Origin of the sequence: Streptomyces nojiriensis (assembly GCF_017639205.1) — a bacterium.
Classification (GTDB): domain Bacteria; phylum Actinomycetota; class Actinomycetes; order Streptomycetales; family Streptomycetaceae; genus Streptomyces; species Streptomyces nojiriensis.
On the sequence record NZ_CP071139.1, the window covers coordinates 2426871 to 2615000 of the forward strand.

A 188130-nucleotide genomic window follows, 5' to 3' on the forward strand; every position below is an offset into this window, starting at 1 on the left:
CGTCAGATCGGGGCGGAAGAGCTTCTTCATCGAGCCCCGGGCGAAGATCGAACCGGAACCGGTGGCGGCGTAGCCGTGCTCCTCGGAGCGGCCGCCGGTCACGTCGTAGGAGAAGATCCGGCCCTTCTCCTTGGCCTCGTCGTACCCCGCGAACAGCGGCACGACCGCCAGGCCCTGCATGGCCATCCCCAGATTGCTCCGGATCATGGTCGAGAGCCGGTTCGCCTTGCCCTCCAGGGACAGGGTCGTCCCTTCCACCTTCTCGAAGTGCTCCAGCTCCAGCTGGAACAGCTTGACCATCTCCACGGCCAGGCCGGCCGTACCGGCGATACCGACAGCGGAGTACTCGTCGGCGGGGAACACCTTCTCGATGTCCCGCTGCGCGATCATGTTCCCCATGGTCGCCCGCCGGTCACCGGCGAGGACCACCCCGCCGGGGAAGGTGGCGGCGACGATGGTCGTCCCGTGCGGCGCCTCGATCACGCCTTCCGGCAGCTTGCGGTTGCCGGGCAGCATCTCGGGCGAGTGCGCGCCCAGGAAGTCCATGAAGGACGACGACCCCGGCGTCAGGAAGGCTGCCGGTAGACGCCCTGTGCTACGAGTGTTGGGTTCCACAGGTTTCCTTCCACGTAAGCGGCTGCACGCCTCATGACGTCCGGCCGATCCTTGAACTGCCCCAGGGCTGCGTTACAGCTGAAGCACAGTACGCCTCGGACCTTACCCGTCTGATGATCGTGATCAACGTGCTCGGCCGGAGCCGTCTGACAGATCACGCAGACCCCGCTCTGAGCGGCGATCATCTCGTCGCGCTGAGCCTCGGTGATGCCGTACGAACGCTTCAAGTGCCCCGCCCGGCCCAGGACGGCCCTGCACGCCTTGCACCGGGTGGATAAGCCGTCAGACGCCGAAGCGTTCTTGTGCCACTCACCGTGCGGCTTGACCTCACCGCACTGCCGGCAGAGCTTGTGGCCGGACGGGACATCCACTTTCTCCTTGACGACCTTGCCTCTGGCAGCCTGGCGGCGCCGGTAGTGCGCGGCACTGTACTCAGCCACGCACTCACGACACCTCGGCTGAAGGCCGTCACCACGGTTCCGGTCTAGGGCGAACCCGCTCAGCGGCACGTCCCGGCTGCAGCCGCGACACCACTTCGTTCCATTGGACATGGAGCCAATGCTGGCGAGTTCGCCTTAGATTCGAAGGCTATTCGCCGCCTTTTTGTACGAAACTCCGAACGAAATCCTCGGCATTTTCCTCGAGTACATCGTCAATCTCGTCAAGTACGGAGTCGACGTCGTCGGAGAGCTTCTCCTGGCGCTCCTTGAGGTCGGTCGATTCCTCGACCGCCGCCTCCTCGACCTCCTCGGTCGAGCGCGTCGCCTTCTGCTGTCCGCCGCCGGTGTCCTTGGTCGCCATGTCTACCTCACCCCGCTCGGTTCGCACGCTCATGTCGAGAGACCCCGGGATTCGGGATCTCTCAAGATCAGACCCTACGTCGGACCCTATAGGGAGGGTCCGACATTCGTCCCCGCACTTGTTCAAAAGGTCGCGGAACAACGTCCGGTTCTCTTCATGATTCCCGGACCGGAGGCCTTTCAGGCCCGCTCACTGCCCCGAAAGCACCCGCACCAGGTCCTCCGCCGTGCGGCAGCGGTCCAGGAGCTCCTTGACGTGGTTGCGGGTCCCCCGCAGGGGTTCCAGCGTCGGGACGCGCTGGAGGGAGTCCCGGCCGGGGAGGTCGAAGATCACCGAGTCCCAGGAGGCCGCGGCCACGTCGTCCGCGTACTGCTCAAGGCAGCGTCCGCGGAAGTACGCCCGGGTGTCCTCCGGGGGCTTGCTCTGAGCCCGCGCCACCGCCGGCTCTTCCACCAGGCGCTTCATCTTGCCCCGGGCCACCAGGCGGTTGTACAGGCCCTTCTCGGGCCGTACGTCCGAGTACTGGAGGTCCACCAGGTGCAGCCGCGCCGCGTCCCACTCCAGTCCGTCCCGGCGCCGGTAGCCCTCCAGGATCTCCCGCTTGGCGATCCAGTCCAGCTCCCCCGACAGGCTCATCGGGTCGCTCTCCAGCCGGCCCAGCACGTCCTCCCAGCGGCCCAGCACATCCTTGGTCTGCTCGTCCGCGTCCGACCCGAAACGTTCGTCCACGTACTTCCGCGCCAGCTCGAAGTACTCCATCTGCAGTTGCACCGCGGTCAGTGTCCGGCCGCTGCGCAGCGTGATCAGGTGCTGCAGGTCGGGGTCGTGGGAGACCTGGTGCAGGGTGCGTACGGGCTGGTCGACGGCCAGGTCGACGGTGATGAACCCGTCCTCGATCATGGACAGGACAAGTGCGGTCGTGCCGAGTTTGAGGTAGGTGGAGATCTCGGAGAGGTTGGCGTCTCCGATGATCACGTGGAGCCGGCGGTACTTCTCGGCGTCCGAGTGGGGTTCGTCGCGGGTGTTGATGATGGGGCGCTTGAGGGTGGTCTCCAGGCCGACCTCGACCTCGAAGTAGTCGGCGCGCTGGCTGATCTGGAAGCCGTGTTCGCGGCCGTCCTGGCCGATGCCCACGCGTCCGGCGCCGGTGACGACCTGGCGCGAGACGAAGAAGGGGGTCAGGTGGCGCACGATCTCCGAGAAGGGGGTCTCCCGCTTCATCAGGTAGTTCTCGTGCGTGCCGTAGGAGGCGCCCTTGTTGTCGGTGTTGTTCTTGTAGAGGTGGATCGGCTGGGCGCCGGGGAGCTGGGCGGCGCGGACGGCCGCTTCGGCCATGATCCGTTCGCCGGCCTTGTCCCAGAGGACGGCGTCGAGCGGGTTGGTGATCTCGGGCGAGCTGTATTCGGGGTGTGCGTGGTCGACGTAGAGCCGTGCGCCGTTCGTGAGGATGACGTTGGCGAGGCCGATGTCCTCGTCGGTCAGCTGGCTGTTGTCGGCGGCCTCGCGGGCGAGGTCGAAGCCGCGGGCGTCCCGCAGCGGATTCTCCTCCTCGAAGTCCCAGCGGGCGCGTCGCGCCCGGTGCATCGCCGCCGCGTAGGCGTTGACGATCTGGGACGAGGTGAGCATGGCATTGGCGTTCGGGTGCCCCGGGACGGAGATCCCGTACTCCGTCTCGATCCCCATTACTCGCCGTACGGTCATGCGGCCCTCCTTGCCCGGCGGCGCTCCCCTTTCGGGAGCGGCGCTCAAGTACCGCTGGTGCTCCGGTGCGTGTGCCTGTGCGGTGCCCGTCCCCGCACTGCGCGTCCGGCGGTACGGAAGAGCCTAGAACCACTGCGCGCTCGTGGGGAGATCATTTCCGTCATTGGATCCGCCTCGTCACCGGCTGAAAAGCGGCCGGTAAAGGGGTGGGGTAAAGCAGTCGGCTGCGGATGCCCTGGGAGGGCATCCGCAGCCGCCCCGCTTCGTCAGAGGTACTGACCGGTGTTTGCCACCGTGTCGATGGAGCGTCCGGTGTCCGCGCCTTGCTTTCCGGTGACGAGGGTGCGGATGAATACGATCCGCTCGCCCTTCTTTCCGGAGATGCGGGCCCAGTCGTCCGGGTTGGTGGTGTTGGGCAGGTCCTCGTTCTCCTTGAACTCGTCCACGCAGGCCTGGAGCAGGTGGGAGACCCGCAGGCCCTTCTGGTTGTGTTCGAGGAAGGCCTTGATCGCCATCTTCTTCGCCCGGTCGACGATGTTCTGGATCATCGCGCCGGAGTTGAAGTCCTTGAAGTAGAGGACTTCCTTGTCGCCGTTGGCGTACGTGACCTCGAGGAAGCGGTTTTCCTCGGTTTCGGCGTACATCTGCTCGACGACGGTCTGGATCATGCTGTGGACGGTGCCGGCCGAGGAGCCCTGGTGTTCGGACAGGTCGTCCGTGTGCAGGGGCAGCGAGGCCTTGAGGTACTTGGCGAAGATGTCCTTCGCGGCCTCGGCGTCCGGGCGCTCGATCTTGATCTTCACGTCGAGGCGGCCGGGGCGCAGGATGGCCGGGTCGATCATGTCCTCGCGGTTGGAGGCGCCGATGACGATGACGTTCTCCAGGCCTTCCACGCCGTCGATCTCGGCGAGCAGCTGGGGGACGATGGTGTTCTCGACGTCCGAGCTGACTCCGGATCCGCGGGTGCGGAAGAGGGATTCCATCTCGTCGAAGAAGACGATGACGGGGGTGCCCTCGCTGGCCTTCTCGCGGGCGCGCTGGAAGACGAGGCGGATGTGCCGCTCGGTCTCGCCGACGTACTTGTTGAGGAGTTCGGGTCCCTTGATGTTCAGGAAGTAGGACTTTCCTGCTGCCTGTCCGGTCACCTCGGCGACCTTCTTGGCAAGGGAGTTGGCGACGGCCTTGGCGATGAGCGTCTTGCCGCAGCCGGGCGGGCCGTAGAGCAGGATGCCCTTCGGGGGCCGCAGTTCGTGTTCCTTGAAGAGGTCGGGGTAGAGGTACGGGAGCTCGACGGCGTCGCGGATCAGCTCGATCTGGTCGCCCAGGCCGCCGATCTTGTCGTAGTCGATGTCGGGGACCTCTTCGAGGACGAGGTCTTCGACCTCGCTCTTGGGGACGACCTCGTAGACGTAGCCGGAGCGGGGTTCGAGCAGGAGGGCGTCGCCGGGGCGGATGGTGATGTCCAGGAGCGGCTCGGCGAGCCTCACCACCCTTTCCTCGTCGGTGTGCCCGACGACCAGGGCGCGCTCGCCGTCCTCGAGGATCTCCTTGAGGGTGACGATGTCCCCGGCCCGCTCGAATTCCATGGCCTCGACCACGTTGAGGGCCTCGTTGAGCATGACCTCCTGGCCGCGCCGGAGGTCTTCCGGGTCGACGCTGGGGCTGACGTTCACGCGGAGCTTTCGGCCTCCGGTGAAGATGTCGACGGTGCCGTCCTCGTTCGCTTGCAGGAAGACACCGAAACCGGCCGGCGGCTGTGCGAGCCGGTCGACTTCTTCCTTGAGGGCCACGATCTGGTCTCGGGCCTCACGGAGGGTATTCGCGAGTCGTTCGTTCTGTGCGGATACGCCGGCCAGATTTGTCTGGAGCTCGACGATCCGCTCTTCGAGAATCCTCGTGTGTCGCGGAGAGTCGGCGAGCTTTCGTCGCAGGACGGCGATTTCCTGCTCGAGATAGGCAACCTGGCCGGCGGGGTCCTCGGACCCTCGCGCGGGCCGGATGCCGCGGTTGATGTCGTCGTCGTGGGCTGCCACGGTCCTCACCTCCTCCAAGGGGAGCTGGACGCTTCCTGACCCTACCTGGGCTGGTGGTGATTGAAACCCCTAGATCACAAAGACGGTAGAGGTGTGTCCGATCTTCACCCTTGCGTACTCCCTCACGCCAAGGAAATACCCACCCATCAAACTCGGGAAGCAGCCGGTTGTAAGGTCGAACCGTTCAACACCCGTCAGGGCTCGCGCGACTTGCTGCGGGCCGTGACCGGGATGGATCACTCAGCGCAGGGAACGGCAGGAGATATGACCGTGCAGCAGGAGGCTCCGACGGGCGGCGGCGGCGAGGCCGGCGAGCCGCTCGAGGTCTGGATCGATCAGGACCTGTGCACCGGGGACGGCATCTGCGTGCAGTACGCGCCTGAGGTGTTCGAGCTGGACATCGATGGTCTGGCGTACGTGAAGAGCCCGGAGGACGAGCTGCTGCAGGACGCGGGGGCGACCACTCCGGTTCCGCTGACGCTGCTCCAGGACGTGGTCGACTCGGCGAAGGAATGTCCGGGGGACTGCATTCACGTACGGCGCGTTTCGGACAGGGTGGAAGTCTTCGGCCCGGACGCGGAGTGACGTTTCAAACACTCCTGGCGGCCGAGTCCGTCAGCTCCTGGCGGAATTTTCCGTCGTGCCAGCGCCACTTGGCGAGCTGCTTGGTGTCGGGGCTGTAGCGGGGTACATCGGGTGAGGAGTAGCCGACGAGGGTTGCCGTGACGGTGCCGTCGCGCACGGTGAGCTCGGTGGCGGTCTGCCGTCGGGCGGTGTCGAGCAGGGTGGCGACGACGCGGGGGCGGGTGCCTTGGGCCGGGTCCTGGGTGAGTACGTAGATCGCGTGGGGCGGGGTGCCGGAGCCGGCTTCGCAGCGGACGGCGGCGACGGTCTCGGGGCGGCGGTCGCCGTCGAGGTCGCCCTGGGCGCTGATGGTGACGGTCTGCGGGGCGCCCTTGCAGTCGAGGGGGTAGGTGACCCCCGCCGGGTCCGGCGCGGTGGCCTGGGGGCCCTTCGCGGGGGGTTCGGCGGCGGTCGCGGTGGTGTCGGTGGCCGGGGTGCCGGTGGCGGGCTGTACGAGTCCTGCGGCGGCTATGACTGCTGCCATGGCGGTGGCCGTGGCGAGCCAGTGGACGGGCCTGGTGCGGCTGTGCTCCAGGGTGTGCGGGAGCGGGGCCGTCTCGGCGTGGCTGTGCGGCACGCGGGGTGTCTCCTGTGCGAAGGGTGACGAGGAGCCAGCATCGTGCCACACGTCACAGGGTGGTGGAACGGCCGGGTCCGGGGCTGGTGCACGGGACAACGAAAAGGCGCTGTGGCTCAGTTCCCGGGTGGTCGGGGGAACTGGGCCACAGCGCCTTTGTGTTGGGTCTGCGCCGGGTCTGCGGGGCCGTTATGCGGAGCGGTCGCTGCCGGGGCCGTCGTAGTCCTCGCCGTAGGCGCCCTTGGCGGGGCGGCGGCGGCGCATGGGGGGCTCGACGCCGTCCGCGAGGCGGCGGGCGGTGACGAGGAAGCCGGTGTGGCCGATCATCCGGTGGTCGGGGCGGACGGCGAGGCCTTCCACGTGCCAGTTGCGGATCATCGATTCCCACGGCTGCGGCTCGGCGAAGCAGCCGATCTCGCGGATGGACTCGACGGTCTTGGACAGCTGGGTGGTGGTGGCCACGTAGCAGCAGAGGATGCCGCCGGGGACCAGGGCCTTGGAGACGGCTTCCAGGCATTCCCAGGGGGCGAGCATGTCGAGGATGACGCGGTCGACGTCCGTGTCGGACAGGTTGTCCTGGAGGTCGCCGACGGTCAGCTGCCACGCGGGGTGGGGTCCGCCGAAGTAGCGTTCGACGTTGGCGGTGGCGATCTCGGCGAAGTCCGCGCGGCGCTCGTAGCTGTGGAGCATGCCCTGGTCGCCGATGGCGCGCAGCAGGAAGCTGCTCAGGGAGCCGGAGCCCACTCCCGCTTCCACGACGCGTGCGCCGGGGAAGATGTCGGCGAAGGCCAGGATCTGGCCTGCGTCCTTGGGGTAGACCACGGCGGCGCCGCGGGGCATGGACAGGACATAGTCGGGGAGCAGGGGGCGCAGCGCGAGGTATGCGACGTTGCCCGTGGTGCGGACAACGCTGCCTTCGGGAGCACCGATCAGCTCGTCGTGCGGGAAGGAACCCTTGTGGGTGTGGAAATTCTTCCCGGCTTCGAGCGTGAACGTGTAGTGGCGGCCCTTGGGGTCGGTGAGCTGTACCTGGTCCCCGACCTCGAAGGGCCCGCGTCGGCGGGCGGCACCGGTCGGTTCGGACATGTGACCAGTGTATTGGCTTCAGGACTGGGGCCGTGCCATGGCCTTCACGAAGGCCTTTTCGACGTCGAGGGTGGACAGGACGCCGTAGATGGCGCCGCCGGGTTCGAGGACGAGGTATTCGGTGGCGGGGGTGGCGCGGAGGTGGTCGAGGAGTTCTTCGCCGGTGAGGTCCGCTGAAACCTTCATGCCGTCGGTGAGGTCCTGGGCGAGGGTGCTGACGGCGACCCAGGGGCGGCGGTGTTCGGGGACGGAGGCGATGGCGGTTTCGCGGACGATGGCGGTGGGGTCGCCTTGTCCGTCGACGACGACGAGGGCGCGGGCGCCGGCTTCGTTGGCGCGGCGGAGGGCCTCGGAGAGGGGGGTGGCGTTCTCGACGGGGATGGCGCGTCGGGTGAGGGTGCGGGCGCGCAGTTCGGGGAGGTGTTCGCGCAGGCGGGCCATGCGCAGGCTGTTGCCGGCGCCGGTCCAGATGATGCCGGCGAGGATGGCGGCGAGGAGGGCGTCCATGACGGTGTTCATGCCGCCGATTTCCTCGGTGCGGTTGCCGAGGACTCCGGTGTGGGTGAGGAGGGGGAGGCCGAGGAGGACGGCGAGGGCGAGGCCGCGGCCGACCCAGGCGGCGGCGACGGTGCCGGTCATGGGTTTGCCGGTGATGCCCCAGATGACGGCGCGGAGCATGCGGCCGCCGTCGAGGGGGAGGCCGGGGAGCAGGTTGAAGGCGGCGACCAGCAGGTTGGAGATCATCAGGCCGGCGAGGAGGACGCCGGGGACGGTGGCCGGGTCGACGGCTTTCATGCCGAGGTAGAAGGCTCCGGTGAGGACGAGGGAGAGCAGGGGGCCGACGAAGGCGAGGACGAATTCGCGGCCGGGTGTCTCGGATTCCTTTTCGATCTCGGAGACTCCGCCGAAGAACTGGAGCTGGATGCGGCGCACGGGGAGTTTGAAGCGCAGGGCCGCGACGGTGTGCGCGAGTTCGTGGACCAGGACGGAGGCGTAGAAGGCGACGGCGAAGAAGAGGGAGACGAGGTAGCGGACGGGTCCGAGGTCGGGCAGGACGCGGTCGAGCTGGTCGCCGAAGACCCAGGTGATGAGGGCGGCGACGAGGAACCAGCTGGGCGAGACGTAGACGGGCACGCCGAAGGGGCGGCCCATGAGGAGTCCGCCGCCCGGTCCGGAGCGGCCGCCTGCGCGCTCGCCGGTTTCGTCGGTGTCTGCCACGGTTGTCCTTCGTTCGGTGCTGGTGTTTCCAGTGTGTTCTGTTCGCGTACGGGGTGGTGCTGTAGCGGGTTGTGATGCTCCGATCATGCAGTGCGAGGGGGCTTGGCGTCGATGGTATGCGCGTCCTGTCGGTGGCGGGTCGTAGGGTTTTGTGCATGACGACGAGCCCCGGTGCTGTGCCTGGCGCAGCCGATGCCGATGCGCGGAGCGCTGTGGCGCCCTCTTCGCTCTCCCCTTCGCGGGCGAGCGATTTCATGCAGTGCCCGTTGCTGTACCGGTTCCGGGTGATCGACAGGCTGCCGGAGAAGCCCAGTGCGGCTGCTACCCGCGGGACGCTGGTGCATGCGGTGCTGGAGCGGCTTTTCGATCATCCGGCGCAGGAGCGGACGGCGCCGCGGGCGAAGGCGTTGGTTCCGGGGCAGTGGGACCGGTTGCTGGAGTCGAAGCCGGAGCTGACGGAGCTGTTCCCGGAGGGTGACGAGGGGGCGGGGCTGGCGCGGTGGCTGACGGAGGCCGAGGCGCTGGTCGAGCGGTGGTTCACGTTGGAGGACCCGACGCGGCTGGAGCCGGTGGAGCGGGAGTTCTTCGTGGAGACGGAGCTGGAGTCGGGGCTGCGTCTGCGGGGGATCATCGACCGGGTGGACGTGGCGCCGACGGGCGAGGTGCGGATCGTCGACTACAAGACGGGGAAGGCGCCGCGGCCGGAGTACGCGGAGGGTGCGCTGTTCCAGATGAAGTTCTACGCGCTGGTGGTGTGGCGGCTGAAGCAGGTGGTGCCGCGGCGGCTGCAGCTGGTGTATCTGGGCAGTGGGGACGTGCTGACGTACGACCCGGTGGTGGCGGATCTGGAGCGGGTGGAGCGCAAGCTGCTCGCGTTGTGGGAGGCGATCCGGGAGGCGACGGAGTCGGGTGAGTGGCGGCCGCGGCCGACGAAGCTGTGCGGCTGGTGTGATCATCAGGCGGTGTGTCCGGAGTTCGGCGGTACTCCCCCGCCCTATCCGCTGGTGATCTCGCCGCGGCCGGGGGCGGAGCTCCCGGCGGAGTCGTGATCTTGGTGTCAGGGCAGAATGGACGGGCCTGCCGTAGCCGTCCGACGAATTCGAGGTAGACCCCGTGGCGATCCGCGTCCTTCTGGTCGACGACCAGCCGCTGCTGCGCACCGGCTTCCGGATGATCCTGGAGGCGGAGGAGGACCTGGCGGTGGTCGGTGAGGCCGGGGACGGGCTGCAGGCGCTGGACCAGGTGCGGGCGCTGCAGCCCGATGTGGTGCTGATGGACATCCGGATGCCGCGGATGGACGGGGTGGAGGCGACCCGGCAGATCACGGGTCCGGAGCGCGACGGGCCGGCGAAGGTGCTGGTGCTGACCACGTTCGATCTGGACGAGTACGTGGTGGAGGCGCTGCGGGCGGGGGCGAGCGGGTTCCTGTTGAAGGACGCGCCGGCGAACGAGCTGGTGCAGGCGATCCGGGTGGTCGCGGCGGGTGAGGCGATGCTCGCGCCGAGTATCACGCGGCGGCTGCTGGACAAGTACGCGGGGCATCTTCCGTCGGGTGAGGAGAGCCTGCCGAACACCCTGGGGACGCTGACCGAGCGTGAGGTCGAGGTGCTGAAGCTGGTGTCGCGGGGGCTGTCGAACGCGGAGATCGCGGCGGATCTGTTCGTGAGCGAGACGACGGTCAAGACGCATGTGGGGCACGTGCTGACGAAGCTGGGGCTGCGGGACCGGGTCCAGGCGGCGGTGTACGCGTACGAGAGCGGTCTGGTGCGCCCCGGGGCCCAGTAGGTCCGGCCGGGCGCGGATACGCGGAGGGGGCCGTACGTGCGTGCACGTACGGCCCCCTCCGCGTGGTGCCGGGCCCGCGGCGGGGCGGGCCCGGCTGCGCCGGCGTCAGCCCTTGCTGATCTCCCAGAAGCGGAAGACGGTCGAGGCGTCGAGGGACCACTGCAGGCCGCTCACGTTCTGGCGGGTGACGGCGTACTGCTTGCCCTGCCAGAGCGGGATGAGCGGGAGCTCCTCGGCGACGATGTCCTGGAGGCGGTTGTAGTCGGTGTTGGCCGCGGTGCGGTCGGACTTCGCGGAGGTCGACGGGATGATCGTCCCGGTGATCTCCTTGTTGTCGTAGTTGTTGCTCAGCACGTTGTCCGGGCCGAAGAACGGCTGCGTGAAGTTGTCGGCGTCCGGGTAGTCGGGCACCCAGCCCTTCACGTACACGCCGTACTTGCCGGCCTGGATGTCCTTCTCGTACTGCTCGTACTCGACGGACTTGACGTCGGCGTCGAAGAGGCCGCTGTCGTTGAGCTGCTTGGCGATGACCTCGAACTGCTGGTCCGTGGAGGGGCCGTAGCGGGACGGGGTGGAGTACAGGGTGAGCTTGACCTTGCCGTTGATGCCGCCGGCCTTGAGGACGGCCTTGGCCTTGTCGAGCTGCGGGGTGCCGCCGTAGCGGTCGAAGAACGGGGTCGTGTGGCCGGCGATGCCGGTCGGCACGATGGAGTAGAGCGCGGTGGCGGTGCCCGCGTACACGTCCCGGACGAGGGCTTCGCGGTCGATGAGGTAGGCGATGGCCTTGCGCACGGGGAGCTTGCCGACGACGGGGTCGTTGACGTTGAACACCATGTGCTCGACTTCGGCGCCGGTGCCCTGGACGACGTCGACCTTGTTGTCGCCGGTCTTGCTGGAGGCGAGGGCGGCGATGTCCTTGGCGGCGAGGCCGCGGAAGGCGAAGTCGACGTCGCCGCTCTCCAGGACGGTCTTGAGGCCGGCCTGGTCGCCGTTGAAGAACTTCAGCGTGACGCCGGTGTTCTTGGCCTTGGCCTTGCCGCTGTAGGACTCGTTGACGGAGAAGGTGGCGCTCTTCTCGCTGAACGAGTCGAGCTTGTAGACGCCGGAGCCGACGGCCTTGTTGTCGCCGCGCAGCTTGTCGGCCGGGTACTCGGTGTGGTCGACGATGGAGCCGGCGCCCGACGCGATCTTGCTGGGGAAGGTGGCGTCGGAGGTCTTGAGCTTGAAGACGACGGTCTTGTCGTCGGGGGCGTCGATGCTCGCGATCGACGCGAGCATCACGGCCGGGCCGTTGGCGTCGTTGATCTTCAGGGTGCGCTCGAAGGAGAACTTGACGTCCTTCGAGGTGAGGCTGTGGCCGTTGCTGAACTTCAGGCCGTCCCGCAGGGTGCACTTGTAGAGCTTGCTGTCGCCGCCCTCGAAGCCGCAGGCCTGGGCGGCGTCGGGCTCGGGGGTGGTGCCGCCCTTGGGGAAGCTCAGCAGCGACTGGAAGACGTTGTTGAACAGCAGCCAGGAGCCCGGGTCGTAGCCCGATGCCGGGTCGACGGACTTCACCTTGTCGGATATGCCCATGACCACGCCCTTGCCGCTGCCGGCATTGGAGCCATCGGTCGAACCGCAACCGCTGAGCAGCGCGGCGGCGGTGGCTGCGCCGAGCGGGGCCGCCAGCCACTGGTTACGTCGATTCACGCGAACGTCCTTCACAGTCGAACTGTTTCGTTGCTCCGGCCCGCGACACCCGCTGCCGGTCTTTGCCTTGCTCAGCCGCTTACGCCGCGACCGAGCTCCCACAACTGGAGGTCGGAGATGGCGTTGACCGACCACTCCACTCCGGTGATCCCGTCGCGTGCGGCGACGTACTGCTTGCCCTGCCACAGGGGCAGGACGGGCACGTCCTCGGCGACGATGTCCTGTATCTCCGTGATCGCGGGGACGGCGATCGTACGGTCGACCGCCCGCCGGGATTCGGGGATGAGCCTGCTGCGCACCGCGCTGTTGGCGTACGGCGTGCCCAGGAAGTTGTCCTGCTCCAGGAACGGGGCGAGGAAGTTGTCGGCGTCCGGGTAGTCGGGGAACCAGCCGAGCCCGTAGGCGGCGTGGTCGCCCTTCTTCTGGGCGGGGCGGAAGTCCGCCCACTCGCTGCCCTGGACGGTGATGTCGAAGAGCCCGGTGGAGTTCAGCTGGGCCTTGAGGGCGTCGAACTCGGCGGCCGTGCCGTCGCCGTAGTGGTCGCTGGTGTAGTGCAGGGTCAGCTTGACCGGGGTCTTGATCCCGGCCTCCTTCAGCAGGGCGGCGGCCTTGGGCGTGTTGGCCTCGCCGTACTTGTTGTAGAAGGAGTTGACGTGGCCCGTCACGGTGGTGGGGACCAGCGAGTAGAGCGGCTGGGCGGACTTGCCGTAGACCTTGGAGATGAGCTGTCCGCGGTCGACGGCGGCGGCGAGCGCCTGGCGGACGGCCTTGTCCTTGACGACCGGTGCCTCGGTGTTGAAGCCGAGGTAGCGGATCTCCAGGCCGGGCATCGGGACCAGCTTGACGCCCTTGGGCGGCTGGGCGCTGAACTCGGTGATCTGGGCGGGCGACAGGGTGCGGGAGACCATGTGGATCTTCCCGTCCGTGAGTGCCTTGCCCATGGCCGGGGAGTCGGTGAAGGTGCGCAGCTCGACCTTGTCGTTCTGCAGCTTGAGGTCGCCCTTGTAGTGCGGGTTCTTGGTGAAGACGGCGCGGACCAGCCGGTTGCCCTTGACCTCGGCCTTCATCGTGTACGGGCCGGAGCCGTCCACGGCGAAGCCCTCGCGGAGCTTCTTGGCGTCGTAGTTCTTCTCGCTGACGATGCCGGCGGCGGGGGTGGAGAGTTTGAACGGGAAGGTCGCGTCCGGGGTCTTCAGGTGGAAGACGACGGTGTCGGCGCCCTTGACCTCGACGTTGTCGAGGGTGGAGAGCAGCGAGGAGGGGCCGTTCTCGTCCTTGATGGCGAGGACGCGGTCGATGGAGAACTTGACGTCCTTGGCGGTGAGGGGCTCACCGTCGGCGAACTTCAGACCGGGGCGCAGGGTGCAGCGGTAGCTCTCGTTGCCGGCGTCGGTGAAGCGGCAGGCGGAGGCTGCTTCGGGGACGGGCTGGCCGCCGCCGCGCGGGGTGTGCATCAGCGTCTGGACGGTCTGGCGCAGGACGTTCCAGGCGCCGGCGTCGTAGGCGTAGGCGGGGTCGAAGGGGGCGGGAGCGAAGTCTGCGGCCTCGAACCGATCGGTGGTTCCGACGACGATCGCTCCGGATCCTGCTCCTCCGCCGCTCGCGCTGCCGCATGCGGCCAGCGCGGGGGTGAGCAGTCCGGCCGCGGCCGTCAGCACCATGGTCTTGCGGTTCATGCTGGAAGTACTCCCTGTAACCGGCACTTGCTCAAAGCGGTGTGAAGGACACTTCGCGGCAGTCGCCCGTTCGGGGCGGAACGATCGGGCCGGTGTTGTGACGATCGGTCCACGCGGTTCCGGAACAGGGGTGTGTGTCCGGGACGCGGCTGGGTGCGGCGTAGTGCCCGTATCGACAGTAGTGGTCCGGGGCGGGATGGCTGGAACTGGCCGAACTTGGGGCGTAATCGCACTGTGATCGGAGCGAACTGCCTGTTCACAGGCAGGGCTGCGCAGATTCGGTCAGGGGCTGATCAATGTGGACACATTGGAAGTCGCCGAGGTCCCGTGACGGCCCCGCCGGGGGTGCGGAGCGTGACCAAGGTCACCCTCCGCAACGGCCCCGGAGAGGATGGAATTTCAGCCTCCAGGCCCTAAGGCGGAAGATCCTTCCGTCAGGGCGCAGTCGAACAGGGTTCCGTTCGGCACAGAGCGTGCTCAAGGGATTCCGGTGCGTGGCAATGCATACCGATGTGGGCCAGTGCATGCCGATGTGTCCGCTTGGGTGGGGTGCGGGCCCGACCGGAGGCCGGTGTCGTCACTCTCAGTTCATCGGTGCGATGAGCGAGCGCAGGAACGCGAGGTCGACGTCTTCCAGCGAGCGGACGACCGTACGCCCGGGGGCGGGCTCGATCACGCCGACCGAGGGAATGGCCACGACCCGGCAGCCGGCGGCCTCGGCGGCCGCCACCCCGGTGTGGGTGTCCTCGATGACCGCGCACCGCGAGGGGTGCGCGCCGAGCGAGTGCGCGGCGAACAGGTAGGGGTCGGGGTGCGGCTTGGTACGGGCCACCTCGTCGCCGGCGACCGTCATCGTGAAGCGGTCGCGGCCGAGGGTGAGCAGGACCTGGTCGATGACCCGGCGGTGGGAGGCTGAGACGAGGGCGGTGGGCACGTTGTGCCGGGCGAGCTCGGCCAGCAGCCGCTCGGCTCCGGGCATCAGCGGCACCCGGTCGGCGATGCGGGCCTCGAAGCGCTCGTTGAGCAGGACGCTCAGCTCGGCGAGGCCGATGGCAGCGCCGGTCGACTCGATCAGGAAGGTCGCGCTGCGGCTCATGGGGCCGCCGACGACCACGTCGCGCCAGGCCTCGTCGAGGCGGTGGCCCAGTTCCTGGAAGATCTCCGCCTCGATCTCCCACCAGAAGCCTTCGGTGTCGACGAGGGTGCCGTCCATGTCGAGCAGCACCGCCTGCAGGGCAGAACCGTCGGCCGTACGGGCGACGGGGGCGGGAACGGTGCTCGTCATGCTCATGCCTCTCAGAAGGGACGAGAAGGCCGGTCACCTCTTCCGCGGGGCATACGACCCCGGGGAACAGGCGACCGGCCTGTATGGGACCGACAAGTGTACGTCGGTCGAGCTCAGCGTGCGTTGAAATACTTCGCTTCGGGGTGGTGAATCACGATCGCGTCGGTGGACTGCTCCGGGTGGAGCTGGAACTCCTCCGACAGGTGGACGCCGATCCGCTCCGGCTCCAGGAGGTCGGCGATCTTCGCGCGGTCCTCCAGGTCGGGGCAGGCGCCGTAGCCGAGCGAGAAGCGGGCACCGCGGTACTTGAGGTCGAACATGTCCTCGACCTTCGCCGGGTCCTCGCCGCCGAATCCGAGCTCGGCGCGGACGCGGGCGTGCCAGTACTCGGCCATGGCCTCGGCGAGCTGGACCGAGAGGCCGTGCAGCTCCAGGTACTCGCGGTAGGAGTCCGACTCGAACAGCTTGGCCGTGGCCTCGCCGATCTTCGAGCCGACGGTGACCACCTGCAGGCCGACGACGTCGGTCTCGCCGGACTCCTCGGGACGGAAGAAGTCGGCGAGGCACAGGCGCCGGCCGCGGCGCTGGCGCGGGAAGGTGAAGCGGGTCCGCTCGTTGCCGGCTTCGTCGAGGATGATCAGGTCCTCGCCCTTGGAGACGCAGGGGAAGTACCCGTAGACGACCGCGGCCTCGAGCAGGTTCTCGGTGTGCAGCTTGTCCAGGAGGCCGCGCAGGCGCGGACGGCCCTCGCTCTCGACGAGCTCCTCGTACGTGGCCCCGCCCGCGCGGGCCTGCTTGAGGCCCCACTGGCCCTTGAAGAGGGCGCCCTCGTCGAGCCAGGAGGCGTAGTCCTTGAGCGGGATGCCCTTGACCACGCGGGTGCCCCAGAACGGCGGGGCGGGGACCGGGTTGTCGATGGAGACGTCGGAGCGGCCGCCGGGCTCCTCGGCCTCGTCGGTCTGCAGGACCGGGGTGTCGCGCTTGGCGACGCGGCGCTGCTTGAGCTCGGGCAGGGTCGCACCGGGGACACCGCGCTTGACGGCGATGAGGGCGTCCATGAGGCGCAGGCCCTCGAAGGCGTCGCGGGCGTACCGGACCTCGCCCTCGTAGATCTCGTGGAGGTCCTGCTCGACGTAGGCGCGGGTGAGGGCGGCGCCGCCGAGGATCACCGGGTAGTCGGCGGCCAGCTTGCGCTGGTTCAGCTCCTCCAGGTTCTCCTTCATGATCACGGTCGACTTCACGAGCAGGCCGGACATGCCGATGACGTCGGCCTTGTGTTCCTGCGCGGCTTCGAGGATCGCGGAGACGGGCTGCTTGATGCCGATGTTGACGACGTTGTAGCCGTTGTTGGTGAGGATGATGTCGACGAGGTTCTTGCCGATGTCGTGGACGTCGCCGCGGACGGTGGCGAGCACGATCGTGCCCTTGCCCTCGTCGTCGGTCTTCTCCATGTGCGGTTCGAGGTAGGCGACGGCCGTCTTCATGACCTCGGCGGACTGGAGGACGAAGGGGAGCTGCATCTGGCCCGAGCCGAAGAGCTCGCCGACGACCTTCATGCCCTCCAGGAGGGTGTCGTTGACGATGTCGAGGGCGGGGCGGGTCGCGAGGGCCTCGTCGAGGTCGGCCTCCAGGCCGTTCTTCTCGCCGTCGATGATGCGGCGCTGCAGTCGCTCGTCCAGCGGCAGGGCGAGGAGTTCCTCGGCGCGGCCGGCCTTGAGCGACTTGGTGTTGACGCCCTCGAAGAGGGCCATCAGCTTCTGCAGCGGGTCGTAGTCGCCCTCGCGCCGGTCGTAGATCAGGTCGAGGGCGGTGGTGACCTGCTCCTCGTCGAAGCGGGCGATCGGGAGGATCTTGGAGGCGTGGACGATGGCGGAGTCCAGGCCGGCCTTGACGCACTCGTCGAGGAAGACCGAGTTCAGCAGGACGCGGGCGGCCGGGTTGAGGCCGAAGGAGATGTTGGACAGGCCGAGGGTGGTCTGGACGTCCGGGTGGAGCCGCTTGAGCTCGCGGATCGCCTCGATCGTGGCGATGCCGTCCCCCCGGGACTCCTCCTGGCCGGTGCAGATCGTGAAGGTCAGGGTGTCGATGAGGATGTCCGACTCGCGGATCCCCCAGTTGCCCGTGAGGTCGGCGATGAGTCGTTCGGCAATGGCGACCTTGTGCTCGACGGTGCGGGCCTGGCCCTCCTCGTCGATGGTCAGCGCGATGAGCGCGGCGCCGTGCTCCTGGGCCAGTCGGGTGACCTTGGCGAAGCGGGACTCGGGGCCGTCGCCGTCCTCGTAGTTCACGGAGTTGATGACCGCGCGGCCGCCGAGCTTCTCCAGGCCCGCCTGGATGACGGGGACCTCGGTGGAGTCCAGGGCGATCGGCAGGGTGGAGGCGGTGGCGAAGCGGCCGGCGAGCTCCTCCATGTCGGCGACGCCGTCGCGGCCGACGTAGTCCACGCAGAGGTCGAGCATGTGCGCGCCCTCGCGGATCTGGTCGCGCGCCATCTCCACGCAGTCGTCCCAGCGGGCCTCCAGCATGGCCTCGCGGAACTTCTTGGAGCCGTTGGCGTTGGTGCGCTCGCCGATCGCCATGTACGAGGTGTCCTGGCGGAAGGGCACGGTCTGGTAGAGCGAGGCGGCGCCGGGCTCGGGCCGGGGGTCGCGCGGGACGACGGCCGTACCGCGGACCCGCTCGACGACCTGGCGCAGGTGCTCGGGGGTCGTGCCGCAGCAGCCGCCGACCAGGGAGAGCCCGTACTCGCGGACGAAGGTCTCCTGGGCGTCGGCCAGCTCGGGCGCGGTCAGCGGGTAGTGCGCGCCCTCCTTGGTCAGGACGGGCAGGCCGGCGTTGGGCATGCAGGAGAGCGGGATGCGGGCGTTGCGCGCGAGGTAGCGCAGGTGCTCGCTCATCTCGGCGGGGCCGGTGGCGCAGTTCAGGCCGATCATGTCGATGCCCAGCGGCTCCAGCGCGGTCAGGGCCGCGCCGATCTCCGAGCCGAGGAGCATGGTGCCGGTGGTCTCGACGGTGACGGAGCAGATCAGCGGGACGGTGACGCCGAGGGCTTCCATGGCCCGGCGGGCGCCGATGATCGAGGACTTCGTCTGCAGGAGGTCCTGGGTGGTCTCGACGAGCAGCGCGTCGGCGCCGCCGGAGAGCAGGCCCTCGGCGTTGATCTGGTAGGCGTCGCGGATCTGCGCGTAGCCGATGTGGCCGAGCGTGGGGAGCTTGGTGCCGGGGCCCATGGAGCCGAGGACCCAGCGCTGCCGGCCGGTGGAGGCGGTGAACTCGTCGGCGACCTCGCGGGCGATGCGCGCGCCGGCCTCCGACAGCTCGAAATTGCGTTCGGCGATGTCGTACTCGGCGAGCGCCGCGTAGTTCGTGCCGAAGGTGTTGGTCTCGACGCAGTCCACGCCCACCGAGAAGTACGCCTCGTGGACGGAGCGCACGATGTCGGGGCGGGTGATGTTGAGGACCTCGTTGCAGCCTTCGAGCTGCTGGAAGTCCTCCATGGTGGGGTCCTGCGCCTGGAGCATCGTTCCCATGGCTCCGTCGGCGACGACCACGCGGGTCGCGAGCGCCTCCCGGAGGGCATCGGCCCGGGTCTGGGTGTCAGCGGGCAAGGTGGGCAACGAGGCCATGGGTGCTCCCTGGGATGCGACGGCTGTCGGCTTTGCACCCCCTCTGTGTCAAGGGTGCACGCGGCCAGGGTAACCGCGAGGCACCCGCCCCGGTGTGGGTGTCCCACGTGGCGGACTGCATTCTGTGGCGGGGAGTTTCCGGGGGGTGTCCCCCGCGACGGTACGGCGAACAGCTGTCCGACGGTGCGCGAGGTCGGCATCGACCGATACTGTTCAGCATTGTCGAACCGCGTCAAGATGGTCAGTACTACCGAACTACCGAAGGTCTGCAGGAGGCTGCGCGATGGCACGGAACATCCAGTCGCTCGAACGAGCCGCTGCGATGCTGCGACTTCTGGCGGGCGGCGAGCGCCGGCTGGGACTCTCGGACGTGGCGTCCTCGCTGGGCCTGGCCAAGGGCACGGCTCACGGCATCCTGCGCACCCTGCAGGCCGAGGGCTTCGTGGAGCAGGACCCGGCCTCCGGCCGGTACCAGCTGGGCGCGGAGCTGCTGCGCCTGGGCAACAGCTACCTCGACGTGCACGAGCTGCGCGCCCGCGCCCTCGTATGGACGGACGACCTGGCGCGGGCGAGCGGCGAGAGCGTGTACGTCGGCGTGCTCCACCAGAGCGGGGTGCTGATCATGCACCACGTGTTCCGGCCCGACGACAGCCGCCAGGTGCTGGAGGTCGGGGCCATGCAGCCGCTGCACTCCACCGCGCTGGGCAAGGTGCTGTCGGCCTACGACCCGGTGGCGCACACCCAGGCGCACGAGGTCGAGCGCGAGGCCTTCACCCCCCGCACGGTCACGGACGGCACCGGCTTCGAGGAGATCCTGGGCCTGACCCGGGCGCGCGGCTGGGCCTCCGACGTCGAGGAGACCTGGGAGGGCGTCGCCTCGGTGGCGGCGCCGATCCACGACCGGCGCCGGATGCCGGTCGGCGCGGTGGCGGTCGCCGGCGCCGTGGAACGGGTCTGCGGCGAGTCCGGGGAGCCCCGTCCGGCCCTGGTGGCATCGGTGCGGGATTGCGCGCGCGCCGTTTCGCGCGATCTCGGCGCGGGCCGGTTCTGAGCTTCCTTTAACAGGCCCTGGCCGCACCCTGGCCTCTTTATGCCTGTTTTTCGCCACATCTCGGCCTTGAGATGGCTTGTTTTGGTCGATCGCACGTACCGGTAACGATCCGACACTTTGGCCTGGCCGACCCTTGACGCGTTCTTCACTTGGGCGGAAAACTGCCGTTCATCGGTCGGCATTGTCGAACACCTACCGGCAATACGCGCTAGGATGCGACAAGGCCACGGACCGGTGCAGCACTCACCGAGTGCGCGGAACCACCGGAGGGACCCGGTGTCCGCCCACCCCTGGACGTACAAAGGAGTCGCGGGTGTCCAGCTCCGACATCTTCATCGGCGAGACCATCGGTACCGCCCTGCTCACACTGCTCGGCGGTGGCGTCTGCGCCGCAGTGACGCTCAAGAGCTCCAAGGCCCGCAACGCGGGCTGGCTCGCCATCACGTTCGGCTGGGGTTTCGCCGTACTGATCGCCGCCTACGTCTCCGCGCCGCTCTCCGGTGCGCACCTCAACCCGGCGGTCACGGTCGGCATCGCCGTCAAGACCGGCGAGTGGGGTGACACCCCGGTCTACTTCGCCGGCCAGCTGCTGGGCGCGATGCTCGGAGCGGTCCTGATGTGGATCACCTACTACGGGCAGTTCCGCGTCCACCTGGCCGACCCGGAGCACATCCGCGACGCCAAGCTCGGTCCCGAGGACCCGCACCCGCACGATGTGGCCGGTCCGGTGCTCGGCATCTTCTCCACCGGCCCCGAGATCCGTAACGTCGTGCAGAACCTGGCGACCGAGATCATCGGTACCGCGGTCCTGATCCTGGCGATCCTGACCCAGGGCCTCCAGGACGGCGGCAAGGGCCTCGGTGTCATCGGCGTCCTGATCACCTCGTTCGTGGTCGTCGGCATCGGTCTCTCGCTCGGTGGCCCGACCGGCTACGCCATCAACCCGGTGCGCGACCTCGGTCCGCGCATCGTGCACGCCCTGCTGCCGCTGCCCAACAAGGGCGGCTCCGACTGGGGTTACTCCTGGATCCCGGTGGTCGGCCCGCTCGTCGGTGCCGCGCTCGCCGGCGGTCTGTACAACATCGCGTTCGCCTGATCAGCAGTACCGGCAAGATCGTAAGATCCGCACCGCCCTCCTGATTCCGCCTACTCACCCGACCTGCCAGGAGCAGCCAACATGACCACCAGCACCGGCCCCTTCATCGCCGCGATCGACCAGGGCACCACGTCCTCCCGTTGCATCGTGTTCGACCGCGACGGCCGCATCGTCGCCGTCGACCAGAAGGAGCACGAGCAGATCTTCCCGAAGCCGGGACAGGTCGAGCACGACGCCACCGAGATCTGGACCAACGTCCAGGAGGTCGTGGCCAGCGCGATCGCCAAGGCGGAGATCACCGCCGCGGACGTCAAGGCCGTCGGCATCACCAACCAGCGCGAGACCACGGTCCTGTGGGACCGCCACACCGGCGAGCCGGTGCACAACGCGCTGGTCTGGCAGGACACCCGCACCGACGCCCTGTGCAAGGAGCTCGGCCGCAACGTCGGCCAGGACCGCTTCCGTCGCGAGACCGGCCTGCCGCTGGCGAGCTACTTCGCCGGCCCGAAGGTCCGCTGGCTGCTCGACAACGTCGAGGGCCTGCGGGAGCGCGCCGAGGCCGGCGACATCCTCTTCGGCACCATGGACTCGTGGATCATCTGGAACCTCACGGGCGGCCCGCAGGGCGGTGTGCACGTCACGGACGTCACCAACGCCTCGCGCACCATGCTGATGAACCTGCACACCCTGGCCTGGGACGACAAGATCGCCGAGTCCATGGGCGTCCCGCTCAACGTCCTCCCGGAGATCAAGTCCTCCGCCGAGGTCTACGGCCACGTCAAGGACGGCGTCCTCGCCGGTGTCCCGGTCGCCTCGGCGCTCGGTGACCAGCAGGCCGCCCTCTTCGGCCAGACCTGTTTCGCCGAGGGCGAGGCCAAGTCCACCTACGGCACCGGAACGTTCATGCTGATGAACACCGGCGACAAGATCATCAACTCCTACAGCGGCCTGCTGACCACGGTCGGCTACCAGATCGGCGACCAGAAGCCGGTCTACGCGCTGGAGGGCTCCATCGCCGTCACCGGCTCGCTCGTCCAGTGGATGCGCGACCAGATGGGCCTGATCAAGTCCGCGGCCGAGATCGAGACCCTGGCCTCCTCGGTCGAGGACAACGGCGGCGTCTACTTCGTGCCGGCCTTCTCCGGCCTCTTCGCCCCGTACTGGCGCTCCGACGCCCGTGGCGTGGTCGCCGGCCTCACCCGGTACGTCACCAAGGCGCACATCGCCCGTGCCGTCCTGGAGGCCACCGCCTGGCAGACCCGCGAGATCACCGACGCCATGACCAAGGACTCGGGCGTCGAGCTCGCGGCCCTCAAGGTCGACGGCGGCATGACCTCCAACAACCTGCTGATGCAGACGCTCTCGGACTTCCTGGACGCCCCCGTGGTGCGCCCGATGGTCGCCGAGACCACCTGCCTCGGCGCCGCCTACGCCGCCGGCCTGGCCGTCGGCTTCTGGCCCGACACCGACGCCCTGCGCGCCAACTGGCGCCGCGCGGCGGAGTGGACCCCGCGGATGCCCGCCGAGCAGCGGGACCGCGAGTACAAGAGCTGGCTCAAGGCCGTGGAGCGGTCCATGGGCTGGGTCGACGACGAAGACGCCAGCTGACCGCACCAGCTGAGTCAATCGACGAGGAGCTAAGAGAGATATGAGCAGCCTGCAGAGCGTTCCCGCACTGGGCACGCACCCGACCGCCGGTGCCAACGTCAGCCGCGCACAGACCCGTGAGCAGCTGTCGAAGGCCACGTACGACCTGCTCGTCATCGGTGGTGGAATCCTGGGCACCTCCGTGGCGTGGCACGCCGCGCAGTCGGGCCTGCGGGTTGCCATGGTGGACGCCGGCGACTTCGCCGGCGCCACCTCCTCGGCCTCCTCCAAGCTCGTCCACGGCGGTCTGCGCTACCTGCAGACCGGCGCGGTCAAGCTGGTCGCCGAGAACCACCACGAGCGGCGGGTGCTGGCCAAGGACGTGGCCCCGCACCTGGTCAACCCGCTCACCTTCTACCTGCCGGTCTACAAGGGCGGTCCGGTGGGTGCGGCCAAGCTGGGCGCGGGCGTCTTCGCCTACTCCGCCCTCTCGGCCTTCGGCGACGGCATGGGCAAGGTCATATCCCCGGCCCGTGCCGTCGCCGACAACCCCGGCCTGAAGACGGACAACCTCAAGGCCGTGGCGGTCTACTACGACCACCAGATGAACGACTCCCGCGTCGCCGTCATGACGGTCCGCGCGGCCGTCGAGTCGGGCGCGGTCGTCCTCAACCACGCCGAGGTCACCGGACTGCGCAAGACGCGCGGCCGGGTCACCGGCGCCGAGCTCAAGGACCGCCTCGACGGCACCGAGTTCGGGGTCGACGCGCGCGTCGTGCTCAACGCCACCGGCCCGTGGGTGGACCACCTGCGGCGCATGGAAGACAAGCACTCCATGCCGTCGATCCGCCTCTCCAAGGGCGCGCACATCGTCATGAAGCGCAAGTCGCCGTGGAAGGCCGCCATGGCCACCCCGATCGACAAGTACCGCATCACCTTCGCCCTCCCGTGGGAGGACCAGCTGCTGCTCGGCACCACCGACGAGGTGTACGAGGGCGACCCGGCGGACGTGCGCGCCACCGAGTCCGACATCCAGCAGATCCTGGACGAGGCGGCCTTCTCGGTGAAGGACGCGGACCTGGACCGCTCGCTGATGACGTACGCCTTCGCGGGCCTGCGGGTGCTGCCCGGCGGCCCCGGCGGCGTCGAGAAGGCCAAGCGCGAGACGGTCGTCTCCGAGGGCGCCGGCGGCATGCTGTCGGTGGCCGGCGGCAAGTGGACGACGTACCGCCACATCGGCCGTGTGGTCATGGACAAGCTGGCGAAGCTCCCGGGCAGCCCGCTGACCGAGGACATGGAGCCGGTGAAGTCGCTGGTGCGCCGGATCGCGCTGCCCGGTGTCGCCAACCCGAACGCGGTCGCGCACCGGCTGCTGGTGGACCGGGAGCCGGGGACGCGGATGGACCCGCTGACGGCCCGCCACCTGGCCTCCCACTACGGCTCGCTGGCCTTCGACATCGCGCGCATCGCGAACGAGGACCCGGCGCTGGCCGAGCGGATCCACCCGGACGGTCCGGAGATCTGGGCGCAGGTCGCCTACGCCCGTGACAACGAGTGGGCCGAGACGGTCGACGACGTGCTGCGCCGCCGTACGACGGTGACGATCCGCGGCCTGGACGACGAGTCCGTCCGTGCCCGGGTCGAGGAGATGCTGAGCCGTAAGGCATAGCTGCTACGCAGGTGGGGAAGAGGGGCGGTTCCGAGGGGAACCGCCCCTCTGTCGTGGGCTGTGGCCGGTGCCTCATCAAGGCTTAGGCTGACCCACGTACGCAAGGGAACTTCGGAAGGAGACCTGGGTGATCGAGCTTGAGGGCGTGCCCGAGCTGATCGACCCGGTCATGGTGGCCGCGTTCGAGGGCTGGAACGACGCGGGTGACGCGGCCTCCGGTGCGGTCGCGCACCTGGACCGGGAGTGGAAGGGCGAGGTCTTCGCGGCGCTGGACGCCGAGGACTACTACGACTTCCAGGTCAACCGGCCGACGGTGTGGCTGGACAACGGGGTACGGAAGATCACGTGGCCGACGACCCGGCTGTCGGTGGTCCGGATCGGCGGTGCCAAGCCGCGGGACCTGGTGCTGGTGCGGGGCATCGAACCGTCCATGCGGTGGCGGTCGTTCTGCAACGAGATCCTGGGCTTCGCGCACGAGCTGGGCGTGGAGATGGTGGTCATCCTGGGCGCGCTGCTCGGGGACACCCCGCACACCCGGCCGGTGCCGGTGAGCGGGGTCACCTCGGACGCGGACCTGGCGCGGACGATGGACCTGGAGGAGACCAAGTACGAGGGCCCGACGGGCATCGTGGGCATCCTGCAGGAGGCCTGTACGCACGCGGGCGTCCCGGCGGTGTCCCTGTGGGCGGCGGTGCCGCACTACGTCTCCCAGCCGCCGAACCCGAAGGCGACGCTGGCCCTGCTGAACCGGCTGGAGGATCTGATCGACATCCGGATCCCGCTGGGCGAACTGCCGGAGGACGCGCGGGCGTGGCAGCTGGGCGTGGACCAACTGGCCGCCGAGGACAGCGAGGTGGCGGAGTACGTCCAGACGCTGGAGGAGGCGCGGGACACGGCCGACCTGCCGGAGGCCTCGGGCGACGCGATCGCCCGGGAGTTCGAGCGCTACCTGCGCCGGCGTGACCCGGCGGGGAGCCCGGAGACGGCCACCGACACGGGTTCCTACTTCCGGGACCTGTCCGGCGGCCCCAGGCCCCAGGCGAAGCCGAAGCCGGAGGACGCACAGGAGCCGCCGGCCGCCGACGGCCCGGAGGGTCCCCCGGAACCGGAAGGCAAGGCGGACGGCAAGGCGGAGGGCCCGCCTCAGGTCGACGGGGACACCCCCGGGGAGTAGTCCCGGCCGGCTGTCCGTGTGTCAGTAGCCCCTGCTTGGATACGGGTTGCCGTTCCGAGAGAGGGAAGCATGACCCGTACGACACCGCCCCGCCCGCTGGACGTGGCTTCGGCGTTCCCGGAGCTCGCGGGGATGGTCAGGACCGCCACCCGGCTCCATCCCCGGCCCGGTTCGCCCACCGTGCGCGAGAGCTCGGTGGGCGGGCCGCTGCTGTGGCCCGCCGGCGAGGCATGGCCGTCGTGCTCCGCCGAGCACGACGCCCCTTTCCCCCTGAACACGCCGGAGGAAGTGCGTACGCTCCGGCGGATCCGGGCGCGCGAGGAGTGGACGGACGAGGACCACGCCGAGGTCTCGCGGATCCACGCCGGCCACGATCCGTCGCTGCTGCCCGAAGGCCCGCACCCGCTCATACCGGTGGCGCAGCTGTACGCCCGGGACGTCCCCGACCTGCCGTTCCCCGAGGGCACCGATCTGCTCCAGGTGCTGTGGTGCCCGTTCATCGACATCGAGGACCAGCCGGGCACGGACGCCGTCCAGCTGCGCTGGCGGCGGGCCGGCGAGGTGGCGGAGGTCCTGGCGGCGGCGCCGGAGCCCGCGTACGTGGGCACGTACGAGCTGGTGCCGGTCCCGTGCGTGCTCCATCCCGAGCGGGTCCGCGAGTACCCCGCCGCGCACGACCTGAGCCCGGAGCAGGCGGGACGGGTCCCCCGTGGGGAGGGGGAGGGGGCCGCGGGCTACCGGGGGGCCCTGTCCGTCGCGCCCGGCTGGAAGGCCGGCGGCTGGGCCGCCCCCTTCACGTTCCGCGATTCCGGCGGCCCGGAGGAGCTGCGCTGCGGGGAGTGCGCGGCCGTCGGCGAGCCGCTGCTCACCCTCGACCACTCCGAATGGGACGCCGAGACCGTGAGCTGGCGTCCGGTCGAGGAGGCGGCCGACGCGTCCTCGACCCCCACGGAGGTGACCGTGGGCGGCGGGTACACCCTGCAGTTCTACGCGTGCCCCGCCGATCCCCGGCACCCGCCGGTGACCGTCATGCAGTGAGCCGGTGAACGGAGAAGCGCGCCCCCGGCACCCGGCCGGGAGCGCGCCTCTCTTCCGTTGCCTAGAGCGCCACGCCCAGGAGGGCGTCCACGGTGCGGGAGACCAGGCCCGGGGCGGACTCGTCGTCGCCGTCGGTGGCGTTCTGGAGCTCCACCCAGCGGTCCACGGCCGCCAGGGCCGCAGGGGCGTCCAGGTCGTTCGCCAGGGCCTCGCGGACCTCTTCGAGCACCGCGTCCGCCGCGATGCCGTCGGGCCGGGACACGGCCGCGCGCCAGCGCTCCAGCCGGGCCACGGCCTCGTCGAGGACGGCGTCCGTCCACTCCCAGTCGGCCCGGTAGTGGTGCGACAGCAGCGCGAGGCGGATCGCCGCCGGGTCCACCCCGGAGCGGCGCAGCGCCGACACGAAGACGAGGTTGCCCTTCGACTTCGACATCTTCTCGCCGTGCAGCGCCACCATGCCCGCGTGCACGTACGCCTTGGCCATCGGGAACTCGCCCGTCAGCGCCTGCGCGTGCGACGCGCCCATCTCGTGGTGCGGGAACGCCAGGTCGGAGCCGCCGCCCTGGATGTCGAAGCCCATGCCCAGGTGGTCGAGGGCGATCGCCACGCACTCGATGTGCCAGCCCGGCCGGCCGCGGCCCAGCGAGCCGCCGTCCCAGCTCGGCTCGCCCGAACGCGCGGCCATCCACAGCATCGGGTCCAGCGGGTTCTTCTTCCCGGGCCGGTCGGGGTCGCCGCCCCGCTCGGCCGAGAGCAGCCGCATCGCCTCGGCGTCGAGGTGGGAGACCCCGCCGAAGTGCGGGTCGGCCTCGACCGAGAAGTAGGTGTCGCCGTCGAGCTCGTACGCCGCTCCCGCGTCCCGCAGCCGCTCGACCAGCGGCACGATTCCGGGTATGGCCTCGACGGCTCCGATGTAGTGCTGCGGGGGCAGCATCCGCAGGGCCGTCATGTCCTCGCGGAAGAGTGCGGTCTCGCGCTCCGCCAGCTCGGTCCAGTCCTGGTTGTCGCGCAGCGCCCGCTCCAGGAGCGGGTCGTCCACGTCCGTGACGTTCTGGACGTAGTGGACCTGCCGCTTGGTGTCGAGCCACACGCGTTGTACGAGGTCGAACGCGTTGTAGGTCGCCGCGTGACCGATGTGGGTCGCGTCGTACGGAGTGATGCCGCAGACGTAGATACGGGCGACGGGACCGGGGGCGAGGGTGATCGTCCCCTGGGTCGCGGTGTCGTGGATCTGGAGGTCGCGGCCCTTGCCAGGAAGGGCGGGGACCTCAGAAGCGGGCCAGGCATGCATGTGTCGAGCCTAACCGGACGGATGTTCCGGAAACGAACTGGACCTGCACTGTTGTCTTGATCGGCACTCTTGCGGTCTGGCCGGTTCTGTGCGTATGGCCGGTGGCTGATTCAGACCGGTGGCCAGGGGATGGCCGGCCACTGCCCGGACGGCTGGGGATGGGTTCCGGTGCGCAGCAGGTGCTCCACCCGGTCCCGTACGGCGGCCAGCTCGACCGGTGTGATCAGTTCGGCCAGCCGGGTGGCGAGCGGGGCCCCCTCGGTCAGCGCGTCGGACAGCGCGGCCAGCACCTCGCGCGCCTCGTCGGTCAGCGGCTCGCCCGCCCAGCCCCACAGGAGGGTGCGCAGCTTGTCCTCGGCGTGGAAGGTCACGCCGTGGTCGATGCCGTAGAGCCGTCCGTCGGGCGCCGGCAGCAGGTGGCCGCCCTTGCGGTCGCCGTTGTTGATCACGGCGTCGAGGACGGCGAGCCGGCGCAGCCGGGGGTCGTCGGCGTGCACGAGCAGCGCGGTGCGGCCTTCGCCGACCTCGGCGAGGGCGACGGCCTTCCAGCCCTCCCCCGCCTCCTCGCCGTCGACGAGCCCGAGGAGCGCGCCCAGCGGGGCGTCCTCGTCCGGCTGATCGGCGTCGATCCACCGCTGGACCATGCCCTCGCCGTACGGTCCGTCGCGCAGCACGGTGGCGGGGACCAGGCCCCATCCGGTGGCCTCGGAGATCAGGTAGGCGGCGACCTCCCGGCGGGCGAGGTTCCCGTCGGGGAAGTCCCACAGCGGCCGCTCGCCCTTGACCGGCTTGTACACGCAGTCGGCGCTCACGCCCCCGTAGGTGACGCTGCACAGCAGGACGGCGTTGGACGCCTCGCGGATCCGGCCTATGACGGTGAGCTCGCCCTTGGCGAGCAGTTCCTCCATCTTCTCCCCCGTGTCCGTCACGCCTGGCGCCGGTAGCCGTTCTGGCGCGGGCACACGTGCCCCTCCGGGTCCAGCGGGAGGCTGCACAGCGGGCACGGCGGGCGGCCCGCGTTGACGACGTCCAGGGCCCGCTTGGCGAAGGCCCGGGCCTGGGCGCCGGTGAGGCGGACCCGCAGCATCGGCGGGCCGTTCTCCTCGTCCTGGAGCAGCCGCTCCTCGGCCTCGGCGAGGTCCTCGTCGGAGTCCGCTTCGAGTTCGACCAGCGCCTGGGCCTCGACGATCATGCGCTGTTCCTCGCCGTCCCAGGCCAGGGCCATGGTGCCGACGCGGAACTCCTCGTCGACCGGGACGTCCAGCGGCGCGGTGTCGGCGGCTTCGGCGGGGGCGACGGCCGGGACCGGGGCGTTGCCGCCGGTCCGCCGTACGACCTCGTCCAGCAGCTCGTCCATCCGCTCCGCCAGCGCGGCTACCTGGGTCTTCTCCAGGGAGACGCTGGTGACGCGGGGGCCGGCGGAGGCCTGCAGGAAGAACGTACGGCGTCCCGGCAGACCGACCGTGCCGGCCACGAAGCGGTCCGGGGGGTCGTAGAGGAACACCTGACGGGGCACGTCCAGTCTCCAAGTCTCGGCGGCGGGGGCAGGTCTGCGCCCTTGTTGTTGGCCCGTCCACCCTACTGCGCCGGGCGATCAAGCCGCGCCCGCGCCGCCTCCCACGACGGCGTTCCCCGCGTCTTCGGTGTCTTTGTCCGATGCGACGGCCTCCGGTGCGGCGGGGCGCCGGACGAGCGAGCCGAAGTCGCCGGTGTCGCCGAGCCGGAACACGAAGGGCCGGGTGGGGGTGTACCGGACGGCGGTGACCGAGCAGGGGTCGACGTGGATGCGCTGGAAGAGGTCCAGGTGCATGCCGAGGGCGTCCGCGACAAGGGACTTGATGATGTCGCCGTGCGAGCACATCAGGAAGACGGCGTCGCTGCCGTGCTCCCGCTCGATCCGCGCGTCCCACTCGCGTACGGCGTCCACCGCGCGGGCCTGCATGGCGCGCATGGACTCGCCGCCGGGGAAGGCGGCGGCCGACGGGTGCTGCTGGACGATCTTCATCAGCGGTTCGTCGGAGAGCTCGGACAGTTTGCGGCCGGACCACTCGCCGTAGTGGCACTCGCCGATCCGCTCGTCGGTGTGCAGTTCGAGCTCCGGCCGGGCGGCCATCAGGGGGGCGAGGGTCTCCCGGCAGCGCTGCAGCGGGCTGGTGACGGCGGCGGCGAGCGGCACCCCCGCCAGCCGGCCGGGCAGTGCGGCGGCCTGCTCCGCTCCGCGCTCGTCGAGGGCCACTCCGGGGGTCCATCCGGCGAGCAGCCCAGCGGTGTTGGCGGTGGACCGCCCGTGTCGTACGAGGATCAGCGTGGCCATGGGGCCAGCGTATGCGCTGCCGCGGGTGTGCGGGCGGGCCGTCGGCAGGGAAGAATGCCCCGCGTGATTGTGGACTGCGCGATTTACCGGGACGGCCGCCGTACCGAGGGACCGGACGACTTCTCGGACGCCCTCGACGAGGCCCGGGCGACCGGTGACGCGTTCCTGTGGATCGGCATGCACGAGCCGACCGCGAAGGAATTCGACCACGTCAGCCAGGAGTTCGGCCTGCACCCGCTGGCGGTGGAGGACGCGCTGACCGCGCACCAGCGCCCGAAGCTGGAGGTGTACGACGATTCGCTGTTCGTCGTCCTCAAGCCGGTGCAGTACGACGAGGACACGGACACGGTGACCGCGGGCGAGCTGATGGTCTTCATAGGGGACTCGTTCGTCGTCACGGTCCGGCACGGCGAGGGGGCCCCGCTGGCCGCCGTGCGCCACCGGCTGGAGCAGGAGCCGGACGTGCTGCGGCACGGCCCGACGGCGGTGCTGTACGCGGTGTCCGACGCGGTGGTCGACCACTACATCGAGGTGGCGGCCGAGCTCCAGGCGGACCTGGAGGAGCTGGAGGCCGAGGTCTTCGCCCCGAACGCCTCGGACACCAAGAACACCGCCGCCCGGATCTACGGGTTCAAGCGGCAGGTGCTGGAGTTCCGGCGGGCGACGAGCCCGCTGCTCCAGCCGATGGACCGGCTGGCCTTCGGGGAGGTCCCCTTCGTCCACGAGCACGCCCAGCCGTTCTTCCGCGATGTCGCCGACCACCTGACCAAGGCGAACGAGTACATCGAGGGCCTGGACCGGCTGCTGTCGGACGCGCTCTCCGCGCACCTGGCGCAGATGGGCCTGCGGCAGAACGACGACATGCGCAAGATCTCGGCGTGGGCGGCGATGGCCGCCGTCCCCACGATGGTGGCGGGGATCTACGGGATGAACTTCGACCACATGCCGGAGCTGCGGCACGCCTGGGGCTATCCGGCGGTGCTGGTGGTCATGGCGGGCGCGTGTCTGGGGCTGCACCGGATGTTCAAGCGCCGGGGCTGGCTCTGAGCTCCCTCTCGCGCGGGGCGTAGGCGAACCCGCCCGCGGCGGCCGGTGCGCCGCCGAGGGCGTCCAGGCGCTCGGGCATCCGCAGGTGCACCATCCGGTGCCAGCCGCTGAACCGCTCGTACGCGTACATGGCGCGGATGCCGGCGGCCAGTGCGGCCGCCTTCGGGGCGGGCCAGTGCAGCAGCCGTCCCATGTGGCTCATGACGGCGAGGCTCACGTCGCGGTAGACGGAGATCTCGGCGAGCGCGCTCTCGCGGAGCACCCGCTGGATGGTCCGGCCGTGGCCGGACCGGGCGAGGCGCAGCAGTTCCTCGTGGCAGTAGGCGAGGTGGTTGTCCTCGTCGTGGCTGATCAGGTGGATCGCCTTGCCCACTTCGGGGTGGTCGCCGAAGTACCTGACCAGCATGTCCATCTGGTCGGCGGCGCGCTGTTCGGTGACGCGGCTGTGCGCGAGGTAGACGACGATGTCCTCCTCGGTCAGCGCCACCTCGCGGCGCAGCTTCTCGTGCGCGAGGCCGATGCCGCGGCGCTCCAGCAGCATCGTGTAGTCGGTCTCGGGGGGTACCGGGACGGCGGGCAGCCCGCGCTTGCGGAGCAGGGCGTTGAAGATCCGGCCGTGCTTGTCCTCGTCGGCGCCGTGTCGGGTGATCTTGGGCGCGAGGTGGCGCATGCCGTCCGGCACCAGGGCCGCGATACGGGCGTTCTCCCAGCCGCCCTGGGTCTCCCCGCTGGCGGCGATGGAGCAGAACAGCTGGAAGGAGTCGTCGTTGTCGACGATCTCCTGGAACAGGCTGCGGGCAGAGAGCATGGCACGAGTCAAACGCCGGTGGGCGGGGCGGGCAACCGATGGGTCGCACGACTCGTCCGAATGAACGAAATCGGGGGTTGGCCCGCCGTGCGTAACCCGGCGGGCGCCCCCGGCGTTGTTCGCTGTGTCGGCCGTGGCGGGGAAGACCCCCCGAGCCCCCACCACGGCCGCAGAAGCTTCGGTCGGCGCGGAGCCGCGCCGACGTCCCGGATCAGGCGAGGCCCGCGAGCTCCATGGCCTCGGTGCCGGCGCGCAGGGCGGCGATCCGCTCGTCCAGGGTGAATCCGGCCGGGGCCAGCGTGAGGGTGGTGACCCCGGCCTCCGCGTAGGCCCGCATCCCGTCCGCGATCCGGGCGACCGGACCGAGCAGGGCGGTCGAGTCGATCAGCTGGTGCGGGACGGCCGCGGCCGCGCCGGTCTTGTCGCCCGCCAGGTACTTGTCCTGGATCTCGGCGGCTTCCTTCTCGTAGCCCATGCGCTGGGCCAGCTGGTTGTAGAAGTTCTGCTTCCGGCTGCCCATGCCGCCCACGTACAGGGCGGTGTACGGGCGGAACATGTCCGCGAGCGCGTTCACGTCCTCGCCGAGGGCCAGCGGCACGGTCGGGCAGACGTCGAAGCCCTCCATGGTCAGCCCGGCCTTCTCGCGGCCGGCCCGGATGTGGGTGAGGGCGGTGGCCTCCAGGTGCTCGGCGTCCGGGAAGATCAGCAGGGCGCCGTCGGCGATCTCGCCGGTCTGCTCCAGGTTCTTCGGCCCGATGGCGGCGATGTAGAGCGGGATGTGCTCGCGCTCGGGGTGCACGGTCAGCTTGATCGGCTTGCCCGGGCCGTCCGGCAGCGGCAGGGTCCAGTGCTCGCCTTCGTAGGAGAGGCGCTCGCGGCTCATGGCCTTGCGGACGATCTCCACGTACTCGCGGGTGCGGGCCAGCGGCTTGTCGAACTTGACGCCGTACCAGCCCTCGGAGACCTGGGGGCCGGAGACGCCGAGACCGAGCCGGAAGCGGCCCTTGGTCAGCGAGTCGAGGGTGGCCGCCGTCATGGCGGTCATGGCGGGCTGGCGGGCCGGGATCTGCATGATCGCCGAGCCGACGTCGATGCGCTCGGTCTGGGCGGCGACCCAGGCGAGCACGGTCGGGGCGTCGGAGCCGTAGGCCTCGGCGGCCCAGCAGACGTCGTAACCCAGGCGGTCGGCCTCCTGGGCGACGGCGAGGTTGTCGGCGTCCATGCCCGCGCCCCAGTAACCAAGATTGATGCCGAGCCGCATGTATCGTCCCCTTACCGGTTTACCGATCAGTAACGTTGGTGTGCGGGGACTGTAGCGCGCCAAGGTCCTCCGCGTCAGCGCCCCAGTAGTCTCAGCGCTCATGGAGCAGAGGCATCTCGGCCGCACCGGACTGCGCATCTCCCGGATCGGCCTCGGCACCCTCACCTGGGGCCGCGACACCGGCGAGGAAGCCGCCGCCGAGCAGGTGAAGACGTTCTGGGAGGCGGGCGGCACGCTCGTCGACACCGCCGACGTGTACGGCGGCGGTGAGGCGGAGTACCTCCTGGGGCAGCTGGTGGGCGGGCTCGTGCCGCGCCGGGACCTGGTGATCGCGACCAAGGCGGGCAGCGTGCCGGACCCCTACCGCAGGTTCGACGGCTCGCGCGGGCACCTGCTCGCCGCCCTCGACGCCTCGCTGGACCGGCTGGGCACCGACTACGTCGACCTTTGGCAGGTCCACGCCTTCGACCCCGCGACCCCGCTGGAGGAGACCCTGCAGGCCCTGGACCTGGCGGTGAGCAGCGGCCGGGCCCGGTACGCGGGACTGGCGGGCTTCTGCGGCTGGCAGCTGGCGAAGGCGGCGACCTGGCAGCTCGCGGCCCCGGGGGTGCGCACCCGGATCGCCTCGACGCAGATGGAGTACTCCCTGCTCCAGCGGGGCGTGGAGCGCGAGGTGCTGCCGGCCGCGCTGGACCTCGGGATCGGTCTGCTGCCCTCCTCGCCGCTGGGCCGCGGGGTGCTGACGGGCAAGTACCGGGACGGCACCCCGGCCGACTCCCGGGGCGCCTCGGAATCGCTGGGCGCCCTGGTGGACCCGTACCTCGACGAGGCGGCGGGGCGGATCGTGGACGCGGTGGTGACGGCCGCCCAGGGGCTGGCCGTTACCCCGCTCCAGGTGGCTCTGGCGTGGATCCGGGACCGGCCGGGGGTGGTGGCGCCGATCGTCGGCGCGCGGACGTCCGCGCAGCTCGGGGAGGCGCTGTCGGTGGAGGCCCTTAGTCTTCCCGAGGAGATCTGCCGGGCGCTGGACGATGTTTCGGCCCCGGTGCACCGCTACCCCGATCAGGACTGGAGCACGCTGTGAGTACGGACCGCCAAGCCGAGCCCGCTGCCGCCGAGGAACCGGCCGCCGAGGCCTCGCCGGCCGACGCGGACCAGAACCGACCCGACAAGGCACGGGCCGCGGAGCCGGAGGCTGAGCCGGACGGGTCCGGGACCGCCGAACCGGCCGGGGCCGAGGACGGGAGCGTCGCCCTGCACGGCGAGGCCGGTGACGGGGGTCCGGGGGCTGAGCCCCCGGTTTCGGGAAGGGGCGGGGTGGGGGAAGGCCCCGCAGGGCCCGAGGCCGAGGCAGGCCCGGAGACCGCCCCTGCGGCAGCCGACGACCCCGCCGGGTCCGAGGCCGAAGCCGACGCAGCGCAATCCGCCGAGCCGGCCGCCGAGGCCCAGGCGGCGCCCGCGCTCTCCGAGGCACAGGCCGAACTGGCCGCCCAGAAGATCGAGCGGGAGCGGATCGCCCGGCGCAAGGCCGAGCGGGAGGCGCCCGTCGAGGCCGGGGCGAAGCTCAGCGGGAAGGCCGCCGACCTGCTGGCCGCCGTACGGGCCGTGGAGAGCGGCACGAAGCCCTCCGCCGTGTACTTCGACGAGGCCCCGGCCGCGCCCCGCAGGCCGGCCCCCGCTCCCGCCGCGCCGCGCCCCGCCACCCCCGCCGCGGTGGCCGCGCCCGCGCCCTCCGCCGACACCGTCGAGGGCGTACGGGCCGTACTGGCCCGCGGTGGCGCCCCCGAGGCCCTGGCCGCCCCCGCCGCGGCGGCCTTGGGCGAGGACGCCGCCGGGCAGCTCACCGAGAACCCCTGGCGGCTGCTGTCGCTCGCCGCCGTACGTCCGGCCCAGGCCGACGGCTTCGCCCGGGCCCTGCTGGGCCCCGGGGCGGGTCCCGGGGACGAGCGCCGCACCACCGTCCTGGTGGGCTGGCTGCTGGCCCAGGCCGGGCTGAAGGGACACACCGCCCTGGAGGCCCCGGTGCTGGAGAAGGCCCTGGCCCAGTACGGCGTACCGGATCCGGCCGAGGCCCTGGAACAGGCCATCGCCGAGGGCTCGGTGCTGGTCTTCCACGAGCCCCTGGGGCCGCCGGCCGGCGAGGACGCCGAAGGCGCCGAGGACGCGGCGCAGCCCGTCCGGCTGCTCGTGGGCCTGGAGGGTGCCGCCATGGCCGAGGAGAGCCTGGCCGACGGCCTGGCCCGGCTGGCCGCCGGCGCCTTCGACGCCCCCGGGGACTGGGAGCGGGCCGCCGGGTCCGCGCCGAGCCCCTCCGCCGCCGAGCTGATCCGCGCGGTCGCGGGCCACGGCCTCGTCACCCACACCGGCGGCGAGGCCGCCCGCGCCGAACCGGCCGCCCTGGCCGCCGCGGCCCGGGAGCTGGGCCTGCGGGTCTGCGTGGCCGCGCACGCCCCCGGCGGCGGCCCGGACCCGGTGACCGTGACGGGGCTGCTGTCCGGCGCCGAGGGGCCCGGGCGGGACGCGGACGGCCAGTTCGCACTGGACCTGCTGGTGGTGCTGGACGCGCCGCAGCTGGACGTGGAGACCGCGGCCGCGCTGGTGGAGTCCGTCCCGGACGGGGCCCGGCTGGTGCTCTCCGGGGACCCCGGCGTGCTCGGGTCCGCCGGGGCCGGTCGGGTGTTCGCCGATGTGCTGGCGGCCCGTACCTGCCCGCAGCTGGTCTCCCGCACCCCCGACCCGGGCCCCCTCGGCGAGCTCGTCTCCGGGATCGGCATCGGGGAGCTGAACCAGGTGGACGCTCCCGGCAAGGAGGTCGTCATCGTCCCGGTGAAGGACGCCGGGGAAGCCGTGCACCGGGCCGTGCAGCTGGTGGCGGAATCGGTGCCGCGGGCCTTCGGGATCCCGGCGGAGAGCGTGCAGGTGATCACCCCGGGCCACGGCGGCTCGGCGGGCACCCGGGCGCTGAACGCCGCCCTGAAGGAGCGCCTGAACCCCGGCCCGGGCCGCTTCGGCGGCTTCGACGCCGGTGACCGGGTCGTCCACGTGCCGTCCGCCGGGCGGGCGCTGGCGGCCCGGGTGGTGTCGGCCGACGCCGAGGGCCTGCACCTGGACCGGGCGGGCGCGCGGATCGTCGTACCGAAGGAGCTCGTCGAGTCGCAGGTGCGGCACGGCTGGGCGGTGACGGCGCACCAGGCCGTGGGCACGCGCTGGCCGGCGGTGGTCGTCGTCCTGCCGGGTGACGCGGCGCAGGCGCTGTCGCGGGACTGGGTCTACACGGCGTTCGGGCGGGGCGAACGGCACCTGTCCGTGGTGCACGGGGTCGACCAGGCACTGCCGCACGCGGTGGCCGAGGTGCCGGCGAAGCCCCGTACGACGCGCCTGACGGGCCTGCTGACGGCCCTGGCGACGGCGGGCACGCAGCAGCCGGAGTGAACCGGCCGTGGCCCCCGCCCGGGAGGGCGTGGGCCACGGATCAGGGGCGGGGTCAGGCCGGGGTCAGCCCCGGCTCAGCGGCCTCGTCCTCGTCGAACTCGTCGGCCTCCTCGTCGAAGACGGAGCTGACGTCGAACCGGTGCAGCACGTCCTGCGGATCGATGTGCCCGAAGGGCGAGCCCAGCCACTCCCCCGGTTCCGCCACCTCCTCCGAGGCCGCGATCCAGAGCGTGGAATCACCCTCCTCCAGCCCGAAGTCCTTGTAGCGGGAGGCGATCTCGTCGGGCTCGTACTCCCCGAAGAGGACGCCCAGTGCGTCGGCGCTTCCGCCGTCGCCCACGAATTCGGCGTCCCGGTCGTGCGCGGCGACCCGTTCGGCCTGGGCGATCAGCCGGGCCGGTTCGACCACGGCGTAGTCGCGGCGGATGAGCACGCTGAAGGCGGCGGGCTCGGCGGGGCCGGTGTACGGGACACCGTCCTCGGGCGTGGGGATCTCGAAGGGGGTGACCTCGTCGTACCGGTCGTAGAGGAGTTCGTCGTACACCTCGGCCGCGGCGGCGAGTTCGTTGAACGCGGCGTAGACGTCCGGGTCCTCGTCCCCGATCCGGTGCTCGACCGCGGCGAGGTGACGGTCGAGCGCGGCCTTGACCGCCTCGGCGGCGGCGCGTACCTCGGCAACAGTGGGCAGATCGGCATCAGACATAGAGCAGACGCTATCCGTAGCAGGGCTCTGCCCGCACAATAGATGCGATGCCGGAATACGAATTCGTCGACGTGTACGTGCCCCGCGGTGTTCCTCGCAAGGAGGCGACCCGCCTGTTGACCGACCATGCCGAGTACGGGAACTGGGAACTCGACCGACTGAGCCTGTACCGGGACGGCAGTCGCCGTGTGCGACTGCGCCGCCGGATCATCCGTCAGGTCCGCGCGACCTGGTGACGCGGGCCCCGGGGGCGGGGCCCGCGCCGTGAACATCCGTCAGGCGGCCTTGCGGGCCCGCCGGTAGAGCACGGTGCCGGCGAGCAGCAGGCCGCCCGCGAGCGGCAGCCCGGCGGTGAGGACGTCACCGGACCCGGTGGCGGCGAGGCCGACGGCCGGACCGGGGTTGTTGCTCCCGGTGCCGGGCCCGGGGTGCGTGACCGGGGTGCCGGGACCGCTACCGGGGTTGCCCGGAGTTCCGGGGTTACCAGGATTGCCGGGGTTGCCCGGGTTGCCGGGGTTACCAGGATTGCCGGGGTTGCCCGGGTTGCCGGGGTTACCAGGGTTACCCGGGTTGCCGGGGTTACCCGGGTTGCCGGGGTTACCCGGGTTGCCGGGGTTACCCGGGTTGCCGGGGTTCCCAGGGTTGCCGGGGTTACCCGGGTTGCCGGGGTTACCCGGGTTCCCAGGGTTGCCGGGGTTACCCGGGTTGCCGGGGTTACCCGGGTTCCCAGGGTTGCCGGGGTTGCCGGGGTTCCCAGGGTTGCCGGGGTGGTCGTCGCACGGTTCTTCGTCGCCCGGGTGGTGCGGCTTCGGGGGCTTCGGCTTGGCGTGGCCCGGTCCGTTCGCGCAGTGGTTCCCGAAGGCCGGGTTGAGGGCTCCCACCACCGTGATCGTGTTCCCGCAGGCGTTCACCGGCGCGTCCACGGGCGCCTGCAGGTTGTTCCCGGACAGCAGGCCCGGAGAGTTCGCGGCGTGCCCCGAGGCGCCGGAGTCCGCGTGTGCGTAGCCGCCGCCCATCGCGAGGACACCCCCCGCGGCCGCCATGGTGATCAGGGTCTTCCTGGTGACCTGTGCCGGTCGTCGCATCTGTACTCGTCCCCTGGTGTGTGCGTTTCGGCCGTCGTCCGACGGCCCGGCCCACCCGGCTCCCCTGCCCGGTGCGCCGGAAGTGAAGGAAATCCGGGCCGGAAAGCCCGGTGGCCCCGGAGCGCTGGGATGCGCTCCGGGGCCGAAGACTTCAGACGCGTCAGGCGTTGACGCAGGTGTTGCCGAAGGCCGGGTTCAGCAGGCCGATGACGGAAACCGTGTTGCCGCAGACGTTCACGGGGATGTGAACGGGAACCTGCACCACGTTGCCGGACAGGACACCGGGCGAACCGATGGCCGCACCCTGCGCACCCGCATCGGCGTGGGCCAGACCCGCACCCGCGAGAACCAGGCCACCGGTGGCAGCCACTGCGGCGACAACCTTCTTGATCATTGTTCCTCCTAGTTGGCAATGCGGTCCCAGCCGCGGACCGCAACACCTGTAACGAGGAGGGTTCACCGGGGCTACGAGCGTATGAGTGCATTCACTCTTCTCAGTGGAATGCGCACACCTTCTCGAATCTCAGGCGTTGTCGATGAACCGGTCGAGCACCCGCACACCGAACTTGAGTCCGTCGACCGGCACCCGCTCGTCCACACCGTGGAACATCCCGGCGAAGTCCAGCTCCGGAGGCAGCTGCAGCGGCGCGAAGCCGAAGCAGCGGATGCCGAGGTCGTCGAAGGACTTGGCGTCCGTACCGCCCGAGAGCATGTACGGGACCGCCCTCGCGATCGGGTCCTCGGCCTTCAGGGCACCCTGCATGGCGTCCACCAGCCTGCCGTCGAAGTCCGTCTCCAGCGCCTTGTCGCCGTGCACGTCCTCCCGCTTCACGCGCGGGCCGAGGATCCGGTCCAGGTCGGCGAAGAACTCGTCCTCGTAGCCCGGCAGGAACCGGCCGTCGACGTGGGCCGTCGCCTGGCCGGGGATGACGTTGACCTTGTAGCCGGCGCCGAGCATCGTCGGGGCGGCCGAGTTGCGCAGCGTCGCGCCGACCATCTTGGCGATGCCGCCGAGCTTGGCGAGGGTCGCATCCATGTTGTCGGGGTCCAGGGGGGTCCCGAGCGCGTCCGAGAGCTCGTCCAGGAAGCTGCGCACCGTCTTGGTCACGCGGACCGGCCACTGGTGGCGGCCGAGCCTGCCCACGGCCTCGCACAGCTCCGTGATGGCGTTGTCGCTGTTGGTCATGGAGCCGTGGCCCGCGGTGCCCTCCACCGTGAGCCGCATCCAGTGCATGCCCTTCTGGGCGGTCTCCACGAGGTAGAGCCGCAGGTTCTCGTTGACCGTGAAGGAGAAGCCGCCGACCTCGCCGATCGCCTCGGTGACGCCCTCGAACAGGCCCGGGTGCTTGTCGACGAGGTGCCGGGCCCCGTAGATGCCGCCCGCCTCCTCGTCGGCGAGGAAGGCCAGCACGATGTCCCGCGGGGGCTTGCGCCCGCTGCGCATCCGGTCGCGTACGACGGCCAGCGTCATCGCGTCCATGTCCTTCATGTCGACGGCGCCGCGGCCCCACACGCAGCCGTCGGCGATCTCGCCCGCGAAGGGGTCGTACGTCCAGTCGGCGGCGTTGGCCGGAACCACGTCGGTGTGCCCGTGGATCAGCAGCGCCGGCCGCGAGGGGTCCTCCCCCTCGATCCGCGCCACGGTCGAGGCGCGCCCCTTGTGCGATTCGAAGATCTGCGGCTCCAGCCCGACCTCGGCGAGCTTCTCGGCGACCCATTCCGCCGCCTTGCGCTCCCCGGGGCCCGAGTGGTCCCCGTAGTTGCTGGTGTCGATCCGGATGAGGTCCCGGCAGAGGTCGACCACCTCGTCCTCACCGGAGACGGTCCTGCCCGTGCTCGACTCGCTCACGCTGCTTCCTCCCACTGATCAGTACCGAACCCCCATCCTCCCGCCCCGGGCCGCTCTCCCCAAGGGCGATCCTCGGTCGTCGGGGGGTGTGATCGAGGACCCCGGAATGTTTGGTAATGTTTTCCACGTCGGAACGGCCCGCGAGGGACGCGAGACAGACACCTTGTCCGGGTGGCGGAATGGCAGACGCGCTAGCTTGAGGTGCTAGTGCCCTTTATCGGGCGTGGGGGTTCAAGTCCCCCCTCGGACACCATGGTCATACGACCTGGAAGAGCCGGTCAGAGCGACGCTGAGTCGCACTGGCCGGCTCTTTCGTCGTCCCGCGGCGTGCGGCGCCCCGGTGGAGCCGGCGCGGGCCGGCAGTGCCGGTCACCGGGGGCGCGCGGGGTCAGCCCTGTCCGTCCTCCAGCCAGGGGCGGAGCTTCTCCGGATTGCGGACCGCCCAGATGCGCGTGACCCGGTCGCCGCTGAGCTCGAAGGCCGCCACCGTCACGGTGATCCCGGTGTGCTGGGCGACCAGGCCGGGCCGGCCGTTGACCGAGCGTTCCAGGAGCTTCAGTCCGGGAGCCCTGTCGGCGATCTGGATCAGGTACTCGGCGATGCGCGCGGCGCCCTCGACCGGGCGCAGTGCGGCGCCGACCAGTCCGCCGCCGTCGGCGATCATCGCGGCGTCGGGGGCCAGCAGGCCGACGAGGGCCTTGATGTCCCCGGCTTCCCAGGCCTCCTTGAAGTTCCGTACCAGAGGGGCCTGTCCGGCCGTCGGGGCCGTCGGGACCTGCGCGGCGCCCACCCGTCGGCGGGCCGACGTCGCCAGCTGCCGGCAGGCCGCCGGCGTCCGGCCGACGATCGCGGCTATCTCGGCGAAGGGGTAGCGGAAGACGTCGTGGAGGATGAACGCGACGCGTTCGGCCGGGGTCATCGACTCCAGTACGACGAGGAAGGCCATGTTGACCGACTCGTCGAGGGTGACCCGGTCGGCCGGGTCCACCGGCCCGGCCCCGCCGCCCGCCGGGCCGCTGATCCACTCCGCGCGGTCGGGCAGCGGCTCGGGGACCCATTCGCCGACGTAGCGCTCGCGCCGCGCCCGCGCCGAGCCGAGCAGGTCCAGGCAGATGCGGCCGGCGACCGTCGTCAGCCAGGCGCCGGGCGACTCGACGGCCTCCTGCTTCTGCTTCGGCATGGCGTACCAGCGCGCGTAGGTCTCCTGTACCGCGTCCTCGGCCTCGGCCAGCGAACCGAGCAGCCGGTAGGCGAGGTTGGTGAGGTGTCCCCGCTCCCCGACGATCGCGTCCAGGGCCGGATCGGACCCGCCACCCCCGCGCACGGACGACGTACTCATGCTCACGACCGCTCCCCCTCGCCCGCCTCTCGGTGCCTCGCCTCACATTTCGCGGGCCCACGTCGTCGGACTACCGAGACCATATCGATCTACGCCGTGAGGCAGAAGAGGGGACCGCCACCATGGCCACACTGACGACGGAGAAGCCGCGTACCTTCACCTTCCTGCAGGTCACCGTCGGCCTGCAGACCTTGGCCATCTTCTTCCAGGCGGTCACCGCCGGGGTGCTGCTGTCCTCCGCCCACGGCGAGCTGCTGCACGGCATCGGAGCGCGCGTGATGTACGGGGCGACGATGCTGTACGTGATCGCGGCGGTGCTGGCGTGGCGGCCGGGCGGCGGGTCGCCCCGGCCCGTCCTGTACTCGTCGGGCTTCCTCGTCCTCGCCTCGGTGCAGGTGGTCCTGGGCATCGCGCGCGTGCCGTCGGTCCATGTCCCCCTGGGTGTCACGATGTTTGCCCTGAGCCTGCTCGCGCTGAGCCGCAGGCCGTCGGCCCGCCGGTCCTGATCGGCGCAACAGGGCAGGTCAGAGCGGCGCAATATCGCCCTGACCTGCCCTTTTGCTATGTTGGGATCACATCGGAGGGGCAGACCGGCTGATGGAGGTCCCGTGATGTGGGCTGAGGGTGCCGGCCCGCGTCCGCTGTTCGGCCAGGACGCGGACGAGGTGGTCGCCGCCGCCCTGGCGGGTGATCCGTCCGATGTGGACCGGCTGGTGCGCGAGTACCGGCTGCTGCGGCAGGTCCTCGACGGGGCCCGGGCGGGGATCGCCCTGCTCGACACCGACCTGCGCTATCTGTACGTCAGCCCGCACATGGCCGTGATGAACGGCCTGCCCGCCGAGGCGCTGCTGGGGCGGACGCTGAACGAGGTGCTGCCGGACGTCGAGCGTCCCGACGAGGTGCTGCACCAGGTGCTGCGGGACGGGCGGCCCCGGGAGCTGGTCCTGGAGGGCCGCACGCTGGCCGATTCCCCGTACGAGTCGCGGGTGTGGCGGGGGACCTACCATCGGCTGGAGGAGGACGGGCGGGTGCTGGGGCTGGCGGGGATCGGCCTGGAGGTCAGCGCCCCGAGGGAGCGGCAGCGGGAGCTGTCGCGCACCAACCGGCGCCTGCTCCTGCTGGACACCGCCGCGGTGCGGGTCGGCACCACCCTCGACGTGGACACCACCTGCCGTGAGCTGACCGGGTTCCTGGTTCCCGGGCTGGCCGACGCCGCGAGCGTGGAGCTCATCCCGCGGGAGGGGCCGGGCGGGGAGCTGCCCGACGGCGGGTCCCTGCGGCTGCGGCGGGTCGCGGTGGCCTCGGTACGGGATCTTTCGCTGCAGGTGCGGGCGCTCGGCGCGGCCGGGGAGTACGTGGACTACCAGCCCGGCTCCGCGGTCCGGCAGTGCCTGGAGAGCGGTGAGCCGTGGCTGGGCAACTTCTCCTCCGACGAGGCCTTCAGCCGGGCGGCGCCGAGCGCGGACCGGGTCTCCGCGTACCGGGAGGCGGGGATCCACTCGGGGGTCGTGGTCCCCCTGATCGCCCAGGACCGGCCGATCGGCACGCTCACCCTGGTGCGTGCCGGGGATTCGCCGGCCTTCGGGCGCGAGGACGTCGTGGTGGCCCGGACCCTGGCCGAGCGGGCGGCCGCCAGCCTGGCCAAGGCGGAGCGGTTCGCCCGGGAGCAGGGGATGGCCCTCGAACTGCAGCAGGCGCTGCTGTCCGAGCCGACCTTCCCGCACGACGACCTCGAGGTGGCCTCCCGCTACCTGCCCTCCGGCACGGGTGTCCTGGTGGGCGGGGACTGGTTCGACTGCCTGGCCCTGCCCGGGGGCCGGACGCTGCTGGTGATGGGCGACGTGATGGGCCACGGGGTGGAGGCGGCGGTGGCCATGAGCCACTACCGCTCCCTGATCCGCGCGCTGGCCGCGTCCGGGAACCCGCCGGCGGACATCCTGCGCGAGGCGGACCAGGTCGTTTTCGCGGGCGGTCTGGACCGGGTCGCCACCTGCCTGCTCGTGCTGGTCGACCGGGCCGCCGGGGCGTGCGTCCACGCGAGCGCCGGGCACCTGCCCGCCATGGTCATCGGCCGCGGGCAGGGCCCGTTCCTGGCGCCGGTCCCGGTGGGCCCGCCGCTGGGCACCGGCTACGGCCGGTACGAGGACGCGTCCTTCGAGCTCAAGCCGGGCTGCGTCCTGGTGCTCTTCACCGACGGGCTGGTCGAACGCCGGGGTGAGGACATCGACGCCTCGCTGCGACGGCTCACCGGCATCCCGCTGCCGGTGGACGGGGCCCTGGACGAGGTCATCGACACGGTGCTGGCGGCGCTGCGGGTCACCGACGCGGAGGACGACGTCACGGTCCTGGCGGCCCGCACCGCCGGCCGGTGAACCGGCCGAGGCCCCCGCGTGGGACGGGTCCGTGCGGGGGCCTCGGCGGTCGCGGGATCAGCCGCGGGTGGTGGCGAGTTCGGCCACGCGGCCGCGGACCAGGTACCAGCCGCCGACCAGGGCGGCGCCGATGACCGGGACGAAGAGGACCGTGGTGCGGCCGACGCCGCCGTCGCACCACATCAGCACCAGCACGGCGAGCAGGAAGACCAGGGTGACGATCTGGGTGTACGGGGCCCAGGGCAGGCGGTACGAGGGGCGCTCCACGAGGCCCTGCTGGGCGCGGCGCCAGAAGAACAGCGAGCAGACCATGACCATCGCCCAGGTGCCGAGGATGCCCAGCGAGGCGAAGTTCAGGACGAGTTCGAAGGCGTCCTTCGGCATGAAGGCGTTCAGCCCGACGCCCGCGAGGCCGAAGGCGGCGGTGAACAGGACGCCGCCGTAGGGGACCTTGCCCTTGTTCATGACGCCGGTGAACTTCGGTGCGGAGCCGGACAGGGACATCGAGCGCAGGATGCGGCCGGTGGAGTAGAGGCCGGAGTTCAGGCTGGAGAGGGCGGCCGTCAGGACGACGAGGTTCATGATGCCCGCGGCGCCGGGGACGCCGAGCTTGTCGAAGACGGTGACGAAGGGGCTCTGGTCGGAGCTGTACGCGGTGTAGGGCAGGAGGAGGGCGAGGAGGACGACCGAGCCGACGTAGAAGAGGCCCACGCGCCACATGATCGAGTTGATCGCCTTGGGCATGATCTTCTCGGGGTTCTCGGTCTCGCCGGCGGCGACGCCGCAGAGTTCGACTGAGGCGTACGCGAAAACGACGCCCTGGATCACCAGGAGCATCGGGAGGACGCCGGAGGGGAAGAGGCCGCCGTTGTCGGTGATGTTGGCGAGGCCGGGGGTGGTGCCGCCGATGTCGTGGCTGGTGGCGACGAGCCAGATGCCGACGACCAGGAAGACGACGAGCGCGGCGACCTTGACGAGCGAGAACCAGAACTCCATCTCGCCGAAGTACTTCACCGAGATCAGGTTGGCGGTGAGCACGATGGCGAGGGCGATGAAGGCGAGGACCCACTGGGGGACGTCGGTGAACAGCGACCAGAAGTGGGCGTAGGTCGCGGCGGCCGTGATGTCGGCGACGGTGGTCGTGGACCAGTTCAGGAAGTACAGCCAGCCCGCCGTGTAGGCGCCCTTCTCCCCCATGAACTCACGGGCGTAGGAGACGAAGGCACCGGAGGAGGGCCGGTAGAGGACGAGCTCGCCGAGCGCCCGGACGACGAAGAAGGCGAAGACTCCGCACACCGCGTAGGCGATCGCGAGGGAGGGGCCGGCGCCGGCGAGGCGGCCGCCCGCGCCGAGGAAGAGGCCGGTGCCTATGGCCCCGCCGATCGCGATCATGTTGATGTGGCGGGACTTGAGGTCCTTGCTGTACCCCTCGTCGCCGGCGTCGACATGGCGGGTCGGCGCCGGGGCGGGTGCCTCGGTCAAGGTGCGGTCACTCAGGTCACTCATGTGGGACTTCGCCTTCGTGGATGGGACAAGGCAGGCCCGGACCGCCGCGCAGGGGAGCTGGGTGGTGTCCCCTGTGCTGCGATCCGGGTGGTTTGGTCGCAACAGGAGACCATGAGGCTCCGCTCCCCTCCAAAAGCACCCCCCGCACGCCGAAGCCCCCGACGACCATGGAAACGGGTGTCGGGGGCTTCGTAGGGGCTGGAAAGCGAGGTCAGTCGCCGGGGGTGGCCTCCGCCGCCTGGTCGAGGCGGAAGGCCTCGTTGCCCAGGCCGATACGGGCGTGCACCTCGGGGCGGCTGCGGCGCAGCACGGCTCCGTAGGCCAGGCCGATCACGACGGCGGCGCCGATGATGCCGGGCAGCACCCAGCTGAGTGCGGAGCCCTTCTCGGCGCCGACCAGGACGCCGAAGTCCTTGACGGTGTAGACGGCGATGGCGAGCAGGGCGAGTCCGGCGGCGCCGGCCGCGACGAGGCGCCAGACCTGGGCGCCGGCGGTGCCGCGGCGGACGAAGAAGGCGATGACGGCGAAGGAGGCGGCGGCCATGAGAAGGGTCACGCCGAGGGCGCCGACGCTGCCCATCCAGGTGAACAGGTGCAGTACGGGGGTGGTGGGGTCGGGCGGCTGCACCGCGAGGGCGGGGTCGGCGGGGGCCTTGTCCTCGGTGAGTGCGAAGGCGATCACGACGAGGGCGGCGACGCCGGTCTGCAGCAGGGATCCGGTGGCGGGGGCGCCGGTGCCGGCGTTGGTGCGGCCGAAGGCGGCCGGGAGCAGGCCTTCGCGGCCCATGGCGAAGGCGTAGCGGGCGACCACGTTGTGGAAGCTGAGCATGGCCGCGAACATGCCGGTCACGAAGAGGACGTGCAGGACGTCGGTGAAGGTGGTGCCGAGGCGGCTCTCGGTGAGCTGGAAGAGCAGGGTGGGTCCGGCCTCGGCGGAGGTCTTGACGACCTCGGAGGGGCCGGTGGCGACGGTGAGGGCCCAGGCGCTGACGGCGAAGAAGAGGGCGACGAAGCCGACGGCGAGGAACATCACGCGGGAGACGACGATGTGCGGCTTGCTGGTCTCCTCGGCGTAGACCGGGGACTGCTCGAAGCCGACGAAGGCGGCGATGCAGAAGCAGAGGGCGGTGCCGAAGCCGGCTCCGCCCAGGGTCTCGGGGTTGAAGGCGTGGAGCGAGAGGCCTTCCGCGGCCGGCTTGCCGATGGCGGCGATGTCGAAGACGACGACGAGGACGCACTCGACGAGGAGGAGGAACCCGAGGACCTTCGCGTTGAGGTCGATCTTGAGCCAGCCGAGCGCGCCGGTCACGGCGACGGCGAGCAGGGCCGGTATCCACCAGGAGAGTTCGATGTCCAGGTAGGTGGCGAAGAGGCCGGACATCTCGAAGCCGAGGATGCCGAAGACGCCGACCTGCATGGCGCTGTACGCGACGAGGGCGACGAGGGCGGCGCCCGCGCCGGCGGTGGGGCCGAGGCCGCGGGCGATGTACGCGTAGAAGGCGCCGGCGTTGTGGACGTGGCGGCTCATCTCGGCGTAGCCGACGCTGAAGAGCGCGAGGACGGCGCCGAGGATGACGAAGAGCAGGGGCTGGCCGACGATGCCCATGACCCCGAAGGTCGTGGGCATGACACCGGCGACGACCATCAGGGGCGCGCTCGCGGCGAGCACGGACAGCAGCAGGCCCGCGGTGCCGAGGCGGTCGGCGCGCAGGGCCCGGTCCTGGCCCTTGTAGGTACGGATCTCGGCCGGGTCTTGGAGCGTGGAGGATCTGCCCGTCGGCATGGCGGCGTCCTTTCGGGGGCGTGGTGCTCGGGGATGGGCGCTTGGGGGGCTCGGGGGTGGCGCTCGGGGGTGCCGTCCGGCCGGTGGCGTCCGGCGGGCGACGAGGTCAGGCGGCGCGGTCAGGCGGTGCCGAGTGCGACGCCGCGGGCGGCGAGGAAGGCCTTCTGCGGGTCCCGGTCCGGATAGGACCAGGGGGCGCGGGTGGCATGGCTGCCGATGCGGTGGAAGAGGGCGGCGGCCTCGGCGGGGCGGCCCTCGCAGAGTTTGGCGTGGGCGAGGAAGTTGAGGTCGACGCGGTTGCGGGGGTGGTCCTCGCGCTCCCACTCCAGCCACCAGTCGAAGGCGGAGCGCAGGACCTGGCGGGCGCGGCGGCCCGCCCAATGGGCGGCGGCCGACTCGGGCGAGTGCCCGTGCGTGGCGGCCAGCACCCGGTACCGCTCGGCGTGCGCGACGACCGGGAGGACGGCGAGCGGGGAGTCGGCCGGGGACTCCTCGGCGGCCCAGGACGCGAAGTCGTAGACCTCGTGGAGCGGGTCCTGGCCGGAGCCGAGGGCGCGTTCGGCCAGTCTGGCGACCATCAGGTGATGGGCGTGGTGGTGCTCGCGGTGGCGGGCCCGGACCTGGTCGAAGTGGCGGCTGAACTCCTCCTCGCTGCCGAAGGTGCGGGAGAGGAGGAGCAGCCCGAGCCAGGGCGTCGGGTCCGCCGGGTGCAGGGCGGCGGCCCGGCGGCAGGCCTCCTCGGCGGCGGCCGGGGTGCCCTTCTGGCGCAGGGCGGCGAAGACGGCGGCGCAGGCGAGCAGGGAGGCGGCGTCGGCGCTCTCCGGTTCGGCGAGCAGCCACTCGCGGGCCCAGGCGGTGGCCGCCGGGGTCTGCGCGAGGACGACGACGCGGTGGCCCCGGCGGTCCCAGTCGTCGCCGGTACCGACGAGGAGGGAGCGGGCCCTGGCCCACCGGCCCTGGGTGAACTGGGCGCGTACGTCGACGAGTTCGGCGTCGCACAGGGCCGGGTCGAAGAGCTGGGCGTCCCGCTTGCGGGCACGGCCGAGGGGCGGCGGAGGCGGGGACATCCGCGGGTTTCCCTCCAGGACGCGGGCGGACGAGGGCGGACGGGGGTGCGGCGGCCGGTGTCCCGCGCGAGGCGCACGCGAGGGTTCGGCCGGGTGGGTCGGGGGATCGCGACGGTGAGCGCGCCGGTGATCACGCACAGCAAAGCGGTACGCCCAGCTCCGCGTCAAGGTCTGGTCCACCCCGTGGCGGGTTTCAACTGCTCTTCCGGTGGTGTGAGTTGGGACGGACGGGCCGGATCCGTGGCGTCCGCGCCATCTCGTAGGGTGGCCGCATGACCACCTGCGACGATCTTCCCCCGTATCTGCTGGGGTTCCCCGGTCCCCTGCGCGACCAGCTGGTCGCGGCCGTGCTGAGCGGGGCGAAGACCAGCACCACCGGCCTGCTCGCGGAGTACGAGGCCGAGGACGAGCCCTTGCCGCAGCCCGGCGCCCGGTCCCTGCTGGTGGATTCCGCGGAGCGCGGGGTGGCGGTGGTGGAGGTGACCGCGGTGGACGTACTGCGACTGGGGGACGTCGGGCTGCGGCACGCGCTCGACGAGGGCGAGGGGTACACGTCGGTGGCCGAATGGCGTACGGCGCACGAGGAGTTCTGGCACAGCGAGCCGGTACGCGGAGCGATCGGTGACCCGGGGTTCACGGTCGACGACGACACCCTCGTCATCGCGGAGCGGGTCCGGATCACCGAACGGCTGGTCTGACCTTCCCCGCCCGTCGGGCCGCACAGCCGGGTGACGTCAGCCGACGGCCCGGGCCGCGGCGCGGCCCGCCGCCCGGCCCGAGAAGATGCACCCGCCGAGGAAGGTGCCCTCCAGGGCCCGGTACCCGTGCACCCCGCCACCGCCGAATCCGGCCGCCTCGCCCGCCGCGTAGACGCCCGGCAGCGGTTCGCCGGACGGGGTCAGGACGCGCGAGGAGAGGTCGGTCTCCAGGCCGCCCAGGGACTTGCGGGTCAGGATCGACAGCCGTACGGCGATCAGCGGCCCGGCCTTGGGGTCCAGGATCCGGTGCGGGGCGGCCGTGCGGATCAGCTTGTCTCCGAGGTATCTGCGGGCGCCGTGGATGGCGGTGACCTGGAGGTCCTTGGTGAAGGGGTTGGCGATCTCCCGGTCGCGGGCCACGATCTCGCCCCGGACGGTCGCCTCGTCGAGGAGGTCCTCCTTGGTGACCGCGTTCATCCCTCGGACCAGGGCGGACAGGTCGCGCTCGACGACGAAGTCGGCGCCGTTGTCCATGAAGGCCCGGACCGGGGCGGGTACGGCCTGGCGCGCGCGGGTGAAGACGTCGCGCACCGACTTTCCGGTCAGGTCCGGGTTCTGCTCGGAGCCGGAGAGGGCGAACTCCTTGCCGATGATGCGCTCGTTGAGCACGAACCAGGTGTGGTCGTGGCCGGTCTTCATGATGTGGTCGAGGGTGCCGAGGGTGTCGAAGCCCGGGAAGAGCGGCACGGGCAGCCGCTTGCCCGTCGCGTCCAGCCACAGCGGGGAGGGGCCGGGCAGGATGCGGATGCCGTGCCGGGCCCAGATCGGGTCCCAGTTCTGGATGCCCTCCGTGTAGTGCCACATCCGGTCCTTGTTGATGTGGCTGGCGCCGGCCCGCTCCGCGATGCCGAGCATCAGACCGTCGACGTGCGCCGGAACCCCGGAGAGCATCCGCTGCGGCGGCGTGCCGAGCCGGGCGGGCCACTGCGCGCGGACGAGGTCGTGGTTGCCGCCGATGCCACCGCTGGTGACGATCACAGCCTGGGCCCGCAGGGTGAAGGTGCCGGTGGCCTCGCGGCTGCTGGCGGTGCCGCGTCCGGCGTCGGAGGGTTCCAGGATCTCACCCGTGACGGTGTCCACCGCGCCGGCCGTGGCGGAGAGGCCGGTGACCCGGTGGCGGAACGCGAACCGGACCAGGCCGCGGGCCACGCCGGCCCGCACCCGCCGCTCGAAGGGCTCCACCAGGCCGGGACCGGTGCCCCAGGTGATGTGGAAGCGGGGTACGGAGTTCCCGTGGCCGTTCGCGTCATAGCCGCCGCGCTCCGCCCAGCCGACCACCGGGAAGAAGCGGACGCCCTGGGCGTGCAGCCAGGAGCGCTTCTCGCCGGCTGCGAAGTCCACGTAGGCCTCGGCCCAGCGGCGCGGCCAGGCGTCCTCCTCGCGGTCGAATCCGGCGGTGCCCAGCCAGTCCTGGAGGGCGAGCGCGTGACTGTCCTTGATCCGCATCCGGCGCTGTTCGGGCGAGTCCACGAAGAACAGCCCGCCGAAGGACCAGTGCGCCTGGCCGCCGATGGACCGCTCCGGCTCCTGGTCGAGCAGGATGACCTTGCGGCCCGCGTCGACGAGCTCGGCGGTGGCCACGAGCCCCGCGAGCCCCGCCCCGATCACGATCACGTCTGCGTCGTACGTCATGCGGATACCCGTCCTCCGTCGGTGGTGGGGCAGATCCTTGGCTACGGAGCGGTAACCAGTCAACAGCGGTGATTGGATGACCTGTATGAGTGCCGCTGACGAAGTACTGGACGTGGTGGACCGGGACGACCGGGTCGTCGGACAGGCCCCGCGGGGCGAGGTGTACGCCCGGGGGCTGCTCCACCGTTGTGTGTTCGTGCAGGCCAGGGACGCGGAGGGGCGGATCTTCGTACACCGGCGGACCGCCTCGAAGCTGGTCTTCCCCGCGTACTACGACATGTTCGTGGGCGGGGTGCTGGGCACCGGCGAGAGCTATGCGCAGGCCGCGCTGCGCGAGGCCGAGGAGGAGCTCGGGGTGCGGGGGCTGGCGCAGCCGACGCCGCTGTTCAAGTTCCTCTACGAGGGTCCGGGCGGGGCCTGGTGGTCGTACGTGCACGAGGTGCGGTGCGAGCTGCCCGTGGACCCGCAGGCCTCGGAGGTCGACTGGCACGCGTACCTCACCCGGGAGGAGCTGGACCGGCGGGTGGACGGCGGGGAGTGGGCCTGGGTGCCGGACGGGCTGGAGGCGTACCGGCGGCTGCGCGCACATCCGGAATCCCGCTTGTAGATTGATCGGGTGATCGACTTCGTCAAGGACGTGCGCCTCTGGTTCGCACCCTCGCGGCTGAGGGACGAGGGCGAGACCCCGGACTACCGCTTCTCGCTGGCCAACGAACGGACCTTCCTCGCCTGGATCCGGACCTCGCTGGCGCTGGTGGGCGGCGGTTTCGCCGTCGACCAGTTCCTGCCGGACCTGCGCTGGGGGGTGCGGGTCGGGATGGCCTTCACGCTGCTCGCGGTGGGCGCGGCCTGCGCGCTGCGGGCGGTGAACCACTGGGTGCGGTGCGAGCGGGCGATGCGGCTGGGCGAGGACCTGCCGCTGTCGCGCTTCCCGGTGCTGCTGAGCCTGGGCGTCGGGCTGGTGGCGGTGACGATGGTGGTGGTCGTGCTGCTGGGCTGGACGTCGGGGCGGTGAGCGGCTCGGGCACGGACCGCGATGCCGGGCTGCAGCCCGAGCGGACCCGGCTCGCGTGGCGGCGTACGACCCTGGCCTCCTCGGTGGTGGCGGTGCTGGCGCTGCGGCAGGCCTTGCGCGGGACGGGCGCGCCGGTGGAGCTGGCCGGGGTGGCGGCCATCGCGCTGATCTGGCTGGCGTTCCTGGGGGTGGCCCACCGGCGGATCCGGACGCTGGCCGCCGACCGCCCGCAGGACCTCGCGCCGCGGGCGGCCCTGGCGGTGGTGGCGTGCACGGTGGCGCTGGCGGCTTTCGCGATGGCGGTGATCCTCTGAGCCGTCGGCCGGTGTGATGATCGCACTTTGCCGCACCATTGCGACACAACGGGCGATGTCCGGCAATCCACACTAACCTCGGCGCCATGACGACCCTGCACCACGAACACCCCACGCACCAGCACACGCACGGCGCGGACTGCGGGCACCAGGCGGTCTCGCACGGCGACCACGTCGACTACGCCCACGACGGCCACCTGCACCGGGAGCACTCGGGGCACTGGGACGAGTGCGAGCCCAGCGGGCACACCACGCACGACGGCCACGCGCACGCGCACGGGGCGGACTGCGGGCACGAGACGGTCCGGCACGGCGATCACGTGGACTACCTGCACGACGGACACCGGCACGCGGAGCACGACGGACACTACGACGACCACTGACGGGTACGGCCGACCGGACTCCGGTACCCGCCCTCCCCCCGCGCGGCGACGGCTGGCAGGATGCCGACCGTTCGTCAAAGCGACCCGGGGAGAGCGCAGATGTCCGTCGAAGAGCCGTACCTCGTCCAGCCGGCACCGGGGGTGTACGCCTACGTCCAGCCGGACGGCGGCTGGTGCCTCAACAACGCCGGGTTCGTGACCGACGGGGACCGGACCCTGCTCGTGGACACCGCCGCCACCGAGCGGCGGGCCCTGGCCCTGCGCGCCGCGATCGTGGCGGCCGGGGTGCCGCTCCCCCGCACCGTGGTCAACACCCACCACCACGGCGACCACACGTACGGGAACGGCGTGTTCGCCCCCGAGGCGCTGATCCTCGGGCATGACAACGCACGGTCCGAGCAGCTCGCGGCCGGGCACCAGCTGGAGCTGATCTGGCCCGCCACGGACTTCGGCGCGGTCGACATCGTGCCGCCCGACCTCACCTACAGCGACCGGGCGACCCTGCACGTCGGGGCGACGGAGGTGCGGGTCGTCCACCCGGGCGTCGCGCACACCACCGGGGACTCGGTCGTGTGGCTGCCCGGGCAGCGGGTGGTGTTCACCGGCGACCTGGTCTTCGCCGGGGGGACGCCGTTCCTCGCGATGGGCTCCCTCGCGGGCTCGCTGCGGGCGCTGGAGCTGCTGCGCTCGCTGGACGCCGAGACCGTCGTACCGGGCCACGGCCCCCTCACCGACCCCTCGGCCTACGACTCCACCGAGCGCTATCTGCGGTACGTGGCCGAGCTCGCCCGGGAGGGGCGGGCCAAGGGGCTGTCCCCGCTGGAGGTGGCCCAGCAGGCCGATCTCGGCGAGTTCGGCTCCTGGCGGGAGAGCGAGCGGCTGGTGGCGAACGTGCACCGGGCGTACGCGGAACTGGACGGCCGGCCGGAGGGCGCGCCGCTGGACATCCTGGCGGTCCTGACGGACATGACCGTGATGAACGGCGGAACACCGATCCTCTGCCACGCCTGACAACACCGGATATCGCCGGGCGGAGAGTTTTCTTTCCGCCCGGCCCCTGGACGACATACCGACTGGTCGGCATGATGGCTCGCGACGGTGCTCCGACGCACCGCCGCTCTTCCCCTCGTCGACTCGCACGGAGGTGCGCACCATGACCTCAGCCCCGGCCGACCCGCGCGGCCTGGACCTGGAGCGGCTGCGCGGTCATCTCGACCGGGCCCGGCCGGGACTCGTGGCCGGAGCGCTGCGCGGCCGGCTCATCGAGGGCGGCCGGTCGAATCTCACGTACGAGATCACCGACGGGACCGCCCGCTGGGTGGTCCGCCGGCCGCCACTGGGCCACGTCCTGGCCACCGCGCACGACATGCGGCGCGAGCACCGGGTCATCGAGGCGCTGCACGGCACGGCCGTGCCGGTGCCCGAGCCGCTGCTCCTGTGCGAGGACGAGGCCGTGCTCGGGGCGCCGTTCTACGTCATGGAGTTCGTGGACGGGGTGCCGTACCGGACGGCCGAGCAGCTCGCGGCGATCGGCCCGGAGCGGACCCGGCGGGCGGTACTGGGCCTGGTGGACACCCTGGTCGACCTGCACGCGGTGGACCCGGTAGCGGTGGGCCTGGGCGACTTCGGCCGGCCCGAGGGATTCCTGGACCGGCAGCTGCGCCGCTGGGGCAAGCAGCTCGCGGCCTCCCGGGGCCGGGAGCTCGCGGGGATCGACGAGCTGCACGGCGCGCTGGGCCGGAGGCTGCCCGTCTCCCCCGCCCCGACCGTGGTGCACGGCGACTTCCGGCTCGACAACGTCCTCATCGGCGGAACCCCGTCCGGCACCGACACCGTCCGGGCGGTGCTGGACTGGGAGATGTCCACGCTCGGGGATCCGCTGACCGACCTCGGGCTGCTGGTGATGTACAGCTCGGACCTGGGCCTGACCGGATCGCCGGTCAGTACGACGAGCGGGGCGCCGGGCCATCCGACGCCGGCCGAGCTCGTCGAGCGGTACGCCGCCCGCTCGGGGCGGGACACCGGGGCGATCGCCTGGTACACGGCCTTCGCCTGGTTCAAGCTCGCCGTGATCCTCGAGGGCATCCACTACCGCTACACGCTGGGACAGACCGTCGGGGCGGGCTTCGACCGGATCGGCGAGCTGGTCCCGGTCTTCATCGAGCACGGACTGACCACGCTCCAGGACCGCCAGGACCGCCAGGAAGGCTGAGGAACCCACCCATGGATTTCGCATTCGACACCCGGACCGAGGAACTCCGCGAGCGGCTGCTCGCGTTCATGGAGGAGTACGTCTACCCGGCGGAGCCCGTCGCCGCCGAGCAGCGCGCACGGCTGGCCTCGCCCTGGGACACCCCGGCCGTCTTCGGTGAACTGAAGGCCGAGGCGCGCCGCCAGGGCCTGTGGAACCTCTTCCTGCCGGACGCGGAGCACGGCGCGGGGCTGACCAACCTCCAGTACGCGCCGCTCGCCGAGATCACCGGCCGCAGCCCGCACCTGGCGCCGATGGCGACCAACTGCGCGGCGCCGGACACCGGGAACATGGAGCTGCTCGCCCAGTTCGGGAACGAGGAGCAGAAGAAGCGCTGGCTGGATCCCCTGCTGGCCGGGGAGATCCGCTCCGCCTTCGCGATGACCGAGCCCGAGGTGGCCTCCTCGGACGCGACGAACATCGAGACCCGCATCGAGCGCGACGGTGACGAGTACGTGGTGACCGGTCGCAAGTGGTTCATCTCCGGGGCGATGAACCCGAACTGCGGGATCTTCATCGTGATGGGCAAGACGGACCCGGAGGGCGCCGATCCGCGCCGCCAGCAGTCGATGGTCCTGGTGCCGCGCGACACCCCGGGGGTCGAGGTGCGCCGGGCGATGACGGTGTACGGGTACGAGGACCACGACCACGGCGGCCACGCCGAGGTGGTCTTCGACGGGGCCCGGGTCCCGGCGTCGAACCTGATCGGCGAGGAGGGCACCGGCTTCGCCATCGCCCAGGCCCGGCTCGGCCCGGGCCGCATCCACCACTGCATGCGGCTGATCGGGATGGCGGAGCGGGCCATCGGGCTGATGTGCCGGCGCGCGGTGGAACGTACCGCCTTCGGCAAGCCGCTGGCCGCCCAGGGCGTCGTACAGAACTGGATCGCCGATGCCCGGGTGACGGTGGAGCAGCTGCGGCTGCTGGTGCTGAAGACGGCCTGGCTGATGGACACGGTCGGCAACCGGGGCGCGCACACCGAGATCCAGGCCATCAAGATCGCGACCCCGCGGGCGGTGGTGCGGATCCTGGACGACGCGGTGCAGCTGCACGGTGCGGGCGGGGTGAGTCAGGACTTCCCGCTGGCCGAACTGTGGGCGGCGGCACGGACCCTGCGGCTGGCCGACGGACCGGACGAAGTACACCAGCGGTCCTTGGCGCGGCGGGAGTTGAAGCGTTACGCGGCCGGTCGTCCGTGAACGTGTGGGAATCGTGCGGGAGTTCGCGTGAACTCGTGTGCGAGATGAAGGCGGTGCGGGGGACCCTTTAAGAAACCTTGTTGAACAACCCCGTAACCCCAAGGCGTTCTTGATTTGCGCCTGTCAATCGGAACAGGGTTCTCCAGAAGGTCTGACGCCCCCAACGTCAACACGAGGAGAACCCTCCAGATGGCAACCCATAAGCGCTCGCGCGGTTTCCGGTACGCGGCAGTCGGCACCGGAGCGGCCACAGCGGCCGCCGCCGCCCTGCTCGCCACCCCTCTCGCGGGAGCGGCGACACCGGCCGAAGGCACGGTGTACGGGCTCGGCGCACCCGGCGCGATCAGCGGAAGTTACGTCGTCATACTCGACGCATCCGCGAACAAGGAACAGCTCGCCCGCAAGTACGGCGGCGAGCTGAAGCGCTCCTACGGCTCCGGGGTCAACGGTTTCTCGGCCTCGGGCCTGAGCGAGACCGAGGCGAAGCGGCTCGCCGCGGACCCGGCCGTCGGCAAGGTCGTGCAGAACAAGAAGTTCACCATCAACGCCACCCAGACCAACCCGCCGTCATGGGGGCTGGACCGGATCGACCAGACCGCGCAGGCGGGCGACAAGAAGTACACCTACCCGGACGGCGGCGGTGAGGGCGTGACGGCGTACGTCATCGACACCGGCGTGCGCACCACCCACAAGGACTTCGGCGGCCGTGCGACGTCCGGGTTCGACGCGGTGGACAACGACGACAGCGCCGACGACGGCAACGGCCACGGCACGCACGTGGCCGGCACCATCGCGGGGACCTCGCACGGCGTCGCCAAGAAGGCGAAGGTGGTCGCGGTGCGGGTGCTGGACGACAACGGCTCCGGCACCACCGAGCAGGTCGTCGCCGGGATCGACTGGGTCACGAAGAACCATTCGGGGCCCTCGGTGGCCAACATGAGCCTGGGCGGCGGCGCCGACGAGGCCCTCGACGAGGCGGTGCGCCGGGCCGTCGCCGCGGGCGTCACCTTCACCGTGGCGGCCGGCAACGAGTCGGCCGACGCCGGCCAGGGCTCGCCGTCCCGGGTCAAGGAGGCGATCACGGTGGCGTCGAGCACGATCGACGACCAGCAGTCCTCGTTCTCGAACTTCGGCTCCGTGGTGGACCTGTACGCGCCGGGCTCGGACATCACGTCCACCTGGAACGACAGCGACACGGGGACGAAGACCATCTCCGGCACGTCCATGGCGGCCCCGCACGCGGCCGGCGCCGCGGCGGTCTACCTGGCAGGGCACCCGTCCGCGACTCCGGCGCAGGCGGCCGCGGCACTGACGGGGGCGGCCACGTCCGGGGCGATCACCAACCCGTCGGCGGGCACGGCGAACAAGCTGCTGAAGGTCGCCCCGTAGTGGTGGCTGCCTAGCGTCCCGACGCCCCGAGGGGCCTATGGGCGCAGCGCGCGCAGCAGCAGGTCGGCGAGGTGATCGGCGACCTGCTGCGGCGTGAGCGGGCCGTCCGCGCGGTACCAGGTGGACAGGTGGTGGACGGAGCCGAAGTGGTAGTCCACCACCAGGTCGGCGGGGGTGGCGCTGGAGAACACGCCCGTGCGCTGGCCCTCCTCGACCAGCGCCCGGAAGCGCTCGTGGTAGCGCCGGCGCTCCGCCCTCACCTGCTTGGACTTCTCCGGGCTGAGCTGGTGCATCGACCGGAAGAAGATCATCGCGTCGTCGAGGTTCTCGATGGTCGTGACGACCACGTCGGCGGCCGCGGTGCGCAGCCGCTCCTCGACGGGCGCGTCGGAATCGGCCACCGCGTCCAGGCGCTGCTGCTGGAGCCGCAGCATCCGCGCGTACACCTCGTGCAGCAGGTCGTCCTTGGATCCGAAGTAGTGGTAGAGCGCGCCCTTCGTGACACCGGCCGCCTCGACGATCTCCTGGACCGAGGTGCGGTCGTAGCCGCGCTCGGCGAACAGCCGGGTGGCGACGGCCAGCAGCCGCTGCGGTACCGGGGCCTCGTGCGTGCCTGCGGGTTCCGTGGTCCGTGCCGCCATGGCGCTGACCTTCCCTTCCTCGTTCCTGCCTGGTCACTGCGACCAGCTGTACGACCGTCCGACTGTTTTCAGCCGCGATCGCGCAGTTCCCGTCGCAGGATCTTGCCACTGGTCGTCTTCGGAAGGACAGGCAGGATCTCGACCTGGCGCGGGTATTTGTACGCGGCGATGCGCTCGGCGCAGTAGGCGGCGAGCTCCGCCGGCTCCACCGAGGTGCCGGGACGCAGGCTCACGTACGCCTTCACGCTCTCCCCGCGGTACGCGTCGGGGACGCCGACGACGGCGGCCTCGCGGACGGCGGGGTGGGTGTAGAGCACGTCCTCGACCTCCCTCGGCCAGACCTTGAAGCCGGAGGCGTTGATCATGTCCTTCTTGCGGTCGACGACGTAGAGCCAGCCGTCGGGGTCCATGAAACCGACGTCGCCGGTGCGCAGCTCGCCGTCCGGGAAGGCCTGGGCGGACTCCGCCGGCAGTCCCCAGTAGCCGGGCACGACCTGCGGGCCGCGGACGGCGATCTCGCCGGTCTCGCCGAAGGGGACCTCGGCGCCCTGCTCGTCGAGGATGCGGACCACGGTGTCGGCGCCCGGAAGGCCCACGGAGAGGGTCCCGGAGGCGGGGTCCACGGGGGCTTCGAGGTGCACGGGCACGCTGGCGCACGGGGCGGTGCACTCGGTGAGGCCGTAGCCGTTGCGGAGGTAGAAGCCGAAGGCGGTGCGCAGGCGCTCGACGAGCGCGGGCGGGAGCGGGGCGCCCCCGGAGGAGATCACCCGGAACGAGGCGAAGTGGTCCGGGGTGGCCTCGGGGTGGGCGGCGAGGGCCATGAAGGCGGTGGCCGGGCCGACGGTGTAGGCGGGGCGGTGTTCGAGGAAGGCGTCGAGGACGGCGCCGGCGTCGAAGCGGTGGGTGAGGACCAGGGTGCCCGCGTTGGCCAGGCAGGCGGCGAGCTCGCAGACCATGCCGGTGATGTGGAAGAGGGGCGCGAGGGCGAAGTAGGTGGCGCCTTCGGGGAGGGGGTGGGAGGTCACCTGCCGGACGGCGTTGTAGGTGAGGGCGCCGTGCGGGTTCATCGCGCCCTTGGGGGTGCCGCTGGTACCGGAGGTGTAGCTGATCAGGGCGGTGTCGGCGGCGGTGAGGTACGGGTCCTCCGGCGCGGGCCGCCCGCCGCGGGCCACGGTGAGGAGGTCTGCGGCGGTGGGATCGGCGGTGTCCGGGGCGGCCGGATGCTGCCGGCCGGGCACCGCGTCCGGCGCGTCCGCCTGGGCGGGCACGAACGGCCGGGCGGGGGCCGCGGCCCGGTCCGGCGCCGGGCCCGCCGGGCCGACCGGGCCCGCCGGGCCGAAGACGCGCGGGTCGTCGCGGGTCTGGAAGTCCCGGTCCGATGCGGTCAGCACGGTCCGTACGGCGCTGTCCCGCGCGGCCTCGCCCACGTACGCCGTCCACGCACCGCCGTCGCAGACGAGCGCGGCGGCCCCGGAGTCGCGGAGGATGTGCCCGACCTCGCCGGATTTGTACATGGGGTTGAGCGGGACGACGACGGCCCCGGCCTTCCATGCCGCGAGGACGGCGAGCACGAAGTGCGGGGTGTTCTGCAGCATGACGGCGACCCGGTCCCCGCGCCGGATGCCGCGCGCCGCGAGGTGGCCGGCGACGGAGTCGGAGAGCTCGTCGGCCTCCGCGTACCCGATCCGGCCGTCGAAGTAGGCCAGGGCGGTGCGTCCGGGGGCCCGGGCGACCGCCTCGCGGAAGGCGTGCAGCACGGTGGGCGGCGGTGCGACGGGCTCGCGCTGGACCGCGGCGAGCAGCCCGAGCCACGGCTTGGCGGCGTACCGGGAGGCGCCGGCGGCGGAATGGGCGGGGATCACCGGGTCTCCCATTTCTGCTGGAGGTGGTTCATGCCGCTCAGCCAGCGGTCCGGCTCGGTGGCGCGGGCGGCGTAGAAGTCGGCGACCTCGGGGTGCGGGAGGATCAAGAACCGGCCCTTCTCCATGCCGTCGAACAGTGCGTCCACGACCGCTTCCGGCTCGATCGCGGTCGGCGCGAGCACGAGTTCGCCCGCCGAGCCCGCGGCGGTCAGCATGTCGGTGCGCACCCCTTGCGGGCAGATGGCGTGGACCTGGACCCCGCGGTGGCGGTAGGTCAGCGAGAGCCATTCGGCGAAGGCGAGCGCACCGTGCTTGGTGACACTGTACGGGGCCGCTCCGATCATGGTCAGGAGCCCGGCGGCCGAGACGGTGGACACGAAGCGGCCGCTCTCCCGCTCCAGCCAGTCCGGCAGCAGCAGTCTGGCGGCGCGGACGTGGGCCATGACGTTGGTGTCCCAGGCCGCCTCCCAGACGGCTTCGTCGGCGAAGGCGTCGCCGCCCGAGGCGAGCCCGGCGTTGGCGCAGTAGACGTCGACCGTGCCGCCGAGGGCCTCGCGGGCCTCGGCCACGATCGCCGAGGCGTCGCCCGGCACCGGGATCGCCCGGGCTCCGATCGCGGCCGCGACCGAGGCGGCCTTGGCCGGATCGAGGTCGTTGACCACCACCGTGGCACCCTCGGCCGCGAAGCGGTGCGCGAGGGCGGCGCCGATGCCGCCGCCCGCGCCGGTGACGACGACTCGCTGGTCCTGGTACGCGCTCACGGGGTCCACCTCTCGTGCGGCCGGATGCCGGATTCGCGGGCAGACTAACCGGTCGGTATGTCGGTGGGAAAGGGGCACGACCCCTAGCGTGGCCGGATGACGCTGTCGCGACGCGGGGTGCTGGGGCTGGCGGGGGCCATCGGATCGGCGGGCGCCCTGGGAGCGGGGCCACGCGAATCCGCCGGGGCGACCGGGGCCGCCGGGGCCACGGCGCCGGTCGGGGCCACGGCGCCGGTCGGGGCGGCGGTCGGCCGGGTGCGTACCGGATTCGAGCGGCTCGCCGCCGACGGGTACGCCGCGCTGGCCGGGCAGAAGGTCGGGGTGGTCACCAACCCCACCGGGATCACCGCCGACGCCCGGCACCTGGTCGACGTACTGCACGCGGACGAGCGGGTCGACCTGGTGGCGGTGTTCGGCCCCGAGCACGGCTTCCGCGGCACGGCTCAGGCGGGCGGCTCGGAAGGGGCCTCCCGGGATCCGGCGACCGGGCTGCCGGTGTACGACACGTACGACAAGAGCGGGCAGAAGCTCGCGGACGTGTTCACGGCGGCCGGGATCGACACCGTCGTCTTCGACATCCAGGACGTCGGGGCGCGCTTCTACACCTACATCTGGACCCTCTACGACTGCATGCGCGCGGCCGCGCTCGCCGGCAAGGCGGTGGTGGTGCTGGACCGGCCCAACCCGGTGGGCGGCCGGCGGGCCGCGGGGCCCGTGCTGGAGCGGCCGTACGCGAGCTTCGTCGGCCGGGAGCCGATCGCCCTGGCGCACGGGATGACGGCGGCCGAACTGGCCCGGCTCTTCAACGGCGAGTTCCTGACGGACCGCCCGGTCGGGCTGCGGACGGTGCCGATGTCCGGGTGGCGGCGGGAGTCGTTCTTCGGGGAGACCGGGCTGCCCTGGGTGCCGCCGAGCCCGAACATGCCGACCCCGGACACGGCCCTCGCGTACGCCGGTACGTGCCTGTTCGAGGGGACGAACCTCTCCGAGGGCCGCGGGACGACCACGCCCTTCGAGGTGGTCGGTGCGGAGGGGCTCGACCGGCGGTGGGCGGAGGCGGCGAACGCGCTGGGGCTGCCCGGGGTGTGGTTCCGGGAGGCGTACTTCACACCGACCTTCTCCAAGCACGTGGGGAAGGTGTGCGGCGGGGTCCGGCTGATCGTGCACGACCGGGAGGCCTTCGACCCGGTACGGGCCGGGATCGGACTGCTGATCACGGCGCGGCGGGTGTGGAGCGGCTTCGGCTGGCGCGCGGACCACTGGATCGACCGGCTGACCGGCTCGGACCGGGTGCGGACGCTGGTGGACGCCGGGGCGGACGTGGACGAGGTCGCGGGTGACTGGGCGGCGGGGCTGGCGCGCTTCGGGGCGGTGCGCGAGGAGTACCTGCTGTACCCGTGATCCGACCGCGTCGGGGGGCTGGCCGGGCGGGCCCCGCAGCAGGATGCTGACTGCAGCGGAGGCACGGCGTGAAGGGGGACGTCATGGCGGACGTGGGTGGCGGGTTCGGGATCGGGATCGGGGCCGGGATAGGGGCCGGGATCGGGGCCGGGATCGGGGTCCGGCCGTACGCGGAGCTGACCTTCGACTCCGAAGGGGACGTGGACCGGGTCACGCAGGGGACGGTGTCCCGGATGGAGGCGACCGACCTGCTGGTCTTCGCGCACGGCTGGAACAGCGACCGGTCCACGGCGACGCGGCTCTACGACCGGTTCTTCGCGCCCTTCCAGGAACTGGTGGGATCGGGGGTGCGCCTGGGGTACGTGGGTGTCGTATGGCCCGCGATGCAGTTCTCCGACGAGCCGATACCGGACTTCGAGGCGCCGGGCGTCCTCGCGGAACCGGGCTCCGGCAGCGCGCTGGACCCGCTCACCCGCCGGGCGCTCGGCGAGTTCTGGCCGGAACGGCGGGCGGAGCTGGACCGGGTGGCGGAACTGCTCGAGGAGCGGCCGGACTCGGCGGCCGCCTTCATCGAGTTCGGCGCCCTGGTGCGCGAGTTGGCGGGGGTGGACGCGGTGCCCGCGGCGGTCGTGCCGTCGGTGCCCGCGATCTTCACGGAAGACGTGCTGGAGGTGTGCGGGGCCCTTTCCGTCGCCTTGGCGAGGGCGGGGGTGCCGGGCGCGGGAGACCCGGCGGGCGCGGCTGACCCTCACGGTCCGGGTCTCACCGTCGGCGGCGGGCTGCACGGTCTGTGGGACGGAGCCAAGGAACTGCTGCGCCAGGCGACGTACTACAAGATGAAGAAGCGGGCGGGGGTGGTCGGCGAACGCGGCCTCGGCCCCGTGCTGGCCCAGCTGGCGGCCGCCCGCCCCGCCCTGCGGTTCCACCTGATCGGACACAGCTTCGGGGCGCGCGTCGTCTCCTTCTCCCTGCGCGCGGTACCGGACCGGGCCCGGTACGTGAAATCCGTGACCCTGCTCCAGGGGGCCTTCTCCCACTACGCGTTCGCCGACCGGCTGCCGCACGACAAGGGCAACGGCGGCGCCCTGCGCGGGCTCCAGCGCCGGGTCGACGGACCGGTGGTCGCCTGCCATTCCCCGCATGACGCGGCCCTCAGGGTCTTCTACCCGCTGGCCTCCCGGATGGCGGGCGATTCGGCCGGGCTGCTGGGTTTCGACGAGCGGTGGGGCGCCATCGGGCACGACGGGGTCCAGGCCGTCCCGGGTGCGCCCCGGCTGAGCTTGGACACCGTGCTGCGCGAGGGGCTGCCCGCGGCCGGTTGCGTCAGTGTGGACGCGGGCTCCGTGGTGCGGCGCGGCGGCGCCCCGTCGGGGGCGCACAACGACATCTGCCACGAGGAACTGGCCCGGGTGGTGGTGACAGCGGGGCGCATGGGGCGCTGAGTTCTGGCCATGTGCCACCCGCACGCCTCGTCCGCCCCCGCATGCGCCCGCCTTCGGCCGGGCATGTTGGGCACATCGGCGGAGGTGATGGTGTGATGGCGGGATTCCGGAGTCTGGCCTACCAGGTGCGCGACGCGCGCAACGACCGGGCCTTGCGGCGCCATTCACTGCGCCGCTGCCTGGAGCGGTTCGCGCCCTACGGGCACCGGGCCACGTGGTGGCACCTGTGCGACCGGCACGGGATCGCCCCCGAGGACCGGGGGGCCGATCCGCTGCGGCTGGTCGCCGCCCTCGAGGAGCTGGAGGACGCGCGGGCGGTCTGGCTGGAGTACGAGCGGCAGTTCGCGGAACGGCGCCGGCGGGAGAAGCACCACGGGCTGCGCCGGCCGGAGTGGGCGTGGGGCGGGAGCGGGGACGCGGTGGTGCGGTGCGCGGATCCGGGGGTCCGGCCGGAGGGGGCGCTGGGCGAGGTGCTGCGCAGGCTGGTGCGGGCGCTGGAGTCGGGACCGGGCACGGCGTGTCCGGTGTGCGGGGACACCGAACTGCACTGGCCGGAGGTGGCTCCGGTCGGCCCCTGGGCGGGGGCGCTGGCCTGGGACGGGCCGGTGTGCGCGGGCTGCGGGATCGTGGTGCCCAGACCGGCCCTGGTGGACAGCCCGGCGCTGCTGGGCACCCCCTCGGCGGGCGCCGCGTGAGAACGCCGCCTCCGGTGCCGTTCCCGCTTCCGGTGTCGTTGAACGGTGCGCGGAGCGCCGCGGACGGTCCGGCCGTGCCGATGTCGCCGCAGGCGCTGGCGGAATCGGCGCTCGCGGCCGTCGGCGCCGGGGCCGGGGAGGTGCTGGTGCATCCGCGGACGCCGTGCGGGCGGGAGAGCCTCTCGCCGCGGGTGGTCGGACCGGTGTTGGAGGTGCTGCGGCGTACGGGGGTCGGCGTAGCGCTGTCGGTGCCGGTGTCGATCGCGGCCGAGCCCGATCCGGCGGGGCGGCTGGAGCGGGTGGCTTCGTGGACGGTGCTGCCGGACCGGGCGGTGGTGCGCTTCGGGCAGCCGGGCGCCGCGGAGCTCGCGCAGGCCCTGCTGGCGCGGGGGGTCGCGGTGGACGCGGTGGTGCCGCTGGGCGGCGCTGCCGGGCCGGAGCCACTGGCCGCGTTCCTGGCCTGGCCGGTGCGTGAGCCCGCGCGGGTCCGGCTCTCGGCCGAGCTGGCGGCGGCCGATCCGGCGCTGGTCGCGGGGCTGCGCGCGCTGCCACCCGTACCGGTGCTGCTGTACGGGCGGGACGCGGCCGCCTGGCCGGTGCTGCGCCTGGCCGCGCGGTGCGGCACCGGCGTGCGGACCGGCGTGGGCGATGTGACGCACCTGCCCGACGGGCGGCCGGCGCGGTCGAATGCCGAACTGGTGGCGGCGGCCCGGGGAGTGGTGGCGCGGTCGGTGGTGGCGCGGGCGGTCGCTACAGCCGCGAGCCGGTGAGCCGCTCGCCGAAGACGTCGTCCGGGTTGGACAGCGCGCAGGTCTCCATGGACAGGCAGCCGCAGCCGATGCAGTCCGTCAGGTGGTCGCGCAGACGGCTCAGCCGGCTGATGCGTTCGTCGAGTTCGGCGCGCCAGGCCTCGGAGAGACGGGCCCAGTCCTCGCGGTTGGGGGTGCGCTCCTCGGGGAGCTGGGCGAGCGCCTCGCGAATGCTGGCCAGCGGGATGCCCACGCGCTGGGCGGCGCGTACGAAGGCCACCCGGCGCAGCGCGTCACGCGTGTAGCGGCGCTGGTTGCCGGAGGTGCGGCGGCTGCTGATCAGGCCCTTGGCCTCGTAGAAGTGGAGCGCCGAGACGGCGGCGCCGCTCCGGGCGGACAGCTGACCGACGGTGAGCTCGTGGACTTTCTCGGGAATCTGCGGCACCCGGCCGAGCGTAGTCGGAGGCCCGTTGACATACGCATACGCCCCCCAGCATGCTGAGCAAGCGCTTATTCGTCCGTCAGCCGTCCGCGAGAGACAGGAACAGGGCATGGCCGAGCCGAGGGTCTTCACGTCCGCCGAGGAGCTGCACGCCGGGATCGGCGAACCGCTCGGCCCCAGCGAGTGGCTGGAGGTGGACCAGAAGCGGATCGACCTCTTCGCGGACGCCACCGGCGATCACCAGTGGATCCACGTGGACCCGGAGCGCGCAGCGGGCGGACCCTTCGGTTCCACCATCGCGCACGGCTATCTGACGCTGTCGCTGCTGCCCAGCCTGGTACCGCAGATCATGCGGGTCGAGGGCATGCGGATGGGCCTCAACTACGGGACGAACAAGGTCCGTTTCCCGGCGCCGGTGCCGGTCGGTTCCCGGCTGCGCGCCATCGCCGTGATCACGGAGGTCGCGGAGGCGGGCGGCGGCGTACAGGTCACGGCCACCGTCACGGTCGAACGCGAGGGCGGGGACAAGCCGGTGTGCGTGGCGGAATCGGTGTCGCGCTACTACTTCTGAAGCCCGTCCGGACTGCCGCGCGGAGGCCGGTACTACCGCGCGGGGGCCGGCCGCGCCGCGACCATGCGGAGCACGAGGTCGGCGTAGAGCCCGCCGACCTCGTCGGGCGTGCGCTGCCCGACCGTGTTGAACCAGCGGGCCACGTCGATGCACAGCGACAGCACGGCGAGCGTGGTGCCCGGCACGTCGGGGACGTCGAACTCCCCCGCGGCCACCCCGTCGGCGATGATGCGGCGCACGGCCGCGTCGCTCTGCCGGCGCAGCGCCACGATCTCGGAGCGGTGCTCCGGAGCGAGGGCGTCGAGCTCGTACTGGACCACGCGCGCGGTGGTGTGGTGCGCCGCATGCCAGCGCACGAAGGACCGAACGGCCGCATCGAGCCGGTCGGCCGCGCTGCCGGGGCCGTCGGCGGCGGTGGTCAGGATCTCCAGCGCCTTGTCGTGGCCGATCCGGCTGATCCGGTGGAGCAGCTCTTCCTTGGTCTTGTAGTGGATGTAGAGCGCGGCCGGGCTCATGCCGGCACGGCCCGCGATGTCACGTGTGGTGGTGGCGTGGTACCCGCGCTCCGCGAAGGCTTCGACGGCCGCGACGAGCAGCCGCCGTGCGGCGTCGGGGGTGACCTCGGACCACGGCCGGTAGCCGTCGACCGTATCCTCCGCGCTGCCCATCGCTCACTCACCCTTCACCGTGTGGAAGTGAACACCCTACCGGAGGGTGAGCAAGCGCTTAGCGATGTCGGGCCGGCCGGGCCCGGCGAGCCTCCTGCCCGGGGCCGGCTACTTCGGCGCGAAGGGATCGTACTCGGCCATGATCTTCTCCATCCTGGCCTGATCCACGCGGCTGACGATCTGCGTGACCTCCTGGCGGTCGCGGATCACCTTGGCGAGGGTGAAGGCCGAGGTGGTGAGGTAGAGGACCGCGATGCCGAGGAAGGCCCGGACCCAGCCGTTCGCCTCCAGGTTGTAGATCCCCACGGACACGGCGCCGATGGCGATGCCGAAGGAGGCGACGGCCTGGCCGTAGTACGCCCCCGTGCTCTGCTGCTTGACCGGTGTCTCGTTCATGGACCGAGCATCGGACGGAACGCCGGAGGGCACATCCGCACGCGTACTCATACGGGTACTCAATCGGCCCCGGAGGGCCTTGGGCGGCCGCCGGAAGGCCCGGGCGGCCCTCAGAAGGCGGAAACCCCGGTGCGGGCGCGGCCGATGAGCAGCTTCTGGATCTGGCTGGTGCCCTCGTACAGGGTCATCACGCGGGCGTCGCGCAGCAGTTTGCCCGCCGGGTACTCGTCGATGTAGCCGTACCCGCCGTGCACCTGGAGGGCGTTGCTCGCGGCGCGCACGGCGGCCTCGGAGGCGAAGAGCTTGGCGGTGGAGGACTCGGTGGCGAACGGCTGTCCGCGGTCGATGAGGTCGGCCACCCGCCAGGTCAGCAGGCGGGCGGCGTCCACGTCGACCGAGATGTCGGCGATGAGCTCCTGGACCAGCTGGTGGTGGGCTATCGGCCGGCCGAACTGCTCCCGCCGGCCGGCGTACGAGACGGCCGCGTCCAGGGCCGCCTGCGCGATGCCGACGCAGCCGGCGGCGACCGACATCCGGCCCTTGGCGAGGGCGGACATGGCGACCGAGAAGCCCTTGCCCTCGGGGCCGAGCATCGCGGAGGCGGGCACGCGGACGCCGTCGAGGACGAGCTCGGCGGTGGCCTGGCCGCGCAGGCCGAGTTTGCCGTGGATCTCGCGGCGGGTCAGGCCCGGGGTGTCGGTGGGGACGAGGAAGGCGGAGACCCCGCGGTGGCCGGGCTCGTCGCCGGTGCGGGCGAAGAGCAGCACCACGTCGGCCCAGGTGCCGTTGGTGATGAACATCTTGCTGCCGTCGAGGACGTACGCGTCCCCGGCGCGCACGGCGCGGGTGGTGAGGCTGCCGGCGTCGGAGCCGGTGCCGGGCTCGGTCAGGCCGAAGCAGCCGAGCGCGTCGCCGGAGCACAGGCGGGGCAGCCAGGCGTGCTTCTGCTCCTCGGTGCCCCAGGCGGCGATGGTCTTGGCGACGAGGCCGAGGGAGACGGAGACGATCCCGCGCACGGCGGAGTCGCCGCGTCCGAGCTCCTCGGTGACCAGCACGTAGGCGAGGTGGTCGCCGCCGGAGCCGCCGTACTCCTCGGGGACGGTCAGGCCGAGGAAGCCGAGCGCGCCCAGCTTCTTCACGATGGCCCGGTCCACGCTCTCGGCGCGGTCCCACTCGGCGGCGTACGGGACGACCTCGCGCTCGGTGAACTCGCGGGCGAGCCTGCGGACGGCGGTCTGCTCCTCGCTCAGCTCCAGGTTCACCGGGCACCTCCGGGGCGGGATCGGCGCCTTTAACTAGCACCGGTAGTTTATTGCGGGCAGGCCCTACTATGTGGCGCATGGCCAGACCGCGCAAGCCCCTCCTCAGCCGGGACCGCATCATCGAGGCGGCCGGCGCCCTGGTGGACGCGGAGGGGCTGGAGGCGGTGTCGACGCGGCGGCTGGCGGCCGCGCTCGGGGTCAGCGGGCCGTCGCTCTACAACCACTTCCGCACCAAGGACGAGATCCTGGACGCGGTGGCGGACGCGGTGAGCGCGCGGGTGGACCTGTCGATGTTCGACGGCGGCCAGGACTGGCGGGCGGCTCTGCACGCGTGGGCGCACTCGTACCGGGACGCCCTGGCGGACCATCCGAACATCGTGCCGGTACTGGCGCGCGGGCCGGGCCGCCGGCCGGCCGGGCTGCGGCTGGCGGACGCGGTGTTCGGGGCGATGACGGCGGCGGGCTGGCCTGCGGCGCAGGCGACCCGGATCGGCGCCTTGATGCGGTACTTCATCCTGGGCTCGGCGGTGGCGTCCTTCGCCGGGGGCTTCGTGGACGACCGCACGGCATACGACCCGGCGGACTACCCGCACCTGGGCCAGGCCCACCTGCTCGCGGAGCGCGGGCGCGAGGTGGACGAGGGCGCCTTCGAGACGGGCCTGGCGGCGCTGCTGGACGGACTGGCCCTGCAGTACGAGGCGCTGCCCGCCCTCTGAACGGGCATCCGGTGAGCCGGCGGTGAGCGCGCGGTGAGCTGCGGCGGTGAGTCTTGCGCCATCGCCGGATCCACCGAGGACCGGCCGCCGGGCAAGGGGTAGGGCCATGGGGACGCACACGGGCACGGGCACGGGCACGGGCATGGGCATGAGCACGGGCACGCTGAACGGCAAGACGGCACTGGTGACGGGCGGTTCGCGCGGAATCGGCCGGGCGGTCGCGCTGCGGCTCGCGGCCGAGGGCGCTCTCGTCGCCGTCCACCACGGCGGCAACGAGGCCGCGGCCGGCGAGACCGTGGCGCGGATCGAGGCGGCGGGCGGCCGGGCGTTCGCCGTCCCGGCACGGTTCGGCGAGGACGGCGCCGTGGACCGGCTGTTCGAGGGCCTGACCGCGGGACTGGCGGGGCGGGGGCTGGACATCCTCGTCAACAACGCGGGCATCAGCTCCGGCAACCCGATCGCGCACGTCACCCCCGAGGAGCTCGACCGGCTGCTCGCCGTCAACGTCAGCGCGCCGTTCTTCGTGGTCCAGCGCGCGCTCGGGCTGCTGAACGACGGCGGCCGCATCGTCAACATGGGTTCGACGGCCAGCCGGTTCGCCGTCTCCACGCAGATCGGCTACACCATCAGCAAGGCGGCTCTGGAGTCGATGACCCCGTCGCTGGCCAACGAGCTCGGCAGCCGCGGCATCACGGTGAACACCGTCGCACCCGGCGCCGTGCGGACCGACATGACCGCCGGCCACACCGCCGTCCCCGAGGTGGTCGCCGGGCTGGAATCGATCACGGCGCTCGGCCGGCTCGGCGAGCCCGAGGACGTCGCCGATGTCGTCGGCTTCCTGGCGGGCCCGCACGGCCGGTGGGTGACCGGCCAGACCATCGACGTCTCGGGCGGAACGTACCTCGGCCCGATCGTCCCCGCCTGATCGACCGGCCGACCGGTCGGCCGATGAATCGATGAATCGAACGATCAACTGATCGACTCCGGTGGATAATTACCGGCATGCTGTTCGGAATCCTCGGTGAGACCCGGGCGTGGCACGACGACGGGGCCGAGGTTCCGCTGGGCGGACCGGCCCGCCGCGCCCTGCTGGCCCTGCTGCTGACCCACGTGGGAGAGGCGGTGTCGGCGGACCGGCTGGCCGACGCCGTCGACCCGGACGGGACCCTTTCGGCGCACGCCCTGCAGTCCCAGGTGTCCCGGCTGCGCAAGGCCCTCGGTCCGGGGGCCGCGATCGAGCAGGCCGCCACCGGCTATCGGATCGTGGTTCCGCAGGACGACGTGGACGCCTGCCGGTTCGAGCGGCTGGCCCAGGAGGGCCGGGCCGCGCTGCGGGCCGGCGACGCCGAGCGGGCCGTCACGCTGCTGCGCGATGCGCTGGCGCTGTGGCGGGGCCCCGCGCTGGCCGGCGTCGCCGAGAGCGAGAGCGCCCGACCTGCCGCGGCGCGTCTGGAAGAGCGCCGACTGGGGGCGCTCGAAGACCGGATCGAGGCCGAGTGCCTGCTCGGCGGCCGTCCCGGCGCCGTGCCCGAGCTGCGTGAACTGGTCGGCCGCCATCCGCTGCGGGAACGGCTGGCGGGGCTGCTGATCCGGGCGCTGTTCGCCGAGGGGGGCCCGGCCGCCGCGCTGGTGGCCTACGAGGAGACCCGGCGGCATCTGGCCGATGAACTGGGCACCGACCCCTCCCCCGAACTGACGTCACTGTACGAGGAGTTGCTGAAGGTCGATCCGGGACCGGCCCCCACGGCGCCGCCCGCGCAGCTGACGGCGTTCGTCGGGCGCGCCGGCGAGGTGGCCGAGGTCGCGGGGCGGCTTCGGGTGGCCCGGCTGGTCACGCTGACCGGGCCCGGCGGCGTCGGCAAGACGCGGCTGTCCGTGGAGGTCGCGGAGGCCGTCGGCACCGGGCCCGGGGCCGACGAGGTGTGCTTCGTGGAGCTGGCCCCGCTGCGCGACGGCGCCGGTCTGCCACAGGCGCTGCTGAGCGCGCTCGGCCTGCGCGCCACCGGGCTGAGCCTGGGCGACGGCGGGCAGACGCCGGTCGACCGCCTGATCGCGGCGCTGGCGGACCGGATGCTCCTGCTCGTCCTGGACAACTGCGAGCACGTCGTCGACGAGATCGCGGCACTGGCGGCGCGGCTGCTGGCGGCCTGCCCGCGGCTGCGGGTCCTGGCGACGAGCCGGGAGCCGCTCGGCGTCATCGGCGAGAGCCTCTGGCCCGTGCGACCGCTCGACGGTGACGCGGCGGTACGGCTCTTCGTCGAGCGGGCCGGCGCCGTACGGCCCGGTTTCACCGCCGATCCCGAGGTGGTCCGGCGGATCTGTGCGGCCCTCGACGATCTGCCCCTGGCCATCGAGCTCGCGGCGGCGCGCATCCGCACGCTGGACGTCGACGAGCTCGCGGGACGGCTGGACGACCGGCTCGGGGTCGCGGCCCGCGGCAGCCGAGGCTCCGACGAACGCCACCGGACCCTGCGCTCGGTCGTCGCCTGGAGCTGGGAGCTGCTCTCCGCGCCGGAGCAGCGGGCCGCACGACGGTTCACGGTCTTCGCCGGCGGCGCGACGACCGAGTCGGCGATGCGCGTGTGCGACACCGACGGCGAGACGCTCGAGGCGCTCGTCGACAAATCGCTTCTGGAGGTCGCGGGCGGCCGCTACCGGATGCTGGAGACGATCGGCGCCTACGGCGGAGAACGGCTGGACGAGGCGGGCGAACGCGATGCGGTAGGGCGCGCCCACGCCCGGCGGTTCCTGGAGCTGGCGCGGACCGCCGACCCCCATCTGCGGCGGGCCGAGCAGTTGGAGTGGCTGCCCCGCCTGACCGCCGAGCACGGGAACCTCCTGGCGGCCCTGCGCTGGGCGGTCGAGTCTCCGGACGCGGAGACCGGCCTCGAACTGCTCGCCGCGGCCTCGCACTACCTGTGGATCCGGGGCGTATCCGCCTCCGTGGCGCCTCAGGCGATCACGCTCCTGGACACGATGGGCCCGGTACCGGGCGGGGCGATGGGCGAGGCGTTCGGCGGGGCGATGGGCGAGGTGGTCGGCGAGGCGGTCGGCGGTAGGGCGGCCGAGGCCCCGCCGTGGGGCGGGCTCGGCGAGGAGTACGTCCTGTGCGTGCTGCTGGCGGCGTCCGGCGCGGCTGGGCATCCGGTGTGGCTGCGGCACCGGGCGGCGGCCGGGCGGGCGCTGGCCGCCGCGTGGTCGGGCGCCCGCCCCGGTCGCTACCCCGTCGGCCTGTTCCTGTGGATGATGCGGAACGCGGGCGAGGCCGACGCGCAGGGCGCCTTCGCGCTCGTCTCGGCCCAGCGCGACTGCCCCGAGCCATGGGCGCGGGCCGCAGCCCGGTACGTGTCCGGCTTCGGGCCCCTCGGTGAGGGGGACACCACCCTGGCCGAGGAGGCCTTCGGCGCCGCCGCCCGGGGGTTCCGCGAGCTCGGTGACCGCTGGGGCACCGCCCTGGTCCTGGACACCCTCGCCGGCCTGGCGGGCGGGCGCGGCGACCGCGTACGGGCCGTCGCGCTCACCGACGAGGCCCTCGCGCTCACCGAACAGCTCGGCGCCCTGGACGACAGGGCCGACCTGCTGGTCAACCGGGCCGACCACCGCGCCGGCGAGAACCCGGCCTCGGCCCGCGCCGACTATGCGGAGGCCGCCGCGCTCGCCCGCCGCGCCGGCAGTGCCACCGGCCTCGCGGCGGCGCTGCGCGGACTGGCCGACATGGCCCTGCTGGACGGGGACCCGGCCGGCGCGGAGCGGCTGTACGAGGAGGCTCTGGAGCGGGTCGACCCGCACTGGGTCAAGAGCGTCGGCACCCGGGTCCGTACGCTCGCCGGCCTCGGCCGCGTCGCCGAGGCGCGCGGCGACCGTGCGGCGGCCCGGACCCGCTACCGGGAGGCCGCCGAGGCCGCTGCGGGGACGGGGGCCGAGACCCCGGAAGCGCTCCGCCTGCTGGGCCTGCCCGCGAGCGTGGCCGAACGCGTCGTCGAGGCGGTGAGCGCGCGGTGAGCCAGCGGTGAGCACTGCCGTGGAAGCTCACCGCATGAACACCACAGGGACGAAGAACATCAGCGTATTGATCTCCGGCGCCTCCGTCGCCGGCCCCGCGCTCGCCCACTGGCTCCACCGGTACGGCTTCACCACCACGGTCGTGGAACGCGCGCCCGCCCTCCGCGACGGGGGCTACGCCGTCGACTTCCGCGGCGAGGCCCACCTGTCCGTCCTCCGTGGCATGGGCATCCTGGAGGCGGTCGAACAGGCCCGGACCGGCATGGGCTCCATGGCGTACGTCAACAAGGCCGGAAAGCCGCAGGCGAAGCTGCCCGCCGATCTGTTCGCGGGAGACGTCGAGATCCTCCGCGGCGACCTGGCGCGGATCCTCCACGAAGCGACCGCCCCGCACACCGAGTACGTCTTCGGGGATTCCGTGACCTCGCTCTCCGAGGACGCCGAGGGCGTGACCGTCACCTTCGAGCGTGGCGCGCCGCGCCGGTTCGACCTGGTGATCGGCGCGGACGGAATGCACTCCACCACCCGCCGCCTGGCGTTCGGCCCGGAGGAGCGGTACGTACGGCACCTCGGTGTCCACTGCGCGATCTTCACCACGGCCAACCGACTCGGGCTCGACCACACCGGACACGCCTACCGCACCGCCGGCAGGCTCGTCGCGATGTACAGCGCCCGCCACAACACCGAGGCCAAGGCCGTCTTCTACTTCGCCTCCCCGCTCCTGGACCTCGACCGGCGCGAGGTCGCGCGGCAGCAGGCCGTCCTCGCCGAGCAGTTCGCGGGCAACGGGTGGGAGAGCGACCGGCTGCTGGAGGACATGCGGTACGCGCCCGACTTCTACTTCGACTCGGTCGCGCAGGTCCGCATGGACTCCTGGAGCCGCGGCCGGGTCGCCCTGCTCGGCGACGCCGCCTACTGCCCCTCGTCCCTGTCCGGCATGGGTACGGGACTCGCCCTGGTCGGCGCGTACGTGCTGGCCGGCGAGCTGGCCGCGGCACGCAGAGACCACCGTGGCGCCTTCGCCCGCTACGAGTCCGAACTGCGGGAGTACGCGGCGGGCTGCCAGAAGATGGGCGACGGCGTCGCCAGGCTCATGGTTCCCGGGAGCCGCCTGACGGCCACGCTCCTCAACCGCTACTACAAGGTCATGCCGTATCTGCCGGGCAAGGACATGGCGGCCAGGATCGCCCGTAGGACCGCCGAGAACATCACGTTGCGGGACTACAGCGCGTGGGACCGGCTCGGGCCGCGCGACCCGGCCCTCCCGGTGGCGGCCGGGTGAGCGCTCCGTGGCGACGCCGCGCGGTGTCCTGGGCCGTGTCCGCAAAGCAGCGCCGGCCGCCCGAAGGGCAGGCGGGACTTTGCGGGCGCGGCCTAGGCCGTCTCTTTCGGATCTTGTCGGCCGAGCCCGCGGCGTCCGGTGCCGTACATGGCAAGGCGGAGGAGCGCACCGTGTACTGGACGTACTCCGGCGCCCCGACAACGCGGCCAGGTGCGGTGCCGGGCGCCGCGGGCCCGGCAAGATCCGGAAGAGACGGCCTAGGGCTGGAAGACGACCAGCGAGCGGCCGCCCTTGCCCGCCAGCATGGCGTCGAAGGCGGCCGGGATGCCGTCGAGGGTGATGCGGTCGGTGACCAGGGCGCCCAGGTCGAGGCGGCCCGCGCGGACGTGCTCGGCGATCACCGGGAGATCGCGGGCCGGGTCGCTGTTGCCGTAGACGCAGCCGGTGAGGGTGCGGGCGAAGTGGAAGATCTCCATGGAGTGGAAGGTGACCTGCTGCTCCTTGCCGCCGATGCCGACGACCGTGGTGCGGCCGCCGCGCCGGGTCGACTCCCAGGCGCCCCGGATGGTCTCGGCCCGGCCGACACACTCGACGGCGACGTCGGCGCCCTGCCCGCCGGTCAGCGCACGGATCTGCTTGGCGGTGGTGTCGGAGGCCACCACGAACTCGGTGGCCCCGGCCGCGCGGGCCAGTTCCTCCTTGGCCGGGGACACGTCGACGGCGATGACCGGGCCCGCCTGGGCGATCCGGGCGGCCTGGAGGGCCGCCAGGCCGACCCCCCCGACTCCGAAGACGGCAACCGACTCGCCCGGGCGGACCTGGGCGCTGTGCCGGACGGCCCCGTAGCCGGTGAGGACGGCGCAGCCGAGCAGGGCGGCCTCGGCGAGCGGGATCCCGGCGGGGGCGGGCAGTACGCAGTTGGCCGCGACGACGGTCTCCTCGGCGAAGGCGGCCACATTCAGCCCGGGGTGCAGTGCGGTGCCCTGCGCGTCGTGCGCGTAGACGGCCCCGACCCCGGTGAGCGCCGTGGCGCAGAGCCAGACCTCGCCGATCGTGCAGTGGTGGCACTCTCCGCAGGACGGGGCCCAGTTGAGCACCACGCCGTCGCCGGGGGCGACATGGGTAACGCCCTCCCCCACCGCGAGGACCGTGCCCGCGCCCTCGTGGCCGAGGACGGCGGGCACGGGAACCCGCATGGTGCCGTTGGTGAGGGAGAGGTCGGAGTGGCACACCCCGGCTGCGGCGAGCCGCACCCGGACCTGCCCGGGGCCGGGATCCGGCAGCACGATGTCCCGTATCTCCAGCGGGGCTCCGACGGCGGGCAGGACGGCGGCGCGGACCATGGTCGTCATCTCGTCTTTCCGGTGCGGGGCGGGTGCGGCGGGTCGGGCGGGTGCGGCGGGTCGGGCAGCGCGATCAGGGGATCAGAACTGCAGGGACTTGGTCTGGAGGTACTCCGCCAGGCCGTGCGCGCCCAGCTCGCGGCCGACACCGGACTGCTTGTAGCCGCCGAAGGGCGCGAGCACGTTGAAGCGGCCACCGTTGATGTCCACCTGCCCGGTGTCCATCCGGCGCGCGAAGGCCACGGCCGTCGCGTCGTCGGCGGCCCAGACGGCGCCGCCCAGACCGTAGACGGTGCCGTTGGCGATGCTCAGGGCCTCCTCCTCGTCCTCGTAGCGGAGGATCGACAGCACCGGGCCGAAGATCTCCTCCTGGGCGATGGTCATGTCGGGCGTGACGTCGGCGAACACCGTCGGCGTCACGAAGTACCCCTGCTCCAGCGGCGCGTCGAGCCCGCCGGCGACGAGGCGCGCGCCTTCCTCCACGCCCTTGGTGATGAAGCCGCGGACGCGCTCGTGCTGCTTGGCGTTGACGACCGGGCCGACGCGGACGCCGGCCTCGCGGGGGTCGCCGGTGGGATAGTCGGCGACGGCGGCGGCCGCGAGCGAGACGGCCTCCTCGTAGTGGTCCCGGTGCACGAGCATCCGGGTCAGCGCGTTGCAGCTCTGGCCGCTGTTGTTCATGACGTGCCCGACGCCGGCCGCGACGGCCTTGACCAGGTCGGCCCCGGGCAGGATGACATTGGCCGATTTACCGCCCAGTTCGAGCGCGACCCGCTTGACGGCGGCGCCGGCCGTGGCGCCGATCTGCTTGCCGACCGCGGTCGAGCCGGTGAAGGAGACGAGGTCGACTCCCTCGTGCGCGGCGAGGGCCTGACCGGCGACCGGACCGGTACCGGTCACCATGTTGAAGACTCCGGCCGGGATGCCCGCCTCGTGCACGGCTTCGGCGAAGAGCTGTGCGGTCAGCGGGGTGTCCTCGGCCGGCTTGAGGACGAGGGTGCAGCCGGCGGCGAGAGCGGGCGCCACCTTTGCAACGACCTGGTGCAGCGGGTAGTTCCAGGGCGTGATGGCCGCGACCACCCCGATCGGCTCCAGCAGCACGGTGGAGTTCCCGACCCGCTCCTCGAAGGCGTACGAGGAGGCGAGTTCGGCGTAGGAGGTGGCCACGGCGATCGGCGCTCCGACGTGGACGGCCTTCGAGAAGCCGAGCGGGGACCCGAGCTCGGCGGTGATGGTCTCGGTCAGCTCGCCCGTGCGGGCCAGCAGTGCGTCGCGGAGCGCCCCGATCAGGGCGGCCCGCTCGGCCGGAGCAGTGGCCGCCCATCCGGGAAGGGCCGCACGCGCCGCGCGTACGGCCGCGTCCACGTCTTCCTCGGTACCGGCCGGGACCTGGGCGATGACCTGGCCGTCGGCCGGGTTCACGACCTCGATCAGATCGCTGCCGACGGCGGGCCGCCACGCGCCGTCGATGTACATCCCGTCGTGGGCCTTCATGGCATTCCTCCCGAGCACGCACGAGCGCGTAGATCCGACCTCGCGAACACCCTACAAACTAGCGTCGGTAGTTTTTACCGGCCAGAGGGCACCGGATCTCAGATGATGCCGAAAAGCATCCCTGCCGCGAGGACCACGAGCGAGGTCAGGGCCGCCCATTTCACGGTGAACCGGGTGTGGTCGCCGAACTCGACCTTGGCCATGCCGACGAGGACGTAGACGGCCGGAACCAGCGGGCTCGACATGTGCAGGGCCTGGCCGACGAGGGAGGCCCGGGCGATCTCGAGCGGGGAGACCCCGTGGGCGGCGCCGGCTTCGGCCAGGACGGGCAGGACGCCGAAGTAGAAGCCGTCGTTGGACATGAAGTAGGTGAGCGGCAGGCTGAGGAGGCCGGTGACCAGCGCCATGTGCGGGCCCATGCCCTCGGGGATGGCGCCGACGAGCCAGTCGGCCATGTGCTTGACCATGCCGGTGCCGGTGAGCACCCCGGTGAAGACGGCGGCTGCGAAGACCATTCCGGCGACGTTCAGGACGTTGTCGGCGTGGGCGGCGATCCGGGCCTTCTGGTCGGGCATGTGCGGGAAGTTGACGGTGAGGGCGAGGGCGGCGCCGAGCAGGAACAGCACCGGGATGGGCAGCAGCTCCATGATCATCGCGGTGAGGAGGACCACGGTGAGGCCGGCGTTGAACCAGTAGAGACGGGGCCGCAGGGTGGGACGGTCGGGGTCCAGGCCCTGGAAACCGTCCTCGGACGCGGGGGCGGAGCCGTTCCCGTGCGGGGCGGCGGCCGGACCTGCGGCGGAGGCCGACGATCCGGCGGAGCCCTCGACGGACACGGACGCGGGCACGGACGTCACGGCGACGGCCGGGGCGGCCGCCGCTGCCGTGCCGGGCGCGGCCGGGACCAGCTCCGCCTCGGCATCCTCCGGTGCCGCCTGGCCGGGCAGCACCAGCGTGCCGACCCTGCGGCGCTCCTTCACGCCGAGGACGTACGCCAGGACGAACACGAACAGCAGGCCCACCGCGAGCGCCGGGATCATCGGGACGAAGATGTCGGCGGCGTCGAGCTTGAGGGCGGTGGCGGCGCGCGCGGTCGGACCGCCCCAGGGCAGGGTGTTCATGACGCCGTTGGCGGTGGCCGCGACGCCCGTCATCACCACCAGGCTCAGGCCGAGCCGCTTGTAGAGGGGGTACATGGCCGAGACGGTGATCATGAAGGTGGTCGATCCGTCTCCGTCGAGCGAGACGATCGCGGCGAGGACGGCGGTGCCGACCACCACCCGCATCGGATCCGCCTTGCAGAAGCGCAGGATGCCGCGGACGATCGGGTCGAAGAGACCGACATCGATCATCACGCCGAAGTAGACGATGGCGAACATCAGCATGGCGGCGGTCGGGGCGAGCTTGCCGACGCCTTCGATGACGTAGTCGCCGAGGTGCGCGCCCTTCCCTGCGAACACGCAGAAGAGTGCGGGGATGAGGACGAGCGCCGCGATGGGCGACATTTTCTTCATCATGATCAGGACCAGGAACGTCGCGATCATGGCGAAGCCGAGGAAGGTCAGCATGTGGGGAAGGTAGGTGCCCCCTCCTTGCGCCAACAAGACGTCCACGCGTGAGCAATACGAGCAAAACCCCAGCTCAGGGCAGTGGCGTCAGCTCGACGGGGAAGCCGTTGAGCACCGCCGTGCCGGACAGCCGGTCCCTGCGGGTGCCGTCGAGCAGCTGGTTGACGTTCACGCCGGGCGCCGCGGCGGCCACCGACAGCCGCGAGCCGGCCCGGTCGTGGCCCCAGCCGTGCGGAAGGCTCACCACGCCACGGCGGATGGCGTCGGTGACCTCCACGGGCACCTCCAGGCTCCCGCCGTCGGCGGTGATCCTGGCGTGCCCTCCGTCGACGAGTCCGAGCCGGTCCGCGTCCTGCGGATGGACTTGAAGGGTGCAGCGGTTGGAACCTCCGGTGAGGGACGGGACGTTGTGCAACCAGCTGTTGTTGGACCGCAGATGGCGGCGGCCCACGAGCACCAGGGCGGCGGGGCGGTCGGCGAGCGCCGCGCGCAGCTTGGGGAGCTCGGCCGCGATCGGGTCCGGGAGCAGCTCGATCCTGCCGCTGCGGGTCTTCAGCACGCCCGGGAGCCGGGGCCGCAGCGGGCCGAGGTCGATGCCGTGCGGCGCCTGGCGCAGATCGTCGAGCGTCAGTCCGTACGGGCCGGTGCGCAGCATCAGGTCGAGGCGCCGCTCGGGTCCGGTGCGGCCGGTCAGCAGGCGCGCCAACTCCTGCGGGTCGCCGCCGTGGAGCGGCGAGTGGGGATCGGCGACGGCCCGGGCCAGGCTGTCGGCGATGACACGCTCGTCGACGACCCCGGGCGGCGCTCCGTGCAGGCCGGAGACGGCGAGGATCAGGCGCGCGTGGATCTCGCACTCGTCCATGCGCCCGTCCTCCGTCGGGAGGGCGGCGGGCGAATAGCGGGCCTGGTTGCGTACGGCGAACCCGTTGAACGCGAAGTCGAAGTGCGCGCTCTGTGAGGGCGGCGGCGGCGGCAGGACGACGTGGGCGTGGCGTGAGGTCTCGTTCAGGTAGGGGTCGACCGAGACCATGAAGTCCAGCCCGGCCAGCGCCCGGTCCAGCCGATCGCCGTCGGGTGCGGACAGGACCGGGTTGGCGGCGATGGCCAGCAGCACCCGGATCCGCCCGTCGCCCGGGGTCTCGATCTCCTCCGCGAGGGCGGCCATCGGCAGCTCGCCCTTGACTTCAGGGTGGCCGGCGACCCGGCTCGACCAGCGGCCGAGGGCGAACCCCTTGCCCGGACCCGCGGGGCGGCTCGCGGGGGCGGTAGCGGAGAGCGGGAAGAGGGCGCCGCCCGGCCGGTCGAGGTTGCCGGTGAGGATGTTCAGTACGTCGACCAGCCAGCTCGCGAGCGTGCCGAACTCGACGGTGCAGCTGCCGATCCGGGCGTAGACGGCGGCGGTGGGTGCGACCGCGAGCTCGCGGGCGAGGGTGCGGATCTCGGCAGCGGTGAGGTCGCATGCGGGTGCGACGGCCTCAGGAGTGAAACTCCCGAGCGCGGCGCCGAGTTCCCCGATGCCGTCGCAGTGTTCCGCCAGCGCTCCGGGGTCGGCGAGCTTCTCCTCGATCAGGGTGTGTGCGAGGGCGGCGAGCAGCAGCGCGTCGCTGCCGGGGCGCGGCGCGAGGTGGCGGTCGGCGAGCGCGGCGGTGCGCGTACGGCGCGGGTCGACGACGACCAGGGTGCCGCCCCGGGCGCGCAGGGCCTTGAGCCGGCCCGGGAAGTCGGGGGCGGTGCACAGGGAGCCGTTGGACTCGACCGGGTTGGCGCCCAGGAGCAGCAGGAAGTCGGTCCGGTCGAGGTCGGGGACCGGGATGGCGAAGGGGTCGCCGAAGAGCAGCCCGCTGGATACGTGCTTGGGCATCTGGTCCAGGGTGCTGGCGGTGAAGAGGTTGCGGGTGCCGAGGCTCTTGAGGAGCAGGGGCGGGTAGAGGGCGCCGGCCATGGTGTGGACGTTCGGATTGCCGAGGACGACCCCGGCCGACTGGGCCCCGTACTCCTGGACCAGGGCGGGGACGGCGGCCGCGACGGCTGCGAAGGCCTCCTCCCAGGTGGCCTCCCGCAAGCGGCCGTCGCGGCGGACGAGGGGGCCCCGCAGCCGGTCGGGGTCGGAGTCGAGTGCTCCGAACGCGGCCCCCTTGGGGCAGATGAAGCCGCGGCTGAAGACGTCCTCGCGGTCACCGCGGGCTCCGGTGACCGCGCCGTCCGCGAGGGTGAGGGTGAGGCCGCAGGTGGCTTCGCAGAGGGGGCAGATACGCAGGGCGGTGCGGGACATGGGCCCTCCAGGGGCGGCGGTCTGCGGCAAGGGCACGGGCGCGCGGAGTGCAACCGAGCATACCGACCGGTACGCATGGAGGGGAGGGGTGTGCGGGACCGAGTGGGTACGGGTGACGACCGGCAGCTTTCGAGGGCCCGGCAGCGGCACCGGAACCGGCAGCACCGGAACCGGAGCCGGCAGGGGTCAGTCCAGCACGCGGGCCAGGTACGCGTGCATCATCGCGCGGGTCTCGGCGACGATGCCCGGGTCCCCGGCCGGGTCGGCCCGGAAGGCGAGTTGTATCAGCGCGTCGGTGGCCTCGACGGCGACGAGGACGGCCCGTTCCAGGGTGGCGTCGGGGGTCAGGGCGAGATGCGCGGAGAGCAGTTCCGTCAGCCGGTCGGCGACCTGGTGGTTGGGGTCGGCCTCCGGCCCCTCGGCCGGCGGCGCGGGCACACCGAAGTCGACGAGCGCGAAGCCGGGAACGCTCCGCTTCATGGCCAGGTACTCGTCAAGCACCGCGTCCACGACGGGCCGCCAGTCGGTGGCCGGCAGGTCGGCGAGCCGGTCCGCGATGCCGTCGACGTAGCGGTCCAGGTTGCGGTGGGCGAGGGCGATGGCCATGGCCCGCTTGTTGCCGAAGAAGCGGTAGACGGAACCGATCGGCACGCCGGCGCGCAGGGCCACGGCACGGGTGCTGAGGTTCTCGTACCCGGTCTCGTCCAGCAGCTCGGCGCAGGCGTCGAGGATCCGGGCGAGCCGGTCGGCGCTGCGCTGCTGGATCGGCGCTCGGCGCAGGGCGTGGGCGGAAGGCACGGGATCCATCATGCCGCTCCTCGCTTCTCGGTTCCGCAGGGGTCTCAGTTCAGCAGAAGACTGAGCCCTCCGACGGTGTAAGTGATCATCAGCACCAGCAGCGGCAGTTGTCCGGCGACCGCCTTCGCGGGCGGGAAGAGGCGCACGGACCGGTCGTGGGTCGCGACGACACCGAGGACGTGACCGGTGACGACGGCGACGACCTGGAGGGCGGCGAGGCCGCCGGGACCCAGGGGCGGCACGGGTTCGGGGGCGTTGTCAGTGCCGAGTGCCATGCTTACTGTGCGTGGTCCTTCGACTACCAGGAGGGAGAAGTAGTGGGCGATGAGATAGCCGAGCGCGATCGGTACGAGTGAGTGCGCGAAGGCGGTCAGCGGGCCGGGGTGCGGGCCGCTGACGAGGCGGGTGGCGGCGGCGCAGAGGCAGTAGAGGGTGGCGACGAGGGCGATGGAGCCGAGCAGTCCGAGTGTGGCCGTGGGGATGCGGCCGAGGGGGGAGGTCTGCAGGACGTTGATCCACGAGGGGTTGTCGGAGAAGCCGTCGTAGGCGGTTGAGCCGAGCAGGACGCAGACGGTGGCGACGAGTCCGGGCCGCTCGGGTGTCGCGTCGAGTCCGTGGAAGGGGTTACGGAGGACGAGGCGGCCGTCGCTGCGACGGCCGAGGGGGGCGAGCCGGGCCAGGAGGGCGGAGTACGCCTCGAAGGCATCGCCGTCGTCGAACCAGCGCTCGCCGAAGCGGGCGGCGAGCAGGAGGTGGGCGGTGGCGTAGGCGGTGATCGCGATGAGGAGGGTGGTGGTGGATGCGGGATCAGGAGCGACGAGTTCGAGCCAGGTGAAGCCGAACAGTCCGGCGGCGGCGGGCCATTGGCCGAGCCGGGCGGGAAGGGGGCGGGGGCGGCCGGGGCCGCGGCGGGGCAGGGAGCGGGAGAGCAGGCGGTGCAGGGTGCGGAGCGGGTTGAGCAGGCGCCAGACGGGGCCGAGGAGAAGGGAGGCGGGCACGAGTCCGACCCAGAGGAGGACGTAGACGGCGCCGGGAGCGGGGTTGCGCGCGGGGTCGTCGGGACCGAGGAGGAGGTGGAGCAGGACGGCCGCCGAGGCGGCGAGTCCCAGTCCGCGCAGGGCGGTTCGGACCGCGGGCGCGTCGGCCACCCGCTGGAGGGCGGCGGGCAGGGCGAGGCCCGAGCGCGCTCCGCGGAAGCGGGAGGTGGACCAGAGCAGGCCGAGGGCAAGAAAGGAGACGAACAGCGCGGCGAAGGCACCGGCGAAGGCATAGAAGGGAGAGATCGGCAGGTCGTGCTGGGACCCGATCCCGTGCGCGAGCGAGGTGAGCGGATCGGCCGGGTGAAGGACCACGCCCTGGCCGTGGCTCCCCTCGCCGGCGCCCGGGAGGGGATCCGGCCCGAGCGGGCTCACCATCCCTCCGCCCGGGGCGGCGTCCCGTCGGCGACACGGCCCGGCCACCCGGGCGCAGGGCCCTGTGCCGGCGCGGGCTCGGGTCGGCGCGCGGGGCTGGGGTCGGGGCGGTGCGGGGTCATCGGACGAGGAGTTGGGTCAGGACGAGGCCGGACTCGTGGGTCTCGACCTCGAAGAGGCCCGTGCGGTCGGCCGTCAGGACCAGGGTGGCCTCCTGGCCCGCCGGCAGGGCGAGTTCTTTGTCGTAGCCGTGGACGTGCAGGGTGTCCGCGCGGTCGCTCGTGACACGCAGGGCCACGCGCTCTCCGCGCCGCAGCTCGGTGCGGGCGGGGGCCGGGCTGACCTTGCCGTCCCGGACGGTGATGGTGACCGTGCGGTCGGTCTGCTCCGGCGCTGGGCTCTGGCCCGGCGGCGGGGTGTCCCCGTGGCTGTGTCCGCCCGGCCGGCCCGGGGCGGCGGCGGTGGCGGTGAGCTGGGCCGTGCCCTCGACCGGCTTGCCGGAGACCGCCCAGGCGGTGTGGTCGTCCGCGTAGAGGCGGACGGTCAGGGTGTGCGCGCCCTCGGGGACCTGCGCCGCGGGCAGGTGGAACCAGGGACCGTACAGCCGGGCCAGCTTGTGCCCGTCGAGCTCCAGGTGGGCGTGGCCCGCGCCCGGAAGGGCGGCGCCGCCGGTGCTGTCCGGGGTGAAGCGGTAGTTCGTCAACGCCAGTTGGAGGTTCCAGCCGTCCTCCGAGTCCGGGCGGACGCTCAGCTGGACCTCCGGCGCGCCCTGGACCGGGACCTCGCGGAGCCGGTGGCCGGTGGCGTCGGTGGCCGTGAGCAGGGTGCCCACATCGCCGGAGGCCTGCTCGTGGCTGGTGCCGGGCTTGTGGTGCGTGGTGGCCCGCCCGCCGCAGCCCGTCGCCGCGCCGCCCGCGAGGAGCAGGGCGAGGGCGAGCAGGGCCGCGGCGCGGGCGGTTCGGCGGAGCCTGCGGGCCGCGCGGGGCGGCGGAGCGCAGGCGTCGCACCGGTTGTCGTCGTCGGGCCGGTCGGTCACGGCTGGCCTCCTGGGGTCGGTGCGGCCTGGGCGGGGGTCACGGCGCGGGGTCCGGGGTCGTCGGGGTCACCGGGGGCTCGGGGGCGGCGGCGCTCAGCGCCGGGGCGGGGCCGGCGGGGACCGGGGCGCGGTCGCCCGCGGGGTCGCCGCCCGGGCCGGCCGGGCGGGCCGGGGTGCCCGGGCGGGCCGAGGCCACCACCGCCCACAGGACCCAGATCACGGCGACCAGGGCCCGTACCCAGGCGGGGCTCAGGGGGGTCCAGGGGATCATCAGGACGGCCTTGTCGAAGGCGTCCAGCAGGGTGAGCCCGGCCAGCAGCAGGGTCAGGCGGGCCAGCCAGGGGCGGGCGGGGCGCAGGACCAGGCCCGCGCCCGTCCACCACAGGCCGAGCAGGAGGAGGGCGAGCGCCGGGACGAAGGTGGCGGTCAGGGGCATGGTGGAGCCGGCCACGTCCAGGACCAGACCCGCCAGTCCCGCCAGCGTGGCGGCCGTGCCCAGCCGGGAGCCGCGCAGCCGGCGCCACCACAGGACGCCGCCGACGAGCAGCAGCACCGCGGCCACGGCCAGCGCGAGCTGGGTCTCCACCCGCTCCAGTCCGCGCGCGCCGTACCAGTCGCAGCCGGACGGGAGTTTGCGTGCCTGGACGTTGTAGTCCGCGCAGACGAGGAGCTGGGCCAGCTTGACCGGTTCGCCGACCAGGCGGGCCGACGCGCCCGAGACCTCGCCCCGGCGGTCACCGCACTGCGGGACCGCGCCGGGGGTGGAGCCGTCGGGTCCGTCCTGCCAGCAGTTGGCGCGCCCCTGGCCGTCCCACCACACGTCCATGCCGTTGGGGCGGGCGGCGCCGGACTTGTCCTTGCCCATGACGTTCCCGGCGTACCGGTTGTGGTGGGAGGTGTCGGTCTGCTTCGACCACGCCTCCTCACCGCGGATGAAGGCGGGGACCGCACTGAGGAAGAAGCCCGCGCGCCGGTGCCCGTACACCCAGTTGTTCTCGTAGAGGTTCCAGTTGCCGCCCGCTGTGATGATGCCGGTGCCCGGCGGCATGGAGATCTGCGGGCAGACCACGCCCCGCTCGTAGCCGCGCTCGATCGGCGGTTTGGCGCAGGTGCCGTCGGCGACGTACCCGTAGTAGTCCTGGTTGTTGTCGTGGATCAGGTTCCGCTCGAACTTGGCGTGGTTCTGCGGGAGTCCGGGGTGGCCGGGGAAGGCGCTGTCCATCGAGGCGCCGCCCATGTTCTGGTCGAACTCGTTGTCGTGCACCCACACCGAGTCGCCCGCGGTGCCGGAGTAGCCGACCATGTTGTGGTGGCTGTGGCAGCCGGTGATCTCGATGGAGTACCGGGGGACCTCGTAGCCGCGGCCGTCGTTGATGTTCGAGGCGCTGCCCGGGTAGATGCCGGAGTCGCCGTTCCCGTACGACTCGCAGTTCTTGTAGAGCCCGTGGTCGCTGGCGAAGGTCAGGAAGCCGTACTCGTCGTTCCAGCGGGTGAGCACGTCGTCGATGACGAAGCCGTCGCCCGCGAGCACGTACAGCGAGTTGAAGGTGGTGCGCTGGGCGGTGAAGTTGCGGAAGTAGATGCCGTTGGACTTGTCCGCGCGGATGGCGTTCAGCTTCTGGTACTTGGCGTCGACGACGACGTCGAGCCGTGACGCGCCCGTGCCCTCGATCTGCAGGTTCGTCTTGCCGAGGATGGCGACGAGGTTCTGGTTGTGCCGGCACTGCACCTGCTGCTCGTACGACAGGATCTGGTACCCGAGTGAGGACTGCGGGGCCTTGAGCGCGGCGCACTCCCCCGTCGGCGCGGGGAGCGAGGGCTCCTCCTCGTACAGGCCGGGGAGGATCGCGATGTTCATCCCGGGCCGGTCGACGGCGTCGACGGCCTCCTGCAGGTGCCGGTAGCCGCTCTTCTCGCACCGCTCGTACAGGGCGAGGTTGCGCTGCCTGAGCTCGTCGGGGAAGGCGGATATCCGGCGCTCGAAGGCGGGCCGGTCGGTTTTGCAGACGATCAGGTCGGGCTCCGCCGTGCGGTACTCGGGTACCGATCCGGAGCCGTCCGGGAGGGTGATCGGGCGTTCCTCGTGCGCGCTGGCGGCGGGCGCCGCGACGAGGAGGGACAGGAGGGCGAGAAGGGCGGCGAGGAGCGCCGCCGGCACGGCAGGGAACCTGCGGGTCCACGACATGCGCGTGAGAGTAGAGCAATGTTCATCTTTTGGGATCCCCCTCGACCGAATCGGTGTTCCCGCCCGCCGGTTCCGCGCCCGCACCCGCCGGTTCCGACCACCGCCTCCAACCACCGCCTCCGATCACCGTTTCCGCCCCGGCTCCCGTCCGGGCCTCCGTCGACCCCCGCCCCCATTTCCGGCCTTTCCTGGCGATCTCCGGACCGAGCACAGGTCCGCCGTTGACGTGCGGGCCGCGGAATCCTACTGTCAACCATAGGATTCCTTCGACGGAGCGGGAGCAGCACATGAGCGAGCAGGCCAGGAAGACGGCGGAGGCACTGGAGTACCTCACCGGCTTCGGCAACGAGCACAGCTCGGAGGCCGTCCCCGGCGCACTGCCGATCGGCCGGAACTCGCCCCAGCGCGCACCCCTCGGCCTCTACGCCGAGCAGCTCAGCGGCAGCGCCTTCACCGAGCCCCGCACCCACAACCGCCGCTCCTGGCTCTACCGGATCCGCCCCTCGGCCGCACACCCGCCCTTCACCCGGATCGACAACGGGGCCCTGCGTTCCGCGCCCTTCACCGAGTCCGCGGCGGACCCGAACCGGCTCCGCTGGAACCCGCTGCCCGACCCGGCCCCCGGCACCGACTTCCTCTCCGGCCTGTGGACCCTCGGCGGCAACGGCGACGCCGCCCAGCGCGCCGGCATGGCCATCCACCTCTACGCCGCCAACGCCGACATGACCGACCGGGTGTTCAGCGACTCCGACGGCGAGCTGCTCATCGTCCCCGAGCGCGGCGGGCTGCTCCTGCGCACCGAGCTGGGCCTGCTCGCCGCCCGCCCGGGCGACATGGCCCTGATCCCCCGCGGCGTGCGCTTCCGCGTCGAGCTGCTCGACGCCGACGCCCGCGGCTACATCTGCGAGAACTACGGCCAGCCCTTCGAGCTGCCGAACCTGGGCCCGATCGGCGCCAACGGCCTCGCCGCCGCACGCGACTTCCAGGCCCCCGTCGCCGCGTACGAGGACACCGAGCGCCCGACCGAGGTGATCAACAAGTTCTGCGGCAACCTCTGGTCCGCCACCTACGACCACTCCCCCCTCGACGTGGTCGCCTGGCACGGCAGCCACGTCCCGTACGTGTACGACATGCGCCGCTTCAACGTCCTGGGTTCGATCAGCTACGACCACCCCGACCCGTCGATCTTCACCGTCCTGACCTCGCCCTCCGACACCCCGGGGCTGGCGGGCGTGGACTTCGTGGTCTTCGCCCCGCGCTGGCTGGTCGGCGAGGACACCTTCCGCCCGCCCTACTTCCACCGCAACGTGATGAGCGAGTACATGGGCCTCATCGAGGGGGCCTACGACGCCAAGGCCGAAGGCTTCGTCCCCGGCGGCGGCTCGCTCCACAACATGATGTCCGCGCACGGACCCGACCACGAGACCTTCGAGCGGGCGAGTGCGGCCGAGCTGAAGCCGCAGAAGATCGACGACGGCCTGGCCTTCATGTTCGAGACCCGCTGGCCGATCACCGCGACCGCGCAGGCGGCCGGCGCCGATCACCTCCAGCGCGGCTACGACGACGTGTGGCAGGGTCTGCAGCGCCACTTCCGCGCCTGACCTGCACTGCATACGCTGCATGCGCCGTACCCTGCATGCGCCGCACCTCCCCCCTGTCCAGCCTTCGGAGAACCACCCGTGACCGCCTTCGCCCCCGACTCGCTGGTACTGAACCGGAAGCTGCCGCTCTGGTACCAGGTGTCGCAGTCACTGCGCGCCTCGATACTGGGGCGCACCCCGGACGCCTCGCTGCGCCTGCCCACCGAGGAGCAGCTGGCCGGGCACTACGGGGTGAGCGTGCTGACCATGCGGCAGGCGCTCAAGGAGCTGGAGGGCGAGGGGCTGATCAGCCGGCACCGGCGGCGCGGCACGTTCATCGAGCCGGGCGCGCTGCGCAGCACCCCGGTGCGGCTGCTGGGCTCGGTCGACGCGATCGTGGCCCAGCAGTCGGGCGACCGCACGACGATCCTCGGGCACGGCCGCACGGCCGTGTCGGGGGAGCTGCTGGAGCACTTCCCGGGCACGGCCGAGGTGGTCACGTACCGCCGCCTGCGCCACGACCGGGAGAGCGGCGAGCCGACCAACTGGGCGGAGAACGCCGTCCTCCCGGAGTTCGCCGAGGCGGTGGATCTCGCGGATCTCGAGCGCTGGCCGATGACGAAGGTCCTGCGGGACATCGTGGGGGTGCGCATCAGCCGGATCACGGACACGGTGGAGGCGCGGCTGGCCGACCCGGAGACGGCCGAGCTGCTCCAGGTGCCGTTGCTGAGCCCGATCCTGCACTACACGGGCGTCACGTACGACGAGGACGGCCGGGTGGTGGACGTGGCCCGGATCCGGTACCGGGGCGACCGGTTCTCCTTCACCGTGACGGTCGACGCGCACTGACCACCCCGTGACGGCCGCGTGACGGCCCACGGCCGCCTTCCGGCGCCGCCCGGGCGGCCTTGCGCCGCCGCGCGCCTACTTCTCGTCGTCCTCCCTGGTGCGCTCGCCTTCCGCCTGGGAGGGCGTGGTCCGCATCGTCTGGGGGTGCCGCTGCTTGCGCTGGGCCTCGTCCATGTCCTCGTCGAGGCGCTCGCCCTCGGCCTGTGACGGGGTCGTGTATTCGTCGTACTGGCTCATGACCGCCTCCCCGGTCGATACCGTACGTATGCGTACATAAGCAGCCTAGCTCTTCGGCCTGGACGCAGCCCGGCCATCGGAGGCCGTCGCTACCATCGGCGGCGTGAGCGAAGACGTACCGCTGCTCGACGATCTGATGCCCTGGTCCGTGGGCGGCCTGCGCCTGGGCCGGGACTGGGTGGCCGCACCCGATCCGGCGGCCCTGCGCGCCCGCTGGGCCGCCCTGACCGGCTCCGAAGGCGCCGAGCGGGAGCGGCTGTTCCGCCCGAGCCGCAGCCGCGGGCCCGACGCCGGGGCGGCCGCCCTGCCGGGGCAGCGCTCGGCGGCCACGGCCCGTTTCGCCGACGACCCGGGCCCCTGCCCCGACCCCGTACGGGTGCTCCGCGAGCCCTTCGACGAGCAGTGGCTGCTGCCCGACCAGCGGCTCATCGACGCGGCCCGCCCCGAGCTCTGGCGGGTACGGGACGAGCACCAGCTGTTCCTCGCCCTGACCCCGGATCCACTGGTCACCGCGCACCTCCCCGTCGGCCGGCTCGGCCGGATCCGCCCCCTGCACCGGCGCCCCGGCGGCGCCGAGCCGAATCTCGCCCCCGGACTGCTGCCCCTGCTCGGTGCGCACCACGGCGGCCGCGTCACCCCCGAGGACGTCCTGAGCTGGATCCTCGCGGCCGGCCGCCCGGGCCCGCGCGGGTACGAGGTCCCGCTCGCCGCCGACCCCGAGCGCTGGCGGGCCGGCCTGGAGCTGGGGCACCGGCTGCTGGACGTGCAGCTGCGCGGCGCCCGCGGCGGTGAGCCGCCCCGGCTGCCCGGCGGGCGCCGCCCGTACGTCCGCTCGGCGGTCGCGGGCTGGCCGCGCGAGCTCGCGTACGACGCCGGGAGCGAGACGCTGAGCCTGGGGAGCGGGACGGTCTCCCCCGTGCCGGCCGGGGCCTGGGAGTACGAGGCGCAGGGCGTGCGGGTGCTCCCGGCCTGGTTCGCCGCCCGCACCGCGCACCGGGGTCCGGACGCCGACGGTCTGGCCGCGCTGGGGCCGGCCGAATGGCCGCAGAGCTGGACCTCGGAGCTGCTGTCCCTGGTGACCACGTTGGCGCTGCTGGCCGAACTGGCCCCGGAGCGGGCCGCGTTCGAGCCCGGGCCGGGGCTGCCGGACCAGGCGCTGCGCACGGCCGGGGTGCTGCCGCCGCCGGCCTGGGCCCGGCGCCCGGCTTCGGTGCTGGACCACCAGGAGGAGGGCCCGGGCGGGCAGTTCGCCCTCCTCTGAGGATCCGAGGACAACCTGGGGGTCCCCCCGGACGGAGTCTGGGGGATGGGGCGCGGTGCCGGGCCCCGCGAGCCCGGCAAGACACCCCCTACGCCCCCCAGGCCCCCAGCAGCCGGGACACCGTACGGTCGAAGACCTGGGCCATGTCGAGCCCGGCGCCCGGGACCGGGCCGCCGCCACCGAGGGCCGCCGCCAGCCGCGGGTACTCCCCGGTGGCCAGCCGGGAGCCGAGCCAGGCCGTCCGTACGCGCTGCTCCTCCGCCTCGCCCCAGGGAAGCGACCGGGCCCGCTCGGCCAGCGCCAGCTCACTGGCCACGTAGGTCGCGACGGCCCCGTTGACGGCGGCGACGAGCTCCAGCTTCTCGCCGTCCGGCACGTCGAGCGGGGCCAGGCAGTCCAGGCTGTACTCCAGGTAGCGCAGGGCGTTCGGACCGAAGCCGTAGACGGGGCTCAGCAGGCGCGGCAGCCAGGGATGGCGGTGCATCAGCGCGCGCGTCCCGCGGGCGAGCACGAGCAGGTCGGCCCGCCAGTCGCCGGTCGGCGCGGGGAACTCGTACTCCCCGCTGACCGCGTCGACCATCAGCTCGTACAGGTCCTCCTTGCGCGGCACGTAATTGTAGAGGGACATCGTCCCCGCGCCGATCCCGGCCGCCACGCGCCGCATGGAGACGGCCTCGATCCCCTCCTCGTCGGCGATCCGCACCGCCTCGGACGCGATGGACTCGCGGCTGTGCGCGGGCCTGGGGCCGCGGCCGGCCCGCTGGGGGCGGGACCAGATCACTTCGGGTTCAGCGGGTCGCCCGCCGGCTGTCATGGCTCAGATCACCTCGTCGTCTCCCCACCATCTTAGTTACGTACATCGTACGTAGTGAGGTACCGTGGCGCACATGACAACTACGTACGCTGTACTCAGTGAAGGCATGGAGAAGAGCTACGGCGAGGTCCGCGCCCTGCGCGGCCTGGACCTCGCCGTCCCCGAGGGCACGGTCTGCGGCCTCCTCGGCCCCAACGGCGCGGGCAAGACCACCGCCGTCCGGATCCTCACCACGCTCACCGCACCCACCGGCGGCCGCGCCCTCGTCGCCGGTCACGACGTCACCCGGGATCCCGCGGCCGTCCGCCGCGCCATCGGCGTCACCGGCCAGTACGCCTCCGTCGACGGGGACCTGACCGGCCGTGAGAACCTCCGGCTCTTCGCCCGGCTGGCCGGACTGCGCGGCCGCGCGGGCCGGGCCCGCGCGGACGAGCTGCTGGAGCGCTTCGGACTCGGCGAGGCCGCCGACCGGATGGCGTCCACCTGGTCCGGCGGCATGAAGCGGCGCCTGGACCTGGCCGCCGGCCTGGTCACCCGCCCCCGGGTGCTGTTCCTCGACGAGCCCACCACCGGCCTGGACCCGGCGGCCCGCGAGCAGATCTGGACGGCGGTGCGGGAACTCGTCGAGAAGGGCTCCGAGGGCACCTCGGTGCTGCTCACCACCCAGTACCTGGAGGAAGCCGACCGGCTGGCCGGCGAGATCGTGGTCGTCGACCGCGGCCGGGTCGCCGCCACCGGCAGCCCGGCCGGGCTGAAGGCCCGGATCGGTGCCCGCGCCGAGGTCACCGTCGCGGAACGCGGGGCGCTCGCCCGCGCCGCCGCCGTACTCGACCAGCTCACCGGCGGCCGGCCCGCGCTCGACGAGGAGCGGCTGAGCGTCGGGGTCACCGTCCTCGACGGCGCCCTCACCCTGCCGCGGATCATCCGGGAACTCGACACCGCCGGGGTCCCGGTCACGGACGCGACCCTGCGCCCGCCCACCCTCGACGAGGTGTTCCTGCGCCTCACCCAGGCCCGCTCCGCCGACGCCGGCGAAGACGCCGACGCCCCCGCCGACTTCGACGCCGACGCCGCCGATCAGGAGTACGCCGCATGAGCACCCTGCTGTCCGACGGCGGAGCCGTCCTCACCCGCCAGCTCCAGAAGGCCCGGCACGCCCCGGCGCTGCTGGTCCTCACCCAGACCATGCCGATCACCATGCTGCTGTTCTTCGGCTACGTCTTCGGCAGCGCGCTCGCGATGCCGGGCGCGGAGTACCGCGAGTTCCTGGTCCCCGGGCTGCTGGCCGCCACCGCCGCGAACGGCCTGATGACCGGCATGTTCACGGCCGCGCAGGACGCCCACCGCGGGGTCATGGACCGCTTCCGGACCCTGCCGATGAGCCGCAGCGCCGTACCGCTCGGGCAGACGGCCGCCGATCTGCTGACCACCGGCGTGTCGATGGTGCCGTTGATGCTGGTGGGGCTGGCGATGGGCTGGCGCATCGAAAACGGCCTGCCCGGCGCGCTGGCGGCCCTGGGCGTGCTGCTGCTGTTCCGCTTCGCCACGGCATGGGTGGGGACGTACCTCGGCCTGCTGAGCAGCAGCGAGGAGGCGGCCGGCCAGCTCGGCAGCGCCACCTTCGTCCTGCCGATGCTCTCCAGCGCGTACCTGCCGACCGCGGGGCTGTCCGGGTGGCTGCGGACGATCGCCGAGTGGAACCCGATCAGCGCCGTCGCCACCGCCGTGCGCGCGCTGTGCGGGAACGCCGGGGGCGAGGCCGCGGCCGGCGCCGCCTGGCCCGCGGCCCATCCCGTGGCCGGTGCGCTGCTGTGGTCGGGGCTGCTGCTCGCGCTGTTCGTGCCGCTGGCGACCCGCAGGTTCGCGCGCGGCCGGTGACCGCCCGCCGCGCCGGCCCCCGCACCGGCCCCCCGCAGCGCCCCGCACCGGTTGACCTATGTGATCAATGGCGCGCATCGCCGCCGATGTGGTGACAGCGGCCCGTCCGACCCGGTAGGCAGGGCCCATGGCTACCGAACCGCTCCCCCTGGACGGCATCACCGTCGTCGCCGTCGAACAGGCCGTCTCGGCCCCCTTCGCCACCCGCCAGCTCGCCGACCTGGGCGCCCGGGTGATCAAGGTCGAACGCCCCGACGGCGGCGACTTCGCCCGCGCCTACGACACGGCCGCGCACGGCCTCGCCTCGCACTTCGTGTGGGCGAACCGGGGCAAGGAGTCGATCGCGCTCGACCTGAAGGACCCGCGCGGCCGGGAGGTCCTGCACGGGCTGCTGGCCGGAGCCGACGTCTTCGTGCAGAACCTCGCACAGGGGGCCGCGGCCCGGCTGGGGCTCGACTCGGCCGCGCTGTGCGCGCGTTACCCCCGGCTGGTCGCCGTGGACGTCTCCGGCTACGGCGCCGAGGGCCCGTACGCCCACAAGCGTGCTTACGACATGCTCGTCCAGTGCGAGGCGGGCCTGGTGTCGGTGACCGGCACCCCGGAGCGTCCCGTCAAGGCGGGCATCCCGGCCGCGGACATCGCGGCGGCCATGTACGCCTTCTCGGGGGTCCTGGCCGCTCTGCTGCGCCGCGGGGCCACCGGGCGCGGGGGCCGGGTGGAGGTGTCGATGCTGGACGCGCTCGCCGAGTGGATGGGCCACCCGCTGCACCACACGATGCACGGCGGGGAGCAGCCCGTGCGCACCGGCCTGGCGCACGCGGTGATCGCGCCCTACGACGCCTACGCGACGGCCGACGGGGACCGGGTGCTGCTGTCGGTGCAGAACGACCGCGAGTGGCGGCGGCTGGCCGAGCAGGTCCTGGAACGGCCCGAGTTGGCCGTGGATCCGGCGTACGCGACGAACGCGGCGCGCACCGCGAACCGGGAGAAGACCGATGCGGTGGTGGCGGAGGCACTGGGCCGGCTCGGCGCGGACGAGGCGATCGGGCGGCTGGAGGCGGCGGGCATCGCGTGCGCGCGGCTGAACTCGGTGGCCCAGCTGGCCGGACATCCGCAACTCGCGGCCCGGGACCGCTGGCGGGAGGTGGATTCACCCGTCGGTCCGCTGCGGGCGTTGCTGCCGCCGATCGGGCTGCCGGGCGGCGCGGCACCGCACATGGGTGCGGTGCCCGCGCTGGGCGAGCACACCGAGTCCCTGCTGCGCGCCCTGGGGATGGCGGACGCACAGATCTCGGAACTGCGCCGGGACGGTGTGATCGGGTAGGGCCGGGGAGCCGGTGGCCCGGAGGCCGACGGCTGCGGTGCGGGGAAGGTTACGAGCGGCGGCTGCCGAAGAGCGTGCGACGCAGACGGCGCAGCGGCGCGAAGAGCGAGACGCGCGCGCTCCGGCTCCGCAGACGGTGCGTGTGGTCGCGGGAGGTGAGCTCGCGCATCAGCAGCGTCGCCTCGGCGGCCTCCCGGTGCGGGACGGCGGGACCGCCCAGCACGGCGAGGTGGCGGTCGAGGCGCGAGCTGGTCGCACTGCTGCCGCAGGTGATGGCAGGCACGCGAGGCGGCCTGCTGCGCATTGCTATCTGTTCCATGATCTCTCCCCACCCATACGAGGGCACCCGGCCCGGGCAGGTTAACCCTATCGCCCCCGCGTCGCCCCCGGGTATCCCGGTGGTGTGAATTACCCCTGCGGCGACGGGGAGTTGACGATTACTCAACGGAGTCGCCGATTACTCTCCGCACAGACGTCACGCTGCGAAAGGCCTCTGCGCGAGTCCCGTCACGACAGGAGCCACACGGCTCGCACTGCGCTAACTTGGAGTGATCGCCCGATGACACGCGGGCGCACGGGAGCACACTCGGGGGCGCGCGTGAGTGACCAATCGAACTCCGATCGTGTCATCTCGGGCCGCTATCGGCTGCTCGAACCGATCGGTCAGGGCGGGATGGGCATCGTGTGGCGGGCCCGCGACGAGGTACTCGCCCGCGAGGTCGCCGTCAAGGAGGTACGGGCGCCGGCCGGACTGGAACCCGCCGAACTGGAGCGGCTGTACCGGCGGCTGGAGCGGGAGGCCTGGGCCGCGGCCCGGGTCTCGCACCGCGGGGTCGTCACCGTCTACGACGTGGCCTCCGAGGGCGGGCGCCCCTGGATCGTGATGGAGCTGGTGCGCGGGCTCTCGCTGGCGGACGTACTGGAGGCCGAGGGGCCGATGACCCCTCAGCGGGCCGCGCACATCGGGGAACAGGTGCTCGCCGCGCTGCGCTCCGCGCACGACTCGGGGGTGCTGCACCGGGACGTGAAGCCGGGCAACGTCCTGATCGCCAACGACGGCCGGGTGGTGCTCGGCGACTTCGGGATCGCGACCCTGGAGGGCTCCTCGGCGATCACCATGACGGGCGAGGTGGTCGGCTCGCCCGAATTCCTGGCGCCGGAGCGGGCGTTGGGGCGCGATCCGGGACCCGCGTCGGACCTGTGGGCGCTCGGGGTCATGCTCTACGCCGCCGTCGAGGGGGTCTCGCCCTTCCGGCAGGCCACACCGCTGGACACCCTGCGGGCCGTGGTGGACGCGGAGTTGCCGCCGCCGCGCCGGGCCGGGGCGCTGGAGCCCGTACTGGAGGGGCTGCTGCGCAAGGACCCGGCCGAGCGGCTGCCCGCGGCGGAGGCGGCCCGGATGCTGCGCGTGGTGGGCGCGGGCGGGACCGTACGGGCCCCCGGCGGGCCGGTGTCGGGGCCGGACGCGCCGACGACTTCGGCGGCGCACCACGGACAGGGGGCGGGCCGCGGCCAAGGGGCCGGCGAGGGGTACGCGGCGCCGTACGGGACGCCGCCGCCGCGCCCCGTGCCCGGACCCGGACCCGGACCCGGACCCGGGGCGCGCGAGGGCCGCGCCGGGCTGGTACTGACGGTCGGGATCGTGCTGATGCTGCTGGCCCTGGTCGCGGTGGGGTGGCTGCTGCTCGACGACCGCGGGAACAAGGGCGGGCGGGGCGGCGGGAACGGCGGCGCGCCGACCGGCTCGGCGACCACCGCCCGGACCGTCACCACGACTCCTTCGGCGGCTCCGTCGGCCTCTGCGCCGGTGTCCGCCCCGGCCACTGCGGGGCAGCACGTCTCGGTGTACGTGGACACGGTGCGCTCCTCCTACACGGGCAGCTGCCCGCCGCCCGCCGAGCACGCGCCCGCCTTCACGGCCACCGTCGAGGTGGAGCGCACCCCGGTCGTGCTGGAGTACCGCTGGGCCACGCGGAGCGGGCGGACGTCCGGCCCCGACTGGCGCTCCGTCACGTACGAGGAGGGCGGGCCGAGGAGCCGGCGGCTGGAACACACGGAGCTCACGCACGAACCGGACGGGGTCTTCGAGGACGCGGTCCGGCTGGAGGTGCGGGGACCGGCCGAGGTGGCCACCCAGTGGGTGGCCACCTCGGTGACGTGCCGGAAGGGGACCCCGACGAGCGGGGCCCCCTCCCCCGGGCCGAGTCCGTCACCGGCCTCGCCGACGGCGAGCGCTCCGGCGGATCCCGCGGATCCCGCGGCCCCCGGGCTCGGCGAACCGGACCGGACCGGGCCGATCAGGCGGCGTTCGTGAGGACCGGCAGGTAGCCGCCGGACTGTCCGGCCGCGGTCGGGTGGTACGACTCGCCGATGTTCAGCCAGTTGACGCTGTGCAGCCACGCGTTGCCGGAGCAGATCTCGTGACCCGTGAAGGCACCGGCGACCGAGGCGAAGGTGAAGCCGTGGTCGGCGGCGCGTTTGGCGATGGCGGCGTTGAGGTAGTCGGCGGCGCCGTTGATGGCGGCCCGCTCGCCCTCGGTCAGGCCGCTGGTGCAGGTGCCGTTCAGCTTGTAGAAGCGGGGATAGCCGAGGACGACGACGTGCGCGCCGGGTGAGCGGCTGTCGATGGCGTTGTAGACCTGGTCGAGCTGGCCCGGGAGGGTGGAGTCCACGTAGGCCTTGGCCTGGTTCACGCGGCTGACACAGGTGGATTCGGACTGGAGGACGCAGGTCGTCATGACGTCGGAGAATCCGGCGTCGTTGCCACCGATGGTGATGCTGACCAGGTCGGTGCCGGAGTTGAGCGGGGCGAGCTGGCTCGCGAGGACATCACCCGTACGAGCGCCCGAGCAGGCGGTGAAGGAGAAGGTCTGGGGGGAATGGGCGGCGGCCCACAGGGCCGGGTAGGCGCGGCTGGTGCGCTTGCAGTTGCCGCTCGCGCTGTCGTAGTTGCCGGCGCCGACGCCGGAGGAGTACGAGTCGCCGAGGGCGACGTAGCCGAAGTCGGCCCGGGCGGTGGCGGCCGCCTGGCCCGCGCCGAACAGGGTGGCGCCCGCGGCGAGTAAGAGGGAGGAGGTCAGGGCAGCGAAGCGCGACAGATTCATGCTCATGTGTGCGGCTCCTTGTGGGGGTTACTCCTGAGTCCGTGGTACAAGCAGCCGAGGTTGGCCGGAAGTGTCCATGCCAAGAATGTTCGGGGCGGAGTTGCGACCCGAACCTTCACTCCGATGGCGTTTGAAGAGGGAACCCGGGCACCCGATCCGGCGAAACACGGGTGCACGAGGGCATCGCGTGCCGGATCATGGGCGCCATGTCAGCCAACCCGCATGACGCGCTGCCGATCCGGCTCAACGTCGACGACAGCGACTCACCGTCGGACGTCGTCGACGCGCTCTTCCTCGGCCGGTTCGCGTCCGGCGAGCAGCCGTACTCGCACAGCGTGTCGATCGAGCGGGTCAAGGCTGAGGCCACCCTCCTGCCGCCGGAGGCCACGGTGTTGCGCTCGGCGCGCGACAGCGACCGCAGCGCCACCCTCGCCGAGGGCGAGGGCTGGACCATGCTCGTCTCGCGCTGGAGCCGGGGCGCGGACGTCACCGTGACGGCGGTGAGCGACGAACTCGCCGCCGGTGTGCTCGGCAAGGCCACGGAAGGCGTGCAGGACGAGCCCGAACCGCAGCCCGAGAACGTCACGATGGGCTTCTGGTACGTCTCCCCGCGCCGCGGCCCGTACCGGACGACCCGCCAGATCGCGGCCGGGACCTGGGCGGAGGTGCGGCCCAACTACACCGCGCCGGTGGCCGGGGCGATGGACCGGCTGATGAAGGTGACCCCGGACGACATCGCGGGCCGGCTGCTGCTGCTGCACGGGCCGCCCGGCACGGGCAAGACCTCCGCACTGCGCACGCTGGCCCGGTCCTGGCGCGACTGGTGCCAGGTGGACTGCGTCCTGGACCCGGAGCGGCTGTTCAACGACGTGGGCTACCTGATGGACATCGCGATCGGCGAGGACGAGGGCACGGCGAAGGGCCGCTGGCGGCTGCTGCTGCTGGAGGACTGCGACGAGCTGATCCGGGGCGAGGCCCGGCACACCGCCGGGCAGGCGCTGTCCCGGCTGCTGAACCTGACGGACGGACTGCTGGGGCAGGGCCGCAACGTCCTGGTGGGGGTCACCACCAACGAGGACCTGGAACGGCTCCACCCGGCGGTCGTCCGCCCGGGGCGCTGCCTGGCCCGCATCGAGGTCGGTCGGCTGACCCACCGGGAGGCGGTGGACTGGCTGGGTACGGACGAGGGCGTCTCCCGCGAAGGCGCCAGCCTGGCGGAGCTGTTCGCCCTGCGCCGCGGCACGGGCCCGGCGGCGATCCTGCCGCCGCAGCCGCACAGCTCGGAGGCAGGGCTGTACCTCTAGCCTCCGGCGGTGCGCCCTTGCCACCTGCGGCGGGCCGAAGTCCAGCCCGGCCGGCGGTCGGCGACGGAAGCAAGATCCAGCCCCGCCGGCGTTTGAGGCGCGGGGGCCGGGGGCGGAGCCCCCGCAGGCGGCCGGGCCCACGCGGCAGGCCGGACGGGCTTCCCCTGCCGCCGGGCCGCGGGCCGCTTACTTGGTGGCGTACCGGGCCCGGAGGGCGTCCGCGGCTGCGGACAGGGCCTCGGCCTGGGTCAGACCGAGCCGACGGACGCGGTCCGCGTACGCCTGGGCCGCCGCGGCCGCCTCACGGGACACCGCGTCCCCGGCGGCCGCGATGAAGGTCCCGTTCCGGCCCCGAGTCTCGATCACCGCGTCCGCCTCCAGCGCCCGGTACGCCTTCGCGACCGTGTTGGCGGCCAGCCCCAGCTCCTCCGCGAGGCCCCGTACCGTCGGCAGTTTGAAGCCCGCCGGGAGCTTCCCCGACCGGGCCCGGTCGGCGATCTGCGCGCGCAGCTGTTCGTACGGGGCGGCCGACCCGGCCGAGCCGTCGATGGTGATCTTCAGGTTTGTCGAGGTCACGCGGGTGATTGTCCACCATCGGCGGTTAATTGGGAGGCGCCTGCCGCGAAGGCGCACGTAGCGTCTGCCTCATGACCGTATCGATCCGCGACCTTCGTGCCGGTGACCCCTCGGACGCGGAGTCCGTCGCGCGGGTGCGCCGCGCCGCGCTGCCGTTCCTGATCATCACCGCCGAGGGGGTGGCCTTCGAACTCTCCAGCGCGCACCCGGCGAAGCACCACCGGATCCTCGTCGCGGAGACCGCGGACGGCCGGGTCATCGGCACCGCCCAGGTCGGCATCGTGTACGACAGCCCCGAGCCCGGCCAGTCGTACGTCAACGCCTACGTCGATCCCGCCCACCGCGGCCTCGGCGCCGGCGCCCTCCTGCTGCGCACCGCCGAGGAGCACCTCGCCGCGCGGGACGCGGTGGACGTGTACTCCTGGGTGCTCGACGAGCCCGCCCCGCGCGCCTTCGCCGAGCGGCGCGGGTACCACCCCAGCCGGTCGGCGCACTTCCTGCGCCTGGACCTGGCCGCGGCCGCGCTGCCCGAGCTCCCGCGGGACCTTCCGGCCGGGGTCGAGCTGCGCCCCGGCTCGGCCTTCGCCGCCGACCCGCGGCCGCTGTTCGAGGCCGACGCCGAGGCGACCTCCGACGAACCGGGCGATGTGCAGGCGGAGCTCGCCGACTACGAGGACTGGCTCGCGCACACCTGGAACAGCCCGTCCCTCGACAAGGAGCTGACCACGGTCGCCCTGGTCGACGGCGTCGTGGCCTCCTTCGCCGCGGCGCAGACCGATGGCCGGACGCGCTACGCCTCGGCGATGACCGGCACCCTGCGCGCCTTCCGCGGCCGGGGGCTGGCCAAGCTCGCCAAGACGGCCTCCCTGCACCGGGCCCGCGCGGCCGGGTACACCGAGGCCTTCACCGGCAACGACGCGGGCAACGGCCCGATGCTCGCCATCAACGAGTGGTTCGGTTACGAGATCTGCGCGACCGAGACGCGCTACACGAAGAAGCTGGAGACCCTGTGACCGCACAGCTGACCGTCGTCCTGACCAAGGCCGGGCAGACCAAGATCCGCTACCCGGCGGCGCAGGTCGCCGACGACGGCGACCGGATCTCCGTGCGCGCGCCCTGGGCGGCTGAGGGCGTACGGGACTTCGGCTTCGTGCGCTTCGAGCCGGGCGACGTGTTCATCGAGCACTTCTGGCGGACCCGCTGGTACGCGGTCAAGGAGGTGTGGACGGCGGGCGGTGTCCTCAAGGGCTGGTACTGCGACGTCACGCGCCCGGCCCTGGTGCGGAGCGGGGAGATCCTCGTGGAGGACCTGGACCTCGACCTGTGGGTCTCGGCGGACGGGAGCTCCGTGCTGCGGCTGGACGAGGACGAGTTCGCCGAGAGCGGGCTCGCCGCGACGGACCCGGAGGCCGCGGCCCAGGCCGTACGGGCCCTCGACGCACTGGACGACCAGGCCCGGTCCGCGGCCGGACTTTCCGCGCTCCTCCCGTAGTCCGGGGGAGGTGGGACGCGGGGCGCGCGGCGGCCCTCCCGTGGGGAGCCGGGAGGGCGCCGGGCCCGGGATGGTCCGGGGCCACACCATACGCACGGGCCCCAGCGGCCCGATAGGCATATGACAGGGGAGATTCCGGATCCCCGATCCCGGATCCCCGATCGCCGATCTCCGAGGAACTGAGCGTGCCCGTCCACACCGCCACCCCGCTCGCCGAGTCGATCCCCGCGCCCGACCGCGTCTGGTACGCCTCCTACGGGTCCAACATGCACATGGACCGCCTCGCCGCGTACCTCGCCGGCGGGACCCCGCCGGGCGCGGCACGCACGTACCCGGGCTGCCGGGACCACCGGGCGCCCGAGCGCTCGATCGCGGTCGAGCTGGCAGGCCGCCTGTACTTCGCCACGGAGTCCCCGGTGTGGACGGGGGGCCGGGCGTTCTACGACCCCGCGGCTCCCGGGCGCACGCGGGCACGGGCGCACCTGGTGACGGTGGGCCAGATGTCCGACATCGCCGCGCAGGAGATGTACGAGGAGCCGGGGGCGGACCTGGACCTGACGGCGGCCCTGCGGGACGGTCGTGACGAGCTGGGCCCGGGGCGGTACCAGACGCTGATCTGCCCGGGCACGATCGAGGGCATCCCCATGCTGACCTTCACCGCGCCGTGGAGCCTTCGGGACGTCGAGGTGCTCAACCCGTCGGGCTCCTACCTGCGCTACCTGGCCGCCGGCCTCCTGGAGTCCGGCCCTTGGGAGGAGCAGGACATCGCCCGCTACCTCGCGGCCTGCCCCGGAGCCGCCGGCAACTGGACGGCCGCCCAGGTGAGAAGCCTCCTCACGACCACCACCGACCCCTGACCGCCCCACCGGAATCCGCGGCCAGAGTGGCGAAGGCCCCGGCCGGCCTGCGGCCAGCTGCGCCGCCGAGGCGGTGGTCGGATGGGGCACGGCCGGGGTGAAGTGGGGCAGGAAGCCCGGGTTCGCCGCACTGGACGCGGCGGCGGACGACGCCGGTGTGTCGGCGACGGCCTGACCCGGCGTCGTGGCGGTGACCGCGCCGACGACGACGATGGACAGGGGCTGACCAGCCCTAGCCGTTGGCCTTGGCCCTGGCCTGAACAGTGGCGACGTAGCGCACGGTGAACAGCATGGGGACGACGAACCCGGCGGCCTGGACGAGTGTCGCCGTCGTGGAGTGGTCCTGGCCGGCGTGGGCGAGGGCCGCGAGGGCGCCCGCCGTGACGGCGAAGGCGGCCGTCCACACGGTGGTGATGACCACGTTGACCCGGACGAAGGGCTTGAGGCTCCAGACCTCGGGTGGGGTGGTGCGCTTGGCGATGCCCAGCGTGAACGGCTTGCCCGCGAGCAACGAGGCCCCGGCGATGAGGGCCAGGGTGGCCGAGGAGAGCGCCGCCGAGTAGGCGTGTACGGCCGAATGGGGGTCTGCGAAGGAGAGGGCCGCCAGGACCGCGAAGAAGACGGCCGAGCCGACTTCCATGATCAGAGCGTCGAAGCCGACTCCCGTACGCCGCTGTTGGGCGATCACCGCCACCGCCACCAGCAGACCGGCGAGCGCCCCCCACTGCCACTGGGCGGACGGGACCACCGCGAAGACGATCCAGGGAAGGAAGGTGCGTAAGTACGACATCGAAGACCCCCGAGCTGCTGACATTCCTGTTGTGACATGTAGAAACTAGAAGCTCCACTCTCGACATGTCAACAGTGGAAGGTAAAGTGATGGCATGAGCCTTCGACACGCCCTCCTCGGACTCCTGTCAGAGCGCCCCGCCAGCGGCTACGACCTGCTGAAGCGCTTCGAGACCTCCCTGGCCAACGTCTGGCCCGCCACGCAGAGCCAGATGTACACGGAGCTGTCCAAGCTCGCCGACAACGGGCTGATCAGCGTCTCGGCCCAGGGCCCGCGCGGCCGCAAGGAGTACACCCTTGCCGACGAGGGTCTGGCGGAGCTGCGCCACTGGCTGACGGAGACCAAGCCCCAACGCAACACCCGGAGCGACATCTTGCTGCGGGTGTTCTTCCTCAACGTGATCACGCCGGATCAGGCGCGGAGCTACCTCACCGAACTCATGGAGCTGTCGGAGCAGGAGCACGAGGCCTTGCACCGACTGGCCGACTCCATCGACTGGTGCGACGACCCGCTCTCGGTGAATGGCAAGATCGCCCTGGAGTACGGCCTCCGCTTCAACGCGATGCGCCGCGAGTGGGCCGCGTGGGCGGCCGACCAGATCCGCTAGGCCATCTCTCGCCACCGGCGGGTCGCCAGCGTCAGAGCTTGCCCTTCAACCATTCCATCAGCTCGCTCACGGAGAGCCCCGTGAGCGAGGCACCCAGGGCGTACGCCGCACCTCGCAGCGCGTACCCGGCGAGAGTCTTGAGTTGGCCGCACCGAGGATGGCACCGCGATCGCCCCTCCCCCTCCACCGGTTGGCGACACGGCAGTTCGTCAGGGGTGTCCGTAGAGTGGTTCACGTGATCGCCTGTTCTTGATTCGGAACGAGTGGATCGCAGAGAGAGCCCCAGTACTGATGGTTGGGAGCCGGAAGTCCGTGGGGCTCTCTCGCATGCCCACAGTAGCCTTAGATTCGAAGGTAAAAACCCCTTAAAATCATTTGTGATACCGTTCACGAAATTCATAGCCTTCGATTTGAAGGCAGCTTCTCGGCCGAAGGGGTCTCTGCCTGCCAAATGGACCCTCCGGTGACGCGAGCCCAAGGCCACGCGCGGCCGTCTGGCACGAATGTTCTCCCGAGCCGGACGCTGCCCTCCGAGCTCTTTCCGGATCCCCTGGGGTGCAGGGGTTCCGCAATGCCGCTTCCTGAGGCGGTGCTTGTCCCTGGCTTAAGGGGACCCTAAGGATCCGCTCCGGTGGGCCCGAGGCGGCAAAAGGCGTGGTCGGGACGGCTAGCTTGGCCGGGCCAGGACAGGAAGGGCCCGTTGTGGCGCCGCCGGGGGGCGGCGCACCGCGGAGCCCGATTCCGCCGGCACGCCCCTGCCTTGTGCCCGAAGGAGATCCCCCATGCCCGCACGCCCCCGCCGCACCGCCGTCACGCTGGCCCGTGTCGCCTCCGCGGGTCTCGCCCCGCTCGCGCTGGCCGCGTACGCGGCGGCTCCCGCGGTCGCCCACGGCTCGATGACGGACCCGGTCAGCCGGGTGGCCGCGTGCTACGCCGAGGGACCGGAGTCCCCGAAGTCGGCGGCGTGCAAGGCGGCGGTCGCGGCCGCCGGGACGCAGCCGTTCTACGACTGGAACGCGGTGAACATCGCCAACGCGGCCGGCAACCACCGGTCGTTGATCCCGAACGGCCAGCTCTGCTCCGCCGGCAACGACAAGTACCGGGGGCTGGACCTGGCCCGTGCCGACTGGCCGGCCAGCCCGATGACCGCCGGCGCGCACACCTTCCGCTACAAGGGCACGGCCCCGCACAAGGGCTCCTTCGAGCTGTACGTGACGAAGGACGGCTACGACCCGACCAAGCCCCTGGCCTGGTCCGATCTGGAGCCCGCGCCGTTCGCGAAGGTCACCGACCCGGGCATGCAGAACGGCGACTACGTCTTCTCCGGGACCGTCCCGAACAAGTCCGGCCGGCACCTGATCTACAGCATCTGGCAGCGCTCCGACAGCCCGGAGGCCTTCTACACCTGCTCCGACGTGGTCTTCGGCAAGGACAGCGGCGGCAACGGCGGCAACGGCGGCGGCTCCGGTACCGCTCCGACCACCGGGACGGGTACCAAGCCGAGCGACAAGCCCGGCGGCAAGCCGAGCGACAAGCCGTCCGACAAGCCCGCGGACAAACCCTCGGCCCCGACCGACCAGCAGATCTCCGACGGCGCCGGCAAGTCCACGGTGGAGCACAACGGCCACGGCGACAACGACCCGAAGACGAACGGCACGAAGGATTCCGCCGCCGTCCCGATCGCGGCCGGCCCCTCCTCGCCGGCCGCGGACAAGGTCAACCTCGCGGAGACGGGCGGCAACAGCGCCACCCCGACGATCGCGATCGCCGGGGCCGCCGCCCTGGCCGTCGGCGCGGCCGCGATGTTCGCAGCCGCCCGCCGCCGCACCGCGCGCACGACGACGGGCCGCCACGGCCGCTAGGTGCCCCGGTCAGGTCACGTCAGGTCACAGGACCCCCGCCGGGGTCCTGGCCCGTGTCGGCCGCCTGCGCCCGGTCGGTCAGTCGAAGACCGAGGCGCAGGTGGTCCGTTCGGCGTTGGCCGGGTCGAGGGCGTTGGCCGCCTCGTGCCAGGCGATCCGGTCGGTGAGGCCGATCGCGACGTGCTCCGAGAGGTCCAGGAAGCACAGGTCCTGGAGTACGACGTTGCGTACGTTCGGCCCGTCCAGGAAGGCGCTCCGGTACGGCGTCACCACCTCGTCGTACTTGGTCGCGATGACCGTGTACTTCACCCCTGGCACGGTGTCCCCGCCCTCGTTCAGCTTCTGCTGGAAGGCGGATCCGGCGATCTGGTCGGCGAGGCCCGGGGTCGCGGTGCTGATCAGGTCCTCGGCCCCGGGGAAGTACGGCAGGAGCTTGGTGAATCCGAGCAGGGTGGTGCCGTGGTTGTCGGGGGCGAGCCCGACCAGCGCGTTGACCTTCTGGGCGCCGCCGAGGAACTTCAGGTAGTAGCGCGGCATCATGCCGCCCTGCGAGTGCCCGATGATGTCGGTCTTGGCGGAGCCGGTGGCGGCGAGCACCTTGTCGACGAAGACGTCGAGCTGCCCGGCGGACTTGTCGATGGGCCCGAGCCCGTTGAAGAGGGGGACGCCGGGCAGTTGGCCGTAGTCGAGCGAGTAGACGCAGTACCCGCGGTGGACGAGGTAGGGCGCGAGGCCGAGCCAGTTGTCCCAGGAGTTGCCGAAGGTGCCGTGGACGAGGACGACGGGGCGCGGGTGCGCGGCGGACGGCTTGCACGACCAGTTGTTCCAGCCGCTGCTGGGGGCGGCCGCGGCCTGCGCTGCGCCGGTGGGGGCGACGAGCGCGGCGGCGGTGAGGGTGAGGACGGCGAGTGGGCGGAGCAGGCGTCTCCAGGGCAGCATCGGGTGATCTCCTCGCGGGTCGACTCAGGGGGATGAGCGTGGGGGTTCGTCCCGTGATCCGGATCACAAGGGGGGAGCTGCTGCCGCTAAATTACGGGCGAGTAGCAATACAGGGAAGTTACGCGTCGGTAAAAACTCGCGCGTCGCCCGGGCGGCCGCCGGCAAGGAGCCGGACGGACCGTCAGGCGGCCAGCGTGCCGCGGGCGATCGCGTGCGGCCCGAAGCGCGCGCGGACCCGGTCCGTGACGGCCTCCAGGCGGCGGGCCTTCTCGTCCTCGGGGTCGAGGCTGAGCTGCCGCGTGGCCCGTTCGGCCGAGGTCAGGTCCTCGGCGCGCAGGGACAGCGCGCGGACCCGGGCCCGCTGGAGGCCGAGGCCCGCGTAGAGGGCGTAGGCCGTGGCGGTCAGGGCGGCCGAGTGCGCGGTGGGCTCGGCCAGGGTGCGCGTCCGGGTGAGCGTGGTGCGGTCGGCGCAGCGGACGGTGAGCGAGAGGGCGCGGCAGACCTGCCCCCGGCCCTGTTCCTGTGTACGAAGCTTCGCGCCGAGCTCCTCCGTCAGCGAGAGCAGGGCCCGCCGGTGCCGTACGGGATCCAGCTCGTCCAGATCGAAGAGCCGCTCGGCGGCGACGGCGCGGGCGGCAGCGCCCGGCCGGACGGGGGTCCGGTCGATCCCGAGGGCGCGCTCGTGCACCTCGCGGCCGAGCCGCGCGCCGAGGATCCGCCGCAGGGCGGCGGGCGGGGCTGCGGCGACCCGGCCGACGGAATCGAGGCCGTAGGAGCACAGGGTGCGGGCGGCCTTCGGCCCGACCCCGTCGAGGGCGGTGACGGGCTTGCCCGCCAGGAAGTCCCGTACGGCGGCGGGCTCCCCGGGGATCACCAGGGTCTCCCCGGGCCGGGCCTCGCGGGCCGCCGCCCGGGCCAGCATGGGGTTGCCGGCCACGCCGACGGCGGCGTCCACGCCGTACAGGGCGAGGGCCCGGACCCGGATCACGGCGGCCAGCCGGATGGCGTCGCAGTCGAAGTACCGCAGCGCGCCCCGGACCTCGGCGAGGACGGTGTCGGGCGCCAGGGCCTGCACGGCCGGGGTGATGCCCCCGAGCAGCGCGAGCACCCCGGCGTACTCCCGCGCCCCGAGCGGGCCCCCGTCGGCGGGGTACGGGCGCAGGCACATCACGACCCGCTCGGCGGCGGTCCCGGCGGTCATCCCGCGCTCCCCGGGCTGGAGTGCCACAGCTTGCGGCCGGTCGCGGGGCCGGTGCCCGGCGGCTGGAGGTCGGCCCAGGGGTTCATCTCGTACCCCGTGGACATGCGGATCCTGCGGCCGGGACCATGCGGACCCTGCGGGCCCTTCGCCGCAGGCTCCCCGTCGGCGCCCGGGGCTCTTGGGTCGGCCGGCTCGGTCGCCGGTTCGGCGAGGCGGGCCGCGACCGCGTCCAGGCCGCCCGCCGCCCGCAGTTCCACCAGCTCCGCCAGGTTCCACGCCGCCGCCCCGACCACGCTCAGGCTCTGCGGGCCCCGCCGCTGCACGACACCTCGTACCAGCAGCAGGAAGGAGTGGAAGACGGTGTGCGCGCAGCGTTCGTGGCTGTCGTCGAAGAAGGCCAGGTCGACCAGGCCCGTCCCGTCGTCCAGCGTCGTGAAGATGACCCGCTTCCCGGAGCGGATCGGCGGGGTCTGGGTGGCCGCCTTGGCTCCCGCGACCAGCACGGTCTGCCCGTGCTCGGTGTCCCGCAGCCGGCGCGCCGGGATCACTCCCAGTTCGGCCAGGAAGGCGTGGTGGTCCCCCATCAGGTGCCGGGAGGCGTCCATGCCGAGGACGCCCAGCTCGGCGCTGAGCCGTTCCGCCTCGGTCAGGTCGGGCAGACCGACGGAGGCCGTGGACCGGCCGCCCTCCAGCGGGAGTTGAGGACCGCGCACGCCTGTGGCCCGCTGCGCGCCGTGCAGTTCGGACACGTGCAGCAGCAGGTCCCGCCGGTTGGCTCCGAAGGCGTCCAACGCCCCTACCTGCGCGAGTCGTTCGGCGACCGGGCGGCCAGGGTGCGCCCGGTCCCAGAAGTCGCGCAGGGAGGCGTACGGCTGCCCCGCCTCGATCCGGTCCGCCTCGGCCTCGCTGATGCCGTGGACGTCGGACAGCCCGAGCCGCAGCCCCCACACTCCCCCGTCATCGGACACCAGTTCGATATGATGGGCGGCCGCCGACCGGTTCACGTCCAGCGGCAGCACCGGCACGCCCCGCCGCCGCGCGTCCGCCAGCAGCAGCCGTTTCGGGTACATCCCCGGGTCGTGGGTCAGCAGCCCGGCATAGAAGGCCGCCGGGTGGTGCGCCTTCAGCCAGGCCGACTGGTACGTGGGCACCGCGAAGGCCACCGCGTGCGCCTTGCAGAAGCCGTACGAACCGAAGGCCTCCACGATCTCCCAGGTCCGGCCGATCACCTCCACCGGATAGCCGCGCTCGGCCGCCTTCGCCGCGAACCAGACCTTGATCCGCGGCTGCGACTGCGGGTCGGACAGCCCGCGCCGCACCCGGTCCGCCTCGTCCCGCCCGCAGCCGGTCATGACGTGGACGATCTCGATGATCTGCTCGTGGAAGACCACCACCCCGTACGTCTCGCGCAGCGCGTCGGCCAGGTCCGGGTGCGGGAAGCGGACCGGGGCCCGCCCGTGCCGGGCCTCGATGAAGGGCCGCACCATGTCGGCGGCCACCGGCCCCGGCCGGAACAGCGAGATGTCGACGACCAGGTCGTGGAAGGTGGCCGGCTGCAGCCGCCCCACCAGGTCCCGCTGGCCCGGCGATTCGATCTGGAAGCAGCCCAGGGTCTCGGCCGAGCGGATCAGCTCGTACGTGGCCCGGTCGCCCGGCGGCACCTGCGCCGGGTCGTCCAGGTCGAGCTCCTCCCCCGTGCCCCGCCGGATCTCCGCGACCGCGTGCGCCATCGCGGACTGCATCCGCACGCCCAGCACGTCCAGCTTGAGCAGCCCGAGCTCCTCCACGTCGTCCTTGTCGAACTGGGACATGGGGAAGCCCTCGCCGCTGGTGGGCACCACCGGGGTACGGGCGAGCAGCGAGTCGTCGGAGAGCAGCACCCCGCACGGGTGCATGGCGATCCCGCGCGGCAGCGCATCCAGGGATTCGACGAGCTCCCACAGCCGCCCGTACGACTCCCCCCGCACGTCACGCAGTTCGGGGAGCTCCTCCAGCGCGGCGCGGGCGTCGCGGGCCCTGATGTGCGGGAAGGCCTTGGCGAGCCGGTCGGTGACGGCGGGGTCCATGGACAGGGCCGCGCCGACGTCGCGGATGGCGTGCCGGACCCGGTAGGTCTCGGGCATGGAGACGGTGGCGACGCGCTCGGTGCCGAACCGCTCCATGATCCGCCGGTAGACCTCCAGCCGGCGGGCGGACTCCACGTCGATGTCGATGTCGGGCAGGACGCGCCGCCGCTTGGAGAGGAAGCGCTCCATCAGCAGGCCGTGGGCGACGGGGTCGGCGTGCGCGATCCCGAGCAGGTGGTTGACGAGGGAGCCGGCGCCGGAGCCGCGGGCGGCCACCCGGATTCCCATCTCCCTCACGTCGTCCACCACTTGAGCGACCGTCAGGAAGTACGAGGCGAAACCGTGGTAGGCGATGATGTCGAGCTCCTGGTGCACCCGCTCCCAGTACGCCCGGTCGCCCGCGTAGCCGCGCAGCACCATGCCCGCCGAGGCCCGGGAGGCGAGGACCCGCTGGGCGCTGCGGTGGGCCGCGCCGACGAGCCGGGCCTCGGGGAAGTGCACGGAACCCATGCCGAGGTCGCCCTCGGGGTCCACGGAGCAGGCCTCGGCGGTGCGCCGGGTCTCCGCGAGCAGGCGTCTGGCGTCGGCGGGGCGCAGGCCGGCCGCCTGCGCGATCCGGTCGGCGGCCTCGGCCATGGCGGCGGGGGCCTTGAGCCAGCGCTCGCCGCTGTCGAGCGGGTACGCGGGGTTGCGGGGGTCGATGGGGACCAGGCGGCGGGCCGCGTCGAGGATGTCGGCGACCGGTCCCTGGCCGGGGTCGGCGTAGCGGACGGCATTGGTCAGCACGGCCGGAACGCCCTGCTCGGCGGCGAAGCCGACGGTACGGGCGGCCAGCCGGAGCGAGCCGGGCCCGGTGCCGGTGCGGCCGTGGTGGACGGCCTCCAGGCGCAGGGAATCGCCGTAGATCTCCCGCCAGGGTGCGAGCAGCCGGACGGCCCGGTCGGGGCGGCCCGCGGCGAGCGCCCGCCCCACCTCGGAGCCGGGCCCGAGCAGGACGAAGACGCCCTCCCCGCGCAGGGCCTCCCAGGGCACCAGCGGGACCTCGGCGGCCCCCGCGTGGGCGGCGGTGACCATCCGGCACAGCTCGGCCCAGCCGGCCGCCCCGTCCCGGGCCAGGAAGACGGCGCGCGCGGCGGACTCGTCCACGAAGGCCCCGCCCTTGACGGGGGTGCGCCGCCGGTACGAGGCCTCGCCGGGCCCGGTCGGGCCCCCCGACCCGGCCGGGCCCGTCGCGGGCGGGACCGCCATGTCCACTCCGAACAACGGCCGGATGCCCGCCTGTGCACACGCCTTCGCGAACCGGACCGCGCCCGCGAGGGTGTCGCGGTCGGTCAGGGCGAGGGCGTCCATGCCCCGCTCGGCGGCACGCTCCGCCAGCCGCTGCGGGTGTGCGCCTCCGTAGCGCATGGAGAACCCCGAAACGGTGTGCAGATGCGTAAAACCAGGCACCCGCGGCCTCCTGCTTCGCTCGAATGAACACCTCCCCCGCTCTCCACCATAGAGCAATTCGAATATCCGTGCGAAACACTTGTTCGATCACCTGACCGTGCGGCTCGGCGCGGCCGGATCCAGGCCGGGCCCCTGCGGGGTGGCTCGGCGGTGTGCGGTGCTCGGGCCGTCTGCCGGGTGCGGGTTGTGTGCCGGGCGCTGCCCGGACCCGCGCCTCAAACGCCGGCGGGGCTGAAAGTGCGGGCCCGTGCCTCGGCGGGTGGCGGGGCTGGGTGTGGCGGGCTTGTCGGTTCGGGTCGGTCCGTGGGGCCGGGGCGGGGTGTCTCCTCGGCTCGGCGCGTGCTGTGTGTCTCGGCTGTGCCCGGCGGTCGCGCCTCGTCCTGCGGGGACACCCCGCCCCGTCCCCACTCCCCTTCCGCCGTCGAAGCCCTGCCGTGGGGCGGGGACACGCAGGAGGGTCCCCGCAGGACGAGGCGCGACCACGGCCGCCTGGCCGGGACGAGCCCGAACGCGCCGAGCCGAGGAGACCCTCGTGCGGGGCACCGCCCCACACCACCCAGCCCCGCCGGCGATTGAGGCGACCCACCACGGCAGAGGAAGACGTGCCGCCGAGCCGTACACCGCCGAGCCGCCCGCAGGGCACCGGCTCAGAACGCCGCGTGGACCACCTCGCCCGCCACCACGACCGTCTCGGCGACCGTGCCCGGGATCTCGTCCGCCGGGACGGCGAGGATGTCCCGGGACAGGATCACGAAGTCCGCGGCCTTGCCCACCGTGAGGGAACCGCGTTCCCGCTCCAGGAAGTTGGCATGGGCCGAGCCCATCGTGTAGCCGTACACGGCCGTCGCCACGTCCACCGTCTCGGCCGGCTGCCAGGCCGGTCCGTCGCCGGACAGCGGGCGGCGCGTCACGGCCGTGTAGATGCCGACCATCGGGTCCATCTCCGCCACGTTCCAGTCGCTGGAGAACGCCAGCACCGCCCCCGCCTCGTGCAGGCTCCGCATCGGCCAGGCCTTGTGCCAGCGGCCCTCGCCCACGTTCTCCGCCCAGTCCTGGCCGGGGCCCGCGATCTCCGGTGCGCAGTGCCTCGGCTGCATGCAGGCGATCACGCCGAGCTGCGCGAAGCGCGGCACGTCCGCCGGGTCCAGGCACTCCACGTGGACCACCTGGTGGCGGGCGTCGCGCGGGCCGTTCAGGGTCCGCGCGTGCTCGACCGCGTCCAGGACGGTCCGGATGCCCCGGTCGCCGGTCGCGTGCACGAAGCACTGGAAGCCGCGGGCGTCCAGCTTCGCCAGCAGGTCCGCGAACTCCTCCGCCGGGTAGAAGGTCTCGCCCCGGTGCGCGCCGCATCCGGTGTACGGCTCCAGCAGGGCGGCCGTACGCGGTTCCACCACGTCGTCGATGTACAGCTTGAGCGGGCCGACCCGCAGCCGGTCCCCGGCGAACCGCCGTGCCGCGTCGGCGAATTCGTCCAGGTCGGCGTCGCCGGTACCGCGCGGGTGGAACAGCGCCGCGACGATCCGTGAGCGCAACCGCCCTTCGGAGCGGGCCCGTTCGAAGAGTTCGAGGTCGTCGAGGGAGTTCTGGGGCTCGACCACGGTGGTGATGCCGAAGCCGATGGCGTCGTCGAGGCTCTTGGCGAGCCGCCCGTACTGGCGGTCCGGCGAGGCCCACGGCACGCCCAGCTCGCGCAGGGCCCGGTGGCCGTCGCGGGAGAGTCCCTTGACGGCGAAGTCCTTGACGAACCCGGTGGGCTCGCCGGTCTCCGGGTCCACCGCCGCCGTCCCGAAGGGGAGGTCGGTGCGGTCCCGCGAGACCCCGAGCCGCCGCATGGCCGCCGTGTTCAGCCAGGCCGTGTGCACGTCGTACGAGAGCACGATCGCCGGGGTGTCCCCGGTGACCGGGTCCAGGTCGGCGGCGCACGGCATCCGCCCGCCCGGGATGGCGGAGTAGTCGAAGGCCTCGGCCTCGATCCAGCCGGCGTCCGGGTTGGCCTGCCGCCAGGCCAGGATCCGTTCGTGGATGCCCTCCAGGGTGCGCACCCCGGCGAGCTGGACGCAGTCCGCGTCGGAGCCGAGCCGGACGTGGTTGTGGGCGTCGATGAAGCCCGGCAGGACGAGCTTGCCGCCCGCGTCGATCCGCCGGGTGTCCGGGCCGGCCCAGGCGGCGGCCCCGGTGTCCGGGCCGACCCAGACGATCCGCCCGTCGTGGACGGCGAGGGCTTCGGCCTCGGGCAGGTCGGGATCGACGGTGTGGATCCGGGCTCCGGTGAGCAGCAGGTCGGCGGGGAAGGGGTGGCGTGCCATGTGGGGGTGCTCCATTGGGTGTGCGGTGCGGTTCAGGCGGCCGGGACGTACGCCGCGACCCGGCGGCGGGTGAGGGCCCAGTAGGTGAGTCCGGAGACGACCGAGCCGAGCAGGGTGAGGTCGGCGCCGCCGAGCGGGGCGACCAGTGGCCCGGTCCAGAGCTCGGAGTCGCAGGTCAGGGCGGCGAAGGCCATTCCGGCGAGCAGGGCGGTGATGCCGGCGGGGTGGTAGCCGGAGCGGTACCAGTAGGCGCCCGCGCTGCCTGCGTGCAGCGCGTCGGCGTCGTAGTGGCAGCGGCGCAGCAGCATGTCGGCGAGGAAGACTCCGCCCCAGGGGGCGAACACGATGATCAGCAGGGAGAGGAAGGAGAGGAGGGAGGTGGTGAAGTCGGTGAGGAACAGCGCGGCGAGCGAGCCGGCGGCGGTGACGGCGGCGCTGATGACGATGGCCCGGGCGCGGCTCCAGGGGATGCCGAGGACCTGGAGGTTCAGGCTGGAGGAGTAGAGCGTGATGATCGAGTTGGTGACCGAGCCGCCGAGCACGAGGGCCAGGAACAGCGGCTGGAACCAGCCGGGCAGCAGACTCTCGGCGCCGGCGACCGCGTCGGTCATGTCGGTCCGGGTGGCGGCGGCGACGCCCGCGACGCCGAGGGCGACCGAGGAGAGGAAGCCACCGAGGGCGCCCATCCAGGTGATGGACTTCAGCGAGGTGGTCCGGGGCAGGTAGCGGGTGTAGTCGGCGGGCATGGGCAGGTACGAGAAGGGTCCGGCGAGCATGACCACGAAGGCGAGGCTCCAGCCGGAGAGGCCGGGTGCGGCGGCGGCCGGGGCGGCGGTGTCGGTGCCGGGCAGGACGAAGAGGAGCAGGATGCCGAAGCCGGCGGCGAGGACGTAGGCCATCCAGCGTTCGGCGAACTGCACGGTGGCGTGGCCCCACATGGCGACGGCGAAGGTCAGCGCGAGGGTGACCAGGAGGGCGACGGCGCGGCCGGCGGTGCCGCCCTGCCAGCCGATCTCGGCGAAGAAGACTTCCAGCGCGAGGGTGCCCACCACGGTGTTGACGATGGTGTAGCCGATGCTCACCACCCAGTTGAGGACGCCGGCCGGGAGGTTGCCGCGCACTCCGAAGGTGGCGCGGGAGATGACCAGGGTGGCGGTGCCGGTGCGGATGCCGCTGAGTCCGGCGGCGCTGATGGCGAAGAAGGAGAGTCCGCCGATCACGACCACGGCGGTGGCCTGCCAGAAGGAGAGCCCGAAGGCGACGGCGAGGGCGCCGTTGATCACGTAGGTGAAGGTGAGGTTGGAGCCGAACCAGAGCCAGAAGAGGTCCTTGGCGCTGCCGTGGCGTTCGGCGTCCGGAATCGGGTCGATCCCGTGGGTTTCGACCCGGAACACCTCGTCGACGTCGACTGTCTCCTGCTGTCCCATGAGGACCCCTGACCTTGAGCGATCTTGAATGGCGTTCTAATTTCTTGAATGGCATTCAAGATGAGGGCTGTACCTCGACCCCGTCAAGACCCTGTCCGGGATAAGGTCGGACCAGGAAGATCCGGAGGGCGGGAGCGGTGGCGGGAGCAGCACGGCGGCGCGACGGGCGGATCGCCCAGGAGCGGATGCTGGAAGAGGCCATGGCGGCCATCGCCGAGGACGGACTGGCCGCGCTCACCATGTCCGCGCTGGCCGAGCGCCTCGGCACCAGCGGGGGCCACATCCTGTACTACTTCGGCAGCAAGGACCGGCTCCTGCTGGAGGCCCTGCGCTGGAGCGAGGAGCAGCTCACCGGGGAGCGCCGGGCGCTGCTCGGCCGCAGGGTGACGGCGGCGCGCAAGCTGGACCAGTTCCTGGAGCTCTACCTCCCCGAGGGGCCCCGCGACCCGCGCTGGACGCTGTGGATCGAGCTGTGGGCCCGTACCGCCTCCAACCAGCCGCTGAAGGCCGCCCAGGAGGAGATCGACGACAGCTGGCAGCGGGACTTGGAGGCCCTCCTGGCCAAGGGCGTGGACCAGGGCCGCTTCGCGCCCATGGACGTGTCGGCGCGGGCCTCGGAGCTGCTCGCCCTGCTGGACGGCCTGAGCACCCGGGTCGTCCTGGGGCAGCGCGGCGCGGACCGCGCCCGCGCCCTGGAGCAGGCCCGCTCGGCGGCGGCCCTGCTCGTGCCCCGCACCTGAGGCGGGGCCGGCGGGGCCCGATCGGCGCTTCCCGCACCGCCGGGTCGGGAACTCCCCTCCTTTCCGCCAATTCGACAGCCGAAAGCGGAAGCCGCCGCACCAAAAAGGCCTTTCGCGGCGACCGGGGGTCCATTCACACCCGTTCACGCCCGTTCACTCCCCCAGCGCGCCCCCTTGACCAGGGCATATACAAGAGGAACAAAGGCCTTCTCGGGCTCGTGAAGGCATTCACAAGAATTCCGCTGTAAGTGCGCCCTACCGCACTCCTCCCCCAGCGCGCACAATCGCGGTGACGACTCACATCGACCGTGAAGGAGGGAGCGCGTGCGCAATCAGGTGCGCACAGCGGACGGGCGCGCTCTGACCGTGGAGCGCTGGGGCGATCCCGACGGCAAACCCGTCTTTCTGCTGCACGGCATGCCCGGCAGCCGCCTCGGCCCGGCCCCCCGGGGCATGGTCCTCTACCAGCGCCGCATGCAGCTCATCGCCTACGACAGACCCGGCTACGGCGGCTCCGACCGCCACGTGGGCCGCACCGTGGCCGACGTGGCCCAGGACGTGGCCGCCATCGCCGACGCCCTCGGTCTGGACACCTTCGCGGTCGCCGGCCGCTCCGGCGGCGCCGCCGGCGCGCTGGCCTGCGCCGCCCTCCTCCCGGACCGTGTCACCCGGACCGCGGGGATGGTCGGCCTCGCCCCGCGGGACGCGGAGGACCTGGACTGGTTCGCCGGGATGGCCGCGTCCAACGTGCGGGAGTACACCACCGCCACCGACGACCCCGAGGAGCTGGCGGCCCGGCTGATCCCGCGCGCCGACGGCATCCGCAAGGACCCCGGCCGGCTGCTGGACGAACTGCGCCGGGAGCTGACCGACAACGACCGCATGATCGTCTCGGACGCCGGCCTGCGGGCGATGCTCCTGCGGAACTACCGCGAGGGGCTGCGCCATTCGGCGTACGGATGGATCGACGACGTCCTCGCCTTCAGCCGCCCCTGGGGCTTCGACCCGGCCGACATCCGCTGTCCGGTGCTGATCTGGCACGGCGAGCTCGACGTGTTCTCCCCCGTGGGTCACTCCCGCTGGCTGGCCCGCCGCATTCCCGGGGCCACGACCAACATCGTTCCCGCCGCCGCGCACTTCGCCTCCCTGCGCGCGCTGCCCGACGTACTGAACTGGCTGCTGCGCGACCTCCCGACACCGGATCTCAGCGAACAGCAGCCCGCGTAGGGGCGGTTGACCCCATCGGCAGCCGTCGGCCCCATCGTCGGATGCGCCGTCCGCGAGCACACCGGGGCCGCCTCCGGGGCCGCCTCCCGGGGGACGCCGCCGGCGCGGTCGGCGCCGCCGCCGCGGTGATCACCGTCTCCGCCTGCCGCTGTGCGGGAACGGTTCCGCGCACGGCGGGCCCGGCTCCCGGCCGACGGCACACACCTTCGCATCGCACCAGGTCAGCGGGGTGCGGCCGGCGCAGGTCCGGTCCGGACGGAGCCGTCGCCGGGACGCCGGGCAATGAAAAGGATCTTTCCTTGCGGCAAACGGCCGAATCCGCCCTCTTGAGAAATCCGCCGCGCATTGCATGGAAGTGTTGACCAGGCGTCATGTCTCGTGTTGCCAAGGGGGACTGTCCTAGTAAAGTCCCTGCTTGACAGCAGCATGTGGCCGTTGTCATTCACATGTCCATTCCACATGGCTTCCCCAAGGACGGTGCCGTGAACACTTCAGCATCCCCCGCGACCAGCTCGGTCAAGGCCCACCGGGTCCCGCTCGGCAAGATCGACGTCCACACCGCGGCCGCGGCGACGACGCTCGGTCGCGTGCTGCCGGCCGAATCTGCTCGTCCGGTTCAGGCACCGATCTTCAACTCCGCGCTCTGACCCGAACTCCGCGCTCTAGACTGGTGGAATGACCGGCCTGATCGCATTTCGCGAGATCGTCCTGAAAGTTCACAGCAGATGCGATCTTGCTTGTGATCATTGCTACGTCTACGAACACGCAGATCAGAGCTGGCGGGCCCGGCCGAAAGTGATCTCCCCCGAGGTTATTTCGCATACCGCGTCCAGGCTCGCCGAACATGCCCGTGACCATGCACTCCCCTCCGTCACGGTGATTCTCCATGGAGGGGAACCCCTGTTGGCGGGCCCGTCCCGGCTCCGCCTCGTGTGCGAGGAGTTCACCCGGGCGCTCGACGGGGTCGCCGAACTCGACCTGCGCATCCACACCAACGGGCTCCAGCTCAGCACCCGTTACCTCGACCTCTTCGACGAGTACGGCGTCCGGGTCGGCATCTCCCTCGACGGGGACCGCGCCGCCAACGACCGCCACCGCCGGTTCGCCGACGGCCGCACGAGCCACCCGCTGGTCCTGGCCGCCGTCGCACTGCTGCGCTCCGAGCCGTACCGCCACCTCTACCAAGGCCTGCTCTGCACCGTGGACGTGGCCAACGACCCCGTCGCCGTACTGGACGCGCTGGTCGAACTCGAGCCCCCGCGCGTCGACTTCCTCCTCCCCCACGCCACGTGGGAGACGCCCCCGGCCCGCCCCGACGGCGCCCCCGACGCCTACGCGCGCTGGCTGCTGCGGATCTTCGACCACTGGGACCGGCTGGGACGCCCGGTGCCCGTACGGCTCTTCGAGTCCCTGCTGTCCACCCTGCGCGGGGGCCCCAGCCTCACCGAGTCGCTCGGCCTCGCGCCCACCGACCTCGTCGTCGTCGAGACCGACGGGACCCTGGAACAGGTGGACTCCCTCAAGAGCGCCTTCGAGGGGGCCGCGGCCACCGGCTTCAATGTCTTCGACCACGCGTTTGACCAGGTCGCGGCCCATCCCGGGGTCCGTGCCCGGCAACTGGGCCTGGCGGGCGTCAGCGAGTCGTGCCGCCGGTGCCCCGTCGTACGTTCGTGCGGGGGCGGGCTCTACACCCACCGCTACCGCGACCGGAACGGCTTCGACAACCCCTCGGTCTACTGCACCGACCTGCGCGAGCTCGTGGACGGGGTCGAGGGCCGCACCGCACCGCGGGAGACCGCTCCGCAGCTCACCGACCCGGCCGAACTCGCCCGGTCCCAGGAGGAACTGACCCGCGTCCTGCTGGCCCGGCTGCACGCGGACCTCGCCGCCGACCCCGGCTGGGCGCGGGCCTGGGAGCTGGTGGCCGCCGTGGAGCGGGCCGGGGAGGCGGGCACGGACGCGCTGGACGCCGTACTGGACCACCCCTTCACCCGGACCTGGGTGCTGGCGGCCCTGGACGCCGCCCGCGACGGCCGGCAGGACGCCCCGGAGGCGGCGCGCAGGCTGACCGCTCTGGCCGCCGCGGCCGTGCTCCGCGGCGGGCTGGACCTGCCGGCCGAGGTGGCCTACCGGGACGGCGAGGTGTACCTGCCGACGCTGGGGCTGCTGCGGCTCGGGGAGCCCGGCACGGAGGGCCGGGCCGCGCTGCACGTCACCGCCGAGGGATACGCCGTACGGGACGGCCGCGCCGAGCACCGCTTCGGGCCCACGGCGGGGGACGCCCGCTGGCAGCCCGTACGCACCTGGTCGCCCGGGCCGGACGCGGCCCCGGTGGCCCTGGAGGACCTCGACCCGTACCGCAACTGCTTCCCCCGCCCGCCCAGGCTCCGCCTCGGCGCCGGGGAGGCCGAGGAGTGGCGGGGCAGGCTGGACCGGGCGTGGGCGCTGCTGCACAAGGCGGTGCCGGAGTTCGCCCGGGCGGCGGCCACCGGGCTGACCACGCTGACCCCGCTCGCGGGCGGCCCGCGCGCGGGCGGCTGGGGCGAGGCCGGGCGGCACGGGCCGGGGGCACTCGGGGTGCCGTACGCGGCGGGGGTGCGCGAGACCGCGCTGGCGCTGCTGACCGGGCGGCGGCGGACCCGTCTGCGGGCGCTGACCGAGGTGGCCGACCTGTACGCGCTGGACGGTCAGTGGCAGCACCGCTCGCCGTGGCGGGAGCGGCCGGTACCGGTGTCCCGGCTGCTGGCGGACGTGCACGAGCGGGTGGCGGTGGAGGCGTACCGGCGGGCCACGGCGACGCCCGAGCCGGGCGGCTCGGACCGGATCCACCGGGCCCTGGACCTGCTCTCGGAGGCGGCCGAGCTGACGGTCACCGGAAAGAGCCTGGTCGCGGAGCTCCGCTACGAACTGAAGACGGTCGACGCGTGAGTGCGCCCGGCCGGCTCCAGCTCGCCGTGCAGTTGCGGCTGGCCGGGGTCCGCCCCGGCATGCGGCTCATGGTGCACTCCGCCCTCGGTGGGACCGGGCTGCGCGCGGAGCTGCTGCGCGACGCCCTGACGGGCGTCCTCGGGCCGCGCGGCACCCTGGTGGTCCCGGCGTTCACCCCGGAGAACTCCAAGACCTCCACCGCCCACCTGGAGCGGATCCGCGGTCTGGACGAGGCCGGGGTGCGGGACTTCCGCGAGCGGATGCCCGCCTTCGACCCGGCGAGCACCCCGAGCCAGGGCATGGGGTCCTTGGCCGAGGCCGTCCGCACCGCGCCGGGCGCGGCGCGCAGCGCCCATCCGCAGACCTCGTTCGCGGCCCTCGGGGCGGACGCGGAGCGGCTGTGCTCGGGTCATCGCCTCGGATGCCATCTGGGGGAGGAGTCACCTCTGGGAAAGCTGTGCTGGGAGGGCGGGCAGGTACTCATGATCAATGTGGGGTTTTCGGTCTGTACCGCTTTCCATCTCGCGGAGTACCGAATTCCGAAGCCCCCCTTGCGCATGTACCAGTGTGTGGTGAAGGTGAACCTTCCGGGGTCGCAAAGGCACCGGCAGGAGGGGGAGTGGACCGCATACGAGGACGTCGCGCTGGACGACGGCGATTTCGCGGAGATCGGTGACGCGTTCCCGGATTCACGGGTGCGCAGGGGGCGGGTGGGAGGTGCGTCGACCATGCTCTTCTCCCTCCCGGAGGCCGTCGATCACGCCCTTGACTGGATGACCGAAAACAGACGCTGATTGACTGAACGATGAGGGGATGTGGCGAAGCAGCTCCGGAATGATGTTTCTTCGCTTCGCATCTTCGGGACGGGGGTCGTGTGCCCGCATCAGGGGAGCCGTACTTTTTTCTCAGTTACGCACATACACCGAGGTTCGGGGCCGGGGGCCCCGACCCGGACATGTGGGTCGAGCGCCTTTTCCGTGATCTCTGCGGGCACGTCATGGCGCTGACGGACCTGCGTGCCGGGTACGACGTCGGGTTCATGGACCGGGAGATACGCAGCGGCGAGGGCTGGTCCGAACGGCTCGCCCGGGCACTCGCCAACTGCCGCGTCTTCGTTCCCCTGTTCTCGCCGCGGTACTTCGCCAGCGAGATGTGCGGGAAAGAGTGGTTCGCCTTCGCGCAGCGCGCCGTCCAGCACGGCGCGATGAGCAACAAACAGGCCGAGGCCATCGTGCCCGCGTTATGGGTACCGGTGCCACCGGAGCAACTCCCCGGCCCGGCCGAGCGGTTGCAGTTCAACCACAACACCTTCGGCGAGCGCTACGTCACCGACGGCCTGTACGGGCTGATCAAGCTGCGCGGCTACGCCGAGCAGTACGAGCAGGCCGTCTACGAGCTCGCCCGGCGCATCGTCCAGGTCGCCGAGACCGCCCACCTGGACCCCATCCGCCCGCTGGACTACCGGAACGTGCCGAGTGCCTTCGGCTCCAGCGGCAGCCCGGCCCGCACCCTGCACGTGACCGTGGCCGCCGCCTCCCGGCACGATCTGCCCGAGGGCCGCACCCCCGAGTACTACGGGGACAGCGCGCTCGAGTGGAACCCGTACCACCCGGTCGCCCAGCGGCCCATCGCCTATGTCGCCGAGGACCTGGTCAAGAACCTCAACTACCAGACCACCATGTCCTCCTTCGACGACGAGGCCGGGCACCTCGACAGCAAGCAGCTGCCGACCCGGCCGGAGATCCTGATCGTCGACCGGTGGGCGGTGGAGGACGAACAGCGGCGCCGGCGCCTGGCCGCCTTCGACCGGGAGCCCCGGCCGTGGGTCAACGTGGTCGTGCCGTGGAACCGGTACGACCATCAGAGCCGGTCGAAGGAGAACGAGCTGGCCGACCGGCTGGAGAACACCATGCCCAAGACGATGAGCCAGGGCCGGGCAGCCTGCCGGGCCGCCGCGAACGGCGTGGCCAACGTGGAGACCCTCGGCCAGATCCTGCCGCAGGTGGTCGAGGCGGCCGCCCAGCAGTTCCTCAGACACGCGCAGCCGTATCCGCCGAAGGGCGACACCTCCATCGAACGGCCCCGGTTGCTGGGGCCGATGGGGATGAACGGGCCGCCCGGGCCGCCATCGCCCCGCGTCCCTTTCCCGCCCGACTCCGACCGGCACCGGACCGGGCCGGCGGGCGCCGGCCTCCACGACAACGACGACAACGACACCGACCGGGGGGACGCGGATGACAGCGAGCAGTGACAGCAGCGGCGACAGCGACAGCCGTGACGGACGCATCGTCACCTTCTATTCGTACAAGGGCGGCACGGGCCGCACCATGGCGCTGGCCAACACCGCCTGGATCCTGGCGGCCAACGGCAAGCGGGTCCTCGCCGTGGACTGGGACCTGGAGGCGCCCGGCCTGCACCGCTTCTTCCACCCCTTCCTGGACCCCTCCACGCTGGGGGCCACCACCGGGGTCATCGATCTGATCAGCGAGTACGCCTGGGCCGCGACCAGCCCGGTGCAGCGGCCCGACGACTGGCACAAGGACTACGCGCGGATACAGCCGCACGCCGTCTCGCTCACCCCGGAGACCCACGGCTGGGAGTTCCCGGACGGCGGCACCCTGGACTTCGTCTCGGCGGGCCGGCAGAACCGCGAGTACTCCGCGACCGTCTCCACCTTCGACTGGGACAACTTCTACGACCGGCTCGGCGGCGGGCTCTTCTTCGACGCCTTACGGGCCGACATGAAGCGGAACTACGACTACGTCCTGATCGACAGCCGCACCGGCCTGTCCGACATCGCCGACATCTGCACCGTCCACCTCCCGGACATCCTGGTCGACTGCTTCACCCTGTCCGACCAGTCCATCGACGGCGCCGCGTCCGTCGCCCGCCAGATCGACGAGCGGTTCAGCGACCGCGGCATCAAGATCTACCCGGTCCCGATGCGCATCGACGAGGGCGAGAAGGAGAAGGCCGACGCCGGCCGGGCGCTGGCCCGGATCAAGTTCGACCGCTTCCCGAACGGCCTGGTCGGGGACGAGCTCACCTCCTACTGGGGCGCGGTGGAGATCCCGTACCGCCCCTACTACGCCTACGAGGAGACCCTGGCCACCTTCGGCGACGAGGCCGGGCTCACCAACTCCCTGCTCTCCGCGTTCGAGCGGCTCACCGCCGTGGTCACCGAGGGCCACATCACCTCCATGCCGGTCATCGGCGAGGAGGTCCGGCTGCGCATCAGGGACGCCTTCACCCGGCGCCGCCCGGCCCTGCCCGCCGACCTGTTCCTGTCCTACGTCGCCGAGAACCGGATGTGGGCCGACTGGATCGAGTCGGTGCTCACCCGGGCCGGATTCCGGGTCGTGCCGAAGGACGTCTCGGCCGAGCGGGCACCGGGAGCGGTCGCCGGGGACACCCTCGGGGGCGCGGGCATCAGCATCGACACGGCCGCCCGGACCGTGGTGCTGCTCTCCACGGCCTACCTCAAGTCGGCCCGGGCCGTGGACGTGTGGGAGCGCGCGGCCGCCGAGGACCCGACCGGGGGCCGGCGCCAGCTGGTGCCGCTGAGGGTGGGCGACGTACGGCTGTCCACGCCGTACATCGACCGCAACCCGGTGGACCTGTTCCGGCTCGACGAGGTGCACGCGACCACCGCCCTGCTGCGTGCGGTGGAGCGGCCCATGGCGCTGCCCGACAGCGTCAACAGTGCCTCGCAGCCCGGTCCCCGCTTCCCGGGGACCGTCCCGAAGATCTGGAACGCGCCGCCCCGCAACCCCGGGTTCACCGGGCGCAGCATCGTGCTGGAGCGGATGCGCGACCAGCTCGGCGGGGGCATGGCCGTGGTGCTGCCGCAGCCGCAGACCCTGTTCGGGCTCGGCGGCGTCGGCAAGACGCAGGTGGCACTGGAGTACGTGCACCGGTTCATGGCCGACTACGACCTGGTGTGGTGGATCTCCTCGGAGCAGACCGACGACGTGGTCGCGGCGCTCGCGGAGCTGGCGGTGCGGCTGGGCGCGCAGACCGGCGAGGACATGGCGGCCGCCTCCCAGGAGGCGATCGACCTGCTGCGGCGCGGGGTCCCTTCCTCCCGCTGGCTGCTGGTCTTCGACAACGCGGACGATCCCGAGACGCTCAAGCGGTTCTTCCCGCCGGGCGGCCCGGGCCATGTCCTGGTGACCTCCCGCAACCAGTCCTGGTCGCAGTACGGTGACGCGCTGCCGGTGGACGTGTTCCTGCGGGAGGAGTCCATCGAGCACCTCCAGCGCCGGGCCCCCGGGCTCAGCAAGGACGACGCCGAGCAGGTGGCGGTGGCGGTGGGCGACCTGCCGCTGGCCGTCGAGCAGGCGGGTGCGTGGATCGCGGAGACGGCGACGCCGGTGTCCGCGTACATCGAGCAGCTGGCGCAGCAGGCCGCCCGCGTCCTGGCCCTGAACCAGCCGCCCGGTTACCCGGAGCCGGTGGCCGCCACCTGGAACATCTCCATCGAGCGGCTGCAGTCCCGGTCCCCGGCGGCCGTCCGGCTGCTCCAGCTCTGCGCCTTCCTCGCGCCCGAGCCGATCTCCGCGAACCTGCTCTACAGCAAGGAGATGATCGACGCCCTCAAGCCCTACGACTCCTCGCTGCAGGAGAAGCTGGTGCTGGGCCGGGTGATCCGGGAGATCGGCCGGTTCGCGCTGGCCAAGGTCGACCAGGTCAGCAACAGCATCCAGGTGCACCGGCTGGTGCAGGCGGTGATCCGGGCCCAGCTGAGCGAGGAGGAGCAGCGCGAGGCGCGGCACGCGGTCCACCGGATCCTGGCCGGGGCCCGGCCGGACGACGACGAGCCGATCGACAATCCGGAGACGTGGCCGCGGTTCAACACCATCTGGTCGCACCTGACCCCGTCGGAGGCCCGGTACTGCAAGGAACCGGAGACGCGCCGGCTGCTGATCGACCGGGTGCGCTACCTGTGGAAGCGCGGCGATTTCAAGGCCGCGTACGCCCTCGGCGAGGAGCTGCGCGAGGCGTGGAAGGAAATGCTGGGCAACAACGACCTGCAGTACCTGTACCTGCGCTTCCACCTGTCGAACATCCTGCGCTCGCAGGGCCGGTTCGTGGAGGCGAAGGAGCTGGACGAGGTCACGCTGGAGCGGCAGAAGGCGGTGCTCGGCCCCTCGCACCCGCACACGTACATGACCATGAGCGGTCTGGCCAACACCCTGGGCGCGCTGGGTCATTACGGACAGGCGATGGAGCTGGCGACCGAAGCCCACGAGGGCTTCAGCCAGATCTTCCACGAGGCGCACCCGCGCACGCTGGCCGCCGCGAACAACCTGGCGCTGAACCTGCGGCTCGTGGGTCAGTACACCAGGGCCCGTGAGATCGACCAGGAGGTGCACGACCTGCGCACGGAGGTGCTCGGGCCGGAGCACCCGTACACGTTGTCCTCCGCGCAGAACCTGGCGCGCGACCTGCGCGAGGTGGGCCGGTACGAGGACTCGGTGCAGCTGCTCAGCCGGACGTACGACACCTACAAGCGGACGCTGGGCCGGGCGTTCCCCGGCACCCTGTCGGCGGCGAAGAACCTGGCGGTGTCGCTGCGCCGGGCCGGCCAGCTGGAGGACGCCCTCCGGCTGACCACGGCCACCCGGGCCCGCTACCGGGCCAAGTACACCTCCGTCAACCCGGACCTGCTGTCCTGCGAGCTCAACCTGGCCTCGGACCTGTTCGCGACCGGGGATCCGGGCGGGGCGCGGGACCTGGCGCAGGAGGTGGTGGACGAGTACATGAAGGTGCCGGGCGAGCGGCACCCGTACACCCTGGCGGCCGTGAACAACCTGGCTGTCTTCCACTGGGGCACGGGCGCCGCGGAGACGGCGGAGACGATGCTGCGCCAGACCATACGGGGGATGCGGGACGTGCTCGGCGACAACCACCCGCACACCGTTTTCGCGCACCTCAACCTCGCCAACACGAGGGCCGACCTGGGCGATCCGGAAGGCGCGCTGGAGCTGGAGCGGCTCGCGGTGATGCGGCTGCGCGAGGCGCTCGGGGCGCACCATCCCGAGACCCTTGCGAGCAGTTCCAACATGGCGGTCAGCCTGGACTCGATGGGCCGCAAGGAGGAGGCGGCCCGGCTGCGGGCGGAGGCGGTGTCCGAGCTGACCCGGCTGCTCGGCGAGGACCACAGTCTGACCCGGTACGCGCGCGACGAGCGGCGGGTCCACCGCGACCTGGAGCCTCTCGCCGTCTGATCCGACGGCGGGCGGCGGGGGCTCCGCGACCGCGGGCCCCCGCCGCCCGCCACCCGACAGCAGGGGGGCGCTGTGACCGACAGCATGACCTTTCGAAACGAGGACCTGCCGGCCCTCTTCCACCACACCGACCAGGCGGCGATCTCCCGGCAGCGGGAGTCGACCCAGGCCACCCGCGCCCAGTTGCTGCTGCTGGTCGCGGCCGCGGCGGCCGCCGCGCTGCCCGCCGGGCCGAAGCTGGGCTCGATGTACTTCTTCGGGCTGCTGAGCGTGCTCTCGTACGTGGGGGTGCTGGGCGTGGGCATGCGGGCGACGCGGCGCCGGGCCCGTCCGCAGTGGCAGCTCAACCGCAGTGCGGCGGAGTTCATCAAGTCGCTGGCCTGGCGGTACGCGGTGCACGGGGCGCCGTTCGGCAGTGAGGTCGCCGCGCCCGACGCGACGTACCGCACCCGGTTGGAGGCGGGTCTGGCCGAGCTGCGGAAGATGGGCTGGGAGGATCCGCGGGCCGCGGGGACGGTTCCGGAGGGCGGGGAGATCACCGGCGCGATGCAGCGGTTGCGCGGGATGGACTACCAGGCGCGGCGCGAGACGTACGTCCGGGACCGGCTGATCGAGCAGCGCAACTGGTACCGGCGGCGCACGGAGGTGTCCCGGCGGGCGACGAACCTGTGGTCGTGGACGATCGTGCTGCTGACCTGTCTGGCGCTGCTGTTCGCGCTGCTCGGGTCGTTCGGTTCGGGTCCGGGGCCGAGGCTGACCGCGCTGCTGAGCGCGGCGGCGGCGGCCGGGATCGCCTGGAACGAGGTGCGCCGCCACCATCCGCTGATCGAGGCGCACACGCTGATCGAGCAGGACCTGGCGGCGATGATGGTCGTGATGCAGACGACCATCACGGAGTCGCAGTGGCCCTCGTCGGTGTACGAGACGGAGCGGTACGTGTCCCCGCAGCACACGGACTGGCTGGCCCGGCACAGCAGTTGAGGGCGGGGAGGGCGTGACCCGGGACTAGGGGGTGTCTTGTCGATCGGGCCGGCCCGGCCTGATCGGCAAGACGCCCGGCCTAGGCCGTCTCTTTCGGATCTTGCCGGGCCCGCGACGCCCGGCACCGCACCTGGCCGCGTTGTCGGGGCGCCCGAGTACGTCCAGTACACGGGCGCTCCTCCGCCTTGCCATCCACGGCACCGGACGCCGCGGGCTCGGCCGACAAGATCCGAAAGAGACGGCCTAGTCCCGGGTCACGCCCTCGCACCAGATGACGGTGACCGGTTTGCCGAGCGCCCGCGCGTAGGCGACGATCTCGGCGGTGCCGCCGTGCCCGCGGGCGGGCTGCCCGTCCCAGACGGCGACGAGCCGGTCGCACGAGTCGGCTATGTAGGTGCCGGCGGCGTAGTAGGCCTCGTCGGTGGAGCGGGCGAAGTCCATCCGGACCTCCTGGGTGGCCCGGTTCTTGAGCCCCCGGTAGCGGGCGAGGGCCTCGGCGCCCTCGAAGGCGTCCTCGTAGTCCCCGCTGGGGATCACCACGGTGAGGTCGGCGCCGTTCTCGAGGGCGATGGCGGCGAACAGCTGGTCCGCTCCCTCGGCGAGGCTGGAGAAGGCCTCCAGCGGTCCGTCGTGGTCGCCCAGTACGGCCCGCAGGCCGTCCTCCACATGGCCGAGCACCGAGTCGGGAATGGCTCGGTGCCCGGTCACGCCGATGCGTTTCATGCAGAAACCAGCCTCCCCCGTGGACACGGCCGCCCCGAACATCCTCCCAGAAGGCGGGAGGACGTCCAGGGGTGCGACGGGGGCGCGTGAGTCATCGTCAGTAGACGCTGACCCCGTATGCGTTGAGGGCTTCGACCACCGGCTGGAAGAAGGTCGTCCCGCCCGAGGAGCAGTTTCCGCTGCCGCCGGAGGTGAGGCCGACGGCGCGGGTGCCCGAGTAGAGCGGGCCGCCGCTGTCGCCGGGTTCGGCGCACACGTTGGTGCGGATCATGCCGTAGACGATGTCGCCGCCGCCGTAGTTGACGGTGGCGTTGAGTCCGGTGACCCGGCCGCTGTGGATACCGGTGGTGGACCCGCGCCTGGTCACCGACATGTTGAGGGTGGCGTTCACGGCGCTGGTGATGTCCTGGCTGCCGACGGTGCCGGGGGGCACCGGCGTGTTGCTGGCGTACTTGATGAGGCCGTAGTCGTTGGTCGGGAAGCTGGAGCCGACCGTGGAGCCCACGACGGCGGTACGGGCGGAGTTGCTCCACCAGGTGCCCGCCCCGTCGGTGCAGTGCCCGGCGGTCAGGGCGTAGTAGGTGCTGCCGTTGCGCACGTTGAAGCCCAGCGAACAGCGCCAGCTGGTGGCGTAGATGGCATCGCCGCCGGACACCAGTTTGGTGAGCTTGCCGGGGATGCGTTCGATGCGCAGCGCTCCGACGTCGGCCCCGGCCTCGCGCTTGATCCTCGCGATACCGGCGTCGGAGACCGTGGAGTCGGCGGAGACCACCAGGGTTCCGGTGGCGGGGTCGGTGTGCCAGGCGGTGCCCGCCACGTCGGCGCGCAGGACGGATGCGCCGGCCGAGGCGAGCCGGTCGGCGCTGAATCCGCTGTCCTTGCCGTCCCGGCTGGAGTCCGCGCTCGCGGCCGTGGGGACGGCGAGCGCTGCGGCGGCGGCCAGGCCGGTGGCCGCCGCGAGCAGCCTGGTACGGGTCATGCGCTTGATCCTCACTTCTCGTCCTCCTGGAGAGGGTCGGGGGCCCGGCGGTTGTGGGGGTGCCGGCGCCCGTGAGGCGCAGCCGGGGGCACGGCGGGCGCATGAACTTTGGCCGTGTCCCTGACAAGCGCTGTCGGGAGTGTCCTGTCGTCGGATACCGGTCGCAAGAGCGGCTTTCAGCCTCCGCCCGCCCGCCGCGACCTCGAAGGGCAGCGTGTTCCCGGGCGGCGGAAAAGGGCAGATGAAGCGCCTCGCGCGCCGGGTATGCCGGGCTTCAGGAAGTGGTGGCCGCGCCCGGCGGCGGCGGTGGCGGTCGGCGCCACACCGGTCTCCGGCCGGCGCCAATGCCCCGGAACGGCCGGAATTCGACCTTCCGGGTAGTCGGCGGGCCGGAAGGTTCCGGTCAGCGCGAGGGGGCCGCAGGGCGCGGACACTGCCGCCGCCCTGCGCTCGCGCCATTCCCGCCACGCGGCGTGCGGGTCGTCTGCGTCGTCGCTCATCCCGCTCAACCCTTCCACGCGGGTCCGGACGGGAATCCCCGCGTACGCCGTCCGGACCTGTGAAATCTGAAAGAGCCTCAGCAGTCGCAGCCGCAGCAGTCACAGCTGCAGCAGCCGTCGCCACCACCGCCACCGCCACCGCTCCCACCGCTGGTATCGGTGCTGCCGCAGCAGTCGCAGGATTCGCAGCACTCACAGGCGTCGCACCACGGGTCCCGCTTCTTCCGGGACCACGGGCCCTCGTGCTCGGTGCAGCACATCTGGCAGGTACAGAACAGTCCGATGGCCACCGCGCAGCCCGCGAGCAGTCCGCGGCGCGGCCGCTGCGGGGGCGGCGCGCCACCGAATCCGCCCGGGCCCGTGGGCGGCATCCCCGGGCCGCCCGCTCCTCCGCCGTACGGGGCCCCGCCGTAGGGGTTCTGGCCGTACGGGCCCTGGCCGTACGGGTTCCCGCCCTGGCCGCCGTACGGCTGGCCCGCGTACGGGTTGCCGCCCTGGCCGGCGGAGGCCGTCGCCGTGTGGGCGCAGCTGCCGGTGCCGAAGGCCCGGTCCACCGAGGTGCGCAGCTCGTGCACGAGCAGCCGGTGGGCGAGCCCGGCGTCCGTGAACTCGACCTCGCCCAGCGCGAGCTTGATGCCGTGGAGGGCGTCGTCGCAGAGCCTGCGGGCCTCGGTGAGCGAGGTCCCGGTGGCGGTGAGCGGGTTCCAGGCGCCCGCGACGGCGTCGGCGCCCTGGTCCTCCACCGCGTCGAGCAGGTGGGCGAGCCGGCCGAAGTACCGGCCGGCCTCGGCCAGCGCGGGGGCGTTGCCTGGCCGTCCGGCCAGCTGCGCGGTATGCGCGAAGGCGGCGGCCGTCGCGGTCTCCGTCGGCTCGGTCACCACGAGCACCGGGGTGCCGAGGCCCGCGAGCGTCTCGATGCCCGCCTGCCGGTCCACGGCGTCGACGAGCACGGCGGTGTCGAAGCCGAGCGAGGCCCCGGTGCGGGCTCCGGCCCGGTCCCAGCCGCGGGCCACCTTGCGCGCGGCGGCGGCTATGGGGGCGCGGGCCAACAGCCCGTCCCGGTCGGCCACGTGGTCGCGCACCTTGGCGGAGGCGAGCACGAGCGAGACGGCGGCGGCGAGCCGCGCCCCCTCGCCCTGGGCCACGGAGGCGGTGCGCATCCCGCGCAGCGGGCAGGGCCCGGCGGTGCGCCGGGCCTCGGGCGCGGTTCCCGACTGAGCCTCCGTCAGAACGGAGACGAGCAGACCGTCGTAGTTCGTAACGATCCGGGCGAACTGTCCGTGATCTCCCCGAAGTGCCAGGCACAGCCCGCACAGATGGGCCATCCACTCCGCCTTGAACCGTTCTCCCAACCGGTGCGTGCAAGGTCTCACGATGCCGAACAAGCTGCTTCCCCCGTGTGTCGTACGCGTGCTTGCCGGGCATCGTATCGACCCGCGCGTTTCACCCGTACGTCCGCGTCGCTCACCCGTAAGGCGGCAGTGGTCGTATTTTCACTCAGTCAGCAGTGGTGGCGACCAGGATCCTTGACCGTGCAACGGATGTTCTGCACCAGTACCGTCACGAAACCCGTGCGCGGCGACTATCCACTTGGCGCGTTGTCAGCATCATGGACGAGCATAGGGGCAGCGGAGAGAAGACAGACTGACCGCGGTGAAAGGAGGCAGTCCATGGGTTCGGTGCGCAAGGCGAGTGCCTGGCTGGGTCTCGTGGAGGACAGCGACGACGATCGCTACTACGACGACGACTACGCGGAGGCCGCCCAGGGTTCGGTGGCCGGCCCCGGCGAGCAGTGGGTCACCGACCCCCGGGTCCGGGTGGCCTCCGAGTCGGCCGTGGAGCACGGCCGTCGCATCGCGACGGTCACCCCGGACGGTTTCCGTGACGCGCGGGGCATCGGCGAGCTGTTCCGCGACGGGGTACCGGTCATCGTCAACCTGTCGTCGATGGACCCGGGTGACGCGAAGCGCGTCGTCGACTTCGCGGCCGGACTGACCTTCGGGCTGCGCGGTTCGATCGAGCGGGTGGCGACCAGGGTCTTCCTCCTGACCCCGGCCGACACCCAGATCGTCAGCGGCGAAGCGGGCGGCCGCTCACGCGACTTCTTCAACCAGAGCTGAGCAGGGCTCTCACCGGAAGGCGTCCAGCCCGGTGAGTGCCTTGCCCAGCACCAGCTGGTGCATCTCGACGGTGCCCTCGTAGGTGAGCACCGATTCGAGGTTGGTGGCGTGCCGCATGACGGGGTACTCGAGGGAGATCCCGTTGGCTCCGAGGATGGTCCGCGCGGTGCGGCAGATCTCGATGGCCTCACGGACGTTGTTGAGCTTGCCGAAGCTGATCTGCTCCGGCCGCAGGGTGCCCGCGTCCATGCGCCGGCCCAGGTGGTGCGCGAGCAGGATGCCCTTGTGGAGTTCCAGGGCCATGTCCGCCAGCTTGGCCTGGGTGAGCTGGAAACCGCCGATCGGCTTGCCGAACTGCTCCCGCGTCCTCGCGTAGTCGAGCGCGGACTCGAAACTGGCCCGCGCCGCGCCCATGGATCCCCAGATGATCCCGTACCGAGCGTGGCTGAGGCAGCCGAGCGGCCCCTTGAGCCCGGTGACCAGCGGCAGCACCGCGTCGGCGGGCAGCCGTACGTCGTCCATCACCAGCTCGCTCGTGACGCTGGCCCGCAGCGACCACTTGTGCTTGATCTCCGGCGCCGAGAACCCGGGGGTGTCGGTGGGCACCGCGAAACCGCGGATCCCCTCGTCGGTCTGCGCCCACACCACGGCGACCGCCGCGACGGAACCGTTGGTGATCCACATCTTGCGGCCGTTCAGCACCCAGTCGGTGCCGTCGCGCTTGGCGTAGGTCCGCATCGCCGCGGGGTCCGACCCCACATCGGGCTCGGTCAGCCCGAAGCAGCCGATGAGCTCGCCCGCGGCCATGCCGGGCAGCCAGCGCTGCTTCTGCTCCTCGGAGCCGTACTTCCAGATCGCGTACATGGCGAGCGACCCCTGCACCGACACGAGCGAGCGGATCCCGGAGTCGGCGGCCTCCAGCTCCAGGCAGGCGAGCCCGTACTGCACGGCGCTGGCGCCGGCGCACCCGTAGCCCTGGAGGGACATCCCGAGCGCTCCGATGCCACCGAGCTCCCGGGCCAGCTCGCGGATCCCGGGCAGCTCGCCGCTCTCGTACCACTGCGCGATGTTCGGCAGCACCCGGTCGGCAGCCCAGGCGCGGACGGTGTCCCGGACGGCGAGGTCCTCGGGCCCGAGGAGCTCGTCGAGCCCGAGCGGATCATGGGGCAGGAACGCGGACACTGGGCCTCCCGGCGGCCTGAGACAGAACCTAGCAGCGCAAGTTTTGCGCTCACCCGAAGCTATTAGCCCAGGCCGGGCAAATCCAGCCCCCTATTCCAGCCCCGCCGGGGGTACCTCCCATCGGTAGCCGGGGGAGCTTGAGGCGCTCTTTCAGCCCCGCCGGCGTTTGAGGCGCGGGGGTCCGGGGGCAGCGCCCCCGGCAACGGCGCCGCACCCGGCGGCACCGAACTGCGTCAGCCCGCCTGCTCGACCGGGGTCGGCCGCGCCTCACCCTTCGCCTGCGCGGGCAACCGCACCTCCGCCGCCTCTTCCTCCGCCGCCCCGCAGTCCATCGTCCGCGGCAACTTCAGCGCCATCACCGCCCCCGCGAACAACAGCACCGCGCTCACCAGCAGCGTCACGTGCAGTCCGTGCACGAACGACTGCCGCGCCGCCGCGTACAGCGACGCCCCCGCCGGCCCGCCGAGGTGCGCGGCGATCTGGTAGGCCTCGCCCAGAGAGTTCGCCGCGCCCGCCGAATCCGCCGCCGACACCCCCGGCACGCCCATGAGCCCCGGCCGGTACGCCGCGTTCATCACGCTGCCCAGCAGCGCGATGCCCATGCCCGCGCCCAGCTGGTACGAGGTCTCGCCGATCGAGGCCGCGCCGCCCACGGTGGCCGCCGGGGCCTCGCTCAGCATCGACTCGTACGCGGCGAACAGCGTGGTCTGCAGCCCGAAGCCGAGCAGGATGAAGCCGATGGTCAGCAGCAGCGGCCGGTCCTGCTGGCCCATGAGCGTCAGCAGCAGCACGGCGAAGGCCGTCAGGACGAAGCCCAGCGACACCATCGTGCGCGGCCCGACCCGGCCCAGGGTGTACGAGCCCGTGGCGCCCGCGGCCATGGCGGCGAAGGTCAGGGGCAGCAGTCGCAGGCCGGTCTCCAGCGGGCTGAGGTGCAGCACCAGCTGGAGGTACTGGACGGCGATCAGCTCCAGGCCTACCAGGGCCAGCATGGCGAGGACGATGCACGCGACCGAGGTGGAGAAGGCGGCCCGCGAGAACATCCGCATGTCGATCAGCGGCTGCTCGCGCCGCCTCTGCCGCCGCACGAACAGGACGAGCAGCACCAAGCCGACCAGCAGCGGGAGCAGCGCCTCGGCGTCGAGGAGCCGGCGTTCGGCGCCCAGCCGCTTGATCCCGAGCACCGTGCCGAGTACACCGGCGGCGGCCATCAGCGCGCCGAGCACGTCCCACGGCCCGTCGGCGGAGCCGCGCGACTCCGGCAGCAGCCAGCGGCCGAGCGGCAGGATCAGTGCCATCAGCGGGATGTTGATGAGGAAGACCGAGCCCCACCAGAAGTGCTGGACGAGGAAGCCGCCGAGCACCGGGCCGCTGGCCGCGCCGATGGCGGCGACGGCGGTCCAGATGCCGATGGCGAGCGCCCGCTCGCGCCGGTCGGGGAAGACCTGCCGCAGGATCGACAGGGTGGCGGGCATGATCATCGCGCCGCCGATGCCGAGCAGGGCGCGCGCGGCGATCAGGACCTGGGCGTTGTCGGCCAGGGCCGCTATCGCGGAGGCCGCGCCGAAGAGCCCGTAGCCGAGGAGGAGGATCCGGCGGCGGCCGACCCGGTCGCCGAGGGTGCCGAAGAGGATGAGCAGCGAGGCGCAGACCAGCGGGTAGGCGTCGACGATCCACAGGAGTTCGATCGAGCCGGGGCGCAGGTCCTCGGTGACGGAGGGAACGGCGACGTGCAGGATCGTCGCGTCGAGCGCGACGAGGACCAGGCTGACGCAGAGCACCGCCAGGACGACCCAGCGGTTGGTCCCACCGGAGGCGGCGCTCAGCCGCTGCCAGGGGGAAGGGGTCCGGACCCCGGCCGCGTTCGTCCCCGACATGCATGTACCTCCCAGGTGATCCCTCGGGCTCGGCGGACCAGCGTCTTGTGGAGCCACGGGGGGTGGTGCGCTGTGCGGCGTCCAACGGGGTCCGGCATCGACACGCGAGTGAACGGTCAGCGTACGCGAGTTCGTCTGGCCGACACGTGGTCAAGCTCTCATCCCGGCGACGGCCCCCGTGTGGCGTACGCCACTCCCTCCACCGTCATCCTTCCCCCGTGTACACGCGCGCTCACGGCCTGTGGTTTCCCCGTCGCCGCACTTCCCGCCCCGGCTCCGGCCCTCGAGGGGCGTCCGACCGCAGCCACCGATAATCATGCATGTGGAAGATCTTGGATTTCGCCGGGCCGCGCCCGCACTGGCCGCCTTCGCGGCGGTGCGGCTGCTCGGGCTGACCGTGCTCGCGGTGTGGGGCGCGGCGGTCGGCAGCAGCCCGCACACGCTGCTGTCGGCCCGCTGGGACTCGCTCTGGTACGCCCGCATCGCCGCGGAGGGGTACGGGTACGAGGTGCTCCTCCCCAACGGGGACGTCCACTCGAACCTGGCGTTCTTCCCGCTGCTGCCGTGGCTGGAACGGGTGGTGTCCGCGGCGACCGGGCTCTCGTACGGCTCCGCGGGTCTGGTGGTGTCGGTGGTCGCGGGGCTCGCCGCGGCCTGGGGGATCTTCGCGGTGGCCGATCTGGTCCACGGCCGCCGGGCCGGGGTGTTCGCGGTCGCGGTCTGGGCGGCGCTGCCGGTCGGGATCGTGCAGTCCATGGCGTACAGCGAGTCGCTGTTCACGGCCCTGGCCGCCTGGGCGCTCTACGGGGCCCTGCGCGGACGGTGGCTGACGGCGGGACTGCTCGCGGCCGGGGCCGGGCTGACCCGCCCGGTCGGCGCGGCGGTGGTCGCGGCGGTGTGGGTGGCCGCCGCGCTGGCCTGGCGGCGCGGGGAGCGGTCCTGGCGGACGGTCGCGGGGGTGCTGCTGGCTCCGGCGGGGGCGGCGGCGTACGTCCTGTGGGTCGGTGCGCGCACCGGGGGCGGTCTGCTGGGCTACCTGGACGTGCAGGGCGGCTGGGGCAACGGCTTCGACGGCGGCTGGGCGTTCGCGCGGTTCATCGGGGCGAAGCTGGCCTCGTCCGCGTTCCTCGCCGGGGTGGGGCTGATCGCGGGGGTCGTGCTGGTGCTCTGGCTGTACGGGAAGTGCGTCCGGCAGCGGCAGCCGGTGCCGCTGCTCGTGTACTGCGGGATCGTCGTGGCGCTGGCGCTGTGCGCGTCCGGGTACTTCGGCTCCAAGCCCCGGCTGCTGCTGCCCGCCTTCCCTCTGGTGCTGCCGCCGGCGGTGGCGCTGGCGCGGTGGCGGACCGGGCGGGCGGCCTCGGTGGTGGGCGCGCTGGCGCTGGCCTCGGCGGTCTACGGGGCGTTCTGGCTGAACGGCTCGGGTCCTCCATAGGACCCCCACATCACGGAATGGATCATTCCGGTCCATCTTTCAGCAAAAGAAATGGCCCGCACGGCTATAAAGTCCGGATAAGTGACAGAAACAATTCACCGGGGCAGTGGATCAAGGGGCGGCCAACCACTGCCGAAATAGCGGGAATTAAGTCCCGCGTGAGACCAACTCCACATCACATGGTCATCACAAAGCCCGCGATTCGCCCGGGCCGACCATCGGCGGGCGGTAACGTCGATTGAGTGCGTACCGACCAAATCCTGACCCGTCTGGAGCGGGTGTTCGCCCGGCTGGACCGGGAACCAGAGCGACCGGCTCATCTGCAAACCCCGCAGATGAGCCGGCACCGCGTCGTACTCCTGGGATCGACCCTCGCCTTCTATCTCGCAATCGTGGTCGCCGTACTGACCACTTCCTGGCTGGTCCGCCTGGACTGGCAGATCATGTTCTTCCGGCCCTACGAGCAGTGGCCGCAGCTGCACGCCTTCCTCGACTACCTGGTCGTGCTGGGCCAGCGCGGACCCACGGCGGTCATGGTCGCCGCCTGGCTCGGCTGGCGCTCCTGGCGGCAGCACACCCTCCGCCCGCTGATCACCCTCGGCGTGGCACTGCTGCTGCTCAACATCACCGTCGGCTCCGTCAAGCTCGGCCTCGGCCGGCTCGGTCCGCACTACGCCACGGAGATCGGATCCGCCGAACTCTTCGCCGGTGGCGATATATTCCCTTCCGGTCACACCGCCAACGCCGTGGTGACCTGGGGAATCCTGGCCTACCTGGCCTCCACCGGGGTCACCCGCCGGGTGCTGTCCGTGGTGTCCGCGGTCGTCTCGCTGAGCGTCGGCGCCACCACGGTGTACCTCGGCACCCACTGGGTCAGCGACGTCCTGCTCGGATGGTCCGCGGGCCTGCTGATCCTGCTGGCCCTCCCCTGGTTCGAGCCGCTCATCGCCCGGACCGAGGCCTACGTCTTCGACGTGCGCGAGCTGCTGCGCCGCCGCGCCGAGACCGGGCGCATGCCCGTGCCGGTCGTCTCCGTGCTCACCCCGCTGCTCTCGGCAGGCGGCAAGTGGCAGTTGCGGACCCCCGCGGAGGCCGCCGCCGACACCGCCGCGGAGCCGGTCCCGCAGCCCGTCACGGCCACCGTCACCGCGGCGGCCACCGTCACCGCGCACTCCCCCACCGCCCGGCCCGCCGCGCACCCGGCCGGCCGGCCGCACGTGATCCGCTCCGAGCGGACCCCGGTCACGCCGAACGGCAGCCGCCGCCCGGCGCACACCGAACGGGCCACCGCCCGGGGGGCCGCGGCCCGTCCGGTCGCCGGCGGCTGACCGTCCCACCGCGGGGGCGGTACGCACCCCCTCCCCCCGTGACACACGAAGGCGGGCCGGGTCCTCGGACCCGGCCCGCCTTCGCCGTTCGTCAGCGCCACGCCCGGACGTTCGTCCGTCCCGGGTCACGCTTGTGTCACAGAATATCAACAGCCGCAAATTGTTTACCGGTCCGCGACACGCCCGGGGTTCAGACGGTTTGGAATTTGTGCCGAACACGGCCGAATTCCTGTCCGGGATTGTCATGATCCCCTTGGCCCAGACCAGTTGAACCCCCCTCAGCTCCCCTACATTTCCTTCACTTCTCCGGCCTCCACGGCCCTGCCCAGGAGATCCCGCGCGGCCCTGATCCGATCCGTCAGCTCCGGCGGTTCGACCACTTCGAACTCACAACCGAGCAGCATGACGTGAATCACCAGAACGTCCAGGCTGACCGCCCCGGTCCGCAGCAGACAGCTCTGCCCGTCGATCGGTTCCAGGACCCCGTCGCTCGGCCCGACGGTCCGTGCCGCGTCCTGCGCCGAAACCTTCAGCCGCACCACCGCGCGGGCCGCGTACGCCCCCCGCGACACGCCCTCGGAGACGTACGCGGCGAGGTCCTCGGCGGGCGCCGGGCGCGGACTGAACCGCGGTCCGTGCGGAGGCCTGGGTTCGATCCGGTCGGCGCGGAAGGTCCGCCACGCCTCCCGGTCCAGGTCCCAGGCGACGAGGTACCAGCGCCGCTCGGTGCACACCAGCCGGTGCGGTTCGACGGTGCGGCGGCTGACGTTCCCCTCGTGGTCGCGGTACCCGAAGCGCAGCCGCTCGCCGTCCCGGCAGACCGAGGCCAGCTCGGTCAGCACCGAGGGGTCCACGGTGGACCGCTGAGCGCCGCGCAGCATCGGTACGGTGAACTCGTTGAGCGCGGACACCCTGCGGCGCAGCCTCGACGGCAGCACCTGCTCCAGCTTCGCGAGGGCGCGTACGGAGGCCTCCCCGATGCCCTCCACCCCGTTCCCGGCGGCGGTCCGCAGGCCCACGGCGACGGCCACGGCCTCGTCGTCGTCCAGCAGCAGCGGCGGCAGCTCGGCCCCCGCGCCCAGCTGGTAGCCGCCGCCGGTCCCCGGGCTGGCGTTCACCGGATACCCGAGCTCCCGCAACCGGTCGACGTCGCGCCGGACCGTCCGCGCGGTCACCCCGAGGCGGCCCGCGAGATCGGCCCCGGTCCATTCGCGGTGGGCCTGCAGCAGGGACAGCAGGCGCAGCAGTCGTGCGGAGGTATCGAGCATCCCCCGAGTCTGCCAGCGCACCGTGCCGGGCCGGACCTCAGCAGAGCAGGGGCGGCGCCTCGGCGCCGCTGAGCTCGACGAGCGAGCAGAGGGTCTTCAGGGAGACCTTCCAGACCCCGTCCTCGAGCACCACGGTCCCCTTGCTGCCGGGCAGTACCGTCTCGTCGCCGACCTTCAGGTCGTAGGTCACCTCGGCCTCGGTGGGCGAGGTGAAGGTGACACCCGTGACCACGACGGAGGCCTTGGCCGCCTCGGCGCCGGTCGAGAAGCCGTCCAGCAGCGCCTTGAGCAGGTCGCCGTGCTGCAACAGCTCGGCCTTCTTGTCGGTCGGGGTCTTCGGGTCGAAGAAGGCCGTCCAGTTCTTCTCGATCTGCGCCTTGGCCGCCTCGGGGTCCGCGGGCCCGTCCGCGGCCGGCAGGGTCAGGACCGCGGCGGAGGGTGGGCCCGGGGCACCCGCGGCCATCGCGGGCGAGGACCACCCCACGGCCGCCGGTACGGCCAGCAGGACCGCGGCCGCGGTGCAGGCCGCGGCACGTGCGGATGCGCGCGGGTGGGCGCGAGGGTGTCTGCTCTGGGCCATCTGGCTCACCACCGGTGTCCGAGCGGGCCGTTCGGCCCGTCGTTTCCAGGGTCGGCGCCCGCACGGCATCGCGCAACGCGCGGAGGGCCCGGGCGCCCCGGACGGCCCGGGCGCCCCGGACGGCCCGGTCAGGGGGCCGGGGCCGGTGGCGGGACGGCCGGAGCGGTGACCGGCACCGGCACCGGCACTTGCGTGGGCGCGGGCGCCGGCCCGGCCGGGACCTGCGGCGGGGCGGCGGGCTCCGCGGTGGGGACGACCAGCATCATGCCCACCGCGAGGGCCTGCGGCTTCGGCCCGATCCGCTCCCGGTTCGCCTCGTACAGGGCCTGCCACCCGCCCCGGATCCGGTGCTTGCGGGCGATCGACACCAGCGTGTCGCCGTCCCGCACCGCGTGCATCCGCCCGGCCAGCCCGTACCGCTTGGAGCACACCGGCCACGCTTTCCAGCCCTGCGAGCCGACGACGTCCTCCGCGACCCGGATCTGCTGCACGCGGCTGGCCAGGTCGGCCCGTTTCGCGAACGCCAGCCCGCCGTACTCCTCCCACGTCGGCTGCCAGAACTGCAGCCCCCCGTAGAAGCCGTTGCCGGTGTTCACCGCCCACCGCCCGCCGCTCTCGCAGTCGGCCACGCAGTCCCAGGGCCACTCCCCGCCCGGTCCGCAGTCCCCCGGCCCGTCCCCGATCACGCCGGGCGAGCCGGGGTGCGCCGCCCCGGCCGGCCCGGGCGCAGGTGGCGGCGGAGCCGCGGCCTCGGCCGCGCGGGGCAGTACGAGCGCCAGCACGGCGGCGAGGACGACGGCGCCGCCGGAGACGGCCCGGCAGGTCCGGTGACGGGGCATCGGGTCACGCTACGCAGCCACCCGCGGCCCCCTTCGGCCCGCCACGCGACAGGTCACCGCGCCCCACCCGGTCGGCCGACCGCCGGCACCACCCCGAACGGCCACACCCGGGCACCAACTGAGCACAACCAGAAAACAGTTGGCATGAAAGCGAAGCTAAGGTCGGACGGTTCACCCCATCGGGGGCCAGGTTCGAATCCGTTCCCTCAAATGGCGTGACCCCGGCCGCCGCTCGGCCGTTGAGCCCGGCGAGCCGGGAGCCTCCCGGACCCGCACCTATGCCGAGGAGCCACCCCGTGCCGCGCATGCTCGACGTCAGTGATGAGGTACGTGCCGAGATCGGTGACGAAGAAGCCGACAGGCTGCTCGTCGGCGAGGACGCGCCGCGCAGTTACGACTGCACCTCCTGCCGTACCCCGGGCGACCCCGAGAACGACCGCACCAGCACCGTGCTGTTCGTCGGCGAGGAGACCGCCGTCCTCGCCTTCGCCCACGCCACCTGCATCCCCTCGCAGGTGGTCTCGGTCTCCGAGGAGCAGCTCCAGGGAGCCGTCCGCAGCATCACAGGCGACAGCCCGGCCGGCGCCGGCGGCCCCGGCGCCGCCCCGCAGAACGTGCCCGGCGGCCAGGCCGTCCTCGGCATCACCAGCGGCCTGATCCTGATCGCCGGGGAGCTGCACCCCGCCCTGGTCGTCGAGCCGACCGCGCCCATCGCCCGCCCCGGCAGCGACGGCCCCGGCGACGACTTCCTGCCGCTCCTCATCGAGCAGGGGTTCATCCCGGTCACCGACACCTCCGAGGTCCCCGGCGTCCTCGGCGGCTGGTCGGTGCTGCTCGCCGCGGGCCAGCTGCACGCCGTGCTGCAGCCGGGCAACGACGGCGCCGGCCAGGTCGCCTGGTGGCAGGCGCACCAGGCGCTGTCGGTCACCGACGGCTGGCGGGCCGCCGTCAACAAGACCCAGCGCGTGCTCATCTACGCCGCCCCGGTCGGCTCCATCGGCCAGCAGCCCCGTGAGGACCTGCTGCGCGACGCGCTGGACAAGGCCGCCGCCGCGGGCAAGCTCGTGGCCGCCGCGATGCCGCTGGCGGGTACGCCCGGCGCCTGATCCCGCCGGTACGAGAACGGCCGCCCAGCCCCCTGCCGTGGGGGCCGGGCGGCGTGCGCCGGGGGTGTGCGGTCCGTCCCGCACACCCCCGGCGATCTGCGTTTCCCGCCCCGTCACCCCGCATCCGCAGCGCGCCGATTTCGTTGGCTGATACGTGCATGCATACGACTCCTCCCGCGCCCCGTCCTATCCGAGCAGCACCGTCCCCGCGATGCGTCCCGCACGGGACCGGGACACCCCTCCGGCCGTCTCGCACACCCCGATCTACGACACGCTGTACTCGGAGTACCTGCGCGCCTTCCGGGCGCTGCCGGGCGACCGTACGGGCGAGGAGGACCACGGGTTCACGGCCTTCGCCTACGGGGGCTCGTACACGAGCGGCAGCTCGTACGGCACCGGCTGGAACGGCTCCGGGTGGCAGCGCGTCGACGGCTGGCAGCCCTCGTACACCCCGCAGCCGCTGCCGGCGTACTCGTACGCGGGCAGTCCCGGATACGCCGACGGGCGGCAGCACCAGACCGGGATGACACACATCCCGGCGGCCCTGCCGCCCGCTCCGCGCCGGGGCTACTGACCCCTCGCGGCGCCCGGCCGACCACGGCTAGCCGGCCCCGTACCGACTGGCGACGAGGCGGACCTCCTGCACGGCGCCCGGCGGCTCCAGCAGCATCGTGCCGGCCTCCTGGCCCTGGTGGTGGACGCGCAGCCGGGGGCCGTCGGTCATCACGCGCAGCTCCGGCCACGGGTGCCGCCACAGCAGGACGGAACGCTCCCACATCTGCATCCCGCAGCTGGTCACGCGCAGTTGGTAGCGCGGGCCCTCGTGCGGAGAGGGCGGGGTGTGTTCGGTGAACGGGGGCCGGACGGTGTAGGTGCCGACCACGTTCTCCCCGGGCTCCAGGATCGCGTCGCGGGCGTCCTCCCGCAGGGCGATCCGGGCCCCCGACCAGCCGGCGAGGCCCGCCGTCACCGCGGCCGCGGCAACCAGCACCCACCAGGGCAGGCCGGCCTTCACCCCCAGGGTGACGACCCCCGCCGCCCCGCCGAGTGCAGCCACCGCGCCGGCGGCCATCGCCCTGCGCCGACGGCGGCCGTCCCGGCCGCCTTCGTCGACTTCCCGGCCCTCGCCCATGTCCCCGCCCTCTGTTGTCCGACCTCCAGGAGAGCGTACGGGCGGCCGGGGCGGGTGCGGGAACCGGCCTTGCGTCAACGGCATTGCGGCTGACCGGTCCGGGACTGCTTGTCGCTTGCTCTCTGGGCGCCCACCGAAAACACAGTCTCTGCCGATCCGCGATCGCCGGTCTTCCTGGACGCTGCGAAAGAGCCCCGGCCACGGCCTGACGGCCCACAGCCGGCCCGGGCAAGCGTCAAGCCCCCCGCCTGCGGAGAAGATGCAGGTGGGGGGCTTGAGCAGACGGGGAACTACTTCTTCTTCTTGTACTGGGCGCCGCGCTTCTCGCGCACCCGCACCGAGATGTGGATCGGGGTGCCTTCGAAGCCGAACTCCTCGCGCAGGCGGCGCTCGATGAAGCGCCGGTAGCCGTGCTCCAGGAAGCCGGAGGCGAAGAGGACGAACCGCGGCGGCTTGCTGCCCGCCTGGGTACCGAACAGGATGCGGGGCTGCTTGCCGCCACGGATCGGGTGCGGGTGGGCGGCGACGACCTCACCGAGGAAGGCGTTCAGCCGGCCGGTGGGGACGCGCGTCTCCCAGCCCGCCAGCGCCGTCTCGATCGCCGGGACCAGCTTCTCCATGTGACGGCCGGTGAGCGCCGAGACGTTCACCCGGGGCGCCCAGGCGACCTGCTGCATCTCGGTCTCGATCTCGCGCTCGAGGTAGTAGCGGCGCTCCTCGTCGAGCTCGTCCCACTTGTTGTACGCGATCACGATCGCGCGGCCGGCGTCGACGGCCATCGTGATGATGCGCTGGTCCTGGACGCTGATGGTCTCGGTGGTGTCGATCAGGATCACCGCGACCTCCGCCTTCTCGACGGCGGCGGCCGTGCGCAGGGAGGCGTAGTAGTCGGCGCCCTGCTGCAGGTGGACCTTCTTGCGGATACCGGCGGTGTCGACGAACTTCCAGGTGATGCCGCCGAGTTCGATGAGCTCGTCGACCGGGTCGCGGGTGGTGCCGGCCAGCTCGTTGACGACGACGCGGTCCTCCTTCGCCACCTTGTTCAGGAGCGAGGACTTGCCGACGTTCGGGCGGCCGATGAGCGCGATGCGGCGCGGGCCGCCGGGGGCGGCGCCGCCGAAGGTCTGCGCGGGGGCCTCGGGCAGGGCCTCCAGGACGGCGTCGAGCATGTCGCCGGTGCCGCGGCCGTGCAGCGAGGAGACCGGGTGCGGCATGCCGAGGCCGAGCGACCACAGGGAGGCCGCGTCGGCCTCGCCGCTCTGGCCGTCGACCTTGTTGGCGCACAGCACGACGGGCTTGCCCGCCTTGCGCAGCAGCCGTACGACGGCCTCGTCGGTGTCGGTGGCGCCGACCTTGGAGTCGACGACGAAGACGACCGCGTCGGCGGCCTCGATGGCGTACTCGGCCTGGGCGGCGACGGAGGCGTCGATGCCGAGGACGTCCTGCTCCCAGCCGCCGGTGTCGACGACCTTGAAGCGGCGGCCGGCCCATTCGGCCTCGTACGTGACGCGGTCGCGGGTGACGCCGGGCTTGTCCTCGACGACCGCCTCGCGGCGGCCGATGATCCGGTTCACCAGGGTCGACTTGCCGACGTTCGGGCGGCCGACGACGGCGAGGACGGGAAGCGGGCCGTGACCGGCCTCCTCGATCGCGCCTTCGACCTCTTCGATGTCGAAGCCCTCTTCCGCGGCGAGCTCCATGAACTCCGCGTACTCGGCATCGCCAAGTGCTCCGTGGTCGTGCTGGTCGTTCATGAAGTCCGTTCCTCGTCGTTCGTGGTGATCGGTGGTACCCGCGCAGCGCGGTTCCACTACTGGTTTCAAGTCTCGCTCAGCGCCCGGTGAGGCGCTTGGCGTCGGCCAGGTGGGCGGTCAGCCGGTCCTGGATGCGTACGGTGGCCTCGTCCAGCGCGGTGCGGGTCCGGCGGCCACTGCCGTCACCCGCATCGAAGGCCGAGCCGAAGACGACGTCGACCCGGCTCTTGAGGGCCGGCAGGCCCTTGACGACCCGGCCCGGGGTGTCCCCGCTGCCCAGGACGGCCACGGGGACGATGGGGGCGCCGCTGCGGACCGCGAAGTACGCGAGGCCCGCGCGGAGCGAGGCGAAGTCGCCCTCGCCCCGGGTGCCCTCGGGAAATATCCCCAGGGCCCCTCCATTGTCGAGCACGCCGAGGGCGCGGCCTATCGCCGTCCGGTCGGGGCCGCCGCGGTCGACCTTGACCTGCCCGATCCCGTCCAGGAAGGGGCCGAGCGGGCCCACGTACGCTTCCTTCTTGATCAGGAAGTGCAGCGGTCGGGGCGCGGTGCCCATCACCATGGGGCCGTCGATGTTGTGCGAGTGGTTCACGGCGAGGATGACGGGGCCCGAGGCGGGCACCTTCCAGGCCCCCAGTACGCGCGGCTTCCAGAGCCCGTACATGAGCCCGATGCCGATGCGCCTGCCGACCGCCGCACCCTTGAGGGAGGGCGCTTGGCTCACTTGCGGCCCGCCCGCTTCTCTTCCACCAGCGTCACGACGCACTCGATCACCTGGTCGAGCGTGAGTTCGGTGGTGTCCACCTCGGCGGCGTCGTCCGCCTTGGCCAGCGGGGAGGTCTTGCGTCCGGAGTCGGCCGCGTCGCGCTTGATCAGCGCCTCCTTGGTGGCCGCGAGGTCGGTGGCCTCCTTGCCGCGGAGCTCGCCGCTGCGCCGGGCGGCGCGCGCCTCGGCGGAAGCGGTCAGGAAGATCTTGAGGTCGGCGTCGGGCAGGACGGTGGTGCCGATGTCCCGGCCCTCGACGACGATCCCGTCGGCCTCCTGGGCCGCCTCGGCGGCGATGGAGCGCTGCAGGTCGGTGATCAACGTGCGCACCTCGGGGACGGCGCTGACGGCGCTGACCTTGGAGGTGACCTCCTGGGTCCGGATGGGACCCGCGGCGTCGAGGCCGTCCACGGTGATGGTGGGGGCGGCCGGGTCGGTGCCGGACACGATGGTGGGCTTGCCGGCGGCGATCGCGATGGCCTGCGGGTCGTCGGTGTCGACGCCGTTGGTGATCATCCACCAGGTGATGGCCCGGTACTGGGCGCCGGTGTCCAGGTAGCGCAGCCCGAGCTTGGCGGCCACGGCCTTGGAGGTGCTGGACTTGCCCGTGCCGGAGGGACCGTCGATGGCGACGATCACGGCGGACGGAGCTGCGGTTTCCACGGTGCGGGCACCTTCCTGGTTGCGCGTACGTGTCCGGGCGCGGCAAAGCGCCCCTCCCCAAGGTTACCGGCCCCGGACGGCCCCCGTCCCCGCCGTGCGTTCCGGGGGCCGTCCGGCCCCCGGAACGCCGCCGCTCGCTACTGCTGCCGCAGCGCCCAGCCCCGCTCGCGCAGCTCGGCGGTCAGGCCGGCCACCGCCCGCGGCTCCACCATGAGCTGGACGAGGCCGGCCTGCTGGCCCGTCGCGTGCTCGATCCGTACGTCCTCGATGTTGACCCCGGCCCGCCCCGCGTCGGCGAAGATCCGCGCCAGCTCGCCGGGCTGGTCGCTGATGAGCACGGCCACCGTCTCGTAGACCGTGGGCGCCGCCCCGTGCTTGCCCGGCACCCGGACCCGGCCCGCGTTCCCGCGGCGCAGCACGTCCTCGATGCCCGCGGCGCCGCCGCGCCGCTTCTCCACGTCGGCGGACTGCAGGCTCCGCAGTGCCTCGACGGTCTCCTCCAGGTCGGCGGCGATCCCGGCGAGGACGTCGGCCACCGGTCCCGGGTTGGCCGACAGGATCTCCACCCACATCCGCGGGTCGGAGGCCGCGATCCGGGTCACGTCGCGGATGCCCTGCCCGCACAGCCGGACCGCGGTCTCGTCGGCCTCCTCCAGCCGGGCCGCGACCATGCTGGAGACCAGCTGGGGGGTGTGCGAGACGAGCGCCACCGCGCGGTCGTGGGCGTCGGCGTCCATCACCACCGGTACGGCCCGGGACAGGGCCACGAGCTCCAGCGCGAGGTTGAGCACCTCGTGGTCGGTGTCCCGGGTGGGGGTCAGCACCCACGGGCGGCCCTCGAAGAGGTCCGCGGTGGCGGCGAGCGGCCCCGACTGCTCCTTGCCGGCCATCGGGTGCGTCCCGATGTACGCGGTGACGTCCACGCCGAGCGCCGCCAGCTCCCGCCGCGGTCCGCCCTTGACGCTCGCCACGTCCACGTAGGCGCGTGCGACCCCGCGCCCGATCAGGTCGGCCAGGGTCGCGGCCACGTGGGCCGGCGGGACGGCGACGATCGCCAGGTCGACCTGCTCCTCGGGGGCCTCGTCGGTGCCGGCCCCGAGGGCGGCCGCCGTACGGGCCCGGCCCGGGTCGTGGTCGGCGAGGTGGACGGTGATCCCCCGGGCGGACAGGGCGAGCGCCGCGGAGGTGCCGATCAGTCCGGTTCCGATGACGACGGCGGTTCTCACGGGGCACTCCCAGGGGACGAAAAGGCGAGCTGACGGACTGTCCGGCCAGGGTATCCAGCACCCGCGGCACGAGGGCCCGACCGCCCATCCCGTGGGACGGCGGCCGGGCCCTCGTGCAGCGCTGCCGGGCGGTCAGACTTTTTGGGCCCGGATGTGTCACCTGTGGCGGACCATTCCGCCACCTGGCGCACACGCCCGCGCCCTCTGCGGTAGAACCATCCGCATGATCTTCCACATCGTCCCGCTCGCCGACTGGGCCGCCTCCCCCGAGCTCCCGTACGCTCCGGCATCGCTGGAGTCCGAAGGGTTCGTCCACTGCTCCGCGGACCGCCCCACGGCACTCGCGATCGTCGACGCGCACTACCGGTCGGTACCCGGGATCCTGCTCGCGGTGGAGCTCGACGAGAGCGTGCTGACCGCCGAGGTCCGCCGGGAGAGTGATTCCGGTGGCCGATTTCCACATGTTCACGGTCCGCTGAACCGGGAAGCCGTGATCCACGTGTGGGAGGTCGTACGCACACCCGGCAGCCCTGCCTCACTGGCCCCATGGGAACCGGGCCGATGAACCGGCGCGGCAGGCTTCACCTGAGGCCCGCCGCAGGCCAGGATGCTGCACGCCATCCGGCCACGAAGCGAGGAGAGACTCATGAGCGACCTCACGCACACCGCCCGGCGCACGGTACTGACGATCGGCGCGGCCGCCCTGGCCGGCGGCGCGATCAGCGCCTGCGGCAGCAGCGGCGGCGAAAAGGCCTCCCCGGGGGAACCGAACGAGGTGCCCGCCCAGCCCGCCGAGCCCGCCGCCCCGGCTCCCGCCACGTCGGCGGACACGGGCGCCGCGGCCGACAAGGCCCTCACCAAGAAGGCGGACATTCCGGTGGGCGGCGGCAAGGTCTTCAAGGAGGAGAAGGTCGTGGTCACCCAGCCCAAGGCCGGCACCTTCAAGTGCTTCACGGCGGTCTGCCCCCACCAGGGCTGCCTGGTCAACAAGGTGGAGGACGGCAGCATCGACTGCCCCTGCCACAACAGCAAGTTCGCGGTCGCCGACGGTGCGGTGACCAAGGGTCCGGCCACCAAGGGGCTGGCGGAGAAGAAGATCAAGGTCGCGGCGGACGGCAATATCTCGCTCGCATAGCGGCAGGTCAGGCGCCTACGCTCCCCTGATGGACGATCTGACGCTGGTACGGGACCACACGGTCTACCGGTGCGTGATGGGCTCCCGGGCGTTCGGACTGGCGACGGAGGCGAGCGACACCGACCTGCGCGGTGTCTACCTCGCGCCGACGCCGCTGTTCTGGCGGTTCGAGAAGCCCCCCACGCACGTGGAGGGCCCGCGGGACGAGGAGTTCTCCTGGGAGCTGGAGCGCTTCTGCGAACTCGCCCTGCGGGCCAACCCGAACATCCTGGAGTGCCTGCACTCCCCCCTGGTGGAAGAGGTCACCCCGGTCGGCGAGGAACTGCTCTCCCTCCGCGGTGCCTTCCTCTCCCGCCGGGCCCACACCAGCTTCAGCCGGTACGCGGCCTCCCAGCGCGGCAAGCTCCTCGCCGACGTCCGCGTCCACGGCGCCCCGCGCTGGAAGCACGCCATGCACCTGCTGCGCCTGCTGCTGTCCTGCCGTGACCTCCTGCGCAGCGGCCGGCTGACCATCGACGCCGGCCCGCACCGGGACCGCCTGCTCGCGGTCCGCCGCGGGGAGCTCACCTGGGAGGAGGTCGACGCCTGGATGGCCCGCCTCCAGGAGGAGACGCAGAGCGCCCTGGCCTCCACGGTGCTGCCCGCGGAGCCGGACCTGGCCCGGGTGCAGGACTTCCTGGTCCGTGCCCGCCGCGCGTCAGCCGAGTAGCGTGCGCCGCCGTACGACGAACGCGTCGAGCGCGTCGAACGCCGTCGCCTGCTCGGGCAGCGCGGAAGCCGCCTGCGCCGCGTCCAGCACGGTGTGCAGCGCCTCGAAGTCCTCGCGCACGCCGCCGACGGGCGGGCCCTCGTAGCCGCCGTGCTCGGCGGCCACCTTGGCCTCGATGAGGGCGGCGAGGTACGGGGGCGCCTCCGGCACCTCGGCCAGCAGGGTCGGCAGGTGCGCCTGCACCTCGGCCGACCGCATGAGGTGGATGCCGGTGAGCAGCGCCCGGAACGCGTAGAGCAGTGGTTTCAGTTCGGCGGCCTTCTCGAAGAGCCGCCACTGGGTGCGCGCGAACCCCCGGTAGTGGTGGGCGTGGTGGGAGGTCAGCACGCCCGGAGCCAGCGCGATCAGTTCCTCGTGCGCCGCCGTCGTGTGGACCACGAGCGGGGAGAGGAGCTGCTCCAGGACGTAGCCGTTGCGGTTCAGCATCAGGCGGACGAACTTGCGCAGGTCGTGCGTGACGAGGTCCATCTCCACGTCGTCCCGGTCCCACATCCGGGTCCGGGTCTCCTCCGGCTCGCGCAGGCCCAGCAGGGCCTGCGCCGGGAGCAGGTGGGCGCCGCGCAGGTCGATGTCGGAGTCCCGGGACGGGAAGCCGTACAGGTGCGCGCCGGAGACCGTGGCGAAGAGCAGCGAGTCGGGCTGCTCCGCCACGACGGGGGTCAGGTCGATACTCAGTGCGTCCAGCATGGCTCAAGCGTCCCAGAGGGTGCCGAAGGCCAGGAGCTCGTCCCGGTACTCGATGCGGCCCTCCCACTCGCGGGGCCAGACGTCCGCGCCGAGGTGGGCTCCGGCGAAGGCGCCCGCGAGGCAGGCGATGGAGTCGGAGTCGCCGCGCGTGCAGGCGGCCCGGCGCAGCGCGGTCAGCGGCTCGTCGGGGAAGAGCAGGAAGCAGTGCAGGGCGGTGGCGAGGGCCTCCTCGGCGATCCAGCCGTCGCCCGTGGTCAGGCAGGGGTCGGTCTCCGGGGAGGGGGACCGCAGGGCGGCCGCGAGCCGGTCGAGGACCGCCAGGCACTCGTCCCAGCCCCGGGCGATGAAGGACTCCGGGGAGGCGTCGGACGCGGTCCGCATCCACAGGTCGCCCAGCCAGCGCTCGTGGTAGCGGGTGCGGTTCTCCAGGGCGTACGAGCGCAGCCGCCCGACGAGCCCGGTCACCTCGGTCCCCTCGGCCAGCAGGTACACGGCCCGGGCGGTCAGGTCGGAGGCGGCGAGCGCCGTCGGGTGTCCGTGGGTGAGGGCCGACTGGAGCTGCGCGGCTCCGGCCCGCTCCTCCTCGGTCCAGCCCGGCACCAGCCCGACCGGGACCACCCGCATGTTGGCGCCGCAGCCCTTGGAGCCGATCTGGCTGGCGTCGCGCCAGTCCCGGTCCGAGGTGTCCAGCAGCCGGCAGGCCGTCATGCAGGTGCGGCCCGGGGCCCGGTTGTTCTCCGGGGAGTGGTACCAGTCGACGAACTCCTCGCGGACCGGCCGGGTCAGCCGCAGCGGGCCCACCGGGCCGCGCCCGGCCGCCGTGCGCAGGCCTCGGGCCAGGGCGAGGGTCATCTGGGTGTCGTCCGTGACGATCGCCGGGCGCGGCAGGCTCATCTCGCGCCAGGGCCCCGTCTTGGCCAGGATCGAGGGCACGTCGTTGAACTCGGTCGGAAAGCCGAGGGCGTCGCCCAGGGCCAGGCCGATCATGGCGCCGGTGGCGGCTCGCTTGGTGGTCATCGGGAGGATCCTTCCGGTCGCAGCAGAGGTGGGTGGAGGGTGGTCGCCGGACCGGGCCGGTAGAGGGCGGCCGGTTTGCCGCGGCCGCCGGTCAGCCGGGCGGCGCCCGGTACGGCCTCGACGAATCCCGGCGTCGCCAGGACCTTGCGGCGGAAGTTGGGGCGGTCGAGGGTGGTGTCCCAGACGGTCTCGTAGACGGACTGCAGCTCGCCGAGGGTGAACTCGGGCGGGCAGAAGCCGGTGGCCAGGCAGGTGTACTCCAGCTTGGCGCCGATCCGCTCGTGTGCGTCGGCCAGGATCACCGCGTGGTCGAAGGCGAGTTCCGAGACCTCGTCCAGCGCGGTCCAGCGGGCGTGCGCCGCGTCCCCGCCGCCCTCGGCGGCCGGCTCCGGCAGGTCCGGTACGAGGGCGGTGAAGGCCACCGAGACCACCCGCATCCGGGGGTCGCGGTCCGGTTCGCTGTACGTGCGCAGCTGCTCCAGGTGGAGTTCGGCCACGAGCCGGTCCGGCAGGCCGGTCTCCTCGGCCAGTTCGCGCCGGGCGGCGGTCTCGGCGGACTCCCGCGGCAGGACGAACCCGCCGGGCAGCGCCCAGGCCCCGGCGTACGGCTCCTGGCCGCGCCGGATCAGCAGGACGTGCAGGGCGCCGCCGCGCACGGTGAAGACGGCCAGGTCGGCGGTCACCGCGAACGGCTCGAAGGCGTACGGGTCATAGCCGGCGGTCATCGGTTCTCCGGAAGGGGGTCGGTGAAGTGCCAGCCCTCGGCCAGCAGCGCGTCCACGGCGCGGACGGCCGCCTCCAGCCGGGCCGCCCGGTCCCCGCGCACGACGAGGAAACGCCTTCCGGTGCGCTCCAGTTCCGCCCGGAACCGCTCGGTCATCCAGGGCCGCAGGTGCTCCCCGTCCCGCAGGCCGTCGTCCTCGAAGGGCACGTCGGCGTGGTCGGTGAGCAGGTACAGGTCCCGCCGGGTGAGGTCGGCGATCCGCTCGACCTCGGCGTTGCGGCCGCCCGTGTACCGCTCGTGCCAGATGCCGGTGGCGAAGGAGTCGGTGTCGCAGAACAGCACCGGGGAGCCGAGCCGGGCCGCCTGCTCCTCGTCCGCGTCCTGGTGGCGCGCGATGACCGGGAACTCCTGCGAGGTGAAGGAGACGTCCGCCCAGGAGGCGGCCGGGTCGGCGGCGCGTGCCGCCGCCAGCTTCTCCTCGCTGTACCGGCGCCCGTACTCGGCGACCCAGCCCGTCTTGGCCCATACGCCGCCGCGCCGCCGGTAGTGGTCGGCCAGGGCCCGTGACAGCGTGGTGGTCCCGGTGGACTCCGCGCCGAGGACGACGACGCGCCGGGTCAGGGCGGCCCGGACGGCCGGACCGAGGAACTCCCAGGTGCCGGCCGGGTCCCTGCGCACCGCCGTACCGGACACCGGGAACAGCGTCCGTTCCCGGTCCACGAGGACCTCCTCGGCGCCGAACCGCCGGGCGAGCTCGCTCCCGTACTCCTCCGAGGTGAACACGGCGTCCACCCGCCCGTGGACCGCGCCGCGGAAGACGGCCATGTGCGCCTCCCAGATCTGCGGGTCGTGCAGGTCGACGGGGATGTCGTCCACCGCGCCGACGACCTCGGCCCCGGGGTGCGCCTCGCGCATCCAGGCGACCCGGTCGGCGAGCGGGACCGACTCCACGGAGGCCGCGCACACCAGCACGGTCAGCCGCTCGCACTGGTCCTGGGCGGTGCGTACGAGGTGGTGGTGCCCGGCGTGCGGCGGGTAGAACTTGCCGAGGACCAGGCCGTGGCCGTGGCGCCTCATGCCGTCGCCTCCGCCGCCGTACGGGCGTCCCGGGCGGGCAGGGTGCGCCGCCAGCCGAGGAGTCCGACCACGCACAGGGCGAGGAAGCCCACGTAGAGCGCGGAGGTCAGGTAGAGGCCCTTGTGGGCGTAGAGCGGGATGTAGACGAGGTCGGCGGCGATCCACAGCCACCAGGACTCCACGAGCTTGCGGCACTGACCGTACGTGGCGACGAGCGAGAGCCCGGTGGTCAGCGCGTCCCAGAAGGGGACGGTGGAGTCGGTGGCCCGGCCCAGCAGCAGGGTGAGCGCGAGCACCCCCACCGCCCCCGCCGCGGCGAGCCCGGCCCATTCGGTGCGCGTGGTGCGGCGCACCGGCAGGGCCTCGGCGGATCCTGGTCCACCCCCGTGGGTCCAGGACCACCAGCCGTAGGCGGCGAGGGCGATGAAGACGATCTGGAGCCCGGCGTCGGCGTAGAGGCCGGCCTGGGCGAAGAGCACGATGAAGAAGACGTTGTTGGCGATCCCGATCGGCCAGTTGGCCACGTGCTGCCGGGCGACCAGCCAGACGCACAGGGCGCCGGTGGCGAAGCCGAGCACCTCGGTCCAGCTCATGGTCCAACTCATGACGACCCCCTCCGACTGTTTAATGGTCAGGTTGACTATAAACAGTGACCGGGGTCCCCGACAAGCAGAAAACCCGCGGCGCCCTGGGGCACCGCGGGTTTCCGGGGATCGGACCGGCCGCCTGCGCGGCGACCGGTCTGCGCACTAGAGGCCGACCTCGCGCATCAGCATGCCGACCTCGGTGTTGGTCAGGCGGCGCAGCCAGCCGGACTTCTGGTCGCCCAGCTCGATCGGACCGAAGGAGGTCCGGACGAGCTTCTCGACCGGGAAGCCGGCCTCCGCCATCATGCGGCGGACGATGTGCTTGCGGCCCTCGTGGAGGGTGACCTCGACCAGGTAGTTCTTGCCGACCTGGTCGACGACGCGGAAGTGGTCGGCGCGGGCGTAGCCGTCCTCCAGCTCGATGCCGTCCTTGAGCCGCTTGCCGATCTCGCGCGGCAGCGGGCCGGTGATGGCCGCCACGTACGTCTTCTTCACGCCGTACTTCGGGTGCGTGAGGCGGTGGGCCAGCTCACCGTGGTTGGTGAGCAGGATGATGCCCTCCGTCTCGGTGTCGAGCCGGCCGACGTGGAAGAGACGGGTCTCGCGGTTGGTGACGTAGTCGCCGAGGCACTGACGGCCGTCCGGGTCCTCCATGGTGGAGACGACACCGGCGGGCTTGTTCAGCGCGAAGAACAGGTACGACTGGGTGGCGACGGTCAGGCCGTCCACCTTGATCTCGTCCTTCGGCAGGACTCGCTTGCCCTGCTCCAGCACGATCTCGCCGTTGACCTCGACGCGGGCCTGCTCGATGAGCTCCTCGCAGGCGCGGCGCGAACCCATGCCGGCGCGGGCGAGGACCTTCTGCAGACGCTCGCCCTCCTCCTCGGCACCCGGGAAGGTCTTCGGGGTCTTGATCACGGGCTTGTCGGCGTACCGGTCGCGCACGCGCTCCTCGATCCGCGCGTCCAGCTCGCGCGGGCGGGACTGGCCGCTCCGGCTGCCGGGGCCGCTGCGCGGGCCGCCGGCGCCGCCGATGCCGGGGGTCCTGGAGGTACGGGGACCGCCCTTGGCGCCACCGCGCGCCGCGGCGCCGCGGGCACCGCCGCCGCCCGCCTTGGGGCCGCTGCGTCCGCTGCGCTCGCCCTCGGGGCCGACGTCGTAGCGGCGCTCCTCGGGACGCGGGTTTCGGATGCGGGGGGCCGGCTGGTCGCGGTCGCGCGAGTCGGAGCCGCCCTGGTAGCCGCCACCGCCCTGGTAGCCGCCGCCGGAGCTGCCGCCGCGCGAGCCGCCGCCCTGGTAGCCACCACGGGAGCCGCCGGAGCCGCCGCCCTGGTAGCCGCCGCGGGAGCCGCCGGAGCCGCTGCCGCCCCGGGAGCCTCCGCCGGAGCTGCCGCCACGGGAGCCGCCGGAGCCGCTGCCGCCGCCGGAGCCGCTCCCGCGGTAGCCTCCGCCGCCGCTGGAGGAGCCGCCGCGGGAGTTACCGCGCCCGCCGCCTCCGCCGCCGCTGTTCCTGTTGCCGCCACCGTTGCCGTTGCCGCTGCTTCGCATCAAAGTTCCGTCGTCTTGTCGTCGTCTGCATCTGTGTCCGGTGCGTCCGGATCGAACGACGGAACACCTTCCTGCGTCTCGGCTTCGATCGCCTCCGCCTCGGGGAGGAAGGGCGCGAGCTCCGGGAGCTCGTCAAGACCGCGCAGGCCCATCCGCTCCAAAAAGTGGTTCGTCGTCCTGTACAGGATCGCACCTGTTTCGGGTTCCGTCCCCGCCTCCTCCACCAGACCGCGCTGGAGGAGGGTCCGCATGACCCCGTCGCAGTTGACTCCGCGGACCGCGGAGACCCGCGATCGGCTCACCGGCTGCCGGTACGCGACGACCGCCAGGGTCTCCAGGGCCGCCTGGGTGAGCCGGGCCTGCTGGCCGTCCAGCACGAAGCCCTCGACGGCCGGCGCGTACGCGGCCCGGGTGTAGAAGCGCCAGCCGCCGGCGACCAGCCGCAGCTCGAAGCCCCGGCGGGCGGCCGTGTACTCGTCGGCGAGCTCCCGCAGCGCCTGCCCGACCTCGCGCGGGCTGCGCTCCAGCACCTTGGCCAGGTGCGCCTCGGTGGCCGGCTCGTCCACGACCATGAGCACGGCCTCCAAAGCGGGCTTCAGCTCCAGCGCGGCCACCGCGCTCACGTCGCCGTTCAATCCTTCGCCTCCACGATCTGGTCGAACTCGTCGGTCACGGTCGGCATGCCGTCGCCGTCCCCGCCGCTCCAGCGCACGGTGAGGGTCTGCAGCGCCTCCTCCTGGTCGAGGACGACCGCCTTCTCCCGGTAGAGCTCCAGCAGGGCCAGGAAGCGCGCGACGACGGTGAGGGTGTCCCCGGCGTCCTCGGTGAGCTCCTGGAAGGTGGCCTCCCCGCGCGCCTTCAGCATCCGCGCGACCAGCCCGGCCTGCTCGCGCACGCTGACCAGGGGGGCGTGGATGTGGTCCACGTACACCTGGGGCTTGGCCCTGGGCTGCATGGCCTTCACGGCCAGCCGGGCGAAACCTTCCGGCCCGACGCTGATGACGACCTCGGGCAGCAGGTCCGCGTGGTGCGGCTCCAGTCCGACCGTGCGCGGGTACCGCCTGCCCTCGGCCTCCGCGCGCCGCTCGAAGATCTCGGCGATCTGCTTGTAGGCGCGGTACTGGAGCAGGCGCGCGAAGAGCAGGTCCCGGGCCTCCAGCAGGGCCAGGTCCGCCTCGTCCTCGACCTCGGCGACCGGCAGCAGCCGGGCGGCCTTCAGGTCGAGGAGGGTGGTGGCGACGACGAGGAACTCGGTGGTCTGGTCGAGGTCCCAGTCGGGCCCCATGGCGCGGATGTGCGCCATGAACTCGTCGGTGACCTTGGACAGCGCGACCTCGGTGACGTCGAGCTTGTGCCGCGAGATCAGCTGGAGCAGCAGGTCGAAGGGGCCTTCGAAGTTGGCGAGCCGCAGGGTGAACCGCCCGTCCCCGCCCGCGGGGGGTGCGGTGTCCGGGCCTGCGGCGGTCCCGGCGTCCGGGGCCGGGTGGGACTCAGGGGGCTGCTGCTGCCCGTCTGCGGGCCCGGGGGAACGTTCCGGCTCGGTACCGCCCGCCGCCGGCGCGGGGCGCGCAGCGGGCGCCTCAGGGGCTTCGGGGCCCGCTCCGCCGTCCTGCGCGTCCGGTTGCCGGTCCGTGTCGGGGGCGCCGGGGCCGCGCCCCAGGACGCGCCGGGTCGGTCGGCCGGATTCGGCGGGGAAGGGCATCGCGGTCCAGGAGGTGCATGGGGGCGGCGTGGAGGGCCGGGCGCCGTGGCCGCGGCCACCAGCAGCCTACGGGCTCCCCCGCACTCCCCGGTGGACCACCGCCCGGCACGGCGCCGCACCGCAGGACCGGCGCTCCCCGCCCGTACGGAGCCCCGTGGGGGCGGCTCTCCGCGACGGGACGGAGTCGGGGGCGGGGCCGGGGCCGGGGCCGGGCCGCGGATCCTCCGGAGGCCCGGTCACCGGGCGGACGGCCGCCGGGGCCCGGCTCCGGGAAGGCGCACCGCGGGGCGGGGCACCGGGAGAGCGGGCCCGCAGGGCGGTCAGCGGCCGCGCAGGCGCCGTACGAGGATGCTCGCGTCGCCGCGGGATTCCAGATCGGCGAGGACGACCGCGACCGCCTCGCGGACGATGCGGCCCCGGTCCACCGCCAGGCCGTGCTCCCCGCGCAGCACCAGCCGCGCGTGTTCCAGGTCCATGAGCTCCTCGGCGGAGACGTAGACCGTGATCTTCTCGTCGTGGCGCTCGCGGCCGCTGGGGCGCCGGTTCGCGCCCCTGCCCTGCCCCTTGCCCCGGCGGCCCGCGCCGACCGGGGCGGACCCCGCGCCGGCCGGTCCGGCAGAACCTTCCTGCGGCCGCCTGGGCTGCCCCACGACGGGCCCGCCGGTGTCCGCGGCCTCCCGGCCGCGGCCCTCGCCCGCCGTGCCCTCTGCCGAAGCGGCCGAGTGTTCCCCGGCGGGCGTCTCCTCGGCCCCGCGCCGCGGCGAGGACGACTGGAGCGCCATCCCCCCGGTCGTACGGAACAGTTCGTCGGCTCCGGGCAGACTCACTCGGCGTGACACCGGGCGAGCACCTCCCTGGCCAGCTGGCGATAGGCGGCGGCGCCGACGGAGTTGGACGCGTACGTCGTGATCGGCTCACCGGCGACCGTGGTCTCCGGGAAGCGCACCGTGCGGCCGATGACCGTGTGGTAGACGTGGTCGTCGAAGGCTTCGACGACGCGCGCCAGCACCTCGCGGCTGTGCACCGTACGGGAGTCGTACATCGTGGCGAGGATGCCGTCGAGCTCCAGCTCGGGGTTGAGCCGCTCCTGCACCTTCTCGATGGTCTCGGTCAGCAGCGCCACGCCGCGCAGCGCGAAGAACTCGCACTCCAGCGGGACGATGACCTTGTGAGCCGCCGTCAGGGCGTTCACGGTCAGCAGACCGAGCGAGGGCTGACAGTCGATCACGATGTAGTCGTAGTCGGCCATCAGGGGCTTCAGGGCCCGCTGCAGGGTGGACTCGCGCGCGACCTCGCTGACCAGCTGCACCTCGGCAGCGGACAGGTCGATGTTGCTCGGCAGCAGGTCCATGTTGGGGACCGCCGTCTTGAGCAGCACCTCGTCGGCCGACATGCCCCGCTCCATGAGCAGGTTGTAGACCGTCAGGTCGAGTTCCATCGGGTTCACGCCGAGACCCACGGACAGCGCGCCCTGCGGGTCGAAGTCGACGAGCAGCACGCGGCGCCCGTACTCGGCGAGCGCGGCACCCAGGTTGATGGTCGACGTGGTCTTGCCCACGCCGCCCTTCTGGTTGCACATCGCGATGATCTTCGCTGGACCGTGGTCGGTCAGCGGACCCGGGATCGGGAAGTACGGGAGCGGGCGTCCGGTCGGGCCGATCCGCTCACGGCGCTGACGGGCAGCGTCGGGGGCGAGGGTGGCCGCGTACTCGGGGTCCGGTTCGTACTCCGCGTCGGGGTCGTAGAAGTGCCCCTCGGGCACATTGTCGTAGTCGGCGAAACCCACGGGCTTTTCGCCGCTCAGGTCGCCGGCCCTGGAGTTCACGTCTAGGCCGTCCATGCTCTTTTGGGGCGTCGTCATGTGCTGGTGGTTTGCGAAGGTGCGTACTGCGACGGAGCCGACAGCTTCGAGCCCGGTAGGGCCCTGGCCCCGCTCAGGCATCCCTGCTCGACCACCCCCAGGAGCAAATGTCGACTCATTCACAAGTCGTCTTACCTCCTCGGACGTGACCAGGACACTTATCGATAGGTCAGCGTGGCACCATGCCGACGGTTGGCGACTCTATGGCGTGTCACCGCCCAGCGGCAACACAATCCACCGGACCCGGCACGATGTGTCGGCAACCGAACACCACTCTGTCAAGGGCGCACGAGCTGTCGCTGCGAAGTTTCGCGGGTGTGCGAAAGGGTTAAAGGGTTACGTTCGAGGCGAGTTGAGCGGGGTCCCGGGACGCCCCGCAAACACGTCCGGCCGGACCTTGCGGGCAAGGTCCGGCCGGATACGTGAGATTGACGTCAGTCGTTGACGTGTCAGCCGAGCAGCGTGCTCAGCTCGAGGGTCTCGAGGCCGTGGGCCTCGGCGACCGGACCGTAAACGACCTGGCCGTCATGGGTGTTGAGGCCCAGCGCGAGCGCGGGGTCACGACGCAGCGCCTCGACCCAGCCGAGGTTCGCGAGCTGCACGATGTAGGGCAGCGTGGCGTTGGTGAGCGCGTAGGTGGAGGTGTTCGGCACCGCGCCCGGCATGTTGGCGACGCAGTAGAAGACCGAGTTGTGGACCTGGAAGGTCGGCTCGGCGTGAGTGGTCGGACGGGAGTCCTCGAAGCAGCCGCCCTGGTCGATCGCAATGTCGACAAGGACACTTCCGGGCTTCATCTTGGCGACGAGCTCGTTGGTGACCAGCTTCGGGGCCTTCGCACCCGGGATCAGGACGGCGCCGATGACGAGGTCGGCCTCGACGACGGCCTTCTCCAGCTCGTAGGCGTTGGAGACGATCGTCTTGATCTTCGTGCCGAAGATCTTGTCGGCCTCGCGGAGCTTGTTGATGTCGCGGTCGAGCAGGGTCACGTGGAAGCCCATGCCGATGGCGATCTGCGCGGCGTTCCAGCCGGAGACGCCGCCGCCGATGACGACGCACTCGCCGGCGTGGGTGCCGGGGACGCCGCCCGGGAGGACGCCGCGGCCGCCGGCCGAGCGCATCAGGTGGTAGGCGCCGACCTGCGGGGCCAGGCGGCCCGCGACCTCGGACATCGGGGCGAGCAGCGGAAGCGCGCGGTTGGCGAGCTCGACCGTCTCGTAGGCGATGGCGGTGGTGCCGGACTCCAGCAGGGCGTCCGTGCACTCGCGGGAGGCCGCCAGGTGCAGGTACGTGAAGAGCGTCTGGTCCTTGCGGAGGCGGTGGTACTCCTCTGCGATCGGCTCCTTGACCTTCAGCAGCAGGTCCGCGGTCGCCCAGACCTCGTCGGCGGTACCGAGGATCTCGGCGCCGGCCGAGACGTACTCGGCGTCCGTGATCGAGGAGCCCACACCGGCGTTCTGCTCGATGAAGACCTGGTGGCCGTTGCGGACCAGCTCATGCACGCCGGCGGGCGTGATGGCGACCCGGAACTCGTTGTTCTTGACCTCGCGGGGGATGCCGACCTTCATCGTCGATCACGGTCCTTGGCTCAGGGGATATTACGGGGCACTTCCATACATACCCGCCCACAAGAACGCGCAACGGGATGCACCACGGGAAGCCGCGGTGAACCCAGTCTAATGAAGGATGAGTCGCTGTCTAGCCTTGCAAACCAATAATCTCAGTCGGAAGCACTACGGATTTCGCAGGCTGCGGGGTCATCTCCCAGCAATCTGTCGGCTGCGGAGCGGTGCAGCCTGGCAGCTGCGGGATCCCCCAGTCTGTCCAGCGTGTCGGCCAACCGGACCTGCAGTGCGGCCTGAAGTCGCTGGTCACCCGCCCGGCGCGCCAGCTCCACCGCTTCGCGGCAGGTGTGCAGCGATTCCTCGGGCCGGCCGGCGTACTCCTGGACCCGCGCCATCTCGCTCAACGCCTTTGCCTGACCGGGGACATCGGCCAGCTTCCGGTAGCCCGCGGCGGCCGCCCGCCAGCTGCGCAGCGCGTCCCCGTACCGCCCCGCGTAGGTGTGGACGTTCCCGAGCCGTCCGTACAGCCGGGCCTCGTCCGCGCGCTCGCCCCGCGCGAGGGCCTGGGAGAGCGCCCGGCCGAACCAGTCGGAGGCCCGGTGCCAGTCCGCCAGCTCCTGGTAGGCGCCTCCTACGGATTCCATCGCGCGGCCCGTCGCGTACGGGTCGCTGGCCGCCCGTCCGGCGTCCAGCGCGGCCCGGTAGCGCTCCAGGGCCTCCTGGGTCCGGCCGGTCGAGGCGTCCAGGTCGGCCAGGTTCAGCAGCGCCGCGGCCTGCTCCCGGTGCAGGCCGCGGCGCTCGGCCACGTCCAGGACCAGGCGGTGCAGCCCGTACAGCTCGGGGGCGGCCCCGGCCGTGCCCCGGTGGTCCGCCAGCGCCCGTACGAGGGCCGCGACCAGCCGGCGGGCCAGGGTGTCCAGCTCCCCGTCGGCCACGGCCAGGGAGGCGGCCGCGGTGAGCGCGGGCAGCCGGGTGTCCAGCCAGGTGGCGGCGGCCCGCCGGTCGGGGAACCGCAGGGCGCGCGGGAGACCGTCCAGCAGTTCGCGCAGGCCGTCGTCCACGGCGGCGTCCACCCCGGGCTCCTCGGCCTCGGCCATGGCCCGGCAGGAGTGCAGCAGCCGTACGGTGCGCTCCAGCATCCTGGCCCGGGCGAGCTGGACCTCGGCGGGGCGCTCCTTGGCCTCCAGGAGGGCCTGGAGCAGCGGCGCGAGGCAGCCGGGCAGCAGGAAGAGGCCGTCGCGGGAGGACCGGATCAGGCCCAGCCCGGCGAAGTCGTCCAGGGTCGACTGGGCGGCCGCCACGGAGCAGCCGGCCAGGGCGGAGGCGGTGTGCGAGTCGACGATGCCCGCCGGGGCGAGCGGCAGCAGCCGCAGGGTCCGCTGGGCGGGCTGCGGCAGGGACTCGTAGACCAGCCGGAAGCCGCGGGCGAGCGGGCCGCCGGTGGTGGCGGGCATGTCGTGGAGCTGCTTGGCCACGTCGGCGACGGCGGCCTTGGGGTGGGCGGCGAGCCACCCGCCGACGAGGACGAGGGCGGCGGGCTGGCCCCCGCACTCCTCGGCGAGGGCCTCGGCGGCCCGGGGGTCGGCGGTGACCCGGGTGTCGCCGATGCGCTGGGCGAGCAGTTCCACGGCGGAGGGGGTGTCGAGTCCGCCGAGGGTGCAGGGCCGGACGTCGGGGATCCCGGTGAGCGGCCCCTCGGCGGTGACCACGACGAGGCACTCGGGAGTGTCGGGGAGCAGCGCGTCCACCTGCTGCGGATCGGCGGCGTCGTCGACGAGGATGATCACCCGGCGGCCTTCGAGGGCGGTGCGCAGGGCGGAGCTCAGCTCGTCCTCACCGGCCCCGGGCGGGGTGGGCCGCCCCAGTCCCTCCAGCAGGCTCCGCACGGCCCGCTCGGTGGCCGCGGTCTCGCCGCCGGGGGCGGTGAGCCGGGTGCGGAGCACTCCGTCGGGGTACTCCTCGGCGACCTCCTGCACGAAGGCTTCGGCGAGGGCCGTGCGCCCGGAGCCCGGCCGCCCGGCGACGAGCAGCACCCGGGCCCGGGGCGCCTTGGCCTTGCGGCCGGAGAGGGTGTCGAGCCCGGTCCGCGCGATGTCCTCGCGCAGCTCCTTGAGCTCACGCCGCCGCCCGACGAAATCCGCCACGGATCCGCTCCTCTCCCTGCCACCGGATTGCGAGCGTAGTTCACGCAGAGCGACGACCCGGGTGGAGCGTGGCGGACAAATCCCCCGATCGGATCAGCAGATGGACCTATTTTTCACGCGCCGCTCGCGCGGCGCGCACGGCCGGGACCCCCCGGCCCCGGCCGAGGCGCCTTCTAGGCCGTCTCTTTCGGATCTTGTCGGCCGAGCCCGCGGCGTCCGGTGCCGTGCCTGGCAAGGCGGAGGAGCGCACCGTGTACTGGACGTACTCGGGTGCCCCGACAACGCGGCCAGGTGCGGTGCCGGGCGTCGCGGGCCCGGCAAGATCCGAAAGAGCCGGCCTAGGCCTCGTAGGGGCGGGCCGGCCAGGGGGCGAGGGCCGGGCGCAGGGCCCCGATCCCGCCCTCGGAGGCCAGGGCCGCGGCGAGGGCCAGCACCCCGGTCACCAGCCCCGGGTTGTGCAGTTCGCCCGCCAGGACCCCGCCGACCAGGTCCGCGAGCGGGACCCGGGCGATCTCCATGTCGGCCTCCTCCTCGGAGACCTCGTACCGCTCCCCCTCGGCCTCCGCCAGGTCCCGCGCGAGGAAGATCCGGACGGCCTCGTCGGATCCGCCGGGCGAGGTGAAGAAGTCGGCCAGCACCCGCCACTCGCCCGCCTTGGTGTGCGCCTCCTCGTACAGCTCCCGCTGGGCCGCGTGCAGCGGGTTCTCGCCGGGTACGTCGAGCAGCCCGGCCGGGAGCTCCCACAGCCGGTGCCGCACCGGGTGGCGGAACTGCCGCAGGACCAGCACCCGCTGCTCCTCGTCGAGGGCGAGGACGCACACCGAGCCCGGGTGCACCTGGTAGTCGCGGCGCACCACCGAGCTGTCGGGCATTCGGACCTGGTCCGAGCGGACGGCCGTCTTGGCGCCCTCGAACGGGGTCCGTGAGGCGACGACCTCCCACGACTCCGGTGTGTCCACGATGTCGTTGCCCATGGCCATGGCCGATACCTTCCCCGAGAACGCGACAGCCGGGGCACGATCCGTGCCCCGGCTGCCTACGTTATGCGGTCAGGCTCTCACTTCGCGGACTGCTGCCGCTCCACGGCCGCCTTCACCAGGCCGGCGAAGAGCGGGTGCGGGCGCGTCGGGCGCGAGCGCAGCTCCGGGTGGGCCTGGGTGGCCACCAGGTAGGGGTGCACCTCGCGCGGGTACTCGACGTACTCGACGAGCTTGTTGTCCGGGGAGGTGCCGGAGAAGACGAGGCCGGCCTTCTTCTCCAGTTCGCCGCGGTAGGCGTTGTTGACCTCGTAGCGGTGGCGGTGGCGCTCGTCCACGTAGGCCTCGTCGCCGTAGACCTCGCGCACGATGGAGCCCTCGGCGAGCTTCGCCGGGTACATGCCCAGGCGCATGGTGCCGCCCAGGTCGCCCGCGCCCTCGACGAAGGCCAGCTGCTCCTCCATGGTCGAGATGACCGGGTGCGGGGTGGAGGCGTCGAACTCGGTGGAGTTGGCGTCCTCGATGCCCGCGAGGTTGCGCGCGGCCTCGATGACCACGCACTGCAGACCCAGGCACAGGCCGAGCAGCGGGATCTTGTTCTCGCGGGCGTAGGTGATCGCGCCGACCTTGCCGTCGACGCCGCGGTCGCCGAAGCCGCCGGGCACGCAGATCGCGTCCACGTCGGACAGCTGGGCGGCGGCACCGGCCGGGGTCTTGCAGTCGTCGGAGGTGACCCACTTGATCTGGACGCGGGCCTTGTTGGCGAAACCGCCGGCGCGCAGCGCCTCGGTCACCGACAGGTAGGCGTCGGGCAGGTCGATGTACTTGCCGACGAGCGCGACCTTGACCTCGTGGTCGGGGTTGTGGACCCGGTCGAGGAGGTCCTCCCACACCGTCCAGTCGACGTCGCGGAACGGCAGGTCGAGCTTGCGCACGACGTACGCGTCCAGGCCCTCGGTGTGCAGCACCTTCGGGATGTCGTAGATCGACTTGGCGTCGATCGCCGCGACCACGGCCGCCTCGTCCACGTCGCACATCAGCGAGATCTTGCGCTTGATGGAGGTGGGGACGTCACGGTCGGCGCGCAGCACGATGGCGTCGGGCTGGATGCCGATGTTGCGCAGGGCCGCGACCGAGTGCTGGGTCGGCTTGGTCTTCAGCTCGCCGGAGGGGCCGATGTAGGGGAGCAGCGAGATGTGCACGACGAAGACGTTGTCGCGGCCGACCTCGTGGCGGACCTGGCGGACGGTCTCCAGGAACGGCAGGGACTCGATGTCGCCGACGGTGCCGCCGACCTCGGTGATGACGACGTCGACGTCCTCGGTCGCCATGCGGCGGATGCGGTGCTTGATCTCGTTGGTGATGTGCGGGATGACCTGCACGGTGTCACCGAGGTACTCGCCGCGGCGCTCCTTGGCGATGACCGTGTTGTAGACCTGGCCGGTGGTGACGTTGGCCGAGCCGTCGAGGTCGACGTCGAGGAAGCGCTCGTAGTGGCCGATGTCCAGGTCGGTCTCGGCGCCGTCGTTGGTGACGAACACCTCGCCGTGCTGGAACGGGTTCATGGTGCCGGGGTCGACGTTCAGGTACGGGTCGAGCTTCTGCATCGTGACCCGCAGACCGCGCGCCTTCAGCAGCGCACCCAGGCTGGAGGCCGTCAGGCCCTTGCCGAGGGAGGAAGCGACACCCCCGGTGACGAAGATGTGCTTGGTCGTCATGGATTTGGGCGGCATCGCCAAGAGGGGGCTCCCGTGGTCGCGAGGTGAGGTGCGTCCGGCGCCGGCCACCGTCGATCCGGAAGGGTCTCAGGGGGCGCCGAAGCTGCGGTTTCGGGGCTCCTGATTCGCACAGGCAGACCACCGGTCCACGGGGTACCAGCCTATCAGCGCCCGGAGCGGTCCGCCTCCGGGCACGCGGCGCACGCGCCGGGCACGGGGGTGCCCGAGTGCGCCGGGGCGGTATCGCCACTGCTCACCCGTTTGGCCCAACCGCATTCTCCACAGGCTCACGGAGATCACTAGGGTGCCGTCATATCCTGCTCGGATATTGCACACATCACCGCCGGGCAGTCCGTCAGACGGCCTAACCGAGCCGATATACGGAATCATGGGCTCACGCGGAGATCCCTGCACACAGGAGACCGCGCAACCGCGCAATGCAAGCGCCCTTCGGGGCGGACGTGGCCGTTCGACTGGAGATGCACGTGTCCGGGCGCATCGAGGATTACGCACTCATCGGGGACATGCAGACCGCAGCACTGGTCTGCCGGGACGGGGCGGTGGACTGGCTGTGCCTGCCACGCTTCGACTCGCATGCCGTGTTCGCGAGCATTCTCGGCACCGAGGATCACGGGTTCTGGCGGATCGGCCCGTCGTTCCCGGCGGGCACCGAGGCCCCGCGTGCGACCCGCCGCCGCTACCGCGGTGACTCGCTGGTCCTGGAGTCGGAGTGGGACACCCCGCGCGGCAGGGTCCGCGTGATCGACTTCATGCCGCCCCGAGAGGATCACGCGCCCCAGCTGATCCGCATCGTGGAGGGCATCAGCGGGCGCGTCCCGATGCGCTCGGCACTGCGGATGCGTTTCAGCTACGGGCGGGTCGTGCCCTGGGTGCACCGCGTCGACGGGCGCACCGTGGCCGTGGCCGGCCCCGACTCCGTCTGGCTGGACGCCGACGCGCAGACCTACGGCAAGGACCTGACGACGTACTCCGACTTCACCGTCGGCCCCGGCGACCGGAAAGCCTTCAGCATCAGCTGGCAGGCCTCGCACCGCGACGCGCCCGAGACCCCGGACGCCGAGGCGGCCCTGGAGTCGACCACCGACTTCTGGCGCGAGTGGGTCGACCAGTGCACCTACCACGGGCCCTACCGGGAGGCCGTGATCCGCTCGCTGATCACCCTCAAGGCCCTCACGTACGGCCCCACGGGCGGGATCGTCGCCGCGCCCACCACCTCCCTCCCCGAGGAGATCGGCGGGGTCCGCAACTGGGACTACCGCTACACCTGGCTGCGGGACGCGGCGATCACCCTCTCCTCGCTGCTGCGCACCGGATACCGCGAAGAAGCCCGCGCCTGGCGCGAGTGGCTGCTGCGCGCGGTCGCCGGCGACCCGGAGAACCTGCAGATCATGTACGGGATCGCGGGCGAACGGGAGCTCGGCGAGACCGAACTGGACTGGCTGCCCGGATACGAGAACTCCCGTCCGGTCCGCGTCGGCAACGGCGCCGCGGGCCAGCTCCAGCTCGACGTGTACGGCGAGGTCACCGAGGCCCTGCACCTGGGCCACATGACCGGGCTCGCCCGCAGCGACTACGCCTCGCTGCTCCAGCTCAAACTGATCCGCTACCTGGAGACCCACTGGGACCAGCCGGACGAGGGCATCTGGGAGGTGCGCGGCCCGCGCCGCCACTTCGTGCACTCGAAGGTGATGGCCTGGGTGGCCGTCGACCGCACGATCAAGCTGATCGAGAGCGGGGACGCGGACGGCCCGCTGGAGCGGTGGCGCGAGCTGCGCGACGAGATCCACCAGGACGTGTGCGAGAAGGGCTACGACAAGGAGCGCAACACCTTCACCCAGTCGTACGGGTCGAAGGAGCTGGACGCCTCCCTGCTGCTGATCCCGCAGATGGGCTTCCTGCCGCCGGACGACAAGCGGGTCATCGGCACCATCGAGGCGATCCAGCGCGAGCTGTCGACGCCCGACGGTTTCATCCTGCGCTACCCGACGGCGGGCGAGGAGGCCGGCGTGGACGGCCTGGAGGGCGACGAGGGAGCCTTCCTGGCCTGCTCGTTCTGGATGGCCGACGACCTGGCGATGATCGGCCGGGTGGACGAGGCTCGGCGGCTGTTCGAGCGGCTGCTGTCGCTCCGCAACGACCTGGGGCTGCTCGCGGAGGAGTGGGACCCCCGGCTGCAGCGGCAGGTCGGGAACTTCCCGCAGGCCTTCAGCCACGTTCCGCTGATCGACACGGCCCTGCGGCTGACGGCCAGCGGGGCGTACGGGGGCTAGGTCGTCTCTTTCGGATCTTGTCGGCCGAGCTCGCGGCGTCCGGTGCCGTGCAGGGCAAGGCGGAGGAGCGCACCGTGTACTGGACGTACTCGGGCGCCCCGACAACGCGGCCAGGTGCGGTGCCGGGCGTCGCGGGCCCTGCAAGATCCGAAAGAGACGGCCCAGGTCGGTGTAGGTTCCCCGAACGCGTGGCCAATAGGACACGGACCCCGGTCGTCGTTTCCGCTGCCGGCCGGGGCAGGAACCCCAGCGTTCGGCGGCCAGTGGGGCCGCCTCGGAAATCGCGGGGTTGGTGGTCCGATGGGTACGGCGGTGGCCACGCCGGTACGGCTGAGTGTCCGGCGTGGTGACGAGGCCGTGGTGGAGGACCTGGAGTGGCCGTCTGTGCCGCTTGAGCTGCTGGGAGAGACCCGGCCGTCGCGGCTGGAGCTGGGGCGGCTGCTGTTCGCCGATTTCGCCGCGGGTGTGCGGCACATCGTCGCCCTGGTGGTCATTGGCTCATTCGGCAGTGCTGCGTGCCAAAGGGGGGCATTGAACCTGCGCCAAGAACCGACCCAGGCCACCCCATTTGGCTTCGGGCAGAGAGCGCAAACGGCTTCAGCGCGTCACCGTGACAGTTGTGGAGAAAACCGATGAAGAGATTCGCCTTGCACTGGTGATGAACGGGGGCGTCAGCCTCGCGGTCTGGATGGGTGGAGTCACGCACGAAATCGATCTGCTGCGGCGTGCCTCCGACCCGGCGGTGCCCCTCGCAACGGTCCGCGGAAGTGACCAGCCGGTCTTCGATCGGTGGCGAGGCGCATGTGACGGTTCGTCGGGAGGCCCACGGCGCCGTGTCATTGTCGACGTGGTGGCAGGTACGAGCGCCGGCGGACTGAACGGCACCCTTCTCGCCACTGCCATCGCGCGAGGTACCGCGCTGGATCCGGCCCCCGGCCTGGAAGGCGAAGACACGGTCCTTCCTAAGCTCAAGAAAATCTGGCGGGAAGACGCCGCCCTGGCGTTCGACAAGCTGCTGCCTCAGCCGGGTGAGACGCCGCGTCCGTCGATTCTCGATGGCGCCTTCTTCGCCGAGGCCGTCGACGGGGTGCTGGAAAGCATTGAACAGGTGCCCGCCGAGGGTGACTCGCTGCCGATCACCTTGTTCGTCACGGCCACGTCGCTGGGGTCAGCCGCACAGAACTACCAGGATGCGTTCGGTAACCTCATGGCCTGCCCTGATCACCGCCGGGTCTACCGCTTTGAGAAGCAAACCAGTCAGTGCACCTACCAGGCCGACCTCCTGGGTGAGGAGCCGTTGGAGAACGTATTTGCGAGGGATTTCCGCAACGACTTCAATCCAGCCACTGGCTATCCGAATGTGCTTGCCTCAGCCGCACGCTCCTCCGCTTCGTACCCCCTCGCCTTCGCACCGGTCTCCGAGTCGCAGATCCCTGTATCCCTGTGGGTGCGAGGGGTGGGCGAACCCTCGTGGGTCATGGACGGCGGCGTCCTGGACAACGCGCCCTTCGGGCCGGTGCTGGACGCCATCGCCAGCCGCGAGCTTTCGGGGCCTGTGCGGCGCCTGCTGGCCTACGTGGTGCCCTCCCCGGGTGTCCTCGGCCCATCCTCAGAGGGGGATGGTGCCCCACCCCTGTGGACCCGTGTCCTGGGCTCGGCGATCGGGCTCCCGCCTGAAGCGGACCTTCGAACAGACGTTGAGACCATTCAGTCGTTGCTCAGCCAAGCGGACGGGCTCGGTAGCGACAGCACGGCGTTCTTCGCTTCTCTGCTCGGCAACCCTGTCCTGGAGGAGGAGACCCAGGCAAGGGCCGAGCAGGCTCAAGCAACGGCCGAGTTGCTGCTACCGACCTATCGTGGGGCACGAATCATCGGTGCCATCTTCGAGGCTCGTCGACTGGTCGCAACCGCATCTCTAGCACCTACACCAACCGCAGAGACCGTCGAAGACCTGGGCGACATCGTTCCCCTCTGGGTACCGGAAGCAGGAGTCAACGGCCTGGCCGAGGAAGTGTGGCACTGGGGGGTAACCGGAGCGGAGCGGACGGTGCGCTTGTTCGTTCGCGACCTGCGCCGACGCCTGGATATGGCACCCGTAGAGACGAATCCAGCCGCCGGCCTCTCCGCGCTGACCAACCTATGGCTCCCGCGTATCGAGGCTGTGAAGCGAGCTTTCACCGAAGGCCTGCAGACAGAACTGCAGGGGGCGGGAGACGCTCCGGCTGAAGACATCGCGGCGTCGATTAATAGCGTGATCGAAGAGCTCCAGGTTCGTGAGGCGCTGGCCCTGCTCGTAGGCGGCGCCACGGCGGCCTACCGCGGGGCGGTCACATCTGGACTTTCCCAAGATGAGCTCCTGCAAAGCGCTTTGAACGTCGAAGTCATCTCTCGAGCCTTCCAAGCAAGGTCACCGTCACGCGCCGTCGCGCCGTTCGAATTCCTTCGGCTGGGCCCTGATGTGAAGACGCCCGTGCTCGGCGAGCCGCTGAGTGGCCAGATCATGAGTCAGCCCGAGCGTAAGCTTTATGGCACACAGATGGCGCACTTCGCTGCCTTCGGGCATCCCAGCTGGCGGGACTGGGACTGGCTGGTTGGTCGTCTGGATGCAGTCGCCCACCTCGGCAATGCGCTGGGCAGGGATGAAGCCTGGGTGTGGGAGACGCAAGTGGCGGTCCTGGAGAGTGAGAGCGTCAGCCTCGAGAGCCTGTCAACGGGCATGGAATCGATGCTGGACATGTCCTTGCCTCAGCTCATCAACAAACTGAGGGACCTACCAGACAACTATGGGCCCAACCTGGTACGCAACCTCGTGGCCTCGGCAGCGGATGGCCTTGCACACCTGGAAAACCCACCTGCCCTGCGGGTGCCCGCCCGAATCCTCGCTCGTGCCCGCAGACCGCTCAGGTGGTGGCTACGGCGCAAGGGGTTCTAGGGGCCTTCCTCGGCCGGCGCGCGTCTCGACTTTATTAATGCTGCAAGAAACATGCTTGAGGCTGGCGAGCCCATGCACGGTTGCAGGAAAGGGACACGCCAGTGGGACGAAGCGGTGGGCAAACCCTTCGGACTGGCACCGAAAGGTGCAGGTCGCAGCGCAGATAGAGGACAGCGAGCAGCGGACCCTGCACTCGGCTGCGGGCGGCTCGCCGGGGGCGCGGAACTTCTCGCCGTGCCCCCGTGATCGTCCGCGCCTACGCTGGAAGGGTCCTATGCCCTCCCTCCGGTGGAAGGGGGCAGCCATGGCTCCCCTGTCGAAGGCGGGCGCGGCCCTGACCGCGCTCCGCGAGGATCTGTCCGGCGAGGTCTTCGCTCCGGAGGATCCGGGATACGACGAGGCCCGGACCCTCTTCAACGCGATGATCGACCGCAGACCCGCCGTCATCGCCCAGTGCGAGAGCACGGCGGACGTGGTGACCGCGGTGCGGTTCGCGAGGGAACTGGACCTGAACATCGCCGTGCGCGGCGGCGGGCACAGCGTGGCCGGGATGTCCCTCAACGACGGCGGCCTCGTCGTGGACCTGCGGCGGATGCACGAGGTGACGGTCCATCCGGCCGCCGGGGCCGCGCACATCGACGGCGGAGCCACCATGAGCCACCTGGACCGGGCCTGCGAGCCGTACGGACTGGCGACGACCGGCGGCCGCGCCTCCACCACCGGTGTCGGCGGCTACGTACTGGGCGGCGGCAGCGGCTGGCTGGACCGGAAGTTCGGCCTGGCCGTGGACAACCTGCTGGGCGTGGACCTCGTCACCGCCGACGGCGAGCTCGTCCACGCGACCGCCGAGGAGCACCCGGAGCTGTTCTGGGGGCTGCACGGCGGCGGCGGGAACTTCGGCATCGCCACCTCGCTGACCCTGCGGCTGTACGAACTGCCCGTCATGTCGATCGCGTTCCTGCTGTACCTGCCGGAACGCGGACCCGAGGTGGTCCGTGCGTACCGGGACATCATCGAGGCCGCGCCGCCCGAGGCCTCGGGCGCCGCCCTCTACCTCACCGGCCCGCCCGAGGAGTTCGTCCCGCAGCACCTGGTCGGGCGGCTGCTGGCCGGGGCGCTGCTGACGTACGCGGGCCCCGAGGACGAGATGCGGAGGCTGGCCGAGCCGCTGCTGGCGATCCCCCACGAGTCGGAGATCGTCACGGCCATCCCGTACGCCGATCTCCAGTGCATGATCGACGACCCGCCCGGCATGCGGAACTACTGGTCGGCCGAGTACCTCACCGGCTGTCCCGACGCGTTCGTGGACGTCTTCTGCGCCCGCGCCGAGGCCATGCCGGTACCGACCGGCACCCAGCACCTGGTCTTCCCGCAGGGCGGCGCCGTGGCCTCCGGCCCGGCCGACTACCCGGTGCCGTACCGCGACTCGCCGTGGGCGGTGCACCCGTTCGGGATCTGGGAGGACGCGGCCGACGACGAGCGCTGCCGGCAGTGGGTCAAGGACGTCCGCGCCGACGCCCGGCCGTGGAGCACCGGCGCGGTCTACCTCAACTTCACCGGGGACGAGGGCGTGGAGCGGGTGGTCTCCGGCCTCGGAGCCGAGAACATGCAGCGGCTGGGCGCGCTGAAACGCCAGTACGACCCCGACAACATCTTCCGCTTCAACCACAACATCCAGCCCGCCTGACGATGGAGACGGGTCGGCCGGTAGCGTCCCGCGATATGGAAAACCAGGGCGGGATCACGGTTCAGCGGGCACTGGAACTGCCGGGGCTGCGCGGCGGACTGCCGGAGGTGGTGGCCTGCGCCGACCGTCTGGGCCGGACCGTCCGTTGGGTGCACGCGGGCGAGGTGCCGAACATCGCCTCCCTGCTCAAGGGCGGCGAGCTGCTGCTGACCACGGGCCTGGGCCTCGGCACCCGGCCGGCCGAGCAGCGGGCCTTCGTGCGCCGTCTCGCCGACCGCGGGATCGCCGCGCTCGTGGTCGAACTGGGCCCGCGCTTCTCCCGGCTGCCGGCGACCCTCGTGGAGACCGCGCGCTCGGCCGGACTGCCCCTGGTCCAGCTCCACCGGGAAGTCCCCTTCGTGGCGGTCACGGAGGAGGTCCACACCGAGATCGTCAACCACCACTACGCCCTGCTCCAGCGGGCCGAGGAGGTCCACCGCCGCTGTACGGAGGCCCTGCTGGGCGGTGGGGGCATCCCGCAGGTCCTGCGGATCCTGGCCGATTTCACGGGGAACCCGGTCTTCCTGGAGACCCCCGACGGGCAGCTCCTGTACGCGGCGGGCAGCGCGGCCGGGGACGCGGGCGCGGACCCGCTCCAGGTGTGGGAGGGCCTGCGGGGCCAGCGCGAGGCGGAACCCGCCACGAACACGGTGGTGGTCGACGTGCCGGGCGGGGGCCACGGCACCGGCTCGGTCCGGGCCCGGGTCGTCCTGGTCGGTGTCTCGGCCCCGCTGCTCCCGGTGCACCGGATGGCGGCCGAACGCACGGCGGGCGTCCTGGCCGTCGTCCTGATGCAGGCGCGGCAGGAGGAGGAGCTGGCGGCGCGCGGCCGCGGCGACTTCCTGACGGACCTGGCGGAGGGCCGCATCTCGGCGGAGGACGCACCGGCGCAGGCCCGGGTCCTGGGCTTCAAGCCGGGCGGCGGTCCGCTGCTGCCGGTGGTGATGCGGCTGGCCTCGGACCTCGGCCCGTCCGGCAACTGGGCCGTCCTGGCCCGTGCGGTGCTGGAGGAGCTGTCGTCGGTCGGGGTCCCGGTCCTGCTGGGCGTCCGCCCGGTCGAGGGCCGGGTGCCGCTGCTGGTCTCCCTGCGCGCGGAGTCGGAGCGCACGGCGGTGGCGGACCGGGTCTCGGCCGCGCTGCGGGCGGGCGTCGAACGCGCGGGCCTGGACCGGGCCGACGCGCCGCCGGCCGTGGTCGTCGGCGTGGCCGGCGGCTGGGCGGCGGCCTCGGCGGGCCTGCGCCACGCCGCGGAGACCGCGACGGCGGCCCACGGCCTGCCGGCGCGCCCCTGGTACGACGCGCGCCGCCTGGACATCGACCTGCTGCTGTGGCGGCTGCGCGAACACCCCGACCTGGCCGCCTTCGTGGACCGCGCGATCGGGCCGCTGCGCACGCACGACACGACGTCGCGTCCGCCGCTCCTGCCCACGCTGGAGACGTACCTGGCCCACGCGGGCCGCAAGGCGGAGACGGCGCGCGAGCTCCACCTGAACCGGCAGACGCTGTACAACCGGCTGGCCCGCATCTCGGAGCTCCTGGGCACGGACCTGGACGACCCCGAAACGGTCCTCTCCCTGAGCCTGGCCCTCCGCGCCCGCCGCCACACGCCGTCCTGACGCCACATCCAGCCTCGCCGGCGTTTGAGGCGCGAGGGTGCGGGGGTGCAGGGGGTGCGGGGGCGGAGCCCCCGGAACGGCGGCGCGCCCGGCCGGAAAGAGTACGGGGCGGAGCGCGGGCAGCCGGATCGCCGCCGGAATCCGTCACCCCGCCGGGGGCTACCTGCGGCGTTCCATCAGTTCGTCGTAGACCGACAGGACCTGCGCCACCGTGTCGTCCTCCGACGGCCACGTCGCGGCCTGGACGCGCCCCGCGGCCGCCAGCGCGGCCCGGCGGTCCGGGTCGGCCAGCAGGCCGGTCACGGCCGAGGCGAGCGGCCCCGCCTCTCCCGGCGGGACCAGGACCGCGCCCTCCCCCACCAGCTCCGGGACACCTCCCACCGCCGTGGCCACCAGCGGCACGCCCACCCGCAGCGCCTCCTGCGCCAGCAGCGCCCGCGCCTCCCACCGGCTCGGCAGCACCGCGAGGTCCGCCGCCGCCAGCAGTTGCACCGCGTCCCGGCGGCGCCCCAGCAGCCGTACCGGGAGCCCCTCCGCCTCGATCCGCCGGGCGAGCTCCGCCCGCAGCGGCCCCTCCCCCGCGATCACCAGCAGCGGTGACGGGTCCAGGCCGCGCCACTCCCGTGCCGCGTCGAGCAGTACGGAGTACCCGCGGTGCGGCACCAGGCTGCCGACGGCGATCAGCAGCGGCCGTTCCACCGCGCCGAGTTCCGCCCGTACCTTGCCGGGGTCGGCCGGCGTCTCGGGACCCGCCGGGCCTGCCGGTACCGCCACCGGGGCCAGCCGCGCGTCCCTGGCGCCCCGCAGCCGCGCGGCGTCCACCTGGTCGGAGGAGGCCCCGAGCACCACCGCCGCGGCCCGTGCGACGTGCCGCTCCAGCAACCGGCCCAACCGCCCGAGCGCACCGGCCGCCGCGGGGCCGTCGCCGTGCCAGGTCACCACCAGCGGCACCCGGCGCCCCCGTATGGCCAGGGCGGCGCGCATCCCGGCGCGCACGCCGTGCGCGTGCACGAGGTCCGCCCCGGCGCAGGCGGCCCGCAGCACGCTGACCGCGTCGGGCGCGAACTCCGCCCCGGCGCCGGTGAAGTCGTACTCCCCCTCCGCCTGGACGGGCGCGCACACCGTGACCCGGACCCCGCGCGCGGCGAGGCCGGTCGCGAGCGAGCGTACGTGCGCGCTGCTGCCCGCGCCCGCACCGCCGCCGAGTACCTGCACGGTGCGCAGCGGCGGCCGGCCGTAGGGCTGGGGCGGAAGGGAGGTGGAGACCGGGGAGCTGCTCACGGGCCGAAGCTCCAGGGTGAGGGAGTCAGATATGTCGCCAAGGATGCCAGTCCGCACGCGCGTTCCGGGACCATACGGGTGCGGATCCCGTACGAGATACCGCAGGACGACCCTCAGCCTCACCCACACGGGCTACCTCCGGGTCGGCCGGGGCACGGCGAAGGGCCCGGAACGCCCTGCGTTCCAGGCCCTCGCCGGCGCATCTCACGCGTCCGCGCGCGCCGCAGCCAGCAGTTCCTCGGCGTGCGCCCGGGCCGAGACCGAGTCCTCGTGGCCGGCCAGCATGCGCGACAGCTCGCGGATCCGGTCCTCGCCCTCCAGGACGGTGACCCCGCTCCGGGTGACCGATCCGTCGTTGGTCTTCTCGACGAGCAGCTGCCGGTCCGCGAAGGCCGCCACCTGCGGCAGGTGCGTGACGACCACGACCTGCGCCGACTTGGCCAGCTTGGCCAGCCGCCGCCCGACCTCGACCGCCGCCTTGCCGCCGACGCCCGCGTCGACCTCGTCGAAGAGGTAGGTGGGCACCGGGTCGGAGCCCGCGAAGACGACCTCGACGGCCAGCATCACCCGGGACAGCTCACCGCCCGAGGCGCCCTTGGCGATCGGCCGCGGCTGGGCGCCGGGGTGCGGGGCCAGCAGCAGCTCGACCTCGTCCGCGCCCGAAGGGCCGTAGGCGACCGGGCGGCCGTCCACGTCCACTCCGTCGGGGTCCTCGGCCTGCCGGATGTCGATGGTCACACGGGCGTGCGGCATCGCCAGCGAGGCCAGCTCCGCCGTCACCGCGGAGGCGAAGCGCGTCGCGGCCTCCACCCGGGCGTCCGTCAGCGCCTGCGCCAGCAGGGACAGTTCACCGCGCAGTCCGTCGCGCTCGGCGGTCAGCTCGGTGATCCGCTCGTCGTCTCCGTCCAGTTCCAGCAGCCGCGCCGCGCCCTGTTCGGCCCACTCCAGCACGGCTTCGACGGTGCCCGCGGAGCCGTACTTGCGGGTGAGCTGCGTCAGGGCGGCCCGCCGCTCCTCCACCGCGGCAAGCCGCAGCGGATCGGCGTCCAGGTCGTCGGCGTAGCCCGCCAGTTCCCCGGCCACGTCGGAGAGCAGGATGCCGAGTTCCCCGATCCGCTCGGCGAGGGCGCCGAGGGCCGGGTCGTGGGACCGTACGGATTCCAGCGCCCGGTGGGCACCCGCGACGAGCATGTTCGCGTCGACGGCCTCCGGGTCCTCGGGGTTGCCCGCGAGCGCGGCGTGCGCCAGCTGCGCCGCCGAGGACAGCGATTCGGCGTGTCCGAGCCGCTCCGCCTCGGCCGCGAGTTCGGTGTCCTCGCCGGCCACCGGTTCCACGGCCGCGATCTCGTCCAGTCCGAAGCGCAGCAGGTCCGCCTCCTGGGCACGCTCCCGGGCCCGGGTGGTGATCTCCTCCAGCTCGACGGCGACGGCGCGGAGCCTGCGGTAGGCCGAGCCGTACTTCTCCAGCGGGACGGCGACGGCGTCCCCGGCGTACCGGTCGAGGGCCTGCCGCTGCCGGGCGGGGCGCAGCAGGCCCTGCTGGTCGGTCTGCCCGTGTACGGCGACCAGGTCGTCGGCGAGCTCGGCGAGCAGGCCGACGGGCACGGAGCGGCCGCCGACGTGGGCGCGCGAGCGTCCTTCGGCGGACACGGTCCGGCTGATCAGCAGGACGCCGTCGTCGAGCTCGGCCCCGGCCTCCTCGGCGCGTACGGCGGCGGGGGCGTCGGGGCGCATGACAATGCGGCCCTCGACCACCGCGGCCTTGGCCCCGATCCGTACCAGGGCCGGGTCGGCGCGACCGCCGAGCAGCAGCCCGAGGCTGGTGACGACCATCGTCTTGCCCGCGCCGGTCTCGCCGGTCACCGCGGTGAATCCGGGCGACAGCTCGACCACCGCGTCGTCGATGACCCCGAGCGACCGTATCCGCATCTCCTCAAGCACGGGACGACGATACCGAGGTTTCATGGGTGCCATGTGACGTCACCCGTCCCGAGTTCTCCGAACGCATGTGCTATTTGCGCTCTCCCGGCCGAACTCCCCATCGCGCCACGGGGATAGAGGCCGGGAACCGGTTCGGACTCAATTCGGCTGAGCGACGCCCTCGACCCCTACGGCGTGTTCTCCCGGGGCCGCTTCGAAGGCCGCAGCCACCCGCCGCCCCGTGATCCGTCAGTGCGGCGCGCCGCGCCACCCCGACACCGGCAGTGCGAACTTGGCGACGAGCCGGTCCGTGAAGGACGCGTGGTGCAGCCGGGCGAGCCGCACCGGCACCGCGCCGCGCCGCACCTCGACCCGTGCCCCTGCGGGCAGCTCCAGCGTGCGCCGCCCGTCGCACCACAGCACGCCGTGCGGAGTGCCGTTCTGCACCTCCACCGCCAGCACCGAGGTCGGCGAGGTCACCAGCGGCTTCGCGAACAGCGCGTGCGCGCTGATCGGCACCATCAGCAGCGCCTCCACCTCCGGCCAGACCACCGGCCCGCCCGCGGAGAAGGCGTACGCCGTGGAACCCGTCGGAGTCGCGCAGACGATCCCGTCGCAGCCGAAACCCGTCACCGGGCGACCGTCGATCTCCAGGACCACCTCCAGCATCCGCTCCGGGGACACCTTCTGGACCGCGGCCTCGTTCAGCGCCCAGTCCCGGTGGACCACGTCGCCGTTCGTCCGCACGATCACGTCGAGCGTCATCCGCTCCTCGACCTCGTACGAGCGCGTCACCACCCGGTCCACGACCTTGTCCAGGTCGTCGCGCTCGGCCTCGGCGAGGAACCCCACCCGGCCCAGGTTGACGCCCAGCATCGGCACCCCCGAGGCGCGCGCGAACTCCGCGCCCCGCAGCAGGGTCCCGTCCCCGCCGAGGACGATGAGCAGCTCACACCCGTCGAGCGCCCCCGGAGTGGACTCGGTGACCAGCTCCACCTCGGGGGGCAGCGGCAGATCCACCGCCTCCTGCTCCATGACGCGTACGCCCAGCCCGCACCTGAGCAGACCCTGCACGACCAGCTCGGCGCTGCGGATGGCCGCAGGCCGCCCGGTGTGCGCGAGCAGGAAGACCGTCCGCCCTTCCCCCGAAATCCGTGAACCCGCTGTACCCGCCGAACCCGCTGAATCTGTCACTGCGGCCCCTCCACCACTGCACGGTCAACATCCGCCGGGTCGAGGGCCGGTGCCCCCGCCCGCAGCCACAGAAAGTACTCGACGTTCCCCGACGGCCCCGGCAGCGGACTCGCCGTGACCCCGAGAACACCCAGCCCCAGCTTCGCCGCCTGCGCCGCGACCTCGCGCACGGCCCCGGCCCGCAGCTCCGGGCTGCGCACCACGCCGCCGCTGCCCAGCCGGTCCTTGCCGACCTCGAACTGCGGCTTGACCATCAGCACCAGGTCCGCGTCCGGCGCGCAGCAGCGCACCAGCGCCGGCAGCACCAGACCGATGGAAATGAACGACAGGTCACCGACGACGAGGTCGACCGGGACCCCGTCGAGCTGCTCCACCGTCAGCTCGCGCACGTTCGTACGGTCCTTGACGGTGACCCGGTCGTCGCTCTGCAGCGACCAGGCCAGCTGCCCGTAGCCGACGTCCACGGCCATCACGTGGGCCACGCCCGAGCGCAGCAGCACGTCGGTGAAACCGCCCGTGGAGGCGCCGGCGTCCAGCGCGCGGCGGCCCTCGACGGCCAGCCCCTGCGGCTGGAAGGCCGCCAGCGCGCCGGCCAGCTTGTGGCCGCCCCGGGAGACGTATTCGGGGTCGCTGTCGTCCTTGCGGACCACCAGGGCCGCGCTGGTCTCGACCTGGGTGGCCGCCTTGGTCGCGGTGGTGCCGCCGACGGTCACCCGGCCCGCGGCGATCAGCTGCGCGGCGTGCTCGCGCGAGCGGGCCATGCTGCGGCGTACCAGTTCGGCGTCCAGGCGGCGGCGTGCCACTCCTGCCACGTTCGGTTCAGCTCCTGTTTTCGTACGGTCCGGGGACGGGCGGTGCGTCCAGCGCGGTCAGCGCCTCGCGCAGCCCCCGGTGGACATCCTCGTACACCTCGACGTGTCCGTCCGCCGCGAGGTGGTCCGCGTCCGCCAGCCGCGCCAGGTGCGCGTCCACGCCGGCGTGGCCGGTGGGCGTGCGTACGACGCCCAGCGGCACGGGCCCGGCCGGCTCGGCGGGCACGGCGGAGGCATCGACTCGGAGGTCGGCGGCTTCGTCGGTCATGCCCCGACGCTACCCCGAAGCGCCCCGCGACCACGCATGGCTCTGCGGTACGGTCGTGATCACGATGGCTACGATCCAGGAGTGCCGCGAAGCACTCGACAACCTCTCCGGCAATCTCGCGCGGGCCGACGGCGGCGTACGCGGCGCGGCCGCGTTCGACCGCTCCCTGAGCTGCCACATCACCGACCTGGACCAGACGTTCACGGGCCGCCTCGACGCGGGCCGGATCCGGGTGGACGCGGTCGCTCCGGGCCCGCCCGCGGCGAAGGCCGAGATCCGGCTCGCGATGACGGGCGACGACCTCGTGGCCCTGGTCGCGGGCGAGCTGAAATTCGCGAAGGCCTGGGCCTCGGGCCGAGTCCGCCTGGAAGCCGGCTTCCGCGACCTCCTCCGCCTCAAAAGCATGCTCTAGCCCCGCCCTCTTCCAGCCCGCCCCGCCCCGCCCCCCAGCCCCGCGGCCCTCCAGACCCGCCGGCGTTCGAGGCGCTCTTCCAACCTCGCCAGGGGGTACCTCCCAGCGGTAGCTGGGGGAGTTCGAGGCGCGGGGGTCCGGGGGCAGCGCCCCCGGCAACGGCGCCGCACCCGGCATCCGGAGCGGCACGACCCGCCCGGGCGGAAGCTACTCCGCCCGAGCCACCGCACGGGCCTTGCGCGCCGCCGGAACCACCAGCGGCGTCCCCGTCTCCGGATCCGGGATCACCTGGCAGCGCAGCCCGAAAACCTTCTCCACGAGCTCCGCCGTCACCACCTCCGCCGGCGGCCCCTCCGCGACGACCTTCCCGCCCCGCATCGCGATCAGGTGCGTGGCGTACCGGGCCGCGTGATTCAGATCGTGCAGCACCGCCACCAGCGTCCGCCCCTGCGTCTCGTGCAGCTCCGCGCACAGGTCCAGCACGTCGATCTGGTGCTGGATGTCCAGGTACGTCGTCGGCTCGTCGAGCAGCAGCAGCGGCGTCTGCTGGGCCAGCGCCATCGCGATCCACACGCGCTGCCGCTGCCCGCCCGACAGCTCGTCCACGGCCCGGTCGGCGAGCTCGGCGACCCCCGTCGAGGCCATCGACTCCTTCACGACCCGCTCGTCCTCGGCCGACCACTGCCGCAGCAGCCCCTGGTGCGGGTACCGGCCGCGCGAGACCAGGTCGGCCACCGTGATGCCGTCGGGCGCGATCGAGGACTGCGGGAGCAGGCCCAGGGTCTTGGCCACCTTCTTCGCGGGCAGCGACCCGATGGCCTGCCCGTCCAGCAGCACCCGCCCGGTGGACGGCTTCAGCATCCTCGACAGGGCCCGCAGCAGCGTGGACTTGCCGCAGGCATTGGGGCCGACGATCACCGTGAAGGAGTGGTCGGGGATCTCCACCGACAGGTTCTCGGCGATGACCCGCTGGTCGTAGCCGAGGGTCACGTTCTCCGCGGTCAGCCGCTGCACTTGGGTACTCCTCATCAGGTTCATATACGTCCCGCCTTGCGCTCGGTGACGAGCAGCCAGAGCAGGTAGACACCGCCGACGAGGCCGGTCACCACACCCACCGGCAGCTGGTCGGAGCCGAAGGCCCGCTGCGAGGCCCAGTCGGACACCATCAGCAGCACCGAGCCCATCAGGGCGGCGTTCACCAGGTTCCCGCCGGGCGAGCGGGTCAGCCGCCGGGCCAGCTGCGGGGCGGCCAGCGCGACGAAGCTGATGGGCCCGGCCGCAGCGCTCGCCGCGGTGGTGAGCAGGACCGCCGCCAGCATCAGCAGCATCCGCGTCCGCTCCACCCGCACCCCGAGCGCGTACGCGGCGTCGTCGCCCATCTCCATCATCCGCAGGGCCCGGCCCTGCCCGAGGACCAGCGGGAGGAGCACCGCGCACACCGCGAGCAGCGGCCACACCTGCGCCCAGTCCCGGCCGGCCAGCGAGCCGGTCAGCCAGACCATGGCACGGGTGGCCTCGATCAGCTGGGCCTTCGTGATCAGGTACTGGATCACGGCGATCAGGATGGCGGAGGCGCCGATCCCGACCAGCACCAGCCGGTAGCCCTGGATGCCCTGCTTGTAGGCGAGCAGGTAGACGGCGACTCCGGCCAGCAGGCCGCCGGCCAGCGCGCCGGCGGCCACCTCCGTGGCGCCGCCCTTGAACAGGACGATGACGACGAGCGCGCCGACCGCCGAGCCGTAGCCGAAGCCGAGCATGTCCGGGGAGCCCAGCGGGTTGCGGGAGACGGACTGGAAGACGGCTCCGGAGATCCCGAGCGCCGCGCCGACGAGCAGCGCGACCAGGACTCGCGGCAGCCGCAGGTCGTTGACGATGAAGTCGGTGGCGGGGGTGCCGTTGCCGAGCAGGGTCTGTACGACGTCCCACGGCGCGATCTCGAAGTCGCCGGTGCCGATGAGCACGACGGCCATCGCGAGCGCCGCGACGGTCAGCAGGACCCCGACGGCCAGGGCGCGCCGCTCGACGCGCAGCGAGACCCCGCCGGGCAGGCGCAGCGGGCGGGGTCCGGACCGGCGGCCCTTGCCGGGGGTGTCGGTCGCGGTCGTGGGCGCGGTCGTGGGCGCGGTCGCGGTCACAGCTGGGCCATCCTCTTGCGCCGAACCAGGTAGATGAAGACCGGGCCGCCGATGAGCGCGGTCACGACGCCGACCTGCAGTTCGGCGGGCCGGGTGACGACCCGGCCGACGATGTCGGAGCCGAGCAGCAGGACCGGTGACAGGACGGCCGAGTACGCGAGCACCCAGCGCATGTCGGGACCGGTGAAGGCCCGGACGAGGTGCGGGACCATCAGCCCGATGAAGACGATGGGACCGCACGCGGCGGTCGCCGCACCGCACAGCAGGGTGATGGCGACCATGGCGCCGATCCGGGTCCGCGTCAGGTGGGCGCCGAGCGCCCGTGCCGTGTCGTCGCCCATCGCCATCGCGTTGAGCGGCCGGCCCAGCACCAGTGCGAGCACCGCGCCGACGAGCAGGAAGGGGGCCACTTGCCGGACGGTGTCCATGTTGGCCGAGGCCAGCGAACCCACCGTCCAGAAGCGCAGCTTGTCCAGCGCCTTGCTGTCCATCAGCTGCACGGCGTTGATGTAGCCGACGAGCGCCGCGCTGGCCGCCGTACCGGCGAGCGCGAGGCGCACCGGGGTCGCGCTGCGGCTGCCGCCGAGCACGTACACGAGGACGGAGACGAAGGCGGCACCGAGGAAGGCCCACCACACGAACTCGCTCAGCGAACTCGCGCCGAAGAAGCTGATCGCGGAGACCACGGCGGCCGCGGCGCCGGCGTTGACGCCGAGGATGCCGGGCTCGGCCAGCGGGTTGCGGGTCAGCGCCTGCATCACGGCACCGGACAGGCCGAGTCCGAGCCCGACCATCAGCCCGAGCAGGGTGCGCGGGATCCGCAGATCCCGCACCACCACGTCGGAGGGCGTGCCCGCGTAGGCGAACAGGCCGTGCCAGACCTCGTCCAGGGACATCTGCTTGGCGCCCACGGCAATGCTCACGACGGCGATCAGGGCCAGCACCGCGAGAGCGGCGAGCAGACCGGCGGCGCGCGCGGCATGGCGCGGGCGGGCTGCGGAGGCGGCGGCGCCCTCGTCGGGCGCCGCGCTCCGTTCGGGTTCAGGGGGACTCTCGACCAACACGCAGGTTAGGCTAACCTACCTTCCGCACAGGTGGATCCCCGGACGGCCCTCAAAGACCCAGCCTGGCCAGCGCCTTCGCCGCGTCGAACGTGCAGACCCCGTCCCCGGCCACCGTCCAGGCCGCCGCGCACAGCGCCCGCAGCCCGTCGAGCGGATCCCCGGCCTCCCCGCCTTCTCCGGCCTCCCGGAGCTCGAGCACGCCGCCGTTCGTCGCGACCGCCGTCCAGCCGCCGCAGCGGAAACCCTCCGCGCACGGCTCCACTTCCGGCTGCCCGGCCAGCAACCCCCGCAGATCCCGGTCCACATAGGTCGGGCGGTGCCTGGGCTCGGCCCGCAGCAGCTGCTCCGCGTCCGTGACCCCGGTCAGCACCAGCAGCGAGTCCACCTCCCCGTTGAAGGCACCCTCGATGTCGGTGTCCAGCCGGTCCCCCACCACCAGCGGCCGCCGCGCCCCGGTCCGCAGCACCGTCTCCCGGTGCATGGGGGGCAGCGGCTTGCCCGCCACCTGCGGCTCGGCACCCGTGGCGATCCGTACGACCTCCACCGCGGCCCCGTTGCCCGGCGCGATCCCCCGCGCCCCCGGAATCGTCAGGTCGGTGTTGGACGCGAACCACGGCACCCCGCGGTTGATCGCGTACGAGGCCTCCGCGAACCGCCCCCACGGCAGGTCGGGACCCCCGTACCCCTGGACGACCGCCGCGAGCCCCTCCTCCTCGGCCGACTCCACCGGCACCAGACCGCGCTCGCGCAGCGCGACCCGCAGCCCTTCCCCTCCGATCACCAGCACCTTCGACCCCGGCTCCACCTGCTCCGCGATCAGCCGGGCCACCGCCTGCGCCGAGGTGATCACCTCGGCCGCCTCCGTCGGAATGCCCAGCTCGCCCAAGTGCTCCGCGACCGCGTCCGGCGTCCGCAGCGCGTTGTTCGTGACGTACGCGAGGTGCATCCCGTCCGCCCGGGCCGCCGCGAGGGACTCCACCGCGTGAGCGATGGCCTCACCGCCCGCGTACACCACCCCGTCCAGATCCAGCAGCGCGGTGTCGTACGCCTGGTGCAGACTCTGCTCACTCGCCGCGGGACTGGTCCTGCTCTGCCGGGTCATCCTGTCCGCTCCTCCTGGTGCCCTTCCCGGCCGTAGCCGGGGGAGATCGACCTTGTCCGATTCCGTACTGCCCCGATCATCCCGCATGGCGAGACGCGTCTTACCATGCACCAATGACCACATCTGGTACCGCGGAGCATGGGCTGCGCCTGATCCCGTTCCATGGCCTGCGCTACGTCCCCGAGCGTGTCGGCAGCCTCGCCGCCGTCACCTCGCCGCCGTACGACGTGGTCGTGCGTCCCGACGGAGTCGACCACCTCGAATCCGCCGACCCGCACAACATCGTCCGCCTGATCCTCCCGCAGGCGGGTACCCCGGCCGCGCGCAACGAGCAGGCCGCGCGCACCCTGCACGACTGGCTCGCCCAGGGCATCCTCACCGCCGACCCCGAGCCCGCGCTCTACGTGTACGAGCAGCGCCGGGCCGGCCTGCTCCAGCGCGGCCTCATCGGCGCCCTCGCCCTGTCCACCGCCGACGCCGGCATCGTCCTGCCCCACGAGGACGTCATGCCGGACGTGGTCACCGACCGGGCCGGGCTGATGCGGGCCACCTCCGCCAACCTCGAACCCCTCCTGCTCACCTACCGGGGCGACGATCCCGGCACGGGAGCGGCCGCGGTCGTCGAACGGACCGCCCAGCTCGCCCCCCTCCTGTCGACCACCACCGAGGACGGCTTCCAGCACCGCCTGTGGGCCATCACGGATCCGGCCGAACTCGACACCGTGATGGCGGACCTCAGCCACCGCCAGGCCCTCATCGCCGACGGCCACCACCGCTGGGCGACGTACCTGCGCCTCCAGGAGGAGCACGGCTCCCCCACCGCCTGGGACTTCGGCCTGGTCCTGCTGGTGGACACCGCCCGCTATCCGCTCCAGGTCCGCGCCATCCACCGGATGCTGCGCCGCCTCCCGGTGGCGGACGCCCTCGCCGCCCTCGACGGCCACTTCCGCGTCCGCCCGGTCGAGGGACCGCTCCCGCTGGCCCTGGACACCCTCGCGGACGCCTCGGAGCGCGGCAACGCCTTCCTGCTGGCCGGCGACGGCGCCTTCCACCTGGTCACCGACCCTGACCTGGCGCTCCTGGACACCACGGTCCGCCACGACCGCCCCGAGGCCTGGCGCCGGCTGGACGCCACCGTCCTGCACGCGACCCTGCTCGACGCCCTCTGGCACATCCCGGACGCCCCGGACGAGATCACGTACATCCACGACGCCGCGGCCACCGTGGCCATGGCCGAGCGGCACGGCGGCACGGCGGTCCTGCTGCATCCCGTGCGCGAGGAAGTCGTACGGGACCTGGCGCGCCAGGGCGTCACCATGCCCCGCAAGTCCACGTCCTTCGGACCGAAACCGGCCACCGGCCTGGTCCTGCGCGGCCTGGGCTGACCACTTCCGGACATGAAGAAGGGCGGTACCCCGGCCGGGGTACCGCCCTTCTTCATGTCACCGTGCCTCAGGCCTTTTCGCCCTCGGCGTCGCCCTCGACGTCGGCGCCGGCCTCGGACTGCTCCAGCGGCTCGTACTCCTCGTCGTCCTCGTCGTAGTACTCGGCGACGTCGGAGGCGCGCTCGGCCGCGGCGATCTCCGCCGGGTCCTCGTCGTCCTCGTCGTCGTCCTCGTCATCGGCGACGTCGGACAGGTCGATCGAAGCGTCGACGAACTCGACACCGTCGAGCTCGGCGAGACGGTCGGAGGCGTCGGTCGCGCCGTCCTTGTCCGCTTCGAGGGTCTTGCCGAACCACTCGCGCGCCTCGTCCTCACGACCGGCCGCCAGCAGGGCGTCGGCGTAGGCGTACCGCAGGCGCGCGGTCCACGGCTGGACGGAGTTGGAGGCCAGCTCCGGGCTCTGCAGGGTCACGATGGCCGCTTCGAGCTGCCCCTGGTCCCGCCGCGCACCGGCCGCGACCAGACGCATCTCGACCTGGCCGGCCTTGTCCAGCTTCTGCACCTCGGGCTCGCCGGCCATGGCCAGCGCCCGCTCCGGGCGGCCGAGGCCGCGCTCGCAGTCGGCCATGACGGGCCACAGCTCGACCGAGCCGGTCATGCGCTTGGCGGCGCGGAACTCCGCGAGGGCCTCGCTGTACTTCTGCGTGGCGTACGCGGCGAAGCCGGCGGCCTCGCGTACGGCGGCGACGCGGGAGGCCAGCCGCAGGGCGATGCGCGAGTACGCGTACGCCTGCTCGGGCTCCTCGTCGATCAGCCGGGCGACCATGACGAGGTTCTTGGAAACCTCTTCGGCCAGGCCCTTGGGCAGGCTCAGCAGCTCCTGACGGACATCGGCGTCGATCTCGAAGCCGGTGACGTCCTCGTCGATCGGAAGCCGCTTGACCGGGTCCCGGTCGCGGTCCGCGCGGTAGTCGCGGTCGCCGCCGCGGTCATCGCGACCGCCACGGTAGCCGCCACGGTCACCACCGCGATCGTCACGGCCACCACGGAACCCGCCGCGGTCGCCGCCGCGGTCGTCACGGCGCGGGTAGGACGGGCGGTCGCCGCCACGGTCGTCACGACCGCCACGGTAGCCACCACGGTCGTCCTCACGACGGGGGTAGGACGGACGGTCGCCACCGCGGTCGTCACGGCGGAAACCGCCGCCACCACCGGAGGGACGCCCACCACGGTCGTCATCGCGACGGGGGTAGGAGGGACGGTCGCCACCGCGGTCGTCACGGCCGCCACGGAACCCGCCACGGTCGTCATCGCGACGCGGGTACGAGGGACGGTCGCCGCCACGGTCGTCACGACGCGGGTACGACGGGCGGTCCCCACCGCGGTCGTCACGGCGGAAACCGCCGCCACCACCGGAGGGACGCCCACCACGGTCGTCGTCACGGCGCGGGTACGAGGGACGGTCCCCACCGCGGTCATCGCGACGCGGGTAGCTGGGGCGGTCGCCACCGCGGTCGTCACGGCCGCCACGGAACCCACCGCGGTCGTCGTCACGACGGGGGTACGAGGGACGGTCCCCACCGCGGTCGTCACGACGCGGGTACGACGGACGGTCCCCACCGCGGTCGTCACGGCGGAAACCGCCGCCACCACCGGAGGGACGCCCACCACGGTCGTCATCACGGCGCGGGTAGGACGGACGGTCGCCACCGCGGTCGTCACGGCGGAAACCGCCGCCACCACCGGAGGGACGCCCACCACGGTCGTCGTCACGGCGCGGGTACGAGGGACGGTCCCCACCGCGGTCATCGCGACGCGGGTAGCTGGGGCGGTCGCCGCCACGGTCGTCACGGCCGCCACGGAACCCACCGCGGTCGTCGTCACGACGGGGGTACGAGGGACGGTCCCCACCGCGGTCGTCACGACGCGGGTACGACGGACGGTCGCCACCACGGTCGTCACGGCGGAAGCCGCCACCGCCGCCGGCACCGCCGGAGGGGCGGCCACCACGGTCATCGTCACGGCGCGGGTACGAGGGACGGTCCCCACCGCGGTCATCGCGACGCGGGAAGCTGGGGCGGTCGCCGCCACGGTCGTCACGGCGGAAGCCGCCACCGCCGCCGGCACCGCCGGAGGGGCGGCCACCACGGTCATCGTCACGACGGGGGTACGAGGGGCGGTCGCCACCGCGGTCGTCACGGCGGAAACCGCCGCCACCACCGGAGGGACGCCCACCACGGTCATCGCGACGGAAGCCTCCGCCGCTGCTGGACGGTCGGCCACTGGCACCACGGTCGTCACGACGGAACGGGGGACGGTCGCCACCACGGTCGTCACGGCCCCCGCGGTAGCCGCCCCTGTCACCGCCGTCGTTGCGCCGAGGCTCGCGCTCCGGACGATCGTCGGGAGAGTTGGACATGGGTGTGACTCCTGTCTTCGGGGTACCGCTAGTCATTCTCGCGCAACCAACCCATGGCCGCGCTTCGGCGTAAAGAGGTGAAAAACAAAAAGGACCCTTGGTCCAGCGTTGAACGCTGGACCAAGGGTCCTTTGAAAGATTGTTCGGCGGCGTCCTACTCTCCCACAGGGTCCCCCCTGCAGTACCATCGGCGCTGAAAGGCTTAGCTTCCGGGTTCGGAATGTAACCGGGCGTTTCCCTAACGCTATGACCACCGAAACCCTATCGGTTTCGAGCGAACAAGCACACTTTGTAGTTATGTTCTAGCTCTAGAAACCAGCAACTGTTCGTTGCTTCAGAACTAACACAGTGGACGCGAGCAACTGAGGACAAGCCCTCGGCCTATTAGTACCAGTCAGCTTCACCCGTTACCGGGCTTCCACATCTGGCCTATCAACCCAGTCGTCTACTGGGAGCCTTACCCTCTCAAGGAGGTGGGAATACTCATCTTGAAGCAGGCTTCCCGCTTAGATGCTTTCAGCGGTTATCCCTCCCGAACGTAGCCAACCAGCCATGCCCTTGGCAGGACAACTGGCACACCAGAGGTTCGTCCGTCCCGGTCCTCTCGTACTAGGGACAGCCCTTCTCAATATTCCTACGCGCACAGCGGATAGGGACCGAACTGTCTCACGACGTTCTAAACCCAGCTCGCGTACCGCTTTAATGGGCGAACAGCCCAACCCTTGGGACCGACTCCAGCCCCAGGATGCGACGAGCCGACATCGAGGTGCCAAACCATCCCGTCGATATGGACTCTTGGGGAAGATCAGCCTGTTATCCCCGGGGTACCTTTTATCCGTTGAGCGACGGCGCTTCCACAAGCCACCGCCGGATCACTAGTCCCGACTTTCGTCCCTGCTCGACCCGTCGGTCTCACAGTCAAGCTCCCTTGTGCACTTACACTCAACACCTGATTGCCAACCAGGCTGAGGGAACCTTTGGGCGCCTCCGTTACCCTTTGGGAGGCAACCGCCCCAGTTAAACTACCCATCAGACACTGTCCCTGATCCGGATCACGGACCGAGGTTAGACATCCAGCACGACCAGAGTGGTATTTCAACGGCGACTCCACAACCACTGGCGTGGCTGCTTCAAAGTCTCCCACCTATCCTACACAAGCCGAACCGAACACCAATATCAAACTGTAGTAAAGGTCCCGGGGTCTTTCCGTCCTGCTGCGCGAAACGAGCATCTTTACTCGTAGTGCAATTTCACCGGGCCTATGGTTGAGACAGTCGAGAAGTCGTTACGCCATTCGTGCAGGTCGGAACTTACCCGACAAGGAATTTCGCTACCTTAGGATGGTTATAGTTACCACCGCCGTTTACTGGCGCTTAAGTTCTCAGCTTCGCAACCCCGAAAGGTCACTAACCGGTCCCCTTAACGTTCCAGCACCGGGCAGGCGTCAGTCCGTATACATCGCCTTACGGCTTCGCACGGACCTGTGTTTTTAGTAAACAGTCGCTTCTCGCTGGTCTCTGCGGCCACCCCCAGCTCACGGAGCAAGTCCGATCACCAGTGATGGCCCCCCTTCTCCCGAAGTTACGGGGGCATTTTGCCGAGTTCCTTAACCATAGTTCACCCGAACGCCTCGGTATTCTCTACCTGACCACCTGAGTCGGTTTAGGGTACGGGCCGCCATGAAACTCGCTAGAGGCTTTTCTCGACAGCATAGGATCATCCACTTCACCACAATCGGCTCGGCATCAGGTCTCAGCCTTAATGAGGGACGGATTTGCCTACCCCTCGGCCTACACCCTTACCCCGGGACTACCACCGCCCGGGCTGGACTACCTTCCTGCGTCACCCCATCGCTTACCTACTACAAGTCTGGTTCGTCGGCTCCACCACTTTCCTTTCCCCGAAGGGTCCGGAACGGCTTCACGGACTTAGCATCGCCTGATTCGATATTGGGCGTTTCAAAGCGGGTACCGGAATATCAACCGGTTGTCCATCGACTACGCCTGTCGGCCTCGCCTTAGGTCCCGACTTACCCTGGGCAGATCAGCTTGACCCAGGAACCCTTAGTCAATCGGCGCACACGTTTCTCACGTGTGTATCGCTACTCATGCCTGCATTCTCACTCGTGAACCGTCCACAACTAGCTTCCGCTGCTGCTTCACCCGGCACACGACGCTCCCCTACCCATCACAGCAGGCGTTGGCCCTATTGCTGCAATGACACGACTTCGGCGGTACGCTTGAGCCCCGCTACATTGTCGGCGCGGAATCACTTGACCAGTGAGCTATTACGCACTCTTTCAAGGGTGGCTGCTTCTAAGCCAACCTCCTGGTTGTCTCTGCGACTCCACATCCTTTCCCACTTAGCGTACGCTTAGGGGCCTTAGTCGATGCTCTGGGCTGTTTCCCTCTCGACCATGGAGCTTATCCCCCACA

Annotated in this window: 159 protein-coding genes, 1 tRNA gene, 2 rRNA genes and 1 pseudogene (2 of these 163 running past the window's edge); 70 read left to right on the forward strand and 93 right to left on the reverse strand. The window is 72.1% G+C overall.

The window, feature by feature from the left end:
- From prcB to arc, 5 genes are all read right to left on the reverse strand, one after another.
- A protein-coding gene (gene prcB, locus JYK04_RS11385; protein WP_030016344.1) for a proteasome subunit beta crosses the window boundary here: on the reverse strand, positions 1-615 show its 5' portion. The gene continues 225 nt to the left of window position 1, outside the view; 615 of the gene's 840 nt are visible here — the first part of the coding sequence; its start codon is at positions 613-615; its stop codon lies beyond the left edge, outside the window.
- Positions 567-1166: an endonuclease VII domain-containing protein gene (locus JYK04_RS11390; protein ID WP_189739959.1), complete on the reverse strand. Its 600-nt coding sequence runs from the start codon at positions 1164-1166 to the stop codon at positions 567-569. The genes prcB and JYK04_RS11390 overlap by 49 nt, the downstream gene beginning before the upstream one ends.
- 37 nt (positions 1167-1203) lie before the next feature.
- Entirely contained in the window at positions 1204-1416 is a 213-nt protein-coding gene (locus JYK04_RS11395) for a ubiquitin-like protein Pup (protein WP_030233608.1), read from the reverse strand.
- A 189-nt stretch (positions 1417-1605) separates the two neighbouring features.
- A complete protein-coding gene (gene dop / locus JYK04_RS11400) occupies positions 1606-3117 on the reverse strand; it encodes a depupylase/deamidase Dop (RefSeq protein ID WP_189739957.1) in 1512 nt (503 codons plus the stop codon).
- Positions 3118-3383: 266 nt separating this feature from the next.
- A complete protein-coding gene (arc, locus tag JYK04_RS11405) occupies positions 3384-5150 on the reverse strand; it encodes a proteasome ATPase (RefSeq protein WP_189739954.1) in 1767 nt (588 codons plus the stop codon).
- A gap of 264 nt (positions 5151-5414) precedes the next feature.
- Between arc and JYK04_RS11410 the strand changes: the two genes are divergently transcribed.
- Positions 5415-5735: a ferredoxin gene (locus JYK04_RS11410; RefSeq protein ID WP_030016354.1), complete on the forward strand. Its 321-nt coding sequence runs from the start codon at positions 5415-5417 to the stop codon at positions 5733-5735.
- A 4-nt stretch (positions 5736-5739) separates the two neighbouring features.
- On the opposite strand, the gene JYK04_RS11415 is transcribed toward JYK04_RS11410, so the two are convergent.
- From JYK04_RS11415 to JYK04_RS11425, 3 genes are all read right to left on the reverse strand, one after another.
- Complete coding sequence (locus tag JYK04_RS11415; RefSeq protein ID WP_189739952.1) at positions 5740-6351, reverse strand: hypothetical protein; 612 nt, start codon at positions 6349-6351, stop codon at positions 5740-5742.
- Positions 6352-6540: 189 nt separating this feature from the next.
- Positions 6541-7437: a tRNA (adenine-N1)-methyltransferase gene (locus JYK04_RS11420; protein ID WP_030016358.1), complete on the reverse strand. Its 897-nt coding sequence runs from the start codon at positions 7435-7437 to the stop codon at positions 6541-6543.
- Positions 7438-7455: 18 nt separating this feature from the next.
- Complete coding sequence (locus JYK04_RS11425; RefSeq protein ID WP_373297458.1) at positions 7456-8742, reverse strand: site-2 protease family protein; 1287 nt, start codon at positions 8740-8742, stop codon at positions 7456-7458.
- Positions 8743-8810: 68 nt separating this feature from the next.
- On the opposite strand from JYK04_RS11425, the gene JYK04_RS11430 reads away from it, so the two are divergent.
- Together JYK04_RS11430 and JYK04_RS11435 are read left to right on the forward strand one after the other, a co-directional pair.
- Positions 8811-9704, forward strand: coding sequence for a RecB family exonuclease (locus JYK04_RS11430; RefSeq protein WP_094745090.1), 894 nt, complete (start codon positions 8811-8813; stop codon positions 9702-9704).
- Positions 9705-9768: 64 nt separating this feature from the next.
- Positions 9769-10440, forward strand: a complete 672-nt coding sequence (locus JYK04_RS11435; RefSeq protein ID WP_030016364.1) for a response regulator — start codon at positions 9769-9771, stop codon at positions 10438-10440.
- A gap of 105 nt (positions 10441-10545) precedes the next feature.
- Here JYK04_RS11435 and JYK04_RS11440 read toward each other — a convergent pair whose 3' ends face one another.
- The 4 genes from JYK04_RS11440 to metH all read right to left on the reverse strand — a co-directional run bounded on the left by JYK04_RS11440 (position 10546) and on the right by metH (position 18716).
- Positions 10546-12129, reverse strand: coding sequence for an ABC transporter substrate-binding protein (locus tag JYK04_RS11440; RefSeq protein WP_189739949.1), 1584 nt, complete (start codon positions 12127-12129; stop codon positions 10546-10548).
- A 71-nt stretch (positions 12130-12200) separates the two neighbouring features.
- Positions 12201-13805, reverse strand: coding sequence for an ABC transporter substrate-binding protein (locus JYK04_RS11445; RefSeq protein ID WP_189739946.1), 1605 nt, complete (start codon positions 13803-13805; stop codon positions 12201-12203).
- Positions 13806-14388: 583 nt separating this feature from the next.
- Positions 14389-15090: an HAD family hydrolase gene (locus JYK04_RS11450; protein WP_189740503.1), complete on the reverse strand. Its 702-nt coding sequence runs from the start codon at positions 15088-15090 to the stop codon at positions 14389-14391.
- 113 nt (positions 15091-15203) lie between these two features.
- Positions 15204-18716 (reverse strand): methionine synthase, encoded by a 3513-nt coding sequence (gene metH / locus JYK04_RS11455; protein WP_189739942.1) that lies wholly within the window; start codon positions 18714-18716, stop codon positions 15204-15206.
- A 283-nt stretch (positions 18717-18999) separates the two neighbouring features.
- On the opposite strand from metH, the gene JYK04_RS11460 reads away from it, so the two are divergent.
- The 6 genes from JYK04_RS11460 (at position 19000) to JYK04_RS11485 (ending at position 26331) form a co-directional block, all read left to right on the forward strand.
- On the forward strand, positions 19000-19767 hold the full coding sequence (locus tag JYK04_RS11460; protein ID WP_189739939.1) for an IclR family transcriptional regulator: 768 nt from the start codon (positions 19000-19002) through the stop codon (positions 19765-19767).
- 313 nt (positions 19768-20080) lie between these two features.
- Positions 20081-20863 carry an MIP/aquaporin family protein gene (locus JYK04_RS11465; RefSeq protein WP_189739936.1) on the forward strand — a complete coding sequence of 261 codons (783 nt, stop codon included), beginning with the start codon at positions 20081-20083 and terminating at the stop codon, positions 20861-20863.
- 81 nt (positions 20864-20944) lie between these two features.
- Positions 20945-22471, forward strand: a complete 1527-nt coding sequence (gene glpK / locus JYK04_RS11470) for a glycerol kinase GlpK (RefSeq protein ID WP_189739933.1) — start codon at positions 20945-20947, stop codon at positions 22469-22471.
- Positions 22472-22511: 40 nt separating this feature from the next.
- On the forward strand, positions 22512-24119 hold the full coding sequence (locus JYK04_RS11475; RefSeq protein WP_189739930.1) for a glycerol-3-phosphate dehydrogenase/oxidase: 1608 nt from the start codon (positions 22512-22514) through the stop codon (positions 24117-24119).
- 127 nt (positions 24120-24246) lie between these two features.
- Positions 24247-25293, forward strand: a complete 1047-nt coding sequence (locus JYK04_RS11480) for a PAC2 family protein (protein WP_189739927.1) — start codon at positions 24247-24249, stop codon at positions 25291-25293.
- Positions 25294-25362: 69 nt separating this feature from the next.
- Complete coding sequence (locus JYK04_RS11485; RefSeq protein WP_189739924.1) at positions 25363-26331, forward strand: hypothetical protein; 969 nt, start codon at positions 25363-25365, stop codon at positions 26329-26331.
- Positions 26332-26392: 61 nt separating this feature from the next.
- On the opposite strand, the gene mshC is transcribed toward JYK04_RS11485, so the two are convergent.
- The 4 genes from mshC to JYK04_RS11505 form a co-directional block, all read right to left on the reverse strand.
- The gene (gene mshC / locus JYK04_RS11490; RefSeq protein WP_189739921.1) at positions 26393-27622 is read right to left on the reverse strand and encodes a cysteine--1-D-myo-inosityl 2-amino-2-deoxy-alpha-D-glucopyranoside ligase; all 1230 of its coding nucleotides are present in this window, start codon (positions 27620-27622) and stop codon (positions 26393-26395) included.
- Between the two features lie 110 nt (positions 27623-27732).
- Entirely contained in the window at positions 27733-28584 is an 852-nt protein-coding gene (locus JYK04_RS11495; protein WP_189739919.1) for an SCO1664 family protein, read from the reverse strand.
- Complete coding sequence (locus JYK04_RS11500) at positions 28548-29138, reverse strand: DUF3090 domain-containing protein (protein ID WP_189739916.1); 591 nt, start codon at positions 29136-29138, stop codon at positions 28548-28550. The genes JYK04_RS11495 and JYK04_RS11500 overlap by 37 nt, the downstream gene beginning before the upstream one ends.
- A gap of 78 nt (positions 29139-29216) precedes the next feature.
- Positions 29217-29936, reverse strand: coding sequence for a histidine phosphatase family protein (locus tag JYK04_RS11505; protein ID WP_189739914.1), 720 nt, complete (start codon positions 29934-29936; stop codon positions 29217-29219).
- Between the two features lie 54 nt (positions 29937-29990).
- Here JYK04_RS11505 and corA point away from each other — a divergent pair, with 54 nt between their 5' ends.
- Positions 29991-30983 (forward strand): magnesium/cobalt transporter CorA, encoded by a 993-nt coding sequence (corA, locus tag JYK04_RS11510; protein ID WP_189739912.1) that lies wholly within the window; start codon positions 29991-29993, stop codon positions 30981-30983.
- On the opposite strand, the gene JYK04_RS11515 is transcribed toward corA, so the two are convergent.
- Both JYK04_RS11515 and JYK04_RS11520 read right to left on the reverse strand, forming a co-directional pair.
- The gene (locus JYK04_RS11515; protein ID WP_189739910.1) at positions 30961-31791 is read right to left on the reverse strand and encodes a ferritin-like domain-containing protein; all 831 of its coding nucleotides are present in this window, start codon (positions 31789-31791) and stop codon (positions 30961-30963) included. The genes corA and JYK04_RS11515 overlap by 23 nt on opposite strands.
- 211 nt (positions 31792-32002) lie before the next feature.
- Positions 32003-33052: an LLM class F420-dependent oxidoreductase gene (locus tag JYK04_RS11520; RefSeq protein ID WP_189739907.1), complete on the reverse strand. Its 1050-nt coding sequence runs from the start codon at positions 33050-33052 to the stop codon at positions 32003-32005.
- A 100-nt stretch (positions 33053-33152) separates the two neighbouring features.
- Here JYK04_RS11520 and JYK04_RS11525 point away from each other — a divergent pair, with 100 nt between their 5' ends.
- Together JYK04_RS11525 and JYK04_RS11530 are read left to right on the forward strand one after the other, a co-directional pair.
- Positions 33153-34136: an aldo/keto reductase gene (locus tag JYK04_RS11525; protein WP_189739904.1), complete on the forward strand. Its 984-nt coding sequence runs from the start codon at positions 33153-33155 to the stop codon at positions 34134-34136.
- Positions 34133-36484, forward strand: coding sequence for a helix-hairpin-helix domain-containing protein (locus JYK04_RS11530; protein ID WP_189739901.1), 2352 nt, complete (start codon positions 34133-34135; stop codon positions 36482-36484). The genes JYK04_RS11525 and JYK04_RS11530 overlap by 4 nt, the downstream gene beginning before the upstream one ends.
- A 52-nt stretch (positions 36485-36536) precedes the next feature.
- Here JYK04_RS11530 and JYK04_RS11535 read toward each other — a convergent pair whose 3' ends face one another.
- Positions 36537-37187: a hypothetical protein gene (locus JYK04_RS11535; protein ID WP_030009117.1), complete on the reverse strand. Its 651-nt coding sequence runs from the start codon at positions 37185-37187 to the stop codon at positions 36537-36539.
- 47 nt (positions 37188-37234) lie between these two features.
- On the opposite strand from JYK04_RS11535, the gene JYK04_RS11540 reads away from it, so the two are divergent.
- Positions 37235-37423: a DUF5703 family protein gene (locus JYK04_RS11540; protein WP_030009118.1), complete on the forward strand. Its 189-nt coding sequence runs from the start codon at positions 37235-37237 to the stop codon at positions 37421-37423.
- Between the two features lie 39 nt (positions 37424-37462).
- On the opposite strand, the gene JYK04_RS11545 is transcribed toward JYK04_RS11540, so the two are convergent.
- The 3 genes from JYK04_RS11545 to JYK04_RS11555 form a co-directional block, all read right to left on the reverse strand.
- Positions 37463-38272 carry a chaplin gene (locus JYK04_RS11545; RefSeq protein ID WP_189739897.1) on the reverse strand — a complete coding sequence of 270 codons (810 nt, stop codon included), beginning with the start codon at positions 38270-38272 and terminating at the stop codon, positions 37463-37465.
- A 160-nt stretch (positions 38273-38432) separates the two neighbouring features.
- Positions 38433-38666 (reverse strand): chaplin ChpH, encoded by a 234-nt coding sequence (chpH, locus tag JYK04_RS11550; protein ID WP_189739894.1) that lies wholly within the window; start codon positions 38664-38666, stop codon positions 38433-38435.
- A 129-nt stretch (positions 38667-38795) separates the two neighbouring features.
- Positions 38796-40121, reverse strand: coding sequence for a M20/M25/M40 family metallo-hydrolase (locus JYK04_RS11555; RefSeq protein ID WP_030009121.1), 1326 nt, complete (start codon positions 40119-40121; stop codon positions 38796-38798).
- A 165-nt stretch (positions 40122-40286) separates the two neighbouring features.
- On the opposite strand from JYK04_RS11555, the gene JYK04_RS11560 reads away from it, so the two are divergent.
- A tRNA-Leu gene (locus JYK04_RS11560) sits at positions 40287-40374 on the forward strand.
- Positions 40375-40509: 135 nt separating this feature from the next.
- On the opposite strand, the gene sigJ is transcribed toward JYK04_RS11560, so the two are convergent.
- Complete coding sequence (gene sigJ, locus JYK04_RS11565) at positions 40510-41460, reverse strand: RNA polymerase sigma factor SigJ (RefSeq protein ID WP_189739891.1); 951 nt, start codon at positions 41458-41460, stop codon at positions 40510-40512.
- Between the two features lie 122 nt (positions 41461-41582).
- On the opposite strand from sigJ, the gene JYK04_RS11570 reads away from it, so the two are divergent.
- Together JYK04_RS11570 and JYK04_RS11575 are read left to right on the forward strand one after the other, a co-directional pair.
- Positions 41583-41966, forward strand: a complete 384-nt coding sequence (locus JYK04_RS11570; protein ID WP_189739888.1) for a hypothetical protein — start codon at positions 41583-41585, stop codon at positions 41964-41966.
- A gap of 105 nt (positions 41967-42071) precedes the next feature.
- Positions 42072-43832 (forward strand): SpoIIE family protein phosphatase, encoded by a 1761-nt coding sequence (locus tag JYK04_RS11575; RefSeq protein WP_189739885.1) that lies wholly within the window; start codon positions 42072-42074, stop codon positions 43830-43832.
- 57 nt (positions 43833-43889) lie between these two features.
- Here JYK04_RS11575 and JYK04_RS11580 read toward each other — a convergent pair whose 3' ends face one another.
- The 3 genes from JYK04_RS11580 to JYK04_RS11590 all read right to left on the reverse strand — a co-directional run bounded on the left by JYK04_RS11580 (position 43890) and on the right by JYK04_RS11590 (position 48188).
- Positions 43890-45329: an amino acid permease gene (locus JYK04_RS11580; protein ID WP_189740500.1), complete on the reverse strand. Its 1440-nt coding sequence runs from the start codon at positions 45327-45329 to the stop codon at positions 43890-43892.
- Positions 45330-45549: 220 nt separating this feature from the next.
- Positions 45550-47121 (reverse strand): APC family permease, encoded by a 1572-nt coding sequence (locus tag JYK04_RS11585; protein ID WP_189739882.1) that lies wholly within the window; start codon positions 47119-47121, stop codon positions 45550-45552.
- Between the two features lie 119 nt (positions 47122-47240).
- Positions 47241-48188 (reverse strand): hypothetical protein, encoded by a 948-nt coding sequence (locus tag JYK04_RS11590; protein ID WP_189739880.1) that lies wholly within the window; start codon positions 48186-48188, stop codon positions 47241-47243.
- Positions 48189-48460: 272 nt separating this feature from the next.
- Here JYK04_RS11590 and JYK04_RS11595 point away from each other — a divergent pair, with 272 nt between their 5' ends.
- Entirely contained in the window at positions 48461-48886 is a 426-nt protein-coding gene (locus JYK04_RS11595; protein WP_189739877.1) for an ASCH domain-containing protein, read from the forward strand.
- A gap of 36 nt (positions 48887-48922) precedes the next feature.
- Here JYK04_RS11595 and JYK04_RS11600 read toward each other — a convergent pair whose 3' ends face one another.
- A complete protein-coding gene (locus JYK04_RS11600) occupies positions 48923-50578 on the reverse strand; it encodes an FAD-binding dehydrogenase (protein WP_189739874.1) in 1656 nt (551 codons plus the stop codon).
- Between the two features lie 85 nt (positions 50579-50663).
- Here JYK04_RS11600 and JYK04_RS11605 point away from each other — a divergent pair, with 85 nt between their 5' ends.
- From JYK04_RS11605 to JYK04_RS11640, 8 genes are all read left to right on the forward strand, one after another.
- A complete protein-coding gene (locus JYK04_RS11605) occupies positions 50664-51185 on the forward strand; it encodes an NUDIX hydrolase (RefSeq protein ID WP_189739871.1) in 522 nt (173 codons plus the stop codon).
- Between the two features lie 9 nt (positions 51186-51194).
- Entirely contained in the window at positions 51195-51593 is a 399-nt protein-coding gene (locus tag JYK04_RS11610) for a YidH family protein (RefSeq protein ID WP_189739868.1), read from the forward strand.
- Positions 51590-51907, forward strand: a complete 318-nt coding sequence (locus JYK04_RS11615; RefSeq protein WP_189739865.1) for a DUF202 domain-containing protein — start codon at positions 51590-51592, stop codon at positions 51905-51907. Before JYK04_RS11610 ends, JYK04_RS11615 begins: the two co-directional genes overlap by 4 nt.
- A gap of 86 nt (positions 51908-51993) precedes the next feature.
- Positions 51994-52290, forward strand: coding sequence for a hypothetical protein (locus JYK04_RS11620; RefSeq protein WP_030010404.1), 297 nt, complete (start codon positions 51994-51996; stop codon positions 52288-52290).
- Between the two features lie 99 nt (positions 52291-52389).
- Positions 52390-53301: an MBL fold metallo-hydrolase gene (locus JYK04_RS11625; RefSeq protein WP_189739862.1), complete on the forward strand. Its 912-nt coding sequence runs from the start codon at positions 52390-52392 to the stop codon at positions 53299-53301.
- A gap of 142 nt (positions 53302-53443) precedes the next feature.
- Complete coding sequence (locus JYK04_RS11630; RefSeq protein WP_189739859.1) at positions 53444-54502, forward strand: phosphotransferase family protein; 1059 nt, start codon at positions 53444-53446, stop codon at positions 54500-54502.
- Positions 54503-54513: 11 nt separating this feature from the next.
- Entirely contained in the window at positions 54514-55740 is a 1227-nt protein-coding gene (locus JYK04_RS11635; RefSeq protein WP_189739856.1) for an acyl-CoA dehydrogenase family protein, read from the forward strand.
- Between the two features lie 189 nt (positions 55741-55929).
- Positions 55930-57129, forward strand: coding sequence for a S8 family peptidase (locus tag JYK04_RS11640; protein WP_189739853.1), 1200 nt, complete (start codon positions 55930-55932; stop codon positions 57127-57129).
- Positions 57130-57164: 35 nt separating this feature from the next.
- Here JYK04_RS11640 and JYK04_RS11645 read toward each other — a convergent pair whose 3' ends face one another.
- The 3 genes from JYK04_RS11645 to JYK04_RS11655 all read right to left on the reverse strand — a co-directional run bounded on the left by JYK04_RS11645 (position 57165) and on the right by JYK04_RS11655 (position 60393).
- Positions 57165-57770, reverse strand: a complete 606-nt coding sequence (locus tag JYK04_RS11645; protein ID WP_030010409.1) for a TetR/AcrR family transcriptional regulator — start codon at positions 57768-57770, stop codon at positions 57165-57167.
- A gap of 68 nt (positions 57771-57838) precedes the next feature.
- Positions 57839-59644 (reverse strand): class I adenylate-forming enzyme family protein, encoded by a 1806-nt coding sequence (locus JYK04_RS11650; protein WP_189739850.1) that lies wholly within the window; start codon positions 59642-59644, stop codon positions 57839-57841.
- Positions 59629-60393 carry an SDR family oxidoreductase gene (locus JYK04_RS11655; RefSeq protein WP_373297457.1) on the reverse strand — a complete coding sequence of 255 codons (765 nt, stop codon included), beginning with the start codon at positions 60391-60393 and terminating at the stop codon, positions 59629-59631. The genes JYK04_RS11650 and JYK04_RS11655 overlap by 16 nt, the downstream gene beginning before the upstream one ends.
- Before the next feature lie 96 nt (positions 60394-60489).
- Between JYK04_RS11655 and JYK04_RS11660 the strand changes: the two genes are divergently transcribed.
- The 4 genes from JYK04_RS11660 (at position 60490) to JYK04_RS11675 (ending at position 64701) form a co-directional block, all read left to right on the forward strand.
- On the forward strand, positions 60490-61794 hold the full coding sequence (locus JYK04_RS11660; RefSeq protein WP_189739844.1) for an exo-beta-N-acetylmuramidase NamZ family protein: 1305 nt from the start codon (positions 60490-60492) through the stop codon (positions 61792-61794).
- An 83-nt stretch (positions 61795-61877) separates the two neighbouring features.
- Positions 61878-63236, forward strand: coding sequence for a serine-threonine protein kinase (locus tag JYK04_RS11665; RefSeq protein ID WP_229875713.1), 1359 nt, complete (start codon positions 61878-61880; stop codon positions 63234-63236).
- 95 nt (positions 63237-63331) lie between these two features.
- The gene (locus tag JYK04_RS11670) at positions 63332-63931 is read left to right on the forward strand and encodes a hypothetical protein (protein WP_189739841.1); all 600 of its coding nucleotides are present in this window, start codon (positions 63332-63334) and stop codon (positions 63929-63931) included.
- A gap of 32 nt (positions 63932-63963) precedes the next feature.
- Positions 63964-64701, forward strand: coding sequence for a 3-keto-5-aminohexanoate cleavage protein (locus JYK04_RS11675; RefSeq protein ID WP_308444767.1), 738 nt, complete (start codon positions 63964-63966; stop codon positions 64699-64701).
- Here the strand turns inward: JYK04_RS11675 and soxR are convergent.
- Positions 64682-65125, reverse strand: coding sequence for a redox-sensitive transcriptional activator SoxR (soxR, locus tag JYK04_RS11680; RefSeq protein WP_189739838.1), 444 nt, complete (start codon positions 65123-65125; stop codon positions 64682-64684). The two genes, JYK04_RS11675 and soxR, sit on opposite strands and share 20 nt — an antisense overlap.
- 106 nt (positions 65126-65231) lie before the next feature.
- On the opposite strand from soxR, the gene JYK04_RS11685 reads away from it, so the two are divergent.
- Complete coding sequence (locus JYK04_RS11685; RefSeq protein ID WP_030011864.1) at positions 65232-65693, forward strand: MaoC family dehydratase; 462 nt, start codon at positions 65232-65234, stop codon at positions 65691-65693.
- A 32-nt stretch (positions 65694-65725) separates the two neighbouring features.
- Here the strand turns inward: JYK04_RS11685 and JYK04_RS11690 are convergent, their stop codons facing one another.
- From JYK04_RS11690 to JYK04_RS11700, 3 genes are all read right to left on the reverse strand, one after another.
- Positions 65726-66361 carry a TetR/AcrR family transcriptional regulator gene (locus tag JYK04_RS11690; RefSeq protein ID WP_189739836.1) on the reverse strand — a complete coding sequence of 212 codons (636 nt, stop codon included), beginning with the start codon at positions 66359-66361 and terminating at the stop codon, positions 65726-65728.
- A gap of 108 nt (positions 66362-66469) precedes the next feature.
- Positions 66470-66757, reverse strand: coding sequence for a YiaA/YiaB family inner membrane protein (locus JYK04_RS11695; RefSeq protein ID WP_030720269.1), 288 nt, complete (start codon positions 66755-66757; stop codon positions 66470-66472).
- A gap of 110 nt (positions 66758-66867) precedes the next feature.
- Positions 66868-68019 (reverse strand): acyl-CoA dehydrogenase family protein, encoded by a 1152-nt coding sequence (locus tag JYK04_RS11700; RefSeq protein ID WP_189739833.1) that lies wholly within the window; start codon positions 68017-68019, stop codon positions 66868-66870.
- A gap of 77 nt (positions 68020-68096) precedes the next feature.
- Between JYK04_RS11700 and JYK04_RS11705 the strand changes: the two genes are divergently transcribed.
- The 4 genes from JYK04_RS11705 to JYK04_RS11720 all read left to right on the forward strand — a co-directional run bounded on the left by JYK04_RS11705 (position 68097) and on the right by JYK04_RS11720 (position 74019).
- Positions 68097-68735: a TetR/AcrR family transcriptional regulator gene (locus JYK04_RS11705; RefSeq protein ID WP_189739831.1), complete on the forward strand. Its 639-nt coding sequence runs from the start codon at positions 68097-68099 to the stop codon at positions 68733-68735.
- A 106-nt stretch (positions 68736-68841) separates the two neighbouring features.
- Positions 68842-69660, forward strand: coding sequence for an SDR family oxidoreductase (locus JYK04_RS11710; RefSeq protein ID WP_272933163.1), 819 nt, complete (start codon positions 68842-68844; stop codon positions 69658-69660).
- 77 nt (positions 69661-69737) lie between these two features.
- Positions 69738-72737 (forward strand): ATP-binding protein, encoded by a 3000-nt coding sequence (locus JYK04_RS41870; RefSeq protein WP_189739828.1) that lies wholly within the window; start codon positions 69738-69740, stop codon positions 72735-72737.
- A 34-nt stretch (positions 72738-72771) separates the two neighbouring features.
- The gene (locus JYK04_RS11720; protein ID WP_189739824.1) at positions 72772-74019 is read left to right on the forward strand and encodes an FAD-dependent monooxygenase; all 1248 of its coding nucleotides are present in this window, start codon (positions 72772-72774) and stop codon (positions 74017-74019) included.
- A 257-nt stretch (positions 74020-74276) separates the two neighbouring features.
- Here JYK04_RS11720 and JYK04_RS11725 read toward each other — a convergent pair whose 3' ends face one another.
- From JYK04_RS11725 to JYK04_RS11760, 8 genes are all read right to left on the reverse strand, one after another.
- On the reverse strand, positions 74277-75362 hold the full coding sequence (locus tag JYK04_RS11725) for a Zn-dependent alcohol dehydrogenase (RefSeq protein ID WP_189740488.1): 1086 nt from the start codon (positions 75360-75362) through the stop codon (positions 74277-74279).
- 81 nt (positions 75363-75443) lie between these two features.
- The gene (locus tag JYK04_RS11730; RefSeq protein ID WP_189739822.1) at positions 75444-76856 is read right to left on the reverse strand and encodes an aldehyde dehydrogenase family protein; all 1413 of its coding nucleotides are present in this window, start codon (positions 76854-76856) and stop codon (positions 75444-75446) included.
- 98 nt (positions 76857-76954) lie between these two features.
- On the reverse strand, positions 76955-78424 hold the full coding sequence (locus tag JYK04_RS11735) for a CitMHS family transporter (protein ID WP_189739819.1): 1470 nt from the start codon (positions 78422-78424) through the stop codon (positions 76955-76957).
- 73 nt (positions 78425-78497) lie between these two features.
- The gene (locus JYK04_RS11740) at positions 78498-80696 is read right to left on the reverse strand and encodes a molybdopterin oxidoreductase family protein (protein WP_189739816.1); all 2199 of its coding nucleotides are present in this window, start codon (positions 80694-80696) and stop codon (positions 78498-78500) included.
- Between the two features lie 186 nt (positions 80697-80882).
- Positions 80883-81503 (reverse strand): TetR/AcrR family transcriptional regulator, encoded by a 621-nt coding sequence (locus JYK04_RS11745; protein WP_189739813.1) that lies wholly within the window; start codon positions 81501-81503, stop codon positions 80883-80885.
- 35 nt (positions 81504-81538) lie between these two features.
- Positions 81539-82846: a hypothetical protein gene (locus JYK04_RS11750; RefSeq protein ID WP_189740486.1), complete on the reverse strand. Its 1308-nt coding sequence runs from the start codon at positions 82844-82846 to the stop codon at positions 81539-81541.
- Positions 82847-83024: 178 nt separating this feature from the next.
- Entirely contained in the window at positions 83025-83846 is an 822-nt protein-coding gene (locus JYK04_RS11755) for a cupredoxin domain-containing protein (RefSeq protein WP_189740483.1), read from the reverse strand.
- A 133-nt stretch (positions 83847-83979) separates the two neighbouring features.
- Positions 83980-86127, reverse strand: coding sequence for a right-handed parallel beta-helix repeat-containing protein (locus JYK04_RS11760; protein WP_189739810.1), 2148 nt, complete (start codon positions 86125-86127; stop codon positions 83980-83982).
- 287 nt (positions 86128-86414) lie between these two features.
- Here JYK04_RS11760 and hmgA point away from each other — a divergent pair, with 287 nt between their 5' ends.
- Both hmgA and JYK04_RS11770 read left to right on the forward strand, forming a co-directional pair.
- Positions 86415-87728 (forward strand): homogentisate 1,2-dioxygenase, encoded by a 1314-nt coding sequence (hmgA, locus tag JYK04_RS11765; RefSeq protein ID WP_189739807.1) that lies wholly within the window; start codon positions 86415-86417, stop codon positions 87726-87728.
- A gap of 78 nt (positions 87729-87806) precedes the next feature.
- Positions 87807-88556, forward strand: a complete 750-nt coding sequence (locus tag JYK04_RS11770) for a GntR family transcriptional regulator (RefSeq protein WP_030723202.1) — start codon at positions 87807-87809, stop codon at positions 88554-88556.
- 75 nt (positions 88557-88631) lie between these two features.
- Here JYK04_RS11770 and JYK04_RS11775 read toward each other — a convergent pair whose 3' ends face one another.
- On the reverse strand, positions 88632-88793 hold the full coding sequence (locus tag JYK04_RS11775) for a hypothetical protein (protein ID WP_189739804.1): 162 nt from the start codon (positions 88791-88793) through the stop codon (positions 88632-88634).
- Between the two features lie 136 nt (positions 88794-88929).
- Between JYK04_RS11775 and JYK04_RS11780 the strand changes: the two genes are divergently transcribed.
- Entirely contained in the window at positions 88930-90054 is a 1125-nt protein-coding gene (locus tag JYK04_RS11780) for a type ISP restriction/modification enzyme (protein ID WP_189740480.1), read from the forward strand.
- An 88-nt stretch (positions 90055-90142) separates the two neighbouring features.
- On the opposite strand, the gene JYK04_RS11785 is transcribed toward JYK04_RS11780, so the two are convergent.
- Positions 90143-90868 (reverse strand): TetR/AcrR family transcriptional regulator, encoded by a 726-nt coding sequence (locus JYK04_RS11785; RefSeq protein WP_189739801.1) that lies wholly within the window; start codon positions 90866-90868, stop codon positions 90143-90145.
- Positions 90869-90941: 73 nt separating this feature from the next.
- Here JYK04_RS11785 and JYK04_RS11790 point away from each other — a divergent pair, with 73 nt between their 5' ends.
- From JYK04_RS11790 to JYK04_RS11800, 3 genes are all read left to right on the forward strand, one after another.
- Positions 90942-91964 carry an ATP-binding cassette domain-containing protein gene (locus tag JYK04_RS11790; RefSeq protein ID WP_189739798.1) on the forward strand — a complete coding sequence of 341 codons (1023 nt, stop codon included), beginning with the start codon at positions 90942-90944 and terminating at the stop codon, positions 91962-91964.
- Positions 91961-92746, forward strand: a complete 786-nt coding sequence (locus tag JYK04_RS11795) for an ABC transporter permease (RefSeq protein ID WP_189739795.1) — start codon at positions 91961-91963, stop codon at positions 92744-92746. Before JYK04_RS11790 ends, JYK04_RS11795 begins: the two co-directional genes overlap by 4 nt.
- A gap of 127 nt (positions 92747-92873) precedes the next feature.
- A complete protein-coding gene (locus JYK04_RS11800; RefSeq protein ID WP_189739792.1) occupies positions 92874-94070 on the forward strand; it encodes a CaiB/BaiF CoA transferase family protein in 1197 nt (398 codons plus the stop codon).
- A gap of 49 nt (positions 94071-94119) precedes the next feature.
- Here the strand turns inward: JYK04_RS11800 and JYK04_RS11805 are convergent, their stop codons facing one another.
- Positions 94120-94389: a hypothetical protein gene (locus tag JYK04_RS11805; RefSeq protein WP_172671376.1), complete on the reverse strand. Its 270-nt coding sequence runs from the start codon at positions 94387-94389 to the stop codon at positions 94120-94122.
- Between the two features lie 279 nt (positions 94390-94668).
- Here JYK04_RS11805 and JYK04_RS11810 point away from each other — a divergent pair, with 279 nt between their 5' ends.
- Positions 94669-96384 carry a serine/threonine-protein kinase gene (locus JYK04_RS11810; protein ID WP_229875710.1) on the forward strand — a complete coding sequence of 572 codons (1716 nt, stop codon included), beginning with the start codon at positions 94669-94671 and terminating at the stop codon, positions 96382-96384.
- Here JYK04_RS11810 and JYK04_RS11815 read toward each other — a convergent pair.
- Positions 96368-97174 carry an SGNH/GDSL hydrolase family protein gene (locus JYK04_RS11815; RefSeq protein WP_189740477.1) on the reverse strand — a complete coding sequence of 269 codons (807 nt, stop codon included), beginning with the start codon at positions 97172-97174 and terminating at the stop codon, positions 96368-96370. The genes JYK04_RS11810 and JYK04_RS11815 overlap by 17 nt on opposite strands.
- A 206-nt stretch (positions 97175-97380) precedes the next feature.
- Here JYK04_RS11815 and JYK04_RS11820 point away from each other — a divergent pair, with 206 nt between their 5' ends.
- Positions 97381-98478 (forward strand): DUF5925 domain-containing protein, encoded by a 1098-nt coding sequence (locus JYK04_RS11820; protein WP_301372125.1) that lies wholly within the window; start codon positions 97381-97383, stop codon positions 98476-98478.
- A 186-nt stretch (positions 98479-98664) separates the two neighbouring features.
- Here JYK04_RS11820 and JYK04_RS11825 read toward each other — a convergent pair whose 3' ends face one another.
- A complete protein-coding gene (locus tag JYK04_RS11825) occupies positions 98665-99054 on the reverse strand; it encodes a GntR family transcriptional regulator (protein WP_229875708.1) in 390 nt (129 codons plus the stop codon).
- A 71-nt stretch (positions 99055-99125) separates the two neighbouring features.
- Between JYK04_RS11825 and JYK04_RS11830 the strand changes: the two genes are divergently transcribed.
- From JYK04_RS11830 to JYK04_RS11840, 3 genes are all read left to right on the forward strand, one after another.
- Entirely contained in the window at positions 99126-100067 is a 942-nt protein-coding gene (locus tag JYK04_RS11830; protein ID WP_189739784.1) for a GNAT family N-acetyltransferase, read from the forward strand.
- On the forward strand, positions 100064-100546 hold the full coding sequence (locus tag JYK04_RS11835) for a ribonuclease FAU-1 family protein (protein WP_189739781.1): 483 nt from the start codon (positions 100064-100066) through the stop codon (positions 100544-100546). Before JYK04_RS11830 ends, JYK04_RS11835 begins: the two co-directional genes overlap by 4 nt.
- Before the next feature lie 185 nt (positions 100547-100731).
- Positions 100732-101403, forward strand: coding sequence for a histone deacetylase (locus tag JYK04_RS11840; protein WP_189739778.1), 672 nt, complete (start codon positions 100732-100734; stop codon positions 101401-101403).
- Between the two features lie 232 nt (positions 101404-101635).
- Here the strand turns inward: JYK04_RS11840 and JYK04_RS11845 are convergent, their stop codons facing one another.
- Positions 101636-102193 (reverse strand): hypothetical protein, encoded by a 558-nt coding sequence (locus JYK04_RS11845; RefSeq protein WP_189739775.1) that lies wholly within the window; start codon positions 102191-102193, stop codon positions 101636-101638.
- 94 nt (positions 102194-102287) lie between these two features.
- On the opposite strand from JYK04_RS11845, the gene JYK04_RS11850 reads away from it, so the two are divergent.
- Together JYK04_RS11850 and JYK04_RS11855 are read left to right on the forward strand one after the other, a co-directional pair.
- Positions 102288-102800 (forward strand): PadR family transcriptional regulator, encoded by a 513-nt coding sequence (locus JYK04_RS11850; protein ID WP_189739772.1) that lies wholly within the window; start codon positions 102288-102290, stop codon positions 102798-102800.
- Between the two features lie 782 nt (positions 102801-103582).
- Positions 103583-104662 (forward strand): lytic polysaccharide monooxygenase auxiliary activity family 9 protein, encoded by a 1080-nt coding sequence (locus JYK04_RS11855; RefSeq protein WP_189739770.1) that lies wholly within the window; start codon positions 103583-103585, stop codon positions 104660-104662.
- Between the two features lie 78 nt (positions 104663-104740).
- On the opposite strand, the gene JYK04_RS11860 is transcribed toward JYK04_RS11855, so the two are convergent.
- The 5 genes from JYK04_RS11860 to JYK04_RS11880 form a co-directional block, all read right to left on the reverse strand.
- Positions 104741-105601 (reverse strand): esterase/lipase family protein, encoded by an 861-nt coding sequence (locus JYK04_RS11860; protein WP_189739768.1) that lies wholly within the window; start codon positions 105599-105601, stop codon positions 104741-104743.
- 181 nt (positions 105602-105782) lie between these two features.
- A complete protein-coding gene (locus JYK04_RS11865) occupies positions 105783-106802 on the reverse strand; it encodes a DinB/UmuC family translesion DNA polymerase (protein WP_189739766.1) in 1020 nt (339 codons plus the stop codon).
- Complete coding sequence (locus tag JYK04_RS11870; protein WP_229875700.1) at positions 106799-110275, reverse strand: DNA polymerase III subunit alpha; 3477 nt, start codon at positions 110273-110275, stop codon at positions 106799-106801. The genes JYK04_RS11865 and JYK04_RS11870 overlap by 4 nt, the downstream gene beginning before the upstream one ends.
- A gap of 689 nt (positions 110276-110964) precedes the next feature.
- The gene (locus tag JYK04_RS11875; protein WP_189739763.1) at positions 110965-112623 is read right to left on the reverse strand and encodes an amidohydrolase; all 1659 of its coding nucleotides are present in this window, start codon (positions 112621-112623) and stop codon (positions 110965-110967) included.
- A gap of 32 nt (positions 112624-112655) precedes the next feature.
- Positions 112656-114050 (reverse strand): purine-cytosine permease family protein, encoded by a 1395-nt coding sequence (locus JYK04_RS11880; protein WP_189739760.1) that lies wholly within the window; start codon positions 114048-114050, stop codon positions 112656-112658.
- A 137-nt stretch (positions 114051-114187) separates the two neighbouring features.
- On the opposite strand from JYK04_RS11880, the gene JYK04_RS11885 reads away from it, so the two are divergent.
- The 8 genes from JYK04_RS11885 to JYK04_RS11920 all read left to right on the forward strand — a co-directional run bounded on the left by JYK04_RS11885 (position 114188) and on the right by JYK04_RS11920 (position 126156).
- Positions 114188-114790 (forward strand): TetR/AcrR family transcriptional regulator, encoded by a 603-nt coding sequence (locus JYK04_RS11885; RefSeq protein ID WP_189739758.1) that lies wholly within the window; start codon positions 114188-114190, stop codon positions 114788-114790.
- A 324-nt stretch (positions 114791-115114) separates the two neighbouring features.
- Positions 115115-116017: an alpha/beta fold hydrolase gene (locus JYK04_RS11890; protein WP_189739756.1), complete on the forward strand. Its 903-nt coding sequence runs from the start codon at positions 115115-115117 to the stop codon at positions 116015-116017.
- A gap of 482 nt (positions 116018-116499) precedes the next feature.
- Complete coding sequence (fxsA, locus tag JYK04_RS11895) at positions 116500-116664, forward strand: FxSxx-COOH cyclophane-containing RiPP peptide (protein ID WP_063734217.1); 165 nt, start codon at positions 116500-116502, stop codon at positions 116662-116664.
- 28 nt (positions 116665-116692) lie between these two features.
- Positions 116693-118945, forward strand: a complete 2253-nt coding sequence (gene fxsBH / locus JYK04_RS11900) for a radical SAM/SPASM protein FxsBH, inactivated beta-hydroxylase extension form (protein WP_189739753.1) — start codon at positions 116693-116695, stop codon at positions 118943-118945.
- Entirely contained in the window at positions 118942-119739 is a 798-nt protein-coding gene (locus JYK04_RS11905; protein ID WP_373297456.1) for an AAC(3) family N-acetyltransferase, read from the forward strand. Before fxsBH ends, JYK04_RS11905 begins: the two co-directional genes overlap by 4 nt.
- Positions 119740-119819: 80 nt before the next feature.
- Positions 119820-121196: a TIR-like protein FxsC gene (locus JYK04_RS11910; RefSeq protein ID WP_189739750.1), complete on the forward strand. Its 1377-nt coding sequence runs from the start codon at positions 119820-119822 to the stop codon at positions 121194-121196.
- Positions 121180-125175: an FxSxx-COOH system tetratricopeptide repeat protein gene (fxsT, locus tag JYK04_RS11915; protein ID WP_189739747.1), complete on the forward strand. Its 3996-nt coding sequence runs from the start codon at positions 121180-121182 to the stop codon at positions 125173-125175. The genes JYK04_RS11910 and fxsT overlap by 17 nt, the downstream gene beginning before the upstream one ends.
- Before the next feature lie 84 nt (positions 125176-125259).
- Positions 125260-126156, forward strand: a complete 897-nt coding sequence (locus JYK04_RS11920) for a DUF4231 domain-containing protein (protein WP_189739743.1) — start codon at positions 125260-125262, stop codon at positions 126154-126156.
- A 243-nt stretch (positions 126157-126399) separates the two neighbouring features.
- Here JYK04_RS11920 and JYK04_RS11925 read toward each other — a convergent pair whose 3' ends face one another.
- The 3 genes from JYK04_RS11925 to JYK04_RS11935 form a co-directional block, all read right to left on the reverse strand.
- Positions 126400-126879 carry a hypothetical protein gene (locus JYK04_RS11925; protein WP_189739740.1) on the reverse strand — a complete coding sequence of 160 codons (480 nt, stop codon included), beginning with the start codon at positions 126877-126879 and terminating at the stop codon, positions 126400-126402.
- Positions 126880-126976: 97 nt separating this feature from the next.
- The gene (locus JYK04_RS11930; RefSeq protein ID WP_373297455.1) at positions 126977-127873 is read right to left on the reverse strand and encodes a S1 family peptidase; all 897 of its coding nucleotides are present in this window, start codon (positions 127871-127873) and stop codon (positions 126977-126979) included.
- 562 nt (positions 127874-128435) lie between these two features.
- Positions 128436-129743, reverse strand: a complete 1308-nt coding sequence (locus JYK04_RS11935; RefSeq protein ID WP_189739734.1) for a DUF5685 family protein — start codon at positions 129741-129743, stop codon at positions 128436-128438.
- Positions 129744-130028: 285 nt separating this feature from the next.
- Between JYK04_RS11935 and JYK04_RS11940 the strand changes: the two genes are divergently transcribed.
- On the forward strand, positions 130029-130478 hold the full coding sequence (locus JYK04_RS11940; RefSeq protein WP_030012752.1) for a cell division protein SepF: 450 nt from the start codon (positions 130029-130031) through the stop codon (positions 130476-130478).
- 9 nt (positions 130479-130487) lie between these two features.
- Here the strand turns inward: JYK04_RS11940 and JYK04_RS11945 are convergent, their stop codons facing one another.
- Complete coding sequence (locus tag JYK04_RS11945) at positions 130488-131660, reverse strand: acyl-CoA dehydrogenase family protein (RefSeq protein ID WP_189739730.1); 1173 nt, start codon at positions 131658-131660, stop codon at positions 130488-130490.
- A gap of 233 nt (positions 131661-131893) precedes the next feature.
- Complete coding sequence (locus JYK04_RS11950; RefSeq protein WP_189739727.1) at positions 131894-133537, reverse strand: MFS transporter; 1644 nt, start codon at positions 133535-133537, stop codon at positions 131894-131896.
- 316 nt (positions 133538-133853) lie between these two features.
- Between JYK04_RS11950 and JYK04_RS11955 the strand changes: the two genes are divergently transcribed.
- Complete coding sequence (locus tag JYK04_RS11955) at positions 133854-134969, forward strand: glycosyltransferase family protein (protein ID WP_189739724.1); 1116 nt, start codon at positions 133854-133856, stop codon at positions 134967-134969.
- Between the two features lie 242 nt (positions 134970-135211).
- Positions 135212-136297 (forward strand): phosphatase PAP2 family protein, encoded by a 1086-nt coding sequence (locus JYK04_RS11960; protein WP_189739721.1) that lies wholly within the window; start codon positions 135212-135214, stop codon positions 136295-136297.
- A gap of 287 nt (positions 136298-136584) precedes the next feature.
- Here the strand turns inward: JYK04_RS11960 and JYK04_RS11965 are convergent, their stop codons facing one another.
- From JYK04_RS11965 to JYK04_RS11975, 3 genes are all read right to left on the reverse strand, one after another.
- Positions 136585-137565 carry a helix-turn-helix transcriptional regulator gene (locus JYK04_RS11965; RefSeq protein WP_189739718.1) on the reverse strand — a complete coding sequence of 327 codons (981 nt, stop codon included), beginning with the start codon at positions 137563-137565 and terminating at the stop codon, positions 136585-136587.
- A 37-nt stretch (positions 137566-137602) separates the two neighbouring features.
- Complete coding sequence (locus tag JYK04_RS11970; RefSeq protein ID WP_189739716.1) at positions 137603-138145, reverse strand: MTB12 C-terminal domain-containing protein; 543 nt, start codon at positions 138143-138145, stop codon at positions 137603-137605.
- A gap of 128 nt (positions 138146-138273) precedes the next feature.
- Positions 138274-138984: a LysM peptidoglycan-binding domain-containing protein gene (locus JYK04_RS11975; RefSeq protein ID WP_189739714.1), complete on the reverse strand. Its 711-nt coding sequence runs from the start codon at positions 138982-138984 to the stop codon at positions 138274-138276.
- 296 nt (positions 138985-139280) lie between these two features.
- Between JYK04_RS11975 and JYK04_RS11980 the strand changes: the two genes are divergently transcribed.
- Both JYK04_RS11980 and JYK04_RS11985 read left to right on the forward strand, forming a co-directional pair.
- A complete protein-coding gene (locus JYK04_RS11980; RefSeq protein ID WP_189739710.1) occupies positions 139281-140090 on the forward strand; it encodes a hypothetical protein in 810 nt (269 codons plus the stop codon).
- Between the two features lie 211 nt (positions 140091-140301).
- Positions 140302-140664: a hypothetical protein gene (locus JYK04_RS11985; protein ID WP_237410259.1), complete on the forward strand. Its 363-nt coding sequence runs from the start codon at positions 140302-140304 to the stop codon at positions 140662-140664.
- Between the two features lie 27 nt (positions 140665-140691).
- Here JYK04_RS11985 and JYK04_RS11990 read toward each other — a convergent pair whose 3' ends face one another.
- The 5 genes from JYK04_RS11990 to JYK04_RS12010 form a co-directional block, all read right to left on the reverse strand.
- Positions 140692-141222, reverse strand: coding sequence for a hypothetical protein (locus JYK04_RS11990; protein ID WP_229875697.1), 531 nt, complete (start codon positions 141220-141222; stop codon positions 140692-140694).
- 290 nt (positions 141223-141512) lie between these two features.
- Complete coding sequence (gene der / locus JYK04_RS11995) at positions 141513-142976, reverse strand: ribosome biogenesis GTPase Der (RefSeq protein WP_189739705.1); 1464 nt, start codon at positions 142974-142976, stop codon at positions 141513-141515.
- A gap of 76 nt (positions 142977-143052) precedes the next feature.
- The gene (locus tag JYK04_RS12000) at positions 143053-143640 is read right to left on the reverse strand and encodes a lysophospholipid acyltransferase family protein (RefSeq protein WP_373297459.1); all 588 of its coding nucleotides are present in this window, start codon (positions 143638-143640) and stop codon (positions 143053-143055) included.
- 56 nt (positions 143641-143696) lie between these two features.
- Positions 143697-144404 (reverse strand): (d)CMP kinase, encoded by a 708-nt coding sequence (cmk, locus tag JYK04_RS12005; protein ID WP_189739699.1) that lies wholly within the window; start codon positions 144402-144404, stop codon positions 143697-143699.
- A 137-nt stretch (positions 144405-144541) separates the two neighbouring features.
- Positions 144542-145630, reverse strand: a complete 1089-nt coding sequence (locus JYK04_RS12010; RefSeq protein WP_189739697.1) for a prephenate dehydrogenase — start codon at positions 145628-145630, stop codon at positions 144542-144544.
- A 223-nt stretch (positions 145631-145853) separates the two neighbouring features.
- On the opposite strand from JYK04_RS12010, the gene JYK04_RS12015 reads away from it, so the two are divergent.
- The 3 genes from JYK04_RS12015 to JYK04_RS12025 all read left to right on the forward strand — a co-directional run bounded on the left by JYK04_RS12015 (position 145854) and on the right by JYK04_RS12025 (position 147474).
- Entirely contained in the window at positions 145854-146195 is a 342-nt protein-coding gene (locus tag JYK04_RS12015; protein ID WP_189739695.1) for a DUF952 domain-containing protein, read from the forward strand.
- A gap of 81 nt (positions 146196-146276) precedes the next feature.
- Positions 146277-146765, forward strand: coding sequence for a Rieske (2Fe-2S) protein (locus JYK04_RS12020; RefSeq protein ID WP_189739693.1), 489 nt, complete (start codon positions 146277-146279; stop codon positions 146763-146765).
- A gap of 28 nt (positions 146766-146793) precedes the next feature.
- Positions 146794-147474, forward strand: a complete 681-nt coding sequence (locus JYK04_RS12025) for a nucleotidyltransferase domain-containing protein (RefSeq protein WP_189739691.1) — start codon at positions 146794-146796, stop codon at positions 147472-147474.
- Here JYK04_RS12025 and JYK04_RS12030 read toward each other — a convergent pair.
- The 14 genes from JYK04_RS12030 to JYK04_RS12095 all read right to left on the reverse strand — a co-directional run bounded on the left by JYK04_RS12030 (position 147463) and on the right by JYK04_RS12095 (position 163153).
- On the reverse strand, positions 147463-148221 hold the full coding sequence (locus JYK04_RS12030) for a nucleotidyltransferase domain-containing protein (RefSeq protein ID WP_189739688.1): 759 nt from the start codon (positions 148219-148221) through the stop codon (positions 147463-147465). The two genes, JYK04_RS12025 and JYK04_RS12030, sit on opposite strands and share 12 nt — an antisense overlap.
- A 3-nt stretch (positions 148222-148224) precedes the next feature.
- Positions 148225-149238 carry an ADP-ribosylglycohydrolase family protein gene (locus tag JYK04_RS12035; protein WP_189739685.1) on the reverse strand — a complete coding sequence of 338 codons (1014 nt, stop codon included), beginning with the start codon at positions 149236-149238 and terminating at the stop codon, positions 148225-148227.
- The gene (locus JYK04_RS12040) at positions 149235-149963 is read right to left on the reverse strand and encodes an NUDIX hydrolase (protein WP_189739684.1); all 729 of its coding nucleotides are present in this window, start codon (positions 149961-149963) and stop codon (positions 149235-149237) included. Before JYK04_RS12040 ends, JYK04_RS12035 begins: the two co-directional genes overlap by 4 nt.
- Positions 149960-151039 carry an AAA family ATPase gene (locus JYK04_RS12045; protein ID WP_189739681.1) on the reverse strand — a complete coding sequence of 360 codons (1080 nt, stop codon included), beginning with the start codon at positions 151037-151039 and terminating at the stop codon, positions 149960-149962. The genes JYK04_RS12040 and JYK04_RS12045 overlap by 4 nt, the downstream gene beginning before the upstream one ends.
- Positions 151036-151644 carry a nicotinamide riboside transporter PnuC gene (pnuC, locus tag JYK04_RS12050; RefSeq protein ID WP_229875693.1) on the reverse strand — a complete coding sequence of 203 codons (609 nt, stop codon included), beginning with the start codon at positions 151642-151644 and terminating at the stop codon, positions 151036-151038. The genes JYK04_RS12045 and pnuC overlap by 4 nt, the downstream gene beginning before the upstream one ends.
- Before the next feature lie 144 nt (positions 151645-151788).
- Complete coding sequence (locus JYK04_RS12055) at positions 151789-153174, reverse strand: pseudouridine synthase (protein ID WP_189739679.1); 1386 nt, start codon at positions 153172-153174, stop codon at positions 151789-151791.
- A complete protein-coding gene (gene scpB / locus JYK04_RS12060) occupies positions 153174-153797 on the reverse strand; it encodes an SMC-Scp complex subunit ScpB (RefSeq protein WP_373297454.1) in 624 nt (207 codons plus the stop codon). Before scpB ends, JYK04_RS12055 begins: the two co-directional genes overlap by 1 nt.
- 8 nt (positions 153798-153805) lie before the next feature.
- Entirely contained in the window at positions 153806-154876 is a 1071-nt protein-coding gene (locus JYK04_RS12065) for a segregation and condensation protein A (RefSeq protein WP_189739673.1), read from the reverse strand.
- 320 nt (positions 154877-155196) lie between these two features.
- Positions 155197-155715: a hypothetical protein gene (locus tag JYK04_RS12070; RefSeq protein ID WP_189739670.1), complete on the reverse strand. Its 519-nt coding sequence runs from the start codon at positions 155713-155715 to the stop codon at positions 155197-155199.
- Positions 155700-156818, reverse strand: a complete 1119-nt coding sequence (locus JYK04_RS12075) for a ParA family protein (RefSeq protein ID WP_078626630.1) — start codon at positions 156816-156818, stop codon at positions 155700-155702. The genes JYK04_RS12070 and JYK04_RS12075 overlap by 16 nt, the downstream gene beginning before the upstream one ends.
- Before the next feature lie 368 nt (positions 156819-157186).
- The gene (gene ald, locus JYK04_RS12080; RefSeq protein ID WP_189739668.1) at positions 157187-158302 is read right to left on the reverse strand and encodes an alanine dehydrogenase; all 1116 of its coding nucleotides are present in this window, start codon (positions 158300-158302) and stop codon (positions 157187-157189) included.
- A gap of 152 nt (positions 158303-158454) precedes the next feature.
- Positions 158455-160443, reverse strand: coding sequence for a tetratricopeptide repeat protein (locus JYK04_RS12085; RefSeq protein ID WP_229875677.1), 1989 nt, complete (start codon positions 160441-160443; stop codon positions 158455-158457).
- Positions 160444-160781: 338 nt separating this feature from the next.
- A complete protein-coding gene (locus JYK04_RS12090; RefSeq protein ID WP_189740459.1) occupies positions 160782-161417 on the reverse strand; it encodes an NUDIX domain-containing protein in 636 nt (211 codons plus the stop codon).
- Between the two features lie 83 nt (positions 161418-161500).
- A complete protein-coding gene (locus tag JYK04_RS12095; RefSeq protein ID WP_189739665.1) occupies positions 161501-163153 on the reverse strand; it encodes a CTP synthase in 1653 nt (550 codons plus the stop codon).
- A gap of 464 nt (positions 163154-163617) precedes the next feature.
- On the opposite strand from JYK04_RS12095, the gene JYK04_RS12100 reads away from it, so the two are divergent.
- From JYK04_RS12100 to JYK04_RS12120, 5 genes are all read left to right on the forward strand, one after another.
- Complete coding sequence (locus JYK04_RS12100; RefSeq protein ID WP_189740457.1) at positions 163618-165429, forward strand: glycoside hydrolase family 15 protein; 1812 nt, start codon at positions 163618-163620, stop codon at positions 165427-165429.
- A 300-nt stretch (positions 165430-165729) separates the two neighbouring features.
- Positions 165730-166065, forward strand: coding sequence for a hypothetical protein (locus JYK04_RS12105; protein WP_189739661.1), 336 nt, complete (start codon positions 165730-165732; stop codon positions 166063-166065).
- On the forward strand, positions 166049-168361 hold the full coding sequence (locus JYK04_RS12110) for a DUF3376 domain-containing protein (protein ID WP_189739658.1): 2313 nt from the start codon (positions 166049-166051) through the stop codon (positions 168359-168361). Before JYK04_RS12105 ends, JYK04_RS12110 begins: the two co-directional genes overlap by 17 nt.
- 304 nt (positions 168362-168665) lie before the next feature.
- The gene (locus JYK04_RS12115) at positions 168666-170048 is read left to right on the forward strand and encodes an FAD-binding oxidoreductase (RefSeq protein ID WP_189739655.1); all 1383 of its coding nucleotides are present in this window, start codon (positions 168666-168668) and stop codon (positions 170046-170048) included.
- Between the two features lie 35 nt (positions 170049-170083).
- Positions 170084-171703, forward strand: coding sequence for a PucR family transcriptional regulator (locus JYK04_RS12120; protein ID WP_189739652.1), 1620 nt, complete (start codon positions 170084-170086; stop codon positions 171701-171703).
- A 159-nt stretch (positions 171704-171862) separates the two neighbouring features.
- Here JYK04_RS12120 and JYK04_RS12125 read toward each other — a convergent pair whose 3' ends face one another.
- The 5 genes from JYK04_RS12125 to JYK04_RS12145 all read right to left on the reverse strand — a co-directional run bounded on the left by JYK04_RS12125 (position 171863) and on the right by JYK04_RS12145 (position 177178).
- Complete coding sequence (locus JYK04_RS12125) at positions 171863-172984, reverse strand: glycosyltransferase family 4 protein (protein WP_189739649.1); 1122 nt, start codon at positions 172982-172984, stop codon at positions 171863-171865.
- 204 nt (positions 172985-173188) lie between these two features.
- On the reverse strand, positions 173189-174913 hold the full coding sequence (recN, locus tag JYK04_RS12130) for a DNA repair protein RecN (RefSeq protein ID WP_189740454.1): 1725 nt from the start codon (positions 174911-174913) through the stop codon (positions 173189-173191).
- Between the two features lie 240 nt (positions 174914-175153).
- Positions 175154-176098, reverse strand: coding sequence for an NAD kinase (locus JYK04_RS12135; protein ID WP_229875673.1), 945 nt, complete (start codon positions 176096-176098; stop codon positions 175154-175156).
- Positions 176095-176910, reverse strand: a complete 816-nt coding sequence (locus JYK04_RS12140) for a TlyA family RNA methyltransferase (RefSeq protein WP_189739646.1) — start codon at positions 176908-176910, stop codon at positions 176095-176097. Before JYK04_RS12140 ends, JYK04_RS12135 begins: the two co-directional genes overlap by 4 nt.
- A 7-nt stretch (positions 176911-176917) precedes the next feature.
- Positions 176918-177178, reverse strand: coding sequence for a hypothetical protein (locus JYK04_RS12145; protein WP_189739644.1), 261 nt, complete (start codon positions 177176-177178; stop codon positions 176918-176920).
- Between the two features lie 64 nt (positions 177179-177242).
- Between JYK04_RS12145 and JYK04_RS12150 the strand changes: the two genes are divergently transcribed.
- Positions 177243-177590 (forward strand): SCP2 sterol-binding domain-containing protein, encoded by a 348-nt coding sequence (locus tag JYK04_RS12150; protein WP_189739641.1) that lies wholly within the window; start codon positions 177243-177245, stop codon positions 177588-177590.
- Positions 177591-177797: 207 nt separating this feature from the next.
- Here JYK04_RS12150 and JYK04_RS12155 read toward each other — a convergent pair whose 3' ends face one another.
- The 4 genes from JYK04_RS12155 to JYK04_RS12170 are packed head-to-tail and all read right to left on the reverse strand — an operon-like array spanning position 177798 to position 181891.
- On the reverse strand, positions 177798-178619 hold the full coding sequence (locus tag JYK04_RS12155; protein WP_229875667.1) for an ABC transporter ATP-binding protein: 822 nt from the start codon (positions 178617-178619) through the stop codon (positions 177798-177800).
- Positions 178620-178624: 5 nt separating this feature from the next.
- Positions 178625-179725: a FecCD family ABC transporter permease gene (locus JYK04_RS12160; protein WP_189739632.1), complete on the reverse strand. Its 1101-nt coding sequence runs from the start codon at positions 179723-179725 to the stop codon at positions 178625-178627.
- On the reverse strand, positions 179722-180789 hold the full coding sequence (locus tag JYK04_RS12165; protein WP_189739630.1) for a FecCD family ABC transporter permease: 1068 nt from the start codon (positions 180787-180789) through the stop codon (positions 179722-179724). Before JYK04_RS12165 ends, JYK04_RS12160 begins: the two co-directional genes overlap by 4 nt.
- A 49-nt stretch (positions 180790-180838) precedes the next feature.
- A complete protein-coding gene (locus JYK04_RS12170; protein WP_189739627.1) occupies positions 180839-181891 on the reverse strand; it encodes an HAD hydrolase-like protein in 1053 nt (350 codons plus the stop codon).
- Between the two features lie 113 nt (positions 181892-182004).
- Between JYK04_RS12170 and JYK04_RS12175 the strand changes: the two genes are divergently transcribed.
- A complete protein-coding gene (locus tag JYK04_RS12175) occupies positions 182005-183276 on the forward strand; it encodes a DUF1015 family protein (RefSeq protein WP_189739624.1) in 1272 nt (423 codons plus the stop codon).
- 67 nt (positions 183277-183343) lie between these two features.
- Here the strand turns inward: JYK04_RS12175 and JYK04_RS12180 are convergent, their stop codons facing one another.
- From JYK04_RS12180 to JYK04_RS12195, 4 genes and pseudogenes are all read right to left on the reverse strand, one after another.
- Positions 183344-184150 carry a tetratricopeptide repeat protein gene (locus JYK04_RS12180; RefSeq protein WP_208809285.1) on the reverse strand — a complete coding sequence of 269 codons (807 nt, stop codon included), beginning with the start codon at positions 184148-184150 and terminating at the stop codon, positions 183344-183346.
- 447 nt (positions 184151-184597) lie between these two features.
- Positions 184598-185452 (reverse strand): annotated as a pseudogene (locus JYK04_RS42380) (hypothetical protein); the annotation flags it as partial.
- Between the two features lie 384 nt (positions 185453-185836).
- A 5S ribosomal RNA gene (gene rrf, locus JYK04_RS12190) occupies positions 185837-185953 on the reverse strand.
- A 106-nt stretch (positions 185954-186059) separates the two neighbouring features.
- Positions 186060-188130 (reverse strand): 23S ribosomal RNA (locus tag JYK04_RS12195); it runs 1052 nt beyond the window's last position.

Coding starts and splice junctions, on each gene's coding strand:
- JYK04_RS11390 (WP_189739959.1), bottom strand. CDS start 1,166: ATGTCCAATGGAACGAAGTGGTGTCGCGGCTGCAGCCGGGACGTGCCG.
- JYK04_RS11395 (WP_030233608.1), bottom strand. CDS start 1,416: ATGGCGACCAAGGACACCGGCGGCGGACAGCAGAAGGCGACGCGCTCG.
- dop (WP_189739957.1), bottom strand. CDS start 3,117: ATGACCGTACGGCGAGTAATGGGGATCGAGACGGAGTACGGGATCTCC.
- JYK04_RS11410 (WP_030016354.1), top strand. CDS start 5,415: ATGACCGTGCAGCAGGAGGCTCCGACGGGCGGCGGCGGCGAGGCCGGC.
- JYK04_RS11420 (WP_030016358.1), bottom strand. CDS start 7,437: ATGTCCGAACCGACCGGTGCCGCCCGCCGACGCGGGCCCTTCGAGGTC.
- JYK04_RS11425 (WP_373297458.1), bottom strand. CDS start 8,742: ATGATCGGAGCATCACAACCCGCTACAGCACCACCCCGTACGCGAACA.
- JYK04_RS11430 (WP_094745090.1), top strand. CDS start 8,811: ATGACGACGAGCCCCGGTGCTGTGCCTGGCGCAGCCGATGCCGATGCG.
- JYK04_RS11445 (WP_189739946.1), bottom strand. CDS start 13,805: ATGAACCGCAAGACCATGGTGCTGACGGCCGCGGCCGGACTGCTCACC.
- JYK04_RS11450 (WP_189740503.1), bottom strand. CDS start 15,090: ATGACGAGCACCGTTCCCGCCCCCGTCGCCCGTACGGCCGACGGTTCT.
- metH (WP_189739942.1), bottom strand. CDS start 18,716: ATGGCCTCGTTGCCCACCTTGCCCGCTGACACCCAGACCCGGGCCGAT.
- JYK04_RS11460 (WP_189739939.1), top strand. CDS start 19,000: ATGGCACGGAACATCCAGTCGCTCGAACGAGCCGCTGCGATGCTGCGA.
- glpK (WP_189739933.1), top strand. CDS start 20,945: ATGACCACCAGCACCGGCCCCTTCATCGCCGCGATCGACCAGGGCACC.
- JYK04_RS11475 (WP_189739930.1), top strand. CDS start 22,512: ATGAGCAGCCTGCAGAGCGTTCCCGCACTGGGCACGCACCCGACCGCC.
- JYK04_RS11485 (WP_189739924.1), top strand. CDS start 25,363: ATGACCCGTACGACACCGCCCCGCCCGCTGGACGTGGCTTCGGCGTTC.
- mshC (WP_189739921.1), bottom strand. CDS start 27,622: ATGCATGCCTGGCCCGCTTCTGAGGTCCCCGCCCTTCCTGGCAAGGGC.
- JYK04_RS11505 (WP_189739914.1), bottom strand. CDS start 29,936: ATGGCCACGCTGATCCTCGTACGACACGGGCGGTCCACCGCCAACACC.
- corA (WP_189739912.1), top strand. CDS start 29,991: ATGCCCCGCGTGATTGTGGACTGCGCGATTTACCGGGACGGCCGCCGT.
- JYK04_RS11515 (WP_189739910.1), bottom strand. CDS start 31,791: ATGCTCTCTGCCCGCAGCCTGTTCCAGGAGATCGTCGACAACGACGAC.
- JYK04_RS11520 (WP_189739907.1), bottom strand. CDS start 33,052: ATGCGGCTCGGCATCAATCTTGGTTACTGGGGCGCGGGCATGGACGCC.
- JYK04_RS11525 (WP_189739904.1), top strand. CDS start 33,153: ATGGAGCAGAGGCATCTCGGCCGCACCGGACTGCGCATCTCCCGGATC.
- JYK04_RS11535 (WP_030009117.1), bottom strand. CDS start 37,187: ATGTCTGATGCCGATCTGCCCACTGTTGCCGAGGTACGCGCCGCCGCC.
- JYK04_RS11540 (WP_030009118.1), top strand. CDS start 37,235: ATGCCGGAATACGAATTCGTCGACGTGTACGTGCCCCGCGGTGTTCCT.
- JYK04_RS11545 (WP_189739897.1), bottom strand. CDS start 38,272: ATGCGACGACCGGCACAGGTCACCAGGAAGACCCTGATCACCATGGCG.
- chpH (WP_189739894.1), bottom strand. CDS start 38,666: ATGATCAAGAAGGTTGTCGCCGCAGTGGCTGCCACCGGTGGCCTGGTT.
- sigJ (WP_189739891.1), bottom strand. CDS start 41,460: ATGAGTACGTCGTCCGTGCGCGGGGGTGGCGGGTCCGATCCGGCCCTG.
- JYK04_RS11570 (WP_189739888.1), top strand. CDS start 41,583: ATGGCCACACTGACGACGGAGAAGCCGCGTACCTTCACCTTCCTGCAG.
- JYK04_RS11575 (WP_189739885.1), top strand. CDS start 42,072: ATGTGGGCTGAGGGTGCCGGCCCGCGTCCGCTGTTCGGCCAGGACGCG.
- JYK04_RS11585 (WP_189739882.1), bottom strand. CDS start 47,121: ATGCCGACGGGCAGATCCTCCACGCTCCAAGACCCGGCCGAGATCCGT.
- JYK04_RS11590 (WP_189739880.1), bottom strand. CDS start 48,188: ATGTCCCCGCCTCCGCCGCCCCTCGGCCGTGCCCGCAAGCGGGACGCC.
- JYK04_RS11595 (WP_189739877.1), top strand. CDS start 48,461: ATGACCACCTGCGACGATCTTCCCCCGTATCTGCTGGGGTTCCCCGGT.
- JYK04_RS11600 (WP_189739874.1), bottom strand. CDS start 50,578: ATGACGTACGACGCAGACGTGATCGTGATCGGGGCGGGGCTCGCGGGG.
- JYK04_RS11605 (WP_189739871.1), top strand. CDS start 50,664: ATGAGTGCCGCTGACGAAGTACTGGACGTGGTGGACCGGGACGACCGG.
- JYK04_RS11620 (WP_030010404.1), top strand. CDS start 51,994: ATGACGACCCTGCACCACGAACACCCCACGCACCAGCACACGCACGGC.
- JYK04_RS11625 (WP_189739862.1), top strand. CDS start 52,390: ATGTCCGTCGAAGAGCCGTACCTCGTCCAGCCGGCACCGGGGGTGTAC.
- JYK04_RS11630 (WP_189739859.1), top strand. CDS start 53,444: ATGACCTCAGCCCCGGCCGACCCGCGCGGCCTGGACCTGGAGCGGCTG.
- JYK04_RS11635 (WP_189739856.1), top strand. CDS start 54,514: ATGGATTTCGCATTCGACACCCGGACCGAGGAACTCCGCGAGCGGCTG.
- JYK04_RS11640 (WP_189739853.1), top strand. CDS start 55,930: ATGGCAACCCATAAGCGCTCGCGCGGTTTCCGGTACGCGGCAGTCGGC.
- JYK04_RS11645 (WP_030010409.1), bottom strand. CDS start 57,770: ATGGCGGCACGGACCACGGAACCCGCAGGCACGCACGAGGCCCCGGTA.
- JYK04_RS11650 (WP_189739850.1), bottom strand. CDS start 59,644: ATGGGAGACCCGGTGATCCCCGCCCATTCCGCCGCCGGCGCCTCCCGG.
- JYK04_RS11660 (WP_189739844.1), top strand. CDS start 60,490: ATGACGCTGTCGCGACGCGGGGTGCTGGGGCTGGCGGGGGCCATCGGA.
- JYK04_RS11665 (WP_229875713.1), top strand. CDS start 61,878: ATGGCGGACGTGGGTGGCGGGTTCGGGATCGGGATCGGGGCCGGGATA.
- JYK04_RS11670 (WP_189739841.1), top strand. CDS start 63,332: ATGGCGGGATTCCGGAGTCTGGCCTACCAGGTGCGCGACGCGCGCAAC.
- JYK04_RS11685 (WP_030011864.1), top strand. CDS start 65,232: ATGGCCGAGCCGAGGGTCTTCACGTCCGCCGAGGAGCTGCACGCCGGG.
- JYK04_RS11690 (WP_189739836.1), bottom strand. CDS start 66,361: ATGGGCAGCGCGGAGGATACGGTCGACGGCTACCGGCCGTGGTCCGAG.
- JYK04_RS11695 (WP_030720269.1), bottom strand. CDS start 66,757: ATGAACGAGACACCGGTCAAGCAGCAGAGCACGGGGGCGTACTACGGC.
- JYK04_RS11705 (WP_189739831.1), top strand. CDS start 68,097: ATGGCCAGACCGCGCAAGCCCCTCCTCAGCCGGGACCGCATCATCGAG.
- JYK04_RS11710 (WP_272933163.1), top strand. CDS start 68,842: ATGGGGACGCACACGGGCACGGGCACGGGCACGGGCATGGGCATGAGC.
- JYK04_RS41870 (WP_189739828.1), top strand. CDS start 69,738: ATGCTGTTCGGAATCCTCGGTGAGACCCGGGCGTGGCACGACGACGGG.
- JYK04_RS11720 (WP_189739824.1), top strand. CDS start 72,772: ATGAACACCACAGGGACGAAGAACATCAGCGTATTGATCTCCGGCGCC.
- JYK04_RS11725 (WP_189740488.1), bottom strand. CDS start 75,362: ATGGTCCGCGCCGCCGTCCTGCCCGCCGTCGGAGCCCCGCTGGAGATA.
- JYK04_RS11730 (WP_189739822.1), bottom strand. CDS start 76,856: ATGAAGGCCCACGACGGGATGTACATCGACGGCGCGTGGCGGCCCGCC.
- JYK04_RS11735 (WP_189739819.1), bottom strand. CDS start 78,424: ATGCTGACCTTCCTCGGCTTCGCCATGATCGCGACGTTCCTGGTCCTG.
- JYK04_RS11740 (WP_189739816.1), bottom strand. CDS start 80,696: ATGTCCCGCACCGCCCTGCGTATCTGCCCCCTCTGCGAAGCCACCTGC.
- JYK04_RS11745 (WP_189739813.1), bottom strand. CDS start 81,503: ATGGATCCCGTGCCTTCCGCCCACGCCCTGCGCCGAGCGCCGATCCAG.
- JYK04_RS11760 (WP_189739810.1), bottom strand. CDS start 86,127: ATGTCGTGGACCCGCAGGTTCCCTGCCGTGCCGGCGGCGCTCCTCGCC.
- hmgA (WP_189739807.1), top strand. CDS start 86,415: ATGAGCGAGCAGGCCAGGAAGACGGCGGAGGCACTGGAGTACCTCACC.
- JYK04_RS11775 (WP_189739804.1), bottom strand. CDS start 88,793: ATGAGCCAGTACGACGAATACACGACCCCGTCACAGGCCGAGGGCGAG.
- JYK04_RS11780 (WP_189740480.1), top strand. CDS start 88,930: ATGCCCTGGTCCGTGGGCGGCCTGCGCCTGGGCCGGGACTGGGTGGCC.
- JYK04_RS11785 (WP_189739801.1), bottom strand. CDS start 90,868: ATGACAGCCGGCGGGCGACCCGCTGAACCCGAAGTGATCTGGTCCCGC.
- JYK04_RS11790 (WP_189739798.1), top strand. CDS start 90,942: ATGACAACTACGTACGCTGTACTCAGTGAAGGCATGGAGAAGAGCTAC.
- JYK04_RS11795 (WP_189739795.1), top strand. CDS start 91,961: ATGAGCACCCTGCTGTCCGACGGCGGAGCCGTCCTCACCCGCCAGCTC.
- JYK04_RS11800 (WP_189739792.1), top strand. CDS start 92,874: ATGGCTACCGAACCGCTCCCCCTGGACGGCATCACCGTCGTCGCCGTC.
- JYK04_RS11805 (WP_172671376.1), bottom strand. CDS start 94,389: ATGGAACAGATAGCAATGCGCAGCAGGCCGCCTCGCGTGCCTGCCATC.
- JYK04_RS11815 (WP_189740477.1), bottom strand. CDS start 97,174: ATGAATCTGTCGCGCTTCGCTGCCCTGACCTCCTCCCTCTTACTCGCC.
- JYK04_RS11820 (WP_301372125.1), top strand. CDS start 97,381: ATGTCAGCCAACCCGCATGACGCGCTGCCGATCCGGCTCAACGTCGAC.
- JYK04_RS11830 (WP_189739784.1), top strand. CDS start 99,126: ATGACCGTATCGATCCGCGACCTTCGTGCCGGTGACCCCTCGGACGCG.
- JYK04_RS11845 (WP_189739775.1), bottom strand. CDS start 102,193: ATGTCGTACTTACGCACCTTCCTTCCCTGGATCGTCTTCGCGGTGGTC.
- JYK04_RS11850 (WP_189739772.1), top strand. CDS start 102,288: ATGAGCCTTCGACACGCCCTCCTCGGACTCCTGTCAGAGCGCCCCGCC.
- JYK04_RS11855 (WP_189739770.1), top strand. CDS start 103,583: ATGCCCGCACGCCCCCGCCGCACCGCCGTCACGCTGGCCCGTGTCGCC.
- JYK04_RS11860 (WP_189739768.1), bottom strand. CDS start 105,601: ATGCTGCCCTGGAGACGCCTGCTCCGCCCACTCGCCGTCCTCACCCTC.
- JYK04_RS11865 (WP_189739766.1), bottom strand. CDS start 106,802: ATGACCGCCGGGACCGCCGCCGAGCGGGTCGTGATGTGCCTGCGCCCG.
- JYK04_RS11870 (WP_229875700.1), bottom strand. CDS start 110,275: ATGCGCTACGGAGGCGCACACCCGCAGCGGCTGGCGGAGCGTGCCGCC.
- JYK04_RS11875 (WP_189739763.1), bottom strand. CDS start 112,623: ATGGCACGCCACCCCTTCCCCGCCGACCTGCTGCTCACCGGAGCCCGG.
- JYK04_RS11880 (WP_189739760.1), bottom strand. CDS start 114,050: ATGGGACAGCAGGAGACAGTCGACGTCGACGAGGTGTTCCGGGTCGAA.
- fxsBH (WP_189739753.1), top strand. CDS start 116,693: ATGACCGGCCTGATCGCATTTCGCGAGATCGTCCTGAAAGTTCACAGC.
- fxsT (WP_189739747.1), top strand. CDS start 121,180: ATGACAGCGAGCAGTGACAGCAGCGGCGACAGCGACAGCCGTGACGGA.
- JYK04_RS11920 (WP_189739743.1), top strand. CDS start 125,260: ATGACCTTTCGAAACGAGGACCTGCCGGCCCTCTTCCACCACACCGAC.
- JYK04_RS11925 (WP_189739740.1), bottom strand. CDS start 126,879: ATGAAACGCATCGGCGTGACCGGGCACCGAGCCATTCCCGACTCGGTG.
- JYK04_RS11940 (WP_030012752.1), top strand. CDS start 130,029: ATGGGTTCGGTGCGCAAGGCGAGTGCCTGGCTGGGTCTCGTGGAGGAC.
- JYK04_RS11950 (WP_189739727.1), bottom strand. CDS start 133,537: ATGTCGGGGACGAACGCGGCCGGGGTCCGGACCCCTTCCCCCTGGCAG.
- JYK04_RS11955 (WP_189739724.1), top strand. CDS start 133,854: ATGCATGTGGAAGATCTTGGATTTCGCCGGGCCGCGCCCGCACTGGCC.
- JYK04_RS11965 (WP_189739718.1), bottom strand. CDS start 137,565: ATGCTCGATACCTCCGCACGACTGCTGCGCCTGCTGTCCCTGCTGCAG.
- JYK04_RS11970 (WP_189739716.1), bottom strand. CDS start 138,145: ATGGCCCAGAGCAGACACCCTCGCGCCCACCCGCGCGCATCCGCACGT.
- JYK04_RS11975 (WP_189739714.1), bottom strand. CDS start 138,984: ATGCCCCGTCACCGGACCTGCCGGGCCGTCTCCGGCGGCGCCGTCGTC.
- JYK04_RS11985 (WP_237410259.1), top strand. CDS start 140,302: ATGCGTCCCGCACGGGACCGGGACACCCCTCCGGCCGTCTCGCACACC.
- JYK04_RS11990 (WP_229875697.1), bottom strand. CDS start 141,222: ATGGGCGAGGGCCGGGAAGTCGACGAAGGCGGCCGGGACGGCCGCCGT.
- der (WP_189739705.1), bottom strand. CDS start 142,976: ATGAACGACCAGCACGACCACGGAGCACTTGGCGATGCCGAGTACGCG.
- JYK04_RS12000 (WP_373297459.1), bottom strand. CDS start 143,640: ATGTACGGGCTCTGGAAGCCGCGCGTACTGGGGGCCTGGAAGGTGCCC.
- JYK04_RS12015 (WP_189739695.1), top strand. CDS start 145,854: ATGATCTTCCACATCGTCCCGCTCGCCGACTGGGCCGCCTCCCCCGAG.
- JYK04_RS12020 (WP_189739693.1), top strand. CDS start 146,277: ATGAGCGACCTCACGCACACCGCCCGGCGCACGGTACTGACGATCGGC.
- JYK04_RS12025 (WP_189739691.1), top strand. CDS start 146,794: ATGGACGATCTGACGCTGGTACGGGACCACACGGTCTACCGGTGCGTG.
- JYK04_RS12030 (WP_189739688.1), bottom strand. CDS start 148,221: ATGCTGGACGCACTGAGTATCGACCTGACCCCCGTCGTGGCGGAGCAG.
- JYK04_RS12035 (WP_189739685.1), bottom strand. CDS start 149,238: ATGACCACCAAGCGAGCCGCCACCGGCGCCATGATCGGCCTGGCCCTG.
- JYK04_RS12040 (WP_189739684.1), bottom strand. CDS start 149,963: ATGACCGCCGGCTATGACCCGTACGCCTTCGAGCCGTTCGCGGTGACC.
- JYK04_RS12045 (WP_189739681.1), bottom strand. CDS start 151,039: ATGAGGCGCCACGGCCACGGCCTGGTCCTCGGCAAGTTCTACCCGCCG.
- pnuC (WP_229875693.1), bottom strand. CDS start 151,644: ATGAGTTGGACCATGAGCTGGACCGAGGTGCTCGGCTTCGCCACCGGC.
- JYK04_RS12055 (WP_189739679.1), bottom strand. CDS start 153,174: ATGCGAAGCAGCGGCAACGGCAACGGTGGCGGCAACAGGAACAGCGGC.
- JYK04_RS12065 (WP_189739673.1), bottom strand. CDS start 154,876: ATGCCCTTCCCCGCCGAATCCGGCCGACCGACCCGGCGCGTCCTGGGG.
- JYK04_RS12075 (WP_078626630.1), bottom strand. CDS start 156,818: ATGCCTGAGCGGGGCCAGGGCCCTACCGGGCTCGAAGCTGTCGGCTCC.
- ald (WP_189739668.1), bottom strand. CDS start 158,302: ATGAAGGTCGGCATCCCCCGCGAGGTCAAGAACAACGAGTTCCGGGTC.
- JYK04_RS12090 (WP_189740459.1), bottom strand. CDS start 161,417: ATGGGCAACGACATCGTGGACACACCGGAGTCGTGGGAGGTCGTCGCC.
- JYK04_RS12095 (WP_189739665.1), bottom strand. CDS start 163,153: ATGCCGCCCAAATCCATGACGACCAAGCACATCTTCGTCACCGGGGGT.
- JYK04_RS12100 (WP_189740457.1), top strand. CDS start 163,618: ATGCACGTGTCCGGGCGCATCGAGGATTACGCACTCATCGGGGACATG.
- JYK04_RS12105 (WP_189739661.1), top strand. CDS start 165,730: ATGGGTACGGCGGTGGCCACGCCGGTACGGCTGAGTGTCCGGCGTGGT.
- JYK04_RS12115 (WP_189739655.1), top strand. CDS start 168,666: ATGGCTCCCCTGTCGAAGGCGGGCGCGGCCCTGACCGCGCTCCGCGAG.
- JYK04_RS12120 (WP_189739652.1), top strand. CDS start 170,084: ATGGAAAACCAGGGCGGGATCACGGTTCAGCGGGCACTGGAACTGCCG.
- recN (WP_189740454.1), bottom strand. CDS start 174,913: ATGCGGATACGGTCGCTCGGGGTCATCGACGACGCGGTGGTCGAGCTG.
- JYK04_RS12145 (WP_189739644.1), bottom strand. CDS start 177,178: ATGACCGACGAAGCCGCCGACCTCCGAGTCGATGCCTCCGCCGTGCCC.
- JYK04_RS12150 (WP_189739641.1), top strand. CDS start 177,243: ATGGCTACGATCCAGGAGTGCCGCGAAGCACTCGACAACCTCTCCGGC.
- JYK04_RS12155 (WP_229875667.1), bottom strand. CDS start 178,619: ATGAGGAGTACCCAAGTGCAGCGGCTGACCGCGGAGAACGTGACCCTC.
- JYK04_RS12170 (WP_189739627.1), bottom strand. CDS start 181,891: ATGACCCGGCAGAGCAGGACCAGTCCCGCGGCGAGTGAGCAGAGTCTG.
- JYK04_RS12175 (WP_189739624.1), top strand. CDS start 182,005: ATGACCACATCTGGTACCGCGGAGCATGGGCTGCGCCTGATCCCGTTC.